The organism is Dyadobacter diqingensis (assembly GCF_024220585.1).
Taxonomy (GTDB): Bacteria; Bacteroidota; Bacteroidia; order Cytophagales; family Spirosomataceae; genus Dyadobacter; species Dyadobacter diqingensis.
Genome location: NZ_JAMXKF010000001.1, coordinates 1,268,768 through 1,455,477 on the forward strand (window position 1 = coordinate 1,268,768; position 186,710 = coordinate 1,455,477).

Sequence of the window (186,710 nt, forward strand, 5' to 3'; positions counted from 1 at the left end):
CAGGTTATTTTGCCAATTATATCGTGCCCCGTATGGGCGAAGTAACCCGTTGCGGAACGCTATACAGACTTGAAAAAATCCCTGTAAATCTGAGTTTCGGGACGGTAGTTGCTGAGCGCATTTTTGACGTGATCATTCTTTTGGGGCTAATAGGGCTGAACTTCATTCTGGAATTCGATCGATTGAGCAGCTTTTTTACCGATATTTTTCAAAGTAAAATTCAGGGCAACGGATCAGCAGATTCCGGACCAAGTGCCTTGCTGATCGTCGCAGGCATTATATTTCTGGGACTTATTGTAGCAGCGGTCGTGATTTTAAGAAGCGATTCAATAAAAAATAAGTTATTGCAAAACCCGATTATTCAAAAAATTGCAGGGTTTCTGAAAGGGATGCTTGAAGGATTGTTAAGTGTACGGAAACTCAAAAATCCGGGCATGTTTTTCCTGAGTACGGCGATCATCTGGATCTGTTATTATCTGGTTTCTTACGTTTTGTTTTTCTGTATACCGGAAACCTCACAGCTTGGATTACTTGCAGGGCTAACATTGCTCGTTGTAGGTTCGATCGGCATGACGGCGCCAACACAGGGTGGAATCGGCGCTTATCACCTGCTGGTGGGCAGCGTTATGGTTTTATACGGACTTACGCAAAAAGACGGCATAACCCTGGCAACCTTCATCCACGGAACACAGATGTTGTTTATGCTGGTGGTAGGTGCTCTGGCGTTTCTTTATGTTTTGATCCAGAATAAAACGGCTGATGAACCGGCCGTGGCAACAACGAATAACTAAATCCTTCATACATCCTAATATCCCTTTTCAAGAATGAATGCAACAGAAAGTAAAATTTTACGCGTAGAAGAAGCAAAAACTTTAATTGAAGACTGGCAAAGAGCCGGACAGAAAGTGGTGTTTACCAATGGCTGTTTTGATATTGTACATTTGGGCCATATCGACTACCTGGAAAAGGCACACGCGCTCGGCGGACGTCTTGTACTCGGCCTGAATACCGATGCATCGGTAAGCCGGCTGAAAGGTCCGCTTCGCCCGGTTGTTAATGAATATGCGAGAGCACGTTTGATGGCAGCCTTATCTTTTGTGGATGCTGTCATTTTGTTCGATGAACCTACCCCGAGTCAGCTAATTGAGGCGCTAAAACCTGACATTTTGGTAAAAGGTGACGATTATACAGTGGAAACTATTGCTGGCGCAGATTTTGTTCTTAGTTTAGGAGGTGAGGTAAAAACGATAGCTTTGGTAAAAGGTTATTCAACCTCAGCGCTTATTGAGAAGATAAAAAAGGGATATTAGGGCAAGTATATCTTCGGATCTAAGTAGCTGACATTTGCCTCTCATTTTTTTAATGAAAGATTAATTTTTCGTAACAAAACTAAAAGAGAAAATATGGCTGGTGCTTATTTAATTGGTATAATTGTCATGGCCATTAGCTTTTATGTGCAATGGCGTCTGAAGAGTAAATTTGAAGAATATTCGCAAGTTGGGCTAAGCAATGGCATGAGTGGTCGTGAGATCGCTGAGAAAATGCTTAGAGATAGTGGTATTTACGATGTCCGCGTTGTTTCTGTTGAAGGCCAGCTGACGGACCACTACAACCCACAGGACAAAACAGTAAACCTGAGCCCTGATGTATTTCATGGACGGAGTGTTTCGGCAGCTGCTGTGGCATCTCACGAATGCGGTCACGCGGTTCAGCATGCAACGGCATATCAGTGGCTGAAATTCAGGTCCCAGATGGTTCCGTTTCTAAGTCTTTCGTCGAGTTATATGCAGTGGATTATTTTGGGTGGAATCTTGTTACTGCAAACCACGCCGATCCCCTTAGCTATTGGTGTAGCGCTTTTTGCTGCAACAACACTGTTCAGCTTTATCACGCTTCCGGTGGAATATGATGCGAGCAACAGGGCACTGGCCTGGATTCAGAAAAACAGAGTCGTGAACGAAAGAGAATACATCATGGCCGCAGACGCTCTTAAATGGGCAGCCAGAACTTATCTGGTGGCAGCAATCGGTTCTCTGGCAACTTTGCTTTATTACGTAAGCATTTTGTTGGGAAGAAGGGATTAATAGTCGATTTTAATCGAATGTGGAATATACAGAGAAGTCAGCTTTTTGAAAGCTGACTTCTCTTTTTTGTTAGCTATCTTTGATAAGAGTTCATCAACTTTCAATCAGGAAATTATTTATCAAAATCACCACGCTATGGATTCAATATCAGAAGCACGCCGTCATTTAGCCAACGCCAAAGAAATATTAAGTGAAAAGGCGCGAAAAGAAGATGGACGTTATCAGGATAAAAAATACATCAAAATGGCTGGGCATACCGCTTATACAGGTGTGTTGCTAGCCTTGGATGCGTTGTTTGGCAATAAGAAAAAGAATGCAAGAAAAAGCGTGGAATGGTATCAGGTGGAACTAGCCCGGATCGATAAGAAAATTACCGGTTCATTCGCCGATGTTTACGAAATACTCCATCTCTCCATGGGTTATGATGGCGTGCAAAATGCAAAAGTGATTATCATTGGCCTTCAGGAAGCTGAAAATATTATTAACTGGACAGAACAAAAAATGGCAAAAGCGGTTGCCTAATTTGCCCAAGATCCAGAAAAGTCAAGACTGAGCGTCCCCGTTTTGAAAACTTCACTTCTTTTTAAATTTCTCTCAAACCTCTGCCCTATCTCATTCTTTGACTTATTTACTCTGATTCCAATAAATCACAACATTATGTGTAGAACGCCCGGAAGCAACGACATCCAGATCTCCATCGCCATCGAGATCTGAAACGGTCAGATCTTCACAGGCAATTTTGATCTTATCGTCCAGAGAATATTCCTGCCATTTTTTACCCTCCGCATCCATACCGACAAACATCCGAACACCCATAATATCTGCCACATTCGGGTTACGCCAGCCCACGACAATCTGATCACGACCCTGACCAAAAAAATCGGCACAAGCCAGTGCGTGCCCCTCTTTCATTTTATCTGTCAAAACAGTACGGTTATCTTTTGAATAAACAACCAGAGAATTTCCATGCATTGGTTCGACTGTGGCTGAAAAAAGTTGATTTTTACCCAAAGTCCCCATTCTGATTTCTCCTACACCCTGTCCCGGTACCATCCAGTTTCCGGATGGAGCCCAGCCGTCTACCCCATTCAGGAATACCTGCACCCCTTCTTTACTCCCTACGGCCAGACCAGCAAAACGGCCCGGTACTTCCATCGGCTGAAAATTATGCGTCATGTGCATATCGGTTTCCACCAGATCATACCCCCAAAGCCCTTTTCTGTTTTCAGGAACATCAAAAGCAATCATTTTTACTCCCGCGCCAACGCCATTCGCATTGCCTTCGCCATGCAATGGCAACACGACAAGCTGAAAAGTTTCATCCGTTTTTTTCACCCAGTGCATTCTGTGTATCGTAACCTCATGATGCAGCCGGACCGGCTGCCATAATTCAGTACGGTTATCGCCGGGTGCCAAATAGAATACCGCACCTGATTGTTTACTATTTTTCGTTTCGGAAGGATTCCATTGCGCACCAACCGCTACCTCTACTTTCCCATCCCCATCAATATCACGGGCAGCGATACACACATTATCCTGCTCGGTAAGATCTTTTGCAATCACATAACGGATCCATTTTCCTGTCTTCTCTCCCGGATTTTTGTACCAGACAATCTCCTTTTTATCCGCCAGCAGGATATCCGGTTTTCCATCCCCATCAACATCTCCTGTCGTCACTCCATAGCCGATGCTGATCTGGTCATCAATTACCTCACCTTTAAAAGTTGCCGTTTGCGCACTGGTTTCCAGGTGGAATAGCAAAAGAAAGACGCCGGATAATATTTGTTTTTTCATAGATTAAATTTTCAATTTTCACTTCAAAAGAAGTCTATTAAGACTACTTTTTCACAATATACTTCAAAAAGGCCGTTAGCCACATTTCAAAACATACATTTTTGCGTCGCTTTGTTCTGCTTTTCATACTTTTGTAGTTTAAAGAGAACCAAAAACCATTTTATGAAAACTGTTCCCCTACATCAGGTCCATGTTCAATTAGGTGCCAAAATAGTACCCTTTGCAGGTTTTGAGATGCCAGTACGTTATTCTTCGGATATGGAAGAACATCACACGGTCCGCAACAATGTAGGTGTTTTCGATGTTTCCCATATGGGAGAATTCAGCGTTAAAGGCCAAAAGGCACTGGATCTTATACAAAAAGTTTCGGCGAATGATGCTTCGGTATTGTTTGACGGAAAAGTACAATACAGCTATCTGCCCAATGCAGACGGCGGCGTGGTTGACGATTTACTGGTTTACCGTTACAATGCGGAAGAATACCTGCTGGTTGTGAACGCATCCAATATTGAAAAAGACTGGAACTGGATCCAGAGCCACAACACAGAAGGTGTGGAAATGAAAAACCTTTCTGACGATCTGTGTCTTTTGGCTGTACAAGGCCCCAATGCCACGGCTACTTTGCAAAAAATAACATCGGTTGATCTGGCAGCAATGGAATACTATACATTTCAGGTTGGCACGATGGCGGGTATTGACAATGTAATTATTTCTGCCACGGGATATACCGGTGCGGGCGGATTTGAAATTTATATACAAAAAGAAGATGCCCATAAAATGTGGGATGCCATTTTTGAAGCGGGAAAAGAATTTGATATCCAACCAGTTGGGCTGGGTGCACGTGATACCCTGCGTCTTGAAAAAGGTTTCTGTCTTTATGGCAATGACATCGATGACAAAACTTCACCCCTGGAAGCTGGCTTAGGCTGGGTGACGAAATTCACGAAAGATTTTATCAATTCTACCGATTTGAAAACGCAGAAAGACGCCGGTTTGAAAAATAAACTGGTAGGTTTTGAAATGATCGATCGTGGAATTCCACGCGGACATTATGAACTATGCGACGCAGAGGGCAACAAGCTCGGTGACGTTACTTCGGGAACACAATCGCCGACATTGCAAAAAGGTATTGGTTTGGGTTATGTTCCCACTGCTTACAGCAAGCCGGAAACAGAAGTTTTTGTAAAGGTGAGAGACCGCCTTTTGAAAGCGAAAGTTGTAAAATTACCTTTCGTAAAAGGCTGATATAGTGTTAGCTGATTAACAGTTTCCGCCTGTTAATCAGCTATTTTTCTCAATATTCTTAATACAAAAAATTCCTGCATTGTCTTTCATATGAAACACCTGGATGTTTGCCTGACGCCTGATTTACTCCACTTACATAAACTTGATAATTCTATTGTTGTGGTAGCCGATATTTTCCGCGCTACTTCCTGTATGGTTACGGGCCTTGCCTACGGCGTAAAAAGTATCACGCCTGTTGCCACTGTCGAAGAATGTAAACTGTTGCAGGACAGAGGATTTATAGCTGCCGCCGAGCGTGATGCGCACAAAGTAGAGGGCTTTGACCTTGACAATTCTCCGTTCAGCTATATGAACGAGCGATTAATTGGCTCCGAAATTGCAATGACGACGACCAATGGTACGTTATCCATTGCAAAAGCCAGGGCATCTGCCGTCAAAGTGATGGTCGGTGCTTTTCTAAATCTGGGTGCATTGGCTAATCATTTAAGATCAGAGCAGTACGACGTTTTGGTTCTTTGTGCCGGCTGGAAAGGCAGACCAAACCTGGAAGATACGCTGTTTGCGGGCGCGCTGGCAGACGCATTAAAAGATCAGTTTATGTTAAGGGAAGATGGAACGCTGATGGCGCAAAGACTTTATAACCAAAGTCGGGAAAATCTGCTTGCGGCAGTTTCAAATTCATCACACGTAAGGAGATTGCAGCGTCTTGGCATTCAAAAAGATATCGCATATTGCCTGCAAACCGATCTTTATGACGTTGTGCCGGTTTTAAGGGGAACCACGCTGGTAGCTATGCACTAACTGTTCCCTGTTTTTTTGTTAATCAATAAGTCTGAACAACTATTCATGTCAAAATTCTTCATCATTGCTTTTCTTGGTTTGTTTTTGAGCACAACATGGGTTGCTGCCCAGGAAGTCCCGTCGGAGCCACAATCCGATAGCACTTTAACCAATCCTGTGAAAAAGAAAGGTCAAAAATCTAACGAGGTAGTTGCCGACACATTATCAGAAAAAGAAGCAGAAGAACAGCTTTTGAAAGCCGCAAAAGCAAACGGAGATACCGTTTATACCTATAAAATCATTACCGGCGACCTATCTTACCTGTCGGTTTGCCCGGGAACAACGATAACCGTTCCTTTCGCCACCGAAGGTCCCTTTGATGCAGACAATAACTTTATCGTGCATCTGATCGATCCGTCCGGGAAATCCATTCCTATTTCATTGCCAACAAAAGGCGGCCCGATAAAGGCAGTAATCCCATCCTATAAAATCGGAGGCGAGGTTTACAAAATACAGGTTCTGAGTACAATCCCGGTCATCAAAAGCCAGGAAGTACCTATACGCCTATTGCAAACACCAACGGCGCGAATAGAGATCATTGACGGCACGCAGGCTGTTCGTGTTATGCCGGGTCACGAAGTGCAGCTCAGAGTTAATTTACAGGGCACTGCGCCCTGGTCATTCCGCTTGTCTGACAGCACGATTGTTTATCAGACCTTATCCAATCCCCATTATCTGACTGTCAGACCGAAACATGTACAGGCTTATAGTATAGTGGGCGTTTCTAATGCCTGCGGCAGTGGAACAACTTCCGGAGAACCGATTATCAATGTTGACGACAATCCTGAACCTAAGCTTGAACTGAAAGAAGTGGATAAACTGGTCCGTGTTTGTTCCGGGCTTCCGTTTCAGGTACCATTTAGTGCGACGGGAAAATTCAAAGCAGGAAACCGTTTTGTTGTTCAGATCGCAGATCGTACCGGTGCATTTAAGACAATTTCATCCCCTGATACGACAGGATATATCACCACGCAAATTCCAAATACCTACAAGCCGGGTGACTATCGCTTGCGTGTGATGTCATCAGCTCCTTATCTGATCAGTCAAACGGCTAACATCAGCATCGCTGCGCCAACGGTGGCAACTTTGCAAAGAGATTCGCTTCACCTTCCGGAAAACGGTACTGGCGAATTATCCGTTCGTTTTGAGGGCGGCGGCCCATGGTTTGTGATGTTGTCCGATGGAACTTACGAAAACAATATCATGGACTCACCCCACAAAATTAGTGTGAAGCCATACAACGATACCAATTACCAGATTTCATCTGCCGGCGGACTTTGCGGTGTGGGTAAGTTTTCGGGACGTGCGAGAGTGACTGTCACTACACCGCCAGCCAGTATCACGATGGAAAAATTGCCGCAATCCATGGTTTGTGCGGGAAGCAGTATTGAAATACCCTATAAAACTGCGGGGAGATATTCTTCTACCAACCGATTTGTCGTGCAGATTACCGACAAAACCGGAAGGTTCGTTGACCTGCCAACAACCGTAACACCTACTACATTTACAGCGAAAGTAACTGCGGCCGTGGCTCCCGGCGATACTGTAAGAGCACAGAAAATCCGGATTATTTCATCGTCCCCGGCTGTATCCAGCAAAGAGGAGGAAATCAGAGTGATTGCCAATAATAAAGCCGTTGGCGAGGTTTCCGGCAAAGCATTCATTACCGGAGGCAGATCAACACGGATCACGCTGAAATTCAAAAACGGGCTGCCACCGTGGTCATTTACGCTGTCCGACGGAACTGCTGTTAACGGAACTTTCCTGAATCCATACCTGATCACGGTTTCTCCGACTGCAACCACCGAGTACACCATAAGCGCACTGAAAAGTGGCTGTGGAACCGGTATTGGTACGGGTTCAGCTATTGTAACTGTTGATAAGTAATTTTTCAATCCAAAAGGAAAAGCGGGATGATACGCACTTTTATACTGCTTTTGCTTTTGGGTTCACTAAAAACTTATGTGCGCGCCCAGGATATCGCTTTGGGACAATGGCAATCTCATTTCAGCTACAAGTCTGCCCTGCATATTGTTGAAGCAAAAAACAGACTTTTCTGTTCGTCCTACAACGGACTTTTCAGCATCAATCCCACCGACGACAAGGTTATTGTTTATTCAAAAGCCAATGGCCTGAGTGACGTCGGGATCAGCAGTATGGCTTATGATTCAACAGAAAATCTTCTCCTGCTTGCCTATCGCAACGGAAATGTGGATCTGGTATATTTAGATGACAAAGCTCAGCCGGAGGAAATAATCAGCTGGCCTTTTTTACAAAATGCGACTGATTTGCCTGAAATAAAACGGATCAGCAAAGTGCTTTTTAAAGATCAAAAAGCGTATTTGAGTACCAATTTTGGGATCGTTGTGGTTAATCCCAAATTGCGGGAAGTTGTGGAAACTTACCGGTATATCGGTCCTGGTGGCGCCGAAGTCCAGGTCACGGACATGACTTTCACCTCTGATTCTCTTTTTGCTGCGACTTCACAGGGGCTATTAGGCACTTCGCTGAATTCCAATATCAATCGCCAATATTTTGCCAATTGGAAAACCATCCCAACGCCTTTCAAAGCCATCTCGATTTCCTATCAGAATAATGGTTTGTATGCAGGTTTTGGCGGCCAGGGAATCTTCAAAAAGAATAACGGGATGTGGGATTTAATCTATGCTTCCGGTAGCTCCAGCAGCTCGTTTTCGCGAAATATGGCAACTTTGTCAAACAGAATTCTGGTTTTAGGTAAAGACAAACCCGATGTCTATGAAAATCCCATTTTCCGTTCTTTGCGGGAGTCCATAATTTATAACACATTTTTCTGGACGGCAGATGCTCAGCAGGGTTTATTAAGCAACAAAGACGGCGCGTTTAAGTCTTACAGCCCAACCCAGGGAGATACGACCATTACGATAAAAAAAGATTCTGTCATCACAGATTTCAATGGCCTTGTCTGGACACGGCTACCTACCTATCTGGGCGGAGGTATTTCAGTAAAAAATCCGAATAACAATCAGCAACGTATTCTTTCCGTAGCAGCCGGAAACGGAGGACTACCTTCGTCTGCAATCAACAGCCTGGCGATCGATACGGACGGATTCATCTGGTTTGCAAGCGACCGTGGTGTGGGATATTTTTATCCGGATGAGATATTAACCGGCTCCCGGCAAGACGCGATATTGCCTGTCTACGGTCAACGAAAGCTTTTTTCAAATGAACGTTGTAACGCCATAGCCATCGAGCCAGGTAACCGAAAATGGATCGCAACCAACAACGGATTATTTCAGTTTACTGCCGACGGAACTGAACTTATAAAAGAATTCAATATCGACAATAGCCCGCTTCCGTCAAACCAGGTCAGGGATCTGCTCTTTGAAAATGAAACAGGCTTGCTGTTTGCCGATACACCAAACGGCATGGTTTCTTATCGGAGTGATGCAACCACGGCACAGGAAAATCTTTCAGCCATTACCATTTTCCCCAATCCTGTCCGGCCAGGTTATGAAGGAAATCTGGGTATCAAAGGCCTGACAGATGACGCCGTTGTAAAAATAATTGATCTTTCCGGGCGCCTGGTTTACGAAACCCGCTCACAAGGTGGAACCGCATCCTGGAATCTGAATGACTACACGGGCAGAAGAGCCAAAGGAGGTATTTATTTAATAATCATTGTATCTTCCGACAGACGTGAGAAAACTGCCGGGAAATTTGCCATCATCAACTAATTTTCCCTAACTAAATTGTAAAATAACGGACGTCTTCTGACAGGTCCGAAAATCAAAAACGAAATGATATCCCACGAAAACCAACCTTATATCATTGGCATAACCGGCGGCAGCGCCTCTGGCAAAACTTTTTTCATGAAATGTCTGATCGACTCTTTCAGGCCGGAAGATGTCTGCCGCATTTCACAGGATAACTATTACCGCCCGATTCACGAAATACCAAGAGATGAAAACGGTGTAGAAAACTTTGACCTCCCCGAAACCATCGACCATCACCTTTTTGCAGAGCATATAGCCGTTTTACGTGCCGGCCGTGAAGTACAGCAAAAAGAATATACATTCAACAATCCGCTGATCAAGCCGGAAATACTGGTTTTTGAACCACGTCCGATTATCATCGTCGAAGGGATTTTCGTGTTATATTTTCCGGATATCGCCCGCCTTATCGACCTGAAAATTTTTGTAGATGCGAAGGAACACGTCAAAATAAAACGTCGCATCATCCGTGATAACAACGAGCGGGGTTATGATCTTGATGACGTCCTGTACCGTTGGGAGCACCACGTTGCCCCGACTTATGACAAATACATACTACCCCTCCGTTCAGAAGCAGACATGATCATCAACAACAACACACGTTTCGATACAGGTCTGGATGTGCTGGTTGGATTTTTGAAAAGGAAGTTGGCGGAGAGATCCAGACCTTAACCATCGAAAAGTATTTGGATCAATAAACAAAAATAGGATGGCTTATCTTGACTTTCTTACTGGTCTCAAAGTTTGTGACTCGAATGTCACTACCCGTTGGACAAAATTTGAAAAAAGTGCATTCAGAATACTGTTTTTATTTTTTTGCCTTCAGATTCTACCAATTGATCCTTATTATTTAAAAATGCTGCGGATGTTAAAAATATCTTCAATAGGTTATGAAGACATTTTTAACATCTCCCATTATTATCCCAGATTTTTATTTGACTCAGATAAACAATCAAATTGGCTGATCCTCATATCAATCCTATTGGCAGGAGATTTGATATGGAGTTTTTTAGATAAAAGATTAGAGTACAATAATCTCTACTACTGGCTGAGAGTAGTACTTCGGTACCGCCTTGCTGCAGCCCTAATCGCATATGGCTTTATTAAATTAATTCCAATACAATTTCCGGACCCCTCCATAAGCAATCTAAATACCAGTTACGGCGACTTCACCGCTTGGAAACTTTTGTCAATGAGCTTAGGAATCGTACCGAAATATGAGTCCCTACTGGGTTTGATTGAGATTATTGCCGCCTTGTTATTACTTAACCGAAAAACAGTTCCCCTGGGGTGTATACTTATCATTTTATTTACTGGCAATGTATTCATTACAAACCTGGCCTACGAAGGAAATGAATCAGCTTACGCGTTGTACCTGCTTATCCTAGCCTCTTTTTTACTTTGTTATGATGCTCCCCGAATCCTTACTTTGCTAACATCTTCAGTACGTGTACAACCAGGTTTATTAAGGCTAAACCTCACAAAAAACTGGCAAAAATATTCACGTTTTTTTTTAAAATCTGTTTTCATATTTTTCTTCATATTCTTTTACGGGTTAAAAATAACAGTAGCACGGGTAGGATACCAATATCCAAACTCTGCCGGTTTAGCAGCTTTGACAGGTTTTTATGACGTCAAAGAATTTCGGGTTAACGGTTACAAACATCCTTATTCCCTAACCGACACGATTCGCTGGAATAATGTCGTTTTCGAAAAATGGCCCAGTGTAAGCATCGGTACAATTGTCGATTCAGTGATTGATTCAACGTATCTTGATTCAATACCAAAACTTAACAAGAACCGCAATTATGAATTCGCCGGTTCGGGAGGCAGACGTTATTATCAGTACGAAGCAGACACTCTTAAACGCACGCTTCTCGTTTCAAACCGTAACAGACACTATGAACATGATATCATGTTGTGGCATTATGATATTGTAAATCCATCACAAATAAAAATTTCATATCTGAATACAGACGGCGACAGCATATTTGTCCAATTAAACAAAATCAATAAAAAATATCTGCTTTACGAATCGCAAAAAGTTGATCGCGCCCAAGGAATTAGACTCTAAGCCCCAGCCCCTCCATTTTAAACAAATGTTCCAATGCACATAAATCCGGACTTCGATTTGTCAAAACGGGATGCGCTTAATCCTGAATGGAAAACCTCTGCCTTGATTTCATTTAGAATTGCTTTCGTGTTTTTCATCATCCTTTCCGTTCCAAATAATCTTAAGTGGTACACGGACGTTCTTTCAATCGACTGGACAAATCTCCATTTTTTAGATCTCTACTTTACAGCACGTTTTGAATCAGGTCTCAAATTCCTGGACCCCTATATTCTCAGACATACATTTGGCTTTTCATCCTGGCTAACCTCCCTGGCAGTTTCAATCATCGCGGGTTTAGTCTGGACTTTTGTGAGTTGTGCAAATAAGCAAAATATCGAAAACTACAACTTACTGTATTATTTTCTTAGGGTTATCGTTCGATATCGGGCGGCAATAGGCATCATAGCCTTTGGTTTCACAAAACTGCTTCCTGAACAAATGCCCTATCCTTCTCTTGGGCTTCTTAATACAAATTTTGGCGATCTTACCCCTCAAAAAATATATTGGCTTTCAATTGGTATTGTTCCTTTGTATCAAATATTTGCAGGAATTGTAGAAGTGCTTGCGGGAATACTGCTGCTTTTTCGATCTACTACCAGCTTGGGCGCTATTTTGTTGTTTGCCGCACTTTCCGATATCTTCTTTGTAAATCTCGCCTACGACGGCGGCGTGCATGTCTATAGTGCCTATTTCGTTTTATTTGCCAGCTTTTTACTTATCAAGGATATACCTAAATTGTATCATTTACTTATCTTGGAAAAGGTAACTTACTCAAACAACTACCATCCCAATATCTTCAATAGTTGGCTGAAATATTTGCGGTTACTTGCTAAATCAGGCGTGATCATTTTATTTATATTTGTGCTTGCCAGGTTACAATGGGTAAGTTTCAAATACGATCCCTTTAAACAGCCGTCAACACCGGGAGTGAAAATGTTAAGAGGAAATTATGTAGTATCCGATTTTCGGATTAATAATTTGACAATTCCTTACTCGCCAGTCGATTCTACAAGATGGCAATCTGTCACGTTCGAAGAGTGGTCCACCATGACTTTAAGAGTAAACAAACCTGTACCTATTGATTTAACAAATGGAAGCAATAGCTTAATGCAGGATATCTATCGTACATATGAACTGACAGGCGTTGGTGGTGGATACAGAGTATTTCATTATTTCGCTGATACTATTAATCACGACCTTTACTTGCAGGATAAATATGAAGTAATTTTAGAAAAGAATAAACATCTTTTACCTTCAGGCCCTCTGGCCTGGTCCGCAAAAAATAAAGTATCAAAATACGACGACAGCAATCCCGACTCCAACTGGATCAGCAAAAAAGCCTGGCACAACATCGGAGATGAAAACAGGAAAATTGATGCCAAAGCGATGTCTTCAAGAAGAAGCAGAGAGTTTGCCTACAAACCTCGAAAGGAAATACGGGATCGTATGGTATTGAGCTATAAAACCAACGACGGCTCTCAAATAATTTTGAAAGGTCTTGATGTAAATCAAGATTCAATTTACGTAGAACTAACGAGAGTAAGCAAAAGATATATGTTACCTAAAAATAAAATCACCTCGGGTAAATATTAAGTTTTCTGTTACTTAATCACGAAAATCCGTCAATACTCACAATTGGATAAATATATTACAAACAATTTAAATAAATAGCTTATTTTTGTTATAACATGCAGAAAATTAACCTTTAAGAACTACATTATGAAGAATTCTACTATAAGTAAGTTTATCATAACATCCCTTCTCGTTATGATATTCGTCCATTCCAAAGCGCAGTGGACTTACCAGAACACCTCCTCATGGATTCCTGATCAGGATTATGGCCAGCCTTACGTACGTATAGCAGTCACAACCAAGGGCTTGCAAACCGTTTCATCCACTTTTTTAAGTGCTAAAGGGATTCCCACTATCACAGATGCCAACAAAAATAAACTGCATTTGTATCATCGCGGTAAGGAGGTTGACATTATTAGTGTAACTCCGGGTTCCGTGGGTTATGATATCGTTTTTTACGGTGAACCAAATGATGGAGCACTCGATTCTTTGTTATTCCGCCCTATTACGGCCCGTACGAATATCTATCATAGCCTGTACACAAATCAAGGCTCTTACATGCTAACGCTCAGAGAATCAGATCCGGACAAACCATTTGCTGAGTCATATACGGAAACTGGCAACGTGCCAACTCCTGAACCATACCACTTACAAACTGACGTAAAAGCCTACACCGGACATTTCTCTCAAAGTGTGGCATTGAGTGCGCCATACTTTTTAGAAAGTTATTACCTTGATGGAAAAGGCTGGACCGATACAATGCGCGTTGCCGGACAAACATCTGAGCAAAAGGGCATTTTTAGAATGAATTTTAAAAATCGTGTTTACGTTCCTTCACTACTGCCAAAACTAGATTTAATGGTCTATGGAAGAAGTGGTACTGCGCACAGTGTCAATGTCTCCGTCGGTAAAGATTACAATACGTTACGTCTTGGCACTAACCTTTCCGGTTTTTCAGATTTCACGACAAAGAAAGGCACTTTCCAGATTGTATTTCCTGAACAAAACCCTGGCTCAGCCGATATAAACGCAGACGGGTCCGGTGTTATTCAACTTAGATCTACTTTTGCAGCGAATAGCGGTGATAGCTATTCTATGACATACTACCGTTTGACCTATCCTCAGTCATTTAGCATGACAGGCGTAAATACTGCCTACTTTAATCTATTACCTGCAGCAGGAAGTCTTAGCCGTGTAGAGGTTCCAAACTCCCCTGGTCAGGAAAGAGTCTTTGATTTGACCGATAAGGATAAACCAAAAGAAATTAAATTTACGGCCGGCGGATTACTGAATTTAACCATTCGACGTTCGGCAGGCCAATCGATGCCTGTATTGGTAACGAATCAGTTTAATACCATTGGAGCTGGCCAGATTACCGCGCTGACATTTAAAAAATATGACGCTTCTGCTTCCAATTACATTGTAGTTACTTTCGCTAGTTTGTTATCATCTGCTCAGACTTATGCCGATTTCAGAAAAAGTGCGGTTGGCGGAGGGTATAACACCCTTGTAGTGAATGTACAGGATATTTACAATCAGTTTAACTATGGTGAAACAAGTCCATTAGCACTACGTCGTTTCTTTGACCATATGATTCAAGGCGGTTCAGAAAATCGGAAAAAGCACATTTTCCTGATTGGGAAATCGATCAGTTATCCATCCGGATATGAGAAACTTGTGAAGGACATTGATCCTAACGACCTACCTACTTTGGGCTATCCCGGATCTGATTTTCTTTTGGTTGAAGGATTGGGCGGAGACGCTCAAGACGTACAGTCTATCTCAATTGGCAGGTTACCTGTAACAACAACAAACCAAGTTTCTGATTATCTTGATAAAGTAAAAGAATATGAGTTGGCCAGCAAAAATGGTGACACCTGGCTTAAGGAAGTTCTGCATTTAAGTGGTGGGAAATCCGATTTTGAGATCACTGATTTCCAAGGTTACCTCTCCAATATTGCCGGAAAAGCGACAAGTGCCGGAAAAAACGTTACCCCATCGGCGAAACCGGGAACTACAGACACTCCCATTGTAAATTCAGTTATTACAAAAATTAACAACGGAGTGGGTATGATGACCTACTTTGGACATGGCTCTCCGTCTGCAACAGACTATAACATGGGATTTGCCACAACTGCCGGAGGTGTCGTTGTAAGCGGCGGATATTCTAACGCAGGTAAATATCCATTTATGTATTTTAATGGGTGTGGCACAGGTGACATATTTGCTGTAAGCTACAATTCACTAACCCAGGATTGGGTCACTGCAAAAAACCGGGGAGCAATTGCGATTTTGGCTAACTCTTACATCGCTTATGTAAGTTCTTCCAATACTTATGTGAAGGCATTGTATAACTCATTGTTCACAACAGCGAGGTTGCCAATAGGGGAAGTACAAAAAACCACCTCTAAAGCGATACGTGCTAATTCTCCATCGATTCTGGATATTCAGAATTTACACCAGTCTGTACTTCAGGGAGATCCTGCTCTTTATATTTTACAAACGGATAACCCTTTGCCAGTCGACCTGATATCATTCAAGCCAATTCTGGTGAATAATCAGGTAAATGTCACCTGGAAAACAGCGTCTGAAACCAATAACAAAAACTTCGTTGTTGAAAGAAGCGAAAATGCTAAAATGTTTAAAGAAATCGGTTATGTCGAAGGAAAAGGAAACTCTTCGGTTGAAAACACATATTTGTGGATTGATAATGCTCCGTTGGTGGGTGTAAATTATTATCGTTTGAAACAAATTGATTTTGATGGAAAGGTAAGTTATTCACGTATTGAATCTGTTAACCTAAAGAATGGAGATCTTGTGAAAGTGTTTCCAAATCCAACTGACGATTTTGTGGAAATTGAATTAGCAAATTCAAAGGAATTATATTCCTGGCATTTGATTAATTCCAAGGGACAGGTTATCAGCAGCGCAGCGGACGGTTCTAAGAAAATTTCTCTCAAAAGTGCCCCAACCGGCACCTATGTGTTGGAAATAATAACGAAAGACGGTAACGTTCTAAATAAACAGATATTGAAAAAATAATTCTTTCGTAAAAGACAAAGAGTATACATAGAAAAGGTAGGAATACGTTAAATATCTATTCTTACCTTTTCTATTTTTACACACATATTGAATCACATGAATCAAAAAGTATACAACTCTCTCTTCATCTATTTTTTTGCGTTACTAAGTTTCATTAGTGCAACAGATATTAGTGCGCAATCCATTACCAACTCCTGGATCAATACTAACCAACCATATGTTCGGATCGCGGTTCAGGAGAAAGGTATACAGCGTGTTCCTTTTTCTAAATTGACCGAAGCGAATTTCCCTGTCTCAGAGCCCACCAAATTTCACCTTTATTACCGTGGTACTGAAATTTCTATTTTAAGTTTAAACAATAATGAATTGGTATTTTACGGAGAGCCAAACGATGGAGCGCGCGACTCCTTATTGTTTCGCCCCATGAGCTCTCGTACAAACATTTACCACAGCATGTACTCCAAGGAGGGATCATATTTCCTTACGGTTGACTCACGCTCTACTTCGTTGGCAGAAAAATACTCCGAAGCCACTAATACCTCATTGGCCCCTGAAACATACCATTTACAAAAAGATGTAAAATTTTTTATTGGCCAGTTTTCCCAAAGCCCAGCGTATATCGAACCCAGTCTTTTGGAAAGTATCTTTTTAGACGGAAAGGGCTGGACGGACACTTTAAGAGTTTCAGGTGAAGCATCAGAAAATAATGCACGATGGGACTTTCAATTAAAAAACAGAGTTTCTGTTGCCTCGGTACAACCAAAAATTGAATTGTTAATTTATGGCAGAAGCAACACTGGGCATAGTGTACAGACTTTGATAGGAAAGACCAAAACTTCCTTAAGAGAAGTCAATTCTCCGTTAAATTTCAGCTTGTTTACCAGTAGAAAGACTGAATTCCCTTTACAGGAAACTGACATCAATTCTGATGGTAAAGGTGTTTTGGGGCTTCGTTCGAAACTTAATGGTGTGAAGGATACTTATTCTTTGACCTATTGTAATGTCATATACCCACAAAGTTTTGATATGACCGGACAGGTGACCGCCACATTTAATCTCTCGCCAGGAAAAGCGACACTTAGCCGAATTCAGATCCCAAATGCACCTGCATCCGCACGCGTATTTGATTTAACGGACAAACTACATCCTAAAGAAATAACAGGAAGTTTCAATAATAACACGTTAGAACTGACTGTCAGGCGTAAAACCGACCAGGCATTAACTTTGTTTGTAACGACCGAAATAAAAGACCTTGCCGCAAACAAAATAAGTAATATCAAATTCACGAGTTACATACCTCAAAATTATAATTACTTTATTGTTACAAATACTGCATTACTTACAGCTGCGCAGGCCTATGGCAACTATAGGGCATCGGAAGCAGGCGGCAATTATAAACCACTCGTTGTGGATGTAAAAGATATCTACAATCAGTTCAATTACGGTGAACCCAGTCCATTGGCAATCAGGAAGTTTGTAGAATTCATGCTATCGGATGGGAATGTTAACAAAAATTTACTGTTAATTGGAAAATCTACAAGTTATGCTTCGTTAATAGAAAAAACCCTAAAAGAATTACCCGGAGATGTACCCACTGTTGGATATCCCGGAGCAGATATTTTGTTGGTCGATGGCCTTGCTGGGAGCCCCAAAGACGTACCCGCAATTCCAGTGGGGCGCCTTTCTGCTCTTACAGCCGAAGAGGTTAACCATTATCTCGATAAAATAAAGGCATATGAGCAGGACTATACAAATGGTGCTTGGAGAAAAAAAGTCCTCCATGTCAGTGGCGGAAAATCTGTATCAGAGCTTACCATGTTGAAAAATGCACTGTCAGACCTAAGCCCGGAGGTAATCGCTGATGGTGGTTCAGTTGAGGCTGTCGTAAAACAAACGCTCATAGAAGTTGAAAAAGTAAATATAAGTCCACAGGTAAATAGTGGGATTGGATTGTTAACTTATTTCGGGCATGGCTCTCCTACTGTAACAGACCTGGACATGGGTTACGCGTCCGATCCTCAAAATGGCTTTAATAATAAGGATAAGTATCCGTTGATGTATTTTAACGGTTGTGGAGTTGGTGATATCTTCGCGAGCTGGAGTAATACTCTGGCTTTGGATTGGTTATTTGCAAAAGAAAAAGGCGCAATTGGCGTAATTTCAAACTCACATTACAGTTATTATTCCTCGACAAAGAAATATCTTGATGTACTGTATTCTGATCTGTTTGACTCAAAAAGTCCCGTTAAAACGATTGGCCAGGTTCAGCAGGAAACAGCAAAAACAATAACTACTTCGAATCCTTCATTATACGATATAACCAATATTCACCAATCAATTTTAATGGGTGATCCAGTGCTCAAAATTTTCAGATACGAAAGTCCTGATTACTCCGTTAAAAACTCTGAACTATTCATAAAGTCCAAGAATCAGGCAATATCTCTTGCTAAAACGGATTCAATTATTTTTGGAGCTGTAATTTCCAACCTTGGTAGATTCGACGAACAGCAAAAAATTCCGGTAAATATCCGTTTGCAGTACAGCAACGGGCAAGAATTAGTGAAAAAAGTCACGATCAACTCTATGATTGGAGAATATACTTTACAAATTCCGTTTGTAAATAGTAATGTGTTAAGCAAAATCGAAATCACCCTTGACAGCGACAATTTGTTGACAGAAACGACAAAAGCCAATAACAAAGCCGAACTGTTAATTGACTGGGATGCAGTAAAGGAGCTTTCTACTTATCCCAAAGAGTTTTTTGCAGATTTGCTAGCGCCAAGGTTATCTGTTTCATTTGATGACCGGATAATTAAAAATGCAGATATTGTTGCTCCAAATGCTGTCATAAACATTAGCCTGACCGATGAAAACCTTGTAAATGCTGACAATAGTAGCGTTTCGATTTATCTGAAACCTTGTAATAACGACGATTGCAGCTTTCAAAAAATAGCTGATGATAAAGTTACTATTCAAGGAACGAGTGAAAAGATAATCGAAGCAAATTATCAGCTTTCCAATTTAGAACCAGGAATATATGAGCTTCTCGTAGTAGGAAAAGATTCGAAAGGCAATGTGAGTAATTACCAGATTTCTTTCAAAGTGTCCACCGAAACACGGGGATTGAAGGTAATTGCCAGTCCGAATCCAGCTATCGACTATGTCAAATTCTCTGCAGATTCTTATGACATCAACAATCAGTTGGATAAGATAAGATATTTAATATACACATCATCCGGAATTCTTGTTGAGGACAACGATGTGATTTCAGTGAAAGCTGGAATAAATGAATGGTACTGGTTCCCAAAAACCTCTTCTGGCAATTATGTTTACAAAATAATTTTCACTTCAAAAGATCGTGAAGAGATTGTATCCGGCAAAATTGTTTTGTTGAAATAAACCTTTTGAATGCTCCAGCGATCGATTTCAATAAAAAAGAGGGCTTGATCGCCCTCTTTTTTATTGAAATAATCACGATAATCTCCAAAATTATTCAAGGACCAGTGTACGAATCTTCGATGAGCCTGACTCCACTATCTTTTGACCAATACAATCATCATCCTGACAATACACGAAATCAATATTTTCCTCGTACAAAATCCCATAATTGAAGCCATAAACAATATTTTTCTTAACAAGGCTTAACAAAGTATCTTCCGGTTCCTCAGTTACCGTCATTGTGTTTTCAATCGGCTTCCCTAAAATATTTGAGGCAACACCAATATCCTGATATTTTCTGAGCACCGGATCGAGTGTATTATATGAGTTAACATTCCATTCTGTTGAAGGATTTATTGGTACAATTAGCGTCATAAAAATCTTATTATCAATGGTGGTCAGAATTTTATCCGGATATTTTTCAACAGAAAAACTCTTTATTAACTCCCAGGAGTCGGTAGCCTTTGATCGCTGAGATCTTGTCATCATATACGTAGTGGTACCAGCAGAATTACTATTTACAGCAATTACTTCGTCCTTTTCCTGATAGTCTTTAAGTGTAGGCTTGCTTTGAGATGCCAAGTAAATCTCTTCCTTTACATTATAGATCCAAGATTTTCCGCTAGATAAAGGATAATAACTCGATGCATCCACAGTTACACTATCCTTGTCTGAACAAGAAGTTATCGCCATAGATAGGAAAACTAATACTAATAGTGGTGTTAATTTGTTCATAATTATTTCAGTTATTAAAATTTGTCAAGCCAAACAGAAAGAGCAATGGTCCTAAATACATAAAAGCCAGCCCTTGTATATACTTCATTCGATTGATTATTATTAGCCAATAATTCACAGGATAATCTAAATTTTCGTTTATCCACGTATTTCCAAACAAGACATGAGTCTTCTAAATATGCCTCACCTTGTGATAATAAACGTAAAGTCGCCAGTCGACTATATAAAATAAAATTCGCTTTATTTGTTCGCAATCTTATTTCTTCCGGCAAAACATCACGCATTCCCTCCCTTAAATGTCCTCTGCCGTAACCCTTCCCAAATTTAACAGACATGGGAACCGACATAGAAAACTCATACAGGTGGCGATCGTAAAAAGGGAATCTCAAACTTATACCATAGTAATTTCCCAAAGCGTAATATTGTTCGCTTATTTCAATCGCAGGTTTGCTATATACGTCTTCAAAATTAAACTGATACTGGTGGGATAATGTTCCACGAAGTGAAGTGGCCAAATCGGGTATCTTATAGTTTCCATTGGACAAATCACATTCTTTATTGAGTATCGAGTTTGGTACCTTGTTACGAAAAAACAATTTACCCAGAAGCGTTTTAAAGCCTCGCTGTACAAAGTACCCGACCGGAATGTCAAGATTTTTACAAATTTTATTTAGATAAATGATAAAATCAAAGCCTGTAAGTACATGAAATTTACCAGCCAGTACCTTATAAAAATAATTTCTAATAAAAATGCTGTATTTCTTATCTGCCGAAAAAGACTCCCAATTAGTATATAAATATTTTAGAGAAACAAGTCCAGATCGCTCCCGCATGGCTTCGCTCAACAAATCCCATTTTTCTTCCGCTAATAGTTCGCCTAAGTACTCATCGATACCATGTCCAATAATACTGTCACCATCATGTCCAATCAATAGAATTTTAGATTTAGTATTTATTGCCGCTTCTAAAATCGAATTGTGCTTTGCTGACGAAAGAATCATACACTCCGGATGCCCATAAATTGAAGTATGTAAAATCAGTTTGTCAAGATCAGATTCCGAAGGTTGGATTTCGTGATGACAACATCCAATATGCTCCACAACCTTGTCGACGTACTTTCCTTCATTGGCAAGCCGTGTTTTTGTCTCAACATAAAATGAATGTATCTCTTTCTCGGCACCTAAATGTCGTACTTCGCAAATGATCGAAGACGAATCCAGCCCCCCGCTTAGGTGAGAACCAACTACATCAAATCCAGTGACAGCCATTTCAACAGACTTTTTGAATAAATCCTGAAATACCTTCCCGTATTCGGTTACGGTGCTCAAATAAGTCCAGCGATTTGGATTGAGCTTTAAATATGGTTCTGTAAAACTGTTATCGCAAGTAAAAGTTGTGATATGGCCACAGGCAACAGTATTGATCCCAGAATAAAACGTCTCCTGGGTAACAGTTCCATTGGCCTCGCTGAAAGTAAGAAATTTCGCCACATGTCCAGAATTAACTTCGGGAACATAATAACGACCGCAAATGCTAATTAATGAATTAAGATCTGTTGAGAAGGCAAGAAACTTACCAGGAAGATGATGATAATAAAGCGGTACGACACCAAAAGCATCTCTTACCAAACTAACCTGACGATCTTTTTCATCATAAAATACTGAAAGAGAATAGCGACCCTTTTCAGCATCCGATACCTTTGCATAGAAGCTACTAAAATCATCTATGTAATCTGATTTTAGCGAGATAACCTTACCAAGTTCTGTTCTCCCACAAATAAGATAAGGTCTGTATTCACTTTCTCCGGCAACAGTTTCCTCAACAGATATAAATCCATTTGAAAAAACCAATGAATCAACATTTTTGCCTAACTCTTTATTATAACTGGCAAAGGCATCATTAAAATAGATAAAACCGTCAGCAATCACAAGGTTATGCTTAAATGTGAAAAGTACTCAATACAAAATTGACTTTGTATTAAGTACTTCAAGAGGGGTAGATATCAAAAAATCACAGGATTTAATGATAGATGAGAAAGAATTATTCGGTTCCTCCACCACCAGCTCCAAAACCTGGAATTCCACTATCTGTAGAACTTCCCGTTTTTAGAGTCAACTTACTTACTTTACCATGACGCTTTAGTTTAGGCGTAGAGTAAGTAGCTCTACCGTTACCATTTAATGTCTGTAGTGTCTTCATAGTGTTTGAACAAATTGTAACTGTATATTTAGAAAAATTATTGCAAAAATCATTACTTCTCTAAAAGTAATTTCAAACAAAAATAATAGGTTTTTAAAGAAAAACAACGTTTTACTTCAAACACCTATATTAATTGGGATCTAGCTTATTTATTTCAACACAAAATACAAAAATAAAACCAAATATAACTATTATTATATAACATACTTAGTTAAAAATGGAAGAGAATGCAAAAAATTACGTAGCATAGCCATAGGCACTGCTCCAAAATCTACCCTCGCTTACTTCATTTTATTATTTTATTAAGTTAAATGAACCAACGAATCACCTCAAATTCAAGACTTCTGCTTTTATTCAGTATTGAGTACGATAAATTATTCTTGAATTCGGTCGAGACAATGAGATGTCCTGACCGAATTCAAGAAAACAGAAATATTCTAAAACTTCACGATCGTTTTGGTGTAAACTTTATTTCCTGATACGACCCGAACGATATACATCCCAGGCGCTTCGTTTTTAATATTTACCGACAATTCTCCCTGATCCTTAAATTTTCTGTTATAAAATTCAGTTCCCTTAAGATTGGTAATCTGGACAAATCCCTCTGAAAGTCCTGCCACTCTGACATTGAAAATACCATTGCCCGGATTCGGGTACACCGCGTTATCCGCAAGTGCAATCTCTTCTTTTGGGCGAGGAATATTGTAAGTGACAACGGGTCGTTCCACGACTGCCTTTCTAGCTGCGTAATCATTCGTACAGTTCTCGATGTAAGCTCTGTATGTCGAACCACCGATTGCTGTAAATCCGTCAGTCATCAAAACCTCATCGCCCGCATGATAAACAGCTTCCGCATTCGCATTTACAGTATTGGTAGCCAAAATACGCGCCGAAGCCTGCTGATGATCCACTGATACGGCATTAACTGAAGAAACGATGTTACGATTTGCGACACATTCTTCCAATCCTGTCACAATAACAGAAAATCTTTGTCCATTCGAAGCCAATGTCCCTTTATGATTAACCTTAAGGATGTAAACCTGCCCCGCAACCGGACTAGGAATTTCTATCTTTTCGATATTGTCGCGATCATTATCTCCCTGAATGGCTGGGCCGGTAACGTTTGAAAGATCTAGTTTCCAGGGGTAATAGGTCGTTCCGTTGGATATAACTCTCAGATCTAGATCATTGACCAATTGAGGAGTAGGATTGTTATCACCAACAGAAATGCCCGGTAGGTCAGTCCAGCAAATAGTGGCTACAAGAGGTTCATTCCCAGATGCGATGAGCTCTCTATTGTATAAACTTCCGGTAGCGAGAGAATCTTCCGAAATTAGGGATGTTCCACCGTTATTGGTAATGGTCTCAGCCGACCTTTTAGCATTAATCAAACCCCAACCAAAAGTAATATCTGGTCCCGGATTCGAACCAGCTTCATCCGCAGTATGAAGTGCAAGGCCCTTCACCGTCGAAGAACGCATAAATTGATGATTAATATTAACGTAGTGCTGTTGTAGAAGCATAAGAGCTCCCGTGACCGTTGGTGCTGATAACGATGTTCCCGTACCATTAGTATAGTCATTATCTCCTCTGGCAGCCACACATCTAACATATGATCCGCTTGCAGAAATATCTGGTTTTACGCGATAATCATCACTAGGACCTCGACTTGAACTATTAGCGATGATTACAGAAGATGGTCCGGTATAGTCTAAAACTTCATTGGTATTTGAAACAGCAATCCCGTTCTTTGAAGTAGCAAGATAACTGAGCTGGTCAATTGGACCACCACCATTTCCACATGCAAAAATTGACAAATAGTAAGGAGCGTCGGACATAATGACATCAAACCCTCTAGACCTTGAATCATACCAACTTCCAGTTGTAGAAGGTTCTGCATTGGACCCATAAGAATGATTAGACAAAAGTAATCCATGTGCAGCTGCAATAGCGACTTCACCGAGATCATCTGAAGAGTCATATGCATCTACATTACCTTTAAATGCTGCTCCTTGACCTTTACCATAGTTCACCGATCCAAAATAAGCGTCGGAATTGTAATCACCAGAAGCAATAATTTGGCCGGTCACAAACGTTGGATGAGAATAATCGTTAGCTAAAGTTGAGTGAGTAACAGGGTTAAAAATGCTGGTTGTATCTATCTGACGTACACGACTCTCAAAAGCTTGGTGGGTTAGCCGAACCCCAATTACATCCCATACTCCTGCTGTTATACTTTCCCCATGAACATTCAAACCTAACGAGCCTCCAGTCCACAATGTATTAGCGCGAACAGTGACATTTCCTTGACTATCTAAGGCTTCGTTGTAAATTGGTTGTAAATCCTCAGTAACACCGATTAATTTTTTAGTTCCTGTCCGAGTATTTACTACAATTGGCCAAGACTTCGCTTTAGCAATTTCCATGGCTTTTTTTTTGTTTTCTTGGAATTTTACGGAAAAATCTCTCCCCAAATCCACCAACTTCTCAACTTGGGTGTATTTTTGAATTTCTTTCACCTCTGCTTCCGTTTGCGCAAAAACTAAATAAGGAGCAACAAGAGGCAAACTAAAAACGATTATTTTAAATAATTTCATAATTGATTCAAGTTTAGATCTTAGTGCTATTTCGATTTTTCAACCAACTTTGAAACTATTACTTTTAAATCATCTAGTTCCGTTTTCAAACGTAACGCTTCAACGTTGCGAATTTTTAATTCTTTGTCTTGTTCTATCACATAAAGTGTTAACTCTTCAATCTTCTCCTGCTGTATTTTTATCATTTCACCTACATTTAGGCCATCTTTTTCCACTTTATTTGCGGAAGGTACATTAGGTAAATGCCCATTTTGGTTAATAAACTCTTCAACTTCTGATAAAGAATTTAAGTCATAATTCTTTTCAAATACGTAATCTGCCCAGCTTGTCCTTACCCGAACTTCTTCTGCAAGTATTCCGCCCTTGACAAATAGCTTATACGCACTAACGTCGACACCGCCGACTGAGCTTGGAAAAGTCGAGGTTCCTATTCCTATTTTACCGTTAAAAACTAGTTTTTTGTCTGAGAAATCACCGTAGATAAGTGGAGCAGAGGTAGAATCATTTGAAATGTAAAGTTTATTGCTTCCAAGTTCTTTATAACCTGCTCTATATCCGATAAAAATATTGCCATTTCCAACTACGTTGGAATTCCCAGCCAAGTATCCAAATGCGACATTGTTTGAGCCTGTCAAGTTATTATTGGCCACGCCGTTACCCACATATGTATTGTAGTTACCGGTGGTTGTACCGAATCCAGCAGAATTTCCATAATAAACATTCTGCGCCCCGGTTGTGTTGTTATATCCAGCAGCATAACCTGTAAAAACATTCAGTCGACCTGTTGTAGTATTATAACCCGCAATTCCTCCTAAAAATATATTTCTGTCTCCAGTGGTATGAGAATATCCGCTCTTATGCCCTAAAAATGTGTTCCACTTACCTGTTGTGTTAGAGTATCCGCTATATGCTCCATAAAAAGCGTTTTGCTCACCTGTGGTTACAGCACCAGCTTGATAACCAACGTAAGTTCCTTCACTTCCACCAGTCCCAGCCCCCGTCCCATCGTAAGTAACCGTACCATTAACAGACTGTGTACCGTCAGTCCGTGCTGATCTCAGAGAATCGCTTTGGGCATTAACCTTTCCAAATAAAGCTGAGGCGATAAGAAATAAAAATGCACTTCTCTTGAACTGTAAATAACTGTGTTTCATTTTATTAATGTATGTAAAAGTATCCCTACTCTGTTAAGGCTTTTCGGGGGCCGCCGTATCTTTATGTTGTAGAAAAAAGTCCTGAAAATTGCACATAGAAATCCCACCGCACATAAAATGCGTGATAAAGACTTGTTTTGAATGGTGGGTTATACCGGTTAGCATTCCGTGTTTGAAACGCAAGTAAACCGGCAGGAGATTTTCATAGGTTGAGAATAATCGCAAGCTAATATATACTACAATAATGTACAAGTAGTTTTATTGAAATAACAATTTATTGATGCTTATTAACGTTTGAAAAAGTATATTTTGAGCTAAAACTTAACATAACGGTGGAGCAAATACGAAGTGAAACATGTCATCAACGTATATCAATCATCTGGCACTTGCTTTTTATAATCATATTTCCAAAAACCGGAATACTTTCTTACAAGCTAAACCCACAACATAAATAATCCAATTTATTACTTATATAACGAATCCATTTTAAAATATTTTAAAATGGATAATGCGCTGATAATAAGCACAATAAAAAATATATAACTTTCAGGGAACGATTTGTACTATTTAGCGGTACTAATTCTACATTAATTTCGTTTATACCGAAATCAGGAGACCATAAAAATTGTAAATTTTACATATTAGCCCCCATGAGCATGAAAGAACGTATTGTCAAAATATTAAATAATTTTGGCGTGGATAACAGTGCTGTTACTGATAACGCAAACTTTATGAAAGATTTGGGATTCGATAGCCTGGATACTGTTGATTTGATGATGCAGCTTGAGCAGGAATTTAATATCGCCATTCCTGACGATGATTACGCTAAAATTGTAACCGTAAAAAGCCTGGTAGAATATCTGGAAGAACGCCAGAATGTATTGGCATAGTTAGTTTGGGCCTGGAATATACCTCTTTATAAGCCAGTATCGTCACATACGGCACTGGCTTATAAAGACCTCCCCGTCACCCATTTGTTGGAGTTGGCAATTTTAATCGCATCTGCTTTGCTTGACACTTCAAGCTTCCTGTAAATATTCTTGATATGACTGCGGATGGTTTCTTTACTTACATACAGATCCAGCGCTATTTTAGAATAACTTTTCCCTTCTGCAATACTTTGTAAAACCTGTGTTTCCCGTTCGGTTAAAGGAGAATCCTGTTGTTGGCGGAAAGACTGTACTACCATTCTCGCAATCGATAAACTCATCGGCGCTCCGCCCGCCAGCGCTTCATCGATGTTCTGGACAATCTCCGAAATATTTGAATTTTTAACAATATAACCGCCGGCACCTGCACACAAAGAGCGAAAAACCTTCTCGCTGTCTTCCAGCACGGTTATAATCAGCACGATACAATTTGGCAATTGTTTTTTGATCCGTACCGTACCGGCAATCCCGTCCATACCGGGCAGCTCGATATCCATCAGCACAACGTCGGGCTGGTCCTGATCCAGATTTGCCAGCGCATCTTCACAATTGCTGTACAAATTCATCACTTCATATTTTTCGATGGTATCCAGCACGGCCCTGAAACCTTCTCGTATGGAGACATTATCTTCAATAATAGTAATACGCTTCTTCATGATTTCCAGTTTGTTGCCTATTCAAAAATTGTAAAATGAACCGGTGCTTCCAGTTGCAAACGTGTCCCCTTTGAACTACCATATACATTCAATTTAAACTGGTTATCCCGGCTTCGCTTTTCCATATTTTGCAGCCCGTTATGTAAAATGGCCTCATCAGGCTCCTTCCAGCTCCCATCATCCTGCAACGAAATACTGACATGCTTTTGATAAACTGCCATTTCCAGAATCACTTCCCTGGCACCGGCATGTTTGGCCACATTGGTCATCGCTTCTTTAAAAATAAAAATAATATGTCTGGAAGCAAATGGCTGTAAATGTGCAGATTCCTGGGCAGAATTAATGGTTACATTTGCTGAAAAAGCAATATCAAACTGGTTATAAAATATTTGCCCAAAGGAAGTCAGGTATGCGAAAAGCTCCTGCGGGTCGTCGCTATTGTTGTTGACACTCCATAAAAAATCACGGCTGGACGCATAGAGCTGATCACTGTTCGCGATGATGTTGTCCACAATGGACAGTACAGACGACTGATCTTTCAGTTTTAATTTCAACACGGCGGCCTGTCTGGTAATCGCCGACAACATATTCCCGGTTTCATCATGAAAATCGCTGGCCAGATTTTGACGCATCGTAGACAATTGCTGCGTCCTTTCTTTTACCGCCCGGTCCAAAAGATCGATCCGGATGTGCTGCTGTTCCCTTATCTGTAAACGCGCTGCGTCATGCTGCTCCTGAACAAACCAAAAGAAAGTCCCAAAAAAGATTGTAAGCACAATATGAGATACCACGGCATACAAACTCTGCCCGTTGGCTTCGGGCACCGAATAAAATATGATGGTGATGGAGATGATGTTCAGCACGATCATGCAGAGACCTATTTTACGGTTAAACCAAAAACCGGTCAGCAGGAGCAGATACAACGTGGTAACGGCAGGAGAATCGATCGCACCGGTTTCCAACGTATCGGTGATGATTACAAAATAACTCGTCAGCAAGGCCAGGATTAACGGTGGCCAGTAGATCCCGTAGAATTTCAAAGAAAATAACGTACATATCCCCAAAAACGCCATGGCATAATAACCTATCAGCGGCGGCGGAAAAAATGCAAGCGGAATTGGCAGAATAAGTAACAATGCCGTAGCCACAATGGCACCACTTACGATGGTACGCACCTGATCGTATTCCGGATGCAATTGATTTCGCATTTCGGGTGTCAGAAAATAATGGATCAGCTTCTCGGGTATCATCTTTATAATTTTAACAGGACAAAATTAACCAGCCTTATTACATTTTAGTGAATATCGATCTGTGGTTTCGTAAAATCCCCCAATATGGGTGATTGATTACCGCCATTTATGCGTCTATTTTTGATTCCTCAAAAGTAGCGGACAAATACATCTTTTTTTATCCAATGTAGTGGCCGCATCATGATCCATGAATCTTAATTTATTCTTGAATACCCATATCTGAAATCCTCCTCTATCAGCCCGTTGGGCATTAAATAAGTCGCTGGTAGTGTAAAAACTGCCAGCGAATAAGTAGTTCCGGAGATTTTGGGAGGATTATTATGAACGAGTATCATCCAGAATATTCCAACATCCAATTTCCCACCGATGTCAGACATTTACAGCCAAGTATCTGCTACACGATGTTCAGACACGAAAGCATATCATTTTTTTTCATTTCAGTGTCGACAAATTCAATAAATTTTGTCGATTTATTTCTACTAAATCACCAATATTTTACTACCTATAATCTGATTTCTAATTTTTAACTTTACGCGACAGTAAATATTGAATGCAGTATTTATCGACCATACACACTGATATTAAAGCAATTAACACACACTATTTTTTTTACCATGCGCCATAATACACTTATAAGAACCGAACGAAAGATATACATCCTCCTCAATTATGAAACAGTCTAACATTTTCACTTATGTCGAGCTTTCCAAGATGATAGAAAGCCTTTCGATATCTGGTACTTCCGTAAAACTGAAAGAACGCCTTAAAGCACAGGCAGCTTATTTCAACATTCTCGACCCTAAATATTTTTCAGAGCAGCTTTCTCAGGAATGGGAAGAAATCGTTGTGTTTATCAAAAAAAGGGGTTCTCAGCTAAATGAAGAAGGTAGAGTCGTGGTCAATGCTGTGGCCAATACCATCGACTATCTCACCGAGGATGAATGCAACGACTTCGTCGGCCGTCTATATAATCTGCATGATAAATTGAAGAGTGAATTTGCCTGAGATCTGTTTTTAAAATTCTCTGCATCCATTTCTACCAATTTATCATACTTATGAAATCTACCTCTGCAAGAAATTATTTTCTTTCGGTATTGCTGTGCCTTTTCGGCGCTGCGTCCGTTCTCGCACAACAGCGAAAATCAGAAATCAGCCTGGAAACCAATATTCCCTGTGAGCCAGCCGCTGATTACGACGTTATAAAAAAAGGCGAAACAAAATGCCTCTCAGGAAATATCACCATTACTTACCTGACATTGCAAGGCGGCACTTTGATTATCAGCGGACAAGTCAGAATCAATAATCTTTCCATTAATAAGGGCACAATTCTCGTTACAGAGACCGGATCAGCGATCTTACCTGCGCTGATTTTCAATGGCGATGTTACGCTGAGTAATCATGGCTCGGTGACGTATATGGGAAACGTAATGTTATCCAATGGCAATAACCATATCCTGAACGAAGGTCCCGACTCCAGGATGAACTGGGGATCGTCAGAATTAAATTTTGCAAGTAAAAAATCCACTTTTGTGAATAATGGAACGGTGGATATCGGTACCTTGCGGCTTAATTCCAAAAATGGGAAAGTAATGCTGGGAAAAAACTCACTGACCAACGTCGTAAACCTTGTCAATAACTATGATAACCGGGTTTATGTTTTCGACGGTACGGCCAAATTAACCCAAACGGGTTATGCACAATTGTCAAAATCATTAACAACCAGTGCCGGGCTGATCATTTGCCCCGGTCCTGCCTCCGAAATGAAAACTATCTCCGGGAAAACAAGCGGTTATGGCAATGCCAATGTTATGCAAAAAGGCTGTACTTCATTCCCGGCCTTAACTTCCTACTAAACAACTTTACTCACCATCCGACCTGAGGACAGCCCCAGGTCAAAATTTTTCGTTCACTACTGTCCTTTTTAAAGGAACCTCTATGAAATTAGCTTACCTACCCCTTTTAGTACTGGCACTAATCCTGCCACAAATCAGTTCAGGTCAGATAACCGTTACATTTCCCTCTGATCGCGTTGTTTTTCAAAGAGATAATGCAAATAAAGCCACAATCACCATCGCAGGTTATTTTTCCGGCTGCGCAGACCGCGTTGAGGCCCGGTTTGTCCCTCGTGCCGCCGGACAAGGTATTGAATCCCCCGCAGGCGGAGGATGGGCAACGATCCAGAATAATCCTGTCGGCGGTAATTTTTATGGTTCCCTGCCCGTATCAGGCGGCTGGTACAGGCTTCAGGTAAGGGCAATACTTAACGACGCCGAAATCAGCAGCGGAACCGTCGAACACGTCGGCGCAGGCGAGGTTTTTGTTGTTGCAGGCCAATCCAATGCAACCGGAGGTGATGGAAATGCCAACGGTCCGGGAGCTACCGATGATCGTGTCAACAGTGTCAACTTTCAAAACCTGAATGCCAATAATTATCCTGGCATCGCACCGTATGCCGATATTCAACTTCCCTGCCCTGAATTTGTACATCTGGACGCTTTAACAAAAACAGCTCCCTTTGGCAATTATGCCTGGTGCTGGGGCGCATTTGGCGATAGTCTGGTAAAAAAATTGCAGGTTCCGGTCATGATTTTTAATGCTGGCTGGTCCAGTACCGGTATCAGAAACTGGCGGGAAACAATTAATTCTTCCAATGTGACAGTCAGTGAATTTGGCTATACCTTTCCTACCGGCCTTCCTTTCGGGCATCTTCGGATCGCGCTGAATAATTATGTCGCGCAGTTGGGCATCAGGGCTATCTTGTGGCATCAGGGTGAAACGGATAACCTTGTCAGCCGGACTGAGGCCGACTATTTAAAAGATATCCGTGAAGTCATTCAGGCAACCCGCGACCAGTCAGGAAAGAGTAATCTGGCCTGGGTGGTTTCCAGAGTTTCACGTTTTGACGTCGGCGGTGTTTCCCGAACCTGGCAGCCTGTGATTGATGCGCAAAATGATGTGATTGGCATTGGCAGTCATGGCAATGACATGGCTTACAAGCTGCCTGGCGTATTTGCCGGCCCGGCAACAGACGACTACTGGGACACGAACTACCGCAGCGATCATGTTCATTTTTCAGGAGCCGGTCTTTTGCACCTTGCGGGTTTGTGGTCTCAAAGACTAACCACGGATTTTTTCGCACAGTCAACACCCTATGGCGCAATAGCCCCGCCAAACGTCACTGTTGCCCGTACCGAAACTGCCGATGTAATATTTCAGGCGCCTAATGGCTGGTCAGGATATAGCTGGCTTTCCGCGGATAACTGCACCAATTCACTTTCGGGCTCTCAGCAGTTCACATCAGCATCAGGCGATTACAAACTCAAAATTACAGACAATTTCCAAAATGTTATTTTCTCGCCCAGACTGAAAGTTCCGGGTACTACGGTTCCTACCTCTATTGCAAAAAACGCCGACGTATCGCAACAGACCATTCATAGCGGATCAAATGGCATCATGGCAACGGATTGCCGGATCATCGGACAAATCCTTCCGTCAGCAGGATCTCCATTGATCAACGGGACATTGACGACCAAAGCCATCATTGATCCATCCGTTAAATTATATCTGAACGCCCCTTATCTGCAACGTCATTTTGACATAAAAACAGGTGTCAGCGCTATCAATTCCCGCTTAACTCTATTTTTCAGCCAGCAGGAATTCGATGCCTTTAATGCCATAAGTTCAACGGACATCCCAAAAAATCCGACAGATCAGACAGGTATGAACAATCTGCGTATTGTTCAGTTCCAGGGTACATCCGCAGACGGATCCATTGGCAGTTACACAGGCAGCCGCAGTGAAATCACCCCGGTATCTATCGTATGGAATAACACTTTAAGCAGTTGGGTGATCAGCCTTGACGTAACCAGTGCCGGCGGATTTTTTGTCAGTACCATTAACAGCGCGCTACCGGTGACACTCAAATATTTCTCAGGTTATGCTATCAACGACGCTTCGACACTGGAATGGGCTTCGGTTTCAGAAAGCAATTCATCTCATTTTGAAATAGAACGCAGTACCAATGCCATCAATTTCGAGGCAATCGGGAAAGTAGCCGCAGCCGGTGATTCCAAATCCGACAAGCAATATACGTTCCGGGACTATAACATCGCCGACGGTATTTATTACTATCGTTTAAAGCAAGTTGATTTAGATGAATCCTTCGAATACAGCCGGATTATCAGCATTAAAGTGAAAGCAGCAACCGCCGTAAAAGTTTATCCAAATCCTGTAACCGATCAATTAACCATTCAGTCAGAAATTGAAATAAACTCAGTTGAAATTATAAATTCTTCGGGAATAAAATTGCAGTCTGCGCAACCGAATGGCCATAATTACAACTTTGACATGTCAAAATTCCCGGTCGGGTTATATCTGATCAAGATCAACAACGAAGTTTTCAAAATAGTCAAAAAGTAAGTAATTACTTTATTTAAAATAAGTTACATCCTGTACTTATCCAAGAAAAATGTTGTCAGTTCATCACTGGCAACATTTTTTTATTTGTTGTTAACCTTTTTAAAAATTACTTTTGTATCGAAATTTATAGAATCTAACAATGTTTTAGTTGATCAAAAAAAAGAACTTTTACAATTTTGATCAATTTATTTTTTCAATTAGCTTATTTTGGAAACAAATATTACAAGCAATATTGTTCATTATAGAGATTTTGGATTTTTCCGGGCTGATGGGCCTAATGAACTATAATTCTTTCTTACACAATGAGTACCAAAAAGTCTATAAAATCGATTGCTCCCGATGTCGTATTGATCGGAGCCGGTATCATGAGTGCTACGCTGGGAATCTTACTTAAAAAGTTGAATCCCGCTTTTACAATCTCCATTTTTGAGAGACTGGATCGTGTAACTGCTGAAAGTTCCGATGCCTGGAACAATGCAGGAACAGGCCATTCTGCTTTTTGCGAGTTGAATTACACGCCGCAACAGGAAGATGGTTCTGTTGAAATTTCAAAAGCTATCAAAATCGCCGAATCGTTTGAAGTTTCAAAAGAATTCTGGTCGTATCTTGTAGAGAATAAAATTATTGAGTCGCCTGAAGAGTTCATTCGTCACATTCCGCACATGAGTTTTGTGTGGGGAAGCGAGAATGTCGACTATCTGAAAAAACGCTACGACGCGCTTACTGCTCACCACTTGTTTGAAGGAATGAAATATTCTGAGGACAAGTCGGAAATAGAAAACTGGGTTCCGTTGATTATGGATGGCAGAGATCCAAATGAGGCGGTTGCTGCAACACGTATGGAACTTGGTACCGATGTCAACTTTGGCTCATTAACCAGAACGATATTCGACTATCTCGAAACACAGGATGGTGTGAATCTTTACCTGAACCACGAAGTTGAAGATTTCAAACATGCGGCTGACGGTTCCTGGACGATCTCAATCAAAGATCTCGCGACAAGAAAATCACAGAAAGTTCGTACACCTTTTGTATTTATCGGTGCAGGTGGTGGCTCATTGCCGTTATTGGAAAAATCAGGTATTCCGGAAGGAAAAGGCTTTGGAGGATTCCCCGTAAGCGGCCAGTGGCTGGTTTGCAATAAACCAGAAATCATCGAACGTCACCAGGCGAAAGTTTACGGAAAAGCAGCGGTGGGTTCTCCTCCAATGTCTGTCCCTCACCTTGATACACGTGTAATTGACGGCAAAAAAGCACTTCTGTTTGGTCCTTATGCAGGTTTTTCAACGAAGTTCCTTAAAAATGGTTCTTATCTTGATTTGCCGCGTTCCATCAAATTGAACAATATCAAACCGATGCTCGCCGCCGGTATTCATAATATACCATTGACAAAATATCTGATCGATCAGGTAAGACAATCTCCGGAAGACCGTTTGGCTGCTTTGAGAGATTATATGCCGGGTGCACGTCTGGAAGACTGGGTACTGGAAAAAGCAGGTCAGCGTGTGCAGGTAATCAAAAAAGATAAAAAAGAAGGTGGTGTACTTGAATTCGGAACAGAAATGGTAACAGCCGCCGACGGATCTTTGGCCGCTTTGCTTGGTGCATCTCCGGGTGCTTCTACTTCGGTTTCTATCATGCTTGACTTGATCCACCGTTGTTATCCAAAGGAAACTCAGTCGCCAGAATGGAAACAAAAACTTAAAACACTTATTCCTTCGTTTGGAAATTCCCTTGCCAAGGATGCAAAACTTGCCGCAAAAACCAGAGCATGGACGACGCAGGTATTGCAGTTAAGTGCTTCAAGAATGGAAGAAGAAATCCTTGCATAATCTGCGGATAACATATTCAAAGAAAAACCGGATTGCCAGCGCAGTCCGGTTTTTTCTTTTATGCCCGAATCTTATCAGTTTATTAGAAAGTCAATGTTGAAGGTGCATTAACAACAGGTGCGTTAACAGGCAGCTCCACATAGAAAACGGTACCTTTGTTTTCCTCACTCTCGAACCATATTTTCCCTTCGTGTGCCTCCACAATCTGTTTGGAAATGGAAAGTCCTAAACCAAATGGCTGTTCACCGGAAGTTCCCCAACGTTTTGCTTTCGTAAACGGGTCAAAAATCTTACTTTTCAGTTCATCCGGAATCCCAATACCCTGGTCGGTCACGGAAAGCTCCATTTTATCCTCTCTGATCGTCATTTTGACTTTCACCGTGGCATTCAGTTTACTAAACTTGATCGCGTTGACGATCAGGTTACTTAATACCCGCTGCAATTTCTCACGATCGGCCAGCACCACTGCATCATCCTCCACTTCCAGTTCCAGCTGCTGCTCTTTTTCCTCCGCCTTAAATTTCAACTGATCCACGCATTCATTTAGCAGCATGCGCATATCAATTTGCTCCATCTTCATTTCTTCCGGACGGTAATTAAGGTTGGCCGACAACAAATCGCTAATCATTTCAATGGATTGCAGCCCGGAGGTTTTTAACATTTTCAGCAGTTCCACATTTTCATCGGAAATCCCTTCCTCATCAAGCAATATGGAAGAAATTGAAACGATAGCTCCCAGAGGATTACGAAGATCATGCGCAACCACTTTCAATATCTTATCCTTATCATCATTACTTTGCTGAAGGTCGTTCAGTGTTTGTTCCAGCTGCGTGTTTTGAAAAGTAATCTGCCTGTTGAGCTTTGTCAATGACGAAACGTTGGATTTGGAACCACGCCAGTTTTGCCAGATCAGCAACAAAATGGCCAGCGCCATTACCACAAAAACCGCCAGCGCGTACAGATAATATATTTTCTGATCGTTTTCTTTACTCAGCAGATTGTAATTATATTGCTGCTCAATGTTCTGAAATTCCCTGCCTACATCAGCGCTGACGAGTTTTTTATTCCTGTTGTCCAGCGAATCTTTCAACTGAATGTATTTTTGAAGAAAAACATAAGCCTCTTCCGGCTTTTTGAGCTCATCATAATATTTCCAGTAAAGCTTCTGCAAGCTTATGTCTACAAACAAATTATAGCTTGTATCCATCGACGCCTTAAGTTTTTCTGCAATTTCGCAGGCTTCATCCAGGTGCCCTGATTCCACATAGATATAACCTAGCCTTGCCATCGCCATCTGAGCATCCGGCAAATCAAACCCTTTCTGAATATTGGTTTCATAACTTTGCTTTAACAAAGTTATCGCCGTCAGGGTATCTCCCTTTTTATAATACTGGTCAGACTCATTCCCATAGACCACCGCCTTTGCCATCTCGATGTAATCCTTCCTGTCAGGAAATACCTTTGCCTCTTCATTGATAAAAGCCAGTGCCTTTTTGCTGAAAGCCAACGAACTGTCGGGCATATTCAGTTTCCCATAACTCAGAGAAATGTTGGCGAGCAGTTCCTGTCTTAGGGCAAAATTCTTGAAATCTTTGCGACAAAATGCGGCATCTTCATAACACTGTTTGAAATTATTGATCGCCTCAACATATTTCATTTGTTTATAACTCACCATTCCCAGCCGGTAAGTATATTCGCTGACGGCGCAAGGGTCAAAGATAGTTCTGGCAATCAAATTGCCTCTGTAATAATATAGATAAGCGTCGCTAAATCTTTTCAGCTCAAACAATAAATCACCTTTTTGAAATAACGCAGCCGAGTATTCCCGTATATATTTCTTTTTCAGATCTTCACTAGCCAAAAGAGGAAAAATACTATCCACATGTACCAACGCGCTCTTGTGCTCTCCGAGTTTTGGATAATAATTTTGTCCCTTAAAGTTAAACTTCCTGATCTCGTCGCCAACTCCGGGGTTGTCTATCTGGCTGTAAGCCGAGTCAAAAAATGACATAGCCTTGTTGAAGTCACCCTTATCCAGCATTCGATTGGCCTTTTCCCTTATGCTGTCAACATACGTGGTGTGATCGGTGTTTTCAGTTATAGATTCATTGCAGGAAAATAAAAAAAACAGGGTAGCAGCGATTAATACGGCACCACATACCTTGGTGAGAAGATTTACAAAATGGGCAGAAAGACTCTTTGCCATTTATTTATAATGAGGGTTATGAATTTTATCGAAATAATTCTATAAACAAATTAATTCAAGGATTAAAATTAATTCATTACCAGTACATTAAAAAATACTACAAAGAAATAAACCTGTATTTGTTTAAATCAGCGTATCAGCACTTTCTATTCTTTTCTTTCTTCCCATCTCATAGAAATAATTTATATGCCTTTGACTTAACTACATTCTTTATTTTGTGCAGAATATAAAAAATATGTCCTCGATTTCTAATCACCGACAGGTCGGCTTACTACGCCACTTTTCGCTGCTAACAGCCTAAATTTTAACATTTCGCACTTTTTAAAACACGTCTCGTTTCCCTGCGCACTCGCATAGGCTCACTTGGTACTACTTAAAATTATTATAATTTCTTCTAAAAATTTGAAGTTTACAAAAATGGAATTACTTTTGTCTACTAAATCGATAGAGATTATAAAAGAACTATAAAAATGAGCTCCATTCTTAAATGCCGTTGTTGCATCAGCCATTAAACAACATTCAGTAAAAATAACCACCATTTTTATCCAATCCGTTTAAAATAATACGCATTTATGAAAGCATTGCTTTATGTAAAGAAATTTACCCTGTTCATGCTGCTTGCACTTCCCGCACTGACTTTTGCCCAAGGAAATAATTTCATTGAAATTTCAGGAAAAATCATTGACAAGGCAGATAAAACTACACTTCCCGGTGTAAGTGTACTCATTAAAGGTACCGTTGCCGGAACCACCACAGACAATGACGGAAGCTTTAAGCTACGTTCAAAAGCTAAATATCCTTTTACACTGGTTATTTCCAGCGTTGGGTTCCAGACTCAGGAATTTGAAGTTTCCAGCCCCGGTTCCAATATCAACATTGAGCTTGTAACACAAACACAGCTGGCACAGGAAATCGTTGTAACGGCTTCACGTGTGGAGGAAAGCATTCTGAAATCACCGGTTGCCATTGCGAAACTGGATATCCGTGCCATCCGCGAGTCTCCTTCCCCATCGTTTTATGATGCGCTTGAAAACGTGAAAGGCGTTCAGATGACAACTTCGAGTTTAACCTTTAAAATACCTAATACCCGCGGTTTCAATATCCCGAGCAACTACCGTTTCATGCAGCTCGTTGATGGTATCGATATGCAGGCTGCCACGCTTGGTGTGCCGCTTGGAAATGCGATCGGGCCGACGGAACTTGATATCGCCAGTGTGGAAATTACACCGGGTGCGGCATCGGCCCTTTATGGTTTGAATGCGATCAACGGGATGTCTAACTTATTGACAAAAAGCCCTTTCTTTTATCAGGGACTTAGTGTTTATCAGAAAACCGGTGTTAACCACGTAGGTGGAACCGGTCGCGACGCGAGCGTTTTAACTGAAACGGCCATACGTTACGCAAAAGCTTTCAACAACAAATTCGCCTTTAAAGTCAATTTCAGTTACATGAAAGGAACCGACTGGCTTGCCGATACCCGTTTAGACCAGAACCCGAACAATCTGAAAAGTGCCAACCCAAGTTTTTCATCGCTGAATGGCGCGAATAATGCCGCTTTTGACGGATGGAACAAATATGGTGACGACGTTCTTGCCGGTAGCAACACGGTTTCGGTAAGCGGCCTGAACATTAACGGAAAAGCAAACCAGACTTTGAACGTGGCCCGCACAGGATATTGGGAAAAAGATCTGGTGAGCCCGAACGTGGATAACCTTAAATTTGACGCTGCACTGCATTACCGCATCAGCGACAAGGCTGAGTTGTCATATAGCTACCGTATCGGTAAAATGGACGGTGTTTTCCAGCGCGGAAATAAAATCCAGCTTGACAATGTGATCGTGCAAAACCATAAACTGGAACTAAAAGGAGCCAACTTCCTGGTACGCGCCTATACATCCTCAGAAGATTCGGGTGACTCGTTTAACGTAAAACCGCTTGCTGATAACATGGACCTTTCCACAGGCGGAAGCGGAACCGTGTGGGGAGCGGCCTATAAAGCGGCATTGAACAAATATGCAACAGACAACGGAGGTGCATTGAACGATGGCAATCTTGCCGCAGCAACAGCCTACGCCCGCCAGGTTGCCGATGCAAACCGTGCCGTGCCGGGAACCAAGGCATTTGACGATCAGAAAGCGTTGATTCGCAGCATTAACAACTGGGACATCAAGTCTTCGACCATTCCGGATGCGCCTGTGTCAGGCGGTGCCGCTTTGATCCAGAAGAGCCATTTGTACCATGTGGAAGGCCAGTGGGACCTTTCAAAATATACCAAGGCTTTTGACCTGTTAATTGGCGGAGATGCCCGTTTGTATGAAATCGTTCCGGACGGAAACAGCTTTGTTGATTTCTCCCGCCCTATCGCTGACCGCGGTAAGGTTTTGGAAAACGGTACCTATGGCAAGAATATCGACTACAAAAAAATCGGTGGTTTTGCGCAGGTGACCAAAACCCTTTTTGCTGAAAAACTTAAATTGTTCGGTTCGCTGCGTTTTGATTACAATCCTGAATTTAAACCAATCCTGACACCTCGTCTGGCCGCTGTTTATTCACCAGATAAAAGCAACAATTTCCGCTTTACCTACCAGCAGGGATATCGTTTCCCAGGTTTGTTTGAAGCATTGTCTTATGTAAATAACGGGCGAGTGAAACGCGTGGGAAGCCTTCCTTATATCAACGAAGGACTGGGATATCTTGACAACAGTTACACACGTGCTTCGGGTGTGATCTTTAACGCAGCCGTGAATGCCGCTGTTGCTGCCGGTGCAAACCGTAACGACGCAGCTTTGGCAAACCGTAATTTACTGGTAAAAGCACAACTTGATAAGGGGCGTCCGGAAGGAATTCACTCCTTTGAATTCGGATACAAAAGTGTATTCCTGGACAATACGCTGGTTTTTGACTTTGATGCTTATACCAACACGTACGATGGTTTCCTTGGTCAGGTACAGGTGGATGTTCCAAAAGGCCAGACCGTGGGTACCGACGCAGCCGTTTTGGCAATGCTTGATGCCAACAGAGACTCGGGTCAGGATCGTTACCGGGTTTATACCAACGCAAAAAACAAATACAGAAACTATGGTTCTGCTTTGGGACTTACCTATAACTTTTACAAAAACTACACAGTTTCAGGAAATACCAGTTTTAACAAAATCAAGAGTAATGCAACGACAGATATTTTTGTAACCGGGTTTAACACACCCGAGTGGACTGCCAACATCCAGTTTGGAAACCGCCAGATTGCTAAAAATTTAGGGTTCAGCGTGGTTTACAGATGGCAGCAAAAATTCCTTTGGGAAAGTCCTTTGGTTAATGGAAATGTTCCTGCAATACACACTTTCGATGCACAGGTTACTTACAAGGTACCTTCCATCAAGGGAACTGTGAAAGTGGGTGGCAGCAACATTTTCAACAACAACTACATTCAGTACGCAGGCGGTCCGACACTTGGAGGCCTCTACTATGTAGCCATTACATTTGATAACTTGTTGAATTAAAGTTTAACACTAAATTTTAAATAATATGAAAGAAAGCGCAGGAGTTTAAATTTAACTCCTGCGCTTTCTGCATTTATGTTTTTTTTACCTGATACAGCCCTCGCTTTTCAATTTCTTTCGCCGTTCAACCACAATCTATTTAATCCAATTTTATAAAATTTAAATCTAATTTATTTTGTTACAGCGTTTGACGCCGCAGTACTGCTTTGTGATTACAATTCAGGTTATTATTCATCAAACAAATCCGACTATGAAAAGTTTATTACCCATGAGAAAACTGAAAGCCGCAACTTTTCTGTTTTTTATTCTGACAAATGTAAGCTTTGCCCAATCCTTCGTGCAGGGCGTTGTAAAAGATGGACAAGAAGTACTGCCGGGCGCTTCGGTTTATATTCAGGGACAAAGTTCCGGCGTGATCACCGATGCCCAGGGGACCTACAAACTCCCTCTGTCTCCCGGAACCTACAATGTGATTGCCAGCTTTGCAGGCTTCAATCCAAAAACACAGTCCATAACCCTGACGAGCGGACAAACACTCGAACTCAACTTTAATCTGGAAACGATATCTCTGGAAGAATTTGTTGTGCTGGGCTCTCGTGGTGAGCCGCGTTCTCAATTGGATACCCCTGTGCCCGTTGATGTTATCGACGTCCAGCGAATTGTCAAGGATGTCGGGCAGGTTTCTTTGAACCAGATATTGAATTATGTCGCTCCGTCATTTAACTCCAACACACAGGTATTAGGAGACGGAACAGACCACATTGATCCGGCTTCGCTCCGCGGCCTGGGTCCTGATCAGGTTTTGGTTTTAATCAATGGAAAACGCCGACACAATACATCGCTTGTAAATATCAACGGAACTTTTGGAAAAGGCTCTGTCGGAACGGATTTGAATGCGATTCCCACTTCCGCGATTAAGAAAATCGAAATTCTCCGTGATGGCGCAGCTGCGCAGTACGGCTCTGATGCCATTGCGGGTGTGATCAATATCATTCTGGAAGACAACGTTAGCCAGGTCCGTGCCAACATCACGACGGGTGGTTATGTTTCCAAAAATTCGGAGGGCACCATTGACGGAGAAAACGTGCAGGCGAATGTGAATTTTGGTTTGCCCCTGGGTACCAAAGGCGGCTTCGTCAATTTTGCGGGCTCTTTTGATTTCAGAAACCCTACAAACCGGATGAAAGAATTCACCGGCGTTATTTTCAGCGATTACAATAACCCGACTTTATACCCGAATCCAACCGGTGTTGATATCACAACTGCGGAATTGCAGCGGCGTGGGTTGCAGCGTTCAGATTTCAATTCAAGAATCGGGCAGGCGTCCAACCGCGGCGGGGCATTTTCATTCAATAGTGTTATTCCTCTGAATGACGGCGCAGAGTTTTATGCTTTTGGTGGCCTCAATTACAGAAGTGGCGAATCCGCTGCTTTTCGCAGGCAGCCCGCTCAGATCACACAGAATATCCAGGAAATTTATCCGCTCGGCTTTCTACCTTTGATCGGAACGGATAACTATGACCAGTCTTTCGCTACGGGTATCCGTGGAAAAGTCGGGAAATGGAATGCCGATTTCAGTAATACATTCGGACGAAACCAGATCGATTTCACCACTTCAAATGCTCTTAATGCCTCCTTACTGAAAGCATCGCCAACCACCTTCACCGACGGAGGTTACCGTTTTGCACAGAACACAACAAATCTTGATTTTAACCGCCGGTTTGACGATGTTTTATACGGCCTGAATGTCGCTTTCGGTGCGGAACATCGTTTTGAGAATTATAAGATCATTGAAGGTGAAGAAAATTCATATGCCGATTATGGCCGGGCTATTAAGGTCGGGACGGATGGTACGGGGAAGGATATCCTAATTCCGGATATCACAGGAAATATCCAGACACGGAGAGCTCAGAATGGCAGTCCTTACGGCGGAGGCGCACAGGCCTTCCCGGGTTTCCGTCCTGAAAATGCCGTCAATGCAACACGCACCGCCGTGGCAGCTTATGCCGATCTTGAATTTAATTTTACACCATCCTGGCTTGTCGACGGAGCATTACGGTTTGAAAATTATTCAGATTTTGGATCGACTTTAAACTGGAAAATATCTTCCCGTTACAAGATCGGTGAGAACTGGGCCATCCGCGGCGCTGCGAGCACGGGTTTCCGGGCACCTTCTTTGCATCAGCGTTATTTCAGCGCGACATCCAGTTTATTTATTGACGGCCAGATTATTCAATCGGGAACCTTTACCAACGACAGCCGTCCTGCCCAATTACTGGGTATCCCGGCTTTGAAGCAGGAAACATCTCAAAATTACAGTCTGGGTTTCACAGGCAGTTTTGGCAAGTTCAAACTTACTGTCGACGGCTATTACATCCGAATTGATAACCGTGTCATTTACACCGGCAATTTTACAGGCAGCAACAAGCCGGGCGCCAGCGATCAGGATAAGGAAATTTATGAACTGCTTGACCAGGCAAACGCCCAAACGGCCCGGTTCTTCGCCAATGCCATCGATACCGAAACCAAAGGAATTGACGCTGTGCTTACATACACCGAGAGTTTGGGTAAAGGACGTTTGCGCGCCGATTTATCCGGAACGTTTGTTAAAACCAATGTTGCAGGAGCTATAAAAGCTTCCCCATTACTGGTTGGAAAAGAAAGTATTTATTTTGATAAAGCCAGCCGAACCTACTTCGAATCGGCAGTTCCGCGTATCAAAAGCAACTTAACACTAAGTTATAATCTGAACAAGTTTGGCGTGTTTCTGCGTAATGTGTATTTCGGGCCGGTGGATGCAGCCACCAACGTAGATGCTGATGCCCAGACTTTCGGCGGAAAAGTAATCACCGATCTTGCGCTTAGTTATGATCTTGTTAAAAGTATCCGCCTGACGCTTGGAGCAAATAATTTACTCGATATTTACCCGGATAAGACCATCGGAGGCAATACCGGTGCAGGTTATTTTGTGTATTCGAGAACCGGCCAGCAGTTTGGTTTTAACGGACGTTTTCTGTTCGCACGGTTATCTCTGACGCTTTAAACTGATAAGTTTTGACAAAAATGCGGCTGGCGTTCGGGGTTAAAATTCCCGCACGCCAGCCGCGTTTTTTAAATATATTGTTCCATTTTGATGTGCTCAATATTTTCTTCGGTGAAAACATCTCCAAACTGAACAAAGCCGTTTTTCTCATAAAATTTCGCCGCCCTAAGTTGCGCATGCAGATAAGTCCGCGCACCCTTCGGCAAATCAGCCAGGATTGTTTGCACGAGTGCCGCGCCTACCCCACTGCCCCGGTATGCATTCAGTACCGCAAAACGTTCCAGTTTATAACCATCCTTCGTCTTACGCCAGCGTGCTGTTCCCGCCGGCAAATCATTCACCTTTGCCAGAAAATGAGTCGCCTCCTCATTTCCCTCTTCCTCAGCTTCCGCGTTTACATTTTGCCCAACCACAAAAACCTGACGGCGGATTGCGAAAGCCGTTTTCAGATCTTCCGCACTGCTTATCTTCCTGACTTCCACATGATCCGTTGTTTTGGTTGCAGAAGCTGTTTTATTATTTTCCATAATTGTTAATGCCCTTTCCAAAAAGCTCTTTTTCTTGAATGCTGCCTCCACCTCGTTAATTGCGAGCATAATGTTATTCGTCGTATCGGTTAGCTCCGTAGCAGCCGCTGTCATAATCTTCCATACAGGCCTCATTCGCGTGATCAATTCCTCTGCTTTTGGCGTCAGCTGGATCAACCTTTTACGGTCATCTTTTTTGTCTTTTACCGAAATAATCAGTTTTTCCTTTTCCAGTTCCTTCAATAAACTGATGGTTGAAGGATGCGCATAACCGATCTCCGCCGCAAGTTCTCCTATACTTAAACACTTTTTTTGCTCCAAAGTATAAATCACCGGAAACCACTTAGGTTCAAATTCGATGCCATTTTCCTTGTAAATCTGTAAGCCATCTTTTCTGAGACGGTCGCTGATGCGCTGCAAACGCGTGGAAATTGCGAGAATACCGGACTGATCGATACTGTTCATATTATCTGATTTCAAGATGGCAAAAAACATTGTCGGCCGACATGATGGGGAAAGTAGCCGGCAGATCCTGTTTTGCGATCGTCACAAAACCATTTCTTTCATAAAAACGTATCGCTGCTTTCAGGATGTCAACCGTGCCGAGATACAGATCACTGATTCCATTCACTCTGCAATAAGCAACAAGTTGATCGAGCAGCTTCTGAGCGATCCCGAACTCTTTGCCACGAAATTCTTTGTTAACAAACATCTTACGGATCACTCCTTTGTTATCGCCAATGGCAATCAAAGCAATTGTCCCGACCACTTTACCTTCATGCAAAGCACCCCAGAAATTACCTCCGGTGGCATGATAGTTATTTTCGATGTCAAGCAAATCCGGCTGGTCTGCCAGAGTTATCGGCACACCGAACTCAATCTGCTGAATAGGGATGATCAGGTCTACGATCTGTTGGGAAAAGGAATTACCAACAGTCTCTATGTGAGGTATATTTGACATAATATTAAATTTATGTACAAATATATGTAGTTAACTACATAAAATCACAGGCGCTATAATTTTAATTTTATACACCGATAAAATCAGCTGTTATACACTGTCTTGCGGGACAATGAGAAATGAAAGGATTGATAAAGTCAATGAAGAAAAAAAAGACTATAAGGCGGTTGTCGGGATTTTTATAGTCAGATTTTGAACCGGGACCGGAACAATTAAGGCGTACACCACATTTCCGTGGAAGCCGCAAAAGGATTGGGATATATTTTTTCTACCGTAGACACTTCACGGTTGGACTGGATAAGCGATACAACGGAATCAAGGTCGATCAGGTGCGAAACTTCAACACCCAGTACACCGACAAAGTCTCTGCCTTTGCTGATCAGATTCAGCTGTTTAATCTTTACACCTTTCACCGATTCGATCAGTGAAGTAATCTTGTGAAGACTCAGATTATTCTGATAGGAAATTTTTATTTGATACGTATTTCTCATTTGATGTGAAGTTTATAGTCATTGATGTTGTGATTACTTAAAAACTGTTTCTATTTATGTTACTCAAAATTACTACTAATTTTCCTTTATTCTATATAGTCTACTAGTTTTATATATTAATAAAGTAAATTAATTCGGCATTGTACCTAAAACCTGATTTCCTTTTACTTAAAATTTGTTTTCTGCCGAAAACACAAGCTCCCGGCAGAAAACAAAATCTTATTATAATCTTTTCAGTAAGTGCCTTACTGCGCGTCAAACCACAATTTGGTTGTCAGCTTATCTTCTCCCTGGTTTGCCACAGCCGCCTTGTAGTTGGTGCTGTTTAATGCCTGCTCACCCGTCGGATAAGTCAAGCGCAATGGGAATTTCCCATTCAAAACACCTGCATAAGCCGGTTTTAATTGTGGATAATCAAGTCTTCTCCATTCTGCATAAGCTTCAAGCCCCTGACTGAACAACGCAAGCCATTTCTGATCACCAATTGATTTCTTGTAGTTGGCCGCATTGTAAGCCACGGACGGCTGTCCCAGATACGTGGTAATATCTCCGCTGCTAACCTTGAACTGCTGCAAAGAAGCCGTGATCGCCTGTTGATATAACGCTGCTGCATCACCGGAAGTGAAATTACGCTGCGCTGCTTCTGCCAGGTTAAAAAGTACTTCCGAATAACTTAAAAATACAGCTGGCGAGGTCGGTGCAGTGAAATAATCGCCCAGTTTGGAAGTTTTTGTAAACCCAAGTTTGGCTGCTGAATCCGCCAGCAATCCGTTGGTCACACCCACATAACTTGTCGGCGTTGCATCAACCGTTTTGTTTGCAAAAATGGCAAGACGCGGATCTTTTAATTCCTGAAGTTTATCAATCACCGATTTACTGACACGGTAATCGTCACGGGTTTCACGATCTTTCGAAACCGGGTTCTGGTTTGGCGAGGCCAGGTAAGTCAGCTGCGCAATGTCATCGTTGCTTGCAATCAGCAGACTTGGGTTTGCAGCCAGTTCCGTTACCACTGCTTTCGCCGTTACAGGATCTTTGTCAGCAATACGCAGTGCGATACGCAGACGAAGAGAATTAGCAAATTTCTTCCATTTGGTCAGATTTCCGTTGTAAACGAGGTCACCGCTGATCGGGCTTCCGCTGGTATTGATCAAATCGGACGCCTTTTTAAGATCGGCCAGTAAGCCTACGTACACATCTTTTTGCGCATCGTATTTAGGCGTAAGGAACTGATCAATTTTCACGGCCTGGCTGTAAGGAATATCTCCGTACAAATCGGTCAGCAATTGAAACGACCATGATTTCAGGATCAGCCCGACAGCCTGGTAGTTCACATTGCCTGACTCCTCTCCCAGCTTGATCACCTTATCGAAATCGGTAAGGCCAAGCGAGTAAAAGTTTGTCCAGACGTTCTGAATATTCGTTACGCTGGCCGTGTATTTATCGGGATCTGTATACTGAATTTTTGCCCAGTGCTGCACATACAAAGTTGTGGTTTCCATCGAAGCGTCAGAACCCAGAATAATATCGGCATTGGATTTGATCGCATTGGCAAGCAAATAATCCGGCTGGGCAACGATTGCCTCGTTTGGATTTTTGTTCACATCTTCAAGATCATCCTGGCAAGCGCCCAAAAAGCCAGCAAGTGCCAAAGTGAAAACGCTTCTGAAAATTATATTTTTATGATTCATTATTTCTGTAATTAAAGAATGTTACTAAACTGTTCGGAAGTTGGATCATTAAAATCCGATTGACAGGTTAAAACCGTAAGAACTGGTTGTCGGCAATTGAAGCGATTCCAAACCCTGACCCGTATTACCCGTGTTGAAGGCAGTTTCAGGATCAATATTGGTAGCTTTTCTTTGCAGGAATGCCAGGTTACGTCCATAAACCGAAAGCACTACATTATGCAGACTGTATTTGCTAACCCAAGTTTGAGGAAACGCATAACTCAGTTTCACCTCTCTCAGTTTGATAAATGACGCATCCAAAACGCTGGCTTCGTTAATACCGGCACTGTTGCTGTAAACACCTTTGTAATATCTTTCAGCAGACACGATGGTTGCATTCGGTTTGCCGTCAGCAGTAACACCTTTGGCAATAATTCCGTCTTCGTAAACCACTTCACCGCCAGGTGCAGTACCACTCGTGTTGATCTGAACCGCTGCCGCGGACTTGTTATTTCCAGGGTAGTAGTAAGTCAAACCGCCGTGTGCCGCGTCACGTCCCTGTAATGTTTCTGCCAAAACACCCGTGTATTTTCCGGTTGCATTGGTTGCAGAATAAATAGAACCACCTTGTTTGGTATCGATCAATACGCTCAGGTTAAATCCTTTGTAAGAGAACGAGTTGGTAACCCCACCAATCCATTTTGGTGTGTAGTGACCTAAAACTTTCAGGTTGGCATCACGAACGGGCAAGCCATTGGCGCCGATAACGATATTTCCGCTGGCATCCTTGGTATAGGAAGTTCCAAAGATGGCACCATAACCCAAACCTTTACTTGCATAAACCGTAGCCGATCCGTTCGATCCCAGTTTGTAGTCGTTCAGGAATCCTTCGTCATCCAAAGAAATTACCTTGCTCACGTTTTTAGAAAAATTGATCCCGATATCCCATTTAAAACCAGAAGCAGTTTCTACCGGTTTAACGTTCAACATTGCTTCAAATCCGCGGTTATTGATGTGACCCGCGTTCAGTAACTTTTGTTTATAACCTGTTGTTGGACTAACGTCAGCTTTCAGGATCTGGTTATAGCTGTCGGTGTTGTAGTAACTGAAATCCAGTCTTGCTTTATTTTTGAACAAGGCAAGATCCAAACCAACTTCCGTAGAACGCGTGATTTCAGGTTTCAGGTTAGAATTCAAAAGTACATCCGAAACGGTCAGCAAAGGGCTGCTGCCAAAAGGCTGGTTGAACGGATATGTATTGATCAGCTGATAAGGATCGGTGTCCTTGCCAACCTCAGCCCATCCACCACGGATTTTAGCAAAAGTCAGGATGTTGCTTTTAATGTTAAATGCATCTGTAAGTACCAAACTCGCGTTAACCGATGGATAGAAATAAGAGTTATTTCCCGAAGGCAATGTTGATGACCAGTCATTTCTGGCTGTCAGGTTCAGGAATGCATAGTTTCTGAAACCGATCTGGGCAGAAGAAAATCCACTGTATACTTTTTGCTTGCGCAACACATTGTAAGAGATCAACGCGTCACGGGAGTTATTCAACGTGTACAGGCCGCTTACTGCCAACTTGGGAGCCTGCTGATAATTCTGTTCGTTGAAGTTGCTGCGGAAACTTCCTCCTACCAACCAGTCTACTTCAAAATCGGCGCCAATGGTTTTGTGTAAGTTGAAGTTGAAATCTGTATTGTTCTCATTTACAGCATAACCATCTTCGGTATACGACCCGAAAGGCGTACCATTTGTTCCGTAAGCGACTTTGAATTTACGTCTGTCGGTGTAATAGTCATTTCCTGTACGAACGGTGGCAGTCAGCCAGTCGGTAATTTTATAGTTCAGGTTTACATTGCCAAAAAATCTGTCGCGGCGCTGCTCAACCGTGTTTTCGTATTGAAGCAAATACGGATTACTGTAATAACTGTGGTTCCAGTTGTAATCGAATCCGCCCTTATTGTAATCTTTCAGCAGCTCGGTATCCACCTGACGACCGAACCATAAGAATTGAAGCATTACGCTGCTTCCGCGTCCGGATGTGCCCGGTAAGTTGTCAGAGCCCGTGCGGACAAAATTAGCGCTTGTTGATAAAGTCAGTTTGTCGTTGATGCGGTAGGTTGTGTTTACCCCAAACGAGTTTTTAGAAATATCCGTGTTTGGTATAACCCCGGTTTGCTTGCTGTTGTTGAACGAAAAGCGATAATCCAGTTTTTCATTTGAGCCCGCAACAGAAACACCTGTTGTTCTGGTATGGCCGGTTTCAAAGAAGTTTTTTACGTTATCCGGGTGAGCTACGAAAGGCACTGCCTCACCATTTGAGAAAAACTGAGGGATCAAACGACCATCCATTTTAGGTCCCCAGCTTTCGTCCGTCGCATCGTTTATACCACCACCTTTTCCATCTTTATAAGAGAATTGTCCGCCCGTTCCCTGTCCGAAAACGTTCTGGTATTTTGGCAAAACAAGTAGTTTATCCAGGGTATAACCGATATTCAAAGTTACGCCCAATCCTTTTTGAACCGAAGATTTTCCCGATTTCGTTTTGATCAAAATAACACCGTTTGATGCACGTGAACCATATAAAGCCGCTGCGTTAGGTCCTTTCAAAACACTGATCGATTCGATGTTGTCCGGGTTAATATCGGCAATTGCGTTGGCAAAGTCACGGGAACCATTGGCACCTGCACCCAATTGTGAGTTATCCACCGGGATACCGTCTACCACGAATAAAGGCTGGTTATTTCCTGCGATGGAAGTTTCTCCACGGATTACAATACGCGACGAACCCATTCCGCCCTGGCTGTTGGTGATGTTGACACCGGCTATTTTTCCCGCCAGTGCGTTCACAAGGTTACCCTCACGCGCTTCTGCCAAATCCTTTGTTTTGAGCTCCTGCACGGCATAACCAAGCGACTTTTTTTCCTTTGCTATACCAAGTGCCGTCACGACAACTTCCTGTAAAATGGTATCATCGTTTGCCAATAGCACATCCAGTTTCCCGTTGGCTGGCACTGTTAATTCTGTTGTTTTTAAACCGATAAAAGAGAAGATCAACACCGATCCGGGAGCTGCCTCTATGCTGTAATTTCCTTCCGCCGTTGTGGTTGTGCCGCGGGAAGTTCCTTTTAACAAAATGGATACGCCTGGCAAAGCCTCCTTATCCGTTTGGGAAACAACCTTTCCGGTGACCGTGATATCCTGACTGAATGCCAGATTTATTTGCCCGGTAAAAAGAACCAGGAGTAAATAAATTAGATTTTTTTTCATAATTAAACTGGGTACTAATTGAGGTAAATTGCTTTCAAAAATTATTATCCTACTAAATTTATAGATTTAATATACAAATATAGCCGAGCAATTTTTCTTTCCAAAACATTTGGCTTAACTGCGACTGAAAGGTTGTATCTAAATAGCTTCGTGACAGGCTCTAAAATCTCTTTCCCGTTAAGGAATCCAGGTAAAGGATTGCTGCAAAACACCTGCCTCTGACGGCGTTACATCAGCCTGGTAAATTCTTGCAATGGTGTTGACAATCTGATCAACCTCTTCTGTTGTGTTAAATTTGCTGAAAGAAAAACGAACATTTTCTTTGTCAGCCTCATGTTGGATGGCTCTGATCACATGAGAACCGCCATTTCCCAGATTGGAACAGGCACTGCCTCCAGAAACCGCGATCCCCAGTTGGTCAAGGCTGCTGACCAGACTTCCGGATTTCAAACAGGGGAATGAAATGTTGGCAATAGCGCCAAGACTTTTGACATCAGACCTGCTTTCTCCATTAAAACCGATATTTTCAATACCACTGTTTTCGAGCTGTGCGATCAGGCGTTGTTTAAGCGAAGATGTTTTTTCCTGCACGGCATCGAAATCGCGGTAGGCAATTTCCAGTGCCTTCGCCAAACCTACAATGCCAATTACATTTTCAGTACCACCCCTTTGTCCGCTCTCCTGGCCTCCGCCTAAAATCCGTGGTTTCAGTTTATGTCTTTTGTTGATGTAAATAAATCCCACGCCTTTCGGACCATGAAATTTGTGTGCCGACCCTACCAGAAAATCAACCGGATATTCGCTCAGATTCAGTTGTACTTTCCCGATGGTCTGCGTGGTGTCCGTATGAAATGCTGCGTTATACTTCTTCGCCAGTTTACTGATCGCCTCGATATCCGTCAGATTTCCGATTTCATTGTTGCCATGCATCAGACTGATCAGCGATTGCGGATTGGCATCCAATAATCTTTCAAGATGTTCCAGGTCAACATTTCCTTTTTTATCCAGCTTCACATAACTTATTTCGATGTCGCCTTCTCTTTCATGCCTCAAAAGCGGTTCCAAAACGGCTTTGTGCTCAATCCGGCTTGTGATCGCGTGTGTCAAACCATATTCCCTGATTGACTCAGAAAGAGCCAGATTGTTTGCCTCCGTAGCGCCTGACACAAAGAAAATCTCCTCCGGCGTCACATTTAATAACCTTGCAATGGTCTGACGGGCTGCGTCAATCACTTCGCGTACTTTACGCCCGGCCCAGTGGCTCGACGAAGGATTTCCAAAGTTTGTTGTCAGATAAGGCAATATGGCTTCAATAACCTCAGGATCAATGGCCGTCGTGGCAGCGCTATCACAATAAATTTCCATTTTTAAATTTTTAGTTTGAAGATTTCCAACTTGAATGGTCTTGATTACGGCAGTGGTTCGGCAATGAGTTTTGTAAGATCCTCGTTCCACTTTTTCACGTAATCGTCGTAAAATTGCCCTGTTCCCTTGCCTGAAAAACCGGTGTGAATCTCTTTTACCTTACCATCACGGCCCACAATAATCGTCGTCGGGAAAGCCAGGAATTCTTTAAGTGCTACCAGCTTTTGTGCCACCACGTCCTTATCAGCCTTTCCTGCAAAAAGCAGATCATACTGAATGTCGTAGCGATTTTTCAATTTTGTCAACGTCCTTTTAGCAAACTCGTAGTCGTCCTTCGCCTCAAAAGCCAGACCTATCGCTTCTACACCCAGATGTTTGTTTTCCTTATACCAGGGCGCCATAAACTGGACCTGATCGATACAGTTTGGGCACCAAGTGCCGAGCAGTTCAATAATAACTACCTTACCTTTGTATTTTTCATCGCTTAATGAAACCTGTTTGCCGTTCAGATCAGGAAATGTAAAATCCAGTTTGTCATAACCTGGTTTCAGAAATGTAAGCGCGTAAGCATCGGCAAGGGCGGCGTTGTCATCCTTTGTTCCCGAGAATTTGATCGGATTAGCACCCGCTCCAATTGCGCCTTCGATTGATTTTCCGTCGATGATTTTTCCCTTTACATAAGAAGGTCCCGAACCCGTGAAACCTGAAAGTACAAATTCATCTCCCTGAACATCGCCCTGAAGCTCGCGGCTATCGCCGGTTATCGACAGGATAATGCCGTTTAGTTTATTTCCCTTTTGTTCAAAAACAGCAACACGATCGGCAGCCGGTTTGTCGGATTTAATTTTGACAAGCCATTTTCCGGTGATGTTCGCAGCAGGTTTGATTTCTTTGCCTGGTTCAACAAAACGATAGGACTGACCCGCCTTTGCCGTGAACGGAATTACCCGTCCGGCACCTGGTACCAGACTCTTATGCGCACCGGTCAGACTTCCATCATTTTCAATTTTCGCAAACAAGCCGGCCTCAAATGTATTAAGTGTTACCAGCAAGGAATCGGGCGTGATGTACTTTGCATTGAAATCATCCCGACGATCGCCGTTGACAGCAGTCAGCACCAGCTCATTGCCTGTTTTCTTTTTTACTTCGAAATTAAAAGGGACATCCAGTTCACCTACTTTAAAAACACCACGCCAGTTTCCTTCCTTAACGGGTTTGTTCTGGGCAAAAGTAGTTCCGGTAATTCCGGTTACGAAAACCGAGGCCGACAGCAGCGTGAACAATAAACGATTGATTTTCATATATATAAAATTTCAGTTTAAATAATAGTATACATTCTCTACCATCTAACTAGATAGATAAACGAATAATTCCAGTTAAATGGCTCTTTTTCCAGAGCAACACAATAAAATCCTTTTACAGGACGTACTCGGCAATAACTTTTGTTCAGTGGATTCTAAAGATTTATCATTAGAATTAGGTTGGGGCACCTTATGAGTCATAGGTTGCCAGAAGATCATTGAGCCTAACCTCTCCCTTCGTTCTTTATAAATCTACTATTTCGATAGGCAAAGTTGTAACGTAAAAATTTCCCGTGCAAGGATTTTCTTAATTTTTTTTAAGAATAGGAATTCATGGAGCAAAACAGGGCAAAAAGAAAATTCCGCCGTGACTTATTAGTGGAGAATAATACGATATATTTTTTTCTGTTACCACCTAAGACATATGAGATAACCTCAGAAGACAGTATAATGTTGGGTTAAGTCAAATGTCTTAAATGATAAAAATAATTTTTTGTAGCAGGTCGCGTAAAACTATGTAACCCAAAAGCTTATAACCGGCTCTTAGGTTATCTCATCTGTCTCGAGTGGTAAAAATAACCTACAAGTTTAATGACTTAAGGAATTTCAAGCCGTCAACGGCGATAGACTCGCGGGATGGTTCAACTTTTCGCCAGATTGAGGCTGCTTTGGCGATCACTTTTACGTCAGGAGTGAAGGATTCGATGACTATGTCGCCCTGATAATCGATCTTATCCAGCGCCACAAATATTCTTTCCCAGTTAATCTGATCTCCTCCGGGTGTGCCGCGGTCGCTGCCCGAAGCATGCAGTAATGCCAGTTTTTTCCCCGCTTTCAAAATGGCCAGCGCAGGATCTTTCTCTTCAAGGTTCATATGAAAAGAGTCAAGGTGAACGTACAACGACTCACTGTCCACGTCACGGATAAGACTCAATGCCTGGTCGCAAGTATTGATAAAATCGGTTTCGTAACGGTTTAGTGGTTCGATAGCCAGTTTCACATGTTGCTTTTCCGCGTCGGCGCAAAGCGATTTTAAATGTTTGACAACGGTCAGCCATTGTTTGTGATGCTCGTCTGCCGGCACGAACTCTGCCCTTCCGACTGCCGAATAAATGGGCCCGGCAACCAACGAACTTCCCAAAACCGGCGCGATGTCAATCAGCGATTTGATGTAATCCATCGCTACAACCTGCTCTTTGCGATTTCCACGAAGGTCACGCCCGGGTCCTGTTGCCGCACAAACTGACCGGCATGCAAGACCGTTATCATCCAATGCTTTTCGTACGAGCGCCGGATTAATGTTCGCAGGTTCTTCGACGACTATTTCTACAAAATCAAAACCCCATTCTTTAAACTTAGGAAAAAAGTTGACGCTCTCGTTGGTAAATGGAGAGGAAAACAAATAGGTATTAATACCGAATTTCATGAAAATGGGATTGAACGTGTGTAATTGGAAATGATGATGGAATAACGATTATTTCCGGTGATTTTCAAAAAAGTGAACACCCTTTTTATTGCCTGTCACGATATCCGGCAACCCGTCTTTGTTCATATCCTCAATTTCTACATGTAAACCCGCACCGGCTTGGGTGTCTATCTGATGAGGAATCCAAACCGGATTTTTTCCCGGTTTCAGTTCGTACCAGTAAACCAGCGATGCATCCTGGGCCCCCGGATCACCTCCGTTATGGGCATACCATCGTTTTCCTGTAACAAGGTCGGGAAAACCATCTCCGTTAACGTCTTTGAAAGCAAGTCCATGGGACTGGGAAAAATCCCGGCTTATTTCATGCTCCGTCCAGGTGACATTGCCCTGCGCATCCTTCCCCTGCTCATGCCACCAGACTCCATAGTTGTGTGCTGACGAACTCAGTACATCATTCAATCCATCCTTGTTTACATCGTAGACATACATTTGCGCGCAATCCTGACTTAAATTCGCCGAATGAAATTTCCAGTTTCTTGTTTTAGGATTGTCTGTACCTTCCCACCAGCCGTTTTTTACAATGACATCCGGTTTTCCATCGCCGTTGATATCACCATAACCCAGGCCGTGGGTATACATATGCGTTGCCAATTCAGGATCGCTGCTGATGATATTCTTTTCCCATTCAAAATCTCCCTTTTTCCGTGGCTGACTTAGCCAGATAACCTGTTTGGTTTCCGGGTCGTTGGCCAGGAGATCAAGTCTACCGTCACGGTCAATATCGACAAAAAGCGGGGATTCATTACCAATCGACGGATAGATCTGACGGGCCACCCAATGTCCCGATTTATTTTTAGGATTTTCGTACCAGACAGCAGGCTTGGCCGCTATATCGATGCGGATCAGATCCACCCAACCATCCTGATTTACATCAGCGCTGAAATTGAGAAATGAATCACTATATCCATCTTTCCATGAAAAAGCTTTGGGCGGCATGATCTCGTGTTTCGTCCAATTGGGCGCCTCAAACCAGTATGCACCGGAAAGTATGTCTTTTTTCCCATCCTTATTCACATCGCCTATGGCTGCCCCTTCCGCAATAAAATCAGGAGTGATCACGTGTTTTTCAAAGACAGTTGTTTTTCCTTTCTTCTGCCCATAGGAAACCAGCGTACCAAACAGCAGCGCCTGGGTTACACAAAATACTTTTATGAAGTCATTTCTTTTTACTCGCATAACTATCTCAATTTTTGTGGCGCCAATATTTTATAAGTGCAGTTTTACTAAAATTATGCCCTTCCTTGCATTCTGGTTCTTAATCAGAAAGCTTTCTCAATCGTGTCGAGCTCTACACCTAACACAGACAACGAAATTTTGTTAAGCGAAGCCTTGTCGCCCTCGAAATGGAACGTGCTATGATGATGGGTTAATTTCTCATTCTGTCTTAAAATGTTGGTTTTAGAGCTGGATTCGAGTTCGTAAAAAGGCCCCATTTGAGAGCCGTCTTCTAACGGACCATCGTTGTAGGAATTTAATGCGTCACCACCAAATGGGTCCTCGTGTTTTTCCCAGGTCGATTTAAGGTATTCTCCTTTCTCATCGATATCATAGGAAATTATTGTCAGAATACCCTTTTCCGCATCATAACTGCCTGCTACATTTTTTGCAGACTTAGGCGACAGCCCGATTTTACTCCTGAATTTCCCATCCGCTTTTAAAAACACCGCAGCATTTCCGGTCACCAACCGATCGACCGGTATAGCTCCAAAATAGTTGGAAGTTAATAGGGGTTCTTTTGAATGAGTTGTTGAAAATGGTGCAACAATCGTTGTCCTGGGTGAAGGTTTAAACATCCCCAGAATCCAGATCCCCAAAGCACCCGTTTCCCGTTTCCAATCCGCGCCGGTATTCGTGATTGCATTGATAGTAGTATAAGCCGTCGCGCGAACCTGATCAAACGTGGAAATTTTAAGTATTTTGGCAATTTCTCCTTTGCTAAGCATTTTAACTTCACGCTCAATCAGCAGATCCAGCTTTGTTCCGGAATGATTTTCAAGAGCCGTTTTTTTCCTGAACTTTACAGAAGATAAACCCTCAGAAACCGTTTCAAAAGGTTCAGAATCGATAACCGCAGGTGTCTGCCAGTTTTCGAATGTGAAAGGTTTTCCTTTTTGAAAATAAACAGAGAACTGTCCGCCTTCGGGAGATAACCAGAAACGGTCTTCTCCGCCCAACGCATTGATGTGCGGTTTGTTTTCGCCACTTTTTATAAGTCCGTAATTCAGCCAGCCAAAGCTGTTGCCCGAATCACCAGAGGTTGTACTTGTCATCACCCTGCCCTGATAATCCGCAACGACAATCGCCTGCGATTGCCTGTCATCAGGCGCTGTCAACAGAATAACAGGCTTGTATTTTTTCAAAAAAGCCAGGTCGTACCCAAAGGTACCTTCCTGGCTTGTCGTATTTTCTTCCACAGTTTTTTCTTGCTTGTTTTTTTGTTTCTGGCAACCAACGGTCATCAGAATGATTATGAAAAGAATTGAGATTTGTTTCTTCATAAAAATCAAAAAACGTTCTGTTTACTCATGCAGATAGTTTCCATAACCTACAATTAATACAGATAGAATAATCACCAAAATACCTGATACAATCGTTGTCAGTGTTTTTTTTGTGACGCCCTTCCACTCGTTCAAAACCAATCCCCAGGTATTGGCAATCAAAATGATAAATGCCATATGCAAAATCCAGGAACTCGGACCGTTCCCCAGCTTGCTCTCTCCCATCCCGTAAAAGAAGAACTGAAGAAACCACGTAGTCCCGGCAATTGCAGAGAAAATGTAATTCGAGAGCAACGGCGTGCTTTTATCTGTATAGTTACTGAAAGTCTTATTACGAGCGTTCAGCATCATACACCAGATAAAGTTGGTCGTTAAACCTCCCAGCAAAATGACAATATAGGTTACATTGTTCTGAAAAAGGAACTCTCCCTGACCCGGGTTTGCCGCTTTCCAGATGTCATTTGCCTCTTCCGCCATTACCTTTCCTGCGTCAATACCAAAAGCAAAACATGCACTTAATATACCTGAGATGATGGAAACAGTAAGTCCCAATCCAATCTTAAATTCTGCATTATCACCAACAACGCCGCTCTTTTTCAAATCGTTATCCTTCATGGCACCAGCCTTTCCGCAAATGATAATCCCGATAACGCAAACCAGTAACCCCAGCAAAACCATTTGCCCCCAGCTGCTGGTGATCAGATCTTTGATAGAATCTTTTCCTTCTTTTGGCTCAAACAAATAATACACCGAAGGAATCAAAGCACCGAAAACCGAGCAAAGTCCAAGGATGATCGAACTGCCCAGAGACACCCCCAGATAACGCACACCAAGACCATAGGTCAATCCGCCAATACCCCAGAGGACACCGAAGAAATAGGTCAAAAATAAAATCCCGCCATCGGTATGTGCGATGATATCAGTGTAACCAGGAATGGTCAGGTAAGCAGCCAGCGGCGGTACGATCAGCCATGAAAATAATCCTCCCACGATCCAATACGTTTCCCATGCCCAACCTTTGACTTTTTTGTAAGGAATATAAAAACTGCCGGAAGCAAAGCCACCAATAAAATGAAAAATTACACCGAGAAGTGCTTGCATGAGGTTACAGGATTAATGTTTTGTATGGTTAATGAATGCGTAAGTTCAACTGTACCATTCATTTAACCCGTAAATTGCCATCCACAGAGAAATAGCGCATCCTGTACCGTACTGCTCTAAATACGGTTTTTTGAATTAATAATTACATAATTCAATGGCTGCAATACGTTAAGTAGCTGAGTTTAAGTATTTACTTAACATATATCACATTTATAATTTTTTGTTATTTTTTTGAATAAATTCAATTCCGGTCATTTCGGCGACTGCAAGACTATCTTATTGAATTACAATCTTTTTCACAACCCGCGCAGAACCTGTATTAAATTCGAGTAAGTATAAACCCGGCGCCCAGTTCAGTGTCGGGATTTCTTTCTCCCGATTTGCATTGACTACAATATCTTGCTGCACGGCCAGGCCGGTCACCGAGAAAACGCTAAGCTTCGCATTCTGGCTTGAAAGCACTTTGATATATTCCCGGGCTGGATTGGGATATACTTTTACACTTTGTTCAAGAGGCGGCTCAACGGGTGTTATGGTAAGTGGCAACACATTTTGAAGCAAATGCAGGCCACCTCCGTTGCCCCCCACGGCGACATCCGGCTTTCCGTCTCCATTGTAATCCGCGGCGGTAGCATAGAGGTAAAAACCTAATAACGGGCTGTCTCCTTTCCCATTATGGTCAATCAGAAGACTTTCCCGCTGCGTCCATTTGCCCCATTCCCCGGAATAAAAAATCCTTAATTTTCCGGAGAAGTCTACGGTTAAAAGATCCGGTCTGCCATCGACATCCACATCAGCAACCGATACCTGCACATTTCTTCCGTCAAAATTCCCTACCAAACCGGCAAAAGATTCGGTTTCTAAGGTCAACGTAAACTGCTTGCTGCTACCCGTATTCTTGAAATAATTGATATTCCCCTGAGGTTTTCCAACCAGTAAATCCAGATCGCCGTCGCCGTCTGCGTCATAAAAATAAGGGTAATCGGCTATTTGCGACTGTGCAGGCATGGCTATCGAAACCATATCGGCCGCATTCAGCTGCACGGCCTGATCCTTTCCTGCCTTGTTTGGAATGTAATAATAAGCAAGTCCTTTGAGGGTTGTTCCGGCAAAACCCAGATCGGGTACCCCATCGCCGTTAAAATCAGCCCATTGCGGTTTGAGATTGTACATATCCAGCGTTGCCGGGACGTTCAGATAATTATCAGAAGCAAGTTCAAAAGCAGGATTCTGCTTATCGCCGACGTTACGAAGTAACCATAAACGGCCGCGAAAATTATTTCCGTCGCGTGTTCCGCCCGCTCCGATGACCATATCCAGATCTCCATCCCCATCGACATCAAAAAAAGACGGTGCCGCATTTTCACCGACATCCAGCATCTGATCCTGCAAAAAGTTCTTTTGAACCAGTTTAAAATCCGCTTTATCACTCGTACCTGCATTGTGATAAAGCCAGTTCGAAGACTGTAAATTCATCAGGTTTCCGTCATTATTGGGCACGTTCGGGGCGGCAATCAGATCTTTTACTCCATCAAAATCTACATCCTCATAATAGACCGCAGGAAAAATGTAAAAGGAAATTGGGTCGACGGAGGGATAATTATGTGTATAACTTGTAAAGTTCGCCACCAGATTTTCGCCGGTATTTTTCAGAAAAGAAATATGGTCATTGCTGACGTGCCCAACGATCAAATCCTTCTTCCCGTCGCCATCAAGATCATGCAGCATGATGGAATTTCCCGTGTGCATCACCCGCCTGGGCGAATTACCTACCACACCGCAATCTTCACCCATTACAAAATCCTCATTATCGCCTTTATGAAAATTTCCCCAGCACTGACCATTTCGTTTATAAACCAGACTGTCCGGAACGCCGTAACGTTCCATGCTCATATTCTGATGCAGCTCAATGGCCATACCTTCATAATCAAAGGTGATTACATCGATATCTCCGTCATTATCAATATCCGAAATGCCGGGAATGTCCTGTCCGGATACCTGCAGGTTCACATTCCCCGACAAACCTTCCGTGTACAAAGCAGGCTTTTCCAGCTTAAATGACCAGTTTTTTCCGTCACGCACCTGCTTGTAGACCATGATCCCCAATGGCGTATACGTAAAGAGATCTTTATAGCCATCCTTGTTCAAATCAGCAAGAACCATCCAGTTATCCATTTTTGGAAACAGATATTCATACGACGGCGCGTGTTTCCAGACCTTTTTCTGTGCATTCGCCGGGTCGGTTACGGCCAGGAAAGTGGATAAAATCCCGCTCGTTCTGTCAAACACGATCAGGTCTTCCGTGCCGTCACCATTAAGATCCATTTTAGTAAACTGGCCGGAATTGAGGCCCCCGGACCACGGATTCAGCAGTTTTTTACCGTTGGAAGAAAGTACGGCCAGGGTATCCATTTTGAACCATGACTTCTGGGCCTGGCTCCGGGATGTTAACACAACAGATAAAACAAAGAATAAGAGGTAGGTAAATTTCGTGCGCATCGTTGAATAATAATCTATTAATTTTGTCGGTCTGTTCAGCTGGACAATCGCATATGTAAACGTAACGAAATTACGGCCATTTGATTGAGCGAAACAGGCAAAGTTTATGAACCGATTTTATACCGTCAGACAATTCTCATGCATACCTCACTGGAACAGCTTTACGATATTTACCTTAAAGGTCACACCATCAGCACAGACACCCGCCAAATTACACCCGGCTGCATTTTTTTCGCTTTAAAAGGAGATAACTTCGACGGCAATACCTACGCCTCGGAAGCATTGGCGAAAGGAGCCGCTTATGCGGTTATCGACAACCCTGATGTAGTTACGGATAAAAGACTTTTACTGGTTGAGGATGTATTGACTGCCCTTCAGGATCTTGCGCGTCATCACCGCAAAACTTTTACGTTCCCGGTTATCGCGCTGACAGGTTCCAACGGAAAAACTACGACCAAAGAACTTATTGCCAAGGTTTTGTCCATGAAATACAAGACCTACGCGACGAAGGGAAATCTTAATAACCACATCGGTGTCCCGCTGACTTTGCTGGCGATCGATCCTGCTAAATATGAAATGGCTGTGGTAGAAATGGGTGCCAACCATCAGGAAGAGATTGCGCTGCTGAGCAGCATCGCACAACCCACGCACGGATTGATTACCAACATTGGCAAAGCACATTTGGAAGGTTTTGGCGGCGTAAAAGGAATTATTAAAGGCAAAGGAGAGCTTCTGGATTTTCTTTCCAAGAAAAAAGGGACCGTTTTTGTCAACGTAGAAAACGACGCTGTTATGGAAATGGTCAGCAAACGCAGGGCATTCGGGGAGATTATTTTTTACTGTACGGAAAGCAGTCCGGTTAACCCTGAACTGATACAGGAAAGTCCGGTGGTTGTCTTCAAAGGGAATAAAGGAAAAACCGTTACGACGCATATTCCTGGTCATTATAATTTTGATAATATATGTGCGGCACTGGCCGTAGGTAATCATTTTGAAGTTACCGATGAAGACGCATACGAAGCGGTTGGCAATTATCAGCCCGATAATAACCGTTCGCAAATTGTAAAGCGTGGCACCAACACGGTTATTATGGACGCCTATAATGCCAATCCGTCTTCAATGGCCGCCGCTATTGAGAATTTTGCGAGACTGGATGCCAAGCGTAAAATGGTGATATTGGGTGATATGTTTGAATTGGGGGACGCCGCAGAAGAGGAACATCTGGCGTTGGGCAAATTAGTGGCAGATGCCAAATTTGACCTTGTGATCCTTTCCGGAAAACTAATGCAGTTCGCATTGCCGGCACTGCCAAAAGCTTACTATTTCCCTGATAAATTCTCGCTGCATAACTGGGTTATGGACAATCCGCAAATGGATACGCATATCCTGATCAAAGGTTCGAGAGGTATGGCTTTGGAGTCGGTGCTTGGTGTGATGCCGCAATAACATCTTCGATTTGTATAATTACTTAATTTATAAATATAATTATATAGTCCAAATTTATAGACTTATAGATATCATTTATACAGACTACTTTTTCAATAGAAAACATAAATTAATTTATTTAATTCAAGCATTACCTTGAATAGTACCATCCCAAATCTTGCCTTGGGTACCTGTTGTTTGTAGTTTTGTGATCATAAAATAATACAAACCACAGAAATCATAACAACGATGAAAAATACAATTGTATCAGTTGGATCGAAATTCCCGGAATTCAAAAAAACATCAGTAGTTTCTCTTGAAAAAGGAAATGAATTCTACGATATCACATCTGACGATCACAAAAATGCGGATAAGTGGATGGTAATGTTCTGGTGGCCAAAAGACTTTACTTTTGTTTGTCCAACGGAGATTGCTGAGTTCAACAAAAAGACTTCAGACTTCGCTGACCGCGATACAATTTTGATCGGTGCTTCAACAGATAGCGAATTTGTTCACCTTGCATGGCGTAAAAACCACGATGATCTTCGTGACCTTCAGTTCCCTATGCTTGCTGATACTTCAAAATCTTTGGCTGAAGATCTTGGTATTCTTGAAGCAAACGAAAAAATCGCTTACCGTGTAACATACATCGTTGATCCACAAGGAATCGTACGTTGGGTATGTGTAAACGACCTTTCTGTTGGACGTAACGTTGACGAAGTTCTTCGTGTACTTGACGCTTTGCAAACTGACGAACTTTGCCCATGCAACTGGGTTAAAGGAGAAGCTACATTAGCATAGCTTTTAGCGACAGTCGCAATTTCAGCAAATAGTTGAGAGTATTCTTTAATTATTTGCTGAAATTGTAACAAACAGTACTACGATGAACTCTTCTCGGTGAATCAAAAAGCTTCATCTCCCACTTCCAATCTCACTAAAAATGTATCCATTTGCAGCAACAGGGAATACGAAAGATTCTCTGTATAAAGAAATCAATTTGCCTGCTGAATTTGAAAGCGTGCTTATCAACAAGCTGGCAGCATTAGACCACCGTTACCTGAAAGATCTGAAAATCAACATCGGTAACGTTTTAAAATCTCAGAATATCAACCGTAAAGAAGCGTTGCTGATCGCACTTTCCGTTGCTGTTAATGAGAAAAACACAGCCCTTATCACAGCTTTGGAAGAACTTGCAGTTGCAGAAGGTGCTGACGAAAAGGAACTTGCAGAAGTAACTGCCTGCGTTTCTTTAATGAATGCCAATAACGTGTTCTATCGTTTCAGACACTTTATGGATAAGGAATTTTACAACTCTGCTCCTGCCGGAATTAAAATGAGCATCATGGTAAATCCGGTACTTGGCAAAGAATTTTTTGAATTACTAAGTCTGGTTGTTTCAGCGCTTAACGGTTGTGAAATGTGTGTAACTTCTCACGAACAATCAGTGCTTAACCACGGCGGAACTCAGGCGCGTATTTTCGATGCCGTACGTATCGGAGCGATATTCAAGAGTTTCACTGTATTGATCTAATCTTCTTATCAGGCGGTGTAATAGCCAATTGGTAATCTTTATATACGAGGCGCTGCTCAAAAGGCAGCGCTTTTTGATTTTCATATCAGATGTACAACTCTGATTATCAAGCATAAAAAAACATATTCCCCTCAATAAAAGAACCATTGAAGAAGCAGTAGACAAAATATCTACACATACGTTCTGAAACCCCTCCTGTTGCTTTAAAAATTATCTAACGAAGTCATTTATGGATAGAATATCTAAATTCTAAATCAAAACCCCAATTTTCATCTACAAATACGAATCCTGTTGGTTTTTCTACTTAATTTTGTCGTATTAAAAACGACAATAAAATCTAATTAGAAAATGGCAACGTCAACAGAAACGTACATTCCTTACAAGGTTAAAGACATAACGCTGGCCGAATGGGGTCGCAAAGAAATTACATTGGCTGAGGCTGAAATGCCAGGACTTATGTCAATCCGCGCTGAATACGGTCCATCACAGCCTTTGAAAGGTGCACGTGTTGCAGGTTGTCTTCACATGACTATCCAGACTGCTGTATTGATCGAAACGCTTACTGCTTTGGGTGCAGAGGTTACCTGGTCTTCATGTAATATTTTCTCAACGCAGGATCACGCAGCAGCGGCAATCGCGGCAGCGGGTATCCCTGTATATGCCTGGAAAGGTATGAACGAGGAAGAATTCAACTGGTGTATCGAGCAAACTCTTTTCTTCGGTGAAGATCGTAAGCCATTGAACATGATTCTTGATGATGGTGGTGACCTTACAAACATGGTATTCGACCAGTTCCCTGAATTGATCGAAGGCATCAAAGGTCTTTCCGAAGAAACGACAACAGGTGTTCTTCGTCTGTACGACCGTCTTAAAAATGGAACACTTCATTTACCTGCCATCAACGTAAATGACTCGGTTACTAAATCTAAATTTGATAACAAATACGGTTGCCGCGAATCACTTGTAGATTCTATCCGTCGTGCAACTGACTTGATGCTAGCTGGTAAAGTTGCCGTAGTAGCAGGTTATGGTGATGTTGGGAAAGGTTCTGCGGAATCTCTTCGTGGAGCAGGATGCCGTGTTTTGGTAACTGAAATCGATCCGATCTGTGCGCTTCAGGCTGCAATGGACGGTTTCGAAGTGGTTACTATGGACGAAGCTGTTGAACGCGCTAACATCATTGTTACAGCAACAGGTAACTTCCGTATCATCACTGAAAAGCATTTCCTTAAAATGCGTGACAAAGCAGTAGTTTGTAACATCGGTCACTTCGATAACGAAATCGATATGGCTTGGTTGAACGCAACTTACGGCTCTACAAAGTCTCAGATCAAACCTCAGGTTGATATCTATTCAGTAGAAGGAAAAGACATCATCGTACTTGCAGAGGGCCGTTTGGTTAACTTGGGCTGTGCAATGGGTCATCCATCTTTCGTAATGTCATGCTCGTTCTCTAACCAGACACTTGCTCAGATCGAACTTTGGACTAACACCGCTGCTTACGAGAAAAAAGTATACGTTCTTCCAAAAGCTTTGGATGAAAAAGTAGCTGCTTTCCACTTGGCTCACGTTGGAGCGAAACTTGATGTGTTAACTGCTGAACAAGCGGCTTACATCGGTGTACCAACAGAAGGTCCTTTCAAAGCTGATACTTACAGATACTAAGAATTGGTTTTTAGCGATAAGCTAAACGTTAAAAGGCCTGTTTCGAACATGATTCGAAACAGGCCTTTTTCGTTGATAAGAAATATTGTCGAAGATGTTATGTCACCCTTTCAGGGTTCCGATCCGGCTCGTGGACAATTTTTGCTACAATAATTTCATCACTCCGAGATTTGGTTGGTAGGTTTTATTACATCTGGCATTTAGTTAAGCATTACGTTTCATTCGTATCAGCGACATGGGTTCTTATCTAACAGTCTGGTAAATCCCAAATGGATGAAATTATTATAGAAAAAAAATGGCTCACAGCCGCGGCCTTAACTCTGAAAGGGTGAAATAAAAATTGCAACGATATTCCAGTCGGAGAAAGAGGGCAATTCACAAAGGTAATACCCCTTGACAAACACCCACCAAAACTGCCAGCGTAATCCCGGAGGGATGAAATTATTGTAGAAAAAGAGTGTCTAGAAGTCGTGCCCTGAACCCTGAAAGGGTGAAATAAAAATTGCAATAGATTCAAGTCGGAGAAACAAATTAATCAACAAAGGCAGTGCACTGAATAAAATTCCGCCTCGTCTACCAACCAAATCCCAGAGGGATGAAATTATTGTAGTAAAAAATAGCTCACAGCCATGGTCTGAACCCTGAAAGGATGGTTAAGAATTGCAACAAAATTCACGTCGGAGAAACAAATTAATCAACAAAGGCAATACGATAGATAAACCCCCGCCTCGTCTACCAACCAAATCCCAGAGGGATGAAATTATTGTAGAAAAAATGGCTCACTGCCGCGACCCAAACCCTGAAAGGTGACATCAGAATTGCAACAAAATTCACGTCGGAGAAACAAATTAATCAACAAAGGCAACGCGATAGATAAAATCCCGCCTTATCTACCAACCAAATCCCGGAGGGATGAAATTATTATAGAAAAAGAGTGTCTACGAGCCGGGCCTGAACCCTGAAAGGGTGGTATAGAAATTTGAAACGATATCCCTATCCAAAACACCAACCTTATTAAATCAAATCTTTTTTAGCATCAACCGGTGCAACTTCCGCTGCCCTTGCCGGAATGGTTATCCCATGAATATCAAATGCCGTCTTCAAAACTTTAATCGCTTCGCTTTTTGCAGCCCCCGGACCGATTTTCACCTGATCAATCCAGAACTGAACCTGAAAATCGATGGTACTTGTTCCGAATTTGGTATAACTAAAATCCACCGACCTTGTCGCGCTTAAAAAGCCCAGAGAATGCACGGCTTCCAGACTGATTTTCTCAACCAGCGCAAGATCTTCCGTAAACGCGACCCCACAATCGATCTGAACCCTTCTTTCTCCTGAATATGTAAAATTGGTGATCGGCTTTTGGAAAATATCCTTACTTGGAATTTCAACCTGCTGCCCGGCAAGATTATCAATGATCACCGAGCGAAGATTTATCGATTTCACCTTTCCCGTGAAGCCATTCGTTTCGATAATATCACCGACTTTGATGGGTCTTTGTATCGCGATAAAAGCACCTGAAATAAAATTGGTCGTTAAATCCTGAAAGGCGAAACCTAAAGCCAGTGCCAATACGCCAGCTCCGGCTACCATCGACGTTACTGTCTTTTCCAATCCCAATATGCCCAGTGCAAAAAACAAACCGGTCGTAAGAATAACAATCCTTGTCAAAGCGGAAATCAGACTTACCAACGCTTCGTTTTGTGAAGCCTTCGCCAACACACTCGCCATCAACCTACCTCCATAACCGGCCAGAAACCGGAAAATAACCAGCAACAAAATCGCAATCACAACATTGGGCACAAAACCAATGCTGAGATCAAACCATCTGTCCAGTTTTATGAAAATAGGATCCACTTTTTTTGAAAGCTCAAGAAATAACATGTATACGCAAAAAGAATAATGGTGCCGGATGATGAACAACTTATTGAAATCCGGCGGGTACTAATTTTAAACAAACTTACGCGATAATTGTTGCACAGTACACATCATTTATCTCAAATTTTCTTCGATAAACCAGATCGGTTTTAAAGCGAAAAGGAGAAAAACCAACAACGGCTTTTCTCCCTTTTAATACCTTATCAGCAGTTGTTTTCAAATCAGTTATCTCAGATCCACCACTTCAACACCCGGAAATTGTTTGGAGTTGAATGTAAAATAAGTATCGGCAATTGCGACATCAGGCTGAAACTGTTCAACCTTGTAGGTCACCTTCTGACCATTTTTCTGGAAAATCTTCCAGCTGTTAATCGATTTATCAGCCTTGTTTACCTGGATCTGCACTTTATCAACCTGGCTGTTTTTACCTGTCGAAGTTAATTCTACTACTTCATAAACCTGATTACCCTCTTTCTTTTCCTGTAAGAAAGCATACTTAAAGCCTTTTTTATATGCCGAGTAAATTCTTGTCGGGTCAAGGTCTCCACCTGCCGACGGATCAAAATCCTGATAATTCACTTCGTTTGTTTCCTTGATATAGGTTGCCATCAGCTTTCCGTCATTGAAAATTTCCTGACCTGCCATTTTCAAACGAAACTTGGTTCCCTTCACCGTCGCATCACCTTTTAAAGCTTTCCCTCCTTCCGGTGTGTATGTAAAAATTGCTTTGAAAGATTTTATCTTCTGATATTTATTACTCATCGCGTCTAAAATAGCAGTCGATTTTTTGTCTCCCTGTGCCTGAACCGACGTTGTAAATACACTTGCAAAAGTGACGATAGAAAGCACAAATGAGAAAATTGTTATTTTTTTCATAATCAATATTTTAATTCTTACTTAATTCTTTAAAAAGCATGCCAGGTCAAAACGTAACCGCAAATTTAGACAAAACTGCGGGATGATGGTTTAAAAGTCAAAAGAAGTCCTGACTACATTGCTAAACGCTGATGGCAGCATCCGACAATATAACCAGGACTATTTAATTCTTCTCAGACCTCAATTTATAGCAATGCGGCTCCGAAAACACCTGCACTGTCTCCCAATTTTGGTTTCAGGATTGGTGTGGTCACTACACCGTTATTGAAAATGTATTTCTTAATTCTTTCATAACCTTCACCGTAAAGCAGATCAATGTTACCTACTCCGCCTCCGATCACGATCAATCCCGGGTCTAGTACGTTGATAAGCGTGGAAATGGCGCGTCCATAATATTCCAGCAAACGATCAATGGTAGCCGTTGCGTGTACATTTCCGCCTTCATGATATTGTTCCAGAATTGTTTTCAAAGACAATTTCTCACCACTCTGTTGTTCATAGAAACGTTCAAGCGCCGGACCGGCAATGACCTGCTCAACGCAGCCGCTTTTGCCGCAATAACATGGTTCGCCGTTTTCTTCAAGAATATTATGCCCCCATTCACCGCCAATGCCGTGATGACCGCCAATAATCTTTTTATTAACAACTAATCCTCCGCCAACACCGGTTCCCATGATCACGCCAAATACAACCTCAGCATCCGGATATTCTTTCCCTGCCCCCATCAACGCTTCCGAAAGCGCAAAGGAATTCGCGTCGTTCGCAAGTTTTACGGGAATGCCCAGAAGATCGGTAAGATCCTGCTGCATCGGCTTGCCATTCAGACAAGTCGTATTTGAGTTTTTCATCAGATTGGTATCGGGCTCAGAAACACCCGGTGTTGCAAAACCAATTTTCGAAGGTCTCTCTCCTACTTCTTCTGCAACCAAATCAATGAGTCTTTTTATTTGCGATAAAATATGATCGTATCCTTTGGCAGACTCCGTTGGCAGCCTTTTGCGGGCTACAACACTCATATCATTATCAGAATCCAATACAGCACATTCTATTTTTGTGCCTCCTAAATCTATACCCCAGAGTTTCATTAAATACTATCGAACTTTATAAAATTTAAAACCGAACAAAAATATCACAAAATAGCAGATTATCGGCAAGTAATATGCAGTAGCTACATCGTGTTCAGCCACGGCACCCATAACAAACGGAAAAAGAGCACCGCCAACAACACCCATTGAAATAAAGGATGAAGCCTGCTGCGTATGTGCTCCCAGATTCTTTAATCCCAAACTAAAAATTGTAGGGAACATGATACTGAAAAAGAAATTCAGCATCAATAACGCAATAAACGAAGGCCAGCCCCAGCTTTGGCTGATCAGCAAACACATCAGGATGTTGCAGGCTGCAAAAATAGCCAGCAATCTAGGGGGAGCAATGTATCGCATCAGAAATGTTCCTACAAAACGTCCGGTAAGCATCAGCACAAAAAAGAGGATCATCCATTTACTGGCAACGGCATCCGTGAATCCCATTTTTTCATGACCATAATTAATGAAAAATGCCCAGGTACCTGCCTGCGCAGCCACATTGAAAAACTGTGCTATCACAGCCCATTTAAAATGGCTGTGCTCAAAAAGGCCCTTTTCAGGATGTGTATCCACATTGGCGGCATCCGGATTTGCCACTGCCACGTGCGGATCGATCAATGCTGGTACTTTTACAAAGGAAAACAACACAGCAATCGTAGCAATCACAGTGCCGATCGCGATATACAACATCTTAACCGAGGTAAGATCGGTGCTTCCCTGAACATGGTTTCCAAAAAGAAAATGCGAACCCATCCACGGTCCGATGATCGTACCGAGTGCATTGAAAGCCTGTGCAAAATTGATACGCATATCACTGGTCCGCTGGTCACCCAAAGAGGCTACAAACGGATGTGCCACAGTTTCCAACGTAGAAATACCACATCCCAGGATAAACAATGCAATTCCAAAAAACGGGAATGAAGCAGCCGCGGCGGCCGGAACAAACAAGAACGAGCCACCAGCAAAAAGAGAAAGGCCGAAAAGTACGCCGTTTTTATACCCAAAGCGCTTCATAAAGAGTCCGGCAGGAATACCCATCACACCATATGCACCAAAAATTGCAAATTGGACAAAAGCCGACTGCGTTTTGGTAAGGCTCAATACAGTCTGGAAGTGTTTGTTTAAAACATCGCCCATCGTAATGGCAATACCCCAGAACATGAAAAGGGAGGTGACAAAGATGAGGGTAATCAGGTATCTGTCTTCTGTAAATCGGGCCTTGGTAATTTCCTTACCAGACGAGGAAGTTGTTTGCATTGGGATATATTGTAAGATTAGTTGTTTAGATGTTTTTATTTTTGGAGGCGTAAATTAGAGAAAATTAAAAACTGTTTCCAATCAAAACTTGTAACATCATGCCCGCCCGTTCTGATATGATAGCCTATTTGCCCCATAACAGACTTGTTTAACGCAGGTATTTCTTTAACCGGCAGCCCGTTCGTTTTAAAGAAACGATAGATCACATCAGCCTCCTTTGCAGTAGCAAATTCACCTTCGGGATCAGATCCCTTATCATTCTCGGCACTCGCAATGTACACTGGCCTCGGCGCAATAAGATCGACGATAAAATGCTGATCAAAAGGCAGTACCGTATCCTGATCCATATATTTTCTAAAACTTTTCGCATACCAATGCGGAAAAACGGTGTTCAGTCTGCGGATATTTTCACCCACGCCACGGTGAAAAAGCTTGGCTCCTCCGGCACCGGATTCATTGCTCAACACGAGTGCAAAACGTGTGTCAGAAGCTCCTGCCCAGAGTGCCGCTTTGCCCAAACGGGAAAAACCAAAAACAGCAACTTTTTTTGCATTAATATCCTTGTCTGTCTCCAGATAATCCATTCCTCGGCTCAAAGCCCAGGCCCAGGCGGCAATTGTTCCGAAGTTATCCTCACGATTCTGAAGCTCCGGATATAAAGTATGTACCCCGGTTTTGAACATTTCTTCCTTTCGGTCCGACGCTATTTCTTCACGATACATTGTCGCCAAAGCAAAACCAGCATCCAGAATACTATCCACCTGCCATTGTTTTGCATTCACTCCGCGACAAGCATCTGTGGCCTTGCCATCAACCGCACACGGGAACATTTTGCTGTTCTCTACCCAAGCTTCGGTAAGCTTGATCCCCGGATCGGCATTAATGGCCTGGTTGCCGATGAAGTTAATACCAATAATGGCAGGGACCGGATGTTTTGCTTTATTAGGGATATAAATCAGCAGGTCAAATTTCGCTTCTTTTCCATTTTCCCGGATATGAATGGTGACCTGTTTGCGCGTTGCCTTTCCGTTTAATGCATTTTTATCATGGTCGAAAACCTCGAAACGCATGTCTTTCGGTCGTCCTGGCGAAGTGCCATACATTTCAGAACGAAAAGTTTGCAGTAATTCCTCTCTTCGGGCAGTCCATTCTCTGGCATTGTTAACCTTCTTCCCATTATTGAAAATCAAGGGATCCGGCAATGCAGTTTCTTTATTTTGGCCAAAAGAGGAGAACGTCACGAGGGAAAAAAAGAGAAGAAACCCGAGTCTATTTTTCATTTAAAATTCCCGATTAGATAATTTGGTTTGAAAAAGCCAGTTCAGGCTATCAGGCCAAAAGTATACAATGGGGCTGGTTTACTGATATTACCCTATTTCGCATGGTTATTTTTTGTTTTGATAACATACGACACAAAAACGGCTGCCGGTTCAAAAGTGTCAAAACACTTATTCGAACCGGCAGCCAGTATATTTTTGATATTGATCAGTCATTAGCCACTTATGCCCATCACCCTCAGATGTTCATCGACACCGTTCAGGTCATGGAACATGACATCCCTGGCTTTGCTGCCTGTAAAAGGTCCCACGATACCAATCAGTTCAAGCTGATCCATAATACGACCGGCCCGGTTATAACCCAGTTTCATTTTCCGCTGAATCAGCGATGTACTTCCCTGTTGGTGCGTCACGATCAAACGGGCAGCCTCAGGCAATAATCCGTCAAAGTCATCGGTATTGACCTCACTTCTGGATTCTGAACCTTCATCACCTTCGTATTCCGGCAGTGCATAAGCCTCATCATATCCACGCTGACCGCCGATAAATTCGCAGACATCCTCAATTTCTCTTGTGTCAATAAAAGGACATTGCAAACGGATCACTTCCGAGTTAATCGCCAGTAGCATATCTCCCTGTCCAACCAGCTGCTCTGCCCCGCCCATATCAAGAATCGTCCTCGAATCTATACTGGACGTTACACGGAAAGATAAACGGGCCGGGAAGTTGGCCTTGATCAAACCGGTAATAACCTTTACCGAAGGACGCTGCGTGGCAACAACCAGGTGAATACCCACCGCACGTGCTAGCTGTGCCAGACGGGCAATCGGCGTTTCTACCTCCTTACCGGCCGTCATCATCAAATCGGCAAGCTCGTCAATAACCAGTACGATGTATGGCAGGAAGCGATGACCTTTATCCGGGTTCAGTCTGCGCTGGGCAAACTTGGCATTGTATTCTTTAAGATTTCTTACCGAAGCTTCTTTCAAAAGATCATAACGCGAATCCATTTCAATACACAAGGAATTCAGCGTAAAAATTACCTTTTTGGTATCCGTAATGATGGCTTCGTCCGCGTTTGGCAGTTTTGCTAAAAAGTGTCTTTCCAGTTTATTGAAAAGCGTTAATTCCACTTTTTTAGGATCTACCAGCACAAACTTCAACTCTGCCGGATGTTTCTTATAAATCAGCGAAGCCAGAATTACGTTCAACCCAACAGACTTACCCTGACCTGTCGCACCGGCCATAAGCAAGTGAGGCATTTTTGCCAGATCGGCAATATGAATTTCATTCGAAATTGTTTTTCCAAGAACAATCGGCAGGTCATACGTTGACTTCTGAAATCTTTCGTTCATCAAAACGGACCGGATAAAGACCGTTTCACGGTTCTTATTCGGCACCTCGATACCGATTGTACCACGCCCCGGCATTGGTGCAATGATACGGATTCCCAAAGCTGCCAAACTCAACGCAATATCACCTTCAAGATTTTTTATCTTCGAAATCCGTACGCCGGCTTCCGGAATAATTTCATAAAGCGTTACCGTTGGCCCGATCGTCGCTTTAATTTTTGATATATTAATTCCGTAACTTCCAAGCGTCTCTACAATCTTCGTTTTATTGCTTTCAAGCTCCTCCTGCGTTACTTTCTCATGCTGATTTTCAATCACCTCACTCATCAGATCGATGGTCGGGAACCGATAAGTAGGCAAATCCAGCATAGGATCATATTGCCCAAACTCCCTGAGGATCGAAGCATTAAGATCCTCGTCTTCGGGAATATCAACAACCTCCACAGGCGTCAGATTATCGGCCACTTCGAGTTCCAGTTCCAGATCAGCAGCTGCATGCACCACCGGCACAGGAACAAATGGCGTGATCGCTGGCGTAGAAGCTAGTTTGCTAACCTCTTCGGTATTCAGCACTTCGAGCACATGATTGTTTTTTACAACCGGCTCTTCCTTGATTTCTTCAACCGCCGGAATCAGGTCATCGTCATAGGTATCATTAACAACCGAAACATATTCAACCTCTTTAACAGGCTGTACTTCCTGCTCAGGTTCAGGTTCTTTTTCACCCGTAATGACCGGTTCTAGAGCCTCCTCAACAGCAATTTCTTCATCCTCTTCTTTCTCAGCTCTGGTTTGCCATTTTTCCAACATCGCTTTTGCATCATAAAAATAGATCGCAAAAACAAAGAGTGCGAACAATATCGGTAAGATACTGCCCCATTTCAGCCAGTCGAAGAGCCACACATTGACCATATAACCAATGCCTCCGGAAACAAAACTCAGGGTATTTTCGGTATTGCTCATGAGCACCACATAACCCATCAGCGCACTCAGCCACAGTGTAAAAAAGATAACCTCTTTGGTTGCACGGGTCAGTGGCAACAATTCTTTTCCAAAAGCGATTTTCCAACCAGCCAGAATTGGGACAAAAGGAAGCAGCAAAGCCCCAACGCCAAACCAGCGATAGACAAAAATATGGGAAAATGTGGCCCCTAAAACACCTAAAAAGTTACGTGTCTGCCGCCCTGCATCCCGAATGGACTCCTGCCCGAAAGAGTCAACGATGCTCTGGTCGGCCAGGCCGGTAATGATGTATGATAAAAAAGATACTTCCAATATAATTCCTGTCATGAGGAAGAAAATCCCCCACGCCAACGTGCTTTTCGGGCTAGAAAAAATACTGTCCCAATCCAGAGATAACTGAAAACCTGGTCGTACGCCCTCCTCTGCTTTTGTTCTTTGTGTATTTCCTCGCGGCTTATTTACAGACATTTATCTCAGTTCTATTTTTTTATGAATGTATGAAGTGCTTTCTATTTTATCAATCAGGGAGGTCAATATTTATTTAGCGACCATGGCCTTGCAAATCCTCTTAACCAAACCCGGCCCCTCATAAATGAAGCTTGAATAAATCTGCAAAAGCCCTGCACCTGCATTCCGTTTTTCCAGCGCATCGGCCGCAGAAGCGATCCCGCCTACCCCAATAACCGGGAAGGCATTTCCGGACCTGTCGCATAAGTAACGAATAACCTCCGTAGCCCGGTATTTCAACGGCTGTCCGCTTAACCCACCCGCTCCGATTTTTTCGAGTGCCTCTTTAGAAGTTTTCAAATCTTTGCGACTAATCGTTGTGTTTGTGGCGATAACCCCGGCAATCCCCGTTTCCTTTACAATATCAATGATATCGTCCAGCTGACTGAAAGTCAGATCAGGTGCAATTTTCAAAAATATTGGTTTAGAATTGGGCCTTTGTTTATTGCGGATTTGAAGATCGTTAAGCAGCGCCATCAACGGCTCTTTTTCCTGTAAATCACGTAATCCCGGCGTATTGGGCGAGCTCACGTTTACTACAAAATAATCTACAACATCAAACAGCGTGTTAAAACAGCTGATATAGTCGCTCAGTGCCTGTTCATTGGGCGTGTCCTTGTTTTTACCAATATTCCCGCCAACCAGAATGGACGATTTACGGTAACGCAGTTTCGCCGCAGCAACTTCGGCCCCTTTGTTATTAAAACCCATCCGGTTGATAAGTCCCTTATCTTCTTTTACACGGAACAAACGTGGTTTGTCATTTCCCGGCTGAGGGCGGGGCGTAACCGTTCCGATTTCAATAAAACCAAACCCAAGGGCTTCCAGCTGATCTACCATTTCGGCATTTTTATCAAAACCGGCAGCCAGTCCGATAGGATTCCGGAAACGCAATCCAGCCACTTCCTGAACAAGGTCGGGGTGTTCGAAAGTATACATACTTCTCAGCAAAGCAGGAACACCCGGAATTTTAAAAGCGATTTGCAGCATTTCACAAACAAAGTGGTGAATGCGCTCGGCATCGAACCGGAAAAAGATCGGTAAAAGGATATATTTATACATTCTGCAAAAATAGAATGTTTGGGGGGAAGGGAAGGAAGGTGTGCAGGTTTTTATTTTTCCGAACTTCAAATGGAGAGAAAATTCAGTACAATAGACCTAAACTTAAATACTTTATTTAGCGTGTCATCAAGTTATCTAAATTGAAGTTCCCAAAGTGATACATCTCAATTTTTCAGCAAATTAATCTTTTAAGAACCCAGCCCCTCCCCCTCTTCTTCGAGCTTCAAAAAATCATCTATCATAATAACGTCCCTCAAATCCTGTGGCCTTCGAGCCAACACTTTCAATTCCCGAAGATCATTCAAATGTAAAAAATGAATAACACTGCCTTCTGGATTTTCAAATATTTTGGAACGTTTAAAAAGGATATCGAAATCAAATTTATGATGTACGTAAGTCAAGATATCAAGCTCACGGTTTAAGCCAAAGACCTGGGTTTGTGTAAAATCCAGCTTGCGTAGTTGTACCAAATCCTCTTCATCATACCCCATACACAACAATATCTGAATTAAGATATGTCCGTTTTCCTTAGATGGCTTCATCCAAATATCTACATCTTCTGTGGCTCTGTTCAAACCATTTAAATACATAGCAAACCCACCTATCACCATATACTCGAGCTTATGATTAAAAGCACATCTCGTAAATTCCAAAAATTCGTTATTTTCTAAATCCATGTCACTTTCTTTATCTCAATCGTCTTTCTGGCATTGGGGTCTTTCTTAACTCCCATAAGCTCGTTGAACTTTCGTCGTTGCTCAAAGAATTTAATATAGCGTTCCTTCGGCGTATCGTTCATGCCTTCACGAAGCGCTTCGATATAGGGATCATTTTTATCTTTATAAATGATAATCCGCTTTTTCTTTTCCATAACCACCAAATTTTCACTGGATAATTACGTAAATATAACAAAAAAGGCATCCCAACCAGTGAGATGCCTTTTACGAATCCGTTTGATTAACCCCTACTTTTTTTCAGGCCAGGCGTATTCAAACTTATTATTGATCGGCGCACCGAAATAGTTTACACCGAGGTAATCAAGGCGCTTTTTATGTATTTCCATGCGTTTGCTGAAATCAGCAAAATCTTTTTTATCGGTTGGTGTCCAGGCTACTTCCGCCAAAGCGATTGCGCGTGGCCATACCATATATTCTACATAAGATGGTGTTTTCATATATTCTGTCCACACGTTTCCTTGAACTCCCAAAATGTGTTTTGCTTCCTCAGCAGAAAGTTCTTTCGGTGTTGGGTCGTATGAATAAGACTCTGCCAAATCGGTGAAGCCGCCAATCGCGATAGGCTGCGTTTTTGCGTCCGCCTGATAGTGATCAAGATAAACGAAATTGTTCGGCGTCATAATTACATCATGACGTTCTTTTGCAGCCGCTATTCCGCCTTCTGTTCCCCGCCAGCTCATCACCGTAGCATTCGGAGAAAGTCCGCCTTCCAGGATTTCATCCCAGCCGATCATCCGACGGCCTTTTGATGTGATAAATTTATCAACGCGTTTGATCACATAACTTTGCAGACCATGCTCATCCTTAAGATTTTCCTTTTTGATCAGATCCTGTGCAAAACGGCTTTCCTTCCACTGTGTTTTTGGACATTCGTCACCGCCAATGTGGATGTATTTGCTTGGAAAAAGATCTATCACTTCGGTTAGCACGTCTTCCAAAAACTTGAACGTTTCTTCACGAGGCATGTAAACATCGTCATAAACACCCCATTTCGTACCTACTTCATATATTTTATCAGGATTGTTACCCAGCTGAGGGTATGCAGCCAAAGCAGCCAAAGCATGTCCTGGCAGTTCAATTTCCGGAATTACATTTACAAAACGATCTTCCGCATATTGAAGTACCTCCTTAATTTCAGCCTGTGTATAAAAGCCGCCATATGGTTTTCCATCATACTTGTGGTCGCCATAATGTCCCTTCATCGTTTCCTTACGCTTCGAACCAATGGTTGTCAGTTCAGGATATTTTTTAATCTCAATTCTCCATCCCTGATCTTCTGTTAAATGCCAGTGAAACTGGTTTTGCTTATGCAGTGCAATCAGGTCAATGTATTTTCTCACAAAATCCAGAGGCATAAAATGACGGCCTACATCCAGCATCAATCCACGATAGGCGTACCGTGGAACATCCTTGATCGTTACATAGGGCACTTTCCATTTTACATTGTTAACCACTGCCGGACTGAAAATCTCGACCGGCAACAACTGTAACAATGACTGCACACCATAAAAAGCTCCTTTGGCTGTCTGAGCCTGGATTGTCACACCTTTTGGCGTAACCAGCAAACGGTATCCTTCTTCTCCCAGACTTGTGTCAGAAGAAAGCGCAAATGTAATATCTCCTTTGCCTTTAACTGTTTTTACAGCATATCCGCTGGCCTTGTTGATTTGTCCAGCCAACATTTCAGCAACTTTTGTCCACTTCGCATCTGCCGGTGCGCCAATTTTTGTTTTAGCGCCCAGTGTCCACTCACCTTTCGCCACAAGCATCTGTGTAGGTTTAGGAATAATGTTCGGCTGAGCCCAGCTGGCGAAGAACCAAATGGAACACATAACCGTTAAAAGAAAACTTTTCATTCAAGTAAGATTTAAGAATGCATTTATTAAATAATTTTAAAAAGTATGCAATTTAACGTAACAACATTTTAAAACACTACACATCTCAACTTTTTTATAATTTTATACAATTAAATTTAAAATTGACCCGTTGATTATATTTGTCGGGCTCAATGCTTTATACTTTATAAATCAATTGAGTAGCGGCATTTTGAAAGGCCAAGTGAAGTGCCGCTCCTATCCCTAACAACTTTAAAAATTAATAATGATTAAAAATTTATTTAATCCTCAACGGCTTCATGTGTTTGCCATATCAGGGTTACTGGTTGCTGGCAACAGCTTCAATTCTTTCGCTTCCGAAAAACAGGTAAAACAAATCCGTATTGATGGTGGAAAAATGATCGGCAAGATCGTCGAGGCACCGAAAAATACACCCGTCAGTTTTGCAACCGTTGCCGTGTTAATGGCCAAAGACTCATCGGTGAGCACAGGTGTCATCACCGACGAAAACGGCATATTTACCATTCCGGATGTTAAACCCGGAAGTTATATATTACGTGTGACCAACATGGGTTATGAAACGCTTTTTGTTCCCAATGTCCGCGTAGCCCCCGAATCCAACATCGTTGATTTAGGCACTTTAACCGTAATCGTTTCCGCTCAGAAATTGAATGAGGTGATTGTGAAGGGAGAAAAAAGTATGATCGTTGAAGATATTGATAAAAAAATGATCAACATCGGAAAGGACATGCTGGCTACAAGTAATAACGTAAGTGACCTTTTAGAAAAAGTACCGGCTGTTTCGCTCGATGAAAACGGGAATCCGCAGGTTCGCGGCAAAGGAAATGTGGTGGTTCTTATTGACGGAAAACCTTCTTCATTATATGGCAGCGATTTGCCAACGGTTTTACAATCCTTTCCGGCCGATTTAATTGAACGTATCGATGTCTCCACAACACCTTCGGCAAAATACGAAGGAGAAGGGGCATCCGGCGTGATTGATATCATCACAAAAAAGAATAAAATCCGGGGAATTAACGGCAGCGGACGTGCCAGCCTTGGTTTGAAAGAAAACCACAGCGGTTCAGGCAATGTTAGTTTCCGTGCCGGTAAGCTGGGTTTGAACGCCTCGCTGAACGGACAAATGCGTAACACGTTCTGGAAACGCAGACTGAACCGTGATAACTTTTTAGGCGATGAACAATCGCGGTTGGAACAGCGTGGAACCGGTCATAATACGAACAAAAATATGTTCAGCCGTATTGGTGCCAATTACGAAATTGACGATAAAAACTCTGTTGAAGTCGGTGTTAATTATTCACGCGACCAAAACATGAACCGGAGTAATCTATCCAATACCTCGGCATTGCTGACAGGCCCGATGCTTGATCATTTCGAAAGAATAAATCAAAGTAAAGGAAACGGACACAATGTTAGTACGAGCCTTGATTACCGTCATAAATTCAATAAAACAGATCAGCTGATAACTTTTACTGCGAACTATTCACAGGGAGCATCGGAAGGAAAATCAAATTATGATCAGGAAAATGATGTGGACAGCCTAAGCCGTTATCAGCAGAATTTCAGGAATAATAACAGTAAGTCACTATTCCTGAACTCGGATTACACCTGGCCTATCACGCCCAAAGCAACGTTGGAAGTGGGATTCCGTACACGGATCAATTCCAATGATAACGCCAACAATTTCTACCTGTTGAATTCTGAAACAGGAAATTTCGAGTTTGATAAAAACATCAGTAACATTTTCAATTATAAGAATTCGATATACACCGGCTATATGACTTTCTCGAAGAAAACAGATCTTTGGGGAGTAAGGGCCGGATTAAGGCTTACGGACTCGGATCAGCAAATTGATCAGGTAAGCGCCAATAGGGAATTTGGCGTACACTTCCTGACTTTGGTGCCATCCCTTTCCCTATCCCGAAAACTGGATGATAACGCACTGCTTAAATTGAATTACAGCCGTCGCGTACAACGTCCGGAAGCTGATTGGCTTAATCCTTATACCGATGTTTCCGATCCAAGAAATATTCAGACAGGAAATCCTGACCTTCGTCCTGAGTTTACCCACAAAGCAGAAATGGCTTATTCTAACTACGAAGAGTCAGGTGGATGGGGACCGTCTTTGTTTATGGATTATTCCAACAACGCCATAACCCGCATCAGAACGGTTGACGCGGAAGGTATTTCGCTGACAAGGTATGATAACGTCGGACGGGAAATGGCTTATGGTTTTGAAACGGATTTCTCTCAGAAGATTGGTGATATCTTAAAAATAAACGGCAGTGGTCGTGTTTTCAGAAGTGAAGTTGTATCTGCTTTGGCCCACATTGACAACCGTACATGGAGTTATTCCGGCAACTTAAATGCTTTCATAACCTTGCCGATGGACTTCCGTGCTTCTGCGTATGTCAACTATGAAGGTCCGAGAGCTATTGCGCAGGGAACCCGCCAGGGCGTTTTTGTCGCCAATATGGGGATTAGAAAAGACTTGCTGGAAAAAAAAGCAACACTTTCGTTTAATATTCAGGACATATTTTTGTCACGTGCCTACAAGAGCCAGCTTGCAACAGACACCTATATCCAGAACTCATTGTGGCAGCAAACCAACCGCCTGGTTAATCTGACATTCCAATACCGGTTTGGAAAAATCTCCATGAGCGGCGACGAATCCTGATCATCAGTCCATTACAAGTCATTTATAATAAAGTTAACAAAGGGAATAGGGAGCGACACTCCTTATTCCCTTTGTTAATTTAAACCTATTTTCTTTTTTAAAATCTAAACATCAGGAATCTGGTTTCGGCATTCTTCTTTTGTACATTGTAAACAAAACATCCTGATAAACCGATGCAACAATTTGTAACCTCAGCCAGTATCTGTTAAGACTGGAACAGTTTTTGCAACACCGTATAATAAATATGGTATTTTTACTTTTTAACATAGCAGCTAAACCAAACCGGTATAAAATATAAAAACCCGGGTTACTTATTTTATAGTTAGCCGTAACCTATTTGTAACATTAAACACAATTCAAACACATGAAAAAATTCATTGGAATTTCATTGGCAATGCTTCTGGCCGCTTCGTCATTATTCGCTCAAACACGGATTCCGGCAGATACCATCTTTAATAACTATTACAAAGCCACTGGTGGAAAAGCATTGTGGGAAACAATCAAGACTTACAGCCTGAAACGCAGTTATACTTCGGCATCAACGACTCCTTATACCGCTAATATGTCGGCCTCAATTGCAGATAATTCACTTTACAAGTCCAAGGTGATTATGAATCGCAGTTTTGTCTACACGGTTAAAGGCAACGAAGGATGGGTAAAAGTCCCTCTTGGCAATAAGGTTGACGTTAAGGATCTTAGTCAGGCGGAGAGAGAAGGCATCAGCCTGGAACTGTACGAAAATCTGGTGCCTTTTATCAACTACCAAAACCGCGGCTTGATTGCTACAACGGTTGGTACGGAAACTGTGGGCGGTGTTGCAACCAACCATGTAGAACTTCAGGGTAAAAGTGTGAAGTATAACCTGTATTTTGATGCAGGCACCGGCTTACTGGTTAGACAAAGAGAAACCGCAGGCGGTGTTGAAACCGTGACTGACTTTTCAAATTACACGAAATCACCTTTCGGAATTTCTTATCCTGCCAAATTGGTAGAAGTAAACAGCACGGACAGAAAACCGGTAACCATCACTTCATCCATTACCATCAACGAAGCTGTAAGTCAGGACTTATTCAAACGTTAGTTATTGGTCATTGTAACATATGAGCAGTATTTTTTAGTCAATAATCAATACTGCTCATGCTAAACTAACTGAAACGGAAACTTCACCCATTCCGCATGCTGGATAGGAATGGTATAACTCGATCGAATGAAGAGAGCATTAAAAGTATTGGCTATAATCGTACTAGCAGTTTTAATTCTGATTGGTGTGTTGATATGGGGAATACAAACTCCCGCCGGACAAGACTTTCTTACTGCGCAGGCAAATACCTATCTGCGAAAAAAATTAAAGACTAAACTTAACGTTGAAAAAATACGGTTCGATGTCCCTGACTGGATCGTTCTGGAAGGTGTTTTCTTTGCTGACCAAAAAGGTGATACCCTGGTGGCCGGCAAAATGCTGCGTGTTGATATGGACATGTATTCCTTGTTAAAAGGAAATGTCGGCATCAACAAAATTGAACTGGAAGGCGCCACTGCTAATATCCACCGGACTTTACCTGATACCGTTTTCAACTTCCAGTTTATCGTTGACGCATTTGCCAGCACAAATCCTACGGAGCCAGCTGATACCACAGCAAAACCGATGGAAATGCGCCTTGATAAAATCTTATTAAAGCGCGTCCGTCTTTCGTACAAGGATGCTGTGATAGGAACGGATGCCGATGCCAACATTGATTCGGCCAATATTCAGTTTGATAAATTCAATCCTTCGTTGTCCCAATATCATCCGACAAAAATTGCACTTTACAACAGTGGAGCTAAATTGAGGATGTATGAGGCCCTGGTAAAAGATACCACGACCGCGCCATCCAATCCAGCGGATTCTCTTGACATTAAACTGGGTGATATTGATATCAGCAAATTCAAATGGGAATTTACCGATGAAACGTCCGGCCTGAACAACGGCGTTACCCTGGGCCAGTTACGGGGAAAAATCAATAAAATTTATGTAGCCGGACAGCGCGTAGAGATCGAAAGCGTGTTGCTGGATAATATGACGGCTTACGCAGAATTTGCTAAAAAAGCGGCTTCAAAAACAAGCCCTCCAAACACGAAGGCTGACAGTACAGCAACGCCTGGCTGGTATGCCGTGATTAAAGACATCAGGCTGGTTAACAACAATCTGCGCTATGATGACTTTAATTCAAAACCCATTCCAAAAGGATTGGACTATGCACACTTAAATGTCAAAAAATTAAATGTTGACCTGAAAGACTTTCTCTTTTCCACAGACAACATAACCGGGAAATTAAAACAAGGTTCATTTGAAGAAAAAAGCGGTTTTAAATTGCTCACACTCCGGACGGATTTTGCCTACGGTGCAAAGCAAACCTATCTGCGCAACCTGCTTGTAAAAACGCCAAAAACCATTATCCGGGATGAATTAACCTTACGTTATAACCACCTGGATGACCTTACGAAAAACCTGGCGGATGTCAGAATCCGTCTCAGTTTAAAAGATACAAAAGTGGCTTTTTCTGATCTGCTGCTTCTTGCACCCGATCTGGCCACGACGCCTCCATTCAGCAAAGAGCCAAACGGATCTGTTCAGGGTTCAGGATTGGTTACAGGAACGGTGGATGATATGCTGATATCAAAGGCACGTTTCAGTATGCTTGATGGTACGGTTCTAAGTGTCGACGGACGCATCCGCGGTTTACCCGATGCAAACAAACTTGCCGCTGATATGACGGTAAATGAAATTTCGTCGACAAAAGCTGACCTGTTAAAAATGCTGCCGGATAGTACGTTGCCTTCCAGCATTGAGCTTCCCGAACAAATTAAAATTTCAGGAAAAGTGAATGGTTCTATGCAAAACCTGACACTTAATACTACCATAACCACCTCTTTTGGAAACGGAACATTTGCCGGAAAACTTGTCAATATCACAGACAGCATCAAGGCAAACTATGACGGGACACTGAGTTTCACTGATTTTGACATGGGGAAATTGCTGAAACAACCTCCTCAGGAGCTTGGTAAACTGACGCTATCCACACAGGTTGCCGGGATCGGCTACACCCCGTCCCGGATGAAGGCTAACCTTGACGGCACAATCCAAAGTGCCGATATTAAAGGATATATATATAACAATCTGACGCTTAAAGGCGATATCGATCACGGATTGGCTAATGTTTCGGCAAATATGAAAGACGAAAACATTGGTATTGCTTTGAACGGACAGGCTGATCTTTCCAAGGAATTTCCGAGTGTTAAAGGCGAAGCGGTCATTGATCACATGAACCTCACGGCTCTGAACCTGTATTCGGATTCTTTGCGGATTAAAGGAAATGTAAAAATTGATATGCCGTCTACCAACCCGGAAAACCCGCTTGGTACGATTGCCGTCAACGATCTGGTACTGACACATCACAGAAAACCGGTGACGATATCGGATCTTACTGTGCAGCTGAGCGATACGGCCGGAAACAAAAGGGCGGTGATTACTTCGCCATTTTTAAACGCTAAAATGGAGGGAGATTTTGTTTATACCGAAATTGCCGATGCCGTTTTCACAGAAACAAGCAAACATTTCGCTATTCCGGGAATGACTTATAAACCAGTCACGAAACCCGTGAATTTTACGTTGGATGCAAATGTATCAAATCACCCCGTTTTCAAAATTTTCGCACCACAGCTTACAGAACTTAAACCGGTTCAGCTTCACGCCAAACTGAATAACCAGACCGATTCATCTATCGTTGCCAATCTTACTATCCCTTTGGTGGAATACGACAGCATTCACACCGAAAGAGTAGTCGTGAATCTGAGCAGTGTTAAAGAAAAAGCCGTGATGACGGCCAACATAGGCACCGTGCAAACAGGAGGATTTCGCGTTCAGAATGCATCGCTTAAAACTGATATCGCCAATAATGATGTCAAATTTAATTTCATCGTAAAAGATTCGGTTAATACGGATCGCCACGGTATAAATGGAAATCTGGCACTGGTAGACAACCGGTATCAATTGCGTTTGCGTGAAGGATTATTGATCGACTACCGCAAATGGGCAACCGATAGTGAAGGATATATTCAATACGCTCCCGATAGTGTATGGGTTAAAAACTTTGTCATACGTCAGGATTATCAGTCTTTATCCATCAATTCTTCAACGGATGCCCCGAACAGCCCTCTCGATATTACGGCTGACAGCATATCCATCGGGCCTTTTGCAGCTCTGGTCACGCGTGATTCCACCATGGCATCAGGGACATTGAGCGGAAATATCAAGCTTAGCAATTACATGACTTCCCCGGTTTATACGGGCCGTCTGGACATCAATAATTTTGCTCTGATGAAAATACCTATCGGAAATCTGGCGATCCGTTCTACAAACGAAACCGAAGACAGAATCCGCGTGGGCGTTTCGTTGACCAGTGAAAAGAACGATATGCGACTTTACGGGAGCTATCGTTTAAAGGAGGAACAACCGTTGAATTTCACGTTGGACATGAAGAAATTCGGAGCTGAAACCATAGAGGCATTCAGTTTCGGGCAATTAAAAAATGCCAACGGCAATCTTTCGGGCAAGGTAGCCATTACAGGTTCCACAGATAGCCCAAGATTAAATGGTGACATCAGTTTTGATGATGTTGCGTTTAATGTGACACAGTTGGGCGCTCGTTATTCATTAACCAATCAAAAGTTACAATTTGCTGATCAGCGGATCAATTTCAACAATTTCACCGTCGCCGATTCACTGAAACAACAGTTAAAAATAAATGGCAATGTCAACCTCGCCAACATCCCTGACGTGGGTTACGACCTCAAAATTGACACTAAAAACTTCACCGTTCTTAACGCGACCCAAAAACAAAACAACCTCTTTTTTGGAAAGGCGGTTGTCGATGCAAATCTTACTGTCAAAGGAAACGGCAGCAATGCCATCATCGATGGCAATGTAAAACTGGATTCAGGAAGTGATATTACCGTTGTGATGGCGGATAATGTTACCGAAGCGGGTGATGCCAGCAAGGGTGTGATTGAATTCGTAGATATGAGTGATTCAACACAGGTCGCAAAAGTTGATTCGGTCGAGACAGCCAATCAGATTATGGTTGACTTCGCTTCGCAGATTTCGCTTGATATCGATGTAGATGATAAATCACTATTCACGGTCGTGATCGATGAATTGAATGGTGACAACATCAAACTGAAAGGAAATGCAAAACTGAATACTGGCATTGCACCAAATGGTCAGTTGTATTTAATCGGTGCATATGACCTGACCGAGGGCTCGTATGACCTCACTCTCCAGATCCTAAAAAGACAATTTGAAATTCAAAAAGGAAGCAGTCTGATCTGGACGGGCGACCCGATGAAGGCCGACCTGAATATTACAGCCGCCTATAATGTCATGGTTGATCCGGGTTCAATAGACAATAACTACAAGGGTGAGCGAAAAATCCCCGTTCAGGTTCAGATCGTCATTACCGGAAACTTATCGACGCCGAATATTACTTTCAATGTAGCTATTCCTGATGATATGGTGGGTGAGAATATCAAAAAGGATATAACCGATCAGACTTTCTGGGCAGATATGCAAAACAATCCGTCCGAAATGAATAAACAGGCATTCGCACTTTTGATCACCAATAAATTTATCACCGATCAGACTTCAACCGGGTTCTTGTCCGGAATAAGTGCAGAGGCTATTGCCCGTCAAAGTGTGAGCCAGTTGTTAAGCGATCAATTAAACAACCTGGCTGGCGATTTGGTGAAAGGGGTTAACCTGGACCTGAATTTAAATTCGACCACGGATCAGAGTGCGGGTGCCCGCACCGACCTGAACGTTGGGTTGAGCAAGGCATTTCTGGGCGACAGGCTGAAAATTTCTGTTGGAAAAAACTTTGAGTTGGAAAGTAAATCGCAAACACCAAGCTCATCCGAGGTTTTTGACAACATTGCACTGGATTATTCGCTCAGCAAAGACGGTCGGTATTTGTTCCGGGGATACCGGAAAAATCAGTACCAGTCCATTCTTGAAGGCTTTATTGTTGAAACAGGGGTCAGTTTTATTATAACGGCAGATTACGATTTGTTCCGTGAAATTTTTCAAAAGCAAAAAAATGAGAATTAGTGCATTAGCCATCTTTGTGATATGTATGTTATTGGGCGCTTGCTCAGTGAGAAAATATGTCCCGGCTGGCCAAAGCCTGTACGTTGGGAATAGTGTGAAAGTAACCCCCGATTCGCTTTCCAAACCGAATGTGGGCGGTCTTGCGGAGAACATCGAGAGCATAATAAAACCGGCGCCCAATAAAACCATCTTCGGTTTCCCCTGGAAAGTTTGGTTTTATTACTGGATCGGTGAGCCTAAGGATGAAGGCGGTTTGCGAAGCTGGTTTCGTAAAAAACTGGGACAGCCTCCTGTTTATGCCAATCAGCGGATTGTGGATATCAACGCGGGCAATATGGTTGCACTCATGGACAATGAGGGATATTACAAATCTTCTGCAAAGGGAAAATTGATCGAAAATCCGAAAAAGAGGACAGCTACGGCGGCTTATGAGGCTTATGTCATGCCGCGTTACTTTATCAACGAGGTTAACTTTGTGGTAAAAGATAGTGCCCAGTTCAATAAAGATTTAATTCTCTCAAAAAAAGATACTTACTTAAAAAAGGGAGATCCGATCCGGCTCGACGTCATTACCGCTGAACGTTCACGTATTGAGCAGCAGCTGAAAGGGAAAGGTTATTATTACTTTAATCCCGATTACCTTATTGTTCGGGTAGACTCCACCATCGGAAGACAGGATTCAACCCTGGGACCTCAGCAGGTAAACCTTTACCTTGAATTGAAAAAAGAAACGGTTCAAACCGCTTTAAAACAATATTACATCAATCAGATTTTTGTCAATACCGGAACGCGGCAGAGCGAGAGTACCGACAGTGCATTTAACAAAGGGCCGGTACGCCGAGGTTTGACTATAAATGATCCCGGAAAATTATACAAGCGCCGGATTTTTTACGACGCCATAGGTTTCCGACGCGGTAATCTCTATAACAATCAAACTCAGGATATTTCAGTAACGAGACTGGTAAACCTTCAAAACTTCAAGTTTGTAAAAAACAGTTTTGAGCTAGTTCCACGATCCGATTCGGCCTTGTTAAACGTTTATTATAACTTATCGCCGTTAAAGAAAAAGTCTCTGCAAACCGTACTGAGTGCGAGTACCAAGTCCAATAACCTGGGTGGTTCTCAGATCACTTTCAACCTCAAAAACAGAAATTTTTTAAGAGGCGGCGAGATATTTACGCTGAGTCCCTATTTTGGTTTTGACGTACAACTGGGTGGCAACCGTGTCGAAAATCCAAACAAGGTCGGGAATGAGTACATACGGTACGGAGGGGTTGCCAGTCTTTCTTTCCCCCGGTTCCTGATACCATTCGTACGGGTGAGACCTGAAAAAAGCCAGCTTTTACCGAAGACCATTTTGGCACTTACCTATGAAAACCGGATTCAAAAGGGATTTTACACCACAAGGTCGATCCGATTTGATTATTCCTATGTATGGAGTAAAAGTTCGCGACTGGAACATACGCTGACCCCCATTGCGCTTAACTTTGTTGAACCACGGAACGTCAACAGTGAAGTCTACCGAAATATAATTTTCACGCTGGCGCCGCTTGAAGCGCGGCGTTATATCGATCTTGTGGAGACCAAGTATTTCATCATGGGCTCTAACTACTCGTTTTCATTCAGGCCTACCCCAAAACCTTTCAGCAAAAACCAGTTCGTTATGTTGGGCGGCGTTGACTATGGTGGAAACCTGCTGAGTTTATTGGGTAAAAAACCTAAGCAGGACACGCTTGGAACTGGCGCAAAGGAAATTTTCAACGTGCCTATTTTGCAATTTGTCAAATTCGATGGCGATATCCGTTATTACAGAACCATCAATTCAAAAATCAAATGGGCAAACCGCCTTCTTGGGGGTGTCGGGATAACATTTGGCAATTCGAGAAATATGCAGATGCCCCAGTTCAAGCAGTATTTTGCGGGAGGAAGCACGGGTCTCAGGGCATTCAGAGCAAGATCGCTCGGGCCTGGTGCTTACAATCCGGACACTTCCACAATCAGACTGTTTGGTTATCAGTCCTTTGGCGATATCAGACTGGAAGCAAACTCTGAACTCCGCATGAAGTTTACAGACATTATCAATGGTGCCGTTTTTGTTGATGCGGGAAATATCTGGTCTTACCGTGGAAATGCGCTGGCAGGTTATGGTGAAGAATCCGTTTTCAAGAAAGGCTTCCTGAATCAGATCGCAGTAGGCGGAGGAATCGGGTTACGTCTGGATTTTTCGTTTCTGGTCTTTCGTCTGGATCTGGCAACGCCCTTCCGGAAACCCTGGTATACAGTCACGCCGGTTGACTTAGATCCGGATGCGCCATTTGACCCGGATGCGCCTGTCAAATACAAAAATCCGTGGGTATTTAAAGAAATTAATTTTGGAAGTAAGGCGTGGCGAAAAGAAAACCTTGTGTTGAATATTGCCGTTGGACTTCCGTTTTAAATATAAATCCGATAGCAGGACTGGTAATAAAATCCTGCTATCGGATTTCCTGACAAAGCTCGATCAGCATCCCATTGGTCCCTTTCGGATGCAAAAAACATACGAGCTTGTTATCTGCCCCGTTTTTAGGGATGTCATTTAAAAGTACAAAACCTTCTGCTTTCAGGCGTTCCATTTCTGCCAGGATATCTTCAACTTCAAAGGCGACATGATGAAAGCCTTCTCCCTTTTTCTCGATAAATCTGGCAATGGCACTGTCAGGACTTGTGGCTTCCAGAAGCTCTATTTTGGTCTGATTGACCTTAAAAAAAGAAGTTTCGACAAACTCAGACGGAATCGTCTCCCGCTTGTAGGGCTGACTGTTGAATAACGAACTGAACAGCTTTTCCGCAGCTTCCATATCTTTTACTGCAATTCCGATATGTTCGACGTTTTTCATTTCCAGTGCTGGTTAAACGTTAAATCTATTTCCGGTTATCGCTTCCGCCCACCATGCTCAAATAACTCTCGTACCGGCTGAAAGCAATTTCGCCACCGCTCACGGCGTCCTTTACTGCACAACCCGGTTCGTTGATATGCTGACAATTATTGAACCGACATTGATTCAATAGCTCACGCATTTCAGGAAAATAATGGCTGATCTCCTCAGGTTTGATATCCGCCAAACCAAGTTCTTTGATCCCGGGTGAATCGATGATAAAAGTTTCCGGTGCCAGCTCAAACATCTCTGCAAAAGTTGTCGTATGCACGCCTTTGTTTGCGAACGTTGACACTTCCTGCGTTTTAATATCCAAAGTTGGAGCGATTGTATTAACCAGCGTAGATTTGCCAACACCCGAATGCCCGGATAACAATGAGACTTTCCCTTTCAAAAGCTGGCTAAAATCTTCAAGTCCTTCTCCCGTTACGGCCGTTGTTGCAATACAGGTATATCCCAGACTCGTATACAAATCCATTAATTGAGTCTGAAACTCTTTAATTTCATCATTCAACAAATCCTGTTTGTTAAAAATAATAACACCAGGGATTCTGAACGATTCGATAGCAACCAGAAACCTGTCAATAAAACCCAATGAAGTACGTGGAAATACCAGCGTTGCGATAAGAATAGCCTGATCAACATTGGCGGCAATAAGATGTGCATGTGCCGTTTTATGGACCGAACGCCGCACAACATAATTTACTCTCGGAAGAATCTCGTATATAATACCTGAATTTTCATTTTCATCTTCTATTTCAAAACGCACAAAATCCCCCACTGCGATCGGATTTGTCACTTTCAAACCCATCGTTTTGAACTTTCCCTTCAACCTGCATTGCCAGATATGCCCGTCCCTGTCATCCCTTACTTCATACCACGACCCGGTCGAGCGAATCACTAATCCTTTTTCAAACTCCATTCGAACTGTTTCAATATCATTATGTAATAACGAATATAACAGAACTTTTAGGCTTGTTTGATGCGATATTGAAATAATTGTAAAAAGAGACTTTCCGATTAAGTAGTTTTTTTGTCGATGTCGTCTTTACTTACTATATGGGTATACAGGAAAGGGTTTGAAAATAATATATTAATTTTTTTTAATAAAAAACACATTTTTAATATATTATTTTATATATTAGTCCCTGACTATCATTTTTATTGGCCAATAACGGTTTTGACCATTATTGTCACATGATTAAATTAAGCTATGAGTTCCGCTGTTGAAGAGCCAAATTCCGTTATTGACATTAGAAAAAACCGTCTTCGGAGTAATCTTTTATTAGAATTATACCAATCCGGAGATACCTCCATTAATAAAATGGCCCGCTTGTTCCATGCCAGCATACCTTCTGCAACGGGTATCGTGAACGAGCTTATCCGTGAAGGCTGGATCACCGAAACCGGTACAGGACCTGCCCGGGCAGGTCGTCCGCCTGTGTTATACGGATTGAACAGCAAAAAATATCTAACGCTGATCATGGATATCAATCGCCATGATACACATCTGGTTATTTTCGACTTGCACAATCAGATTATCGTGAAACGCAAGGTAGACATCAGGCTGGATGATTCGGCAACTTTTCTTGAAGAGTTATTTAAAGAAACTGACAATTTCCTGAAATTCCATGATATCCCACGCGACAAGTTGTGGGGGATTGGCGTTTCGATGCCAGGTTTGATTAATGCAACACAAGGTGTAAATCTTACCTATCTGAATCTGACACCTCCCGGCATTCCACTGGTTTCTTATTTAAAGAAGCATTTTCAGCTTCCGGTTTGTCTTTGCAATGATACAAAAGCAACAACCATCGGTGAGCACCGTTTCGGGTATGCGATCAATAAGTCCCAGGTTTTAACGATCAATATAGACTGGGGCGTTGGTTTGGGGATTTTGCTAAATGGAGAAGTTTTCAACGGTGCTTCCGGATTTGCCGGGGAACTGGGCCATATTCAGGTAAAACCTGATGGCTTACTTTGCCATTGCGGAAAAATCGGCTGTCTGGATACCACCACCTCGGCGATGGCGTTAATTCGTCAGGCTAAGGAAGGCATAACGAACGGACGTGCTACAATTCTTTCACAGCTCGTTAATCATGATCTGGATTTGCTGGACACCAGTCATATCATTGAAGCGGTTCACGCGGGTGATGAATTCTCCATCGACTTATTGAGTACGGTAGGAACTGAACTGGGTAAAGGGCTGGCTACCGCCGTTCATCTTTTCAATCCCGAAGTTATTATTGTCGGTGGATTGTTGGCCGAAGCCGGTCCGTTTATTTCAAACCCGATTGAGCAGGCTATCAATAAATATTGTCTCTCCGATTTCAAGAATACGCTTTCTCTGCACATCTCAAAATTAGGCCCGAAAGCAAGATTACTTGGCACACAGGCACATTTGTTTGAGCATTTGATCGTTAAGGAATTTACCTGATCAATATAAAAATAAAAAATACTGAGCCGTTTATGAAGGATTGAAACCCTGCATAAACGGCTTAATGGTATCTGTAATGCTTCAAAAAAGCTTTCTAACTCCCTGCATGACCATGTCGGTTGCTCCTGTGCGGGACGCAACATAACTTTCGGAGATCACTCCAAGTTTCTCTCTTAACTCTGAATTCCCCACCCATTGCGATAAATATTGCGTCGCTTCATCAGTACCCGTTATTGCCTTTGCGCTGCCTTCCGCAATAAGATCGACAGCCTCTTGAAATTTCTGGTATTTTTTGTTCCCAAAAAGAATAGGCACACCGAAAGTCGCCGCTTCGAGGATGTTGTGTAAACCTGACCCGAAAGCACCGCCAATGTAGGCAATATCGCCGTAACTGTACAAGGAAGACAACATACCGATATTATCAATGATCAGATAATCAAATTCAGCGATTCCGGTATGCTGATCATAAACCTTTTTATATTCTGAATAAAGCATTGTTTTTCCGCTCAGCGACTTTCGCCAACTCTCCATATGCCCTGGATCTATTTCATGCGGTGCTATGATGGCCCGCAGCGATGAACCCGCGAGATTCAGCGCAGGAATAAGCACCTGCATGTCAGCCTCCCATACCGAACCCGCAACCAGGCAGGGTTTATCCTGTTTGAAAGCAGCAATTTCGGGAAGATTCTTAATCCCTGCGGCGATCGTCCTGACGCGGTCGAAACGGGTATCGCCGGCAAGTGAACATTTTGAAATTCCAATTTCACGCATCAGATTCAGCGATACCTCATTCTGGACAAACAAGTGGTCAAAAAAGGCAAGCATCTTTCTGTAAAAACCACCGTAGGGTTTGAAAAATATTTGTCCGGGACGGAAAATGGTCGAAAAAGAAAAAATGTAAGATCCACTCCGTTTCAGTTCGGAGAGATAATTGTACCAAAATTCATACTTGATAAAAAAAGTAATTTTGGGTCTAAAAACAGCAACGAACCTTTTGGCATTCGCAGCAGTGTCGAGCGGTAGATAACATATAAAATCGGCTCCGTTGTAATTCTTCCTGACCTCATATCCTGACGGTGAAAAAAAAGTCAGCAGGATAAAATAACCGGGATAATCCTTTTTAAACTGCTCCATCACAGGTCGTCCCTGCTCAAACTCACCCAGAGATGCCGCATGAAACCAGGCCACAGGACGGTTATTGATCAGGTCAGGCAATTCTCTTTCCAGCTTTTCAAGCAGGCCTTCACGGCCCGCCACACCGAGTTTTACCTTGGGAATAAACATGGCAGCCAAACGCATAACCCCGGAAAAGGCATACATCGCCAATTGGTACAAAAATTCGGACAAAATGATAGGATTATTAAAATTTTAGACTTATAATTATAACACCCACCGTGCATCAAATACCCAATTTTAAACGTATATTTTCGTTAAAACAATAGCAGATTATCGCCGGGAAATGATGTGAATTGCAGGCATTGTTGATTCTTTTTTTGTTTAAAGAGCATAAATGTACAAAAAACCGTTAAAGTGAAGTCGGGATGGGATCTGATATACGAATATTTCGTAATTTCACTTCTTATTCGCTTTTATAAAAAGGTCACAAAGAGATATATTCGTGTAAATATGATTCGTGTAAAACTTTTACTTTCGATCTGTATTCTGGTTGTCTTCTCCACGGATATCTTCGCCCAACGCCGGACGAAAAACAGTGATGACAAAGAGGACGTTTACAAGTCATTTACGTCCGTTGGTTTAACAACAAACACCAATTCGGGTATTTTAGGAGGTGTTGTATTTCGTAAGTCCAACGCAGTTTCAGGAACACTTTTCGGAAAAAATCAATACCGTTATCTGGCGGTTGAGCTGGTCAATGTGAGGCATCCAAAGGAACTTGCGCAAAGTTTTAATACCGGTGCCCGCTTCGTTTTTGGGAAGCAAAACTATCTTTTTGTACTTCGCCCGGAATATGGCCGGGAAATAACGCTGTTTAACCGTCACGAAGACGAAGGAATCTCAATCAGCGCAATCGTTGCGGCAGGCCCTTCAATAGGTTTTGAAAAACCATACATGATACAAAAGCAACTGACTGGCGGAAAAGTCATTAACGCTCCTGTTCGTATTGATCCAAATTCAGCGACAGATCCTTACGAGGGTTTTGTGGGTGTGGGAAGCTTTTTCTCAGGTTTTGGTCAGAGTAAGGTTGTTCCGGGCTTACACATCAAAACTGCTTTGAGTTTTGAATTAAGTGCCTTCAGAGATAACGTTACCGGTGTCGAAGTCGGTTTTCTCGCAGAAGCCTTTACACGAAAAATTGAAATCATGGGTTATGCAGACAATCGCAGCTTCTATCCCTCGGGCTTCATCACACTTTATTTTGGCAGCAAGAAATAAGTCGTTAAATTTATATAGTATTTCCATCCGGTGATGAAAATCCGACGGTGATTATTGACTTTGATTAGAAAATCATGATTGAACTTCCAGTTATACCTTCCGAACGTAAAAAACGTCCGGACTGGTTAAGAGTAAAACTTCCGGCAGGACCAGAATTTCGCAAGGTTCGCCAGTTAGTTGATAACTATAAATTACATACAATTTGTGAAAGTGGAAGCTGCCCGAACATGGGTGAATGCTGGGGTGCCGGTACGGCGACTTTTATGATATTAGGGAATGTTTGTACGCGCAGTTGCAGTTTCTGTGCCGTCGCTACGGGACGCCCGAATGAATATGACGCCGATGAACCACGTCGTGTTGCAGAGGCGATCAAACTCATGCAGGTTAAACATGCAGTGATTACTTCGGTAAACCGCGACGAATTGAAAGACCGTGGTGCAGAAATCTGGTATCAGACTGTACGCCAGGTGAAAGAAAATACGCCAGAAACAACGATTGAAACGCTAATTCCTGATGTTAAAAATAACTGGGATGCATTGATTCATATGATCGAAGCAGGACAGGAAGTTGTTTCACACAACATGGAAACGGTTGAACGTCTTTACCGTGCAGTGCGTCCTCAGGCTAAATACGAGAGAAGTCTGGAACAGATCAGGAGGACAAAAGAATTCGGGCAACGTACCAAATCCGGCATTATGCTGGGGCTGGGCGAAACGCAGGACGAAGTATACAAAGCGATGGATGACCTTGTTGCCAATGGACTCGATATCCTGACACTTGGCCAATACCTTCAGCCAACCAAAATGCACCACGAAGTAATCGAGTGGATTACTCCCGAAATGTTTGATAATTACAGAGAAGAAGGATTGAAACGCGGTCTGAAATATGTAGAATCAGGACCGTTGGTTCGTTCCAGCTACCATGCTGAACGCCACGTCAATGTACCGATCTGATTTTCAGAAAGTCCATAATTTTATATTAAGCCTGATCCGGATGAAACCGGGTCAGGCTTAATTATTTGTCACCAACACCATAGAATCTTTTCCATATTCTCAGAATACGTAGATCTTATTTATTTTTCCCTGCTGATTATTTGGTTAATGTCTTAAAAAAATTCAATTTTGTTAATCTAAAGATAGTCTCTTATTAATCAGCATAAATTAAAACAGTACATAAAACTTAGTACATACTATGCCATATCTATTTACCTCGGAGTCCGTATCTGAAGGACATCCCGACAAAGTAGCTGACCAGATTTCAGATGCCCTTATTGACAATTTTTTAGCTTGGGATACCAACAGCAAAGTAGCCTGTGAAACATTGGTTACAACAGGTCAAGTAGTATTGGCAGGAGAGGTGAAAACAAATACCTATCTGGATGTACAGAAAATCACTCGTGAAGTAATCCGTAAAATCGGTTATACAAAAAGCGAGTATATGTTTGAAGCTAATTCTTGTGGTATTTTATCAGCGATCCATGATCAGAGTGCTGATATCAACCAGGGCGTTGACCGCGCAGTAGCCAGCGAAACTTTTGAAGAAAAAGCAAACGCTCAGGGCGCCGGTGACCAGGGAATGATGTTCGGTTACGCTACCCGCGAAACTGATAACTACATGCCTCTTGCACTTGATCTTGCTCATAAGATCCTTCAGGAGATGTCATACATCCGTAACAACGAGCCAAATCTTATCCAGTACCTTCGTCCTGATGCCAAGTCTCAGGTGACGATTGAATACAGCGACGAGAACGTTCCATTGCGTATCGATACGATCGTAGTTTCTACACAGCATGACGATTTCGATTCAGAAGCGACCATGCTTGCGAAAATTAAAGAAGATATCATCAACATCGTAATTCCTCGCGTTAAAGCAAAACTGACCGAGTCATTGCAGCAATTGTTTTCAGGAGATATTACTTTCCATATCAACCCAACGGGTAAATTTGTAATTGGTGGCCCTCACGGAGACACTGGTCTTACAGGTCGTAAAATTATTGTAGATACCTACGGTGGAAAAGGTGCTCACGGTGGTGGTGCATTCTCAGGAAAAGATCCTTCCAAAGTTGACCGCTCTGCGGCATATGCAACACGTCATATCGCTAAAAACATGGTAGCTGCCGGTTTGTGTGACGAAGTTCTTGTTCAGGTATCTTATGCGATTGGTGTTGCACAGCCTTGCGGTTTGTACATCAATACTTACGGCACTTCCAAAGTTGCGGGGCATGACGGAGAAATTGCTTCTAAAATTGAGCAGATTTTTGACTTGCGTCCTTATGCGATCGAACAACGTCTGAAACTGCGTAATCCGATCTATTCTGAAACTGCTGCGTATGGACATATGGGTCGTAAAAATGAGATCGTTAAGAAATCATTCAAGAGCGCTGACGGAAAAGAAAAAGAAGTTGAAGTTGAGCTTTTCACATGGGAAAAACTTGACTACGTAGATAAGATTAAAGAGGCTTTCGCTCTTTAAATTATAATAGTTATATAAATTGAAATTAGGCCGGCCCATTAGCCGGCCTAATTTTTTGCCCTATTTCCAATATTCAACATTATTTTATTATGAATTTCAGGCATTATTTAGAATAATTCTCTGGAATGGGTAATTAATGAGTACTTTTGACTAATAATCAACCCTCTAATTCGTTGTTATGGAGTCGAATAAAAATTATTCCTCCTTATGACCTCATCGTCAGGCCTTTTATGCAGTATCAGAAAATCAAATTCACGAACAAAGAAAAATCCACTTTCTTTCCCACGCTAAGACAAAGAGTTGATCTCTATTTTTCTGAAAATGATCTGTGTAAAACCGGAGGCTCAAAAATTATCTACAAGGCTTTGTTCATGTTAAGCCTGTATATTATTCCTTATGTTCTAATCCTTTCGGGCTTTTTCTCTGATCTGACCATGCTCGGCCTTTCGGTTATTATGGGCGTGGGCGTTGCGGGAGTCGGAATGTCGGTCATGCATGATGCGATTCATGGTTCTTTGGCAAAGTCCAATATTCTGAATAAAATCTTCGGTGGCTCGATATATCTTTTGGGAGGCAACGCATACAATTGGGAAGTTCAGCATAACCGTCTTCATCACACATATACCAACGTGCACGAAGTAGATGAAGACATTACCGGAAAATTCCTACTTCGGTTATCTTATCATGAAAAGCAGAAATATATTCACCGTTTCCAGCACATTTACGCATTTCTGCTTTATAGCCTAATGACGATTTCGTTTTTGTGGAAAGACTTCAAAGAGATTTCTCTTTTCAATAAAATGTCAGAGTCGGGTATGACTAAGCCGTATCCAAAAAAAGAATTGGTACGCCTTGTTGTAAGCAAACTGGCCTATGTCTTATTTATCTGTGTATTACCACTTTGCTTTACCTCACTTACTTTCGGAGAATGGGCTATCGGCTTTATGGCCATGCATTGCACGGCGGGAATGATTTTGAGTACCGTTTTCCAGATGGCCCACGTGGTGGAAGGAACCGACCAGCCAATGCCCGACAATGCCGGAAGTATAGAAAATGCATGGGCTGTGCATCAATTACAGACAACATCAAATTTTGCCGGTAAAAACAGATTTTTATCCTGGTATATTGGTGGACTGGATTATCAGATTGAGCACCATTTGTTCCCGTCCATTTCACATATCCATTACCATGCGCTTTCCCCTATTGTAAGCCAGACAGCCAAAGAATTTGGTCTGGATTATAATGCAAAATCTGACTTTATGAATGCATTGGGATCACACGTAAGGATGCTGCGAAAAATGGGAACAGAATCTTCTTTGACAATTGCTTAAACCCCAAAGAAGATTTTACACGTGAGCTTGCTCGTCGATCTCGCTCTCCCTTGCAATTCTCTCGATCATTTTCATTTTTTCCAGATCCTTTTCCCTCGACAGGAAAGTATACATAGCCGGAATCACGTAAAGTGTTAAGACAAGAGAGAATAGTAATCCTCCCATAATCACAATCCCCATCGACATACGGCTGCGTCCTGCCGAACCAAGTGCCATCGCAATGGGCAGTGCTCCCAGGATCGTTGCCAAACTGGTCATCAGGATAGGGCGAAAACGAAGCGTAGCCGCTTCCAGAGCAGCTTCCTTAATTCCCAGTCCTGTCTCCCTCAACTGATTGGCAAATTCCACAATCAGAATACCATTTTTCGTTACCAGTCCAATCAGCATGATCATCCCGATCTGGCTGAAAATATTAAGCGTCTGGTTAAAATACCAAAGTGAAAATACCGCTCCGCCAATGGCCAGAGGGACCGTAATCATGATAATGAACGGATCTATAAAACTTTCGAACTGGGCGGCCAGAATAAAGTATATCAGGATCAAAGCCAGGAAAAACGAAAACAGTGTATTCGAAGAACTTTCCGCATAATCGCGTGAAGAACCACTTAACGAGGTCTGGATCGCTTCATCGTTGAGCTTATCCCGAATCTTGTCCATCGCTGCAATACCATCACCAATGGTTTTTCCAGGTGCCAATGAAGCCTGAACCGTCGCACTCATGTAGCGGTTAAAGTGGAAAAGTTGTGGCGGACTGCTTTCCTCAACTGTTTTGACAATATTATCCAGCTGAATAAGGTTTCCGTTAGAGCTTCTGACAAACATACTTTTCAAGTCGAGCGGTTCATCCCGGTTTACTCTGTCGTACTGCCCAATCACCTGATACTGACGCCCGTTCATTGTAAAATACCCGAAACGCTGTCCGGCAAAGGCAAATTGCATCGTTTGCGCCACATCCTGAACAGATATTCCTAACGATTTCGCTTTTTCACGATCGATCATGATCTGCAATTCGGGCTTGCTGAATTTTAGGTTAACGTCTGTAATCGCAAAAGTCGGGTCATTGGAAGCTTCTTCCATAAATTCTGGAAGATATTCCCGTAATTTCTCAAAGTCAGGCGCCTGGATCACATATTGCACCGGCAAGCCTCCTCTTGAATCCACAGCGATCGTCTGCTGCTGTACCACAAATGATTTTGCATCGGGGAAACGTTTCAGCTGTTTGGTGATAAAATCTGCAATTTGCTGCTGAGATTCCTTTCTTTCCATCCGGTCAGTAAGTGCAATCCTGCCGCTTCCCGTATTGGCGGCTCCCAAACCTGAATTTCCGGGAGAAGTGATCAGCATAATTCCCTTCTTTCCAGGCATGGAATCCATTAACATCTGCCCCACATTCTGGACATATTTATCGGTAAATTCAAACGAAGAGCCCTCCGGCGCAGTCATCTGAATCCTGAACCAGTTACGGTCATCCAATGGCGCCAGTTCCGATTGAAGATCTTTTCCAAAAAACCAGATCATCCCCACTGTCAGGAAAATAAGCGGGATAGCAACCCATCGTACCTTCAAAAACTGCCCCAGAGCTTCTCCATAACTATTGGTCAGATTGACAAAAAATGGCTCAGTTTTTTCATAAAACCAGCTCTTTTTATGTGTTTTACGAACCAGATAAGCATTTAACATCGGTGTCAATGTCAGGGAAACAAAGGCAGAAACAAGTACCGCAGCCGAAATCACGATCCCGAATTCCCGGAACAGTTTTCCTACAAACCCCTGCATAAATATCACCGGAAGGAAAACCGATGCCAGTGTTATCGATGTTGAAAGAACGGCAAAAATGATTTCATTGGAGCCTTTGATGGCCGCCTCAATGGGGCTCATCCCCTCTTCGATCTTCTTGAAGATATTTTCCGTGACCACGATCCCGTCATCCACCACCAAACCTGTCGCCAAAACAATGGCCAGCAAAGTCAGTACGTTAATGGAGAAACCCATGATGTACATAATGAAAAACGTTCCGATCAGAGAAACCGGAATGTCGATCAGAGGCCGGAAAGCGATAAGCCAGTCGCGGAAGAACAGATAAATGATAATAACCACCAGAATGATCGCGATCAGAAGCGTTTCTCCCACTTCCTCAATCGATCTCTTTACAAAAATGGTATTGTCAATCAGCGTATCCAGCTCATAATCCTTCGGTAATTCCTTCTTGATCTCGGCCAGACGTTTATTAACTTCTTCGGAAATATTGATATAATTTGCACCCGGCATCGGCGAAATCGCCAGACCGATCATCGGCACGTTATTCAAACGCAGGATCGTCTCTTCATTTTCAGGCCCTAACAGAGCATGCCCTATATCTTTTAAATGAATGGTTTGCGTTGTGGTGTTTTTAACGATCATCTCGTTAAAATCATCTTCCGTCCTAAACCTTCCCACCGTTTTAACCGTTAATTCCGTATTGTCGCCGGCCAGCTTCCCACTTGGCAATTCCACATTTTCCTTATCCAAAGCGGATTTGACATCTTGTGTTGTTACGCCCAGAGACGCCATTTTGACAGGATCCATCCAGATGCGCATGGCATATTTTTTCTGACCAAAAATGCGGATTTCGCTTACCCCTTCGATCGTTTGTAAACGCTGGGCTATTACATTTTCCGCATAATCACTCACTTCCAAATGCGACCGGGTATTGCTTTGAAAAGTAAGTACGATAATAGGTTCAGAGTTCGCATCGGCCTTACTCACTACCGGCGGTCCGTCGATATCCAAAGGAAGCGTCCGGGATGCTGAACCCACTTTATCGCGTACGTCGTTTGCCGCACGTTCCATATCCACGCCGATATCAAATTCAACGGTAATCTGGCTCGTTCCCTGGCTGCTGGTCGAGTTAATCGACTTGATTCCTTCGATGCTGTTCAGCTGTTTTTCCAGCGGTTCCGTAATCTGAGATTCGATGATATCCGCATTGGCACCTGTGTAACTGGTACGAATCGAAACCACCGGCGGGTCGATAGAAGGAAATTCCCTCATTCCGAGAAATTTGTAACCGAGAAACCCGAACAAAATGATGAGTAGGTTCATCACAATGGCTAAAACCGGGCGCTTGATCGAGAGCGTTGAAATACTCATAATGAATTGATATTTGTTACGCGGTAACCGCGATGGAAAGTCGGATGCTGATTATTTTACCTTGACTGCCGAGCTTGGTTTTAAAGCCATGATACCCGAAGTAATCAGAGAGTCGCCAGGCTGTAACCCATCCAAAACCTGAATCTTTTTGTCTGTACGTAAACCGGTTGTGACCATAACTTCCTCGGCCTTCCCATTTTTCACAACAAAAACCTTCTTGCCTTTCAGCACCGGTACAATTGCCTCCGTCGGGATCATCACAGCCTTGTGATTTGCTGCCAGATTTGCTTTCACTTTTACAAACATTCCCGGTACAAATTTACCGGCAGGGTTTGCCGCAGTAGCCCGGATCCGTAACGTACGCAGACTTTCATCCACCTTTGGGTCCAGCGCGATCACCTTTGCAGAATAGTTGAACACATCACCATCCAGATTAAATGTAAGCTGGCCACCCGCACGAATATCGGATGCATATTTTTCAGGAACGGTAAAATCAATTTTGATCGGATTGCTCTGCACAATCGTTGCGATGGGCGTACCCGGAGCCAGATATGCTCCTTCACTAATATTTTTCAACCCGATTCTGCCGCTGAACGGGGCACGGATTTCCGTTTTTTCCAGCTGTGACTCGATCACCTCTTTTTCAGCATCCAGCACACGGATATTGTTGGAAGTCACATCGTATTCTTCCAGATTAATGGCCTCGACTTTCAGCAGTTTCTGTTGACGCAACTCTATTTTCCGCGCAAGTTCCTGATTGTAATTCACTTTTTGGAGCTGCGCTTTTAATTCACGGTCGTTAATTTTAGCAATCAGCTGCCCTTTCGTAATGTAGGCTCCTTCCTGAATATTCAGTTTTACTAAGCGGCCCGAAATTTCAGACATCAGGTTAACCTCTTCGTTTGGCAAAACTGTTCCCGATGCGAAAATCTGGTTATCGACCGTTTCCATACCCACCACATACACATTCACAGGAATTGCCGATGTGCCTGCCGACTTCCCGCCCCCCTTGCCTCCACTCGCTCCGCCTGATTTATCACTTTCCGATTTAGGAAATACATAAATTTTTCCCAGAACGAGAATGATCATAATAGCACCAATCAAAATTACTGTACGCATATGCTGTAAAACTAAATTCTGTACAATTTGTATCTATATAAATTATATTTCCTTAAACGTCGTATTTAAAGATAGTTCATATTGTACAAAGCGGCAACGAGCGGGTTTTATACTTTTCCTGATTGTTAATTATTGTGAATGGATGTTGTTAGAACGTTAATTTGGAAACTTTCACAAGTAACCACTCCAAATCGTCGAACTTGTCAGGCAGTTACTTTCAATGAAAATTTTTTACATATTTGTCAAGATCGACAATTTCTCCCCAAACAGTTACAATGAAAAGAATATTAGCCAGTTCATTATTAGCCGTACTATTCTGTTTTTCTTTTACAAAGTGTACACTAATACAAAAAAATAAATTAGACACAAGACTCCTTGGAAGCTGGCATGGTTCTGAAAAAGACAACCAGAAAAAAAATTTAACAAAATACTGGATTCAGCATCGGTTTGATGATGGAACATTTATACTTCTTTTCACCACCATAGATAATGGTGAAGTTGACAGTTTTGTGGAAAAAGGTAAATGGTGGGTTGAAAATGGTGTTTTCCATGAACTACATTTTATATCCGGAAAAACAGACACTTACTCCTATCAATATGAGGATAAAAATTCGGTAAAGTTTAAAGCAAAAAGTATGGGCGTAGCATTGGAGAATGACCAGTATGAATTCAATGAGACTAAAATTGATGAGAATTAACACCATTCTGAATCTTCAAAACCGCCTCAACAAACCATTCCATATCCGCACGATCTCCCAACATCCCATACTGCAAAATCCAGACGGCGTCGGTGCTGCAAGCCTGTTCAGCGACCGGGCACCAAACCTGGGTGTAATCCACAGTTTCAGGAATGGCGTAACACATAAAATTTTTGTTCTGAAAAAGCGGCTGCTTGTACAACGGGTGCGGATAACCTTTAAAACAGGGAACCCCCTCAGCAGCAAGCATCTCTACGAATCTGTCTTTTTGAATACCGCCGAATTTCGATGCGTTATATTTAAAAATATAGATATGATAACAGTGTTTCGTAATCTCCACGCCTCTGGTCAGCGGTGAAATCCCATCCACTTTTTGCAGCAATTCATTCAGATAAAGTCCATTTTCATTTCTACGTGCTGTTTGTTCTTCCAATCTTTGCAACTGGTTCGAAAGTAAAACCGCCTGCATCTGAGTGATTCGATAATTACAGCCCGGATTATAATGATCATACCACTGACCGCCTTCCACCCGCCCGACATTTCGCAGCGAATTCATCATGGCATATAAATCATCATCATCCGTGACTACCATGCCGCCTTCTCCTGCCGTAAGATTTTTCGACGATTGAAAACTAAAACTGCCAGCATCACCGATAGAACCCAATTTCTTTCCCTTGTATTCAGCGCCATGTGCATGCGCAGCGTCCTCAATGATGCGTAAATGATGCCTCCTTGCAATATCCATTATCGCATCCATGTCACAGGCGAGCCCGCCAAAATGTACCGGAATAATGACTTTTGTTTTCTCAGTTATCGCTGCTTCCAGCTTTGTGTGGTCAAGATTATAAGTCTCGGGATGAATATCCACAAAAACCGGGACACAATTACATTCAATCACAACCGAGGCCGTCGCGATGAACGTATAAGGTGGTACGATGACTTCATCACCGGGTTTTACACCACAAGCAATTAAAGCCAGCCGAAGCGACACCGAGCCATTCACGCAGCTGACTGCATATTTACTGCCACAAAAAGTGGCGAATTCTTTTTCAAATTTTTCCACCAAATCCCCACAATCAGGATTTCCCCATTTTCCACTCGCAACCACATCAGCTACTGCCTGAACTTCCTGATCATCAAATATGGGCCAGGGAAATGTTTTGGTAATCTGTTTTAGACCGCCGTTTATTGCGAGATGGGTGCTCATAGTTTATGGTTCAGAAGTTCTATGGCTTAATACCTTTATGGGCGAACATCGGACTATTGAATAAAAAACTTTTTTAATATATAATTTTCTTTTATGTTTAATTAGTTTTACCGAATTGCAGCTGAGCCATGAACCGAATTACATTTATTCTTTTGCTATCATTACTGTCAATTCATCAATGTTATGTAGCTTCTGCAATAACAACGGTTGATAAACTTATTTTTCAAGGGAAAGAAATAAGGTTATTGGCAAATCCACTCGATGATCTTCCGCAAGACTCTTCCCGGATCCGGATTGATCGTGAAAAGAAAGAGTGTCTGAAACAAGACTGCTGGAAAGGTTATCAGGCCGAATGGACCATTATTGACAATCAACTTTATTTAACGGCAATTTATGGCTGCTGCTTTACGGAAACAGGAAAAAAATCTGATCTCGAATATATATTCGGCGACAAAGTAATAAACGGAAGAGTCAAGGCTGATTGGGTTACGGGGCTTTACTTTGCCGAGGACAAGTATCTTTTCTCAGTTTATGACTATACTGTCTATAAAACAGAATTCAAATTTCAATTCAGAACTGGACGCCTTACTGATGTGGAAACCTATGACAATTCCCGTTCTAGGTCGTCCATCTACTGCGGGGATTCAAGAAAATTATTTGAATACATCTATTCCAATATCCGATGGCACGCGTTACCCGATGTAAACACCGACAGCAGTCGAGTTTTTGTAAGTTTTTCCGCGAATGAAGAGGGTCTTATTGATAGCGTTCAAGTCCTCAGAGGCCGAAATTCCATTTTTAATCAGGAAGTTATACGGGTGATAAAATCAATTCCCGGGTGGTGTGTTCTGTATCAGAAAGGTCAATTCAAGAGGATACACTATAACTATCCGATTGCGTTCAATCGCGAGCTTTTTGAACGTTATAAAAAGTAGGAAATTATTCCAGATCCAATGTTTTATCCCAACGGAAAAAATAGTCCATTTTTTCCGTTTTGTGGTATTTACCAAAGTACCCAAAACTATTTCCTCCGAAAACCCGCCAGGTCCATGAACAAACACCTCCTACCCACCCTGCTCGTCACAGGTATGTCCCTTGGCACGGCCTGGGCAATCCGCGGACAATTTGGACATGAGCAAGGAGCCGCCTGGGCGGGCGGTATCGGCGCATTAAGTATTGTTTTACTGGCAAAACGGCAGGACTGGTATGCAAAAGTTTTTCAGCTGGCGCTTGTATCGGCCGCTGGCTGGGGTGTTACCGGCATCATCAGTTATGGTATCGTTGTTGGTTATGGCCGCGGTGTTGATTTTGGGAATGTCTATTACGGACTTTTGATGTTGTTTGTCATTGGCGGATTATTTGGTCTGCTTGGAGGAGGTTTATTTGGATTGATGCTTTCGGACCGTGAAGATCAACCCGTACTTTGGCACCGTCTCATTGTGGAAATGACCATCGGCGGACTGATTTTCTATTACCTGCTGATTGAGGAACTGGGCTGGCTCATGACTCCTCCACGCTCCGAAGCCTGGGCAGCGTGTTTTGGCATGAGTGTCGCCATGTTCTGGTACATGATCCGGCATCAGCATTATGCTGCCTTAAGGCTTGCCATTTTTACAGGAGCGGGTGCCGCCTTTGGTTTTGCATTTGGCAATTTCCTGCAAGTGCTCGGTACCGTTTCGGAGATTAAGTTCAATTTCTGGAATGTCATGGAATACAGCATTGGATTTTTTGGCGGAATCGGGATGGCATATGGCACGTTTACCTCGGAATGGCCTGAGACTGCCGAAAATTCAAACCGGAACAATTTTCTCGCGCCGCTTCTGATTCTTACGCTAATTATCCCCTTCATCGTTTGGGATCAGTCTTTTGGAACAGAAAGAATTGTCAATACCATCAAGGGTTTCAACCCCACCGCCAATGCGGAAGCCACCACCAAAAATATCCAGTGGCTTTCCTTTATACTTATTCCTGTTACCACTTACTATTGGCTCTACCATTTCTACATCAGGCAAAAAACGAGTAAAACATTGATCGTTTATCAGGATGTTTACCGGTTTTTCCTTGGCCACCTTGGATTCTACATTGTTTTCAGCCTGCTGATTACCTGCGCTGTTATCAGTCTTTACAGGATTGAGCAATATTTATACATCGTCAATCTCATAGCCATTGCCTTTTTAATTGGCCGGTACAAGCCATCCTTTACCAACCGCGGTCTCAATATCAGCCGCTGGGCGGTCAACCTTCTTTTTATCCTGATTGCCATTGCTTTAATGACCGTCATCGCCATAAGCTCCCATGGGGAACTCAACGGTGCCCATGACAGATTCAACTAAACGCTTAAAATGGCTGATCATAGGCTTAAAGTCATCGTGATTGCGTATATTGAGGTAGAATCAATATCGTTTCAAAGTCATGATCAAGGACTTGCCTCTGTACATTACAATTGTTTTTCAGTTGACAGTGTTGGTTACGCTTTTTCTTTTTTATGTAACGATCATAAAATCGTCTTCTGAAATTGTCAGGAACAAATCAACCCTGATATTGGCAGGTTTGGTATTGTGGCTTGTCATCCAGGCTATGTTAACGCTTAACAATTTATACAACACGGATTTAAATGCTTTTCCGCCTAAAATTTTATTACTTGGTGTCGCACCGGCTATTTTCACCATTATTGTGCTCTTTTCCACCCGGAGCGGAAAAAGGTTTATCGACAGCCTCCCTCTTTCCAGCATCACGTATTTAAATGTCGTCAGAATTCCCGTGGAGCTGGTGTTGTATTGGCTGTATCGTGAGCATTTCGTTCCAAAATCAATGACGTTTGAAGGTCAGAATTTTGACATTATTTCGGGAATCACCGCGCCTGTGGCCGCCTGGCTTCTGGCATCCGACACAAACAAAAAGCTTATCCTGACCTGGAATTTCATCTGTCTCGGTTTGCTATTGAATGTAGTTTTCACAGGTATTTTTTCCGTACCTACTCCGCTTCAAAAATTTGATTTCGAACAACCTAACATCGCTATCCTTCATTTCCCGTTCTGCTGGTTGCCTACCTTTATAGTACCAGCGGTTTTGTTTGGCCACCTGGTTTCAATCCGTCGGCTGCTTCGTTAACAACTTCTATAAATCAGGCTTCATCATTTTCTTTCATTAAAATTTCTAAAAACACTTGCGCAATCAATTGGTTGCACATATATTTGCAACCAATTGATTGCATTATCGATCATCGCTTGTTAATCACCTGAATGGCCGGGTAAATTCCCAACAGAAACAGCTTAATCAAACAATAGTCTAAATCAGCAAAATCATGGATCAGAACAGAGAACTTCTTAAAGATCAGACGGATCAGGATTTATTGATCACACACATTTTTAATGCGCCCCGGGAGCTTGTATTCAAAGCATGGACGAATCCCGAGCAGCTTAAAAGATGGTATGCACCTACAAATTGTACTATTGAATTCAAGCATATCGATGTCAGAGAAGGTGGAACTTTTCATTCCTGTATCAAAAATCCCAACTATGACGATTGCTGGACAAAAGGTGTTTATCTTGAAGTTGATGCGCCTTCGAAACTGGTTTACAGTCTGGATAATACGGATGAATTCGGCAACGATGTGTTAATAACCCAACATGTGGACTGGCCTTTAAAAACGATTGTGACGGTTACTTTTGAAGATTTTGACGGAAAAACAAAACTTACCTTACATCAGAATGCTCCTGAAAAAGTGGCCAAACAGACCGGCGCATATCCAAGCTGGATCGAAATGCTGAACCATCTGGAATCAGATATTTTAAGTTAATGATCCATCAACATAACAACTTACAATCATGACGAAGCATCATTTGCCTGAAACCGAAATTATCAATGCGGCACCGGAATGCCAGATTATATCGTCTCGTGTACTGGACACGCCCGTTGAAAAAGTCTTTGATGCCTGGACTGACCCCAAAAAACTGGCGCGGTGGTGGGGACCAAAGGGTTTTACCAATACTTTTAACCAGTTTGACCTGCAACCGGGTGGCAAATGGAGCTTCATCATGCATGGTCCGGACAAGGGGCACTATCCCAATGAGTGTGTTTTTCTTGACATCGTCAAAAATGAAAAACTGGTCTGGAATCATATTTCGGAGCCTCAATTTCAGATCGTAGTTCATTTTGAGCAACAGCCTGAAAAAACAAAAGTGATATTCTGGATGATCTTCGAATCAGCTGAAAAGTGTAACAAGATCAAAAGTTTCGCGGCTGAGAAAAACCAGGAAAATTTTGACCGGCTTGAAGAGGTGCTTCGAGTTGGGTAAAATGATTAAAAGTTAAAAAATAACTTAAAATAGACTATCTATCAACCTATTGACCAAATATCCATAACAAAATACACTATTAATTATTTGCAGAAACTGACCAATGGCGATTGGTACTGCAAGAAAAAAAGTAAGGGCTGTTAACCCCTACTTCACAATCTCAAACGAATCCTTAACCTCTCCTTCCGGGTTATAACATTTGTAAATCAACGTATTTCCTTTCATGGAAATGTGCTGATAAAGTGGCCCGTCCGGGTAACGTTTTACCGCATAGTCCTCGGGCAGCCATTCTTCCTGTTTTCCCGGAATACTGATCGACATCGTGTATATCGTTCCCTGAGCAGCCGACACCATTTCCTTACCGTTGTTCATCGGTTTCGTACGCAAATAATAATGCATATGCCCGCTCATGACCATGTCGACGTGGTATTTATCAAAAAGCGTCCCCCATTCTTTTCGGATTTCATCGTAGGGTTCAACAAAATTGTAGGGGGGAAAATGGAAGAAAACAAATTTCCATTTCGCCCTGGACGTACGTAATTTTTCTTCCAGCCACGCCGTCTGCCCCGGAACCGAGAGTGTTGCATCAATCATGACGAACAACGCATCCTGATAATTAAAAGCATACGTCATTTCTTTTGGAAAACCTTTAGGGCCGTTTTCCGGCAAACTGAACATTTCCTGATACATGCCCGCACCCAGTCCATCCTGGCTGTCATGATTGCCCGGCACAGCCATCAATGGTTTGTAACTGAAAACATTACCTGAATGCTGCCAAAGCTCATCCCATTCGTCCCGGTTCAGACCAGTGCTGACCAAATCACCTGCGATATCATAGAAAGCAATTTCAGGATGGCGTTTCAGAGACTTCTGAGCCATATCGCCCCAAATCTGTGACTTATGCGTATCGCCAAACCAGATAAATGAAAATCCTTCGTTATTGGCCGGTTCGGTTCTGAAATGGGCCACCGGAGACCATTTCCCCGATGTTGACCCAACTTTATAAAAATAGTTCGTACCTGGCTTTAAGTGATCAAGCCTGGCCGTGAAACGGTTGACAAAACGGTCATTTTGCAATAAACGGTCTTCCATTTTAAATCCGGCACCTTTTGCCGTCAAAGTATCGCTGCTTTGTTCCTGCCAATATTTGACAATTCCTTCTTCAACTGCGCTCTGCGTACGCCACTGAACATCCATCGTCGTTTTGGGATCACCGCTGAAAGTCAGCAAAACCTGATCCGGAGCAGCGGAAGAAGGAGTTTGTGTTTTTCTGAATGCGCTAACCAGATGCGCCTCCCTTGCCCGTCCACGAACTGTTGTAAAAAGCACTTGGCCGGAAAGTTCAGCAGGAACCTGCGTCAGAATCAGGCCGTCCCAGTCGTGATAGGTAAACGCACCCTGTTTCATGGTCATCAGCGGAAACTCCGACGGATACACATTCGTCACTTTTACATCATCACCTTTTTTCTGAGCACCAACGCTGATAAAATAAACCGGTCTGTGTTTGTCAAAACCATTGATACCGAGCTCAACTTTTCCTTTATCGAAATCCTTTTGCCAGACTTCATAAGTATACTCTTCATTTTTCACAAGCATTGCCGTTTTCTTAAAACCGCTCTCCGTTATCCAAAATGGCACAACAGGCTGAGCGGTATCACGCATCAGAGAAACGGTAACCGGCACGTTCACATCAAACGTCCAGAATTTTGTTGCCAATACCTCCTTTTCTTCTTTGGTCAGAAAAGTCATAATATACCGGTCACTAAGTGTATCCAGCTGTTTTTCATTCAGATCTTTATACAATCTGGTTACTACATCATCAACTACATTTTTTACAGAACCCGATACCGGTTTCTGTTTTTGGCAGGATAACGAGGTGACACAAAGCAAAAAACACAGTACGTTTTTCAGGCTAAAATAAGATTTCATTGAGATAGAGTCGAGTTTGGGTCAATAATGAAAAACGTAACAACGGCTACTGACCACCGTTACGTTTCAACAAAATACGTTATAACAAAGCCTTGTCGTTTGTCAGAAAAACGCGGGTACTTTCCGTGTAGGTTCCGCCGTTTGCGTCCTTGTATTTTAAATCAATGTAAAATGCCCTAAAACCACTGGCCGGAAATTCCTGATTAACATTAATTTTCGATTTATTCTTTATGCCCAGACTTTTACCCGTCCATTTATCATCACGAATATCCTGATCTTTCGAATCCGCCGACCATAGAATGACATCCACCAACGGATCAGCCGAAGCCTTCACCGAAAGGTTAACCCCTTTTTTATTTGTCGACTGTTTCCATTCACAAACGGGATACGGGCTTCTGGTTAATGTATTTCCAAAAAATGCACCCAGCGCCTCCATCGCCTGTTTGCCTCCGCCGAGATCATGCCCGGCATTCGGGACATAGTGCAGCATATTGTTCCCCGGAATATCCTTGAGATAATTTTTGATGTTGTCCACAACCCAATACTCGTCGTTGGTTCCCATCACGATCAGTTTCGGCATCGTCAGTTTGTCACGATAAGAATACGGATCGATCATCGTCGTAATCGCGGAACCATCGGGTGTATTGCTGTTTTGCGGAATCCCCAGTTTTACATAATCTTCGATCTGAATGCTGTAATCTCCCCACGACTTGATCTGATAATCCAGACTCACCGGCATGTTCAAAATATCGATCACCATCGGTGCGATCGCTACTACGCGTTTGTCATTTGCACCCGTCAGCCAGGTTGTCCAACCCCGCTTGGATGCACCCGAAACCACAAATCTGGTGATATCATGACTTAGTTTTTGCTTCGAAAATTCCTGCACCACGTCCATCGCCCGCACCGAACTTTTCACCATGGGAAAAAGCAGCGGCCAACTGTAATCCTTATCTTTTTTAAAGTTGTGTAACGTATAAGAAATCAGGGCGTCTTCCGTCAAATCACCGAAATTGGGCTGGTTTGGCGTTTGTTTCAACAAGGCTACAATGGCATTGTTCGACTTGGCAACACCGCCGAGTGACAACAGTAACTTATCGTCTTTTTTACTGCTCCAATTAGGCAACTCGTTTTTGTTGGATCCTCCGGTGATAAAAAGCAATGCGCCGTCAAATTTGTTTTCTTTCGGAACAATGATCGTTAACTGGTGCGTCCAGGTAAACTCCCGCCATTTTTGCGAGGTAACCAACAGACTGTAAAAGGTATTGTCTTCCTGAGTGAAAGTTTCCTTTAACTCCCATTTTAGAGATTTGTCACCGTTGTTAAGATAACTTTGCAATGCGTTTTCCGGTGTGATGGTCTGCTGAGCATGTACACCGGATATAAAAATAATCTGTGTCAGTAGTGCTGTAAAAGCCAGTTTAAAAATATTTTTGCTCATCGTGCAGAGGTTTTGGTTTATTGATTGTGAATTTATTTTTTCGAATTGATCACGATATCGGCAGGCCACGGACTTTCTTCGATTAATTTCAGTGCCTGCTCGATGTAAATTTCTCCGGTCATTTCACCCAGGCTTGTACGACTTACATAATCATAACGCTTGAAGCTGTTGAAATCAACTTTGGTCAGCATGTAGCCGAATGCATCATTTGTAAGACCAAAAAGAAAGGGAAGTTTCGTGTGCATTTTACGCTTCACATAATAGCCGATATTCGGTAGCGCCTCACCCGGAATGGTTAAAATCTGTGCAGTGCCTATATTTACAAGATTCAGGCGGGTGACCACCTTGTTTTCACCGGCCATTTCATTTTTAATGGGCGAGTTTTTAAGAATATACTGCATAATTTCCGAATCAACGGGAAACTCGATTTTCCTTGAGGTGCAGTAAAGCGAAGGGTTTGGAAGAATCTCAGCCTTACCGACAATTCTCAAAGCTTCACTCGCAAGCAATTCTCCGATTCGTTTGCACTCCTGATAATCGTTAGCCTCCTTTTTATCCTCGGTCCGGTTGTCTGCCGTGACCATCCCGCCCTGCGCTCCATTCATAAAAAGGGCTATGCCTCCGGTTTCGGCCTCAATTTTATCATAAAGTGGACCACAAAGATCAGGGCTCAAAATACCCCTGCCCGAACCGATAACCTCGGGATGAATTGCATAATTCACCAGCGTGGCAATTATTTTCCCTTTGTTTTTCCCCTCGTTCGCAATTGCCTGAATAACCCCGCAGCGAGGGTCATACAACTGCTCTGCATAGTAATTGTAAGCAATTTTTCCTTTCGCCTCAGCCAGTCCGATTTTTAGTGAGGCCGGTTCAAGTTTCTTAACGGCCTCATTAACAGCCTCAGCAATTTGTTTTGTACACCAGTCCAGATAATTCAGGTCTGCAAAACTTTCTCCTTTTTCATTCGGGAAGGCGTAGGCATCCGGGCCGCTATGCGTGTGCGTAGCGCCAATCAGGACATTTTCAGGTGGTATCCCCTTGATCAAAGCCCTGGATTTATTACCCAACGCAGCCGGCCAACCCAGATTGTCCACGTTGACAATAGCCACGCGTGTAGCCCCTTTTTCCACAACCAGCGCCCGAACAAACAAATCTCCATTTTTTTCCTTTGCTGCCTTAGGCGTACCGATACCTCCCGAAACCGGCAGCAACGGATTCGGGGTAATCACCCGGACTGCGGCGGCGGCTTTGAAGGTTTGGGCAAACCCTGAAAAGCTCTGTTGAAAAAGTAAATACAGAAAAATATAACAAGCCTTTTTTATCATATACCTCAACATTAAACAGTGAAGAGGGCGGTAATGCACCACCCTCTGTTGATCCGCAATTCATTTTCAGGTTAGGCTCATCACCATGGTTTTTTCCCTCCCTGAATCACCCAGGGTTTTGACCAGGCGCTGTTTTTACCATCCGCCGCCGAATAAGTGGTCGCTTCCAGCTTATTGATGGCAATGTCAGCATTGGCTTTGTTAAGATTTCTCTCATCCAGCATGTAATAAAATCTGACAGGCAACACTTCTCTTTTTCCCTGTGGTCCCGTTTTTAGTTCAGGAAATCCGGTTCTGCGGTAATCAAACCAGGCCTCGCTGGCAGCTGTCCAGCTGGCTATCCATTTTTGTTCAATAATTTGTTTTTGTGTTTTATCAAAAGTTACTTTTGGCTGGGCAACATAAGCCGCATAGGCAGAAGCCAGTCCCCAGGCAGTGAAAGATGCCTTGATCGCGTCTTTATAATGTGTTTCGGCATCACCGGCAGCCCAGCCTTTTAAGGCTGCTTCCGCCAGAATGAAATGAACCTCTGCGGCCGACATCAGACGTGCTTTCAGCAAATCTCCTTTCGGCGATTTATACATCGTGTTAAGCCAGGAAACGTGCGGGTTATCAGCCCCCTGCGCCGCCGTTGGACTCATGTTATAACTCGCTCCGGCAAGCAATGAAACGGGTAAACCGACATAATTCTGATTGGTATCAATGGGAATTCCCGCTACTTTATCTGGTGACAGAAAACGTTTCCCCTCTTTGATAAAATCAGATTTCGCCGGCAAACTTGCATCAATAACCAAAGGTGTCTTCACTTTATTTGCCCAAACACCCAGTCTCGGATCGTTGACATTCAGCATCGCTTTTACCAGCGTATTACACATTTTTATTCTTCGGTAATTGCTTTCACTCGCGTCGTCGCGGGTATTGGCAGGCCAGGAATCGGCGCTGCTGTTCCCTGCAAAAGCCATTGTAGCATCCTCAGTCGCAACCGTCATAATCGGGTACTGCGCCGCATTGGCAATAATTTTCTCTATACCCGCTTTGGCCACCTCCGGTTTTTTGTCTGAAATACGCATGTAATAACGTAACGCCAGAGAATTTGCCAATTTCCTCCACTTGGTCGGATCTCCCGCATAATACACGTCCGGGATATCAATATTGCTGTTGTATTCTGCTTTGGCTTTTGACAACAACGTATTCGCCTTTTCAAGATCGGCCAAAATCCCCGTGTAAATATCCTCCTGACTATCAAAAGCAGGAAAGATGTTTTCAGAACCACCCAAAGAAGCTTTCACAGCATAGGAATATGGTGCATTTCCCCAAAGGTCGGTTATCAAACCAAAAATCATTGATTTCATGACCAGCGAAACTCCCTGGTGAAGCGGATAGTTAAGCGCTACGGCACGGTCATAAACGTATTGGTTGTTGGTCAGGATAGTATACCAGCCAGACCAGCTGTTGTTTTGACCCCAGTCATAGTCATTATGATCGCCGCTCCATCCATCTTTTTGGGTATGCTGCATAAGCCCGCCAATGATCTGGTCGTAATTTAAACTTACAAAGGATCTTCCCGTTTCGGTAAGCACCGTAGAAAGTACCAGATTGGGATTGGCCGTCGTCGGATCCACACCATTTGGGTTCTTGTTCAGTTCTGTTAAATCTTTACAGGAAGAGACAAGAAATACTGATACCATCAGCACGATTGATTTAATATATGTAGTCTTCATCATGAATCAATTTTGAGCCGTTTTTTAGAAAGTTAAATTAAGTTTGAATCCAACCGGAATCACCCATGGCGTAACATTGTATCTTTCAATCCCTTGCTTAAACTGACTTCCGCCACCTTGTACGCTGGATTCAACCTGAAAAGCAGTTTCCGGATCGATGTTGATTTTCGCAGCTGTCCAGAGGATGATGTTCCGGCTGTAAACAGAGAAATTGGCACTTTGCACGCCTACTCTTTTCAGGAAATTCGCAGGCAGATCGTATCCAAGTGAGATTTCCCGCAACTTAACAAAAGAGGCATCGTAGGTAAACGGACGTGTAAACGACCAGGTAGTACTGGCTGCGAAGGGCAGATACTGCGTTCCGGCACCACCCAGGTTTTCCTGAAATCCGGTCGGATTGCCTTTGTCGTCATAACCTGTTGCGATAACACCCGGGATAAAAACACCACCGTGCGGCAACGGAATTCCGCTGTATTTGACCGGAAAACTTCCGTAATCCGGTGTCGGCCCACCCACCACAGGGAATACATTTCCGTTAATTTTAATTTGCTTGTCCTGGTTTGCCACCAGCTGATTCCGAAGTGCGTCACCTGACAATCCGTTCGGATTAATAAGTTTGTCATAAAAAAGCTGAGAACGGCCATCTTCTTCACCATAACGGTACGTTTGCGAAACAAAATCACCACCGTTGCGCCAGTCAAAGGTCATGTTCAGGCTAAACCCTTTGTAAGCCAGCGAGATCTGACCGCCCAAAATAAACTTGGGATTGAAGTTACCAATCTTGTTTTTTGTATTAATCGCATCGACAGACTGCCATTTACCCGTTTTATCCAAAATCGGATAACCATAATAAGGCGATGCTTTGTCGGTAACTGTTACGATCTGGGCGTCATAAATATCTCCTACCTCTTCACCCACGTACGTCCAGGCACCACCTTTTGCATCCTGCCATAAGGTAAAATAAGGTAAGTTATCCGACAAGCTCTTAATTTTAGTACGGTTTCTGGTAAGATTTGCATTCAGATCTAGCCTCCATCCGTTTTTATCAATGGGTGTTCCTCCCAAAGTCAGTTCGATACCTTTACTCTCCAAAAGCCCTGCGTTAATGCTTATTGTTGAACGACCGGTTGACGGAGCAAGTTTGGTGTTTAAAATCTGATTTCTATTTTCTGCCATATAATACGTAGCGCCAAAACGTAACCTGTTTTGGAACATATTCAAGTCAGTTCCCACCTCATAAGAAGTCGAAATTTCAGGTTTCAGATTACTGTTAAGTAGATTGGAAGAAACAGAAAGTCTCGGTACTCCATTCCATGTTCCGATATTGTCCAATACGCTCAACAACTGATAGGGATTTGCATCATTACCAACCCGTGCCACACCACCTCGCAGTTTAAGCATATTGATCGTACTAGTCATCGGAATCATTTCATTGATCAGTAAACTCAGCGAGGCCGAAGGATAAAAATAAGAGCGATTAGCAGCAGGCAGCGTACTTGTCCAGTCATTTCTGGCCGTCAGATCAAGAAAAATCATATCCTTGAAACTCAGGTTTGCCAGAGCATAAGTACTGTAAATAGCACGTTTGTAAAAATTGCTGTTGAATGTAAGGTTCGCCGGTAAAATATTCTGAATGGTGTACACGCCAGGTACGATCAGGCCGGTGCCGTTGGTTGATGAATTGTTCACAGTGGACCCATTCTGATACCGGTAGTTCCCTCCCGCTGAAACCGACAGGCCAAAACTTTTAATTTCCTTGTGATACGTTGCAAGAAAATCCGCATTGCTTTCAAAAGTGGCGATATTGATCAAACCATACGCACCATTTGGTTCGGCTGTATAACTGTTGGCGATCTTGGTCTCTCTTTTTTCCTGGTATGTATCGAGCGCATACCGGCCAAAAATGCTAAGATCCGGTGTGATCTGCCACTCCCCTTTTACATTTCCAAAAACCCGGTCTCTCACAAAACTGTTATTAACCTCATGCGCAAGAAAATACGGGTTATTAAAAACCCCTTTGGATTGGGAACGCTGCTGCAATCCCTCCTGCCCTGGCAGCCAGTAGTTTTCCAGATCGCGGATATCGGAATGCGGAGATACGTTATAGGCCCATTGCAGCGGGTTGGTTCCCCTGTTCCCGGCCGGACGGTTATTTGAATTGTTCCTGCTAAAATCCAGATTCGTGCTAACCTTCACCTTCTTGCTGACATTGACTGAGGTATTCAAACTCAACGTGTTCCTGAACAAATCAGAATTGGGAATAATCCCCTTATTCGTCATATTGGAATACGATAACCGGTAGGTAACCATGTCGTTGCTATTTGAAATGGATACGCCGTTGGTGGTCGTGACACCGGTTTGTACAAAGTTCCTGACGTTATCTTTGTGTGAAACCAGCGGCATCGCTACTGGCTTTCCATCTGCTCCCAGCGGGCTATTCCACTGCACGGCCTCATAACCTTTGTCAAGCTCCGCGCCATAAGTGGCCCCTACACTTTCATCAACCAGCTTCCCGAACGGATTACTGTAAGGATTGTTTGTGATCGATGTCGGGATGGCTGAATACTGACCGGAACCAAACTGTGTCTGCCATTTCAAAAATTTATAAGGTTTGTCAAAAACCGTGTTTGAGGTAACTGACACAGTCATTTTCTTCGACTTAGAGCCGCTTTTTGTCACAATCAAAACCACACCATTACCGGCACGGGAACCATAAAGGGCAGCTGCACTCGGCCCTTTCAGAATCGACACATTTTCGATATCGTCCGGGTTGATACTCGAAAGTGCATTCCCATAATCCACTTTGTTATCCGTTCCAACCTGGCTCACGTTATTCAGCGTGTTCGCAATGGGCACACCGTCAACGACAAACAACGGCTGATTGTCATTACTTAAAGATTTTGCCCCGCGAATTACCATACTAATCGAAGAGCCGGTTGCCCCTGTCGAGCTGATGGTAACGCCAGCTACTTTTCCTGCCATGGCATTCAGGACATTCTCCTGCGACACCCGGCTGAATTCTTTCCCGTCAACTTTCCCAACGGAATAACCCAAAGACTTTGCCTCACGATTGATACCAAGTGCAGTTACGGTTACTTCCGTAAGATTTTCTGCCCCTGCCTGCAAGGAAACATCTACAATGCTTCGGTTATTAACCGCTACTTCCTCTACCGTATACCCTACAAATGAGAATACCAGAATCGGATTGTCTCCTGTGATATCAATCGAATACTGCCCGGCTGCGTTTGTAGATGTCCCTCTTGAAGTACCTTTCAGGACAATATTTACACCCGGCATACCCGTCCCGTCCTGACTGGAAATGACTTTTCCTGTCACGGTTCTATCCGCTTTGCTCTCCGTAATATCAGTACCTTTTTTTGCGAAGATTTCCGCCTCCGCCAGGCCGGCAAAAGACAGATTCAGAACAGTTACTACCAGCAGAAATTTAAAAATCCGTGGATAAAAAATGATAAAACTTGATCTCATAATTTTAGGTGGTTAAGTGAGCGTCATGATGCAATGGTGAAAAAGAAATGAGTTGGGAATTACAGTGATTTAATACGTGGAAAGCGTGTTCTCATAGATTAATATTTAGGTTTTGCTACAATCCAGATGAACGTTGAGCTGTTACAGACTGTCGAAAAAACAAGACAAACAATTTTCGTATGTTAAGAATTTGTTATGTATGCATACTAATTCAAGGCAAATAGTGATCCTCATACGGATGTTCAATCCGTCCGGAAATCAATAAAATTCAAAGCATCATTATTACTTGGAAATGTTACTAACGTACTACTCCCGAAAAATTAAAAATGATAAAATTTATCAGACGGTCAGATCATTAGCAAAAAAATCCGGAAGGTGCCTGAACAATCATTCAGCACACTTCCGGATCTCGGGGTATCTCTATTTATACAATTTATTGCAGCAACCAGATCTTGGATAACTGATCATCTGTTTTCGGAGATAACGTTCCTACGCCCAAATCGTAGGCTATTTTATTTTGCCCCAACTCGTCACCAGGATAACGGAAACGCAACGGGAATTCAAATCCGCTCAACCTGCCATTATTAAAAATATTCGGCAGTTTGGTACGGCGCAGGTCCAGATACGCTTCCGAAGAAACAAGGAACAGTGCAAGCCATTTCTGATCAGCAATTTTAGCTAACTGACCTGCTTTGTCGGCCGGTAAAGCAATGCTGGTTTGTGCGAGATAAGTAGTAACATCCGCTTGTGAAACACCCCAGCGAAGCAAGGAATTTGTGATTCCTTTCCGGTAATAAGTATCTGCACTGCCTGTAATCAAGCCTTTTGCAGCGGCCTCAGCCAGAATAAACTGAACTTCGTCACTATTCAACACCATCGCTTTCAGCAGCGCATGTTTATTCTCTCTGAACAACTTAGAGAATTTGGAAACCTTGAAATTCCCCATGGTACCACCTGCGGCAACATCGTAATGACCGTTACCATTTTTCCAGTCACTCAACATACCGGCAATAAAACCGACATAAACCTTATTCGAGTCAATCAGGATATCCTTTGTTGCATACTGCGCGATATCCTTGTTGGAGCGATTGATGTATTCCCAGGTTGATGTGTACGAATAACCATTCGGATCTTTTGTCGTGAAACTCACGCCATTTTTGGAAGCATCACTGGTCCAGGGCTTTTCCACCGGCGCCACCCACACCTGCAAACGCGGATCGTTCAGTTCGGTAAGTTTATCGATCAGCGTTTTGCATGGACGTCTTTTATCAAACTCATCCACAGAAACCCAGTTTAAAGTACCACCAGTCCATGAATCGCCTTTATCTCCGCCCAATGTTCCAATGTAGGAGATTGATGCATTGTCTGTTGCATCCGTAAAAATCGGGGCATTCAATAACGCCGTCATTCGGGTTCCTGCGTCAGCCATTTTACCTGACGCTCTCATTAAAAGACGTAATTTCAATGAGTTGGCAAATTTCTGCCACTTCACTTTATCGCCGGCAAACATCAGGTCATAAGAGCCAGACACCGCATCTGAACCTGAGGTAATCAACAGAGTCGCTTCGTCAAGCTCTTTTAACAAACCCGCATAAATATCTGCTTGCTTGTCATATTTTGGATATAAAAGCCCTTGTCTCGCTTTAAGCGCCTCTGAATAATATACGTCACCATAAAAGTCCGTCATGTAAGAAAATAACAAAACTCTGAAAACAGTGAAAATTCCTTTGTGCGTTTTCGAGTTTCGCGTTTCTGCCAGCCCGATCGAACCATCGATAAGTTTAAGGATTTCCATCGCGTCATACATCGTCGTAACCGGAGATTTAAAGCTGGAATAAAAATTATCCCCGCTTTGGTAATTACTCTCCATGTGCTGAACAGCGCCCGGCAGGACCCTGCTATCAAAACTCATTTTTTGGTAAAACAATGAGGTTTTTTTTATAATGGATGCCAACAGATAAGGATCGTTAACAGACTCCACAGCATTTTTCTGCTGAAGGGTATCGTCCGTCCTTAACTCATCGTCGCTGCAAGACCCTAGTCCTATCAGTGATATTATTGCAAATATTTTTATTATCGACTTCATAATTTCTCTAAACAAAGGTTACACATTAAAAATCAAGTGACAGCTTAAACCCATAAGAGCGGATACTTGGTAAAGTAGCTCTTAGAATACCCTGACTGGATCCAACACCACTGAATGCCGATTCGGGATCTTCATGACGACCTGATTTATTCCACTGAAATACATTTCTTCCAACCAAAGCAAGCGTTACGTTATTCAGTTTATAAGCTCTTGTCAGGTTTGAAGGTAAAGTAAAGGCAATCGAAATTTCTTTCATCTTGAAATTCGTTGCGCTGTAAGTTCTCGTCGATGTGAAGTTCCAGATGATATCGCCATAACCATTGTATGGGAAATCATAGAACGTATTGTTGGCATCAGCACCGTTGACGATATAATCTGTGTCTTTGGCATCTTCCGGTTTGCCCTCGTAAGCAGGGTTCAGGAACACACCTTTCACATAACTTGCATCCTGGAAATCTGAACGTTTTCCATCATTGTTACTGTTAATGGCGTCAAACTGACTTGCCCCAACAGCCGGCCAAACCATTCCGCCGTGTTCTGCATCACGCCCGCCTTTCCACAATGGATTGTTGTCGCCAGATCCCAGAGTGGTGACCGCACGTCCGTTTGACTCAAGATACTGCTGATTAACCGAAACATATTTTCCGCCTTTACGAAGACTTCCAACCATGTTCAAAGTAAATTGTTTGTACCGGATTGTGGTGTTCATACCAAGAATAAAATCCGGGTTGAAGTTACCAAGCTGTCCGCGGTCTCTTTCATCCGACGACTTCTGGATTTTTCCTTCATCACCATCCAAAAGCGCCATACCTGCATATTTACCCGTTTTCACGCGCATTACAGGGTTTTCTTCATAGATATTTCCAATCGTTTCACCTTTCGCGATTTTCACTTTCGTTTTTCCGTCATAATTGGCAAATACGTAACCGTTTGGAGCAAAACTACTGGATAGTCTTGTGATCGTCGCTTTATAATGTGTAAAGCTACCGGCAACATCCCATGAGAAATCCTTTGTTTTGATCGGCGTAAACGTCAGTCCCCATTCATACCCTTTGCTTCTTACATCTCCGATATTGGTCAGCAAGCCCGCGTAACCGGAACCTTTAGGAAGCGGAATGTTATCGATCTGATCTTTTTGATCCTTGATGAAGTAGGTGAAGTCAAATTTCAAACGGTTACGGAATAACCACAGATCAAGCCCTGCTTCCTGCGTTACGGAGTGCTGCGCCTTAATATTTTTATCAACCAGCGAAGCGTTGATGCTTACCGTATTGATAGCGCCCCATGGACTCGCATCATACGTGTAGGTATCAACAGATCTTTTTCTCACCAAACCGTTCCCCACATCAGCAAGTCCCAGACGGAATTTCAGCAAACTGAATGCTTCCGGTAATTTGAAACTTTCCGAAGCAAGCCAGCTGAAAGAAGCCGATGGATAGAAATAATGGATTTTTTCTTCTGGCAAAACACCTTTCCAGTCATTACGTCCGGTCAGGTCCAGGAAGAATTTTTCGTCCCAGCCGATCGTCGCGGTACCATAAGCACTCACCGACTTGGTCGTCATAAAAGGATCGCCTTTCAAGGAAATGGTCCCGGCCTTGATATTGGGTAAGGTAAACAAGGCCGGCGAGTTAAGATCGGCTCCTGTAATTTCCTGGCTGTTGGTATTCGTAAAACGGTAATTTCCACCACCGGCAACACTCAGCGAAAGTTTCCCAAAGTTTTTGGTGAAAGTTAAAATCGCGTCGGAGTTAGCTTCAATACTGCTGTTATTTCCTGAAACATACTGACCAAAAGCATCACTTTTATCACCCCACGACTGGCGCAGTTCATAATTCTCCTTAACATTTTCCATCCCGGTTCTTACCAGAAATGAGAAATGATCCGATAATTGCCAGTTAAGCTGGACTTTGCCAAAAAAGTTATCTCTTCCGAAACTATGAATTTTTTCGTAAGTCGTCCACCATGGATTATTTTCAGACACAGCTATTCCGTTATCTTTCATAATGGCGCCGTTTTGTCTCACGCCTTCGAAACCATCCAGCCAGTAACTTTTCATCTCGCTCAATGGCTGAAGGTTGCTTGGCATATTAAAGAGCAAGCTGTTCAACACACTGTTCGAACCGGTTGTATTGGCTTTATTCGGGTTGAAGGTGTTGATGTAGCTTGCGTTAACGGAGACCGACAAACGATTGGTGATATTGTACTGGGAATTGAAATTCACCGACTTCTGCTGCGTTTTGGTATTCGGCATAACACCTTTATTTGTCATGTTCGACAACGACAAACGGAACGAACCTTTATCATAATTACCCGTTACACCAATGTTATTGGTAATGGTGCTTCCGGTTTGTAAATAAGCTTTCACCCGGTTTTCATTGGAAGAAACCATCGGGCCATTTTTCCAGGCTTTTGCTTTTACGTCCCAATAATCTGCTGTGAACTTACCATCCAGTTTTGGTCCCCAGGTATCCGTGTTATCGTACTGCCATTCATAGGCGCGTTCACCTTGTCCGAATTCCGTCTGGCTTTCTATAAACTGGTAAGGTTTTTCTACCGAGGCCATCGTCGAGAAAGATACACCCAGGCCTTTTTTAGCTCCTTTTCCGGTTTTGGTTGTGATCATTACCACACCATTTCCGCCTTCGGCCCCATACAGGGCACCTGCGCTACCACCTTTCAGAATGGTCACAGATGCAATATCATTCGGGTTAAGCTGAGACAAAATATTTCCAAAGTCAACACCGTCCTTTGAAGTGAAGGTCTGCGTACCAACCGGAATACCGTCGATAACATACAGCGGTTGTCCTTTTACAGCTACATTGGTACCGCCGTCGCCGGTTGTAGGCATCACAGTTGTTCCCCGAATATTGACCAAAACCGATGAAGTAGGGTCACTGCTCAGGCTGGTCAGGTTAACACCGCTCACCTTTCCGTCAAGCGACTTCATCAGGTTCGGGTTTCCGGCCTTAACCAGATCTTCATTATTAATACTACTTACCGAATATGCGAGAGATCTGGTCGCTCTGTTGATTCCCAACGCTGTTACGACCACCTCTTTTAGATTTTCTGCACTTGGAGCGATAGCAAAATCCACTACACTCCTTCCATTCACGGGAACATCCTCCTGGTTATATCCAACAAAAGAAAAAACAAGCACGGGATTGGTGCCGTTTACTTCGATGGAATAAGTTCCGGCCGCATTGGTTGTGGTTCCTGTCTGCGTTCCTTTCAGAATAATGTTAACACCAGGCATTATCGTCCCATCTTCCCGGGACGTAACCTTACCTGTCACCACGTTTTGCGCACAGGCCAGCGAAACGCATGTTCCTGCCAGCAAGGCTATCAGAAACAACCGCCTGAGCGTACATTGAATAATAGAGTTTGGATTCATAACTTTTTAGAATAATAATTGGACAAAGACTTATGTACTATCAGCACTGAAATTCGTCGTTAATTCCCTTCACCTGATGAAATGGAAAGAATCGTGGTTTATGCCTGTTAAAAATGTATTAGGTTATTTTAGTAAATTCATTTTCAGAGGTTGCAAATCTCTATCGCGATCAGGCTTTCTCCTGACTCTGGCCGGAGTTTCCTTCATTCTCTTTCAACAACCGGTCAAAATAAATTTCAAGAGCATCGGAATACTTTTGCTGTTCATTTTCGTTATTAATACCTTCCAGCAACTCACCCAGTTCTTCCCCGGAAAGCTTGTTAGCGATCAGTTTGCCGATCAATTTTTCAGCCCGGGAAGGTGTCATATGCTTAGCTGGTTAGTCTGTGATATGATACTGTACCGCCGAAAGAAGAGACTATCATTTTTAGTTGTTTTTTTAAAATTAACAGTAGGTTAACACAGGAAAGCGGTTAGGCGTATTTCAAGGGATCCCGGAGTTTATTTAACGGGACTTCGTCATAACAAATGATTTAAGCGTATTTTTGAAAAATATAAAGCATAGTCGCAATTGAAAATCGTGACAAAACAGAAACACGGGCAGGGCAGAATGAAGGATACACTACGCTATCAAACGATTTACTTTTTATTTGCTTTTTTCTTCTTTGCGGGATCGCTGCGCGCTCAGTCGCCAGCGGATAGCGTCGCACACGTGATCATTGGCGATATACGTGTGGAGGGAAACCATCGTACGCGCACCGGCATCATTACCCGGGAGCTGGCCATTAAGTCGGGAGATACGATCAGAACCAACCTGCTGGCGGAAACTTTGGAAATCGACCGCCGCAAAATCATCAATACCAATTTGTTTGTTGTCGTTGAAATGATCCCCGAACCCAATGCCGATTCGGTCCGTACCGATGTGCGCGTTGTGGTAAAAGAGCGTTGGTACCTTATTGCAACCCCGGTTTTCCAGCTGGCCGACAGGAATTTCAACGAATGGTGGTACGACCGCAACCGTGATTTTAGCCGCATCATTTACGGCATTTATTTAAGTTACGGCAACGTATCGGGCCGCGCCGACAAACTTCGTGTGCTGGCTGAGTTTGGTTTTATTCCAAAATTTGAGGTTTCCTATTCTCTTCCTTATCTTGATAAAGCACAAAAAACCGGTATTACCGTAGGAGCCTCCTATTCAACCAATAAAACGATGGCTTACCGAACCTGGCGTGATAAGCTCAGTTATCTGAACAGCGAAGATATCAACAAAAAGCGCTTTTACTCCTTTGTAACCTTAACCCGCCGGAATAAATATTACACCTTTCATTCGCTTGATCTGCGTTGGAGCTCGACGAACATTACGGATACGATCGCTGTATTAAATCCAAATTATTTCCTGAAAGGCAGAACAAAACAGACTTATTTCCAGCTTACCTATTCATACAGCTACGACAAACGTGATAATTTCCAATACCCACTGAGAGGACGTGTTGGCGGGATCCAGTTTTCGAAAATCGGGTTGCTGCCGTCGGATAAGATAAACCAGGCTTATGCGTATGGTTCGTACAAACAATTTTTCCAGCTGAGTGAGCGCATATTTGCCAACTCGGGGATCCGCGCCCGTTTTTCTGTTCCCAAAAGACAACCTTATCTGCAAACAATCGGACTGGGTTATCGCAATGACCTGGTGCGGGGTTATGAGCTTTACGTCGTTGACGGACAGGATTATGGACTAATCAAAAATGAGCTGAAATATAAATTATTCTCTTTGCAGAAACATTTGTCCTGGATACCTGTACGGCAATTTAACACCATTCCGCTCGCTGCCTATCTGAACACCTTTGCCGATGCTGCCTATGTCAGGAACAGTTATCCTGAATTCAGCAATACGCGGCTTGGAAACAAGGTCATATACGGCGGTGGCGCAGGAATTGATGTCGTGACTTTTTACAACATTGTGGCCCGTTTCAACCTAACCATCAACGGAAAAGGCGAACGCCGCTTCTTTTTCAACATTGCCAGAGAGTTCTAATTTAGGTCAAAACTGGGTAACATTTTCCTTATTCGTTATCACAAACAAGCATCAAAATCTATCGGCATAGCTTTTTTAGGCCCTTATTTGGCAATTCAGGTAGTTATTTGCCGGCTTTGCTGAAAACCAATGCCCAACATTTTACCACAAATTGATAGTCCGCATTAAAAAACAAGCTGATAATAGTTAGATTTGCGGTATTAATCCTTTTAGCGAAACATGACATACTTTACCACTCTAAGAAACACTTTAATAGTTGTTATTCTGGCGTTTGCACTTGGAAACTGCACCAGTAAGACAAAAGATGAGAAGGAAGCAACGGTTACAGATTCTACCGCACTGGCTACGCCTTCGGCCGAAGAACTGAACAGCGACCAGTCTGCCCTGCTTCAGGAAATACTGGGCAATTCTTCCGATGGTGTTTTTCGTGGCATAACTTTTGGAGATCCTTTAAGCAAGGTCAAAGCAACCGAAACCTATGAAATGTTTGAGGATGTGGCCGACCATGTGGGTTTTACCAAGGAAACAGAAAAGCTTGAAACGATCGACATCCAATATTTCCTTACCGCCGACAAACGTGTGAATAAAATTACCGTGGATGTGTATCTGAACAGTCCGGATGCTACCAAGCAGTTGTGGAATGCCGGAAAAAACCATTTTACGGAGACATATGAGGCTCCAAAAGAGAAGGATAAGATCGTTACCTGGAACAAAAACTCGATACATGTAACAATGGAAGATGTATCGGAAGGAAAAGATTACGGCCTGAAATTTCAGTTCACGCCTGATAAAAATGTACTTGCTGCTAAATAATTTACGATGAAATTAAACCGCCTGACTTTACTGACAGTTTGCTGTCTGATTGCCCTAAATACCTTTGCCCAGAAAAAATCAAAAAGAGATTATGTGGTGACTATTTCAACGGATGAAGGAAAAATGCGCCTGATTCTGTTTGATGAAACCCCCAAACATAAAGCCAATTTTATAAAACTTTCAAAAGATAAATTTTACGACGGCCTGCTTTTCCATCGGATCATTAAAGATTTTATGATTCAGGGTGGTGACCCTAACTCCAAAAATGCAAAACCTGAGGATATGCTGGGCAGAGGCGATAACGGCTATAAAATTCCAGCTGAAATAGAACCAAACCTGTTCCACCGCAAAGGAGCGTTGGCGGCCGCCAGGGATAATAATCCAAAAAAGGAATCAAGCGGATGTCAGTTTTATATTGTCGAAGGAAGAAAATGGAGCAAATCGGAGCTTGACAAACAAGCCTCCCGCGCCGCCAGAAAATTGACGGATGCTCAGAAAAAAGTCTATGAAACAGAAGGCGGAACACCACATTTGGATGGTGCCTACACCGTTTTCGGTCAGGTGATTGACGGCATTCCCGTACTGGATTCCATTAGTGCAAAACCAAAAGACGAGCGCGACCGTCCGGATAAGGATGTTAAAATGAAGGTCTCGGTTAAGAAAATGAAAAAGAAAAAGATTACCAAAAAATACGGTTACGTTTTTGCGAGTTAATCCAATCAGATATTAATTACCTTCGGTTACTTTTCTAGTCCCTCAATTTTCGCAAAATTGAGGGACTTTTTTGTCTTATCTTGCATCCAAACAAAACATTGCCACTACCGACATGACGGTTACTTCCTTAGCACCTTCACAAGCAGATTCATCAAAAAAACGTTTCCTGATTACCGGTTCCAATGGTCTTCTCGGGCAGAAACTCGTAGAATTACTGATTCAGGATGTATCAATCCATACCATCGCCACGGCGCGAGGGGAGAACCGGCTGCCATTTAAAGAGCACTATGAATATCTGCCCATGGATATTACAGATCCTGAACAAATTGAGGCAGTAGTTGCGGCAACAAAACCGGACGTGATCATTCACACGGCTGCCATGACCAATGTGGACCAGTGTGAAATGGAAAAGGACGATTGCTGGAAACAAAATGTTAATGCAGTTGAATTTCTGGTTTCTGCATGTCAAATACACAATGTATTCCTCGTACACGTTTCCACCGATTTTATTTTCGACGGGAAAGCCGGTCCGTATACCGAAGAAGCAGAACCTAACCCGGTCAGTTTTTACGGATGGAGCAAATATGCAGCTGAGAAAATAGTCATTCATTCCGATATCAAATGGGCGATTGCGAGGACTGTCCTTGTTTATGGCATAGCGCATGACATGAGCCGGAGTAATATTATTCTTTGGGTAAAGAAATCTCTGGAAGAGGGGAAAAATATAAAGGTGGTGACGGATCAGTTCAGGACCCCGACGCTTGCGGAAGATCTGGCTCAGGGTTGTTTCCTCATCGCGGATCAAAAGGCAGAAGGTATCTTTAATATTTCAGGGAAAGACCTCTATACGCCTTATCAGATGGCCATGATGGCTGCCGATTATTTTGGTCTGGACACATCCCTGATTGCTCAAACCGACGCGTCCAGTTTTACACAACCCGCCAAACGCCCGCCCCGTACCGGTTTCGATCTGACAAAATCAGAAAAAATATTGGGATACAAACCACATACCTTTCAGGAAGGCATAGCAATCCTGGCTAAACAGATCGGTGCCTGATCATCGCCATGTTCACCCCAATTTTAATCGGGTGAACATGGCTTAGCGTTTATAATGCGGTTATTATAATCATGTTCATTTCACGTGTCGCAAACGCAGAAACTACATACAACTTTTCGACACTTCGCACCTTTGCATCGAATTTAAGTTCATAACATAGTCAATTCGGCAGGATAGTGCTTATTTCGAAAGGAGTATTTTTGTTGGTCGAAGGCGACATCTTTTTAACATTACTCCTCTTTACATAGAAATTAATCTCGTTGGCCGGTATACCTTTCTCACCGTTCACAAGGATAGTATCATTCGGAGAATTTAGCTTCAACCAGCCAGTTTCGTTTATTAAATAATAGCTTTGGTTTATTTCAAAAAACAAGGCGTTGTTTCCAAGTTTTACATTTTCTATTTTATCTTCAAAATCAACTTTTTGTTTCACCTCGTTGAAACCTTTTAGCACATCTTTATAAGTGTTGATCTTACCCATCTTAAGTTCAGAGAAGGCGGGAGATTTATTATTTGAATTTTGCATCGCGAAGTAATATGTGGCACTCAGACGTGAGCCAATATTCCCCCACCGTTCCTTTTGAGCATACAAATTATATCCTATTTTTTTCAACTTGATATTAAAATTGATCTCGCCATCCGTTGAAAGTTTAAGCACTATATCAAAATATCCCTCTTTATTCGTGGATCCTAATACATCGTTTTGATCATTGTAAATTGCCACTCCGGAAATTGGCAATAATGTTTTAGAATCGACAATCAGCCCATTAATATTTATGGTTGTCATTTTCTGAAAATTAAATGCAAATGAATATCCACTATTGATCGCAGTTAACACGATTGCCATAAATAAGATCCGTAGCGGTTTCATAGTTATAAGATTTGCGGTTAATAATATCAAATACTTTTCTTTTAAACCAGATAAATCAAGTGAATTACTTTTATTACCAGTAATTTTTTAAGGCAATTTTGAAATCAATAATTTGAAATTGTCAATCACCAGGTTCGGTTCGTCAATCATGATAAAATGCCCCGACTGTGTGGTGGCAATATGGGTAAAATCGGTTACACCATTTTTTAACAATTCGTGTGCATCATAGAAGATTTGCTTTTCTGATGATGAATGGGGAGGCTCCACTTTCATACTCGTTAGCACGATTACCGGTACGTTTGGCAAAGAAGGTAATTTACTGGTGTATTGCAGGTCTTCTATAAATTCCCTGGCTTCAAGTGTCCCTCCGAAATTGGCACCGTTGGCATTTTTGGAAGCATCGTAAAGCATATCTTCTTCTGCCTGCGAAGGACGATTATAAAATTCGTGTGAGGGATCAACAAATAAGAGGGCAGCCGTTTTGAGTGGGTTTTTAACAGCATAATCTCGTATGATCAAACCGCCCAATGAGTGCCCGATCAATATTACCTTTCTTCCGTTTGAAAACTTATCGATGACGCTTTCCAATTCGCTTCGTAACCGGTCGATATTTCTTGGGCTTGGGCCATTTTCCGACTGCCCATAACCCGCCCGGTCATACATGAGTACATCAAGGTTACTGTTTATTTGTGAAGCAACAGCGTTATTATTCCATACCGTATGGTCGTTGCCCAATCCGGATTCAAAAACAACTAAATACTTAGAATTTTTTATTGCGGAGAATGATGCCAGTTTGTGGGTAGTTAAATTGATTTTTGTTTCTGTGAAAGCAGGTGTTGCGTCGTTCGTTTTTTTACAGGAAATAATAAATAAAAGGGTAGCCAAGGCTAATAGTGTGATTTTCATTTCAGCGTTTTTGATTCATATTTTTTCGTAAAGCTACTCCGGTTAAAATGATAAGTAACTGTATCCGGATTAATAAATTGTAAGCATGCCAAGTTTACCGAAGAAAAAGCCGCTCGCCCTACTTTTCATCTTTATAGATCATCACTTCACCTTTTCCATCACTTTTAATAAATCCCCTGTACATACCCTCACTGTTAAAAGGCATCGCGATATTCCCGTTTCGATCCAGCGCAATTACGCCACCTTCTCCACCGCGTTCTACCAGTTTTTTCATAACCACTTCATCGGCAGCTTCTTTAACAGTCAGGCCTTTGTATTCCATTAAACTTGAAATGTCATAAGCTACAACTGATCTGATAAAAAACTCTCCATGACCAGTTGCCGATACGGCACAGGTTGTGTTATTGGCATAAGTGCCGGCACCTATAATTGGCGCGTCACCAACCCGTCCATATTTCTTGTTGGTCATTCCACCCGTTGAGGTTCCGGCTGTAAGATTTCCAAACTTGTCAAGCGCAACACAGCCCACGGTGCCAAATTTTTTGCCCTCGGTAAAGATCAGATCCTCATCCTTCGAATAGCCCGTTTTCGGCGCTTTCTTAATTTCCTTCTTATTTTCAGAATGATCCAGTTCGATTTTCTCCTGCTCTTTTGCTTTTTGCAAAGCCTTAAATCTCGCCTCTGTATAAAAATATGCCGGGTCTACAATTTCCAGTCCCTGTTCCTTGGCAAACTGATCCGCTCCCTTTCCTGCCATCAATACGTGCGGTGATTTTTCCATCACGGCAATAGCACCGCGAATTGGATTTTTGATGGTGGTTACGCCTGCAATGGCACCTGCCTTCAAAGTATTTCCTTCCATGATTGCTGCATCCAGTTCGTTCTTTCCTTCATTGGTAAAAACAGCACCTTTTCCGGCATTAAACAATGGAGAATCCTCCATCACCATAATCGCCGCCTCAACCGCCTGTAAACTGGTACCGCCCTTTTTCAAAATCGCATAACCCTTTTGGAGTGCTGTATTTAATGCTTCCCGGTATGCTTTTTCCTTTTCGGGAGTCATATTGGCGCGTGTGATCGTCCCGGCGCCTCCATGAATGACGAGCGTTATTTTATCAGAATAATCCTGAGCGAACGCCGTCTGGAATAAAAAACAGCAAACAATCGAATAAATAAATTTCATAGGAGCACATGTTTAATGATAGACTTTATCAAATCTACTAACTATCACCTGCATTAAAGATCTCCATTTGGCTTTTTTTGCTTCGCTTTGAAATATGCAAGCCACATGCCCACGAAAATGGCTATTGATGTATAAGTTGATATGGGAAGCGATTTCCCTGATTGATAGGAATGAACGACAACCCAGATAACAGCGGTCGTCATTTGGTTAGAGAAGTTTATTAATTAAATCAATTTGAATGCTTCCCGGCATTCGCAGGTTACTCTGTTAACGCCTGACTAAAAAAAGATCACTGATTGCCTACAAAATAACACCAACCCACTTGACACGAAACGTGTCATTTTTGACAAACAACCGACCAGCTTTCGCTGGTCGGTTGTTTGTTTTAAGGCATTGAATCTATATCTTTTCAATACAATTTTTCATAATATTCCCGCGCCATCCGGTCGGAGTTAAATTCCTCGCTAACGTCGTTCATACTGTTTAAAGTGATCCGCTGCCATTCCTGCTGGTTTTTATAATAGGTGGGAAGCACCTTATTTTCAATCACTTCAAACAATGCGTCGCAATCCTGCTTATTGATATCTTCTCCTTCCGCCACCGGCAGGATGAATGAATTTTCATCGTTTTTGGCAAATTCACAAATCCACCCGTCGAAGGTAGAAAGGTTCAGCGAGGCATTCATGGCGGCTGTCATTCCACTTGTTCCGGATGCTTCACGGGTAACCACCGGCGTATTCAGCCAAACATCGGACCCGTCTTTTAGCAACTTGGAAAGTGCCAGTTCATAACCCGTCAGCACAGCCATATTCGGAAAATAATGACTCAGGTAAAAAAGATGATTGAAGGTATTGATGGCACCTTCATCCTTCGGATAAGGCTTGCCTGCCCAAATAATCTGGATCGGCAGCTCTTTATTTTCCAGCAATTTTTTAAACCGTTCCACATCCCAGGTCAGGATATCCGGACGTTTATATGCCGCAAACCGGCGCGCCCAGACAAGCGTCAGAACATTAGGATCAAAAATCTTCCCGCACTGGTCGGCAACGGTTTTGAAAAGTACTGTTTTTAACTCCTTTTTGCGCGTAGCAATGGTTTTGGAATCCTTTTTAATCCGGGCCTTTTCCAATACCGGATCTACCCAATACGTGTTATTCTGGGCGTTGGTGATATGGATAATCTCACAAATACCCGGATAACTTTTCCACATCTGACGGGACACTTCTCCGTGTAATTTAGACACGCCGTTAGCCTTTCTGCTCAGCCTTAAAGCGGCCAGAGAATGGTTAAAGGTATTGTCCTTAATACCGGTTATCTTCCTGACCACATCCATTTTTAACCCTGAAAAGAATCCGAGTCCTTCCAGGAAATTGATGTCGTGCTTTTCATTTCCGGCTTCTTCCGGCGTATGCGTCGTAAAAACCAGACGCTTTTTCAGGTCAGGTACTTTTTTATATTTCTGGTAGAGATAAAATGCTGCGGAAACCGCGTGTGCTTCATTTAAATGATACACTTCGGGTTCATATTGGAGCTCGTCCAATAACCTGGCACCGCCTATTCCCAGTACCATACATTGCGCCACCTTCATGGTCACATCAAAATCGTAAAGTGAATAGGAAATTGCACGCGTGGCCTCATCATTTCCGTCCGTGTCCGTCGTAAGGAAAAACATCGGAGCCGTTTTAAAAATCTCAGGATCGAGGTAATAAGCCCTTACCCAAACATCTTTTCCCAAGATCGGAATTTGAAACTGAATGCCCGTATCCGTTAAAAAATGATAGATTTTTTCATGGAATTGCGGTTCCATACTATTATCCTTTTTCCGCCCCTGGTCATAATATCCGTATTTCCAGAGCATTCCAACGCCGATGAGATTCTGATTTAAGGCATAAACACTTTTCATATGGGAGCCCGCCAGAAAACCCAGACCGCCAGAATAAGTTTTGAGCGCCTGGTCCAATGCAAACTCCATTGAAAAATAAGCTACTGATTTCGTATAGTTTTTATCCGGTTTAAACGGATGCTTAAAGGGCACAGAAAATGACTGCTTCATTGAGGCAAAGTTTAAGTGAAAGATATTTACTAATGATTCGCGTGCATTTTTTCGTAATGCGCCCGTAACAAATCTTCTCCGAAATCATTGGTAAGGTCCCTGACCACAGTGTGAATGTGATTAGCGTTATTTTGGGTATTATCCAGTTCAATCAGGATTGTCGGTCCCTGAATCCGGTAATAATAACCTGCCCCATCCTTTATTTCCGGATCCGTTTTTCCCATCCAAGCAAAATGTATGCCATCAAGACCGGTTCCCTTTAACTTATTCATTTGCTGGTTTTTCAAAGTCACATGATAACGATCCAGATAAACCGCGATCAGCTTTTGAAAAAGCTTTTTCTGCGCCGGTGTCATATCTTTCATCGCAATTCCTTCCGGTTTCAGCTTCACCAATTTACTCCGTTTATTTGAAGATAAAATTTCCCAGGGTGCCTTTTCAGATAAAATTATTGTCTTCTGCTGTGCTGCCGAAAACGAATGAAGAAGCTCAAAAGCCACATCCTGCTCGTCTTTTAATATTCGTTTACCTTTTTGAGGAACGTCAGCCAGCACGATTCCTGGATTTGAACCAAAGAAACCAGGTGTAAAAGTAATTTCATCTCCGGCCACCGTAAAATGCAGTGAAATATGATGCCCTTCCAGACGCCAGCCCCAGGGTTCTTTTTCACCGGGTTTTCCAAAAATCAGAAAGGCATAGTTCTCAGGATCACGGTAGGTATCGTTCGCAGATTTATTTTCAATCACCCGCAGGACATTTTCAAGGTCAATGATTTCTCTGGTTTTTTGATAGCCACCGGCACTCAAAACAATTCTGACCATCTCAAAAGCCTTAGCTTGCTGATCAGCATTCATGTTTTTCAACGTTAATCCCTTCCGGGCTCTGGGAACATAATTCCAGTCAAAACGAAGCGAATCGGCGAACGAAACACAGGCCTCTTTTTTCCGCGTGGCATCCAGACTGCCGGTAAAATTCTGAACAGCCGTCGACAATTTCCCGACAAGCAGCTTATCCTGGGCTTGAAGAGAACCAGATTTAAACAACGTTATAAAACAGGCAAAGAGAAACAATTTGCAGACCAGCGGATAGGATTTCATGATTTTTGTCTGTCAGTGAATGTATAAATAAAAAAGAGCTTGTCTGCCCGATTATACTTTACCGGACTGACATGCTCTTTTTTCGCTAAATGTTTAAGAAACTTAGCTTTATCTCTTAACCTGGCTATTCATCTCTTAATGTCAAATGCTGGGCGCTGCAAATAAAACTTCCGTTTAAGAGAGACGATTTATTGTATAAAAAAGGCTCTCCTGAAAGTTTGGTCATTTTACCGCCACTCAGTGTAAGAATCGCCTGCCCGGCCGCTGTATCCCATTCCATCGTGGGGCCGTGACGGAAATAAATATGCGCCTCTCCTTCTGCCACCAGGCAAAATTTAAGTGAACTTCCGATCGCAACATTTTTAACAATCGGATAACGTGCGAGTACTTCCGTTTCGGCAGGGGCTGCATGCGAACGGCTGCCGACTGAAACCCAGTCTACACTGTTTTTGTCCACTTTCATTGCAGATTTCACACCGTCAGAAGTTATTTTCCATCCGCCGGTTTCCTGATTGGCATAGTATAGGGTATCGGTGACCGGCACATAAATAACGCCTAAAACAGGGACGCGGTTATGGATCAAAGCAATGTTTATCGTGAATTCTCCATTGCGGTTTATAAACTCTTTTGTCCCGTCCAACGGGTCAACACACCAGAAATATTCCCAATCCTTCCGCTCTTCATAAGGTATGTTCTGCCCCTCCTCAGACAGGATCGGAATTTCCGGCGTAAATGTTTTCAACCGGTTAACGATCAACTCATTGGATGCTTCATCAGCCAGCGTTAATGGTGATTCATCCGTTTTATATTTTACCTCTTCCGCCTTCTCCGAATCATTATAAACAGCCAGGACTACCTTTCCGGCATCCTTTGCGATTGATAGTAATTCTTCTATTTCGAGTTGCATATCAGGGTCTGGATTGGTGTGGGAACAAGACTAATCTGCAAATTATAGTGTTAAAATTTTAATATTATTAGCCAAAATTGACTAGTAATTGACGTTTTTTCTCAATTGACCAACAACTACGGGCATCCTTTTTTCCACAGACCCAAACAAACCTTCCTGCAACTTTATCCTTTGAAGGTCTTCCGGGTTCAAATTTTTACTAACCTACTGCTCCAAATTTTTATTTAAGATAAAAAAATATTCGATTTCTTCCTTGGTAAAGACGTGGCTTTTTTGATCGTTACAACCACAACCATTCCTTTTGATTACCAACCGGAACATCGTCTTAACAGATTGGAATGAGCAGTTTAGAGCCGGGCTGATCCAACTACTCCAAAACCCTGTTCTGCTCCTTTTGCCTTTAACAAGTAATCTTGTGCAATTAAATCATTTTATGGATTCCTCAACAAGGTCTTCCTCGTCGATGTAATAATGCAGATTCTCTTTTGTGACGATATCCAGCGGCAAAAATTTGAGTGGCTGAACATCTTTTTTAAAGACCAGAAAATCCACAAGCTGACTCACGCTCCAGTACCCCTGCCCTTTCGGATTCTGATTGATCAGGAACGAAATGGCTCCCGTATTGAGATAAGCCAGATTTTTGGGAAGCAAATCATAACCGATAATTTTCACACCACTAATCTTCTTTTTTTCCAGATAAGTAGCAATGTCATAAGCCTTTGACGTCGTGACGAAAATGTGTTTCAGGTCCGGGGTGTTATCTACAATATCATCCAGTTTTTTAACAAAAGCATTCTGATCGGAACGGTTAAGTTCAACCCGTATAATCTTGTAGTGATTTTCCGGATCATTCTCGGTGAAATAACTGCGCATGCCATTTTCCTTTTTAATCAAATGGGCAGCGTTACTTATTTCCTCATCAATATGGGCGATGAGTATGGAACATGGTCCGGGCTGACCGTAGTGCAGAAGTTTACCACCAAGCATTCCGCTCTGGTACGAATCCTGGCCAATGTAGCTAAGCGGCCCAAACTCGGCGATTTCCGTGTTAAACAATACAAACGGGATCTTATCCTTGCCCCACTTTTCAAAAAAAGGCAATGTCTCGCGGTAAAAAATCGGCGATAACAAAATGCCATCCGGTCGGGTCCTCGTCAGTTCATTGGCTTTTTCTATATACGAATCGGCCTGATAAGGATTAAAAACAAACTGCTCGACTACCACGCCATATTGTTTCAGGTCTTTTTCCGCCTTTTCAATCCCTGCCTTGGGTGCTTTCCAGTAAGAATCCACCTGATGATCCGGAATCAAGGCGGCAATACGATAAGTTTTGTGCGAACCCAGCGCTCTGGCCATCAGGTTGGGTTCGTAATTGCTTTCTTCTATGATTTTGAGAATCTTCGCCTTGGCTTTCTCCGATACCTTCCCTCTGTTGTGCAGCACGCGGTCTACCGTCCCTGTTGATACGCCCGCTTTTAACGCAATATCCTTTATTCTTACATTCCTGTTATTCTGTTCCAATTTGACGTCGATTTTTTCAGATAATAATATAGAGTGTCTGGTTTACCGCGGAGTTGGAGATCCTATCCACCGGTCTGTTGCTGTGCAATAATTTGTGCATAAAGGTAAGGGATCGGGTCCCAATGAAGGCAGAATTTTCAAAGGGACTGGATTGATAAAGAAAATGCCTGCCGGATTATACTTGATCCGACAGGCACTTATTATCAAATGGAACAGATATTATTTCCCGAACAAACGTGCCCAGAATCCCTTCGCTTTGGTTTTGGTTTCTTCATATGTCTCCGACGCCGCCTCTTTCAGATCTTCCAGCTCTTCGGCTGCTTTGGCTTTCAGCTCAGCTGCCTTAACCTGCGCTTCCGCCAGTTTTTCCGCAGCGATTTCCTTGGCATCTTCAAGCTTTTCGGCGGCTAGTTCCTTCGCATCCGCGAACTTTTCAGACGCTTCCTCTTTCAGTTCCGCGAATTTGTCCGCAGCTTCTTCCTTCAAACCTTCGGCTCTGCCCGACAGGTCCGAAATAATTTCTTCTGCTTTTACTTTCCCTGCCGCAATATTTAATTCGACTTCATTTTGAAGCTGCTCCACTTTGCCCGAAAAACCCGATTTAAGTTCTTCCACCTTCTCTGCTCCTGCTTCTTTTACCTCTTCCGCTTTGGCAGCCACCTCTTCCTTCACCTCAACGATTTTCTCTTCGGCTACCTCTGCTTTTTCGGCCACTACTTCTTTTACTTCTTCGGCCTTCACTTCTGCTGTTTCCTTTACCTCTTCCACTTTTGCAGAAACTTCTTCCTTCACTTCGGCAACCGTCTCTTTTGCAGCTTCCAGTTTTTCTTCTCCGGCAGCTTTTACTTCTTCTACCGTTTCCGAAACCTCGGCTTTTACTTCCTCCACTTTATCTGTCACCACCGCTTCCACTTCTTCAGCTTTATCTGCTGCTACCGCTTTTACTTCCTCAACCTCCGTTGCTGCTGCAACTTCCACATCCTCCTTAATCTCCGAAATTCCTTCGGCAGCTTCATCTTTTACTTCGATCGATTTATCTTTAATATCTTCGATTTTTTTATCCAACGACTCGTCTGCATCGCTTGGTTGAGGTTTTTCATTGTCTGCCATATCAGTGGATGATGTTTGAATGGAATAGATTAAAAAAGGTTGAATGCGTAAGCTACAAAGGACTTATCAAGGTTGCAAGCATTTTACAGACCTTTTTATTATGATAACCTTCTTATGATCAATTTTTTAACGATCTCATAAAAGATATCCGGCTGAAGAGTCCGCCAGTTGTCGAGCTGCAATGTACCACCAAAATTAAGATAGTAATCCAGCCTGAAACGTTTCCATTCTTCCTCGACGTGCTCCCTGAAATTGACGGCAGCAATCCAGCCATCCTCAATGTCGTCAAACCACTCGGCATAGTAGTCGTCTTCGGCACCGTGAAAATTCATGATATTTTCACCCAAAAGAATAAACTGGTTAATGCCTTCATCCACAAGCGGATCAATCACCTGCCGTTTGAAATACATAATATCGTTGTGCAGGGTATCATTCCACTCTCCAAACATCTCGATGATCACAAAATGTTTGTTGTAATCAGCATACAGGATTTTAACATAGAGCGTCTCCGAACCAATAGGGTCCCAAAGCGGATGAATGTAGTAACCATAAATCGCGTTTTCGTAGTAATCGAGGTTATAAGTCCGGCCATAAAACGGCGACCTCCGGTCTCTGCTTGCGACGTAATGTTTTTCCCAGTTATAATATGGCTCAATTTCCTGCATGATTCCAATCGTTGAATAAGGTAAAATTCAGGAATGCGATCCCTCAAAATTAGAACAAAAAAGGGGTTTAAGGTGGTTCAGCGCGAGGGGCATAAAAAAGAGAAGTCAAGTTTTGAAAACTTGACTTCTCTAATTCTTCGAAAGTTGACTTCTTTGGTCCCTATCCAAAAACTATATTTCGCGGATCCAGATATTACGGAAACTCGTTGTGTTGTTGTGATCCTGCAATTTGATCGGGCCTGCACCATGCGGTGTAATATTAGGCTGACCAACGTAAGGCGTAGTACCCTGAATAGCCGTATGGTTCTGAACCACTACACCATTATGGATTACGGTAATGTAAGGTGGAATGGTCATTTGTCCATCCTTATTGAAATGCGGCGCTGTGTACACAACGTCATAAGTCTGCCACTCACCTGGTCCAACAGTTGCATTTACCAGAGGCATCGTTTGTTTGTAAATTGAACCAGCCTGTCCGTTTGAATACGTCGGGTTATTGTAGCTGTCAAGTACCTGAAGCTCGTAAATTCCCTGCATAAAAATACCGCTGTTACCGCGTCCCTGGCCGCTTCCTTCAACCTTTGCAGGCGTGCGCCACTCGATATGAAGCTGATAATCTGTGAAAGTCTTTTTTGTCTGGATATCGCCTTTTTTAGGCGCACATGTCAGCGTGCCGTCAGCCACCGTCCATGGTGCCGGGCCATTGCCCTCATTTCCTGAAACCCACTGATCCAGATTTTTACCGTCAAATAAAACGATAGCATCCGAAGGCGCAGTAAATCCTGAAACCGCAGCTGAACCTTTACCAGGCGTTACTAAGCGTGGAACCGGAGTCCATAATTCGCTTGACTCAGGTGTTTGTTTTGAGGGCTGTAACTGTGCATGTGATGCAGCTGCTGTCAAAATACCAGCCACAATCATTGTAATTTTTTTCATAGATTATCAATCGATTTTTATTTGGAAATTATAAGGTTAAAAAAATACTGATTTACTCATTTTCCGGGAAAGCGGGTATATTCATTGTTGTCGAACAAAAAACTAATAAACGTTAACTTTCCTTAGAGATTTCAAATTTAGGCGTCTTGAATTGTATAATTAGCACAAATTTTAAAAATATAAATTGCTTACCCGCTTGCTAAAACGTTTTATTTATACTTTTAACCCAAAGTTAATCTTGACCTGCACCTTTTATGCGTCCATTTTCCATAAACAGCAATAGTAAAATTACGTTGCGTAAACTGCTTTCGGCGGCTGCTATCTTTGCCTCGCTGCATGTTTCTGCCCAAAAATCCACAGAAAATTATGTCCGTTATGCCAATCCGCTGATCGGGACTGCAAAAATGGGACATACCTATCCGGGGGCAACGGTCCCTTTTGGTATGGTTCAGCTAAGCCCCGATACCGACACACTGCCCTATGGCGTGAAGGGAAAGTATAATCCGGATGTTTACAAATTCTGTGCGGGTTATCAGTACGACAGTAAAACGATTGTCGGTTTCAGCCACACGCATTTCAGCGGAACGGGTCATTCAGACCTGGGAGATTTCCTGATCATGCCCACAACAGGAAAACTGCAACTGAACAGCGGAACCGAAGACAAACCTGAAAACGGCTATCGTTCTGCTTTTTCGCATAAAAATGAAGTGGCAGAGCCCTCCTATTATAAGGTAAAACTCGACGACCATAACATCACCGCAGAACTGACTGCCAGTAACCGCGTGGGAATGCACCAATATACTTTCCCAAAATCAGACGAAGCCCATATCATTCTGGACCTGATGGCCGGGATTTATCAATACGACAACAAGAACGTCTGGACTTTTGTACGTGTTGAAAATGATACGCTGATAACCGGTTTTCGCCAGACCAATGGCTGGGCGAGAACACGGACAGTTTATTTTGCCATGACGTTCAGCAAGCCGTTCCGTACTTATGGGACCAAAATTGATGATAACAATGTCTACAAAGGTTTCTGGAAAAAATTTGATCAGGAACATAACTTCCCGGAAGTAGCCGGGAGAAACCTGAAAATGTATTTCGATTTCCAGACCGCGGAAAACGAAAAGATCAAAATCAAATTTGCAATCTCTCCTGTGAGCACGCAGGGCGCTCTGGCGAACATGAAAGCCGAAATACCGCATTGGGATTTTGACCGTGTAAAAACGGAAGGACAGGCGCTTTGGAACAAGGAATTCAATAAAGTGGCTGTAAAAACGATCAATGAAGATGATAAGGTGAATTTTTATACTGCATTGTATCATTCATTTTTAGGCCCGACCACTTATATGGATGTGGACGGATCTTACAAAGGTCTGGATATGAATATTTATAAAACGGATGGATCGACCAATTATACGAGTTTCTCCCTTTGGGATACCTACCGGACACTGCATCCGCTTTTCAACGTCTTGCAGCCGGCACGAAATGCCGATATGATCAAATCCATGCTGGCACACTATAACCAGAGCGTTCATAAAATGCTTCCGGTTTGGTCGCATTATGCCAATGAAAACTGGTGTATGATCGGCTACCATTCCGTACCGGTCATTGCGGATGCGGTGATTAAAGGCAATGCAAATTTTGACGTAAACAAGGCGCTGGAAGCTTGTGTGACCACAGCCAGAAACAAATATTATGACGGCCTGAACTACTACATGGAGAAAGGTTTTGTGCCGGACGACAAAAATTCATCATCGGTTTCCAAGACTCTGGAATATGCCTACGACGACTGGTGTATTGCCCAGATGGCGAAAAAACTGGGCCGTAATGATATTTACGAAGAGTTCAGCAAGCGTGCCAATAACTATAAAAATGTCTACGATCCGTCCATCGGATTTATGCGTCCGAAACTGAACGACGGCAGCTGGCGTAAAGACTTTGACCCGTTGGATACACACGGACAAGGTTTTATCGAAGGAAATTCCTGGAATTACAGTTTGTACGTGCCCCAGGCACCGGCTGAAATGATCGAACTGATGGGTGGCAAGAAACGGTTCACCACACATCTCGATTCGCTTTTCAGCATGAATTTGCCGGATAAATATTTCGAAAACACGGAAGATATCTCCCGCGAAGGCATTATCGGAAATTATGTGCACGGCAATGAGCCCTCTCACCACGTGGCATATCTTTACAACTGGCTTGACCAACCATGGAAAACAGAGGATAAAATCCGGATGATTTTGAAAGCCATGTACAAACCAACCATTGATGGTCTGGGTGGCAATGATGATTTCGGACAAATGAGCGCCTGGTTTATTTTCAGCTCCCTTGGTTTTTACCCGGTTGCGCCCGGTTCTGACCAATATATCATCGGCAGCCCGGCGGTACAAAATGCAAAACTGAACCTTGAAAATGGTAAAACTTTTGAAATTGATGTAAAAGACCAGGCCGACAAAAATGTCTACATTCAGAAAATAGAACTGAACGGTAAAGTTTTGACGCGCAATTACATCACACATGCCGAAATCATGGACGGAGGGCAGATTAAATTCTATATGGGTGCCAAGCCAAATAAGAAAAGAGTAACAGCAGAAGCGATTAAGAAATGATTGTGTATATTGCTTTCTGAATTTTTTATATAAAAATAACTTAAATGAAAATTCATTGGGATCAAGTGGTTCTGATGAATTTTCATTTTTATTCTATCCATATTTGTAATAATGCCGGCCAGTAAGACGAGTAAAAAACTTTCCATCCGTGACATCGGACGAGAATTAGGGATATCCATAACCACGGTATCCTTCATTTTGAATGGGAAAGCAAAGGAGAAAAGGATCAGTGAGGCACTTACTGAAAAGGTTCTGAAATTTGTAGAAGAGGTTAATTTCAAACCCAACATGATGGCGCAGGGATTGCGGACGGGAAAGTCCAAAATCATTTGCCTCATGGTTGAAGATATCTCCAACAACCTTCTTTTCGCCCAGGTGGCGCGCCTTATTGAAGAGGAAGCGCACAACAAGGGTTACCGGATTATTTATTGCAGCACCGACAACAAAAAGGAAAAAGCGCTGGAACTGATCCGCCTGTTCCGCGACCGCTCAATTGATGGCTACATCATCACTCCTCCCGAAGGAATCGAAAATGAAGTACAATCGCTGATCAACGAAGGCATTCCGGTTGTTTTGATCGACCGCAACCTGCCCAAGCTGAAATGCAGCCATGTGGTGATTGAAAACCTGAACAGCACCAATGAGGCCATCAATCACCTGATCGCAAATGGCTTTAAAAATATCGCTTTTGTAACGCTGGATTCAGAACAGACCCAGATGGCAGACCGTTTGGGCGGTTACGAGAAAGCCTTATCGGATCACGGCTTAAAACCTTACATTAAAAAACTTGGTTTCCACGAAAGCCCCGAGCAGAATATCCGTGAAATTGTCTCCTTCCTTGGGGAAAATAAAAATATTGACGCTGTTTTCTTTGCCACCAACTACATCGGGGTCTGGGGTCTCCAGGCCATCAAAATTCTCAATCTGCGTATTCCGGATGACATTGCCGTCATTTCTTTCGACGATCAGGACCTTTTCAAATTTTACAGTCCTTCCATCACGGTCGTGGCCCAGCCCGTACCGGACATTTCCAATCACATTATCAAATTGATGCTTAACGCACTGGAAGAAAAAGATACAGGCGTACACGAAATTGTTTTACCTGCAAAACTGATTGTAAGAGAGTCTTCTTCACTAAAAAACACCTGAAAAATCCTATCTGTAAACATGTAATTTCGAGATAACATTTGCATGATACTAAGATAACATTTAACTTGGCATCCAAATTGGAGCCAAGAGTTCTTGTTATGCCGCTCCCGGAATCAGACATTGATTCTATATAAAATCCCTACTATTTCTGTTTTTATTACAATTTATTAAAAACAAAACATTTAAAAATAGAAAAATGCTAAATCGATTTAGCGATATTATAGAAATGTAACTTTTAAAATATTACAAAAACAAGAAATAGTTAGGCTTACACATAATTTCTTATTTCAACCAATCCCTTATAAACTTTTGTAAACCCATGAAAATAAAATAATTCCCTGCTCACTTAGTTAAAATTTACTAAAACGATTTAGCGCCTATCAATTATTCTTAAACAGATCTAAGTTTCATGAAAAGAAAAGTACTCGTAAATCATTTCAGGCCCAGAAGCGGGAAATTCCGGATGTTATGCCTGAGTTCCCTATCACTGGCCCTATGTTTTTCCGCACCGGCAACCCATGCTGAAAACGGAAAAAAAATGGTGACTCCATTGATTACGAACAATGCTTCGGCAGAAGACATTCAGGTAAAAGGGAAGGTAGTTAGTGCCAAAGACAAAAGTGGTCTGCCTGGTGTTTCCGTTATCGTAAAGGGAACTTCCAAAGGTGTTACTACCGATATTGACGGAAACTACTCCATTGCAGTAGGCAGCGCACAGGACGTGTTGGTCTTCTCATTTGTAGGAAGCATCACGCAAGAAGTTGCCGTAGGTACCAAATCAGTAATCGATGTAGACCTGGCTGAAAACGCAAAATTGCTTGACGAGGTTGTGGTTGTAGGGTATGGTACCCAAACGAGAGAAAGAACCACTTCGGCAATTGCCAACATTACTTCTGACAACTTCAACAGATCCGGTGCACGTAACGCGATGGACCTTATCCAGGGAAAAGTTGCCGGTTTGAGCATCAACAGAAGCGGTTCTAACCCAAATTCGGGCGTTTCCATGCAGCTGCGTGGGGTGACGTCGCTTACAGGTGGTTTGGCTCCGCTTGTCGTTATTGACGGTATCCCGGGTGGTAACCTGGATCTTTTGCAACAGGACGACGTTGAGTCGATCAGTGTTTTGAAAGATGGTTCTGCGGCAGCTATTTATGGTACACGTGCCAATGGTGGTGTAATTCTGGTAACAACCAAAAAAGGAAAAGCCGGCAACGCGAAGTTCGATTACAATACTTATTTCAGAAAGGAATATGTGCGTAACCGTCCTGACTTCATGAATGCTGACCAGTACCGCGCCAAAATTTCCGAAGGTATCATTCCAAAAAGCGCTGATTATGGTTCTACAACGGATGCATACGATGCTTTGATCAACCACGGTAATCTTAGCCAAAACCATAACCTGGCGATGTCGGGTGGTGGAAAAAGCACAACATACCGCGCAAGTCTTTACTATCAGGATTTACAGGGTATTGCAAAAGAAAATGGTCGTAAACAATATGGCGGTCGTTTAAGCATCATGCAAACCGGTTTGAAAGACCGTTTGACAGCGCAGGTTAACTTGGCAACCAACTTCAACAAAGCCAACCGTTTAGGTGGCGGCGGCTGGGAAGGTTCGCTGGTTAGAAACCCGACTTTGTCATTCTACAATCCTGACGGGACTTATTACTTCGAGCAAACAAGTACCAACGAAGTAGCACGTTTGAAACAGGAAACAAACCGTCGTCAACAGCAGACAACTTCGGCTGATGCGAAGTTGAATCTGGAAATTATCCCTGGTTTACAGGCGTCTATTTTCGGAGCCGTGCAGCGTGACAGCTATGTTGATGGTGCTTACCGCTCTCTTGCTTCTGAATTTTCAAAAGAAAACGACGTGTATCCAAACGGAGGTTATGCATCCAGAAATACCTATCTGAAAAATAACTATACGGTTGAACCGACAATCTCTTTTGACAAAACATTTGGTACGAACCACACCATCAATGCCGTGGGAGGTTACAGTTATCAATATGCTGTCGAAGAAAACTTTGCAGCGGCTAACTATGGTTTTGTGAATGACATTTTCGAAGAAAACAACCTGGGCGCTGGAAATCAGCTTGTTGTAGGAAAAGCGACCATGAGTAGCGGAAAAGGTGATAACACCCTGATCGCATTCTTTGGAAGAGCCAACTACTCTTTCGCTGATAAATACATGGTTTCTTTGATTCTTCGTCATGAAGGTTCTTCCCGTTTCGGTGTGAACAACAAATGGGGAAATTTCCCGGCTGCGTCTGTGGGCTGGAACCTGAGCAAGGAGAAATTCATGGAAAACATCAAATTCGTAAACAGTCTTAAATTAAGAGCCGGATTTGGGGTAACAGGTAACCAGGAGATTGCGAACTATTCTTCGCTTGTTACATTGGGAACCGGTGGTGTGTACATCAACCCCGATGGAGAATGGAGACAAACTTACGGTCCTAACAGAAACCCGAACCCGAATCTTAAATGGGAACGTAAAAAAGAATATAACCTTGGTGTTGACTTCGCTGTATTGAACAAAAGATTGAGCGGATCTCTTGATGTCTTCAAACGTGTTACCAGCGATCTGTTGTATGAGTATACATCACAGTTGCCTCCATTCGTACGTGAGACGATTTATACCAACGTAGGTTCTATTTCTAATAAAGGTATCGAACTTACTTTGAGTGGTGTGGCTGTTAAAACAAACGATTTCAGCTGGAATATCGATGCAACCGGAAGTTATGTTACAAACCGGGCTGACGATCTATCCAACGATGTATTTAAAGTAGAAGCAATTTCTACGTCCAGCATCGGTGGCTACGGAGCCCTGGGACAAGCAATCCGCATCGAACAAGGCGGAAAACTGGGTAACTTCTACGGAAAGCGTTTTGCCGGATTTACAGAAGACGGAAAATGGTTGTTCTATAACCGTAAAGGCGAAAAAGTAAGATTCGATCAGATCAATAACTCAAACGATCCTAACGTATCAGATCTTTCTGTGATCGGGAATGCTATTCCAAAGATCAACGCATCGTTGACCAACAACTTTACCTACAAAAATTTAAGTCTTCGTGTGTTCCTGAGAGGCCGTTTCGACTACGACATTCTGAACACGATGGACCTTTCTTATGGCAACAAAGTTTCGCTTCCAAACAATTTGCTGAACAGCGCTTTTGGAAAAAATGCAAAGCTTAATGATACGTACCAGTACTCTGACTACTACCTGGAATCGGGAAGTTTCCTAAAACTTGACGAGATCACTTTGAGCTACAATTTCAATCTTAAAAGTGATATTATCCGCTCTCTTCGTGTGTACGCAACAGCATCAAACCTTGCCACATTTACCAAGTACACAGGTAACGATCCTGACTTCGTAAATGACACAGGTCTTGGAAGAGAAGACGACGAACAACGCCGCTTAGGTATTGACGGTCGCAGCGCTTACCCGAACACCCGTTCCTTCTTAGTAGGTCTTAGTTTTGGTTTTTAATGTTAACAAAAATGATAAATTTTAAAAAAGCATTCAAAATTGCAGCAATGGCTTTGCCTTTGTTCGCAACAACTGCCTGTACCGATCTGGACGAAAACATATACGATCAGCTGGTAACAGACAATTTCTATAACAATAAAAATGAAGTTCTTTCCGCAGTACTTCGTCCTTACACCCATGCAAACGCATGGGCAACACCGGGGCAGGATGGCTGGTGGCGCTTAAACGAGCTTTCAGCGGATCAGCTTGCCTGGCCGGTAAAAGGTCGTCACGGGCAGGATGGCGGAAAGTGGCTACGTTTGCATTACCACAGCTGGACTGCCGATGAAGATGCCGTATGGGGTGCTTGGAGATTGATGTGGTGGGGTCTTGGTCTTTGTACCGATCCGATCGAAGCTTTGGAAAGCCGCACACCTGCTTCCATGGGTATCACCGACACCGAAAAAGCAGCTTACGTGTCTGAGCTAAAACTTTTACGTGCCTTCCATTACCTGAAAATCATGAGCTTGTTTGGTAACATTCCAACCGTTACCAAAGTGGGAGATCCTGTAAGCCCTCCTACCCAGCCACGTGCAGAGGTTTTCAAGTTTATCGAAAAAGAAATTCTTGATAACATTGCAGCGGCTCCGAAACTTTCACAAGGAATGATTGGTCGTATGACTCAGGCGGGTGGTTATGCCATGCTGGTTGAATTGTACCTGAACGCAGAAACCTGGACAGGAACAGCACGTTGGGATGACTGCGTTGCAGCTGCCAACAAACTGATCAACGGCGAAGCCGGTGGATTGAACGGTGCTCCTTCATTGGATGCCAACCTGACGGATACGTACAAACCAGCTAACTTCCAGTCAAAGGAAATTTTGTTCCAACTTGCTTACGAATTCAAAAAAGCGACGTTCCAGCCACAGTGGACAGGAGATTTCTTCCACTTCCAGCAGCGTTTTATCTACGGCGGTGCGCGTAACGGAAACGACGGTGTTGTTGTAATCCCTGGCGTTTACACAACCTTCAAAAACGCAGATAAGAGAAAGAAAGAGTGGATTCTGGAAGGAACGCAATATCAGTATGCTGACCCTACAAAACCGGTTCTTGCCACAGGAGGAAATGAATACGACAACCAGCCGCTTGTTTTTGTTGATAACATCCGTAAAAACAAAACGCTTCAGGCCGGACAGGACCCATCCACTTTGGCTTCTGACATGACACAAGGCGAAGAAAACAGTGGTGTGCGTTTCAACAAATACAAACTGGGTGCACTCGAAGATCCAAACTACAATGGATGCGACTGGGCGATCTATCGTTTGTCGTGGGTAATGTTTGCAAAAGCAGAAGCCCTTATGCGTAAAAACGGTAAGGTGGCAACACAGGAAGCTGTGGATCTTGTAAACCAGGTAAGACAGCGTGCTTACACGTCGGATGCATGGGCTACTGAAAAGTACACAACCGCAACTTTGACCCTGGACGAATTGCTTGCTGAACGTGGACGTGAGTTCATCTTCGAAGGTTTCCGTCGTGATGATTTGATCCGTTTTGACAAATTCACATCAGGAACCTGGTGGGATCACAAACCAACCGAATCATTCAAAAAGCTTTTCCCGATCCCGCGCAGACAGATCACGCTTAACGCGAATCTGAAACAAAACGACGGTTATAACTAAGAAATAATTATTCCTTACACTTAGCTTTTCTTACAAATCCAACGACGGTTCATGTTCAGTACCGGCCGTTGGATTTGTTAATTTCTTAAAGTGCACGTGTTGATTCTCCCCAATAGAAATTATGGAAAAAGCAAACCTTCATATTATTTCTTAGCAGTTCAATATTAGCCTTTTAAAAAATGAATCAGAAAATGATTTTCCATTCAAAAGAAATGTGATTTTCCCGATTCTTATATCGTAATTTGTTCCTCTTTTTATTATAAACCAATTAAGCTTACTTACTGTATGTTTAAATCAAACCGTTTCTTTTTACAATTTATCGCCTGGGGTCTGGGAGTGATAGCGGTGCAATCTGCTTTTGCACAGGCTATTCCTTTGGACGATCTCAGCGCATTCACCAACAAAGCCGGCAATTGGAAAATTGTGGGCGATGCCTCTGTCGACATTTCAAAAGTAAATGTTTTAAACACCAAACCTGGTAAAGGCGTATTAGCCTGTGTTCACGAAAAAGGTAAATACGGCCAGGAATATGAACTTGTATCGAATTTCAAACATGGAGATCTGGACCTTGAACTGGATTTCATGCTGACAAAAGAATCTAACTCCGGAATTTATCTCCAGGGCAATTACGAAGTACAGCTATTTGATAGCTGGGGTAAAAAATCAGCCAAGTACAACGACAACGGTGGTATTTACGAACGCTGGAACGACTCAAAACCTGAAGGCGAAAAAGGTTACGAAGGATATGCACCTCGTTTCAATGTTGCCAAAGCACCAGGTTTGTGGCAAAACATCAAGATTTCTTATCAGGCTCCGCGTTTTGACGCTGCCGGCAAGAAAATCGCCAACGCAGTATTCCTGAAAATTACCCTGAACGGTGTAGTGATTCATGAAAACGTAGAAGTAAGCGGCCCGACACGTGGCTCACTGACAGCAGAAGATGTTGCCTCAGGTCCTCTTCGTATCCAGGGTGACCATGGTTCATTGGCTATCAAAAATATTGTGATCAATAATTTTGACAAGAAGCCGGGAACGTTATCAGACCTGACTTACAAGACTTTTTACGGTAGTTTTGGCAAAAACGAAGATTTCTCAAAACAGACTGTTGCTGAAACCGGAAAGGCCAACGCAATTACCTGGGAGATCCTGAAAGAAAACAATAACTACGCTTACGTTTACAACGGAAAATTCAATGCACCAACCGAAGGCGAGTACACCTTCAGATTGCAGTCAGCGGGTAATGCATATGTAAAGATCGACGGACAAGATGTTTTGCCGGCAGAATCAAGAAATAACAATATGTTCCGTGTAGGAAAAGTAACGCTTAAAGCAGGTGCTCACGCGATCGAATTGTTAAACAGCAAAACAGAAGGTTATATGAGACCGGGTCTTGCTCTTTGGGTTGCCGGTCCTGGTTTCAGAGAAATTTCTTTGAACACGGCAAGCTCTGTAACAACAGGCGGTGGTGTTGACCCGATTTTGATCGCGGCTCCTACCAACACGATTATGCGCAGTTTCATGGATTTCAGAAAAAATCCGTCTGCAAAAAATGTACGTATCGTACACGCAGTTTCTGTGGGAAGCGCTTCAAATCTGCATTATACTTATGACCTTGAAAAAGGAGCAGTGTTGCAGGTATGGCGTGGCGAATTCCTTGATGCTACACCGATGTGGCACGAGCGCGGCGACGGATCTTCCCGTCCACGTGGTAGCGTGACACTTTTGAACAATGAAATGTTCCTTGGAAAAACAAGCGGACAATCTGCCTGGACGGCTGATACAACGGGTAGCGGTTTCCGTCAAAAAGGATATTCTTTAGACGATACAGACGCTCCGACTTTCAACTACATCGCTTTCGGATCACCTGTTTCTGACCGTGTTTCGGTTATCGACAACAAGTATTTCGAGCGTGAAGTGAAGGTAGCAAACCCTGTTAAGGATCTTGTGGCAAGACTGGCTGAAGGTACTTCAATCGAAAAAGTTTCGGAAGGACTTTACGCAGTGAACAACAAATCATATTTCATCCAGCTGACAGACAAATCGGTGAAACCAGAAATCAGAACGGTTAATGGTACCCAGGAGCTGATCGTTCCGGTGAAAAATGGTGAAGTGAAGTATGCCATCCTTTTCTAATCTGAATTCAAATCAGGTCAGAATCACAAATTAGTTAACAGATAATCCGGCAAACCCGGCCTCCAAGGCCTCTTGCCCTATCCTATATACCAATGAAAAAAATTGCTCAGATAGCATTAATCATTTTGGCGGCTCTACCGATGGTAAAAGCTCAGGAATCGCCGAAAGAAGAAGATTTTTACAAGATCATCACTCCACCGATTCCGGAAGGGATTGTATTGGAGGTAGGTGGTCTGACGGCTTTGCCTAACGGATCTTTGGGAATTTCAACACGCCGCGGAGATGTGTGGATCGTTGATAACCCGACCAGCCGCACACCTTATTTCAGAAAGTTTGCAACAGGTCTTCACGAAGTACTTGGTCTTGCTTACAAAGACGGCGTTTTGTACTGTGCGCAGCGTGGTGAGCTTACCAAGCTGATCGACAAAAACGGCGACGGAAAGGCAGATGTTTATGAAACAGTATATTCATGGCCATTATCAGGTCACTACCACGAGTATTCGTTCGGCCCGAAAGTGGCACCTGACGGAAGTTTCTTCGTGAGCGGTAACGTAGCTTTTGGTGACGAAGAATGGTGGAGAGGCGAAAGCCGTGTTCCAGGCCGTGGATGGATTTTCCGTATTACGCCAGAAGGAAAATTTGAACCTTATGCAACAGGTGTTCGCTCCCCTGCCGGTATCAGCATGATCTCGGGAGAGCTTTGGTATACCGACAACCAGGGTGACTGGATGGGTACAGGTGGTATTTTCCCTGTAAAAAAAGGTGGTTTCATGGGTCACCCGGCTGGTTTGAAATGGGCTGAATTGCCAAATTCTCCTGTTAAACTTACTGAAAAACAATTCTTCGCTGAGCGTGATAACCGCCAGGAAAGAGATGCCAACAACCGTGCGATCAAACCTGAAAACACGCGTAACGAAACACCTCAGTTTCTTTATCAGTTGAAAGAAAAGTATAACATGGTACAGCTTCCGGCTGTATGGCTTCCTTACGGTGTGCACGGAGTTTCGACTTCTGAGTTGATTAAAGACGAAACAAATGGTGCTTTTGGTCCTTTCACAGGCCAGGTGTTCGTGGGTGACCAGGGACAGAGTAACATCATGCGTGTAGTACTTGAAAAAGTAAAAGGTGAATACCAGGGTGCTTCGATCGGATTCCGCAGCGGATTCCAGTCAGGTGTTTTGCGTATGGCATTTGACAAAGACGGTTCTCTTTTTGTAGGAGAAACAAACCGTGGATGGGGTTCAGCGGGTGACGCTAACCAGGGCTTGCAGCGTTTGGTTTGGAATGGTAAAATGCCATTTGAAATGTATACCGTTAAGGCACAGCCTGATGGTTTCGAAATCGAATTCACTTTGCCGGTTGACCGTAAATCAGCGGAAGATCTTGATTCTTACAAAGTAAGCAGCTACCTGTACAAGCACTACCCGGTATACGGAAGTCCTCCGATCGATACACAAGACGTGACTGTAAAAGGTGTGAAAGTATCAGAAGATGGTAAAAAAGTAAGAGTGGTATTGGAAGGCATGCGTCAGTATTATGTACACAAAATCCAGTTGGAAGGTGTACGCGCGGCTGGAAACTACTGGTCACTGGTTCACCCGGATGCTTATTACACTTTGAACAATATTCCTGATGGCGAGAAATTGAAAGTTTCAGAGCTTAAAACAACTAGATCAGGAAATGTTAAAGCGGTTGAAACAGCACCTGTAAAAGAGCACGTTTCTCCGGATGGAAAAGGTAAAACACCTGCTCCTACAAAAGCAGCGGCGGCTTCAAAAGCACCAACCTGGGACGAAGTAAAACCACTTCTTGCTAAAAATACATGTCTGGCTTGCCATGCCGTGGATAAAAAAGTAGTAGGCCCAGCTTATGTTGACGTTGCAAAACGTAAATACAGCAACGAAAAAATCGTTGAGCTGATCTACGCACCAAAGCCTGAAAACTGGCCTGATTATTCGACACCAATGGCTCCAATGCCACAGGTGCCTAAGGCAGATGCAATGAAAATTGCTGCCTGGATTAATTCATTGGCAAAATAATTTGCTCAGGAAATAAAAAAGTAAAAAGCAGGCCGCTTCCAGACAGGAAGTGGCCTGCTTTTTTATGGATCAACCTGTAATTACAATATGTAAAATACGGGATTGTAGTGTTAGTCACAACACGTGCAGGCCTTGGGTTTTGCAAAAAGTAAACGTTTTTTTTGCAAAATTGCGTTACTATCTAATAATCACTGTTTTTCAATATGTCATCTTTACGTAACCGTTCCATTTCAAAGTCTGTCAAAGGCAAAGTGCTGCTGGGGTTTCTGGTCGCTTTTGTTGCCCTGGCTTCTTCGTGGGTGATCAGTAAGGTGGCTTTTGAGAATATGCTGGACAAACTGGAAGAACTTTCCACACCGAGCGAGAAGCTCAGGATCGTAAATAAAGTTTTCAAGGATATTCTTCAGTTGGACCAGTTGCAGAATGCACGTCCATCTCCGGAAAAACAGGATTCCATTAAACAGCAGTTTTTCTACCAGTCGGCGCAGCTGCAAACGACCCTCGACACGCTCAGTTTTTTCTGCCGCGACAGTAAATTACAGGTAAGCAGGATTGACTCGATGAAAATCCTGCTTATGGCGCGCGACAGTATTTACAGCGATTATGTGCAGGTCCGCTCGAAACTGGTCAATAATAAAGCCCTTTCTGATGAAGTGCATTCCATATCCGGATTGATCACGACCAAAAAGAAAGCCAAGCCGGATAGTACCATCATCACGACGGAAAGAAGAACCACCACCACAACCGTTTATACCGAAACACCCGATTCAGCGGTGCCGACAGGTGAGAAAAAAGGATTTTTCAACCGTGTTTTTGGCTCTAAAAAGAATAAAGCTCCCGTAGTTATACCAACACCCAAAATTGTCAGAAAAGAAGAGATTACCTCACACATTGACACCCTTTCCGTTGCACGGGAAGACAGTGTCATCGAAAAAGTGGGCGTAGCCGTTCAGGCTATTGAAAAATCTCAGCGGATGCGGACCGATAAGTTTGTGAACCGCGAACAGGAACTGACCAACGCCGGCAACGCGCTTGTGGGACAGCTCAGAGGTGTTATGCAGGAAGTTCAGGGGGAAGTCGTGCGTCAGGTAAGTACGGATGGTTTGCAGGCCCAGAATATGGTAGGAAAAAGTATAAACCGGATCGAATATGTCATGATCGGGTTTTTCTTCCTGACTGCCTTACTCGCCTATTTTATTTTTACAGATATTACAAAAAGCAATAAGTACCGCTACGAACTCGAAGAAGCAAAGGAGGAAGCAGAATACCACAGCATGGCAAAACAGCGTTTTTTATCAAACATGAGCCATGAGATCCGTACGCCGCTGCAATCCATTATCGGGTATACGGAAGCTTTGAAAAAGGATGAAAAGCCAAAAAAGGAAGATCTGGAAACGCTTCATTCCGCTTCTGAACATTTACTTTATCTTGTCAATGAGGTATTGGATTACAGCCGGATTATCTCCGACCAGTTCACGTTTGAAGAGCGAACTTTTGCAATAACACCATTGCTGGTGGAAGTTGTGAAAATGCTGCGCCCAACCGCCTCATCCAAGTTGCTGGTGCTGACACTTGAAAACAGTTTAAATCCGGATTTATATCTCAAAGGAGACCCCTTTCGTCTGCGACAGATTTTATACAACCTGCTGACCAACGCCATCAAATTTACAGAAAGCGGGGAGGTTGTCCTTCGTACAAGCGGTGTTACCAAAGGCAATGCAATTCGGGTACAATTTGAAATAAAAGATACGGGAATCGGGCTTTCCAATGAGCAAATGCACCGGGTTTTTAATCAGTTTGAACAGGCAGATCCCTCCATTGCACGCCGTTTCGGAGGCAGTGGCCTGGGTTTAAGCATCGTGAAAGCGCTGGTCGATGGCATGGGTGGCAACATTACAGTATCCAGCGAGCTCGACAAAGGAACGACTTTTAAAGTGGATGTCAATTTTGAAAAATCAGAAGCTCCGTTAAACCAGCCTGATGAATTAAAAGACAAACAATATAACATAAAAGGCAAGGTATGGCTGGTTGATGACGACGCCTTTATCCTGAAATGGTGTGCATCTATTTTAGCCTCCCATGATATTCCGCATCATAGTTTCTCCTCAGCCGAAGAGGTTTTGAGCACGGAGTGGGACGATCAGGTTACCGTAGTACTGACGGATATGCGGATGCCGGGCATGAATGGAGGCGAGTTGTGCAAACGCCTTCGGAAAACGGTTCCGGCCTTTGTGAAGATCTATGTTTTAACTGCCCAGGCATTGCCCGAAGAACAGGTGAAATTAATGGAAATGGGGTTTGACGGGATTCTGATGAAACCTTTTCACTCCTATGAATTACTGGACCTGCTGCAATCCACTTCCGATAACCTGCCGGTTGCCGAAAAAACATTGCAAACCTCCGTCCCATCAGACGAGCCAGACCTTAGTTCGCTCCAACAAATGACTTTTGGCGATGAAGCACTGCTGAAAGAAATACTCGAACAATTTGTTAAAGACACCCGTCATGATCTCGATCGTCTAAGACAGGACATTACCGACAACCAGGAAAATATACCCGAAGTTGCGCATAAGTTATCCGGCCGAATCGGACAAATCGGTGCGTCAGCGCTGTCGGCAAGGTTCAGGAGATTTGAAGTTTCACTGCGTGAAGATCCGGAAAGTATTTCCAGAGAAGAATTGGAATCTGCCATATCGCAGGCAGACTCCCTTATTGATCATATCGAAGGAAAAATTCTGTCTTACTCGATCTGATACTTTTCAATTTTGTAATAAAGCGTTTTGCGATCGATATTGAGAAGTTTTGCCGCCTTACTCTTGTTGTAACGCACATCCTGCAATACCTTTTCGATCATCTCCTTTTCATGCGTTTCCTGCAACAGTTTCAGGTCAGATCCTCCTGCAACAGGTTTGGCAGCAACCGTTTCCATGGTCGTGATCATTTCCTGAGGTAATGCTTTCAAATCGGCTGTTTCTTCTTTTGAAAGCAAAACCAGCCTTTTGATCACGTTATTCAATTCACGGAGATTGCCCGGCCAGTCGTATTTTAGGAAAATGTCCATAACCTCTTTCGAAAGCTGCTGCACATTTTTGTCGAGTTCCTGATTTGCCTTATCAATAAAGTGCTGTATAAAAACACCAAGGTCCTCTCCCCTTTCACGAAGTGCCGGAACCTGGATCTTGAATTCGTTCAAACGGTGGTATAAATCCTCCCTGAAATCCCCGCTCGACGATATCGTTAAAAGATCTTCGTTGGTCGCCGCGATCAGCCTCACATCCACTTTCACGGGCTGTGTGCTGCCAATCGGAACTACGATTCTTTCCTGCAAGGCGCGCAGCAACTTAATCTGCACATCATATCCCAGGTTTCCTATCTCATCCAGAAACAGAGTTCCTCCATCCGCGGCTTCAAACTGCCCGATCTTATCTGACAAAGCGCCTGTAAAAGCACCTTTTTTATGTCCGAAAAGCTCGCTCGCGGCAAGATCTTTGGATAATGACCCGCAGTCAATCGCCACAAAAGGACCATCACTACGCTTGCTTAATCTGTGAATAGACTTTGCAACGTGTTCTTTCCCCGTTCCGCTTTCTCCCTGAATAATCACCGACATATCCGTAGGAGCTACCAGCCTTACATATTCATAAAGTTGTTTGGATATTTTACTACTGCCTTCAATAAATTCCAGGGATTGTTTTTCCGGTTTTTTTGTAGTTTTCACAGAAACCGCTGTTTTTCTGTTCAGGGCCTCTTTCAACACCATCAGCAACTCCTCGGGGTTAACCGGTTTTGTAATATAGTCAAAAGCACCGCTTTGCATTGCGTTCACAGCCGTTCTAATATCATTAAAACTGGTCATGATCAGTGCAGGCGTGCGATTTCCTTCTTCGCGCAATAATTTTAAAAGATCGAGAGAATTTCCATCCGGAAGACGATAATCCAGCATAAGTACTGCGTAATCATCTGGTGCGCCAGCTTTCGTACGAATAGCTTCTTTTGCACCGGCAATTGTTGAACAGACCTGTACTTCATGCCCATGTTTACCAAGGAAATTACTCAGTAGTTTGGAAAATGTAGTATCGTCTTCAACAAGCAGCAAATGAGCCATATGGGCAATATAAATTAGTGATTAAAAATATTCTTTAATTAACGATTTACCAGAATGTAAAATTGCAAAAATTAACGCCAAAAAGCCGGAGAAATCTCCGGCTTTTTGGCGTTAATTGATTTATTCTCTTCTATTCTACCTTTCTACCGTCTTTATCAAGATTAATTTTGGTTGTTTCGCTCCCCTTTTTCAGCGATATCTCAAAATACTGTGTTTTATCCTCCTTCGTAATTATAAAAGCTTCGGTAATATCCCACCCCGCATAAACATCGCTGGCAAGTGTTGTCTTTATCGGCTGCGGTAAATCCTCCGGTCGCACCGACACTTTGTCTTGTACTACAAATTCTACAAATGATGAAATTTTTGAAGTACTAGCCTCCGCAGAAACGAACGAAACTAACGTTAACGCTATGGCTGATATGATTAGTCTTTTCATGATCTTGTTGATATTAAGTTATTTACGGCCACTACTTTATGTTGTAAACAATAAGGTATCTTACAAAAAAGATGCCTGCAAAAAGTTAAAAACTAAACCATTACAAATCAAATGATTACAAGCAACATTGTTCTGACAAATTCTAACAATTTGCTGAATTTAACTACACTTCGTTTCGGAATTATCTTCTTCCTTTGAGACAAAGGGCCAATAATCATTCTGAATTTCAGGCAGGTATGCTAAAACTATATCGAAAATTAATTTTTATTTTTTCTACTTACTAATTATATAATTCTAAAAAATTTATATATTTACACCGAAGTTATTAATCGATTTGTTGTAGAATAAATATTACTTAATAAATTTTTCTACCAAAACATAGACTCAGGTAATTGTTAAAGACATTCTGCTTGAAAATATTACCCTTAATTCTTGAAAAGTTATAGAAGAACCTTTACTCAACGTTATATAAATTCTTATTTTTTAGTTTCAAAGAAAAGCTGAACGGAGATATCTTTTCGGCTTTTCTTTATTTTATCGATTTCAATTCTTTAAAATCTACCTCTCCATAAAAACGATCCACTGCTGATTGTTCAAATTGATTCTCATCGAACAGAGCCCAAAACACCTTCTGGCATCCTGACAATACCGTTTAATAAGTTTATTTAAATCCGGGTAAAATTTTCAGATAAAATTGTGTAACTACTTGTTATTAATTGTAGAAATTTTACTATGTTTATGGTAGCGATAATCATTATATCTGCACAACCACCGCAGACTTATTTTTATATTGTAGACATTAAATCATTACAGCATGAATATTTTTACACATTATACCATACAGAATAAACTACGAAAGACGGCTATAAATAAAGTTTAGAGCGCATTTTCGGACTCGTTAATACCTTACCCACAGAAAATTGCCGATTACAGTATTATTATTTCTTCGGCCTATTAGTCTGGTCCGTAGCAATTCCGTTACGGCATCCGCAACAAATTCAAGCAGTATTCAGCTTCCAAAAAGTTGAGGAACTATCGCTTTGAATTTTCTTATGTTTTTCCACTGATGTAAAAATCAGAACCAACTTAGTCCATATATTTCTCACCATAATATTACCATTTATGATTAACACATCACAACTTTTCCCTCCACCCGCCGGAAGGGGAAAATATGACAAACAACTAGGGAATCAGTTCCTGTCGTGTTCATATTTCCAATGTTGTTCACCACCAAAATAGCCTCGTTTAAGATTTAGCTGCTTTAAAACATTATCCAATTGCCCGCAGGTTTGAAAAAATATTCAAATCAAGATCGGGAGAGTATTGCCTTTAATTCCAGTTTGTATTGCATTTTTTACTAAATATTTCTCACTATAAAATTTGTTACCCATGAAGATTTTTATTCGACAACCTTTAAATAGACATAGTTATTGGCTCACGGCCGGACTGAGTTTGGGTATGATGCTTTCCTCTGCAATATCACATGCACAAACCAAGACTTACGCAACTGGGAACATCACCGGTGGAAGAGAAAATGTAGGTAATGTATTGGGACTAGGTTATTCCCCGGGTTCGTCGGGAATATCGTCTCCTGTACTCTCACACACCACAGGGGTAGGAATATTCGAAACTTTCCGTTTTTTCTATGGTAACGGCATTTTAAATTCTTCAACTGTAACTCCGGCAACTGTTACTGCCAGTAGACTTGTAGGAGTTAGCTTAGGGGGTATTGACCTATTGACACTTGCGGGCGGAGACGCATACATTCAGTTCCGCTTTCCTGGAACCAACCCAATCGCAGCAAAAACAACGTCCTTTATCAAGCTTGGTGCAAAACCAACCGGTTCCGGACTTGCCATTCCAGTTGGAGGATTACTATCCCTGGGCGATAACAATCCATTGGTTGGAGAAATTTATAAGGATGCCGGTGCATACAGTTTGACTGGCAACGGAAACCAAAATCCCGGAACAAAGTTGGCTGGTACTTTTGAGACAAAATTACTGGTAGATCCGGCCGGAGTATGGCATGCTGCCGTTACGCCATCATCAACCGATGCCTACAATTCTGTCAGACTTAAAGTAAGAATTCCATCTGACTTATTGGGTGTTAACGTAACCAACACCACAGCGGCAACAGTTTTTAATGCTTTTACCTATGCTACGGAAGGAGCTTTATGCAGCAACCGTCCGGCCTTTACTGACGAGGGAAACATCGATGGTTTGGTTACCCTTAATGCATCTGCGCTAAAACTGGTAACACTCAACCAAATCGTGAATAACCCGGTTGGAGCAATTGATACCGATCCTGCAACCTATTCCTCTTTTTCATCAGGGGTAGCCAGCGCAGGTGTAGCTTCAACAGTTTCACAAAATATTTATTTTGATCATACCGCAGCTGCATCAGACGGGGCAACAATTAAGTTGTCGCTGTCAACCGGACTTTTAAGTTTAAACGTTCTGGGTGGAGGGATTACTTTTAAAGCGTATAAAGGCTCCGTACACGTCGGAACTGACCAAACCGTTGAGGGAAGCTTACTGGGACTTAACCTTGCAGATATTATAGCAGTAAACGGTTTCAAAACTGTGAACACCACATTTAAGCCAGGTGTTGAGTTCGACAGAGTTGAGGTGGTGCTTAACGGAGGTCTTGTTAGCCTTGGTGTCATTAGTGATGCAGTCAGACTTTTTGATGTACAACTTTCAGCTGCTGCCCCTACTTTATCTTCGTCACTTCCTCTTCAAGCCAACAATAGTGTGACGGTTTATGCGGGACAAACTTTGCCTACAATTGGCGCAGTCTCAGCTGGCAATAACATCTTATGGTATGAAGGTGACAGCGAAACAGCTCTGGCGCCGGCAGCGGCCTCACCAGTTAATCTGCCTGTAACATCCATTGCTACCGCAGGTTCATACGTCTACAATGCGGCTGCGCAACGCCCTGGCTGTACCAACATTTCAGCCAAGATACCTGTCAATATTACCGTGCTTCCATTAAGTCTGTCAACCTTGCCTAATGGAAATCTTTCCAGCGCTTACGCATCTGGGAGTCCGGTAGCTGCCAGTGCAGGTCGTACGCTTAAATATGAAATTGTGAGTGGAGCTTTACCAAACGGAATAACGTTAAATGAAACAACCGGCGTTTTGGAAGGAACACCTGCACAATCCGGCCCATTCAACTTCTCAGTAAAAATTACTGACATTACTGTACCAGCCAGCCCGATCGATGCAGGCACGCATGCCTTCTCGCTGACAATTATCACAAACCTTGCAATCACGGGTGGAGCTTTCCCGACAGCTGTAAAAGGAACTCCTTATTCTCAGTCGTTGCCAACAGGTTTGGGCGCTTCGGGTGGTGTACCTCCTTACGTTTACGAGATCGTGCCACCAAGCTCAGGAGGAGCAAGATTAAGTGCTGTTCTGGAATTGCCGGCAACCTTTACGTTATCGCCGACGGGTGTTCTTAGCGGCACGCCAACTGCCACTGGTAACATCACATTTACTGCAAAAGCAACCGATGCTGAGAACAATGTTACACAAGCCAACTTCACAATTGTTGTTGACAATCCTCTGCCTGTAACACTTACTTCTTTCTCTACTGCAAAAGAAGGCCAGACTGCTTTGCTTAAATGGTCAACAACTGCGGAAACGAACAGCGACCACTTCGAAATCCAGCGCAGTCAGAATGGTAAATCATGGGGTATGATCGGTACGAGAAAATCAAATGGCGAGAGCTCATCACTGCAAAGCTATAACTTCACAGATTCAGAACCTTTGGACGGTGAAAACCTGTATCGCCTGAAAATGATCGACCGTGATGGAACATTTGCTTACAGCCGCATTGAGTCGTTGACTTTCGAAGGCCTGACTGCATCATTCCATCCAAACCCTGTTGCAGAGAAACTGGTAATAACTGCCGGCGATTTCAGCAAGGTTAAAAACATTCAGATCTACGATGCAAGCGGTAAAACTGTTTACAAATCTGCTGCTGCACCAAGTGCTGAAATCAACGTTCAAAATCTTTCGGCTGGTCTGTACGTAGTGCAGGTGGTACGTACAAACGGAACAGTGATTACGCATAAGATCATTAAACAATAGTTTAGTAAAAACATTGTTTTTTATATACAAAAATGCCCCGGAGATATCTCCGGGGCATTTTTGTATATAAATGTTACCAAATCAACTATCACAGAAACATACGGAATAGCAAATAAATCAGAAGTTTTTTTCCAAACATTGATCTAAAGCAAAGGTATGGTCGTAGGTTTTTCAAATAATCTTTTCGACGGGCGAAAGGAAAATCGTAACCTTTAATTGCTATGATCAATAATAAAAATTCACAAAAAGACTCCGATACCAAGGGAGGTCAGGAATCGGTTCTGAACAGACGGCTCTTCTTACGCTCGGCGGGTGTTGCAACAGCGGTTGGTACGCTTGCTCTTGGCGCATGTAAAGATGACGACGACGATATGGTGACGCCACCAACAACAACTGTTGACCTGGGCAAAGATGATGTTGGTATCCTTAACTATGCCTACGCACTGGAACAACTGGAAGCAGCGTTTTACGAACAAGTTGTAAAAACGCCTTACATGGGCATCACCGCAGCCGAAACAGCAATCCTTACCGATATCCGTGACCACGAAGTTATCCACAGAGATTTCTTCAAGGCAGCATTGACAGCAGCCGCACCAACACAGATTATTCCCGCACTCGAAGTTGATTTTTCTTCTATTGATTTCACAAACCGCGCCAAAGTACTTGGGGCTGCGAAATTATTCGAAGACACCGGAGTAGCCGCTTACAATGGCGCAGGTAAATTCATCAAAAACGCAACATATCTGACATTAGCCGGAAAGATTGTTTCGGTAGAAGCACGTCACGCTGCTGCGATCAGTGATCTGATCACGCCTAAAACTGCTGATTTTGCAAGCGATACACAAATCGATCCTAATGGCTTGGACAAGGCAATTCCTTCGGCAACAATTTTGGCGGCAGTTCAGCCCTATCTTAAAACAAAGATCAGCGGTGCCAATTTACCTAAATAATTTTCCAACAGATTTCAACTTTTGACCGATATGAATATTTTCAAAATAATAGATGAGATTCAAAAAATAGATGGTGACGCAGTGGACCGTTTGGAACATGCAACACGCCGTCATTTTATGAACAGAATTGGAAGTAAGCTTGCTGCCGTAGCAGTGCCAACAGTTTTTGCTTCCGTTGTCAACAAAGCGTATGCGCAGTCAGCCGGTGCGATTGATATCTTAAACTTTGCACTTACGCTTGAATATCTTGAAGACGAATTTTATCAAAAAGGAAATGCGGCCGCAGGCCTTATCCCTGCCAGCGATAAAACGATCTTTACGCAAATTGGTAAACACGAAACACAACACGTTGCCTTTCTAAAAGGTGCTCTGGGAGCAAAAGCAGTTGCCAAACCAACATTTGACTTTACTGGAAAAGGTGCTTTCGCAACCGTTTTCACTAATTATAATACTTTCCTTACCGTTTCACATGCATTAGAAGACACAGGCGTCAGAGCTTACAAAGGACAAGCCGGCGGCCTGATGGGAGATCCTGATTTGCTTCAGTATGCATTGCAAGTGCACTCTGTTGAAGCAAGACACGCCTCTATCGTTCGTAAATTACTGGGTGCTGCTACCGGCAAACCTGAAATCAAATCATGGATTACAGGCAAAGCAGGTGCACCGGAAGCTGTGTACGCAGGCGACGATAACAAAGTACAGGGTGGTGTTGATCTTACCGGACTAGCTGGGAAATCGGATGCGGCTATTACAGAAGCGTTCGACGAACCATTGACAAAAGAGCAGGTTTTAGCAATTGCAGGTCTGTTTCTTTAAGAATTAATGCATTTGATGAATATAGAATAACTCCTTCCTGTTGAACATATACATGCACGATTAAGTGATAGTGAAGTTCAAAGTCAGTGTTACACGCTATAATTCATGAAAAGCTTAAAAGGTTATCCTTAGGTAGGATAACCTTTTTCTTGTTTAAATGGCATCAATGAGCGGAGTAAATTCAGTAAGTTTGGATCATTAACCGCTTTGACAAGCAAGGTTTCTTTAAACCCTAACGTTATCATTACCTACTAAGCTTAACCTGATTCTATGAAATCGCATTTTGACAGACGTGGTTTTCTAAAAAAAACCAGCCTCGCGGCACTGGCTGCAACGCTGGGAACTGACATTGTTTTTGCCGATAAACTGCCAAGAAAATATATGCCTCTTGCCTTTGGAGAAAAAGACGCTCTGAAAGGTAAAAACACCAACATGATTGTGCAGGGCGACCGCCCCTGGAATGTGGAATCGCCGCTTGATTTGCTGGACGACCGCATCACCCCGGTTGACAAAATGTTTATCCGTAACAATGGCTTGATCCCTGAAACGATCGATGTTAAAAACTGGACATTAACCATCGACGGAGAATCTGTAAAAGCGCCTAAAACCTATACGCTGGCCGATTTAAAAAAGAAATTCAAATCCTATACTTACCAGCTGACGCTGGAATGCGGCGGAAACGGGCGTTCGGGTTATTACCCGCCTACTTCGGGAAACCAGTGGGGACAAGGTGCCGTACATTGCGCGCAGTGGACGGGTGTCCGCTTGAAAGATATTCTGGCTGATGTCGGGCTAAAAAGTGATGCGGTTTATATCGGTTATCATGGGAAAGACATCCACTTAAGTAAGGACCCTAAAAAGGAATCCATATCAAGAGGCGTGCCGATTGCCAAAGCGATGGAAGACGAAACATTGATCGCATGGCAGTTAAACGGTCAGGATATCCCCGAATTTCATGGTTTTCCGTTAAGACTTGTCATCGGCGGCTGGCCGGCTTCTGTATCCGGAAAATGGCTTAGCGGCATTTCTGTACGCAACAAGGTCCATGATGGTGCGAAAATGGAAGGACACAGTTATAAAATGCCGCGAAATCCTGTTGCACCGGGAACGGAAATTCCGACAACGGACGAGTACTACCGGATCATCGAATCCATGCCTGTTAAATCCATGATCACTTTTCCAAAAACGGGCGCCGTTATTCCGTCAGGAGAAGTTTTGCCTTTACGCGGACATGCCTGGGCGGGAGACCATGCAGTAAAAAAAGTGGAAGTTTCCATCGATTTTGGTTCAACGTGGCAGGACTGCAAGGTCGAAAATCCTGTTAACCGTCTGGCGTGGCAGCACTGGAATGCCAATATCAAATTCCCTGTAAAGGGTTATTACGAAGTCTGGGTGCGCGCTACCGATGAAAAAGGTGTGTCTCAGCCCATGGTTATTCCTGCATGGAATCCGGGAGGTTATTTGAACAATGCCTGCGAGCGTATTGCCGTAAAAATATCATAGCCATTTCAGAAACTAAATTCAAATAAAATGAGAATAACACTCATCGTAGTTCTGGGACTTGGTCTGATATTGAGCTCATTCCGCCAGGGAACATCAGTTGAAAGTAAAGCTCAGATTAAGACATTCGCTTACACTGCAAACGCCACAGTTCGCACGGATACGACAAAAATGGATCCTGAAACCGGACTGATCGTGGATGAAAATTTGTACATGGTAAAAGCCCAGTGCACAGGCTGTCACTCCACAAAACTGATCAGTGCAAATCATTTCACCAGAGATGGCTGGAAGCAAAAAATCCGCTGGATGCAGGCCAACCATAATTTATGGGAACTGGGAGAAACTGAAAAGCAGGTACTGGATTATCTTGAAAAAAACTATGCGCCGGTGCAGGTCGTTTCCCGCCGCGCGCCATTGAAAGATATCAAATGGTACGATTTGAAGTTGAAGTAAATTAAGCTGAGTCACCGGGAGGCAATGAAGTATTCCGTACCTTTATCCTCTCAACTTTTTAAAATAAATGCGCGTACGATTGTTTAGAATTACAAAAGCCAGATTACTAGTTCATTATCTGATTGCCCTTGCCCTATTACCCGGATTACTATCCCTGAAACAGAAAGAAGGCTCCGCCGACAAGTATAAGGGAATAGAGAAATCCAGCAGTTTGCCCAATCCGCTTAAAGCAGAAGTGATAGGTATCCAGGATGGCGATACCATCGAAATGAAATTTATTTTTGACGGTAAAAAGGCTGGTCTTCGCCAGGGAAAAGCGATAAGGATCCGTTTTTTGCATATCAATACGCCGGAAAAAGGGATGCCGTTTTACAAAGTCGCCAAACAGTATACTTCTGAAAAATCTTTTCATAAAATTGTTCAGATCAAACATACCGGTGAATTTGACCGCTACGGAAGACTTTTGGGAGAAGTAGTTTTGCCGAACGGCTCCGTACTTAATAAAGAATTGGTAAAAAAAGGACTGGCGGTTCATTTCAAAAAATACTCGACGAGCGTCGAATATGCCAATCTTGAAATCAGCGCTCAAAAGAAGAAACTTGGTATCTGGAGTATTGAGTAGGTCCGGTCAAAAAAATAAAAGATGAGTTCAGCAGCACTTTTTCAGGTTTTATATCAAAACGATGTTCTTTTCCACATCCCCGGAGAAGTGATTTCACTTGTTCCCGACAAACCGGTAATACCTGAAACTGTTGTTGTAAAAAAGGAAGAGCCGGCAGCCCAACCCACGCCGGAGATCGTGAAGCCTCCGTTTGTACCTGCGTCGCCTCAGCCTGTGACCGCGGCGCCATCTATTCCTGATTTCCCAAAGTTAAATCACAAAGTCCTGATTCTGATTGATGAGCCTAAGCAGCGCGAAATGCTTGTTTCGGAAGCTTTATTTCTGGACAATGTATTGAAGGCAGTAGGCCATTCCTCTGAAAACTCCGATATCCTTAATTTCAGTTATCTCGCTGGCCCCGATGCGCGAAACGTACTTTCGGAAAAAAGGATCAACTATTTTATAACTTTTGGTGTGCCGCTGATCAAGCTCCACTTAGATCTGCTGCTTCCTCCCTACACGCCAAAACAAGTCGAAGGTATCTGGTTTCTGCTCACGGATCCGCTGCCTGTTATTGAAGCCGACAGAGATTTGAAAAAGAAACTCTGGACTGCGCTAAAACAAATGTTCCCAAAGTCCTAGTTAAGAGCGATTTACTCAACAAAACTACCAGTCATCACAATAATATTGATAATTTCTCAGTTTTGATGGATACTTGCGGGCTAAACCATGACTAGCTATGGCCAAATTCACTGAGCGTATTTCCAATTGGCTTCGTTTTTCGAAAGATGACGAAGATAATTTCTATGACGACGAACCCGAAACACCGATAGAAGCTTCTGCGAGCTTCAAAGACACCATGCCTCAAAATCCCTCTTTTACACCTGTTAATACCCCCGCGGTAATTAACAACAATAACCCTCAGCCTGAACAAAATCAGACTTTGCCGGTCAAAACCGAAGTTGTCATTCCTTACTGGCTCGAAGACGAAGATACCCTGCGCGACGAAGGCGTTTTATTTGGGTTATCAGAATCTGATCCGACTGAGAAAACAGATATCATCCATAAATATTTTTCACATCTGGCGGCTGAACATTTGAGCAGCATCGAGCAGCACAATGAGCGTATACAGGAGCTAAACCTCTTTATTGGACAAAAAAGCAACCGGATTGAAGAGCTCGAAAGCAAATTGAAGGGTCTCACCATAGCAAAGTCCAACGGTGAGCACCACCTGCCGAGAACCTTGATCGGGTTAACACTTTCTGTTGCCATGTGTGTCGGAAATTTCTTTCTGATCAAAGAATCCCTGAAACCTGCCTTCGCTGAAAGTTCATGGATTGCCCTGGGTGTATTTCTCGCTGGTATGTTTAGCCTGTTCGGCCGAATCTCCATGTTCCATGATACAGACTCGCGTGTAAGCTGGCGTGCTCTTCTGGAAGAAATCGGGTTGCCTTTTGCCGCTGCCTTATTCGTTTTTGCCAATGCGTTACCTCATCAGGGTGCTTGGCAGGCCATTGCACTTTTTGTGTTCGTCTTTTTCCTTTTCCTCTTTGCAGGAAAGCTGCTTTTGAGCAACGTTACTATCCTGCGGAATGATCTGCATGCCTGGTTTAGCATACGCCGGGACAGAGAAGAATCGGTTTCAAATACGGAAAACTGGGAAGACGAAATACAGCTGCTTCAGGTAGAAGTTGATGAATTACGGGTCAAAAAGTGGCAGGTTCTCCGCGAACAAGGCCAGTCAGAAACTGACCGTGATCGTATTTATGCGAAACGCGATATGTTGATTAAACTCTTCGAAAGCGAGTTTTTCCTGGCAAGACGCATGAAAAATCAATTGACAAACCAACAATTACAGGATATCAGAAAAAGCGCGGAATAATTTTTTTGCACTTTATTCTTATTCTTACAAAACATCAATAAGTTATGGACGAGCAACAGCCAAACCAAAACAGTGATTATCAGCATGGCTACACCAGTGGCCTTGAAGGATTGGACCGTCAGGTTTATGAAGCATATTTGTCAAGCAATGTAAGTCACGACTGGGTCCTGGATCGCCTTAATCAAAAGAGATCCGAACTGGACACAGTTAAAAATAAAAGGCAGGAAACAATTCAGCTTCACAAGCAGTCCTACGATAAGCTTCAGGATCAGGTGATGGGTGTGAATCACAGCGCTAAAAGAATTAAAGAGCTTGATTCTTCTGTTTCGGATATCAACCAGCAGACCGAAGAACTGAAAGAAAAGCGTAAAGATTCCGCGCCTTATTATTCGCTGATTGCCGGGTTGATTTTTCTGGTTGCAGGTATTTCCTTCATTGCCGGTGACCTTATTATTTCTCACGAAATTGTAGCGTACGCCTTAAATATCCGCAACCCGAACGAAGCCTGGGCTTTTGCGATTGGTTTGGCGATGTTATCTGTTTTGCTTAAACCGGCCTACGATCGTTTGATTGAAGAGCCTTATCAAAAAGGTGATTCTCCCAAAGCAAAATCACGTTACGCAAATTTTAAGCTGATCTTATCGATTTTCACGATTGTCACACTGATAGTATTGGGTTGGTTCCGTTACGAAGCTTACCGCACAGATAAGCTGAAAGAAGCAATCAACAAATCGGTGAAGAGTTTGCAGCTTAATGCGGTTGATCCGTTAACAGGAGCACCTATCAACAGCCCGGAGCTTACCAACAAAATTGAAAAGGCATTACAAAATTCAGATCAGATGAATCTGGATCTTGTTAACAGTCCGTGGGCCTTGTTGTCTTTCGTATTAAGCGGTGTTTTGTTTGCCATCGCGGGTGCAATCTCGCTGGGCATGGCGCTGCCTGTTTTGCAGGGATTTTGGCTCCGTTGGTTGCAGATTGACCCCAAATTGTGGAGATTGAGAAGACGCAGAAAAAAAATCGAAAAACAACTGGAAGACTTGCAGGTAATTATTACCCAGCAGCTGACCCAGAAAAGTATACTTGAAAATGATATCGCCGTGCTGCCAACCTGGGAAGAGTTAAAACAGGAAGAAGCAGATATCCGCACGGAAATAGAAAATCTGGAAGAGGAACGTAAACTTACGCTTACGGATAGCCGTATCCAGTCATTTGGTGACGGTTATGCACACGGACAAGTTACCCGTGATATCATGAGTGAGGAAGAATATGAACATTGGAGAAATGGACATATGACGGTTTCAAATCTGGCTTTGCGAGCGAAATCAACCGCGTCTGACAGGGCTGTTACACGAACCAAAAGTTCGGGTATGCGTCCACATCAAGCAATACGAAAAGCGATCACCGATCGGTTCGATGAAAACAATTCGTTGTGATTTTCGTAAATTGGGCTTTTGATTTGACTATTTAACTTTAAGATGCTTCAAAGCCCTCGTTTGGATATTGTTCCGTGTGACGACACCCTTTTTGACGCGATCCGTATGGGCAACAATGTGCTTGGTCGTGTTATGGGTGTCAATGTGCCTAAGAAATGGACAGAATTCCGTGATACTTTTACGCCTTCCTACCACCGTTGGAAGGCGCATCCTCCCCTCCGTCTCTGGTGGGTATACCTTATTGTTTATAAGCCCGGCAATATTTTGATCGGCTCCTGTGGTTACAAAGGCGAGCCTGATTCCAACGGGACTGTGGAAATCGGTTATGAAATAACACCGACTCATCGTTCTATGGGTTTGGCTACTGAAACTGCCCGTGCATTGGTGGAGCATGCTTTTACACAAAGTGGTGTGTTAAAAGTAGTTGCCCATACACTGGCCGAAGAAAACGCCTCCGGTCATATTCTCGAAAAACTCGGGTTTGACAGAACCGATGATATCCATGATTCCGAAGAAGGCCCGCTCTGGCGTTGGGAAATTTTAAAAAGATAAAACTGTAACGAAATATGGCTATCGAAATCGTGGCAGATTATTTTTATCCGAAATTAAATTGGACAGATTCAATAATAATTTGTCTCGATTTCTTAACTTAAAATCCTGAAAGCACCTTTATCCACATTTGAGCCCGAACCCATGATTGCCATATCCAAAGAAACATATCCCTGGCTAAAATATTACACGCCGGGCGTTCCTTACGAAATTGATCCGGAAGCCTATTCATCACTGGTTGAGCTGATCGAAACCGGATTCAGGTTATACAAGGACCGGTCTGCATATGCCAACATGGGAAAGGAACTCACCTATGGAAAACTGGATGAGCTATCCAGGAATTTCGCCTCTTATCTGCAAAGTCTGGGGCTAAGGAAAGGTGACCGGATTGCCATTCAAATGCCTAATTTACTGCAATACCCCGTTGCCATGTTTGGTGCCTTGCGGGCAGGACTTATTGTGGTAAACACCAACCCGCTGTATACGCCTCGGGAAATGCAGCACCAGTTTAAAGACTCGGGCGTGAAGGCTATTGTTATACTGGCCAACTTTGCCTCGCATCTCGAAAAAATTGTAGCCAATACCGATATCAAACATGTTGTGATTACCGAAATTGGTGATATGCTGGGCTTCCCTAAAAAGTTTATCGTCAACGCCGTTGTCAAGTATGTCAAAAAGATGGTTCCTGCCTATCATATCCCGGGTTCCGTTTCTTTTCATAACGCACTTTCAGCCGGGTCAGGGCTTACTTACGAAAAGCCGGAAGTCAATAATGCCGATATCGCTTTTATTCAATATACAGGCGGCACTACCGGTGTTTCCAAAGGTGCATTACTTACACACCGCAACCTGATCGCCAATGTTGAGGCCAACAGCGCATGGCTAAAACCAATCATGGCAGATATGGAAGCGCCTGTTTTCGTAGCAGCACTTCCGCTCTACCATGTCTATGCTCTTACGGTCAATGCACTTTCAGGTATTAAAATCGGTGCAATGAATGTGTTGATCACCAATCCGCGTGATATGAACGCGTTTATTGCCGATCTCAAAAAATATAAGATCAATGTTTTCACCGGGGTTAATACCATGTTTAATGGGTTAATGAACAATCCCAAATTCAGCGAAGTGGATTTCAGTCAGCTAAAGGCTACTTCTGCCGGAGGTATGGCCTTGCAAAAAGTGGTGGCTGAAAGATGGCTCGCAGCAACGGGTTGTGCGGCAACGGAGGGATATGGACTATCGGAAACGTCTCCTGTTTTATCATCTAATTTACTGGTTGGAGAAAACCGGATCGGGACCATTGGTATTCCCTGGCCGAGTACAGCACTTCGCATTTTACGGGAAGATGGTACCTGGGCTGACACCGGCGAAGTGGGTGAAATCTGTGCTTCGGGGCCTCAGGTGATGCTAGGTTATTTCAACCGTCCCGACGAAACGGCTCAGGTAATTTTTGAACAGGATGGTATGCGCTGGTTTAAAACAGGCGACCTCGGTTATGAAGATGCTGACGGCTATTTCAAAATTGTCGACCGGAAAAAAGATATGATCCTGGTTTCCGGGTTCAATGTTTATCCGAATGAAGTGGAAGATGTGGTTGCACAATGTCCCGGTGTGCTGGAAGTTGCCTGTGTCGGTATTCCTGACGACAAGTCGGGAGAGCTGGTGAAATTGTTTATCGTAAAAAAAGATCCTGAACTGACCGAAGAAACCGTCAGAGCATTCTGTAAGGAAAACCTGACTGCCTATAAATGTCCGAAAAAAATAGAGTTCAGAACCGAACTTCCGAAAACAAATGTTGGTAAAATTCTGAGAAGAGCTTTGCGTGAGGAGGAGATTGCCAAGCTGAACAAATAGAATGATTTTTCGGTTATAGTGGCGAAGAGGGATTCGCGTTGTTCCAAGAATTACCATAAAACTTATTTCAAAGACCATGAAACAAGTAGTGCTTAATATTCCGGAAAGTCAATTTGAGTTTTTTATGAAGCTTGTTCATTCATTAGATTTCGTTCAGGTTCAGGGGCCCGTAAAAATTGAGGATGGGTTGACTGAGACTCAAAAAGAAACCTGGAAAAATATCAAAACAGGTTTTGAAGAGATGAGAATGGTCGAAAAAGGTATCATCAAAGCCAGACCTGTACAGTTCCTCCTTAATGAACTTGAGGAATAATGTTCGATATTTATACGATCAGTAATTTTGACCGCGAGTTTAAAAAACTGGCAAAAAAATACCCTTCGATTATTTTAGATCTGCAAATTCTTATCGGTAAACTTGCAGAAAACCCCTTCCAAGGTGATCCGTTAGGTAAAGATTGCTATAAAGTGAGAATGGCAATCACTTCCAAAAATAAAGGTAAATCAGGCGGATCCAGAGTTATAACATGTGTAAAAATTGCAAACCAATCCGTTACACTGCTTTCAGTTTATGATAAATCCTCTCAAGATGATATTCCTGATGCATTTTTAATTCAACTTCTAGAGGCCAATTACCTTCTGTGATATTGTCATCATGGCATCCAAAATCACTTTATATTTTGTAACATAACCTCACTTATTTACACCCAATCCCACCAAAAAAAATAGATTTCACTTTTGGTTTATGTATATTTAACCAAAGAAATACTCAACCATTGAAAGTGAATTACTATGAATCTACACAGGAAAACATTGGTATTATTACACGGCCATGGAATTGACGATGCGATTTGGGATAGTGTTGATGCCTCATTGAATGAATATTACACGGTCGTCAGACCTAATATTTCTCTCTTTACTTTTTGCCAGACCGTAGAAGATTACGCGGATGAATTGCACCGTTTCCTTACGAATGCAGTCATTGAAAAATGTACGTTGATAGGTCACTCCATGGGTGGCTATATTGCGCTGGCTTTTGCAGAAAAGTATCCCGAAATGCTGGAAGGCTTCGGTTTATTTCATTCAACGGCTTATGCCGACGACGAATCAAAAAAACACCAGCGCAACCAGACCATTGACCTGCTCCGGACCTACGGGACAGAAATGTTCGTCAAAAACACTGCCGCAAATTTATACGGCGACCGTTTCAAAGAACTCTATCCTAACAAGATTAAAGAACATATCGACCGTTATGGAAAATTGCCGGCAGAGGCACTGATTACCGGGATCAACGCCATGCGCAACCGTCCTGACCGCACCGCTGTTCTGGCTGCTATGCCGTTCCCTGTTCTCTTTATTATTGGTATGCAGGATAAGCTTATTCCCTTTGAAAGCTGCATCAGTTTGTCGGAATATCCGAAACAAAGTTATCCGTTTATCCTCGCCGAAGCTGGCCATATGGGTATGGTAGAGCGCCCCGACGCCTCTGCCCGTATGATAAGTTGGTATATGGGGAGAATATAATTATCAGAAAATCAGATTATATTTATAAAAAAAACAAGCCGGCTTTCATTATCTGAAACAGAATTCCGGCTTGTTTCCTATAACGATATGCAAAAGAAAATTTCTACACTCCTATTCCGTAATACCTGGGCGTTATTCATCTGGTGTTTCCTGCTCCTGACCGCCTGTACACACAACACCGAGGTCGTCGATCCGGAACCTGTTGAGAATAAGTATCTGAAAGAAAGCACTTTTCTGCAAGATATCACGAAGGAGCAGATTGCAAAAGAAGCTACCGCTATCAGCCCTTTGCTGACTTCTTATGCAAAAAACGCTGTCAAGGTTTATAAAATAACATACAAAACAACCAACACAGACGGTGCTGAAATTACCGCCTCAGGCGCTGTGATTATGCCCGTGTCGGATACACCTGTGTCCATGATCAGCGTACAGCACGGGACTATCACGACTGATGCAGCTGCGCCGTCCAATTTCCAGGCAGGCTCCGAGGCTGCTTCTTTTGGGACATTGTTTGCATCCATTGGGTACATCATCGTTTATCCTGACTACATTGGTTATGGAGCTTCCAAAAATGTACCTCACCCGTATGAACACAGAGCCAGCCTCGCTTCCTCTACCCTGGACATGCTTCGTGCTGCCAAGGAATTGGTAAAAGCCCAAACGGCTGTAAAATGGAATGATAAATTATACCTTGCCGGATATTCCGAAGGCGGTTATGCTACGATGTCTCTGCAAAAGAAAATTGAAGAGGAAGCTTCATCCGAGTTTAATCTGAAGGCATCAAGCTGTGGTGCCGGTGCTTATGACAAAACTGCTTTTATGAAATATGTCATCAACAGCTCTGTCAGCAATGTCGCCTCTTATAACTCGCTGTACTTGTGGGTAATGCTGACTTATGACAGAATTTACAAGCTAAACAAACCCAAGACGTATTATTTCAAGGAGCCGTTTGCTACGCAGATTGATAAATTGGGGATAGAAAATCCGATTAATGTCAGCTTCAACACCATCCTGAACGACTCCTTTAAAACGGCGGTCAATTCAGGTACCGATACCGGGTTTATCGCGGCCATCGGAGACAATGATGTGTATAACTGGAAACCTAAAACGCCAACCCGGTTGGTACATGGCGACAAAGACCCGCTGGTTTTTTACTTCAATTCTGTCAATGCCGTAACCGCCATGAAAAAGCTGGGGGCCGCGGATGTAGAGCTGGTAACAGTGCCCGGCGGTACTCACTCATCGTCGATCACCACCTATTTGCTAACAACTTTGGGTTTCTTTACAACTGCTCAATATCAATAAAACATTTATCTTTGCGATCAATTTAGTCTATCAGACAAATATGGTTGCCAGCAGAACATCTTTTTTCTCTCAGTCAAATCATCGGTTCGAAGTGAACCGGTGTGGTGATGTACGATGTTGTTTGTCTGTAAAATGACATTCTAATTTCACATCACATTTTATAATTCGCCCATGTCCGCACTTCTTGATTTAGTAGGAAATACCCCATTAGTTGAATTAAACCGCATTAATCCCAATCCCAACGTTAAACTTTACGGTAAACTTGAAGGGAATAATCCGGGTGGCAGTGTAAAAGACCGCGCTGCTTACAGTATGATCAAAGGCGCGCTGGATCGCGGAGAAATTAAGCCAGGCACAAAACTGATCGAGGCTACGAGTGGTAACACCGGTATCGCACTGGCCATGATCGCCCGACTTTTTGATATAGAAATTGAGTTGGTTATGCCGCAGAATTCAACCCGCGAAAGAGTCCTTACCATGGAAGCGTTCGGTGCCAAAGTGACGTTGATCGAAACAATGGAAGGCTCACGTGACTATGCCGAAGACAAAGCTAAAAACGGAGATTATCTGATGCTGAACCAGTTTGCCAATCCTGACAACTGGAAAGCCCATTACCGAACAACAGGCCCGGAGATATTCCGTGATACCAATCAGGGCATCACACATTTCGTTTCATCCATGGGTACTACCGGTACAATTATGGGTGTCTCGCATTACCTGAAAGAACAAGATCAGAATATTCAGATTGTAGGCTGCCAGCCGACAGACGGATCCAGCATTCCGGGAATCCGGAAATGGCCGGAAGAATATCTCCCAAAAATATTTGACAGAAACCGTGTTGACAGGGTTATCGAGGTAACGCAGGACGATGCCACCACGATGACACGCAGACTAGCAAAAGAAGAAGCAATATTTGCCGGGATGAGCAGCGGCGGTGCTGCCTGGGCAGCGGTAGAACTTGCAAAAGAACTGGAATCGGGGACAATCGTATTTATTATCTGCGACCGGGGAGACCGGTATCTTTCAAGTGAATTGTTTGGGTAGTTCTTGGCTGTTAGCGGTCAGGTTTTAGCATTTAGCTTACCGGACACTCAGAAGTTAATACGTTTTTTCTTAGCGGTTAGCTACGAGCCAGGAGGCAAACAGCTAACCGCTAATAGCTAACAGCTAAATCAGAACCACGCTGCTCCCAGATTTCTGAATGGCCATGGAATAGCGGCCAGAATGATAATAAGCGCCATTGCATAAAAATACAATACGGTGCGATGTTTGTCTGCCCCGCTCAACTTCTTCGAGCGAACGCGCCCTACTGTGATCAAAATAATCGCAATCACCATCATGAAAACGTGCTCAATGGAATAGAACCGGATTACTTTATTGCTGATCTCGCCAAAATTTACCAACGGGCTCATGGTATAAAGCACCAATCCGATCAGTAATTGTGTATGTGTTGCAATAAGAGCGAACAAATAAACTTTGCTGTCGCCTTGTTTGTTATTCTGCCAGTTTGAGTAAGCAATGACAACTGCGGCAATTAATAATCCAAGTACAACATAACGTAAGCCCGAGTGGGCACGTATCAGAGCGTTCATATGTTTAAACGGGTTATGGTGAATCGTAAGTGTGCAAAGGTAGTTTCGAATTGAGCATATCACAACAATTGCTGTAACTGAAATTATAATTGTTTAACAGTTAATATATAAAGCGCAATATTTGCAATAGTTTAAAAATTGAAATACAGATAAAAATGATCCTTTTTAATATCACCGTGAATATCAGCCATGCCGCGGAAAAAGAATGGCTTAAATACATGAAGGAAACCCACATACCAGCCATCATGGCCAGTGGATTACCCGTTGAAAACAAGTTGTTGCGTTTGCTGACTGAAATCGAAAACGAAGGCGCGACTTATACAAACCAGTTTATTTTCCGTACCATGGAAGATTTCATGGCTTATCAAACCCAGTTTCAGGCTGAATTGCAGGAAAGGCACCATCAGAAATTTAACGGGCAATATGTCTCTTTCAGGACACTTTTGGAGGAAGCCTGAGCCTCAGCAGGTAATTGCAACACTCAAAAAAGTTTTTGCATAAAACCTTAACATTCGCTTGACATTATGGTAATCTTTCCCTTTATTTAATATACCGTTAGACTTCAAAATCATCAGGAAAGAAAAAACGGTTTTAAATTTTGCGATGTAAGACGCGAACCGTTTTTTGTGACCAGAAGTATTTTGGAACCGGTTGGAAGTAATGTTTTACCATAAAACTTAAGTGCTTATGAGACTGCAGATGCAAGCAATTCACTTCGACGCTGACCCTAAATTGTTGACATTTATTCAACAGAAAATGGATAAACTCGATACGTTTTACGATCGGATTACAAGTGGTGAAGTGTTTCTTAGATTGGATAAGAGTGATAACGCCAAATTACATACAAAACTTCTCGAGGTTAAACTTTATGTCCCGGGTGGAACGATGTTCGTGAGAGAGCAAGGTACAACATTTGAAGAGGCTACGGATTTAGCGATTGACACATTAAAAATGCAGGTTAAAAAGTTCAAAGATAAGCGGAACAAGGCAAGGGCTCCTAAATTAGCTGAAGGAGTTGTACAAGCGGAAGAAATCGCTGTTATAACGGAGGACATAGAAGAATAAAATCATATATGTGTAAACAAAGAAGGCTGCCCGATGCGGGCAGCCTTCTTTGTTTAACGATGAAATTAACCGATTTTTGCAAAAAAATATAACTGTAACTTTTTTACCATGGATATAGAACCCGTTGTTGACGCTTCGTTTGATCATATTTTTCGCTTCTCACAAGAGCAGGTTATTCAGTTCGCCGCGTTGACGGGCGATAACAATCCGCTTCACCTGGATGCTGACTATGCTGCTACCACCAGTTTCAAGCGGCCGATTATTCACGGAATGTTGGGCGCTACGGTATTTACAAAAGTGTTGGGGACGCAGTTTCCGGGGTTTGGTTCAATTTATCTTAAACAAACGCTTGAATTTCTAAGACCGATGTTTGTTGACAATGACTATCGGGCCGTATTTACGATAAAAACCATTGACGCCGTTAAACACATCGCGGAAATATCAACGGAAATTGTGGACACTACCACCAAAAAAGTTGTGACCAGGGGAATTGCCACCATGATTAATCAGGAAAAATTCTAAAACAAAAAAGCCCGGTTTAGCCGGGCTTTTTTTGTATACTGTTAAGTCGTGACTTATTCAGCTTCGTTCTTTTTGTTTTGTACTTCAGAACGGATTTCCTGAGCCAAAGTTTTTAGCTCCTGCATACCCTTACGTACACGCGTTCCAGCAGCCTGGTTCGCTTTATTGTAAAACTTATCAAAATCGCCTTCAAGCGATAGGATCAAATCTTTTACTTCATCAAATCTTGCCATGTTTTTGTTTGTTTTTAGTTAAAATGCCTCTAACACGCTAAAAACGCATGTTTTGCCCGAAATTTAGTAATTAAAAGCATTATCGCAACCCAAAAAACAAAAAAAAACAATACTATAATGCAATTTAATACAAAACAACACTTTAATTAATTGATATACAACAAGTTACGTTAAATAAATATTTTTTATCCTACCTATAAAAAAAGAGGACGTTTTCGTAAAAAAACGTCCTCTTGACACAATAAGCAAGGATTTTGCCTATTCAGCTACCGCCTGTACGTCTTCAATTTGATAAACTCTGTTCTTCAGTTTATCGGCCAAAGTCGTAAATGCTTCAAGCGTATATTCTACATCTTCCAACGTATGTGCAGCAGTAGGAATAATACGCAGCATGATCTGTCCTTTCGGCACAACCGGGTAAACAACGATTGAACAGAACACACCCATATTCTCACGCAAATCACGCACCATACGGGTTACTTCCGGTACGCCGCCTTCGCTGTGAAGGAAAACCGGAGTCACCGGAGATTCCGTTTCACCGATGTTAAATCCGCGGCTTCTCAAACCATTTTGCATTGCCTCTACATTCTCCCACAACTTGGAGCGAAGTTCGGGCATGGTCTTGATCATTTCCAGACGTTTCCTGCAACCTTCTACGTAAGGCATTGGGAGCGCCTTCGCATAAGTTTGAGAACGCATGTTATATTTCAGATACATGATAATTTCAGGATCATCTGATGCAATAAAAGCACCAATCGCGGCCATAGATTTCGCAAACGTAGAGAAGTAAAGATCAACCTCACCCTGAACGCCAAGCATTTCGCCTACACCTGCACCCGTTTCACCCATTGTCCCGAATCCGTGGGCATCGTCCACCAATAAACGGAACTCATATTTTTTCTTTAATTCAACGATGGCTTTCAGGTCGCCCACTTTTCCGGACATACCAAAAACACCTTCGGTAATAACCAAAACGCCTCCTCCTTTTTCATTGGCAGCTTTCGTAGCGCGAATAAGGTTCTTTTCAAGGCTAGCCATATCATTATGGTTAAACTTGTAGTATTGTCCCATTTTCGCTTTGTGCAACCGGATTCCGTCAATAAGGCAGGCATGTGATTCGGCATCGTACACAATCACATCACGGTGATCGCAGATACATTCGATCGCCGACATAACACCCTGATAACCGTAATTCAGCAAGAATGCATCTTTTTTCCCAACAAATTCAGCCAGTTCTTTTTCAAAAACTTCGTGTAATGTTGAATTACCAGACATCATACGCGCACCCATCGGATAGGCCAAGCCCCATTTCGCTGCTGCTTCCGCATCTACTTTGCGCACTTCCGGGTGATTCGCCAGGCCTAAATAGTTATTAAGGCTCCAGTTCAACACTTCACGCCCCATAAACCGCATCTTGGGACCCAGATCACCTTCCAGCATGGGAAATGAAAAATAATGATGGCTATTCAGCATTTTAGCCGGCGTTCCGATCGGGCCTGAGTTATTGTGCAGTTTCTCAAAAATATCCACTCTCTTATTCTAATTTATGTGGGTAACAACTTGAAATTTATGTTAGATAAATGCAAAAATAAAAAAAATAATAATACATTAAGTACAAACCTAATATTCAACGAATTGTAAGTTACCCAAATATTTAAAATACTACTTTTATATTTTGAATTTATTTCACATATCTTGTAGCCTCATTGTGATCCGATTACATGCCTGAAATCAAAAAAATCCTGGTCGCGAACCGTGGTGAAATTGCGCTTCGAATCCTCCGTACAGCACGTGAAATGAATATTGCCACGGTAGCAGTATTTAGTGAAGCAGACCGAAATGCACCTCATGTACGTTACGCCGACGAAGCCGTTTGCATCGGCCCCGCCGCCTCTTCTGAATCCTATTTAAATACTGATAAAATTCTCGCAGTTTGCCACCAACTTTCTGTCGATGCGATACATCCAGGTTACGGATTTTTATCTGAGAATGCAGTCTTCGCCCGCAAAGTGCAGGAAGCCGGATTGATCTTCATCGGTCCTTCTCCTGAATCCATCGAAGTGATGGGCAGCAAACTGGCTGCAAAACAGGCTGTCGGTAGTTATAACATACCTATGGTGCCCGGAACAGCGACAGCCATCGAAGACCGCGTTGAAGCAAAACGTATTGCAACCACCATTGGTTACCCGATTCTTATTAAGGCCAGTGCAGGCGGTGGAGGCAAGGGCATGCGCGTGGTGGAAAGCGAAACCGAATTTGACGAGCAGATGGACCGTGCCGTCAGTGAGGCCATTTCATCCTTTGGTGACGGAGCCGTTTTTATTGAAAAGTATATCACCTCACCCAAACATATCGAAATTCAGGTCCTGGGCGACCAGCATGGTAATATCATCCATTTGTTTGAACGGGAATGCTCCGTACAGCGACGTCACCAGAAGGTAATTGAAGAAGCCCCGTCAATTTCGATAACGCCTGCCATACGTGAAGAAATGGGCCGCTGTGCCGTTGATGTCGCGCGTTCCTGTGGTTACTATGGGGCAGGCACGGTGGAATTTATCATGGATGAAGATAAAAACTTCTATTTTCTTGAAATGAATACCCGTCTCCAGGTTGAACATCCGGTCACCGAACTGATCACGGGTGTAGACCTGGTCAGACAAATGATTTACATTGCAGAGGGTAAACCATTGTCGATTGCGCAGGATGAACTACAAATCAAGGGCCACGCGATAGAAGTGCGGGTATATGCCGAAGATCCCGCCAATAACTTTTTGCCCGATGTTGGGACCTTAAAAAGATATGTCAGGCCTCAGGGCAATGGTGTACGTGTTGATGACGGCTTTGAAGAAGGCATGGAAATTCCTATTTATTATGATCCCATGCTGGCCAAACTGATCACTTACGGACAGGACCGTGAAGAAACCATCAGGAAAATGATCCGTGCGATTGATGAATTTCATATTTCCGGCGTTCAGACAACGCTTTCGTTCTGCAAATTCGTCATGAAACATGAAAGTTTTATCACGGGAAGGTTTGACACCAATTTTGTCAACCGGTATTTTCTTCCTGAACTGTTAAATACAGTACAAAACCCAGTTGAAAAAGTTCTGGCGGCATTGATAACTGCCCGTTTATTGCAGGACAAGAAGGTCATGAAACCCGCTCAAAATGATGGAGAAACGGTTCACATTTCCAAATGGAAAAGCCGCAGGCTAAGTGGATATTAAAAAGTAGAATTTTATTGGGATTTCCACGAAAAAATTTATACTTTTGCGGTCTTAATTTTTTGCTGTATAAAAAATTTAAGAATTTCCGGGAATACTTTACCAATAAATTAAGTATCAACAGAAAAATTTATTCTTTACATGATATATTAGTTATTGATCAACTCAAATAAAGGTTTATTCGTAAAGTTCAGTACTTAATTATATTAAAATAAAAATTTCGACCGCCCCATTTTTGTCTCACGACTTATCGACTTTCACCGATTTAACAAGCTATGAAGCTATCCGAATTTAAATTTGATCTCCCTCAAAGCCTGATTGCACTTCATCCTTCCGACCGCGGCGAATCACGCCTTATGGTAGTACACCGTGCAACCGGAGAAATAGAACATAAAATGTTTCCTGATCTGATTAATTATTTCGGAGACGGAGATGTAATGGCAATCAATGACACCAAAGTTTTTCCGGCCCGTTTATACGGTCAAAAAGAAAAAACAGGAGCCAAAATTGAAGTTTTTTTATTGCGCGAACTTAACCGCGAAATGCGTCTTTGGGACGTTCTTGTAGATCCTGCACGTAAAATCCGGGTAGGGAACAAGCTTTATTTCGGCGACAGCGATCTTGTTGCGGAAGTTATTGACAATACCACTTCACGTGGCCGTACGATCCGTTTTCTTTATGACGGCGACAACGACGAGTTTATGAAACTTGTTGACCAGTTGGGCGAAACCCCGCTTCCGCCTGAAATTATTTCACGTCGTAAGGTAGAAAGTGCTGACCGTGAACGTTTTCAGACTATTTTCGCAGAACATATCGGAGCAGTAGCTGCGCCTACGGCTGGTTTGCATTTTACAAAAGCAATGATGAAACGCCTTGAAATCAAAGGTGTTAGCTTTGCGCCGGTTACTTTGCACGTTGGTTTGGGAACATTCCGTACCGTTGATGTTGAAGATTTGACAAAACACAAAACAGATTCAGAAAACTACCGTATCACGCAATCAAGCGCTGACATTGTAAATGCTGCGCTGGATGCTAAAAAACGTGTTTGTGCGGTTGGAACAACGTCTCTCAAAGCAGTTGAATCATCGGTTTCTGCAAGCGGACATCTTAAATCCGTGGAAGGCTGGACCGACAAATTTGTCTTTCCTCCGTACGATTTCAAAATCGCAAACGCGATGTTATCCAATTTCCAGCTTCCTGAGTCAATTCTGTTGATGTCTGCCTGCGCATTCGGAGGGTTTGACCTGGTTATGAAAGCATACGAACTTGCGATCAAGGAAAAATATAAATTCTTCACTTATGGTGATGCGATGTTAATCATCTAATCGTTATTTGATCAATATATTTGTGTCATTTATTAACATGCAGATACTTAAATGTGTCTGTGTTGATAAATGACATTTTTTTGAATTCACTAACAACTTTTATTATGCAGGAATACGTGATCATTGTGGCAGGCGGAAGCGGAAGTCGTATGAAAAGTGACATCCCCAAGCAATTCCTGCTGGTTAACGGTCTTCCTGTATTGATGCATACGCTCCATGCATTCCGGAATTATTCTTCGTCGCTGCACATTATTCTTGTCCTCCCGGAAAATCAGTTTGAGTTTTGGCAATCATTATGTGAACAACATCAGTTCGCCGAATCCTATCTGCTCGTTGCAGGCGGAGAAACACGTTTTAATTCGGTAAAAAACGGCCTGGATACCATCACATCACAAGAAGGTCTTGTTGCCGTGCATGATGGCGTGCGTCCGGTAATTGACAAGGAAATTATCGCTGACAGTTTCCTGAAGGCAGCCGAATTCGGCGCGGCCGTAGTAAGTGTTCCTCTGAAAGATTCGATCAGACGTGTCGATGAAAAAGGAAACGTTGCCCTGGATCGCTCTTTGTTCCGCCTTATTCAAACTCCCCAGACCTTCCGGCTTAATTGGATGCGAAAAGCTTTTGCGCATGCCTACCAGCCTGTTTTCACGGATTGCGCAAGTGTTTTGGAGTTTGAAGGGTACCCAATTCACCTGATTGAAGGGGCTTATGAAAACATAAAGATCACAACGCCCGAAGATTTAAAGTGGGCCGAGGTTTATCTGCAAAGCCCGGGAAAATAAGTTTCATTCCGAAATCTTATTTCATTTCTTTTAAGGAAATCTGCCTTGGATAATTTACAAACCATTCGGTTGGTTCATTGATCTTATAACCCTCAAGAAGGTACTGTTTTGCTTTTTGGAAATACAGATCCGCACCTGGGTTACCAATACTCTTTAACGTCCTGGCAAGATAATAATTGGCCTCGGGCAGCTGCTCATAATATTGAAGGCACTCTTTTAAAGTTTTTTCCGCCTTGTCGAACTCCATCATTTCCAGATATACGATCCCCAGGTAAAGCAGGGTGTTGAAATGAATATCGTTCGTCTCAACTCTCCTCCTTTGTTGTTTAATGTCCCTTAAAAACGCGTTTTCGGCCTGTTCATAGCTCTGTAATTCCAGATAGCAAAGTCCGCGATAAAACCAGTAATTGTGATCCATCTGATTTCCATAGGGTGAGAGCCTTTCCGCACGTTCCAGATCAATTAATGCGCTCACATAGTTTTTCGTGTAAATACAATGTAGAAAACCCCGATAGGCAGTCCAGGTTATCGAGTCAAGCAACACCGCTTTGTCTACAAAATTGAAGGCTCTTGCATAATCGCCGTTCCGGATATATTTTGTGCTCTTCTCCTGATAAACTTCTGCAATATTAGGACAAATCGCCAGCAAGCTATCCCAGACTTCCTCACGTCCGTCATCATTCATATCGAACCGATAAGCTCTTTCAGAAAATTTTTCAAACAAACTATCCTGGACAGCTTTGGTATTACAATCCAGAGACTGGGAGAACCCGGCCAGGGAAGTCAGTAAAAAAATAAGTGTTTGAATAATTAATCTCATCTGCTCTCAATTTGGACGAAGTAAATTTTATCTGTTAAACCTGTTTAATCAACCAATCCTGACCCTTTGCTGTAAACGTTTGATAATATTTTATGAAAATATTGAATACTAGTGAATTAAAGGTTATTTAATTCATGAAAAATATTGTATATTTTCTACAAAATAACATTAACCTTTTATTAGCATGGGAAATTTTGCGAATAATCTTCGATTATATTTCGGCATTTTTAGAAGAGTTGGCTACACCTTAACGTTAGGAATGTTAAATGAGAAGCGTAGAGATAATCTTTTATCACTTTACAATTACTACGAATCTCAAAATAAAACGCAGGACATTACTCCGATAGATCCGTTCATTATTCCCAAAACAGACGTCTTCGAACTTTTCGGTGACGACAAGGCTAAGTACGAAGGTGTTTACGAATGTGGTTTTGGCCACACCACTGAATTTGAACTTAAAGTAATCAGCAATCTGGTCAGAAAGCTTAATCCAGACAAAATATTCGAGATCGGTACCTTTCAGGGAAGGACAACGCTAAATATGGCGCTAAATACCCATTCCAATGCTAAAATTACCACCCTGGATCTCCCCAGTGAAGGATTGAGCTCCACGGCAATGGAAATAGAAGAGGGAGAAGTCAGGTATGTAAAAAAGGATGTTTCGGGGGAAAGGTTTATCGGACATCCGATGGCAAATAAAATACAGCAGGTTTTCGGTGACTCCGCGACATATTCTTTTGAGGAATATAAAAATTCAATTGATCTCGCCTTTATTGATGGCTCACACGCTTACGACTACGTTTTGAACGACAGTAAAAAAGTGTTGTCAATCATGCGTCCGGGTGGTTTGATAATCTGGCATGATTACACGAATTGGGAAGGCGTATGGACCGCATTAAACGAGCTATACAAATCGGATCCCAAATATAAAAACATCAAACACATCGGCGGCACGAGCATTGCGATCCTTGAAGTGTAATGAGTATAAAATCCATATCCCCCAAACAAAAAAATCCCATCTTCTATAAAGATGGGATTGTGTAATAGTATTGTGGCGGCTACCTACTTTACCAGGTTTGACCCAAGTATCATCGGCGGTTCCGGGCTAGGCGCCCCCGGCTTAACGTCTATGTTCGGGATGGGAAGAGGTGCAAACGCAAAAAATCCCATCTTTTTATAAGATGGGATTGTATAATAGTATTGTGGCGGCTACCTACTTAACCAGGTTTGACCCAAGGATCATCGGCGGTTCCGGGCTAGGCGCCCCCGGCTTAACTTCTCTGTTCGGGATGGGAAGAGGTGAACACCGGGCCAATAGCCACCAACAAGATTTTCTGTTGATTAATCAACAATATCTTTGTGAGTGTATAATCAATGTCATATTGGAAGCAAAAGAGAATGAGAAAAAAGGTATGCAAGCTGTTGGGTAATTAGTACTGCTCAGCTGAATGTATTTC

133 protein-coding genes, 1 rRNA gene and 1 riboswitch (1 of these 135 cut by a window edge) are annotated in these 186,710 nt (G+C 42.7%); of the genes, 73 read left to right on the plus strand and 61 right to left on the minus strand.

Annotated elements, in window-relative coordinates; genetic code table 11:
• From M1L62_RS05095 to M1L62_RS05110, 4 genes are all read left to right on the plus strand, one after another.
• Window positions 1–791: the 3' portion of a lysylphosphatidylglycerol synthase transmembrane domain-containing protein gene (locus M1L62_RS05095; RefSeq protein ID WP_254411921.1), read on the plus strand. 244 nt of this gene lie to the left of the window's left edge; the window shows 791 of its 1,035 coding nt (coding positions 245–1,035); its start codon lies off the left edge, out of view; it ends in the stop codon at window positions 789–791.
• A 33-nt stretch (window positions 792–824) separates the two neighbouring features.
• On the plus strand, window positions 825–1,310 hold the full coding sequence (gene rfaE2, locus M1L62_RS05100) for a D-glycero-beta-D-manno-heptose 1-phosphate adenylyltransferase (protein ID WP_254411922.1): 486 nt from the start codon (window positions 825–827) through the stop codon (window positions 1,308–1,310).
• A gap of 93 nt (window positions 1,311–1,403) precedes the next feature.
• A complete protein-coding gene (locus M1L62_RS05105) occupies window positions 1,404–2,084 on the plus strand; it encodes a zinc metallopeptidase (protein ID WP_254411923.1) in 681 nt (226 codons plus the stop codon).
• Between the two features lie 135 nt (window positions 2,085–2,219).
• A complete protein-coding gene (locus M1L62_RS05110) occupies window positions 2,220–2,606 on the plus strand; it encodes a DUF5618 family protein (protein ID WP_254411924.1) in 387 nt (128 codons plus the stop codon).
• Window positions 2,607–2,708: 102 nt separating this feature from the next.
• On the opposite strand, the gene M1L62_RS05115 is transcribed toward M1L62_RS05110, so the two are convergent.
• The gene (locus tag M1L62_RS05115) at window positions 2,709–3,878 is read right to left on the minus strand and encodes an FG-GAP repeat domain-containing protein (RefSeq protein WP_254411925.1); all 1,170 of its coding nucleotides are present in this window, start codon (window positions 3,876–3,878) and stop codon (window positions 2,709–2,711) included.
• Between the two features lie 162 nt (window positions 3,879–4,040).
• On the opposite strand from M1L62_RS05115, the gene gcvT reads away from it, so the two are divergent.
• The 9 genes from gcvT (at window position 4,041) to porU2 (M1L62_RS05160) (ending at window position 19,841) form a co-directional block, all read left to right on the plus strand.
• Window positions 4,041–5,123: a glycine cleavage system aminomethyltransferase GcvT gene (gcvT, locus tag M1L62_RS05120; RefSeq protein WP_254411926.1), complete on the plus strand. Its 1,083-nt coding sequence runs from the start codon at window positions 4,041–4,043 to the stop codon at window positions 5,121–5,123.
• Between the two features lie 90 nt (window positions 5,124–5,213).
• Window positions 5,214–5,924, plus strand: coding sequence for a 2-phosphosulfolactate phosphatase (locus M1L62_RS05125; protein ID WP_254411927.1), 711 nt, complete (start codon window positions 5,214–5,216; stop codon window positions 5,922–5,924).
• A gap of 45 nt (window positions 5,925–5,969) precedes the next feature.
• Entirely contained in the window at window positions 5,970–7,850 is a 1,881-nt protein-coding gene (locus tag M1L62_RS05130) for a hypothetical protein (RefSeq protein WP_254411928.1), read from the plus strand.
• Between the two features lie 26 nt (window positions 7,851–7,876).
• Window positions 7,877–9,679 carry a PorZ beta-propeller-like domain-containing protein gene (locus tag M1L62_RS05135; RefSeq protein WP_254411929.1) on the plus strand — a complete coding sequence of 601 codons (1,803 nt, stop codon included), beginning with the start codon at window positions 7,877–7,879 and terminating at the stop codon, window positions 9,677–9,679.
• Between the two features lie 63 nt (window positions 9,680–9,742).
• Window positions 9,743–10,387 carry a uridine kinase family protein gene (locus tag M1L62_RS05140; protein WP_254411930.1) on the plus strand — a complete coding sequence of 215 codons (645 nt, stop codon included), beginning with the start codon at window positions 9,743–9,745 and terminating at the stop codon, window positions 10,385–10,387.
• 37 nt (window positions 10,388–10,424) lie between these two features.
• Complete coding sequence (locus M1L62_RS05145; protein ID WP_254411931.1) at window positions 10,425–11,789, plus strand: DoxX family protein; 1,365 nt, start codon at window positions 10,425–10,427, stop codon at window positions 11,787–11,789.
• Window positions 11,790–11,846: 57 nt separating this feature from the next.
• Complete coding sequence (locus M1L62_RS05150; RefSeq protein WP_254411932.1) at window positions 11,847–13,421, plus strand: hypothetical protein; 1,575 nt, start codon at window positions 11,847–11,849, stop codon at window positions 13,419–13,421.
• Window positions 13,422–13,547: 126 nt separating this feature from the next.
• Window positions 13,548–16,442, plus strand: coding sequence for a putative type IX secretion system sortase PorU2 (gene porU2 / locus M1L62_RS05155; RefSeq protein WP_445439638.1), 2,895 nt, complete (start codon window positions 13,548–13,550; stop codon window positions 16,440–16,442).
• A 96-nt stretch (window positions 16,443–16,538) separates the two neighbouring features.
• Window positions 16,539–19,841 (plus strand): putative type IX secretion system sortase PorU2, encoded by a 3,303-nt coding sequence (porU2, locus tag M1L62_RS05160; protein ID WP_254411934.1) that lies wholly within the window; start codon window positions 16,539–16,541, stop codon window positions 19,839–19,841.
• 90 nt (window positions 19,842–19,931) lie between these two features.
• Here the strand turns inward: porU2 (M1L62_RS05160) and M1L62_RS05165 are convergent, their stop codons facing one another.
• From M1L62_RS05165 to M1L62_RS05180, 4 genes are all read right to left on the minus strand, one after another.
• Entirely contained in the window at window positions 19,932–20,615 is a 684-nt protein-coding gene (locus M1L62_RS05165) for a hypothetical protein (protein WP_254411935.1), read from the minus strand.
• A 14-nt stretch (window positions 20,616–20,629) separates the two neighbouring features.
• A complete protein-coding gene (locus tag M1L62_RS05170; protein ID WP_254411936.1) occupies window positions 20,630–22,543 on the minus strand; it encodes an asparagine synthase-related protein in 1,914 nt (637 codons plus the stop codon).
• Between the two features lie 708 nt (window positions 22,544–23,251).
• Window positions 23,252–25,411: a S8 family peptidase gene (locus M1L62_RS05175; protein ID WP_254411937.1), complete on the minus strand. Its 2,160-nt coding sequence runs from the start codon at window positions 25,409–25,411 to the stop codon at window positions 23,252–23,254.
• A gap of 26 nt (window positions 25,412–25,437) precedes the next feature.
• Window positions 25,438–26,565 (minus strand): hypothetical protein, encoded by a 1,128-nt coding sequence (locus M1L62_RS05180; RefSeq protein WP_254411938.1) that lies wholly within the window; start codon window positions 26,563–26,565, stop codon window positions 25,438–25,440.
• 656 nt (window positions 26,566–27,221) lie between these two features.
• On the opposite strand from M1L62_RS05180, the gene acpP reads away from it, so the two are divergent.
• Window positions 27,222–27,455, plus strand: coding sequence for an acyl carrier protein (gene acpP / locus M1L62_RS05185; protein WP_254411939.1), 234 nt, complete (start codon window positions 27,222–27,224; stop codon window positions 27,453–27,455).
• Window positions 27,456–27,514: 59 nt separating this feature from the next.
• Here the strand turns inward: acpP and M1L62_RS05190 are convergent, their stop codons facing one another.
• Window positions 27,515–28,150 (minus strand): response regulator transcription factor, encoded by a 636-nt coding sequence (locus M1L62_RS05190; RefSeq protein WP_254411940.1) that lies wholly within the window; start codon window positions 28,148–28,150, stop codon window positions 27,515–27,517.
• Between the two features lie 17 nt (window positions 28,151–28,167).
• On the minus strand, window positions 28,168–29,400 hold the full coding sequence (locus tag M1L62_RS05195) for a sensor histidine kinase (RefSeq protein WP_254411941.1): 1,233 nt from the start codon (window positions 29,398–29,400) through the stop codon (window positions 28,168–28,170).
• A 669-nt stretch (window positions 29,401–30,069) separates the two neighbouring features.
• Here M1L62_RS05195 and M1L62_RS05200 point away from each other — a divergent pair.
• The 4 genes from M1L62_RS05200 (at window position 30,070) to M1L62_RS05215 (ending at window position 35,651) form a co-directional block, all read left to right on the plus strand.
• The gene (locus M1L62_RS05200; protein ID WP_254411942.1) at window positions 30,070–30,405 is read left to right on the plus strand and encodes a hypothetical protein; all 336 of its coding nucleotides are present in this window, start codon (window positions 30,070–30,072) and stop codon (window positions 30,403–30,405) included.
• Between the two features lie 50 nt (window positions 30,406–30,455).
• Window positions 30,456–31,253, plus strand: a complete 798-nt coding sequence (locus M1L62_RS05205) for a hypothetical protein (RefSeq protein WP_254411943.1) — start codon at window positions 30,456–30,458, stop codon at window positions 31,251–31,253.
• A gap of 82 nt (window positions 31,254–31,335) precedes the next feature.
• Window positions 31,336–33,819, plus strand: coding sequence for a T9SS type A sorting domain-containing protein (locus M1L62_RS05210; protein WP_254411944.1), 2,484 nt, complete (start codon window positions 31,336–31,338; stop codon window positions 33,817–33,819).
• 302 nt (window positions 33,820–34,121) lie between these two features.
• Window positions 34,122–35,651 carry a malate:quinone oxidoreductase gene (locus tag M1L62_RS05215; RefSeq protein WP_254411945.1) on the plus strand — a complete coding sequence of 510 codons (1,530 nt, stop codon included), beginning with the start codon at window positions 34,122–34,124 and terminating at the stop codon, window positions 35,649–35,651.
• Between the two features lie 82 nt (window positions 35,652–35,733).
• On the opposite strand, the gene M1L62_RS05220 is transcribed toward M1L62_RS05215, so the two are convergent.
• Window positions 35,734–37,857, minus strand: coding sequence for a tetratricopeptide repeat-containing sensor histidine kinase (locus M1L62_RS05220; RefSeq protein WP_254411946.1), 2,124 nt, complete (start codon window positions 37,855–37,857; stop codon window positions 35,734–35,736).
• Window positions 37,858–38,429: 572 nt separating this feature from the next.
• Between M1L62_RS05220 and M1L62_RS05225 the strand changes: the two genes are divergently transcribed.
• Window positions 38,430–41,354, plus strand: a complete 2,925-nt coding sequence (locus M1L62_RS05225; RefSeq protein ID WP_254411947.1) for a TonB-dependent receptor — start codon at window positions 38,430–38,432, stop codon at window positions 41,352–41,354.
• Between the two features lie 250 nt (window positions 41,355–41,604).
• On the plus strand, window positions 41,605–44,397 hold the full coding sequence (locus tag M1L62_RS05230; protein ID WP_254411948.1) for a TonB-dependent receptor: 2,793 nt from the start codon (window positions 41,605–41,607) through the stop codon (window positions 44,395–44,397).
• A 68-nt stretch (window positions 44,398–44,465) separates the two neighbouring features.
• Here M1L62_RS05230 and M1L62_RS29535 read toward each other — a convergent pair whose 3' ends face one another.
• The 12 genes from M1L62_RS29535 to M1L62_RS05290 form a co-directional block, all read right to left on the minus strand.
• The gene (locus M1L62_RS29535; RefSeq protein ID WP_310589957.1) at window positions 44,466–45,389 is read right to left on the minus strand and encodes a GNAT family N-acetyltransferase; all 924 of its coding nucleotides are present in this window, start codon (window positions 45,387–45,389) and stop codon (window positions 44,466–44,468) included.
• 1 nt (window position 45,390) lies between these two features.
• Window positions 45,391–45,885, minus strand: a complete 495-nt coding sequence (locus tag M1L62_RS05240; protein WP_254411949.1) for a GNAT family N-acetyltransferase — start codon at window positions 45,883–45,885, stop codon at window positions 45,391–45,393.
• Window positions 45,886–46,097: 212 nt separating this feature from the next.
• On the minus strand, window positions 46,098–46,376 hold the full coding sequence (locus M1L62_RS05245; protein WP_254411950.1) for a hypothetical protein: 279 nt from the start codon (window positions 46,374–46,376) through the stop codon (window positions 46,098–46,100).
• A gap of 245 nt (window positions 46,377–46,621) precedes the next feature.
• Window positions 46,622–48,067, minus strand: coding sequence for a SusD/RagB family nutrient-binding outer membrane lipoprotein (locus tag M1L62_RS05250; RefSeq protein WP_254411951.1), 1,446 nt, complete (start codon window positions 48,065–48,067; stop codon window positions 46,622–46,624).
• A 48-nt stretch (window positions 48,068–48,115) separates the two neighbouring features.
• On the minus strand, window positions 48,116–51,319 hold the full coding sequence (locus M1L62_RS05255) for a SusC/RagA family TonB-linked outer membrane protein (RefSeq protein ID WP_254411952.1): 3,204 nt from the start codon (window positions 51,317–51,319) through the stop codon (window positions 48,116–48,118).
• A 177-nt stretch (window positions 51,320–51,496) separates the two neighbouring features.
• The gene (locus M1L62_RS05260; protein WP_254411953.1) at window positions 51,497–52,684 is read right to left on the minus strand and encodes a cysteine desulfurase family protein; all 1,188 of its coding nucleotides are present in this window, start codon (window positions 52,682–52,684) and stop codon (window positions 51,497–51,499) included.
• 44 nt (window positions 52,685–52,728) lie between these two features.
• Window positions 52,729–53,985 carry a peroxiredoxin family protein gene (locus M1L62_RS05265; protein ID WP_254411954.1) on the minus strand — a complete coding sequence of 419 codons (1,257 nt, stop codon included), beginning with the start codon at window positions 53,983–53,985 and terminating at the stop codon, window positions 52,729–52,731.
• A 160-nt stretch (window positions 53,986–54,145) separates the two neighbouring features.
• Window positions 54,146–54,238, minus strand: a riboswitch (SAM riboswitch).
• 327 nt (window positions 54,239–54,565) lie between these two features.
• Window positions 54,566–55,411: a sugar phosphate isomerase/epimerase family protein gene (locus M1L62_RS05270; protein ID WP_254411955.1), complete on the minus strand. Its 846-nt coding sequence runs from the start codon at window positions 55,409–55,411 to the stop codon at window positions 54,566–54,568.
• Window positions 55,412–55,459: 48 nt separating this feature from the next.
• Entirely contained in the window at window positions 55,460–56,647 is a 1,188-nt protein-coding gene (locus M1L62_RS05275; protein ID WP_254411956.1) for an FG-GAP repeat domain-containing protein, read from the minus strand.
• 83 nt (window positions 56,648–56,730) lie between these two features.
• Entirely contained in the window at window positions 56,731–57,969 is a 1,239-nt protein-coding gene (locus M1L62_RS05280) for a DUF6786 family protein (RefSeq protein WP_254411957.1), read from the minus strand.
• A gap of 21 nt (window positions 57,970–57,990) precedes the next feature.
• Window positions 57,991–59,070, minus strand: a complete 1,080-nt coding sequence (gene rhaT / locus M1L62_RS05285; protein WP_254411958.1) for an L-rhamnose/proton symporter RhaT — start codon at window positions 59,068–59,070, stop codon at window positions 57,991–57,993.
• A gap of 276 nt (window positions 59,071–59,346) precedes the next feature.
• Window positions 59,347–61,569 (minus strand): T9SS type A sorting domain-containing protein, encoded by a 2,223-nt coding sequence (locus M1L62_RS05290; RefSeq protein ID WP_254411959.1) that lies wholly within the window; start codon window positions 61,567–61,569, stop codon window positions 59,347–59,349.
• Window positions 61,570–61,707: 138 nt separating this feature from the next.
• Between M1L62_RS05290 and M1L62_RS05295 the strand changes: the two genes are divergently transcribed.
• The 4 genes from M1L62_RS05295 (at window position 61,708) to ahcY (ending at window position 66,190) form a co-directional block, all read left to right on the plus strand.
• The gene (locus M1L62_RS05295; protein ID WP_254411960.1) at window positions 61,708–63,015 is read left to right on the plus strand and encodes a UDP-N-acetylmuramoyl-tripeptide--D-alanyl-D-alanine ligase; all 1,308 of its coding nucleotides are present in this window, start codon (window positions 61,708–61,710) and stop codon (window positions 63,013–63,015) included.
• A gap of 228 nt (window positions 63,016–63,243) precedes the next feature.
• Entirely contained in the window at window positions 63,244–63,795 is a 552-nt protein-coding gene (locus M1L62_RS05300) for a peroxiredoxin (protein ID WP_254411961.1), read from the plus strand.
• Window positions 63,796–63,934: 139 nt separating this feature from the next.
• Window positions 63,935–64,525, plus strand: a complete 591-nt coding sequence (locus M1L62_RS05305) for a carboxymuconolactone decarboxylase family protein (protein ID WP_254411962.1) — start codon at window positions 63,935–63,937, stop codon at window positions 64,523–64,525.
• Between the two features lie 348 nt (window positions 64,526–64,873).
• Window positions 64,874–66,190, plus strand: a complete 1,317-nt coding sequence (gene ahcY, locus M1L62_RS05310; RefSeq protein ID WP_254411963.1) for an adenosylhomocysteinase — start codon at window positions 64,874–64,876, stop codon at window positions 66,188–66,190.
• Window positions 66,191–67,204: 1,014 nt separating this feature from the next.
• On the opposite strand, the gene M1L62_RS05315 is transcribed toward ahcY, so the two are convergent.
• The 10 genes from M1L62_RS05315 to M1L62_RS05360 form a co-directional block, all read right to left on the minus strand.
• On the minus strand, window positions 67,205–68,074 hold the full coding sequence (locus M1L62_RS05315; protein WP_254411964.1) for a mechanosensitive ion channel family protein: 870 nt from the start codon (window positions 68,072–68,074) through the stop codon (window positions 67,205–67,207).
• A 219-nt stretch (window positions 68,075–68,293) separates the two neighbouring features.
• A complete protein-coding gene (lolA1, locus tag M1L62_RS05320) occupies window positions 68,294–68,944 on the minus strand; it encodes an outer membrane lipoprotein periplasmic chaperone LolA1 (RefSeq protein ID WP_254411965.1) in 651 nt (216 codons plus the stop codon).
• Window positions 68,945–69,129: 185 nt separating this feature from the next.
• Window positions 69,130–70,029 (minus strand): ROK family protein, encoded by a 900-nt coding sequence (locus tag M1L62_RS05325; RefSeq protein WP_254411966.1) that lies wholly within the window; start codon window positions 70,027–70,029, stop codon window positions 69,130–69,132.
• A 6-nt stretch (window positions 70,030–70,035) separates the two neighbouring features.
• Entirely contained in the window at window positions 70,036–71,286 is a 1,251-nt protein-coding gene (fucP, locus tag M1L62_RS05330; RefSeq protein ID WP_254411967.1) for an L-fucose:H+ symporter permease, read from the minus strand.
• Between the two features lie 35 nt (window positions 71,287–71,321).
• Window positions 71,322–72,566 (minus strand): glucuronyl esterase domain-containing protein, encoded by a 1,245-nt coding sequence (locus M1L62_RS05335; protein WP_254411968.1) that lies wholly within the window; start codon window positions 72,564–72,566, stop codon window positions 71,322–71,324.
• 212 nt (window positions 72,567–72,778) lie between these two features.
• Complete coding sequence (locus tag M1L62_RS05340) at window positions 72,779–75,346, minus strand: FtsK/SpoIIIE family DNA translocase (protein WP_254411969.1); 2,568 nt, start codon at window positions 75,344–75,346, stop codon at window positions 72,779–72,781.
• 69 nt (window positions 75,347–75,415) lie between these two features.
• The gene (locus tag M1L62_RS05345; protein ID WP_254411970.1) at window positions 75,416–76,447 is read right to left on the minus strand and encodes a quinone-dependent dihydroorotate dehydrogenase; all 1,032 of its coding nucleotides are present in this window, start codon (window positions 76,445–76,447) and stop codon (window positions 75,416–75,418) included.
• A 188-nt stretch (window positions 76,448–76,635) separates the two neighbouring features.
• Entirely contained in the window at window positions 76,636–77,124 is a 489-nt protein-coding gene (locus M1L62_RS05350; RefSeq protein ID WP_254411971.1) for a hypothetical protein, read from the minus strand.
• A complete protein-coding gene (locus M1L62_RS05355) occupies window positions 77,115–77,318 on the minus strand; it encodes a hypothetical protein (protein WP_254411972.1) in 204 nt (67 codons plus the stop codon). Before M1L62_RS05355 ends, M1L62_RS05350 begins: the two co-directional genes overlap by 10 nt.
• Before the next feature lie 93 nt (window positions 77,319–77,411).
• Window positions 77,412–79,040: a beta-N-acetylhexosaminidase gene (locus M1L62_RS05360; RefSeq protein ID WP_254411973.1), complete on the minus strand. Its 1,629-nt coding sequence runs from the start codon at window positions 79,038–79,040 to the stop codon at window positions 77,412–77,414.
• Window positions 79,041–79,284: 244 nt separating this feature from the next.
• Between M1L62_RS05360 and M1L62_RS05365 the strand changes: the two genes are divergently transcribed.
• The 4 genes from M1L62_RS05365 to tamL all read left to right on the plus strand — a co-directional run bounded on the left by M1L62_RS05365 (window position 79,285) and on the right by tamL (window position 90,296).
• Window positions 79,285–81,717, plus strand: coding sequence for a TonB-dependent receptor (locus M1L62_RS05365; protein ID WP_254411974.1), 2,433 nt, complete (start codon window positions 79,285–79,287; stop codon window positions 81,715–81,717).
• Between the two features lie 364 nt (window positions 81,718–82,081).
• On the plus strand, window positions 82,082–82,798 hold the full coding sequence (locus M1L62_RS05370; protein ID WP_254411975.1) for a hypothetical protein: 717 nt from the start codon (window positions 82,082–82,084) through the stop codon (window positions 82,796–82,798).
• A 126-nt stretch (window positions 82,799–82,924) separates the two neighbouring features.
• On the plus strand, window positions 82,925–87,859 hold the full coding sequence (locus tag M1L62_RS05375) for a translocation/assembly module TamB domain-containing protein (RefSeq protein WP_254411976.1): 4,935 nt from the start codon (window positions 82,925–82,927) through the stop codon (window positions 87,857–87,859).
• Window positions 87,849–90,296 (plus strand): translocation and assembly module lipoprotein TamL, encoded by a 2,448-nt coding sequence (gene tamL / locus M1L62_RS05380; protein ID WP_254411977.1) that lies wholly within the window; start codon window positions 87,849–87,851, stop codon window positions 90,294–90,296. The genes M1L62_RS05375 and tamL overlap by 11 nt, the downstream gene beginning before the upstream one ends.
• A 37-nt stretch (window positions 90,297–90,333) precedes the next feature.
• On the opposite strand, the gene mce is transcribed toward tamL, so the two are convergent.
• Both mce and rsgA read right to left on the minus strand, forming a co-directional pair.
• Complete coding sequence (mce, locus tag M1L62_RS05385; protein WP_254411978.1) at window positions 90,334–90,735, minus strand: methylmalonyl-CoA epimerase; 402 nt, start codon at window positions 90,733–90,735, stop codon at window positions 90,334–90,336.
• A 25-nt stretch (window positions 90,736–90,760) separates the two neighbouring features.
• Entirely contained in the window at window positions 90,761–91,696 is a 936-nt protein-coding gene (gene rsgA / locus M1L62_RS05390) for a ribosome small subunit-dependent GTPase A (protein ID WP_254411979.1), read from the minus strand.
• A gap of 291 nt (window positions 91,697–91,987) precedes the next feature.
• Here rsgA and M1L62_RS05395 point away from each other — a divergent pair, with 291 nt between their 5' ends.
• The gene (locus M1L62_RS05395; RefSeq protein ID WP_254411980.1) at window positions 91,988–93,211 is read left to right on the plus strand and encodes an ROK family transcriptional regulator; all 1,224 of its coding nucleotides are present in this window, start codon (window positions 91,988–91,990) and stop codon (window positions 93,209–93,211) included.
• Window positions 93,212–93,292: 81 nt separating this feature from the next.
• On the opposite strand, the gene M1L62_RS05400 is transcribed toward M1L62_RS05395, so the two are convergent.
• Window positions 93,293–94,558, minus strand: a complete 1,266-nt coding sequence (locus tag M1L62_RS05400; protein WP_254411981.1) for a 3-deoxy-D-manno-octulosonic acid transferase — start codon at window positions 94,556–94,558, stop codon at window positions 93,293–93,295.
• A 279-nt stretch (window positions 94,559–94,837) separates the two neighbouring features.
• On the opposite strand from M1L62_RS05400, the gene M1L62_RS05405 reads away from it, so the two are divergent.
• The 4 genes from M1L62_RS05405 (at window position 94,838) to M1L62_RS05420 (ending at window position 99,408) form a co-directional block, all read left to right on the plus strand.
• Entirely contained in the window at window positions 94,838–95,605 is a 768-nt protein-coding gene (locus M1L62_RS05405) for a hypothetical protein (RefSeq protein WP_254411982.1), read from the plus strand.
• Window positions 95,606–95,679: 74 nt separating this feature from the next.
• A complete protein-coding gene (lipA, locus tag M1L62_RS05410; protein ID WP_254411983.1) occupies window positions 95,680–96,558 on the plus strand; it encodes a lipoyl synthase in 879 nt (292 codons plus the stop codon).
• A gap of 238 nt (window positions 96,559–96,796) precedes the next feature.
• On the plus strand, window positions 96,797–98,077 hold the full coding sequence (gene metK, locus M1L62_RS05415; RefSeq protein WP_254411984.1) for a methionine adenosyltransferase: 1,281 nt from the start codon (window positions 96,797–96,799) through the stop codon (window positions 98,075–98,077).
• A 230-nt stretch (window positions 98,078–98,307) separates the two neighbouring features.
• Window positions 98,308–99,408, plus strand: a complete 1,101-nt coding sequence (locus M1L62_RS05420) for a fatty acid desaturase family protein (protein ID WP_254411985.1) — start codon at window positions 98,308–98,310, stop codon at window positions 99,406–99,408.
• Window positions 99,409–99,423: 15 nt separating this feature from the next.
• Here M1L62_RS05420 and M1L62_RS05425 read toward each other — a convergent pair whose 3' ends face one another.
• Window positions 99,424–102,537 (minus strand): efflux RND transporter permease subunit, encoded by a 3,114-nt coding sequence (locus tag M1L62_RS05425; protein ID WP_254411986.1) that lies wholly within the window; start codon window positions 102,535–102,537, stop codon window positions 99,424–99,426.
• Window positions 102,538–102,588: 51 nt separating this feature from the next.
• Window positions 102,589–103,656 carry an efflux RND transporter periplasmic adaptor subunit gene (locus M1L62_RS05430; RefSeq protein ID WP_254411987.1) on the minus strand — a complete coding sequence of 356 codons (1,068 nt, stop codon included), beginning with the start codon at window positions 103,654–103,656 and terminating at the stop codon, window positions 102,589–102,591.
• Between the two features lie 275 nt (window positions 103,657–103,931).
• Here M1L62_RS05430 and M1L62_RS05435 point away from each other — a divergent pair, with 275 nt between their 5' ends.
• Entirely contained in the window at window positions 103,932–104,354 is a 423-nt protein-coding gene (locus M1L62_RS05435) for a hypothetical protein (RefSeq protein WP_254411988.1), read from the plus strand.
• Here the strand turns inward: M1L62_RS05435 and M1L62_RS05440 are convergent.
• Window positions 104,335–105,561 carry a DegT/DnrJ/EryC1/StrS family aminotransferase gene (locus tag M1L62_RS05440; RefSeq protein WP_254411989.1) on the minus strand — a complete coding sequence of 409 codons (1,227 nt, stop codon included), beginning with the start codon at window positions 105,559–105,561 and terminating at the stop codon, window positions 104,335–104,337. The two genes, M1L62_RS05435 and M1L62_RS05440, sit on opposite strands and share 20 nt — an antisense overlap.
• A 128-nt stretch (window positions 105,562–105,689) precedes the next feature.
• Here M1L62_RS05440 and M1L62_RS05445 point away from each other — a divergent pair, with 128 nt between their 5' ends.
• The 5 genes from M1L62_RS05445 to M1L62_RS05465 all read left to right on the plus strand — a co-directional run bounded on the left by M1L62_RS05445 (window position 105,690) and on the right by M1L62_RS05465 (window position 109,859).
• On the plus strand, window positions 105,690–106,496 hold the full coding sequence (locus tag M1L62_RS05445; RefSeq protein ID WP_254411990.1) for an energy transducer TonB family protein: 807 nt from the start codon (window positions 105,690–105,692) through the stop codon (window positions 106,494–106,496).
• Between the two features lie 114 nt (window positions 106,497–106,610).
• Window positions 106,611–107,894, plus strand: a complete 1,284-nt coding sequence (locus tag M1L62_RS05450; RefSeq protein ID WP_254411991.1) for a hypothetical protein — start codon at window positions 106,611–106,613, stop codon at window positions 107,892–107,894.
• 79 nt (window positions 107,895–107,973) lie between these two features.
• Window positions 107,974–108,672, plus strand: coding sequence for a DUF8737 domain-containing protein (locus M1L62_RS05455; RefSeq protein ID WP_254411992.1), 699 nt, complete (start codon window positions 107,974–107,976; stop codon window positions 108,670–108,672).
• Between the two features lie 193 nt (window positions 108,673–108,865).
• Window positions 108,866–109,360 carry an SRPBCC family protein gene (locus M1L62_RS05460; RefSeq protein ID WP_254411993.1) on the plus strand — a complete coding sequence of 165 codons (495 nt, stop codon included), beginning with the start codon at window positions 108,866–108,868 and terminating at the stop codon, window positions 109,358–109,360.
• Between the two features lie 28 nt (window positions 109,361–109,388).
• Window positions 109,389–109,859 (plus strand): SRPBCC family protein, encoded by a 471-nt coding sequence (locus tag M1L62_RS05465; protein WP_254411994.1) that lies wholly within the window; start codon window positions 109,389–109,391, stop codon window positions 109,857–109,859.
• A 147-nt stretch (window positions 109,860–110,006) separates the two neighbouring features.
• Here the strand turns inward: M1L62_RS05465 and M1L62_RS05470 are convergent, their stop codons facing one another.
• The 8 genes from M1L62_RS05470 to M1L62_RS05505 form a co-directional block, all read right to left on the minus strand.
• Entirely contained in the window at window positions 110,007–111,788 is a 1,782-nt protein-coding gene (locus tag M1L62_RS05470) for a purple acid phosphatase family protein (protein ID WP_254411995.1), read from the minus strand.
• A 79-nt stretch (window positions 111,789–111,867) separates the two neighbouring features.
• Window positions 111,868–113,229 carry a PhoPQ-activated pathogenicity-related family protein gene (locus tag M1L62_RS05475; protein WP_254411996.1) on the minus strand — a complete coding sequence of 454 codons (1,362 nt, stop codon included), beginning with the start codon at window positions 113,227–113,229 and terminating at the stop codon, window positions 111,868–111,870.
• Between the two features lie 32 nt (window positions 113,230–113,261).
• Entirely contained in the window at window positions 113,262–114,554 is a 1,293-nt protein-coding gene (locus M1L62_RS05480) for a hypothetical protein (protein WP_256527624.1), read from the minus strand.
• A gap of 80 nt (window positions 114,555–114,634) precedes the next feature.
• The gene (locus M1L62_RS05485; protein WP_254412071.1) at window positions 114,635–116,275 is read right to left on the minus strand and encodes a SusD/RagB family nutrient-binding outer membrane lipoprotein; all 1,641 of its coding nucleotides are present in this window, start codon (window positions 116,273–116,275) and stop codon (window positions 114,635–114,637) included.
• Window positions 116,276–116,299: 24 nt separating this feature from the next.
• The gene (locus M1L62_RS05490) at window positions 116,300–119,761 is read right to left on the minus strand and encodes a SusC/RagA family TonB-linked outer membrane protein (protein ID WP_254411997.1); all 3,462 of its coding nucleotides are present in this window, start codon (window positions 119,759–119,761) and stop codon (window positions 116,300–116,302) included.
• Window positions 119,762–120,194: 433 nt separating this feature from the next.
• Window positions 120,195–121,847 carry a SusD/RagB family nutrient-binding outer membrane lipoprotein gene (locus tag M1L62_RS05495; protein ID WP_254411998.1) on the minus strand — a complete coding sequence of 551 codons (1,653 nt, stop codon included), beginning with the start codon at window positions 121,845–121,847 and terminating at the stop codon, window positions 120,195–120,197.
• A 25-nt stretch (window positions 121,848–121,872) separates the two neighbouring features.
• Entirely contained in the window at window positions 121,873–125,241 is a 3,369-nt protein-coding gene (locus M1L62_RS05500) for a SusC/RagA family TonB-linked outer membrane protein (RefSeq protein WP_254411999.1), read from the minus strand.
• Between the two features lie 169 nt (window positions 125,242–125,410).
• Window positions 125,411–125,608 carry a hypothetical protein gene (locus tag M1L62_RS05505; RefSeq protein WP_254412000.1) on the minus strand — a complete coding sequence of 66 codons (198 nt, stop codon included), beginning with the start codon at window positions 125,606–125,608 and terminating at the stop codon, window positions 125,411–125,413.
• A gap of 213 nt (window positions 125,609–125,821) precedes the next feature.
• Here M1L62_RS05505 and M1L62_RS05510 point away from each other — a divergent pair, with 213 nt between their 5' ends.
• From M1L62_RS05510 to M1L62_RS05525, 4 genes are all read left to right on the plus strand, one after another.
• Complete coding sequence (locus M1L62_RS05510) at window positions 125,822–127,273, plus strand: BamA/TamA family outer membrane protein (protein WP_254412001.1); 1,452 nt, start codon at window positions 125,822–125,824, stop codon at window positions 127,271–127,273.
• A 219-nt stretch (window positions 127,274–127,492) separates the two neighbouring features.
• Window positions 127,493–128,086 (plus strand): hypothetical protein, encoded by a 594-nt coding sequence (locus M1L62_RS05515; RefSeq protein ID WP_254412002.1) that lies wholly within the window; start codon window positions 127,493–127,495, stop codon window positions 128,084–128,086.
• Window positions 128,087–128,092: 6 nt separating this feature from the next.
• Window positions 128,093–128,800: a peptidylprolyl isomerase gene (locus M1L62_RS05520; protein ID WP_254412003.1), complete on the plus strand. Its 708-nt coding sequence runs from the start codon at window positions 128,093–128,095 to the stop codon at window positions 128,798–128,800.
• A gap of 112 nt (window positions 128,801–128,912) precedes the next feature.
• Entirely contained in the window at window positions 128,913–129,857 is a 945-nt protein-coding gene (locus M1L62_RS05525; RefSeq protein ID WP_254412072.1) for an SDR family oxidoreductase, read from the plus strand.
• Window positions 129,858–130,017: 160 nt separating this feature from the next.
• Here the strand turns inward: M1L62_RS05525 and M1L62_RS05530 are convergent, their stop codons facing one another.
• The 10 genes from M1L62_RS05530 to M1L62_RS05575 all read right to left on the minus strand — a co-directional run bounded on the left by M1L62_RS05530 (window position 130,018) and on the right by M1L62_RS05575 (window position 141,106).
• The gene (locus M1L62_RS05530) at window positions 130,018–130,758 is read right to left on the minus strand and encodes a hypothetical protein (protein WP_254412004.1); all 741 of its coding nucleotides are present in this window, start codon (window positions 130,756–130,758) and stop codon (window positions 130,018–130,020) included.
• 57 nt (window positions 130,759–130,815) lie between these two features.
• Window positions 130,816–131,634 carry an alpha/beta fold hydrolase gene (locus M1L62_RS05535; protein ID WP_254412005.1) on the minus strand — a complete coding sequence of 273 codons (819 nt, stop codon included), beginning with the start codon at window positions 131,632–131,634 and terminating at the stop codon, window positions 130,816–130,818.
• Between the two features lie 118 nt (window positions 131,635–131,752).
• On the minus strand, window positions 131,753–132,817 hold the full coding sequence (locus tag M1L62_RS05540; protein ID WP_254412006.1) for an isoaspartyl peptidase/L-asparaginase family protein: 1,065 nt from the start codon (window positions 132,815–132,817) through the stop codon (window positions 131,753–131,755).
• A 409-nt stretch (window positions 132,818–133,226) separates the two neighbouring features.
• Window positions 133,227–134,870 (minus strand): alpha-glucan family phosphorylase, encoded by a 1,644-nt coding sequence (glgP, locus tag M1L62_RS05545; RefSeq protein ID WP_254412007.1) that lies wholly within the window; start codon window positions 134,868–134,870, stop codon window positions 133,227–133,229.
• Between the two features lie 29 nt (window positions 134,871–134,899).
• Window positions 134,900–135,967, minus strand: a complete 1,068-nt coding sequence (locus tag M1L62_RS05550; RefSeq protein WP_254412008.1) for a DUF3500 domain-containing protein — start codon at window positions 135,965–135,967, stop codon at window positions 134,900–134,902.
• Window positions 135,968–136,091: 124 nt separating this feature from the next.
• Complete coding sequence (cysQ, locus tag M1L62_RS05555; protein WP_254412009.1) at window positions 136,092–136,874, minus strand: 3'(2'),5'-bisphosphate nucleotidase CysQ; 783 nt, start codon at window positions 136,872–136,874, stop codon at window positions 136,092–136,094.
• Between the two features lie 426 nt (window positions 136,875–137,300).
• On the minus strand, window positions 137,301–138,395 hold the full coding sequence (locus M1L62_RS05560; protein ID WP_254412010.1) for a substrate-binding domain-containing protein: 1,095 nt from the start codon (window positions 138,393–138,395) through the stop codon (window positions 137,301–137,303).
• 219 nt (window positions 138,396–138,614) lie between these two features.
• The gene (locus M1L62_RS05565) at window positions 138,615–139,505 is read right to left on the minus strand and encodes a hypothetical protein (RefSeq protein WP_254412011.1); all 891 of its coding nucleotides are present in this window, start codon (window positions 139,503–139,505) and stop codon (window positions 138,615–138,617) included.
• A 98-nt stretch (window positions 139,506–139,603) separates the two neighbouring features.
• Complete coding sequence (locus M1L62_RS05570; protein WP_254412012.1) at window positions 139,604–140,170, minus strand: hypothetical protein; 567 nt, start codon at window positions 140,168–140,170, stop codon at window positions 139,604–139,606.
• A 171-nt stretch (window positions 140,171–140,341) separates the two neighbouring features.
• A complete protein-coding gene (locus M1L62_RS05575; protein ID WP_254412013.1) occupies window positions 140,342–141,106 on the minus strand; it encodes a 3-keto-disaccharide hydrolase in 765 nt (254 codons plus the stop codon).
• Between the two features lie 254 nt (window positions 141,107–141,360).
• On the opposite strand from M1L62_RS05575, the gene M1L62_RS05580 reads away from it, so the two are divergent.
• The 7 genes from M1L62_RS05580 to M1L62_RS05610 all read left to right on the plus strand — a co-directional run bounded on the left by M1L62_RS05580 (window position 141,361) and on the right by M1L62_RS05610 (window position 156,940).
• Complete coding sequence (locus M1L62_RS05580) at window positions 141,361–143,721, plus strand: GH92 family glycosyl hydrolase (RefSeq protein WP_254412014.1); 2,361 nt, start codon at window positions 141,361–141,363, stop codon at window positions 143,719–143,721.
• Window positions 143,722–143,832: 111 nt separating this feature from the next.
• Complete coding sequence (locus tag M1L62_RS05585; protein WP_254412015.1) at window positions 143,833–144,870, plus strand: LacI family DNA-binding transcriptional regulator; 1,038 nt, start codon at window positions 143,833–143,835, stop codon at window positions 144,868–144,870.
• Window positions 144,871–145,279: 409 nt separating this feature from the next.
• The gene (locus M1L62_RS05590; RefSeq protein WP_254412016.1) at window positions 145,280–148,357 is read left to right on the plus strand and encodes a SusC/RagA family TonB-linked outer membrane protein; all 3,078 of its coding nucleotides are present in this window, start codon (window positions 145,280–145,282) and stop codon (window positions 148,355–148,357) included.
• Between the two features lie 11 nt (window positions 148,358–148,368).
• Window positions 148,369–150,015 (plus strand): RagB/SusD family nutrient uptake outer membrane protein, encoded by a 1,647-nt coding sequence (locus tag M1L62_RS05595; RefSeq protein WP_254412017.1) that lies wholly within the window; start codon window positions 148,369–148,371, stop codon window positions 150,013–150,015.
• Window positions 150,016–150,300: 285 nt separating this feature from the next.
• Window positions 150,301–152,148, plus strand: a complete 1,848-nt coding sequence (locus M1L62_RS05600) for a 3-keto-alpha-glucoside-1,2-lyase-like domain-containing protein (protein ID WP_254412018.1) — start codon at window positions 150,301–150,303, stop codon at window positions 152,146–152,148.
• A 92-nt stretch (window positions 152,149–152,240) separates the two neighbouring features.
• Entirely contained in the window at window positions 152,241–154,187 is a 1,947-nt protein-coding gene (locus M1L62_RS05605) for a c-type cytochrome (RefSeq protein ID WP_254412019.1), read from the plus strand.
• A 203-nt stretch (window positions 154,188–154,390) separates the two neighbouring features.
• Window positions 154,391–156,940, plus strand: a complete 2,550-nt coding sequence (locus tag M1L62_RS05610; protein ID WP_254412020.1) for a hybrid sensor histidine kinase/response regulator — start codon at window positions 154,391–154,393, stop codon at window positions 156,938–156,940.
• On the opposite strand, the gene M1L62_RS05615 is transcribed toward M1L62_RS05610, so the two are convergent.
• Together M1L62_RS05615 and M1L62_RS05620 are read right to left on the minus strand one after the other, a co-directional pair.
• The gene (locus M1L62_RS05615; RefSeq protein ID WP_254412021.1) at window positions 156,928–158,292 is read right to left on the minus strand and encodes a sigma-54-dependent transcriptional regulator; all 1,365 of its coding nucleotides are present in this window, start codon (window positions 158,290–158,292) and stop codon (window positions 156,928–156,930) included. The genes M1L62_RS05610 and M1L62_RS05615 overlap by 13 nt on opposite strands.
• 130 nt (window positions 158,293–158,422) lie before the next feature.
• The gene (locus tag M1L62_RS05620; protein WP_254412022.1) at window positions 158,423–158,728 is read right to left on the minus strand and encodes a hypothetical protein; all 306 of its coding nucleotides are present in this window, start codon (window positions 158,726–158,728) and stop codon (window positions 158,423–158,425) included.
• Window positions 158,729–160,117: 1,389 nt separating this feature from the next.
• Between M1L62_RS05620 and M1L62_RS05625 the strand changes: the two genes are divergently transcribed.
• The 16 genes from M1L62_RS05625 to cysM all read left to right on the plus strand — a co-directional run bounded on the left by M1L62_RS05625 (window position 160,118) and on the right by cysM (window position 176,734).
• Entirely contained in the window at window positions 160,118–162,823 is a 2,706-nt protein-coding gene (locus M1L62_RS05625; RefSeq protein WP_254412023.1) for a putative Ig domain-containing protein, read from the plus strand.
• Between the two features lie 221 nt (window positions 162,824–163,044).
• Window positions 163,045–163,773: a ferritin-like domain-containing protein gene (locus tag M1L62_RS05630; RefSeq protein WP_254412024.1), complete on the plus strand. Its 729-nt coding sequence runs from the start codon at window positions 163,045–163,047 to the stop codon at window positions 163,771–163,773.
• Window positions 163,774–163,803: 30 nt separating this feature from the next.
• Entirely contained in the window at window positions 163,804–164,589 is a 786-nt protein-coding gene (locus tag M1L62_RS05635; RefSeq protein ID WP_254412025.1) for a ferritin-like domain-containing protein, read from the plus strand.
• Window positions 164,590–164,859: 270 nt separating this feature from the next.
• Complete coding sequence (locus M1L62_RS05640) at window positions 164,860–166,092, plus strand: sulfite oxidase (RefSeq protein WP_254412026.1); 1,233 nt, start codon at window positions 164,860–164,862, stop codon at window positions 166,090–166,092.
• A gap of 27 nt (window positions 166,093–166,119) precedes the next feature.
• Entirely contained in the window at window positions 166,120–166,542 is a 423-nt protein-coding gene (locus tag M1L62_RS05645) for a hypothetical protein (protein ID WP_254412027.1), read from the plus strand.
• Window positions 166,543–166,609: 67 nt separating this feature from the next.
• Window positions 166,610–167,164 carry a thermonuclease family protein gene (locus tag M1L62_RS05650; RefSeq protein ID WP_254412028.1) on the plus strand — a complete coding sequence of 185 codons (555 nt, stop codon included), beginning with the start codon at window positions 166,610–166,612 and terminating at the stop codon, window positions 167,162–167,164.
• A gap of 21 nt (window positions 167,165–167,185) precedes the next feature.
• Entirely contained in the window at window positions 167,186–167,785 is a 600-nt protein-coding gene (locus M1L62_RS05655) for a hypothetical protein (RefSeq protein ID WP_254412029.1), read from the plus strand.
• A gap of 97 nt (window positions 167,786–167,882) precedes the next feature.
• Window positions 167,883–169,025 (plus strand): hypothetical protein, encoded by a 1,143-nt coding sequence (locus tag M1L62_RS05660; RefSeq protein WP_254412030.1) that lies wholly within the window; start codon window positions 167,883–167,885, stop codon window positions 169,023–169,025.
• A 44-nt stretch (window positions 169,026–169,069) separates the two neighbouring features.
• Entirely contained in the window at window positions 169,070–170,461 is a 1,392-nt protein-coding gene (locus tag M1L62_RS05665) for a hypothetical protein (RefSeq protein WP_254412031.1), read from the plus strand.
• A gap of 42 nt (window positions 170,462–170,503) precedes the next feature.
• The gene (locus M1L62_RS05670; protein ID WP_254412032.1) at window positions 170,504–171,013 is read left to right on the plus strand and encodes a GNAT family N-acetyltransferase; all 510 of its coding nucleotides are present in this window, start codon (window positions 170,504–170,506) and stop codon (window positions 171,011–171,013) included.
• A gap of 141 nt (window positions 171,014–171,154) precedes the next feature.
• Window positions 171,155–172,864, plus strand: coding sequence for an AMP-binding protein (locus M1L62_RS05675; protein WP_254412033.1), 1,710 nt, complete (start codon window positions 171,155–171,157; stop codon window positions 172,862–172,864).
• A 76-nt stretch (window positions 172,865–172,940) separates the two neighbouring features.
• Window positions 172,941–173,177, plus strand: coding sequence for a hypothetical protein (locus tag M1L62_RS05680; RefSeq protein ID WP_254412034.1), 237 nt, complete (start codon window positions 172,941–172,943; stop codon window positions 173,175–173,177).
• Window positions 173,177–173,506, plus strand: a complete 330-nt coding sequence (locus tag M1L62_RS05685; RefSeq protein WP_254412035.1) for a type II toxin-antitoxin system RelE family toxin — start codon at window positions 173,177–173,179, stop codon at window positions 173,504–173,506. The genes M1L62_RS05680 and M1L62_RS05685 overlap by 1 nt, the downstream gene beginning before the upstream one ends.
• Window positions 173,507–173,653: 147 nt before the next feature.
• On the plus strand, window positions 173,654–174,385 hold the full coding sequence (locus M1L62_RS05690; protein WP_254412036.1) for an alpha/beta fold hydrolase: 732 nt from the start codon (window positions 173,654–173,656) through the stop codon (window positions 174,383–174,385).
• Between the two features lie 87 nt (window positions 174,386–174,472).
• Window positions 174,473–175,690, plus strand: coding sequence for an alpha/beta hydrolase family protein (locus M1L62_RS05695; RefSeq protein ID WP_254412037.1), 1,218 nt, complete (start codon window positions 174,473–174,475; stop codon window positions 175,688–175,690).
• A gap of 171 nt (window positions 175,691–175,861) precedes the next feature.
• The gene (gene cysM, locus M1L62_RS05700) at window positions 175,862–176,734 is read left to right on the plus strand and encodes a cysteine synthase CysM (RefSeq protein WP_254412038.1); all 873 of its coding nucleotides are present in this window, start codon (window positions 175,862–175,864) and stop codon (window positions 176,732–176,734) included.
• A 128-nt stretch (window positions 176,735–176,862) separates the two neighbouring features.
• Here the strand turns inward: cysM and M1L62_RS05705 are convergent, their stop codons facing one another.
• A complete protein-coding gene (locus tag M1L62_RS05705; protein WP_254412039.1) occupies window positions 176,863–177,282 on the minus strand; it encodes a cytochrome B in 420 nt (139 codons plus the stop codon).
• Window positions 177,283–177,437: 155 nt separating this feature from the next.
• On the opposite strand from M1L62_RS05705, the gene M1L62_RS05710 reads away from it, so the two are divergent.
• The 3 genes from M1L62_RS05710 to M1L62_RS05720 all read left to right on the plus strand — a co-directional run bounded on the left by M1L62_RS05710 (window position 177,438) and on the right by M1L62_RS05720 (window position 178,869).
• Window positions 177,438–177,740 (plus strand): DUF4286 family protein, encoded by a 303-nt coding sequence (locus M1L62_RS05710; RefSeq protein ID WP_254412040.1) that lies wholly within the window; start codon window positions 177,438–177,440, stop codon window positions 177,738–177,740.
• Window positions 177,741–177,969: 229 nt separating this feature from the next.
• Window positions 177,970–178,347, plus strand: coding sequence for an HPF/RaiA family ribosome-associated protein (locus M1L62_RS05715; RefSeq protein WP_254412041.1), 378 nt, complete (start codon window positions 177,970–177,972; stop codon window positions 178,345–178,347).
• A gap of 108 nt (window positions 178,348–178,455) precedes the next feature.
• Entirely contained in the window at window positions 178,456–178,869 is a 414-nt protein-coding gene (locus M1L62_RS05720; RefSeq protein ID WP_254412042.1) for a MaoC family dehydratase, read from the plus strand.
• 53 nt (window positions 178,870–178,922) lie between these two features.
• Here M1L62_RS05720 and M1L62_RS05725 read toward each other — a convergent pair whose 3' ends face one another.
• Entirely contained in the window at window positions 178,923–179,102 is a 180-nt protein-coding gene (locus M1L62_RS05725; RefSeq protein WP_090332745.1) for a BF3379 family histone-like protein, read from the minus strand.
• Between the two features lie 258 nt (window positions 179,103–179,360).
• Window positions 179,361–180,632: an aminotransferase class I/II-fold pyridoxal phosphate-dependent enzyme gene (locus M1L62_RS05730; RefSeq protein ID WP_254412043.1), complete on the minus strand. Its 1,272-nt coding sequence runs from the start codon at window positions 180,630–180,632 to the stop codon at window positions 179,361–179,363.
• A 191-nt stretch (window positions 180,633–180,823) separates the two neighbouring features.
• Here M1L62_RS05730 and accC point away from each other — a divergent pair, with 191 nt between their 5' ends.
• From accC to M1L62_RS05745, 3 genes are all read left to right on the plus strand, one after another.
• Window positions 180,824–182,329, plus strand: a complete 1,506-nt coding sequence (accC, locus tag M1L62_RS05735) for an acetyl-CoA carboxylase biotin carboxylase subunit (RefSeq protein ID WP_254412044.1) — start codon at window positions 180,824–180,826, stop codon at window positions 182,327–182,329.
• Between the two features lie 272 nt (window positions 182,330–182,601).
• Window positions 182,602–183,651 carry a tRNA preQ1(34) S-adenosylmethionine ribosyltransferase-isomerase QueA gene (gene queA, locus M1L62_RS05740; protein ID WP_254412045.1) on the plus strand — a complete coding sequence of 350 codons (1,050 nt, stop codon included), beginning with the start codon at window positions 182,602–182,604 and terminating at the stop codon, window positions 183,649–183,651.
• Window positions 183,652–183,755: 104 nt separating this feature from the next.
• On the plus strand, window positions 183,756–184,433 hold the full coding sequence (locus tag M1L62_RS05745; protein WP_254412073.1) for a 2-C-methyl-D-erythritol 4-phosphate cytidylyltransferase: 678 nt from the start codon (window positions 183,756–183,758) through the stop codon (window positions 184,431–184,433).
• Window positions 184,434–184,449: 16 nt separating this feature from the next.
• Here the strand turns inward: M1L62_RS05745 and M1L62_RS05750 are convergent, their stop codons facing one another.
• A complete protein-coding gene (locus M1L62_RS05750) occupies window positions 184,450–185,253 on the minus strand; it encodes a tetratricopeptide repeat protein (RefSeq protein ID WP_254412046.1) in 804 nt (267 codons plus the stop codon).
• Between the two features lie 184 nt (window positions 185,254–185,437).
• Here M1L62_RS05750 and M1L62_RS05755 point away from each other — a divergent pair, with 184 nt between their 5' ends.
• Complete coding sequence (locus tag M1L62_RS05755) at window positions 185,438–186,232, plus strand: class I SAM-dependent methyltransferase (RefSeq protein ID WP_254412047.1); 795 nt, start codon at window positions 185,438–185,440, stop codon at window positions 186,230–186,232.
• Window positions 186,233–186,453: 221 nt separating this feature from the next.
• Here the strand turns inward: M1L62_RS05755 and rrf are convergent.
• Window positions 186,454–186,579: ribosomal RNA gene (rrf, locus tag M1L62_RS05760) — 5S ribosomal RNA — on the minus strand.
• Window positions 186,580–186,710 lie beyond the last annotated feature (131 nt).

What these genes read in the sequence shown, in the direction of transcription:
- rfaE2 (WP_254411922.1), top strand. Translation starts at nt 825, where the DNA reads ATGAATGCAACAGAAAGTAAAATTTTACGCGTAGAAGAAGCAAAAACT.
- M1L62_RS05105 (WP_254411923.1), top strand. Translation starts at nt 1,404, where the DNA reads ATGGCTGGTGCTTATTTAATTGGTATAATTGTCATGGCCATTAGCTTT.
- M1L62_RS05110 (WP_254411924.1), top strand. Translation starts at nt 2,220, where the DNA reads ATGGATTCAATATCAGAAGCACGCCGTCATTTAGCCAACGCCAAAGAA.
- M1L62_RS05115 (WP_254411925.1), bottom strand. Translation starts at nt 3,878, where the DNA reads ATGAAAAAACAAATATTATCCGGCGTCTTTCTTTTGCTATTCCACCTG.
- gcvT (WP_254411926.1), top strand. Translation starts at nt 4,041, where the DNA reads ATGAAAACTGTTCCCCTACATCAGGTCCATGTTCAATTAGGTGCCAAA.
- M1L62_RS05125 (WP_254411927.1), top strand. Translation starts at nt 5,214, where the DNA reads ATGAAACACCTGGATGTTTGCCTGACGCCTGATTTACTCCACTTACAT.
- M1L62_RS05130 (WP_254411928.1), top strand. Translation starts at nt 5,970, where the DNA reads ATGTCAAAATTCTTCATCATTGCTTTTCTTGGTTTGTTTTTGAGCACA.
- M1L62_RS05135 (WP_254411929.1), top strand. Translation starts at nt 7,877, where the DNA reads ATGATACGCACTTTTATACTGCTTTTGCTTTTGGGTTCACTAAAAACT.
- M1L62_RS05140 (WP_254411930.1), top strand. Translation starts at nt 9,743, where the DNA reads ATGATATCCCACGAAAACCAACCTTATATCATTGGCATAACCGGCGGC.
- M1L62_RS05145 (WP_254411931.1), top strand. Translation starts at nt 10,425, where the DNA reads ATGGCTTATCTTGACTTTCTTACTGGTCTCAAAGTTTGTGACTCGAAT.
- porU2 (WP_445439638.1), top strand. Translation starts at nt 13,548, where the DNA reads ATGAAGAATTCTACTATAAGTAAGTTTATCATAACATCCCTTCTCGTT.
- porU2 (WP_254411934.1), top strand. Translation starts at nt 16,539, where the DNA reads ATGAATCAAAAAGTATACAACTCTCTCTTCATCTATTTTTTTGCGTTA.
- M1L62_RS05165 (WP_254411935.1), bottom strand. Translation starts at nt 20,615, where the DNA reads ATGAACAAATTAACACCACTATTAGTATTAGTTTTCCTATCTATGGCG.
- M1L62_RS05175 (WP_254411937.1), bottom strand. Translation starts at nt 25,411, where the DNA reads ATGAAATTATTTAAAATAATCGTTTTTAGTTTGCCTCTTGTTGCTCCT.
- M1L62_RS05180 (WP_254411938.1), bottom strand. Translation starts at nt 26,565, where the DNA reads ATGAAACACAGTTATTTACAGTTCAAGAGAAGTGCATTTTTATTTCTT.
- acpP (WP_254411939.1), top strand. Translation starts at nt 27,222, where the DNA reads ATGAAAGAACGTATTGTCAAAATATTAAATAATTTTGGCGTGGATAAC.
- M1L62_RS05190 (WP_254411940.1), bottom strand. Translation starts at nt 28,150, where the DNA reads ATGAAGAAGCGTATTACTATTATTGAAGATAATGTCTCCATACGAGAA.
- M1L62_RS05195 (WP_254411941.1), bottom strand. Translation starts at nt 29,400, where the DNA reads ATGATACCCGAGAAGCTGATCCATTATTTTCTGACACCCGAAATGCGA.
- M1L62_RS05200 (WP_254411942.1), top strand. Translation starts at nt 30,070, where the DNA reads ATGAAACAGTCTAACATTTTCACTTATGTCGAGCTTTCCAAGATGATA.
- M1L62_RS05205 (WP_254411943.1), top strand. Translation starts at nt 30,456, where the DNA reads ATGAAATCTACCTCTGCAAGAAATTATTTTCTTTCGGTATTGCTGTGC.
- M1L62_RS05210 (WP_254411944.1), top strand. Translation starts at nt 31,336, where the DNA reads ATGAAATTAGCTTACCTACCCCTTTTAGTACTGGCACTAATCCTGCCA.
- M1L62_RS05215 (WP_254411945.1), top strand. Translation starts at nt 34,122, where the DNA reads ATGAGTACCAAAAAGTCTATAAAATCGATTGCTCCCGATGTCGTATTG.
- M1L62_RS05220 (WP_254411946.1), bottom strand. Translation starts at nt 37,857, where the DNA reads ATGGCAAAGAGTCTTTCTGCCCATTTTGTAAATCTTCTCACCAAGGTA.
- M1L62_RS05225 (WP_254411947.1), top strand. Translation starts at nt 38,430, where the DNA reads ATGAAAGCATTGCTTTATGTAAAGAAATTTACCCTGTTCATGCTGCTT.
- M1L62_RS05230 (WP_254411948.1), top strand. Translation starts at nt 41,605, where the DNA reads ATGAAAAGTTTATTACCCATGAGAAAACTGAAAGCCGCAACTTTTCTG.
- M1L62_RS29535 (WP_310589957.1), bottom strand. Translation starts at nt 45,389, where the DNA reads ATGAACAGTATCGATCAGTCCGGTATTCTCGCAATTTCCACGCGTTTG.
- M1L62_RS05240 (WP_254411949.1), bottom strand. Translation starts at nt 45,885, where the DNA reads ATGTCAAATATACCTCACATAGAGACTGTTGGTAATTCCTTTTCCCAA.
- M1L62_RS05245 (WP_254411950.1), bottom strand. Translation starts at nt 46,376, where the DNA reads ATGAGAAATACGTATCAAATAAAAATTTCCTATCAGAATAATCTGAGT.
- M1L62_RS05250 (WP_254411951.1), bottom strand. Translation starts at nt 48,067, where the DNA reads ATGAATCATAAAAATATAATTTTCAGAAGCGTTTTCACTTTGGCACTT.
- M1L62_RS05255 (WP_254411952.1), bottom strand. Translation starts at nt 51,319, where the DNA reads ATGAAAAAAAATCTAATTTATTTACTCCTGGTTCTTTTTACCGGGCAA.
- M1L62_RS05260 (WP_254411953.1), bottom strand. Translation starts at nt 52,684, where the DNA reads ATGGAAATTTATTGTGATAGCGCTGCCACGACGGCCATTGATCCTGAG.
- M1L62_RS05265 (WP_254411954.1), bottom strand. Translation starts at nt 53,985, where the DNA reads ATGAAAATCAATCGTTTATTGTTCACGCTGCTGTCGGCCTCGGTTTTC.
- M1L62_RS05270 (WP_254411955.1), bottom strand. Translation starts at nt 55,411, where the DNA reads ATGAAATTCGGTATTAATACCTATTTGTTTTCCTCTCCATTTACCAAC.
- M1L62_RS05275 (WP_254411956.1), bottom strand. Translation starts at nt 56,647, where the DNA reads ATGCGAGTAAAAAGAAATGACTTCATAAAAGTATTTTGTGTAACCCAG.
- M1L62_RS05280 (WP_254411957.1), bottom strand. Translation starts at nt 57,969, where the DNA reads ATGAAGAAACAAATCTCAATTCTTTTCATAATCATTCTGATGACCGTT.
- rhaT (WP_254411958.1), bottom strand. Translation starts at nt 59,070, where the DNA reads ATGCAAGCACTTCTCGGTGTAATTTTTCATTTTATTGGTGGCTTTGCT.
- M1L62_RS05290 (WP_254411959.1), bottom strand. Translation starts at nt 61,569, where the DNA reads ATGCGCACGAAATTTACCTACCTCTTATTCTTTGTTTTATCTGTTGTG.
- M1L62_RS05295 (WP_254411960.1), top strand. Translation starts at nt 61,708, where the DNA reads ATGCATACCTCACTGGAACAGCTTTACGATATTTACCTTAAAGGTCAC.
- M1L62_RS05300 (WP_254411961.1), top strand. Translation starts at nt 63,244, where the DNA reads ATGAAAAATACAATTGTATCAGTTGGATCGAAATTCCCGGAATTCAAA.
- M1L62_RS05305 (WP_254411962.1), top strand. Translation starts at nt 63,935, where the DNA reads ATGTATCCATTTGCAGCAACAGGGAATACGAAAGATTCTCTGTATAAA.
- ahcY (WP_254411963.1), top strand. Translation starts at nt 64,874, where the DNA reads ATGGCAACGTCAACAGAAACGTACATTCCTTACAAGGTTAAAGACATA.
- M1L62_RS05315 (WP_254411964.1), bottom strand. Translation starts at nt 68,074, where the DNA reads ATGTTATTTCTTGAGCTTTCAAAAAAAGTGGATCCTATTTTCATAAAA.
- lolA1 (WP_254411965.1), bottom strand. Translation starts at nt 68,944, where the DNA reads ATGAAAAAAATAACAATTTTCTCATTTGTGCTTTCTATCGTCACTTTT.
- M1L62_RS05325 (WP_254411966.1), bottom strand. Translation starts at nt 70,029, where the DNA reads ATGAAACTCTGGGGTATAGATTTAGGAGGCACAAAAATAGAATGTGCT.
- fucP (WP_254411967.1), bottom strand. Translation starts at nt 71,286, where the DNA reads ATGCAAACAACTTCCTCGTCTGGTAAGGAAATTACCAAGGCCCGATTT.
- M1L62_RS05335 (WP_254411968.1), bottom strand. Translation starts at nt 72,566, where the DNA reads ATGAAAAATAGACTCGGGTTTCTTCTCTTTTTTTCCCTCGTGACGTTC.
- M1L62_RS05340 (WP_254411969.1), bottom strand. Translation starts at nt 75,346, where the DNA reads ATGTCTGTAAATAAGCCGCGAGGAAATACACAAAGAACAAAAGCAGAG.
- M1L62_RS05345 (WP_254411970.1), bottom strand. Translation starts at nt 76,447, where the DNA reads ATGTATAAATATATCCTTTTACCGATCTTTTTCCGGTTCGATGCCGAG.
- M1L62_RS05350 (WP_254411971.1), bottom strand. Translation starts at nt 77,124, where the DNA reads ATGGATTTAGAAAATAACGAATTTTTGGAATTTACGAGATGTGCTTTT.
- M1L62_RS05355 (WP_254411972.1), bottom strand. Translation starts at nt 77,318, where the DNA reads ATGGAAAAGAAAAAGCGGATTATCATTTATAAAGATAAAAATGATCCC.
- M1L62_RS05360 (WP_254411973.1), bottom strand. Translation starts at nt 79,040, where the DNA reads ATGAAAAGTTTTCTTTTAACGGTTATGTGTTCCATTTGGTTCTTCGCC.
- M1L62_RS05365 (WP_254411974.1), top strand. Translation starts at nt 79,285, where the DNA reads ATGATTAAAAATTTATTTAATCCTCAACGGCTTCATGTGTTTGCCATA.
- M1L62_RS05370 (WP_254411975.1), top strand. Translation starts at nt 82,082, where the DNA reads ATGAAAAAATTCATTGGAATTTCATTGGCAATGCTTCTGGCCGCTTCG.
- M1L62_RS05375 (WP_254411976.1), top strand. Translation starts at nt 82,925, where the DNA reads ATGAAGAGAGCATTAAAAGTATTGGCTATAATCGTACTAGCAGTTTTA.
- tamL (WP_254411977.1), top strand. Translation starts at nt 87,849, where the DNA reads ATGAGAATTAGTGCATTAGCCATCTTTGTGATATGTATGTTATTGGGC.
- mce (WP_254411978.1), bottom strand. Translation starts at nt 90,735, where the DNA reads ATGAAAAACGTCGAACATATCGGAATTGCAGTAAAAGATATGGAAGCT.
- rsgA (WP_254411979.1), bottom strand. Translation starts at nt 91,696, where the DNA reads ATGGAGTTTGAAAAAGGATTAGTGATTCGCTCGACCGGGTCGTGGTAT.
- M1L62_RS05395 (WP_254411980.1), top strand. Translation starts at nt 91,988, where the DNA reads ATGAGTTCCGCTGTTGAAGAGCCAAATTCCGTTATTGACATTAGAAAA.
- M1L62_RS05405 (WP_254411982.1), top strand. Translation starts at nt 94,838, where the DNA reads ATGATTCGTGTAAAACTTTTACTTTCGATCTGTATTCTGGTTGTCTTC.
- lipA (WP_254411983.1), top strand. Translation starts at nt 95,680, where the DNA reads ATGATTGAACTTCCAGTTATACCTTCCGAACGTAAAAAACGTCCGGAC.
- metK (WP_254411984.1), top strand. Translation starts at nt 96,797, where the DNA reads ATGCCATATCTATTTACCTCGGAGTCCGTATCTGAAGGACATCCCGAC.
- M1L62_RS05420 (WP_254411985.1), top strand. Translation starts at nt 98,308, where the DNA reads ATGCAGTATCAGAAAATCAAATTCACGAACAAAGAAAAATCCACTTTC.
- M1L62_RS05425 (WP_254411986.1), bottom strand. Translation starts at nt 102,537, where the DNA reads ATGAGTATTTCAACGCTCTCGATCAAGCGCCCGGTTTTAGCCATTGTG.
- M1L62_RS05430 (WP_254411987.1), bottom strand. Translation starts at nt 103,656, where the DNA reads ATGCGTACAGTAATTTTGATTGGTGCTATTATGATCATTCTCGTTCTG.
- M1L62_RS05435 (WP_254411988.1), top strand. Translation starts at nt 103,932, where the DNA reads ATGAAAAGAATATTAGCCAGTTCATTATTAGCCGTACTATTCTGTTTT.
- M1L62_RS05440 (WP_254411989.1), bottom strand. Translation starts at nt 105,561, where the DNA reads ATGAGCACCCATCTCGCAATAAACGGCGGTCTAAAACAGATTACCAAA.
- M1L62_RS05445 (WP_254411990.1), top strand. Translation starts at nt 105,690, where the DNA reads ATGAACCGAATTACATTTATTCTTTTGCTATCATTACTGTCAATTCAT.
- M1L62_RS05450 (WP_254411991.1), top strand. Translation starts at nt 106,611, where the DNA reads ATGAACAAACACCTCCTACCCACCCTGCTCGTCACAGGTATGTCCCTT.
- M1L62_RS05455 (WP_254411992.1), top strand. Translation starts at nt 107,974, where the DNA reads ATGATCAAGGACTTGCCTCTGTACATTACAATTGTTTTTCAGTTGACA.
- M1L62_RS05460 (WP_254411993.1), top strand. Translation starts at nt 108,866, where the DNA reads ATGGATCAGAACAGAGAACTTCTTAAAGATCAGACGGATCAGGATTTA.
- M1L62_RS05465 (WP_254411994.1), top strand. Translation starts at nt 109,389, where the DNA reads ATGACGAAGCATCATTTGCCTGAAACCGAAATTATCAATGCGGCACCG.
- M1L62_RS05470 (WP_254411995.1), bottom strand. Translation starts at nt 111,788, where the DNA reads ATGAAATCTTATTTTAGCCTGAAAAACGTACTGTGTTTTTTGCTTTGT.
- M1L62_RS05475 (WP_254411996.1), bottom strand. Translation starts at nt 113,229, where the DNA reads ATGAGCAAAAATATTTTTAAACTGGCTTTTACAGCACTACTGACACAG.
- M1L62_RS05480 (WP_256527624.1), bottom strand. Translation starts at nt 114,554, where the DNA reads ATGATAAAAAAGGCTTGTTATATTTTTCTGTATTTACTTTTTCAACAG.
- M1L62_RS05485 (WP_254412071.1), bottom strand. Translation starts at nt 116,275, where the DNA reads ATGAAGACTACATATATTAAATCAATCGTGCTGATGGTATCAGTATTT.
- M1L62_RS05490 (WP_254411997.1), bottom strand. Translation starts at nt 119,761, where the DNA reads ATGAGATCAAGTTTTATCATTTTTTATCCACGGATTTTTAAATTTCTG.
- M1L62_RS05495 (WP_254411998.1), bottom strand. Translation starts at nt 121,847, where the DNA reads ATGAAGTCGATAATAAAAATATTTGCAATAATATCACTGATAGGACTA.
- M1L62_RS05500 (WP_254411999.1), bottom strand. Translation starts at nt 125,241, where the DNA reads ATGAATCCAAACTCTATTATTCAATGTACGCTCAGGCGGTTGTTTCTG.
- M1L62_RS05505 (WP_254412000.1), bottom strand. Translation starts at nt 125,608, where the DNA reads ATGACACCTTCCCGGGCTGAAAAATTGATCGGCAAACTGATCGCTAAC.
- M1L62_RS05515 (WP_254412002.1), top strand. Translation starts at nt 127,493, where the DNA reads ATGACATACTTTACCACTCTAAGAAACACTTTAATAGTTGTTATTCTG.
- M1L62_RS05520 (WP_254412003.1), top strand. Translation starts at nt 128,093, where the DNA reads ATGAAATTAAACCGCCTGACTTTACTGACAGTTTGCTGTCTGATTGCC.
- M1L62_RS05525 (WP_254412072.1), top strand. Translation starts at nt 128,913, where the DNA reads ATGACGGTTACTTCCTTAGCACCTTCACAAGCAGATTCATCAAAAAAA.
- M1L62_RS05535 (WP_254412005.1), bottom strand. Translation starts at nt 131,634, where the DNA reads ATGAAAATCACACTATTAGCCTTGGCTACCCTTTTATTTATTATTTCC.
- M1L62_RS05540 (WP_254412006.1), bottom strand. Translation starts at nt 132,817, where the DNA reads ATGAAATTTATTTATTCGATTGTTTGCTGTTTTTTATTCCAGACGGCG.
- glgP (WP_254412007.1), bottom strand. Translation starts at nt 134,870, where the DNA reads ATGAAGCAGTCATTTTCTGTGCCCTTTAAGCATCCGTTTAAACCGGAT.
- M1L62_RS05550 (WP_254412008.1), bottom strand. Translation starts at nt 135,967, where the DNA reads ATGAAATCCTATCCGCTGGTCTGCAAATTGTTTCTCTTTGCCTGTTTT.
- cysQ (WP_254412009.1), bottom strand. Translation starts at nt 136,874, where the DNA reads ATGCAACTCGAAATAGAAGAATTACTATCAATCGCAAAGGATGCCGGA.
- M1L62_RS05565 (WP_254412011.1), bottom strand. Translation starts at nt 139,505, where the DNA reads ATGGCAGACAATGAAAAACCTCAACCAAGCGATGCAGACGAGTCGTTG.
- M1L62_RS05570 (WP_254412012.1), bottom strand. Translation starts at nt 140,170, where the DNA reads ATGCAGGAAATTGAGCCATATTATAACTGGGAAAAACATTACGTCGCA.
- M1L62_RS05575 (WP_254412013.1), bottom strand. Translation starts at nt 141,106, where the DNA reads ATGAAAAAAATTACAATGATTGTGGCTGGTATTTTGACAGCAGCTGCA.
- M1L62_RS05580 (WP_254412014.1), top strand. Translation starts at nt 141,361, where the DNA reads ATGCGTCCATTTTCCATAAACAGCAATAGTAAAATTACGTTGCGTAAA.
- M1L62_RS05585 (WP_254412015.1), top strand. Translation starts at nt 143,833, where the DNA reads ATGCCGGCCAGTAAGACGAGTAAAAAACTTTCCATCCGTGACATCGGA.
- M1L62_RS05590 (WP_254412016.1), top strand. Translation starts at nt 145,280, where the DNA reads ATGAAAAGAAAAGTACTCGTAAATCATTTCAGGCCCAGAAGCGGGAAA.
- M1L62_RS05595 (WP_254412017.1), top strand. Translation starts at nt 148,369, where the DNA reads ATGATAAATTTTAAAAAAGCATTCAAAATTGCAGCAATGGCTTTGCCT.
- M1L62_RS05600 (WP_254412018.1), top strand. Translation starts at nt 150,301, where the DNA reads ATGTTTAAATCAAACCGTTTCTTTTTACAATTTATCGCCTGGGGTCTG.
- M1L62_RS05605 (WP_254412019.1), top strand. Translation starts at nt 152,241, where the DNA reads ATGAAAAAAATTGCTCAGATAGCATTAATCATTTTGGCGGCTCTACCG.
- M1L62_RS05610 (WP_254412020.1), top strand. Translation starts at nt 154,391, where the DNA reads ATGTCATCTTTACGTAACCGTTCCATTTCAAAGTCTGTCAAAGGCAAA.
- M1L62_RS05615 (WP_254412021.1), bottom strand. Translation starts at nt 158,292, where the DNA reads ATGGCTCATTTGCTGCTTGTTGAAGACGATACTACATTTTCCAAACTA.
- M1L62_RS05620 (WP_254412022.1), bottom strand. Translation starts at nt 158,728, where the DNA reads ATGAAAAGACTAATCATATCAGCCATAGCGTTAACGTTAGTTTCGTTC.
- M1L62_RS05625 (WP_254412023.1), top strand. Translation starts at nt 160,118, where the DNA reads ATGAAGATTTTTATTCGACAACCTTTAAATAGACATAGTTATTGGCTC.
- M1L62_RS05630 (WP_254412024.1), top strand. Translation starts at nt 163,045, where the DNA reads ATGATCAATAATAAAAATTCACAAAAAGACTCCGATACCAAGGGAGGT.
- M1L62_RS05635 (WP_254412025.1), top strand. Translation starts at nt 163,804, where the DNA reads ATGAATATTTTCAAAATAATAGATGAGATTCAAAAAATAGATGGTGAC.
- M1L62_RS05640 (WP_254412026.1), top strand. Translation starts at nt 164,860, where the DNA reads ATGAAATCGCATTTTGACAGACGTGGTTTTCTAAAAAAAACCAGCCTC.
- M1L62_RS05645 (WP_254412027.1), top strand. Translation starts at nt 166,120, where the DNA reads ATGAGAATAACACTCATCGTAGTTCTGGGACTTGGTCTGATATTGAGC.
- M1L62_RS05650 (WP_254412028.1), top strand. Translation starts at nt 166,610, where the DNA reads ATGCGCGTACGATTGTTTAGAATTACAAAAGCCAGATTACTAGTTCAT.
- M1L62_RS05655 (WP_254412029.1), top strand. Translation starts at nt 167,186, where the DNA reads ATGAGTTCAGCAGCACTTTTTCAGGTTTTATATCAAAACGATGTTCTT.
- M1L62_RS05660 (WP_254412030.1), top strand. Translation starts at nt 167,883, where the DNA reads ATGGCCAAATTCACTGAGCGTATTTCCAATTGGCTTCGTTTTTCGAAA.
- M1L62_RS05665 (WP_254412031.1), top strand. Translation starts at nt 169,070, where the DNA reads ATGGACGAGCAACAGCCAAACCAAAACAGTGATTATCAGCATGGCTAC.
- M1L62_RS05670 (WP_254412032.1), top strand. Translation starts at nt 170,504, where the DNA reads ATGCTTCAAAGCCCTCGTTTGGATATTGTTCCGTGTGACGACACCCTT.
- M1L62_RS05675 (WP_254412033.1), top strand. Translation starts at nt 171,155, where the DNA reads ATGATTGCCATATCCAAAGAAACATATCCCTGGCTAAAATATTACACG.
- M1L62_RS05680 (WP_254412034.1), top strand. Translation starts at nt 172,941, where the DNA reads ATGAAACAAGTAGTGCTTAATATTCCGGAAAGTCAATTTGAGTTTTTT.
- M1L62_RS05685 (WP_254412035.1), top strand. Translation starts at nt 173,177, where the DNA reads ATGTTCGATATTTATACGATCAGTAATTTTGACCGCGAGTTTAAAAAA.
- M1L62_RS05690 (WP_254412036.1), top strand. Translation starts at nt 173,654, where the DNA reads ATGAATCTACACAGGAAAACATTGGTATTATTACACGGCCATGGAATT.
- M1L62_RS05695 (WP_254412037.1), top strand. Translation starts at nt 174,473, where the DNA reads ATGCAAAAGAAAATTTCTACACTCCTATTCCGTAATACCTGGGCGTTA.
- cysM (WP_254412038.1), top strand. Translation starts at nt 175,862, where the DNA reads ATGTCCGCACTTCTTGATTTAGTAGGAAATACCCCATTAGTTGAATTA.
- M1L62_RS05705 (WP_254412039.1), bottom strand. Translation starts at nt 177,282, where the DNA reads ATGAACGCTCTGATACGTGCCCACTCGGGCTTACGTTATGTTGTACTT.
- M1L62_RS05710 (WP_254412040.1), top strand. Translation starts at nt 177,438, where the DNA reads ATGATCCTTTTTAATATCACCGTGAATATCAGCCATGCCGCGGAAAAA.
- M1L62_RS05715 (WP_254412041.1), top strand. Translation starts at nt 177,970, where the DNA reads ATGAGACTGCAGATGCAAGCAATTCACTTCGACGCTGACCCTAAATTG.
- M1L62_RS05720 (WP_254412042.1), top strand. Translation starts at nt 178,456, where the DNA reads ATGGATATAGAACCCGTTGTTGACGCTTCGTTTGATCATATTTTTCGC.
- M1L62_RS05725 (WP_090332745.1), bottom strand. Translation starts at nt 179,102, where the DNA reads ATGGCAAGATTTGATGAAGTAAAAGATTTGATCCTATCGCTTGAAGGC.
- accC (WP_254412044.1), top strand. Translation starts at nt 180,824, where the DNA reads ATGCCTGAAATCAAAAAAATCCTGGTCGCGAACCGTGGTGAAATTGCG.
- queA (WP_254412045.1), top strand. Translation starts at nt 182,602, where the DNA reads ATGAAGCTATCCGAATTTAAATTTGATCTCCCTCAAAGCCTGATTGCA.
- M1L62_RS05745 (WP_254412073.1), top strand. Translation starts at nt 183,756, where the DNA reads ATGCAGGAATACGTGATCATTGTGGCAGGCGGAAGCGGAAGTCGTATG.
- M1L62_RS05750 (WP_254412046.1), bottom strand. Translation starts at nt 185,253, where the DNA reads ATGAGATTAATTATTCAAACACTTATTTTTTTACTGACTTCCCTGGCC.
- M1L62_RS05755 (WP_254412047.1), top strand. Translation starts at nt 185,438, where the DNA reads ATGGGAAATTTTGCGAATAATCTTCGATTATATTTCGGCATTTTTAGA.